Raw genomic sequence first — 230,686 nt, 5'->3', positions numbered from 1 at the left:
GGAACCATGAAGCGAGCTAGGAAGAGAACTATGAATAAAATACTGTGCCTGATCGCCGGCTTACTATTGATCAGCTTTCATACACTCGCGGCTGAAGATCAGCTGCCATTTGCCATCGCTATTCACGGTGGCGCAGGCACCATCGAAAAATCCAGTTTAACGCCGGAACAGGAGACGGCCTATCGAGACAAGCTGGAAGAGGCGCTGAATGCCGGGTATGCGGTGTTGGACGAGGGCGGTGACAGCCTGGACGCGGTAGTGGCGGCGATCAACGTCATGGAGAACTCGCCGTTATTCAACGCGGGCAAGGGCGCGGTGTACACCTATGACGGCACCCACGAGCTCGATGCCTCCATCATGGACGGCAGAACCCGGGAGGCGGGGGCCGTGGCCGGTGTCAAACGGATTGCCAACCCCATCAACCTGGCGCGGATGGTGATGGAAGACTCCCCATTCGTGATGCTGTCCGGGGCAGGTGCGGAAGAGTTCGCCAAATCTCGCAGTGTGCGGATGGTCGACAATAAAACCTTTGATACTGAGCGACGCCGCAAGCAGCTGGACAAGGCCAGGGAAAAACTCGATCGTGAGAACAAGCAGGACAATGACTACAAGGCGTCCGTGGAGGCGCTGCCGATTTCCTCTCGGGTGGGGACGGTAGGCGCGGTGGCTTTGGACAGGCACGGCAACTTGGCCGCGGGCACGTCTACCGGTGGCATGACGGCCAAGCGTTACGGACGGATCGGGGATTCCCCGGTAATCGGTGCCGGCACCTTTGCGGATAACCGCAGCTGTGCGGTCTCCGCCACTGGCCATGGTGAGTACTTCATCCGCTACAACGTCGCCGCCGATATCTGCGCCCGTGTGCAGTACCAGGGTCAGCCTGCGGCAGCGGCAGCGGAGGAGGTCATCCATAAAGTGCTGTTGCCAGTGGGCGGCACCGGCGGCGTTATTGTTCTGGACGCTGACGGCAATATTGCCATGCCGTTCAATACCGAAGGTATGTATCGTGGCAGCCGCAGCAGTGGTGGGGCGGCCAATACCGCCATCTTTAAAGACGAATAAAGCGCTTGAAACCAGGGCGGGGCGGGAATTGAGTGCCCCAACCTCTCTACCCCTTGTTGCAACCTCAACTCTTGTTTCTGGATTGAGTTTTCTTGATTGAAAGCGCAGCGCGGATAACTCTGTCGAGGTTGTTATGTGGAAATGCTCTTCGGGAAAGTGGCTGCTGGCCCTGTGGCTGGCAGAAAGCTACATTGAGTCGTCGGAAAAAGTGCATGGAGAAAATCTCAATGCACACTTGCTGCGTTTTGTGGCCCGCACGCTGAGTGTAGCCGGAATCATCACCATTATATTCGTGCTCACCCGCCGCCTTCGGGCCCCCTGTTCAGTCTGATTGCGGGCTTCGGTGTCGGTGGTGTAGCGGTGGAGCTGGCTGCCCAGAGCTTGATTGAGAACTTCATCGGCAGTCTTAATCTGTTTGGCGATAAACCGGTTCGGATCGGTGACTTTTGCCGCTATGGCGAAGACGTCGGACCGGACTACCAGCGTATCGGCACGGTGGAGTCCATCGGCACGCGCTCGACCCGTATTCGGGGGGGGGATCAGGCGCTCACTACCATTCCCAATGCCGATTTCTGCAAGATGCCCATCGTCAATTACACCCAGCGTGGGTGTCTGGACCGCGGCAAACAGCTGCCATTCCCATATTTCACCACCGGATACCGGCACAAGTACCGCGACACCCTGGACTATCCTCCCGACGGTTCTCCCGGTGCTTCTGGCTAACCTGGTTTAACCGGGCTGGGATCATAATGGAACCGGATATTTCCGAAAGAGCCTGAAAATTATCTCGAGCGAATCTACAGTTGTGAAAGGGTCACCCGAATGATTCTTTTATGCAAAGAAATGCTGTCGTACATTTATTCCTCTTGCTGTTATTGCTGCCCACTCGCGCCTTTGCCACCGAGGGTGCCCTAGGGCGCGCCGCTACTGGAGCGCAGGGCACTTTTTACGCAGGTCTGGTGCCCCCGGAACCCGGGTTCAGTTTCCAGCTCACTTACCTCGGCTACAGCGGTAGTATCCGGGGCCAGCGCGAAGTGCCGATCGCCGGCGAACTCGCAGTGGGGCTGGACGCCACCCTGAACATCATGTCGTTGACTGGTAGCTATGTGTGGGATACCGGCCCCGGCAAATGGAATTTCGCCTCCATGGTTACCGTGCCCTTTATTCACGTGACGGCGAGGGCAGAGGCCACTCTGGCCCCTTTTACCACCAGCAATAGCGACCGCCAGAGCGGTCTGTTCGATGTCTACTTTGCACCGGTGATTGCCGGGCGTCACTTCAGCGAAACCCGCCACCTGTCGCTGTCTCTCTACCTCTACGCCCCTACCGGTGACTACGATGTCCGCCGGCTCGCCAATCCGGGGCTGAACACCTGGACCTTCTCCCCGACCGCAGGCTACACCCAGTTGATGCAAAACGGGACTCTGGAATGGAGCAGTCTTGCGGCCGTGGATTTTTACACTGAAAACAAGAAAACGAATATCCATAACGGCGCCGTGTTCCGACTGGATTCTGTGCTGGTGAAACGGTGCAACAACGGATTTGGTTACGGTTTGGCCGGGGGGTGGATACGGCAAATAGAGGATGACACCGGGCCACTGGTGGACCGGTTGGGTGGATTCCGCGGCCGCGCATTGTCATTGGGGCCACTGGTCACCTATAGCTGGAGCTGGCTCGACAAGAAACAGGCCACCGTCTCGGCGCGCTGGATGCGGGAATTCGAGGTCAAGCGGCGGCTGGAGGGAAATCCATTCATGCTTACATTCAGCTTGCAATTCTGAGGTACTGCTCGATTGTGTTCTCGATAGTCTGTTTCGCTAGCAAGCACCTGTTGAGTCCTGAGCGAGGAAACCACTGATGATACCAACCCCAAAGATATGGCGCCTGATCGCAACACTTCTTCTGTTGTCGCTATCGCTGGCTTCGGTTGCGGAGCCCGGACGGCCGATTTCCTCCGATGAAGCCAAAGCCCTCGCGCGGGATGTCTATCTATATGCCTATCCGATCGTGCTGATGGATATCACCATGCGGCAGGTGACTAATGTGGCGGACGCGGAAACGATGCCGATGAGGGCGCCGATCAATCAGTTCGCGCACTTTCGTCAATACCCGGAAGCTGACTCCAGAGATGTGGTGCGCTTTAATTTCGACACCCTTTATTCTTTTGCCTGGCTGGACCTCAGCGAGGAGCCGATGATCCTCTCGTTGCCGGATACCGGTGAGCGCTACTACCTCATGCCCATGCTCGACATGTGGACCGACGTGTTCTCGGTACCCGGCACGCGCACGACCGGCAATCGCGTCGGGCACTTTGCCATTGCGGGGCCCAACTGGGATGGAGATCTGCCGACGGGCGTGGACCTTATTCGGGCGCCCACACCCGTCGTCTGGCTTATGGGTCGCACGCAGACCAACGGCCCGGATGACTACGTCAATGTCCATAAACTGCAGGATGCCTACAGACTCACGCCGTTGAGTCGCTGGGGACAGGACTATTCGCCGCCAGAAAAGCTCCCCACCAATCCGAAAATCGACAACCGCACCGACCCGCTGAAGCAGGTCAACAGTTTGAGCGGCGTGGAACTGCTGACACGCTTCTCCCGACTGCTCGAGACACATCCAGCGCACTTCAACGATTACCCGATTCTGTTTCAGATGCAGCGGCTGGGGCTGGGCCCGGACGGTGAATTCGATCCAGACAAACTGTCTCCGGCGGTGGCCGACGCCATCAATAGCGCCGCCCGCGAGACGATCGCCGACCTGCAACGGGCTGTTGCCGAGGGCACCATCGGAGAAGTGCAGAATGGCTGGAACTACTTAGTGGAAGGCATGGGCACCTACGGCACTTCATATCGACGGCGCGCCCTGGTCGCGATGGCGGGCCTCGGCGCCAATCTCCCCGAGGATGCCATCTACCCCAATGCCATTGTCGATGCCGATGGCGATCCCACCAGTGGCAAACACCGCTATGTTCTGCACTTTGAGAAAGGCCAATTACCAGCGGTAAACGCCTTCTGGTCTCTGACCATGTACGACATGGACGGCTTTCAGGTGCCCAACCCGCTGAACCGGTTCGCGATTGGAGACAGAGACAAGCTGAAGTTCAATCCAGATGGCTCTCTCGATATCTATATCCAGCACGAATCCCCCGGGAAAGCACGCGAGTCCAATTGGCTACCCGCGCCCGAAGGCCGCTTCCAGGTAATGATGCGCATGTACTCGCCAAAAGCCGAAGTCCTGCGTGAGGGCCCGCGTCTGCCGCCTCTTGAAAAAATCACTCCGTTAACCAGCCGCGAATAAGGAGTATCACCAGCGATGAGTACTTTGCGTGTTACAACGTTTTTTCTGTCTCTACTGCTGCTACCCGCGGCCCACAGCGCGGAGACGGTTTCCGCTCAGGAGACGCGCGAAATTGCGCGGGATGCCTACATCTATGCCTATCCACTGGTGTTGATGCATGTGAGCAGAGAGGTATCGACCAATGTCGAGGAGCCGCAGTTTCCCCTCGCTCCGATCAACCAGATCGCTCATGCGAAGAGCTTTCCCGATGCCAGCATGGACATCATCGCCAGCCCCAATGCAGACACACTCTACAGCTCGATGCAATTCGATGTGTCGGACGAGCCTCTGATCGTGACAGTGCCGGACTCGGGCGGCCGCTACTACCTGCTGCCGTTTCTCGATGAATGGACCGATGTGTTCACTGTGCCCGGTAAGCGCACCACCGGCACCGCTGCGCAGACTTTTGCTATTGTGGGGCCCGGCTGGCAAGGTGAATTGCCGGAGGGGGTGACCCGCTACGATAGCCCCACCACCACTGGTTGGCTGGGAGGCCGAGTGCAGACCAATGGCAAGGCTGATTACGAGGCCGTGCATAAATTTCAACAGGGACTCAAGGCGGTTCCGCTGAGCGCCTACGGCAAGTCCTATACGGCGCCCAAAGGCCGTGTCGACCCAAAAACAGGATATGAGCCCACCGGTTGACCAGGTGGCAAAGATGGGAGCAGCGGAATTCTTTTCACTGTTCGTCGAACTGGCGAAAAAAAATCCGCCCCATGCCCACGACTACCCGATTCTTGACCGTATGAAACGCATCGGCATTGTCCCGGGTAGCAGCTTCTCTTTAGAAGCTCAGTCGAAAACTGTCCGGCAGTCACTCGAGTCAGCGCGGGAGGCGGCGCTACCACACATCATGGATGCCTGGAAAAAATCCGCGACATTGATTAACGGCTGGAGCATGAATCTCAGTGGCATGGGCAATTACGGCACCAACTATCTGCGCCGGGCCGCGGTCGCTTTCGGCGGGCTTGGCGCTAATGTTCCGGACGATGCCGTCTATCCCACGGCCTTCGTGGATGCAGATGGTGAGCCGCTGCGCAGCGACCGACGCTACGTCATGCACTTCGACAAAGACGAAATGCCACCGGCGCGCGCTTTCTGGTCCCTGACCATGTACAACGACCGCCAGCTGTTCGCAGACAACCCCATCGACCGCTACGCGATCGGCGATCGTGACAAGCTCACATTCAACCCGGACGGTTCACTGGACTTGTACATTCAGCGCGAATCGCCCGGTGCGGGCAAGGAATCCAACTGGCTTCCGACACCTGCAGACGGTAATTTCTCCCTGATGATGCGGCTCTACTGGCCAGCACTAGAAGTGCTGGACGGATCCTGGGCGCCGCCACAGGTAAAGCGTAACAATTGAGCTTGATCTTCCGCTATACAGTAATTGAGGCTGGCTGTCGCCGCCCGGCAGGCGACAGCCCCAAGACTGAGATAATTCTTTGTAAAACAGAGGTTTGTCTATTTTCTGTTATTGCTGTTGGATTCGCGAGCTTCTGGAAACCCACAATTTCCGGTAGGCGATTTCTTCAATCTGAAGACAAAAATAAATCACAAAAACTGATCCAACAAATAGAAGAGCCGCCATAATTACCGCGTGGCGCAACAACCCCTACCCTCCGATCCCAAAAAAACATAGCATCCAAACCAAACACGAAAATCGATAAAGTTTATACAAAAATATATGAATAAAAGACCATTAAAAAACAGAATAATAAACAAATATACTTCAGGATCAGAAAATGAAGAATGATGTAACCGATTGCTTCAATTGTGGGGAAGACCTGGAAGGTGCAGGAATAAAACAGCTTATGGAAAGCAGAGAAAACTGGGGTTTTAAAGCACTACCGTCGCATACTCCCGGAATGCCGGAAATAACTATTTACAGAATCATTGCACAGTCAGAGGGGAAGATCCCTTCGCACAAGTACCCCATCATAAGCTGTTGCGCATGCTCAGAGGCGAGATTATCGTCATGTCGGAAAAGGGCAATAAATTTGTCATTAACGCCGGAAAAGCCGCAATAGAAGCGGTCGATAAATGGCATGGCGGACATGATTCCAGCCACGTCACCGTTGAGTTTATCGCTTTCTATTCTGGAGTCACTGAAAAAACCACAATTATTCTTGCCTAGAACCGACGCTGTTTGTGGCAGCGGTGCTGTCCGGTGGCATCTTCGGCGATCACGCCTCACCCATTTCCGATACCACCATCGTCTCGTCGCTGGTCGCCGGTATCGAACATATCGACCACGTGCGCACCCAGCTGCCCTGCGCACTGATAGCTGGTGCCATCAGCGCGGTCGGCTTCGTAGTGCTGGGCCTGACCATTTTGTAGGAGTGTGCCGCATGAGAAACTGCGACATTGTACTGGTCACAGACGACGCCGGCTTCGGCGCGCGCTGGGTTGAACAACTGACACAGGCGCTCAACAGCGATCGCGACTCTCCGCTGCGGTTGGGTTTTTTCCAGACCGACAGTACGGGGTTGGACGAATTCCTGCGGCGGGGATCCACACAGATTGTGGTTCTGGATGAGGGCAGCCTGGAATCGGCGCAGATGGCGGAGTGCTACCACCGCCTGAAAGAACGGCGCGCGGAAATCGACAGCGTGCTGTTGACGACCGGCAAAGCGCCGGCGAGCGACCAGGTTTTCGACAGCATCCTGTCGCGGGCGGAGCCTAACTACGGCATCGTCTACCGCACCCTGCAGCGCATACTGCTGGAGCGAACCGCCACGCCTTTCGCCGACGCACTGAAGGAATATGCCTACGCGGCGCGGGACTCCTGGCACACGCCGGGGCATTCCAGCGGCGACAGCCTCAGAGACAGTCCCTGGCTGTCGGATTTCTACCGTTTTATGGGCGAGCATATTTTCACTGCCGACCTCTCCGTCAGTGTCAAAATGCTCGATTCGCTGATGGATCCGATCAGTGTCATTCGCCAGTCACAACAGCTGGCAGCCAGGACTTTCGGCGCCGCGCACAGCTATTTCATTACCAACGGCACCTCCACCTCCAACAAGATTGTGTTGCAGCATATGCTGCGCCAGGGCGAGCGCGTGATCGTGGATCGCAACTGCCACAAGTCCGTTCACCACGCGGTGATCATGACCAGTGCTGTGCCGGTGTATCTGGAGTCTTCGGTCAACCAGCACTATGGCGTCTACGGCCCGGTTGCCAAAGCCGCTATTTTCGCGGCTATCGACAGCAACCCGAACGCGCGTATGCTGGTGCTCACCTCCTGCACCTACGACGGCCTGCGCTACGATTTGAAACCGATTATCGACAACGCTCACAGCTGCGGCCTCTACGTGCTGATCGACGAAGCCTGGTATGCACACGGGCGTTTTCACCCGCACCTGCGGCCCACGGCGCTGGAGTGTGGTGCGGATTTCGTCACCCAGTCGACTCACAAGATGCTGTCGGCCTTCTCCCAGGCCAGCATGATCCATGTGGGTACCGGGGTAAAAGATTTCGATGCGGCGGGCTTTCGGCAGGATATCAATATGCATACCTCCACCAGCCCGCAGTACGGCATGATCGCGAGCCTGGATGTGGCGCGCAAACAGATGAGTATCGAGGGTTATGAAGTCCTCGAGCGTACCCTGGCATACGCCGCCGATATCCGCGACTTCGTACGCGATGCCACGCCGTTCCGTTGTCTCGACGCGGAAGACCTGTGTAGTGCGGAACTGGCCGATGACGGCATTCAGCTGGATCCGACCAAGGTCACCGTCGATGTCGGTTGCGCCGGCCTGTCGGCGCCGCTGGCACAGCAGCGGCTGTTTATCGAATTCGGTATTCAGGTGGAGAAGAGTACCCACAACACGCTGTCTTTCCTGGTGACCATTGGCACCACCGAGAGCAAGGTGTTGCGCCTCAAGCAGGCGCTGGCGAAATTGTCCGCCAGCCGCGGTCCCGACGCCGCCGGCGAGGGGCCGCTGCCGGCGCTGAGTGACATCCGGGTATTGCCACGCACGGCCTATTTTTCCCGCGGCGAAAAGCTGGTCTTGAAACGGGAGGGCGCTTCCGCATTAGTCGGCCGCGTGGCCTGTGACGAAATCGTGCCGTTTCCACCTGGTGTTCCGCTGCTGGTACCGGGACAGGAGATTACCTCAGAAATTCTCGACGCCACCCTGACCTATGTTTTCGGGCGCGAGGGTCTGGAAATACACGGTTTGAGACGCAAGGGCGGAGAGGTGGCATTGCGGGTGATGACGCCTGCAGAGGAGTCAGCCGGTGTGCTCGAATTGCGGCGGACGTCTGCCATTGAAAGCGTACTGACTGACTTGAATGAACTCTCTTTGTAGGATGGGAAAAGAAGCACAGCGATGTGCCCTACGGACACACGAATTTCTGGAAATCTACAATTTTTGGTAGGCGATTTCTGCGACCTGAAAACAAAAATAAATCACAAAAGCTGATCTGACAAATAGAAGAACCGCCATAATTTCCACGTGGCGCAACAACCTCTCACTCTCCCGGCAAAAAAAATATAGTATCCAAACCAAACACGCAAGTCGCAAAATTTTATATGAAAAACGAATAGAAGACTTTAAAAAAATGCAGAATCATATCAGAGTCATAAACAAATATATTACAGGATGAGAAAATGAAAGCTGATGTAACCGGCTGCTGTAGCTACGGGGGAAGCCTGAAAGGTGTAGGAATAAAAGAGCTTATAAAGAGCAGCGATATCTGGGATTCTGAAACACTACCAACTTACAGGGAAAGAGAGTAACGCTACTTATTTGTGAGGAGGTTTCCCGCTACCATGACGCTTGAGAAATTGTACAAGAGCTTTGCAGCCTTCTCCGAGCTACAGCCATATACCGTATCAACGGTGCAAACGCGGTTTCCCGGGACAACCCGTACAGTTATGGTTATGTCTCATTTGGTGGTAGTGAAAAAGCTCTTTCCCTACTTCATTCTCCCGAAAATGGAAAATGCTGTCTTATCGCACTGGGAAATGATTTTTACGAATAAACGACTGGATTGCCCCTCCCTTTCTTTCGATAATGCTTGGGTATTTAGCAGTAACACACAAGGCTATGGACCTGCTAATGGAAGTCGCGATCGCAGGTTCTCAGGGCGCTACCGATTGATATCGGGATGTATCAGAATCAACGCTTTAAAGCTAATAGATTCCCTTGATAAATCCGAACTCAGAACAATACGCTACCCTCAATTTGGGAACCTGAACAAACCTCACAGAAAGAGTCCTGTGAATTCTGGTTTCGTTAACCTGGATAATTTCTATAACGAAATAGACAACCTTTGGCGAGAGGATAGTCTAGGTTTTGATGATATTTGCATGTCTTACAAAGATCGACAGTATGTCACGCAACGACCAAATGATAACTGCCCTTTTTGCTCATTCTATCGTGGTTCTGCAATGGGGGTGGTAGTGCAGTAGATGCCAAAATTCCTAGCCCCGATAAGTGGTTTTTGTCTTCACTGGGGATGGCTGTTTTCTCTTGTTCTCCGGGAGTATGGCAGAAGTGAAGGGTTTTGGTATTAACGTTTTTGTTTTAAATGATGGACGATGCGTAATAGTTGAGCACGGTCTATGTAAAATTATTACTGAAACTTTACCTGAAAGGTTCCATGAAAAGATTTCAGGAACTGACTTTGGAAGCATTCTGATTGAAATGTCAGTAGATCCTAAACAGGATTTAGGACAGAACCCCGGGTTCAGAAATATTTGAAAACCATATGGAGAGTAATCATGAAATACCCAATAGAGCCTTTCAAAATTAAAACAATACAAAAAATACAGCGAAAATCCGCCTCCGAGAGAGAGAATATACTGACTAATGCAAAATACAATGTTTTTAAAATTGCATCTGAAGACGTATACATTGATCTTCTTACAGATTCCGGAACCGGAGCGATGAGCGCTGACCAGTGGTCAGCGATAATGATGGGAGATGAAAGCTATGCCGGAGCTACTTCATTCTTTCGCTTGAAAAAAGTTGTCGACGAAATTTTCCAGTTCCAGTACTTCGTACCTACACATCAAGGCAGGGCAGCGGAGCATATTCTTAATGAAGTACTGGTAGAACCCGGACACTATATTCCATCGAACACACATTTCGACACTACGGAAGCAAATATACGTGCGTGCGGCGGCAACCCCGTCAACCTTCCAGAAGCACGTAAATCGACGAGCTCCCCCTTCGGTGGCAATATCGATCTGGAAAAGCTAAGCAGATTCATCAATGATGTCGGCGCATATAATATTCCGTATGGAATGCTGACAATAACGAACAATGGCGCAGGAGGTTTACCGGTGTCCCTGGATAATATTCGAGGCGCCAGTGAAATATACCGAAGCAATGAAATTCCATTTTTCATAGATGCCTGCAGATATGCAGAGAATTCCTATTTTATCAAGAAGCATGATGAACGCTACCAAAGTCAAACCGTAGAAGAAATATCTAAAGAAGTGTTTTCATGTTGCGATGGAATCACGATGAGCGGTAAGAAAGATGGCCTAGTGAATATTGGAGGGTTTCTTGCAGTAAACGATAGTGAGCTCTTCACTAAGATTAAGAATATTGCAGTCCTTCGCGAAGGGTTTCCAACTTATGGTGGATTGTCCGGCAGGGACTTGGATGCAATGGCGGTAGGCCTGAAAGAAGGAATTGAGGAAGACTACCTGGAGTATCGCACCAGTCAAACAGCCTACCTGGGAGAAGGGTTGCGTGAAATTGGCGTTCCGGTGTTGCAGCCATTCGGCGGACACGCTGTATACGTTGATTCGGCAGCCATGTTTCCCCACATACCAGTGGAAGACTTCCCGGGAATCACTCTGTCATCAGCATTATATTTAGCCGGAGGAATCAGGTCTGTAGAGCTTGGATCCGTCGCATTCGCCCACTTCGATGAAGCCTTACAGAAAATTGTAAGACCTCCCCTGGAACTTGTTCGTCTGGCGCTGCCTAGACGTACCTATACCCAGGCACACCTTGATTTTGTTGTCAGAACCTTCGGTGAAGTCTTGGAAAATGTGGAAACCTATAAAGGGTATGAAATAACGTGGTCGCCCGAGCACCTAAGACACTTTACCGCAGAGTTCAAATCTAAATTGTGACTTTATTTTATGAATGCCCTAAAGAACTCGAAGATCTTCAGCAATAGAATTAAAGGAGAATTATATTAACGCCGTTAAATCATTAAAAGGGTGGTTGAAATAATCATGGAGTCATACAGCAGGAGATTAATGTTTTACTTGGCCGCTCTCCTGCTTGGAAACGGCAGTATATCGTTTTTCAACGCTACTCTGGCTGTCGGCGAGCCGACCTGCACTGCCACGTCGCAAGTAACATTCACGCCGGGACTTCGCTTGTTCGAGCGCGAAACAGACATAACTCTTTTGATGTAACTTACGACAATTGCACATCGCTGACTGGGTCCACAATCACTTCACACTACAGATGCTGTGGCCGTTAGCAAACGGGTCGCAGTCCTCACGAATACTGCGAAAGTCACGCCTCTGACGATAACTTTGACCACCACCTCGCACCGCTAATGATAAGAACGCTCATATTAGAGAATTCGAGGACTCCATCCCTCTCTTAATACCACGGTATCATCCGCCGATTTACCATATCTTTGCGGTGCTATTAAGGGCGGTATTCGCAGTGCAACTTACACCACGTGCTTTCAGTCCACCGGCCACCAGAGCAGTCGCGCCGATTCCAGAGCGAGCGCGCCGGCGATCCATAACACGGCGGACAGCCCAAACCAGATCGCCATGCGCACGAACGTGCTGTGCACGACGGGCCTCCCGCGGGGCGACCTCAGTCGCCGCCCGGGAAGGGAATAAACTCCTCGGAGTCGCCCGGCACTTTCGGGAAGCGCCCGGATTTCCAGTCGTTGATGGCCGACTCGAGGCGCGTCTCACTGGTGGCGACGAAGTTCCACTCGATCCGCCGAGGCCCTACATTCTCGCCGCCGATAACGGTGTTTGTCAAAGAAGATGTCGCGATCAGCGGTTAAGCGGCTTGTTTTTCTTGTGGTGGGTTAAGCCAGACGCCTCTAATAGGATTCCAGTTCCTGGTGTGGCGTGGCCACCGTCTCGGGTTCTTCCGTTTCGCCTCTTCGTACACGGTTTTACGGCGCTTTAGTAGTTCAATCTCTTCGCCACTATGACGCTGGCTCGGCGTCACAAAGCGGATCGCGCTGTGGCGATGTGCATTGTTGTACCACTGCACGAAGCTATGAACCCATTGCCTTGCTGCGGAGATACTCTCAAACGGTTTGCTCGGATAGCTCGGTCCGTATTTCAAGGTTCTGAACAAGCTCTCCGAGTACGGGTTGTCATTGCTCACTGAGGGCCGACTGAACGATGCCACCACCCCGAGCTTTTGCAATGTGGCCAGCATGGTGGCGCCCTTCATCGGCCCACCATTGTCTGAGTGCAGAACCAATCCATTCTTGACGGCGCCCTCCGCAAGCTGCGCTTTGCGAATCAGGGTGCTGGCATGTTCTGACGACTCTTCAGTATGCACTTCCCAGCCCACTATTTTGCGGCTGAAGACATCGAGTATCAGATACAGCCGGTAGAAGGCTCCTCTTACACTGGACGCTAGGAAGGTAATATCCCAGCTCCACACCTGGTTCGGGCGATCTGCCAGGTACGCATTCGGTTTCGCGACGTTACGTGGCGCCTCCGCCTTACCTCGGCGGTGCAGCTGATTCGCTTCGTGCAATACGCGGTAGAAGCTGGATTCAGAGCCGATATAGATTCCTTGATCGGCCAGCATCGGGACAATCTGTGATGGCGGAAGGCTGCGGTATTCCGGCTGGTTGCAGACTGCCAGTATCTTTTGTCGCTCTTCGATAGTGAGCTTGTTACCCGGGGTACGTGCCTGAGCCGCGCGCTTGCGCTGATCGACCAAGCTTCGCTCCTGCAATGCTTTCTCCCAGCGTTGCAGGGTACGCACAGTGAGGTTCAATACCGCGCACGCTTTGTACCGGGCAGCGCCTGCCGTCACCGCTTCTTCGATAAGCTCTATCGCCACCTGACGGTCTTCCGAGGCGATCATTCGTCCTCGCTTTCCCCCCAGATGGCTTGGGCCTTTTTTTGCAGCACCAGTAACGCAGCCGCCTCCGCCAGCGCCTTCTCTTTGCGCTTGAGCTCTTTCTCTAGCTTGCGGCTTTTCTTGCGCTCTTTCTGCAGGTCGCGCCGCTCCTCCATGGACATCTGGTCGCGACTACCGGCCCCACTAATCGCAGCTTCACGCCAGCGCTGTATCTGCTCGGCGTAGAGCCCTTTCTTGCGGCAATACTCCGCCAGCTCGGCTTCATTCAGCGCTGCGGTCTCAAGGACTACGGCGAATTTACTCTCCCCGCTCCAATTTTCGGGGTTCTTTGGATCAGCTGGCACGGCTACACCCTGTTCACGAAATTGATTTCGCCAATTGTACAGGGTTGGCTCTGAAACGCCGGTTTCCCGGCTAACCTCCGCTATCGACTTCGCGTTCGGCGGCATCATCATCTGAACAGTGCGTTCTTTAAAGCCATCGTTATATCGTGGCATCCTTCACTCTGTTACCACCCCCTGATACATTGCTGGTTAGAAAGTGAGCGCGACATCTATCCTGACACAGGGGGATAATGGCGATACGACATTCCTCGGTGGCTTCGAGGACCACGCCGTCGTCCGCAGCAAAGATACCCATCGAATGCGCCGGTATTTCCGTATCCCGGGCCCGCACTGCGCCGCTGGCCACATAGACCGCGCGCTCGGCCACCATCGGCAGTTTCGCCGACTGGCCCGGCTGCAGATGCATTTCTACATACAGGGTCTCCGCGAAGGTCCTGACTGGCGAGGTGACACCGAAGGCGGTACCCATGATCACCCTGGCGACGGCGCCAGCCACTTTCACTGATGGAATGGAGTCTGACGGATAGTGGTGGAACTCCGGGTCTATTTCAGCGTACTGATCCGGCAGCGCCAGCCACAGCTGTAGGCCGTGGGCTCGGTGGGGTGCAGCGTGCACTTCGGGCCGCTCGCGCTCCGAGTGCACGACGCCACTGCCCGCGACCATCAGGTTGATATCGCCCGGGCGAATCAGCTGCTCGCTGCCAAGAGAGTCCCGGTGCAGAATCTCTCCCTCGAACAGATAGGTTACAGTGGCAATATTGATGTGCGGATGTGGGCGTACATCGATGCCTTCGCCCGCCGGAAACTCCGCCGGCCCCATATGATCGAAAAAAATCCACGGACCCACCGCCTTGCAGGCGGCGTTAGGCAGACAGCGGCGCACTGAGAAACCGCCCAGATCCTTGTCCTTGGGGTGAATAACCAATGTCAGGGCGCCGCAACCCTGTTCCAGACGGCACTCCTGTTCAAGATTTTTTTCCAGAGTACTCATTGTTTTCTCTCCACTTAAGTCGAATAGATCATTTGCAGGGTGCGGCCGGCACCTACTACTCTCCCTTGGGGGTTGAGTAGCTGGTGATCAGATTGCGGTAGTCGGGGATATGACTCGAGAATAGGTTGCCCAGACCCTCGATATCATTGCGCCAGTCTCGGTGCAGTTCACAGGCTGCCCCGAACCAGGTCATCAGCTGGGCGCCAGCGCCGGACATCCGCTCCCACGCCGCGTCGCGGGTCATCGGATTGAAAGTGCCGGATGCGTCGGTAATTACGAACACGTCGAAATCTTCCGCTAGCGCCGACAGGGTCGGGAAGGCCACACAGACCTCGGTCACAACACCGGCGATAATCAGCTGCTTCTTCCCGGTCGCCTTGACGGCTTTGACAAAGTCTTCATTGTCCCAGGCGTTGATCTGACCCGGACGTGCGATGTAAGGCGCATCGGGGAATATTTCTTTCAGCTCCGGCACCAGAGGACCGTTTGGGCCATCTTCAAAGCTGGTGGTCAGAATTGTCGGCAGGCCAAAGTACTTGGCCGCATCGGCGAGCGCCAGCACATTGTTCTTGAACTTGTCCGGATCGATATCCCGTACCAGGGACAGGAGACCGGACTGATGGTCTACCAGTAGTACCGCCGCATCATTCTTGTCGAGGCGCACATAGGGTTTGCTCATGGAGTTTCTCCTTCGTTCAGGGTTGGTGTGCCGGTCGTGTTGCCGGCACCAGTTACAGGAATAGGTAGGTAAAAGAGGCAGTCGGGGTTACCGGCCTCCACCGAAACGACCACGACTGAAATCCTCGATTGCCTCGGCAATTTCTTTGCGGCTGTTCATGACGAACGGGCCGTGACCGACAATGGGTTCGTCGATTGGCCGCCCGCTCAGCAACAACACCTTGGCATCGCTACTGGCCTGCAGAGACAGCTGTTCGCCTGCGCGATTCAGTACCGCCATTTGTGCCGCACCGGCCTCGGCGACACCGTTGACCGACACTGTGCCTTCCAGCACCACCAGCGCGGTATTCCAGCCCTCAGGGAGTGAGAACTCGGCCGTGCCGCCGCAGGCCAGGCGCAGATCCCACACCTGCATCGGCGTAAAGGTGTTTGCCGGACCGAAGGCACCGGCATATTCGCCCGCAATTACCCGCAGTTCGCCAGCACCGTCCGGCAGTGCCGCCAGAGGTATCTCTTGTGCCAGAATGGCCTGGTAGCCCGGCTCTGCCATCTTGTCGCGCGCGGGCAGGTTGACCCACAGCTGCACCATTTCCAGTGTGCCGCCGGATTCAGTAAACGTCGGCGAGTGATACTCCTCGTGCAGTATTCCGGCGCCAGCGGTCATCCACTGCACATCGCCCGGACCGATTACGCCACCCTGGCCGGTGGAGTCGCGGTGTGCTACCTCGCCGCGGTAGACGATGGTTACGGTTTCGAAACCGCGGTGCGGATGTTCACCGACGCCACGTGGCTGCGCGGCCGGCGCAAAATCTGCCGGCCCTGCGTAATCCAGTAACAGGAATGGGCTCAGCTGCTGCGCGTGCGTATGGTAGGAAAACAGCGAGCGCACCGGGAAACCGTCGCCGACCCAGTGCGGTCGGGGCGCGCTGTAGACACCGAGGACCTGTTTCATTGCTCTGCTTCCCCATGACTGGCGGACATCGACCGATTGATGCAGAGCAGGATAGTTTTGCAACACCAGTAGTGCTAGCCTGGTGTTTTGCAATTCAGTGTTCCAAATTTGGAACGGAAGTCAGCTGGAAGGATCGATGCAGGATCTGAACGATCTCTACTATTTCGTGCAGGCTGTTGACCATGGCGGCTTCGCCCCGGCGGGGCGCGCGCTGGGCATCCCAAAGTCCAAGCTCAGTCGCCGTATCGCCGCACTGGAAGAGCGCCTTGGCGCCCGCCTGTTACACCGCAGTACACGACACTGTTCGGTTACGGAGATTGGGCAAACTTACTACGAGCATTGCAAGGCAATGCTGGTGGAAGCGGAGGCGGCGCAGGCAGCGATAGATTCGGTGCAGGCAGAGCCCGCCGGTGTCATCCGCCTGACGTGCCCCATCGCCCTGCTGCACGCGCATATCGGCGGTATGCTCGCCGATTTTATGGCCAGGCACCCGAAGATAACCGTGCACCTCGAGGCCACCAACCGCCGCGTCGATCTGCTCGGGGAGGGGGTCGACGTCGCGATTCGCGTGCGCCCGCCGCCGCTGGAGGATAGCGACCTGGTGATGCGCGTGCTTTCCGACCGCGGCCTTTGCCTGGTGGCCAGTCCGCAATTGGTGGGGAAGTTCGGTCTGCCTTTGATGCCAGCGGATCTCAACAGCTGGCCCAGCCTCGGGCTGGGCAGCCCGCAGAACAGTTACAGCTGGACGCTGTACGGAAAAAACGGCGAGGAATCGACGGTGTACCATACGCCGCGCTATGTCACCACGGATATGATTGCACTGCGTAAAGCATCCGTGGCTGGCGTGGGCCTGGTACAGCTGCCGATCCTGGTGGTCGAGGAAGAGCTGCGCAATGGCAGCCTGGTGCGGTTGCTGCCGGACTGGGAGCTGCATCGGGATATCATCCATGTGGTCTTCCCGTCGCGCCGCGGTCTACTGCCTTCTGTGCGGGCGTTGATCGACGCACTGGTGGAGTTTTATGTCTCCTTCGAGGAGGACTAAACGATAACAGAAAGGGATCAATGACACTGGCAGTTGGCGGCGAGTGCTGATTCACGCGTCTGGCAGCAGCCTCGGCTATACATTAACGACGGAGTTACACCATCGTTTCTAATCAGTGTCGGGAGGCAGGCGAGAATGCGTTATTTCGCCCGAATGCTGGGGCTAGTGTTTTCGGCAACAGCTGGATTACTGTTCCTATCAAGTAGTTACGCGCAGGATGCGAAGGATGCAAAGGCGCCCACCGAGGTAACCGCCAACGCCAATGCGGCGGTGCTGAAAAAACTGCCGTTCAAGGATCGGCAGGATTTCGAGGATGTAAAGCGGGGTTTCATCGCGCCCCTACCGAATGGCGGCGTGATCAAGAATGCGCAAGGCGAGCCGGTCTGGGATCTTGGTGCATACGACTTTGCCGAGGGGAAGGACGCTCCTGAGTCCGTAAACCCCAGTCTTTGGCGCCAGCTGCAATTGCTCTCCGAAGGTGGACTTTACGAAGTCTCTCCTCGGATCTATCAGGTGCGTAGTGCCGACCTGTCAAACATTACCTTTATCGAGGGCGATAAAGGGGTTGTGGTGATGGACCCGCTGATTTCCGCTGAGACCGCCAAAGCAGCACTGGATCTGTATCGTGAACACCGGGGAGATAAGCCGGTGGTAGGCGTCATCTACACCCATAGCCATATCGATCACTATGGTGGTGTGCGTGGAGTGGTGGATGAGGAGGATGTAACCGCCGGAAAAGTCAAAATCATCGCCCCGGACGGTTTCGTGGACGAGGCGGTGAGTGAGAACGTATTTGCGGGTAATCATATGTCGCGCCGCGCGAGCTTCATGTACGGTAACCTGCTACCCAAGGACCCTCGGGGTAGCCTGGGGACCGGCCTGGGGTTGGGAACATCTGTTGGCACGGCAACATTGATTGAGCCCACGGATACCATCACCAGGGACGGGCAACAGATAAAGCTCGATGGCCTGACGTTTGAATTTATCCTCGCGCCCGGGTCCGAGGCGCCGTCTGAAATGCACTTCTATATCCCGGAGCTGAAGGCGCTTACTGCGGCAGAAAACTCCAACCACACACTGCACAACCTCTACACGCTACGGGGCGCCAAGGTGCGTAATGCCCGCGCCTGGTCAGGCTATCTCAATGACACCATCCAGAAATGGGGAGAGGAGGCAGAAGTGCTGTACGGGCCGCACCATTGGCCGACGTGGGGAAATGAAAAGGTGGTCAATCACCTGAAAAAGCAGCGCGATCTCTACAAGTACCTCAATGACCAGACCCTGCGTATGGCCAATCATGGATACAACATGGTAGAAGCTGCAGAGATGATGCAGCTTCCCCCCGAGCTTGCCAGTTATTGGGCTAACCGCGGCTACTACGGCAGTATCAACCATGACACCCGGGCAGTCTGGAATTATTACCTCGGCTACTTCGATGGTAATCCTGCGCGTCTTTATCCGCTGCCACCGACCGATGCTGGTAAAAAGTACGTCGAGTATATGGGCGGTGCACAGAATCTCCTCAAGCTAGCCCAAAAAGATTTCGATGCAGGTAATTATCGTTGGGTCGCGCAGGTGCTTGATAACCTGGTCTCTGCTGAGCCAGACAACCAGGCTGCCCGCAACCTGCTTGCAGATGCGCTGGAGCAACTCGGATACCAGCAGGAGAATGGGCCCTGGCGCAATTTCTTCCTGAGTGGCGCGAAAGAACTGAGGAATGGCATTGAGCGGATGCCTGTCCCCAGTACCGCTAGCCCCGACACCATCCGCAGCATGCCCATCGAGCTGTTCTTTGATTTCCTGGCCATTCGCCTGAACGGTCCCAAGGCGGCAGGGAAGAATATCGCTATCAATTTATCCTTGCCCGATGTTGAGGGGAACTACTCTCTGGTGCTGGAAAATGGCGTTCTCAATTATGGCCCTCCGGTGGAGCGTCCCTCCGCTACGGTCACCGTGAACCGGAGCGATCTCAATGATGTCATTCTCGGAACAGCAACGATGAAGGACAAGGTGGGGAGTGGAGCAGTCAAGGTGACCGGTGATGAAAAGCAGCTTGACGCCCTGCTATCACTATTGGACACGTTCGATTTCTGGTGGAACCTGGTCACTCCCAATCAGCCGTCAGACAGTTGACCAGAGCTCTGTTCCCAACCACCAACCAAAGCCATGCTCTGGATTTGACGGCGCCTCGTGGGGGTGCAGAGCGGGTCTGTAAAACGGTGGGATTGCGGACTTTTTGTGAGAATACTTCGGCGTGAAAGTGGCGTCCCCGGCAGGACTCGAACCTGCAGTCCGGACTTAGGAGGTCCGTGGTTTATCCTGTTAACCGACGGGGACGTGGCTGCCCATCCCGGGCAGGGCGGCCATTCTAGCGTTTGTCTCGTGCTCTGTCATGAGGACCTTCAATTCTCATGAATTTCCTTTCCCCCGGTGAGTCCATCCCGTGGATCTCGGTTCATACGCCGGATGGAGCAGCCGACGAAGTCTGTTGTAACCCTGAGTAACGACAGTTGTTTCCCCCGGTTACCAGAAAGTGTGTCGACCACACGGTGACGGCGTCACGGGGATTTCGCGAATTTGTCGCAATTTGGTCACGATTCTCGGCTATTTTGACGTCAGCCGTCGGGAACTTGCACAGCTCGGGTCTCGATCTCGGAGGCGGTTTTTGGGGTTCTGGTTACCCGCTGAAAAAAGTTGTTTCCGGGGTGAAAAAGTCGCTTGACCGGAAAACTTCGAGCTGGCTAATCTCAGGTGGCACAACAAAAACAGACAAAGTGTTTCTGCCCTGGCAGATCGAGATTGTGGAGTTTTCTATGAACGGCAACGTTACCGAAAATGACATGGATTTTGATGAAGTGGACCCCTCTTCAATAGCTGACCTTCTACACGCGCCGCACAACCCCCGGGATGCGCGTCGTCTGGTAGAAGACAAGCTGGAAGAGATACGTTTGCGGAAGGAGTTGATGGACTACCAGTACGAATTCTGAAGCAACTTCTGATACAGGGCCGGGTCACAGCCGGCTGAATGCAATCGGGCGTGCGTACGCTCGTCATATCGTGAAGCCCCCAAAGGTGCCTGCCGGCACCGCGCTTCACAGAAATGTGCCCCAGAAAGGTGCCTTCGGGCACCTTTTCTGTTTCCGGGGGGCTGTCCGGTTTCTGGAATGTGGAGGGCGGTTTTCTCCACTTTCCCGGGCGTGTATATTGGCTGTGACAGCCTTCCCCGTATGCCCCGTTGCGGGCAGGAGAACCGGCTTCGGGTTGAGGAAGCAGAAGCGAAAAAGGAACTTCAGATGGTGGTTTCCGATAGCTATACAAGCCGGGTGTATACGGAGGTAGCCGACGATGGCGACACCCTGGTGATCCGCGTATCCGGCAATTTTGATTTTAATATGCACCGGGAATTCCAGAGGGCATACCGCAACGTGTCGCCACCGCCGAAGGCCGTGATTGTCGACCTTTCTACCACCGAGCACCTCGACAGTGCTGCCTTGGGCATGTTGCTGCTGCTGCGGGATTATTGCGTGGAGGTGGGGCGTGATGGCGATGAGCCCCGGGTGGAATTGATCAACGCCAATTCCCACGTTTCTCACATTCTCTCCGTTTCCAATTTCGATCGCATTTTCAGTATCCGCTGACAGTGTCAGGAGAAGCGCGATGCCGGGGTTCCGGGTATTGATCATAGAAAGCGATGCCGAGGAAGCGGGCCGGTTGCGCGACCTGATTCGCGCTTGTGCCTATACCAGCCCGTCCGGTTGCACTGTCCCCGCTGAAACCTGGTGTGTGGACAGCTTTGCGCAAGCCCGCTCGATGATCGGCAGGGTGGCTCCCAATCTGGTGTTATTCGGACCGGCCTCGGCCAGAGTTGCCACCGCCGGGGAATTGCGCCAGTTGCGCCAGCAGGGTGGGCTGGCGCCAATCCCTATTCTGTTTGTTCAGGATCTGAAGTCGGCCTGTGCGGGAGAGGTCCCCAAGGCCGACTGCGACGATATCGTCATCAAACCCTACAACCCCGGGCTCATGGAGATGAAGCTCGCTTCCATTCGCCGGTTTCGGGACTTCAATCGGTCACTGATCACACAGCGCGATCGCCTGCGCCGCCACCACGCAGACTTTCTGCAGGAGCAGGCCAATGCGCGGGAGATTTTTGGCAATCTGGGCAATGAAAGCTGCCTGGATGACACCGATGCGATTCGTTACCACCTTTCTCCCCGGGCGGTGCTGAACGGCGACCTGCTCGCCGCCACTTATACGCCGGATGGCAAGCTGGTCCTGATGTTGGCAGATTTTGCCGGTCACGGGCTCGCGGCGGCGGTAGGGGCGGTACCGCTCACATCCATTTTCTATTCCATGATGCCGCGGGGCTTTTCTTTCAGTCGCGTGCTGCGGGAGATGAATCGCAAGCTGTTCGATCTGTTGCCGCGACAGATGTTCTGTTGCCTGGTGATGCTGGAGCTGGATCCCCGGCGCAATCATCTGCGTCTGTTGAACGCGGGAATGCCCAGTCCCTGCCTGGTGCGGGCCGACGGGGCACAGGAGCTGTTTGTGTCCCGCCACTTGCCGCTGGGTGTCCTGGCGGACGATCAGGTTGATACTGCGATAGTCAACTATCAGGTGCGGGCCGGTGACCGTCTTTTCCTGTGGAGCGATGGTATTCATGAGGCTCGCAATCTCCGCGGCGAGCACTTCGGTGAGGAGAGGCTGCTGGCACTGCTGCGCAAAGGGGCGGAGTCGGGTGAAGCACCGTCCCGAGAACTGCAGGACTTTGACCGGATTCTGGTGGCCGTCAACGCCCATGCCGCCGAGCAGCACGATGATCTTTCCCTGGTGGAGTTGGATCTGAGCAAACCTTCACTCACCAAGGGGGATTGTCCGGCTGTGGATTACAGCGGCGTCCGGCGCGGTGGACGAATTGGGGAGTGGTCTATCGAAATATGCCTCGCGCAGGAGGAATTACGTGAGGCGGATCCACTGCCGCATTTACTCAGCGTCCTGGTGCAGATGCCCGGCGCGGTGCGATTCCGTGAAGATCTCGCTATTGCCCTGGGAGAGTTGTTTCGCAATGCGATGGAGCACGGTGTGTTAGGGCTGGACTCATCGATCAAGAACACCGATGAAGGATTTGTGCGTTATTACGACCTGCTGGAAGAGCGCCGCCAGCAATTGGATGGTGGTTGGATCCGTATTTCCCTGAGGTGTGATGACTGGGGAGGCGGTGGCGAACTGCAATTGCAAGTTGAAGATAGTGGTAGTGGTTTCCCCCCCTGTACCCGGTCTGGCCGGGGGGTTTATTCCGGTCGCGGCCTGGCGATGCTGCGCACGGTCTGCCGTAATCTGGAGTTTTCTCCCGGTAGCAGTCTGGTGCGGGCGGTCATTGCCTGGGGCGACGGGCAGCCCACGGATGGGGAAAACGGTGGCGCCAAAACCGTGCAAACGCCCACAGTGCCGGTATAATGTCCGGCCAGTTTTTAATCAATTGCGGTGGTGCATGGCTCCGGATATTCCGCCAACCCTGAGAGTACGATCGCTATCTTGTGAGCGGGACGGTCGCGCCCTGTTCGTGGGGCTGAGTTTTGAGTTGGCCGCGGGCGCCGCGCTACAGATCGTCGGTGCCAACGGTGCCGGAAAAAGTACCCTGATCCGTACCCTGATCGGTAGTGCCAGCGACTTTCAGGGCGAAATCCTGTGGGGCGACCGCCCCTATCCCCATTCCCTGGCGCAGCTGCGGCAATCCCTGCTTTATATTGGCCATAACGCCGGTATACGCCGCGGTCTTACCCCGTTGGAAAATCTGACCTGGTACGGGGCATCCCGACAGGCAGCGTTGGCGGCTTTGGATGCGGTTGATCTCTACGGTTTTGAGGATTTGCCCTGTCAGCAACTTTCTGCCGGTCAAAATCGCCGGGTAGCGCTGGCGCGACTGTACCTGCCGGGAGTACCGCAGCTATGGATTCTCGATGAACCGCTGGCGGCGCTGGATGTGCATGGTGTGGCCACGCTCGAGAAACGCATGACTGCGCATCTGGCGCAGGGCGGCAGCATGCTCCTGACCTCTCACCAACCGGTAGCGATCGAGGCGCTGAGCCGCCTGAATCTGTCCGATTTTACCCCGCATTCCTACGGCGAAGACCTGGATGGTCCGAGGGAAGAGGTTGCGCATGAGTATTGAGGCTGCCTCCGATCACAGTGGTGGTACCGTGGTCTCTCCAGGCTTCGGGACTCTGTTGCGGACGGAGCTATTGCTCGCGCTGCGTCGGCGATCGGATATAGCCAATCCGCTGTTGTTCTTTATCACCGTTCTGGCGCTGATGCCTCTGGGCATTGGCCCCGAACCAGAGCTGCTTGCGCGCATGGCGCCAGGGTTGATCTGGGTGATGGCCCTGCTCGCCACACTGTTGTCCCAGGAGTCCCTGTTCCGCAGCGATTACGAAGATGGCTCTCTGGAGCAGTTGGCGCTGCAGTCGCAACCGTTGTACTTCCCGGCATTGGCAAAAGTTCTGGTGCATTGGGCTGTGACCGGATTGCCGCTGACTGTGCTGTCACCGGTGCTGGGGATGATGCTCAACCTGCCGGAAGATGGCTATCTGCCGCTGGCTCTGTCGCTGTTGCTGGGCACCGCCAGCCTGAGCCTGATCGGCGCAATCGGGGCGGCTCTGACGGTCGCGTTGCGACGTCCCGGGCTTTTGCTGGCGTTGATTATTATGCCGCTTTATGTGCCCGTGTTAATCTTCGGCACCGGAACAGTGCAGGCAGCCCTGGATGGGTACGGGTACAATGTCCAGCTGGCGGTGCTCGGCGCCATACTCGCCGGGGCCGCGGCACTGGCACCGCTGGCAGCGGCCGGTGCCATCCGTATCAGCCTCGATCACTGAACCTGATCACTGAAAGAGTGGTATACGCCTGGAGCTTTAGGAGACAACGCATTGGCTTGGCAATGGTTTTACAGACTGGGTTCGCCGCGCTGGTTTTATCAAAATTCCAGCGCCTGGCTGCCGTGGCTGGCAGTTGGCAGTATCGCACTGTTGCTGGTCGGTACCGTCTGGGGCCTGGGGTTCGCGCCGCAGGATGCCAAGCAGGGCAATAGTTATCGCATCATCTATATCCATGTGCCCGCCGCGTTCCTTGCCTTGGCCGGCTACTACATCATGGCGATCTGCGGCGCCATAGGACTGATCTGGAAGATGAAGCTGTCCTTTATGGTCATGCGTGCAGCGGCGCCCATCGGTGCTGCATTGACATTTATCGCCCTGTTTACCGGGGCAGTCTGGGGCAAGCCGACCTGGGGGACTTACTGGGTCTGGGATGCGCGCATCACCTCCATGCTGATTCTGTTCTTCCTGTATATCGGCGTGATTGCTCTTTCCGGCGCCTTCAGTAGCGAGCAGTCCGGTGATAAGGCCAGTGCACTGCTGGCATTGGTGGGAACCGTCAATATCCCGATTATCTACAAATCTGTGGACTGGTGGTTCACCCTCCATCAGCCGGCAACGCTGAAACTGACCGAGTCCAGCACCATTGATCCCAGTATGTTTTATCCGTTGATCACCATGATCATCGGGTTCTACGTGTTTTATGCGTGGGTTCTGACCCTGCATACGCGCAGTCTGGTGCTACAGCGCGAATGGCGTACCCAATGGGTGCGCGAACTGCTGGGTGCAGGACCGGGAAATAAAACCGCATCGAATACGGCAAACCCGACACGGTAAGGAGCAGGCCATGAATTTTCAATTCAGCAGTCTCGCAGATTTTCTCTTCATGAGTGGCCACGGCCCTTATGTGTGGGCGGCTTATATCGTGGCTTTGCTGGTGCTGGTGGCACTGGTCATCTGGCCGCAGACGCGCATCCGCCGCCAGCGGAGGGATCTGGCCCGTCAATTACGCATTGAAGAAGCGCGTCGTCGCAGCGCCAGACCGCACGCCAAACCGGTGGAACGGTCGGCGATTGCCTGATTCAATCACTGTATTCCGCGCCGGCAGGGCCAACGCCTGCGGGACAATATAAACATCACGCTTCGAGTTCTTGAACACCATGCATCCAGCCCGAAAACAACGCCTGATACTGGTTTTGCTCCTGGTCGGCCTTTCCAGCGCCGCGGCCGGGTTTGTCACCTACGCCATGCGTTCAAACATGGACTACTTCTACGCGCCGACGGCCTTTGCTGCGGGGGAGGTACCTTTTGAGAAACGTATTCGTGCGGGTGGCTGCGTCGTCCCGGGCAGTGTCGTGCGTGATAGTGATTCTCTGGATGTGCGTTTTGCCATTACCGACGGCAGGGAGCAGGTGGAGGTGGTCTTCAACAAAATCCTGCCGGACCTGTTTGCGGAGGGTGAAGCGGCCATTGTAACCGGCAAGTTGCAACAGGGTGGTTTTGTCCGTGCCGATCAGGTGTTGGCCAAGCACGATGAGAATTACACCCCCCCGGAAGTGGCGGAAACCATGCAAAACAAAGCCAATTGTGTAGGGGACGCAAAAATATGACCCCGGAACTCGGGCACTTTGCCCTGATTATCGGCCTGTTGCTGTCTATTACCCTGGCGGCGGTGCCACTACTGGGTACCTACACCGGCCGCGTATTGTGGATGGATACTGGCCGCCCATTGGCAATGGGGGTGCTGGCGTTTACTGCGCTGGCATACGTGTGCCTGACCGTGGCTTTCGTAAATAGTGATTTTTCTGTGGCCTACGTGGCCCAGAACTCCAATAGTATTCTGCCAATGGCTTACAAGGTGACCGCGGTCTGGGGTGGGCACGAGGGCTCTATTCTGCTGTGGCTTTTGATGCTGGCGGGGTGGGCTGCAGCGGTGGCACTGTTCAGTCGCCAGCTTCCGGATGTGCTGGTTGCGCGGGTGTTATCTGTGCTGGGCATGCTGCTGGTCGGCTTTTTCCTGTTTATTCTGCTGACCTCCAATCCCTTTGATCGCATTCTGCCGTTTCCCCCTGGTGATGGCAGTGACCTGAATCCGCTGCTGCAGGATCCGGGCATGATTATTCATCCGCCGCTGTTGTATATGGGGTATGTAGGGTTCTCGGTGGCCTTTGCCTTCGCCATTGCCGCACTGCTGGAAGGGAAACTCGACAGCGCCTGGGCGCGCTGGGCACGTCCCTGGACCGCGGTGGCCTGGTCCTTCCTGACCCTCGGTATCGCGCTGGGCAGCTGGTGGGCCTACTACGAGTTGGGTTGGGGTGGCTGGTGGTTCTGGGATCCGGTAGAAAACGCCTCGTTTATGCCCTGGCTGGTGGGCACTGCGTTGCTGCACTCGCTGGCAGTAACGGAAAAGCGCGGGCTGTTCCGCAGCTGGACCATCCTGCTATCGATTTTTGCCTTCAGTCTCAGCCTGCTGGGTACCTTCCTGGTGCGTTCCGGGGTACTGACTTCGGTGCACGCATTTGCCACTGATCCACTGCGTGGCGGTTTCATTCTGATATTCCTGGCGATTGTGGTGGGGGCTTCGCTGCTGCTGTTTGCGTTGCGTGCGCCGGCGGTCAGCGCCGGTAGTGTGTTTTCTTTCAAGTCCCGGGAGACATTCCTGCTCGGCAACAATGTCGTGCTGGTTTTGATCATGGCGATGGTGCTGACCGGTACGCTGTATCCACTGCTGGCGGACGCTCTGAATATCGGCAAGATCAGTGTGGGGCCGCCGTTTTTCAACCTGTTCTTTGTGCCGCTGATGCTGGTGCTCTGTGCACTGGTGGGGATGGGGATCCACGCCAACTGGAAAGACAGCCAGACGCAGAAGCTGTTGCGCAGCTGGGGCTTGCCGGCACTGGTGGCTGCCATCGCTGCGCCGCTGGTGACGCTGCTGGCTGGCGATTTCCACTGGGGTGCCGCGCTTGGCGTATTTGCCGGTTTGTGGGTGGTGGCATCCAGTGCGGCCGACATCCTCAACAAGTCGCGCAATGCGGATAGTTTGTGGGCGGGTCTGCGGCGCCAGCGGGCCAGTTATTACGGCATGCACCTGGGGCATATCGGTCTTGCGGTTTCTGTGCTTGGGGTTGCTCTCACTACGGTTTACAGCGTGGACAAAGATCTGCGCATGTCGCCCGGTCAAAGCGCCACGCTCTCCGGCTACGAATTTACTTTCGAGGGTGTGCGTGTCGTGCAGGGGCCGAACTATCGGGCTTCCGAGGGCGTCTTGATCGTGCGTGACAGCAATAGCGGCAAGATGGTTGCCGAGCTGCACCCGCAGAAGCGAAACTATCTTTCCGGTGGCAATACCATGACCGAGGCGGCGATTGATGGGGGGCTCTTTCGGGACCTCTATGTGGCGCTCGGTGAGCCGATGGATAAGAATAACGTCCGCGGTGATTGGGCGGTGCGACTGCAATACAAGGCCTTTGTGGTCTGGATCTGGCTGGGCGCTGCGTTGATGGCGCTCGGGGGCGCTATCGCAGTGGCGGACAAACGCTACCGCAAGGTGCGCGCCACGCGTGCGGCTGTTGATCGGAGCCGGAGCCAGGGTACTCCGTCGCCTGCCGGTATCTGAGTCGCGCTGATCTAGAAGGAGTGCTGAAAACCCATGGCCCGGCTAAAACTGTTTTTACCGCTGATTATTTTCGCTGCACTGGCACTGCTGTTCTGGCGCGGCCTGTCATTGAACCCGCAGGATATGCCGTCGGCGCTGGTCAACAAGCCGGTACCGGAGTTTGCGTTGCTGGATGTGGAGTCCAATCGTGAGTTGAAAAAATCCGACCTTCCCCGCACACCGTTGCTTCTGAATGTATGGGCAACCTGGTGTGTCTCCTGCCGGGTGGAGCATCCTTATCTCAATCAGTTGGCGGAAGACGGCGTGCCTATAGTCGGCATCAACCTGAAGGATGATAACGAAGCGGCGCAAAAGTGGTTGGAAAAATTCCACAACCCGTACGTTTTCTCCGTTGCTGATGTGGAAGGGCGCCTGGCATTGGATCTGGGTGTGTTTGGCGCACCGGAAACGTTTCTGGTGGACGCCGGCGGCACTATCCGATGCAAGCATGTGGGCGTAGTAGATGACCGGGTCTGGCAGACCAAGTTGCAGCCACTCTATGACCGACTGAAGGAGCAACCATGGGACGAGTTTTCCGGTGAGTTATCAGATTCCCTGCTCTCCCGTTGTAACTGAAACCGAAGACAGGAAAAGCCGCTTTATCTGCTGGTTGGGACCGGTAACCGATAAAGCGGCTTTTTTACGTCAATTGGAAACCATTCGCAGTCAGTACCCCGATGCGTCGCATCACTGTACGGCACTGGTCATTGGAAATCCCGATAACCCGGAAGTCATGCAGTCGGATGACGATGGTGAGCCCGGTGGTAGTGCCGGGCGTCCGATGCTGGAGTTGCTGCTCAAGCAGGGCGTGGGGAATGTGGGTGCGATAGTGACGCGCTATTTTGGTGGCACCAAGCTGGGCGTTGGCGGCCTGATGCGCGCGTACCGGGGAGCCGTGGGTGCGGCTTTGCAGCAAGCTCAGTTGCAGCGTCATGTCGCTGTGCTGCAACGACGCGTGTGCTGTGGTTTTGCGCAGGAGTCGCGTCTGCGCTTTCTGCTGGAACAACATCGGGGCCACTGTGAGGCGGTGGAGTACAGCGATCGCGTTTGCCTGAACCTCTCGCTGCCCGAGGATCAGTGGCCCGAGCTGAAGGCGATGTTGGTCGCGGAGGGTTGCCAAATTGATGAAACCAGATGAAGCAAATGTATTTTCCGCGCCGAATTTCCTTACCGCTTTAGTGGCTTTGAATTTTTAGTAGCTTTGAATTTTTCCGGGAAGATCGGGTGTTTTTGGGATGCGCTTTGATGTGAACTTGCAGCGGTAGAATCAGAGGAAAGATGCTGGGTGAACTCGCGGGTTTATTCGGCACGCATTCATCCGGCGCATACAAAAAAGGCCCTGTTCTTTCGAACAGGGCCTTCATTGTAGTGGCGGACCGGACGGGACTCGAACCCGCGACCTCCGGCGTGACAGGCCGGCATTCTAACCAACTGAACTACCGGTCCGCGTATCCTGCTTCCCTTGATAAAACCTGCCTGGCAGGTGAAAGGGAAGTGGTGGGTGGTACAGGGGTCGAACCTGTGACCTACGGCTTGTAAGGCCGTCGCTCTCCCAACTGAGCTAACCACCCCGCGTCAGGAGCTGCGTATAGTAATGATTTTTTTTGGGGCGTCAACGCTTTCTGAAAATTTTTTTTGTGTTTCAACATCTTAAGCAATTTCAGGCCTGGTTTTCAGTGCGTGTAGCGTCGTCGTGGCACTGATATAATCGCCCGATATTTCACCGGAGACTTCTCAGTGCGAAACAGAACCCGATGGATCGTAACCGCCGCGATGCTGACTTTACTGTTGGCAACGGTCGCGCGTGCCTCCGTAGAGGTAGAGCAGCTCTCCAGCCCCGAGCTGCAGGCCCGCTATCAAATCCTGATTGAGGAGTTGCGCTGCCCCAAGTGCCAGAACCAGAATCTGGCCGGTTCCGACTCCATGGTGGCCACAGATTTGCGCCGTGAAATTCGCCGCCTGCTGGAGGACGGGTTCACTGATCGGGAAATCAACGAATATATGGTCGCCCGTTACGGTGATTTTGTGTTGTACCGGCCGCCGCTGCAGCGCAATACCGTGGCCCTGTGGGTGGCTCCGGGCGTATTTGCTGCACTGGGCCTGTTGGCACTGATCGTGATCGTGATGCGGTCCCGCAGTGGTCGTGGTGAATCCCAGGCAGCCGACGCCGAAGAGTTGACCGATAACGAGCGGCGACAGCTGGCGCGGTTGCTTGGCGAAGACCAGATCGGGCACGGTAAACAGGACGAACAGGAAACTCGCAATGATTGAGCTTTGGTTGATGCTTGGCGCCCTGTTGCTGCCGTTGGCCGTGTGTATTGCCTGGCCGATGTTGCGGCGTTCGCGTAAACCCGTGGCGAATAGCGAGGGTGGTGCCGCCGATAATGCAGCGGAGTCTATTGCCCGCTCTACCCAGGCCGCGCTGTTTCGCGAGCACGAAGCGGAGCTTGAGGCTTCCCGTGCCAGTGGCGCGATCAGCGAAAAAGAATTCAAGACTCTGCGTGCAGAGATGGCGCGCAAGTTGATGGTTGAAGAGCACGCCAGCTACCGTCTCTCCGGAGTGCGCGGTGGCGGTCGTGGCCTGCTATTTGTGCTCGCGTTTGCAATCCCCTTCTGCGCCGTCGGCCTGTACCTGTCGTGGGGCGCCCATGGTGACGTGGCGCTGTACCGCGATATCGTCTCCAGTCAGTCAGGAGCAACGGATAGTGTGGCTGAGGCCAGCATCACCCAGCGCCTGCGGGAGCGGGCGGAGAGTCACCCGGATGACCTTTCCAGCCGTTATGTGCTGGCGCAGCGCCTCTTGGTCAGCAACGACCTGTCCGGTGCGGTGAAGCAGTACCGGTATATCGTGGCCCGTCAACCGCAGGCGACCCATATTCGCGCAGAGCTGGCGCAGGCATTGTTTTTTGCCAGTGGTTCCAAAATGACCGATGAGGTGACCGATCAGGTCAATCAGGTGCTGGAAGGAGACCCCAATAACGGCACCGCGCTGGGGCTTGCCGGCATTGCCGCGTTTGAGCGCGAGGAGTTCCGGGCGGCGCGGGATTACTGGCGTAAAGCTCTTGCGCAAACCACGTCCGGTTCGGGGGCGGCGCAAGCGTTATCCGCCGGTGTGGCGCGGGCCGAGCGGGCGATGGCAGAGGCGGGTATGGACGATGATGCCGACGCGCCGGCGAGCGCTGTTGTTGCCAGTTCACCGCAGCAACCGTCGTCTGATGCCGCGGGCGCTGACAGTATTCGAGTGCAGGTGAGCCTGTCTCCTGCGATCGACGCAGCGCCGGACACGCCCGTGTTTATTTACGCGCGGGGCACAGACAGCCCCATGCCTCTGGCCATTGTGCGCCTGACCGCGGCAGATCTACCCGCCGAGGTGGTGCTCGACGAGTCGCGCGCGATGATGCCCGGGCGTAGTATCGAGACCGTTGATCAGGTACAGGTATTGGCGCGGCTCGCGGTCAAAGGCAATGCCCGCCCAGCGCCCGGTGACTGGCAGGGCGATGTGGTGACCCTGAAGCGTGCCGAGTTTGCGCAGCCGATTGCCATCACTATCGATACAGAGCTGTAGTTAACTGTCCCGACACCGAACGGCTTAAGTGAACAGCGTTGCCGTACTGTCGGGCATTCTCCCGCGGGGCGAAAATAGCGCTGAAACCGCTGCTGCAGCCATGTACAATCGGCGGTTTGCTGTAGTGTTTCCGTGCCGGCTGACACGGTTGCGCGGGAACCAGTCAGTCAGGTTTTGATTAACCGCACACACAACCGAATCACAACGAAGAGTGTCCGCCGGCAGGCGCCAATTCGCCGTACGGATACCAGGTATTACCGAGTTTCAAGACCATGCGTTTGAAGTGCATCAAGCTGGCGGGGTTCAAATCCTTCGTGGATCCGACGACCGTCTACTTTCCCTCCAATCTGAGCGCCGTGGTCGGCCCCAACGGCTGTGGTAAGTCCAACACGATCGACGCTGTGCGCTGGGTAATGGGGGAGTCTTCCGCCAAGAACCTGCGCGGCGACTCCATGACCGATGTCATCTTCAATGGGTCCAGTGGCCGCAAGCCCGTGGGACAGGCCTCCATCGAGCTGGTGTTCGACAATTCCGCAGGCAAGCTTACCGGCGAATATGCCGCCTTCACCGAAATCTCCGTCAAGCGCCGGGTGACCCGCGATGGCCAGAACAACTACTACCTGAACGGTGAAAAGTGCCGCCGCCGGGATGTGACGGACCTGTTCCTGGGTACCGGTCTGGGGCCGCGCAGCTACGCCATCATCGAGCAGGGCATGATCTCCAAGCTGATCGAGGCCAAGCCGGAAGAGCTGCGGGTGTATATCGAGGAAGCTGCGGGTATTTCCAAGTACAAGGAGCGCCGCCGGGATACTGAAAACCGGATGCGTCGTACCAATGAGAATCTGGAGCGCCTGACCGATATCCGCGATGAACTGGACCGCCAGCTCTCCCGTCTCGAGCGCCAGGCCGCCGCGGCAGAAAAGTACAGTCGCTTCAAAGAGGAAGAGCGCACCCACAAGGCCCACCTTCAGGCCCTGAAATACCGCGATCTGCGCGATCAGGCAGACGCCAAGCAGCAGCAGATCAGCGAGCTGGAACTGACCGTCGAAGAGCTGGTGACCCGCCAGGTAAGTTGCGATACCGGTATCGAGACCCAGCGCGTGGCGCACCAGGAGCTGTCCGACGGTTTCAACGAAGTGCAGGGGCGTTTTTACGCCATCGGCGCGGATATCGCGCGCCTCGAACAGAGTATTGCCCACGCCCGCGAGCGCAATTCCCAGCTCCAGAACGACCTGTCCCGCACCGAAAGGGAATACCAGGAGTCCCAGTCCCTGCTGGCGGCGGATCAGGAAAAGACCGCCGAATTTGATGCAGAAATGGAAGTCATTCTGCCGGATCTGGAGATGGTGCAGGCGGCGGAAGAAGAGTCCGCCATGGCGCTGCAGACTGCAGAAGACCAGATGCGCGACTGGCAGAACGAGTGGGATCAGTTCAACCAGGGTGCTTCCGGCTCCCGCCAGAAGGCGGAAGTCCAGCAATCCCGTATCCAGCACCTGGAAACCTCCTGCCAGCGCCTGCAGGAACGTATCAGCAAGCTGAAAAGCGAGCGAGAGAGCCTGCCCGACGGCGGCGACAACCTCGAGCTGGAGCAGCAGAACGAAGAACTCGCCGAGCTGGAAATGCAGCTTGCGGAGCGCCGCGAGGCGGTCAGCGAGCAGTCCGAGCAGTTGAGCGACATCCGTCGCCGCGAAACTGATATCGCAGCGGAATTGGATAAGCAACGCCTTGAACTGCAGACCGGCCGCGGTCGCCAGGCGTCTCTGGAAGCACTGCAGCAGGCGGCTCTGGGGCAGGGCGAGTCGGTGGCCAACTGGCTGCAACAGCAGAACCTGCAGGATCGCCCGCGTCTGGCGGATCAGGTCAGTGCCCGTTCCGGCTGGGAGAGTGCGGTAGAAACCGTGCTCGGTGGCCAGCTACAGGCGGTCTGTGTCGATCAGATCGAGAGCCTGCAGCAGTCGCTGAATGATCTGGAAGGCGGCCAGGCGGTATTTTTTGATCAGCAGCAGGTGGCATCCGCAAGCGGCGGCAGCCTGCCGAAGCTGGCAGACGTGGTGGAAGGTCCCCAGGGGCTGTTGGGGCTGATTGACGGTATCTATACCGCAGAAGACCTCAATGCGGCGCTGTCCCAGCGCGGCCAACTGAAGGCCCATGAATCCATCGTTACCCGCGATGGCCTGTGGGTAGGTCCCAACTGGCTGCGGGTAAGCCGTGGTGCCGACGCCGAGGCCGGTGTGCTGGCGCGCAAACAGGAGCTGGAGAATCTTGAAGCATCCCTTGAAGCCTGCGAGGCGAAAATCGAGGAGCTGCAGACCCAGCGCGAAGCGCTGCGGGCCCAGGCCGGTGATCTGGAGTCCGGCATAGAGCAGTCCCGTAACGACGCCGAGCAGCTCAACCGCCGCGCGGGTGACCTGCGCAGCCAGCTCTCCGCCCAGCGCGCCCGCCTGGAACAGATGAGCGAGCGCCGTCAACGTATCGAACAGGAAATTGGTGAAGTGCGTGAGCAGCTGGAAATGGAGTCCGAGTCCATCTCCGAAGCCCGTATCGAACTGGAAGAAGCGCTGGAGGCCATGAGCGACGATACCGATCGTCGTGAATCCCTGCTGGCGCGTCGCGAAGCGTTGCGCGAAGCCCTGGATGCGGCCCGTCAGCGCGCCCGTGAAGATAAAGACCGGGCCCACGAGCTGGCCATGCGTGAGCAGTCCGTGCGCACCCAGAAGGTCTCTCTGGAGCGGACGCTGCAGGTACTGAAAGAACAGGTCGAGCGGCTGCAGGTCCGTCGTGAAGAGTTGCAGCTGCAGATGGAAGAAACCCAGGATCCGTCTCAGGACTTCCAGGGCGAACTGGAAGAAAAGCTGGCGGCGCGTATCGAGGTGGAAACCGAGCTGAGCGAGGCTCGCCGCAAGCTGGAAGAGGTGGATTCAGAGCTGCGTCGCCAGGAGCAGGAGCGCCAGAAGGCCGAATCGGCACTGCAGGGCGTGCGCGCGCAGCTGGAACAGCAGCGAATTTCCGCGCAGTCGCTGGAAACCCAGCGCAGTGGCCTGATTGAGCAATTGCGTGAAACCGATCACGATGTGGATCAGCTGCTGGAGGAACTTCCCGACGGCCTGGATATCGAAGCGGTACAGCAGGACATCGAACTGGTCGCCGCCCGTATTTCCCGTCTGGGTGCGATCAACCTGGCTGCGATTGACGAATACAAGCAGGAGTCCGAGCGCAAAAATTACCTGGATCGCCAGTACGACGATCTTACCGGCGCGTTGGAAACCCTGGAAAACGCGATCCGCAAGATCGACAAGGAAACCCGTACCCGATTCAAGGAGACCTTCGATCAGGTCAATACCGGCCTACAGGAGCTGTTCCCGAAAGTATTTGGCGGTGGTCATGCTTACCTGGAACTCACCGGCGAAGATCTGCTCGACACCGGTATTGCGATTATGGCGCGTCCACCGGGCAAGCGTAACAGCACCATCCACCTGCTCTCCGGTGGTGAGAAGGCGCTGACAGCGATTGCGCTGGTCTTCTCTATTTTCCGCCTCAATCCTGCACCGTTCTGTATGCTGGACGAGGTAGACGCCCCGCTGGACGATGCCAACGTTGGGCGCTATGCACGGATGGTACAGGAGATGTCCGCACACGTGCAGTTCATCTATATTACTCACAACAAGATTGCCATGGAGATGGCCGATCAGTTGCTGGGGGTCACCATGCATGAGCCGGGTGTATCCCGTCTGGTATCGGTGGACGTGGAAGAAGCAGCAGAGTTGGCGTCAGCCTGATGAACAGCGACAAGCAATCAAAGCTGAAGGCGGTATAGGGAGGGAGAGCGCAAATGGATAACTGGCTGATCAATGTGCTGGCACTGGTGCTGCTGTGTGTGGTGCTCGATGGTGCCCGCCGCGCCTATCTCAAACACCGGGATACCATGAAGGTGTCCCGCAATCTTTCCCGCTCCATGCGGGCTGATCTGGATTTTGACGATGAGGACGATGCATTGTCATCGCCGCGTCCTGTGCCGACTGCACGAAACACCAGATCCGAAAGCCCGAAGCCACGCAGTCGACAAAATGAAAGCAAGTCGAGTGTCGCCAGTACAGTAGATGCAGAACTCGAGTATATCGACCCCGAAGAGGCGGAAAAGCGTCGGCAGATCGCGGCTGAATTGCCGGGCTCCGTGCGTGTGGTACAGCGCCGCAAGCCGGAAGATGCAAGCCAGATTAACCGCAAGGTGCAGCAGAATTTTCAGTCTTCTCGCAAACCTCTGGCAGGTAGCAAACCAGTGCGCCCGGATCAGTCCGAGGTTAGTGCGCCGAGCGAAGCTGACCCTGTGACCTCCCGCCTTGCAGAGCCGGACAATACCCCGGGCCAGGAGCCGCAACAGGTCTCTTTGAACCTGGAGGAACAGGTGCCGACATTGATGGATTCCGTTGTAGAGGAAGCGCCGGAGCCTGGTTCTCAAGCGGTAGAGCCCGAGTTGCCCGGTCTGGACGCTACTCAGGCAGAGCCGGGGCCTGAACATGAGTCCGACGGTGCCAGGCAGAATTCACCGCTTGAGAGTCTGGCGAGCCAGACGTCCGTAGAAAATGCGGTTCTCTCTAGTAGTTCTAGTAGTTCGACCAGCAGCTCGGCCGGCGGTTCGAGCCGCTCGGTAGAGGCAGCCGAGCCGCCGTCAGCGACAACGGATGTCTATGCAGAGAGTGCTGCTGAAGATCGCCGCGAGCCTTCTCTGGATGAATCGGTCAGTCTGGAGTCTCTACAGCAAGTGCCGGCTTCCGCTCAGGGGGAAGAGACAGGTGAATCACCGGAGGCGCTCGAAACCAAGTCACAAAGTGGCTGGGCGAGTGCAGACCTGAAATTGCCGGAATTCAAGATGCCCGAGTTTAAGCGGCGCGCCGCCCGCGACGCGGGCAAGCCGGAAACGTCGGGTAATATTTCTGATTCCAGGTCCGGCAAACAAAAGCCCCGCGGCGGCAAATCTGGTCCCCGCGGCACCGCGCGCGAGCGTTCGGTAGAGGAGGTGTTGATCCTCAATATCATGGCGCCTGCGGGAGATTACTTCGAGGGCAATGACCTGTTGCGCGTGCTGCTTTCCAGTGGCTTGCGCTTCGGGGATATGAATATTTTCCACTATCACTGCGGTGAAGCGGGCGAGGGTCCGGTGCTGTTCAGTTTGGCCAATATTGTGGTGCCAGGCACCTTCGATATGTCGACAATGGAAGATTTCACCACCCCGGGTATCAGCCTGTTTCTGGCGTTGCCGGCAGAAGTCGAAGCGCTCAAGGCACTGGACACTTTGCTGGGGGTCGCACGTGAGATCTCCGCACAGCTCGGCGGCGAACTCAAAGATGAAAACCGCAGCGTTTTTACCGCCCAGACCGCCGAACACTATCGCCAGCGCGTGATGGAGTTCCGGCGTCGCAAAGCATTGGCCCAGGCGCAGGCCTAGTGGTTCATGCCGTCGTTATCTTTTTGGTTTCTCTGACGTCGATATACAGATCGATGCAAAGGGCGTGATCCGTTTTCCGGAGCACGCCATTGCCCATCCCGCCTTTGGCAAGAATTCTCAATTTTTGCGACTAGACAATGACAAAAATACGCCCTGAAAAAGCTCAGAATCGCGCACATGAATTGCACGAAATTCTCAATCGAGCTAACTACCAATACTACGTACTGGACGAACCGGAGCTGCCGGATGTGGAGTACGACCGCTGCCTGCGTGAGCTGCAACAGCTCGAGGAGGAGTATCCGCAGCTGATCACGCCGGATTCTCCTACCCAGCGGGTCGGCGCAGAACCGTTGTCCGCCTTCTCACAGGTGCGTCATGAAATGCCCATGTTGTCGCTGGATAACGCATTCAGCGATGAGGAAATGGAGGATTTTGATCGTCGCATCCGGGATCGCCTGAATAGCAAGGCGCCGGTGGAATATGCCTGCGAGCCGAAGCTGGACGGGATCGCGGTCAGCCTGCTGTACCGCGACGGTGTACTGGAGCGCGCGGCTACCCGTGGCGATGGCACCATTGGGGAGGATATTACCCAGAACGTACGCACTATTTATTCGGTTCCGCTCAAGCTCCTTGAGAGTGCGGTGCCGCCGGTACTTGAGGTGCGCGGTGAAATCTATATGCCCAAAGCGGGTTTCAATGCGCTGAATGAAAAAGCGCGAGCGGCTGGTGAAAAGCTCTTCGTCAACCCGAGGAATGCCGCCGCCGGTAGTTTGCGTCAGCTGGATCCCCAGATTACCGCGAAGCGACCACTGCAATTGTGTGTGTACAGTGTAGGGCTGGTTGAAGGCGGCGAACTACCCGAGCGTCACAGTGATATTCTCGAGCAGTTGAACCGCTGGGGATTTCGCATCAATCCAGAAATGGCGGTGGCAGATAATATTGAAGCCTGTATTGCCTATTACAACCGTCTGGGGGAGAAGCGCGATCAGTTGCCCTATGACATCGACGGAATCGTTTTCAAGGTCAACAGTATTCCCTTGCAGCGCCGTCTGGGATTTGTAGCGCGCGCCCCACGATGGGCAACGGCCTACAAGTTCCCCGCCCAGGAGGAAATGACGGTGCTGCAGGATGTGGAGTTCCAGGTCGGGCGCACCGGTGCGGTGACGCCCGTCGCGCGCTTGAAACCAGTATTTGTTGGTGGCGTCACCGTATCCAATGCCACCTTACACAATCGCGATGAAATCGAGCGCCTGGGGGTCAAGATCGGCGATACCGTGGTGATTCGCCGCGCGGGAGATGTGATTCCCCAGGTGGTCTCGGTGGTGGAAAACCGCCGCCCGAAAGACGCGCGGGAAATTCAGTTCCCAGACCACTGCCCGGTGTGTGATTCACCGGTGGAATCCACACCGGGAGAAGCAGTTGCGCGCTGTAGCGGCGGCCTCATCTGTAGCGCTCAGCGCAAGCAGGCGATCAAGCATTACGCGTCACGCAAGGCGATGGATATCGATGGTCTCGGCGATAAACTGGTCGAGCAGCTGGTAGACGAGGGGCTGTTGCACTCCGTGTCCGGGCTCTACCGATTGGACCTGGATCAGCTGGTATCCCTGGAGCGGATGGGGGAAAAATCAGCGCAGAACCTGTTGGAAGCCCTGGAGAAAAGTAAGGATACAACCTTACCCAAGTTCCTTTATGCGCTGGGTATTCGCGAGGTAGGGGAAGCCACTGCACGCAATCTGGCAAGATATTTTGGGAGCTTGGAATCCCTGATGCAGGCCGATGAAGAGGCGCTGCAACAGGTGGACGATGTCGGTCCGATCGTTGCGCATTATGTGGCCGAGTTTTTTGAGCAGCCACACAACCTGGAAGAAATTGAAGCTTTGCAGCAAGCCGGCGTGCACTGGGAAGACGAAGTTCAGGAAGAGGGCACACAACCTCTTCAGGAGCAGACCTGGGTACTGACGGGAAAACTGGAGGTTCTCTCGCGCAGTGAGGCAAAGGACTACCTGCAGCGATTGGGTGCCAAAGTGGCGGGCAGTGTTTCCGCGAAAACACATACCGTGGTGGCAGGCCCTGGCGCGGGTTCCAAACTGAACAAGGCACGCGAATTGGATATTCCGGTGCTGGATGAAGACGAGTTCATGCAAATGTTGCGCGAGCAGGGCATCGAAATCTGAGCAGGTTGTACACAAAATCTGCGCTTGCAGGTCTGCTGATCAACTTCAGGTGGTAATGTGATACGCCCGGAGATTTTTTGCCAACGAATTGTGGCTTTCTGACTGGGGCGCCGGTAAAGTGGAGCGAAAGGTGCTTTCGGGTATTTTCAGAATGCCCGGTGTTTCGAGTCCCAAATTCGAGACTGTAAGCTTTGATCGTTTGAAGCGGTTTCAATCAGGTTAAAAGTCGCGCTGCGGCGTGCACGGGGAATGTACACGGTGATTCAGGGCGATCAGGAATCTATTGTCTACGGATGCATTAAAGACAGTAACAGCCTGACCGGCGGCAGTGACCGCCGCCGGGTGAATCGTGAGGCCGTGCTCGCGCTTCCCAGCGCCGATGAATGGCCGTTTCTCTGTCGCGACATGTTCTCGATTCCCACCATCAAGGTGAAGCTCTCCCAGTACCAGACGGATGTGATTCATTTTGGTGCGTCATACCGTGCCGTGGAATACGAGTGGAACCATTGGATCCAGAAGTTCGAAGAACTATTGCGCAGCATGTACTGGGTTTCCGCCACGGTACACCTTGAAACCGAGCTTTCCGGTACCCATTCGTTTAGCTGGGAAGCCGCGGGCCTCTATCACGAGCCCGGTAGTGGAGAAATGCAGGTGCGATGCGAGTGGACCCAGGAGGGGCGGGTCAGTATCTGATTCTCGCTGCCAATCCCGTTTCCAATCCCTCTACTCTGGCTCTACCATTCTCTGAGGTTCTGAATCACCGGGATAGCCCATGTCCGACCAGTTTAGAACAGAACAAGACAGTCTCGGTTCGGTAGAAGTGCCGACCGATGCGCTCTACGGCGCGCAGACCCAACGGGCTGTCAATAATTTTCCTGTCAGTGATTACACCCTGCCCATTCCTTTCCTGCGTGCAATGGTGTCCATCAAACGCGCAGCGGCAGAGACCAACCGGGAACTCGGCCTGTTATCCGATCCCGCCGCTCGCGCGATAATCGATGCCTGCGATAGCCTCACGCCAGAGATCTACGCACACCAATTTCCTGTAGATGTTTTCCAGACCGGTTCGGGTACCAGTACCAATATGAACGTGAACGAGGTGCTTGCCTGCATCGCGTCCGATCATTTATCCGATGGTGTAGAAGAAAATATCGGGGCCAATGATCACGTTAATATGAGCCAGAGCAGCAACGACGTAATTCCGTCGGCAATTCATTTGTCCGCGCTGCTCGCGATTAAGAATGAACTTCTGCCGGCATTGCACCACCTGCAGTACGCGATCGAACAAAAGGCGCAATCGGTTTCCGGCGTGGTTAAGAATGGGCGCACGCACCTGATGGATGCTGTGCCGGTGACTTTTGATCAGGAGCTGATGGGATGGGCTGATCAGATCAAACACTGCGGTGCACGCCTGGAGAGTACATTGCCTCGGCTGTCTGAGTTGGCCCAGGGGGGAACCGCGGTGGGTACCGGGTTGAATGCACATCCCGAATTCGCAACATTGTTTGCACAGAAATTGAGTGCCCGCTGTGGTGTTGCGCTGTCGCCAGCAGACAATTTTTTTACCGCAATTGCCACGCAGGATACCGCGGTGGAAGTGTCTGGACAGCTGAAAACCTGCGCCGTGGCATTGATGAAAATCGCCAATGATCTGCGCTGGATGAACAGCGGCCCGCTGGCAGGCATCGGCGAAATAGAGCTACCGTCCCTGCAGCCCGGCAGTAGTATCATGCCGGGTAAAGTGAACCCGGTCATCGCCGAATCGGTCGCGATGGTCGCCGCCCGGGTAATGGGCAATGACACTACGGTCACTATTGCCGGCCAGAGTGGTAATTTTCAACTCAACGTGATGTTGCCATTGATTGCCCATACCCTATTGGAGAGCATTCAGCTTCTCGGCAATGGGGCGAAACTGCTGGCTGACAAGGCCATTGCCGGATTTAGCTTGAAGCAGGAGCGCATCGCTCGGGCGCTGTCCCGCAATCCGATTTTGGTGACGGCGCTGAACCCGATTATTGGCTACGAAAAGGCTGCGGAAATTGCCAAGACCGCCTACCGCACCGGCCGGCCGGTGCTGGATGTGGCAGAGGAAATGACCGATATCTCCCGGGAGCGCCTGCAGGAAATCCTGGATCCCGCACGGCTCGCAGAGGGCGGTATCATAGGTGGGCTAGGCCAGAACAAGGATGCCAAGTAGCACGGCACCAGCCGCAAGCATCATGCACTCGACCCAGATGGCGAGTTTGCGCAGTGTTTTGCGGTCTTCACTTCGGTAGAGCAGGCGTTTTTTCATGGTGAACTCCGGTGACCGGGCGCGTCGGTGCAAACCCTGACAGGCGGTTTGTCACTGTGCGTCGTTGACACCGCAGAACCGATGCTTCACGATTCTGCGCCGCACCGGCGCGGTTCTGGGCTTTGTACGCGGCTGTACTCCCTGTCTGAATCTGGTACAGGGCATATACGGCCGGCGCCCTCCGTCTGCAAATATCGCGGACCGCTCGCCCGCTTACCCGTTTGGTAGTGGCTTTTCTCGGAGCGATACACCACCATATAGCCTGATCAATGGTAGTGTCCCGGACAGGCGACGACCAGCCGTTCATTTTTGATCATTGTCTAAAAAGTAAAGTTGCAGTTGTTATGGCCAGAAAACGCCGCCGCTCGTTTATAACCAGTGTTCTCGCCTGTATCGCGTTTATCGCAGCGGCAGTTTGGAGCTGGGATCTTCCGGTAGCTGATCTTCTCAGCTATCTGGTGCTGATGCTGATATTTCTTGCTGTAATTGTTGCTGTCGCGCTCGGCTTTGGTGCTCTGCTCAACTGGGTGCGCAACCGCAGAAACAAATAAATGGAAAGTGCTAACGAGGATATTCGGATTCCCATTGCCTATGTTCAGCGGTTGCTGGATGAAGCGGCGGGACACGGCTGTGACCGGAAAGCGTTGCTGGCATCGGTAGATATCGACCAGTCGGAGCTCGAAGGTGTTGCTGCGTTTTCGGCGGTGAAATACGGCCGGTTGTACCAGCGGGTCATGTGGCTGGCCCAGGACGAATGGTTCGGTATGCTCAGTGGTGGTCGCGTGCGATCCGGTTCATTCCGGTTACTGTGTCTGACGGTAGTCAATTGCGCGACGGTGCGTCAGGCCATCACCCTCAGTGCCGAGTTTATGGAAATATGCCGCGGGTTCCGGGTCAAGCCGGTACTCGAGCGCAATGAGGACGGTCGCGACCGCGTACTCATCCGCGGTATCAGTTCTCTGGCTCCCGGCGAGTTCGAGCAGCTGATTGCCGATACCAATCCCGGCGTCATTCGCACTACCCTGGCGGTGTGGCACCGTTTTTATTGCTGGCTGGTCGGTCGGGAAATCCCTTTGGCCAGGTTGCACTTCTCGTTTCCCTGTCCGGAAGAGTTCGCTGCTCTGGCCCAGAGCGAGGCGGATGAGCTGTTGTTTGAGCAGCCCCACAACGCGTTGGAGTATGAAGGGCGCTATCTGGATTACCCCATTGTGCAGAGCCCGCAGACGGTTGAAGACTTTATCCGCACGGCGCCCTATCACCTGGTCATCAGTGACGGAAACGCCAACAGCATCAAGACCAAAGTGAAAACCATCCTCAACCGCGATGTGAGCGAATCCATGCCGTCGGCGGAGGCCGTGGCCGAGCGATTGAATATGTCGGTGACCACGTTGCGTCGGCGTCTGCAACAGGAATCCACTTCTTATCAGAAGCTCAAGGATGAATGTCGGATGGAGGCGGCGTTCCACTACCTGAGTTGCCCCGACCTTTCCAATGCCCAGATTGCTGAAATGCTCGGCTTTGACGAGGCCAGTGCTTTTTTCCGGGCTTTCAAAAAGTGGACAGGGGTAACGCCGGGTGAGTATCGCAAAAGCCCGCGATCCAGCGTTGCCACCCTTTGACCTCGGAGGCAGAACGCCCCGGTCCGTATCGCTGTCGATGCCTCGCGGGCCCGTTGTGGCGGTGGCTCAGGTGCCTGACCGGCTATTTCTAATCCGCTGACGGCGCAGTCTGATAGCCGTTCCCCGCCGTAATTTGTTAGCGCTTTGGGCGGATTTCGCCATAGTGAGAAATGCAGATTCCTTACTATGATGAATGAATCCAATATCCGGGTCACGAGCCCGAGGTTCGGGTAGTGATTCCCGATCAGCCGACAACAATTTGCGAGTAAAAGAGGGTAAACAGGATGAGCGAGATCAAGATTCCGCTGCGCGACATGCGCTTCGCCATGCGTGAAATGCTGGACTGGGATCAACACTATGAAACGCTGGGCTTTGAAGATGCGAGCCCCGACGTAGTGGACGCCATCCTCGACGAGGGCGCCAAATTCTGTGAAAACGTCCTCGCCCCACTGAACCAGATTGGCGACCAGCAGGGTTGTACCTGGAACGACGGTGAAGTCACCACGCCGGAAGGCTTTAAAGAAGCCTACCAGCAGTTCGTGGAAGCCGGCTGGCCGTCTCTGGCCCACAGTGTTGATCACGGTGGTCAGGGCCTACCCCCGTCTCTGGGCACTGCCTTGAGCGAAATGGTGGGTACCGCCAACTGGTCCTGGGGTATGTATCCGGGCCTGTCCCACGGCGCCATGAATACTCTGGAAGCCCACGGTACCGACGAGCAGAAAGAAACCTACCTGACGAAGCTGGTAGAAGGTTCCTGGACCGGCACCATGTGTCTGACCGAGCCGCACTGCGGTACAGACCTGGGTATTCTGCGTACCAAGGCCGAGCCCAACGATGATGGCTCTTACGCCATTACCGGTACCAAAATCTTTATCTCTGCCGGTGAACACGATATGGCGGAGAATATCGTTCATATCGTTCTCGCGCGTCTTCCTGACGCTCCGGCGGGCACCAAGGGCATTTCCCTGTTCATCGTACCGAAGTTCATGCCGGAAAGTGGTGACCGTAACCAGGTGGTTTGCGGCTCTCTTGAGCACAAGATGGGTATCCACGGCAACGCCACCGCGGTGCTCAACTTCGACGGCGCCAAAGGTTTCCTGATCGGCCCGCCGAACAAGGGCCTGAACTGCATGTTCACCTTCATGAATACCGCGCGTCTGGGCACCGCCCTGCAGGGCGTGGCACACGCGGAAGTGGGCTTCCAGAAGTCCCTCGCCTATGCCAAAGACCGCCTGCAGATGCGTGCCCTGAGCGGCCCGAAAAACCCGGAAGGCGCTGCCGACCCGATCATCGTACACCCCGACGTACGCCGTATGCTGCTGACCCAGAAAGCCTTCTCCGAAGGCGGTCGTATGCTGACCATGCTGTGTGCGAAGCAGGTTGACCGCACCCAGGCTGGCAGCGAAGAAGAGAAGCAGGAAGCGAACGATCTGCTGGCGTTCCTGACGCCGATTGCAAAAGCGTTCCTGACCGAGACCGGTTTCGAATCTGCAAACCTGGGTATGCAGTGTTTTGGTGGTCACGGTTATATCGCCGAATGGGGTGTTGAGCAGAACGTGCGTGATGCCCGTATTGCCATGATTTACGAAGGCACCACCGGTATTCAGGCGCTGGATCTGCTGGGTCGTAAAGTACTGATGAGTCAGGGTGAGCTGCTGCGCAAATTCACCAAGATTGTGCACAAGTTCTGTCAGGCGGAAATCGACAACGAAACACTGGCACCGTTCGTGACCAAGTTGCAGGAAATCAACAAGGAGTGGGGCGAAGTGACCATGCACGTCGGTGCCAAGGCCATGGAGAACCCGGAAGAGGTAGGTGCAGCATCCGTCGACTACCTGATGTATTCCGGTTACGCGGTACAGGCTTACCTGTGGGCACTGGCAGCAAAAGTTGCCAGTGACAATCTCGCCGCGGGTACTGGCGAGCAGGACTTCTACAATGCGAAGCTCGCCACCGCGCGTTTCTATTTCGATCGTATCCTGCCACGTACCGCCACCCACGCCAGCGCGATGCTGAGCGGGGCGGAAAACCTGATGTCCCTGGATGCTGAACACTTCAGCTTCTGAGGTCAGAAACTAAAGCGAACACCGCCTGGGGCAACCCCGGCGGTGTTTTCACATCTGCTGTTGCCTGCGCTGGCCACGGCGGATTTGTTTGCGGAGCGCTGATGCAAATACCGGCCCGTATACTCGAAAGGCTGCAGGGGCTTACTTGTTTGCCCTCGACCTGTCGGGTACAGTTTCTTTTGCCGGATGGCAGTGATTTTTACCTGCAGGTGTTACCGGATGCCGATGGGCAGGGCACACTGCAGGCAGTCCAGACGATGGGGCAGGCGGAGTCTGCGGCGTTGGAGCTGGAAATGTCGTATAACACGCTGAGTGACATCATTGGCGGCACCTTGAGTGCGCGACACGCGTTTCTGTTGGGTGATATCCGCTACAGCGGTGACCGACAACTGGCGGCAGCACTGGCGGATCTGTTCTCCACCTCGTGACTGTGCGGCCCATGCAGATGCCTGCAGGTTCCTGCCGCGCAGACTGCGAAATAATGACAATTAATCAGAATTAACAATAATTTAGCCGTCCTAGTATCCTCTGGTTCCGGAATTCGACTATAAACGGACATGGAGGATGCCGAGGTTGAAGCCCAGTCGGACTCTTTGTGTGTGGGCATCCAGGTCAGCGTCAGGCAGTCGTACCGAGCCCGGTAGGACTGGCGTACCCCGGGATGTGGCATGTGCAGTTCCTTCCTGAAGAGTCCGGTTAGAGGTTTCAGGCTCTGTCTCGGTCGGCACCATCAAAACAACAGCATTGGGAGAAAACAAGTTGGACATTGATCGCAGTATTCTTGATGTGTTTAAAGCCGCTACGGCCAAATTTTCCGACCGTCCGGCATTTACCTGTGTAGGACATACGCTGACCCTTGGCGATATTGATCGTCTGAGTGCCAATTTCGCCTCCTACCTACAGAACAAAACCAATCTGAAACCCGGTGACCGCATCGCCGTTCAGCTTCCCAATGTTCTCCAGTATCCGGTGGTGGTATTTGGCGCGCTGCGTGCGGGGCTGGTTGTGGTTAATACCAACCCGCTGTACACCCGGCGTGAACTCAAGCACCAGTTGAATGATTCGGGTGCCAAGGCGCTGGTCGTATTGGCCAACATTGCCGATACTGCTTCCTCTGTGATCCCGGAGACCGGTGTTGAGCAGGTGATTGTTTCCGAAATTGCGGATCTGCACCCACCGCTGAAGCGCGTCCTGATCAACAGTGTCGCCAAGTACGTCAAGAAGATGGTGCCGGAGTTCAGCTTTGCCAATCGCGTAGATTTCCGCGATGCCATGGCTACTGGCGCGAAACAGCCCCACGAGGACGTGCAGCGTTCTCCGGAAGATATAGCTGTTCTTCAATACACTGGCGGGACTACCGGTGTGGCCAAAGGCGCAATGCTGACCAACCGCAATCTGGTTGCCAATATGGAGCAGGTGCGCGAAGCGTTGGGCGACTCCATGAAAGAAGGTGAAGAATACTATGTTGCGCCACTGCCGCTCTATCACATCTATGCCTTTACCATTCACTGCATGTGTCTGTTCACGACCGGTAACCATTCCCTGCTGATTCCGAATCCGCGCGATATCCCGGGCTTTGTCAAAACCCTGAAAGGCAAGCGTATTACCGGTTTCTGTGGCTTGAACACCCTGTTCAACGGCCTGATGCGCAACCCTGAGTTTGCCAACCTGGATTTCAGTAAACTGCACACCACCTGTTCCGGCGGCATGGCCCTTACCCGCGACACTGCGGTGCGCTGGGAGAAAATGACTGGCTGCACCGTTACCGAAGGTTACGGTATGACCGAGACGTCTCCGGTGGTGTCTTTTAACCCGGCAGACGCCGTACAGCTGGGTACCGTGGGTGTGGCTGTTCCCGGCACGGATGTCAAAGTGACCGATGAGAATGGGAACGACCTGCCCAATAACTCGCCGGGTGAGCTTTGCGTCCGCGGTCCACAGGTGATGAAAGGCTATTGGGAGCGCCCGGAAGCCACGGCGGAATCCATTGACTCCGAAGGTTGGTTGAAAACCGGTGATATGGCAGTCATTCAGGACGATGGTTACATCAAGATTGTCGATCGCAAGAAAGACATGATCATTGTTTCCGGCTTCAACGTTTATCCGAATGAAATTGAGGACATCGTCAGCGCCCACGAAAAAGTCACCGAAGCTGCTGCCGTCGGTATTCCAGACGAGAAAAGTGGTGAGGCGGTGAAGTTGTTTGTGGTCAAAGCGGACGATTCGCTGACGGCGGAAGAGGTTGTGGCGTTCTGTCGCGAAAACCTGACTGCCTATAAAGTGCCGAAAAACATCGAGTTCCGCGAAGACCTCCCGAAGACCAATGTCGGCAAGATTCTGCGCCGTGAACTGCGCGATGAGGAGCTGAAGAAAACCGAGGTCGAAACGGCCTGACGACAGTTTTCTGATATCTGCAAAAAGCCCGCAACCCGCGGGCTTTTTTGTGCCCGTGAAAAAATGCCTCAAATTGCACTATAAGTATAGGGAGCAAAAAGAGGCGTAATATGAACGATACTGACAGAGGGCATCGGCACCGATTGATTCACGAAGAACTGCCGGGTGAGCACGAAGATCCCCTGGTTCGAGTTCTACACGCCGTTATTCGCAATGCGGTACGCCTGTTGGCGATCCTGATGACCTTGGTGATCCTCTGGGCGGTGATTGATGTGGTCTATGTCATCTACAATCATCTCGCTGAACCGCCCCTTTACCTGCTGGATTACAACGATCTTTTCGACGTTTTTGGTGCCTTTATGCTGGTGCTGATCGCGATTGAAATCTTCATCAATATCCGCCTGTACCTGGGTTCCAACGTCATTCCCATCCAGCTGGTGCTGGCGACGGCGTTAATGGCGATAGCGCGGAAAGTGATCGTGATGGATCTGGAGGATACGGAGCCGATTTATATTCTCGGCTTCGGTGCAGTGATTCTGGCGCTGGGTGTGACCTACTGGCTGGTGGCGAGAAAGGAGCGCCATGAGACGGTCTGTTGAGGATGGTATTCGGTTGAGAGTGGATTGTGAGAGTAGATTGTGAGGGTAGATTGAAGGCAGGTTGACAGAGGGCAGGGCTGTTTTCGCAGTGCGTTCGAGGGAGTGGAAACCGGCGAGAGCAAAGTACTATGCATCTCACCGGTTGTCACCCGGGTATTACTGAAAGGCGTTATTGACGGCTATCTGCTGACTGGTCGCGGATAGCGCGGAACTCATTGCCTTCGTACCAGTTCGGCCAGTCGCGACTGTTGGCCAGCTCAAGTCCGAGGTTCAGGCCCAATAGCAGATCCATTGCGGCACCCTCGAGATTCCACTCCGGATCGTATTCGTCGGCAGGCTTGTGATAGGCGTGGGTGGTGTATGCCTCGCCTTTTTCCTGTGCCCACTGGCGGCCGTGCTCAAAACTGTCGGTGCCGGAATCAAAGTACAGCATGGGTACGCCTTTCTTGGCCAGGCTGAAATGATCGGAGCGGTAGAAGTAGCCGCGTTCCGGATGCTCCTCCGGTGAGAGATAGCGGCCCTGTTGCTTCGCGGTATTCTCCAGCATTTTTTCCAGCTCGCTATTGCCATAGCCCACGACGATTACATCGCGCATTGGGCCGAGCACGCCCATGGCGTCGAAGTTAATACCGGCGACGGTTTTCTCCAGCGGCACTACCGGGTTTTCCGCATAGTACTTGGAGCCCAGCAGGCCGGACTCTTCAGCGGTGACTGCCACAAAGATCATGGAGCGCTCAGGGGCCTGAGGCTGCGCCTTGGCCTGACGTGCGATGGCGATCAGTCCGGCGGTGCCAGTGGCGTTATCCACGGCGCCGTTAAAAATGTGGTCTTCGCCCTCGGCGTGATCGTTAACACCCAGGTGATCCCAGTGTGCGGTATAGATCACGGCTTCGTCTGGATGCTTGCTGCCGGGGATCTTGGCCACGACGTTGCGTGATTTAGAAGTGCGCACGGAGTTCTTCAGGTCGACACTGGCGGTAAAGTTCAACGGCTTGGCTTTGAATCCCCGCTCTTTGGCGGCGTCCATTTCCTGTTGCAGGTTCAGGCCGGCCGCTTCAAAGACCGCGCTTGCGGCGTCGTCGGTCATCCAGGCTTCCACGGCGATCCGGTCGGCATTCTTGTCCTCAGCTTCGAGACCAATCTGCGTACCAGACCAGCTGCCGCTGACCACTTCCCACGGATACCCTGCGGCGCCGGTTTCATGGATGATGATGGCACCGTCTGCTCCCTGGCGCGCCGCCTCTTCAAACTTGTAGCTCCAGCGGCCGTAATAGGTCATGGCATTGCCATTGAACAGGTCTTTATCCTTGGTGGCGTAGCCCGGATCGTTCACCAGGATGACCGCGGTCTTGCCCTTCATGTCCAGCCCGGCATAGTCGTTCCAGTCATTTTCTGGTGCGACGATACCGTAGCCGACGAAGACCAGCTCGCTGTCTTGCAGGCTGCTCTCGTCCGTCTGGCGCTGGGTGAAGGCCACCATATCCGCGCGCGGTTCCAGTACTTTCTCATATGACTGGTCGCCGGCTTTACCGCGGATGGTGAGTGGGGTGCTCTCTATCTGCATTTCCACCACCGGCACCTGTTGGAACCAGCTGGGGTTGCCGTCTTCATCGGTGGCACCGGGCTCAAGGCCGAGTTCTTCAAACTCTTTGGCGAGGTAGTTGACGGTCAGCTCCTCGCCCTTGGTCGCCGGGGCGCGGCCTTCGTATTCATCGGAGGCCAGCACCTTGATATGCGTGTGCAGATCTTTGGCCATCTCCGCGACTTTCGCTTTGTCGTCGGCACTCAGCGGTGCGCTTTTAGCAGCGGAGGCGGTGGGGGATGATTCGGCTGCTTCGGCTGCCGAGGCGTCACGCTTCGCCTGGGCAGCCGGCTGGCTGCCTTCCGGAGCGGGTTTGTTCTGCGCGTTTTCCTGGCTGCAGCCGAGCACTGCCACGGTCATCCCTGCGGCAATCAGGCTTTTCAATGGCAGTCCGGTACGCGATGTCGATTTATCCATGGGCGTTCCTGTTTTTCTTAAAATGAGCTTCTTTTTTATTGGTGTTGATCGGTGACACCGTATTTAAAAAGGCGCACTCCACTATGACTTTTTATTTTCCGCGATAAAGGCAAGGGTCTCGCGAATCGGGAACAGCATGTCCTGTGCCAGTTGACGACAACGGTTGGGAGACCAGCCTTCAATCGGGTCGGGCAGGTTTTCGTTGTCCTTGAATGGCATCTCCAGGGTCAGCGCCAGGGTACGGAACTGATGGCCGCACCAATTGGTGCCCACAGTCATGTTCGCCTCGCCGGGTTTGTCCAGCTCGTAGCCTTTTTCCACCTGAAAATCGGCACTGGATTTGACGAAAGCCTGTTTGAATGTCTGTTCCAGCTTCGCGTGATGTTCGTCGTAGCCGGGAATGCCCTCACAGGCGGCCACAAAGTTGTAGGGCAACGCCTCGTCACCGTGGATATCGAGGAATATGTCGCCGCCGGTAGCGAGCATTTTCTCCCGGACCAGATAGACCTCCGGGCTGCGCTCCATGCTTGGGTTCTGCCACTCGCGATTGAGGTTGGCGCCGGCGGCATTGGTGCGCAGATGGCCGCGGACACTGCCATCCGGGTTCATATTGGGCACTACATAAAACACGGTATCGGTCAGCAGGCTGCGGGACGCGGGATTGGATTCGTCCAGCAGGGTTTCCAGGAAGCCTTCCACAAACCATTCGGCCATGGTTTCCCCGGGGTGCTGGCGGGCAATCATCCATACTGTCTGCTTGGCGTGCTCCGGGTTGCCGATGGTGAGCAGAGTCATGTCGCGCCCGTCCAGTGTCTGGCCCAGGGTTTCAGACTGGACGCGTTCATCGGATTCTACCCAGGCGATGAGGTCCAGGTGTCGCTCCCAGGAAAAGGGGGCGAAGTAGGCGAGATAGATCGAGGGTTGCTCCAGGGGGACGGTGAAGTTCAATACGCTGCCATCGTACTCCGTATCAATACGGAACCAGTTGTGGCGGTCGTAGGACGCACACACCCGGTAATTCTCCCAGCCTTTCGGGTAGGCCGCTTTTCCGGCATTGGTGATCTGCAGGTTGTATTCGGAACCCACGTCGCCTTGCAGGCGGAAATGGAACCACTGGTAGAAGTCCGACTGGTTGTCGATATTGATCGCGAGTTGAATCGGATCACTGTTGGCGTCAATGACTTTGATATTGCCGCTGTCAAATGCACTACTGATATACATGGTCTTGCTCCGTTATTTTCTGCGCAGGATACAGGTTCCGGTACGACGTTGAGGATAGTTCAGGTCGGGTTGGATAATTTGTCTGCGCTCGGCATTCATGCGCGCAGAAAATACTGAAGGTGGGCGTTTCGATAAAATTGTATCGCCACAATAAAAAGGCGCGGTGTCCGTTAGAACACCGCGCCTTCGCCATTCCCTGGCGGCACCTGCTGAGACTACTGCTCCCTGAAATTTCTGGCGTTAGACCAACGACGACTGCTCACTGCCCTGGCCGTCACGTAATGACGAAGCTACGCTCTTACGTGGCATCAGAAATTGTTTACTGCTCCCTGACATTCCTCAGCAGGTGCTGATCAAAGTTTAGGCAGGGTGTTGGTGCGTTGCCGCTTTCGGGGAGGGGATTGGCGCTCATTGATTTGAGTATCCTGGCAGCTTCATTTCAGTCAAAATGTCAGTCGAGATTCAGCTCGCGATACTTCCAGTATTTGCCAGTATTTCCCGTCAGTATTTGCAGTGCTTTTGCCGCATTAGGGAAAATGGCGACGTTTGTGTCTGCTGCCTGCGATCTGGCGCACAAAGTGAGCAAACCTGTAACCCGGTACTACTTCCGGGAACTTGGTGTATTCGGTTATTCTTAAGGGCTTTTCGGCGCCAGGTATTTCACTTTTCGCCGAACTTTCGTTTAGTTGTGCGTTTAGCTTCGTCTTTGAGAGATTTTCCATGAACAGAACCGTCAAACGCGGCCTCGCCGCAACCTGTCTGCTGACTCTGGTCCTTAACCTGACTGCCTGTGGCTATTTCCTGTACCCGGAGCGCAAGGGGCAGACTGGTGGGCGTGTGGATCCCGTGGTGGTTATCCTGGATGGTGCGGGACTGCTGTTCGGTCTGTTGCCGGGCATTGTTGCCTTCGCAGTGGATTTCACCAACGGTACCATTTACCTGCCGGCAGGTGGCTCGTCCGCCATTGACCGCCACCTCGGCAGCGTTGACCTGGATCAGGTTACACCGGTTGAGGACCAGAATGGCCAGGCCTGGTTGAAACTGCCGCTGGAATCTGTAGCGGGCGATGCACAGGATCTGGCACAGGTCACCACTGCACTGCAGGCGGTTACCGGCCGTAATGTGGTGGCGACAGATATCGTGTGGGTAGAAGACCTGGCGGCGCTGAATCAGGTGCGCGGCAATACTGCTGCCACGGCTGCGCGATAACATCACGGTTCGTTCTGGTCAGCTATTTCCGGCGCCCGCTGAGGGCGCCGAGTATTCCTCGCATCAGCTCCTTGCCTACCTGGCGTCCAAAACTCGTCGCCATCCGATCAAAAGTTTTTTCCAGCCCGCTGGCAGTGGTTCTTTTCTGGTTTTTCTGCGGAGTCTGCTGCACATTGCCCTGACCCGACGTTGCCTGTGCGGCACGACGTTGCTGGAGTTGTTCGTAGGCGGATTCCCGATCCAGCGTGTCGGCATATTTGGCGGTCAGCGGGCTGAGGGCGGCCAGTGCATTGCGCTCATCGTCACTGAGGGGGGTGAGACGGCTCGCTGGCGGGTGGATCAGTACACGTGACACCGGTTGCGGTACCCCTTCATCATTCAGGCAGGACACCAGTGCCTCGCCTACGGCCAATTCTCCAATCGCGGTTGCGGTATCGATGTCGGAATTTTCACGGAAGCTGTTGGCTGCCGCTCTTACCGCGCGCCGTTCATTCGGGGTATAGGCGCGCAGAGCATGCTGAATCCGGTTGCCCAATTGCGCGAGGATATCTTCGGGCAGGTCCAGCGGATTTTGTGTCACAAAGAAGATGCCCACGCCGCGAGAGCGGATCAGTTTGACGATTTGCTCTACCTGGCCTCGAAGGTGTTTGGGCAGGTCATCAAACAGCAGATGGGCTTCGTCAAAAAACACCACCAGTCGCAACGCGTTGTCACCGGATTCCGGCAGGTTCTCATACAGTTCTGCCAGCAACCACAATAGGAGAATCCCGTAAATCGCCGGCTGCATTTTGCTCGCGTCCAGCAGGTGTACCCGTCCGCCCTCGATCAGGTCCTGAATCTCCAGTGCCGGCTCACCGAAAAATGTCGAAGCGCCGACCTGTTCCAGTGCCAGATATTTGCGCTTGATGGCGCCCAGGCTGGCACTGGAAATATTGCCGTATGCTTCCTGCAGCGCTTTTCGGTTGTTGTCTACCTCGGTGATCAGCGCCTGTATATCTTTCCAATCCAGTAGCAGGAGACCCTGCTGATCGGCAACGCGGAACAGGAGTTGCAGTAAACCCTGCTGGTTGTCGTTTAGCCCGAGCATGCGTCCCAGCAAGTCTGGCCCCAGTTCGGTAGGGGTGGTGCGCATGGGCAGACCGCCGTTTCCCCACAGCGTGATCGGGCAGGCGTGATAGTAGTGTTGATCCAGGCCGAAGGATTGTACTCTTTCGTCGACCTTGGGGTTATTGCCGCCGGCTGCGCCGAGCCCGCTCAGGTCGCCTTTCAGGTCGGTGACCAGTGTGGCGACGCCTTGCTGATTGAGTTGCTCGGTGATGTAGCGCAGGGTGACGGTCTTGCCGGTGCCGGTTGCGCCGCAGATCAACCCGTGACGGCTCAGCATCTGCGGCAGCAACACTGCGCGCTCCGAGGTTGACTTGCGCCCCAGCTTGATTGGGTCCATGGGTTTTCCAGAAAACAACTGTCATTTTCCAGAGATTAGCAGCCTGCTGGGGTCAGTTGTGGTTGGCCGTTTTGTAGGCTTTGGGTGACATCCCGGTCCAGCGACGAAATGCCTTGCCGAAGGCACTTTCATCGCAGTAGCCCAGGGCTGCGGCGATATCGACGTTGGTTTTCTCGCCTTCCCGCAACCACTGACAGGCGTAGTGGCTGCGCACCTCGTCCTGAATGCTGCGGAAGCTGGCTTCTTCCTCAAGCAGTTTGCGCCCCAGGTGGCGCGGGCTGATACACAGGCGCTCGGCCACCTGTTCGCGGGTGAGTTGCGGTTCCTGCTGTAGCAGGTGAGTCACGCGCAATTGCAGGCTTTTGCTGGTCAGGGCTTTGAGCAGGGCATCGGCTTCCGGCTTCAGGCGCGCCATTACCTGGCGGTCCGCTGCGACCAGAGGTATCTCGAGGTCCTGCGGGCGCAGGCGGATGGAGGAGACATCTGTATTGAATTGCACGGGCGCCTGCAAGAGCTGCTGATATTGCTGCTGTACCGCAAGGCTCGGGGTCGGGTAGGCAAACTGCACGCACTGGGGCTGGAAGTGGCGCCCGGTCATAGCTCGAGCCTGAGCAAGACAGATCGACAACACCGTTTCCACGCGCAGGCGCGCGCAGCGCATGTAATTTGGGATGTAGCACAGTTCTACATAGAAGCTGCTCTGGCGCATTTCAAACTGGCCGCCTTCGCCCAGCAAAGGATGATAGATGAGTAGCTGTTCCAGGGCGGTGCCGAGATTTTTCTGCGTCATCAGCAGATACCCCACCAGTCCCATCTGGCTGCCCTGCATGGCCTGGCCGAGGCGAACCCCGAGCAGGGGATCCGGGTAGGCGGTTTCCACCGCCAGCCACAGCTCTTCCTGCAGCTGCATCGGTACGCGCTCGCCCTCGTTAATGGAGGTCAGAATAGCCTCTGCCCGCGTAGGGAGTTTCAGCTGGAGTCGCTCTAGAGCGCCGACTACAGCTCGAGTATAGCTTAATGTGACGCTTCTATTATCACTCGGGTTCAATTTCTTTGTCCTAAAATGACCAGATGCTGCCCGATTATGACGACAGTCACTGAGATTGTCACGTATATATTGGAATCAACAGTGCGGTTTTGGGAGAAGAATAATGAAACCCTATGCGGTGATTGGCGCCGGTCCGATGGGACTGTGCAGTGTGCGCAACCTGGCCAAACACGGGATTCCCTGTGTGGGTTTTGAAATCCACAGCGATGTAGGTGGCTTGTGGGACATCAATAGCCCCACCAGTACCATGTACGAGTCCGCCCATCTGATCTCGTCCAAGCGGATGACAGAATTTGCCGAGTTCCCCATGGGCGACGAGGTGGCCCTGTTCCCTCACCACAGCGAATTGCGTCAGTACTTTCGCGATTACGCCAGTAAGTTCGATCTCTACCGTCACTATGAATTCAACACCGAAGTGGTGTCCTGTGAGCGGGCAGGGGATGAGTGGCATATTACCACGCGTCGCGATGGTGTGGAGCAGACTCGCGAATTCGGCGGGCTGTTGATCGCCAACGGAACGCTGCACCACCCTAATATGCCGGAGTTGCCGGGGGAATTTGCCGGTGAATTGTTGCATTCCTCGGAGTATCGCGATCCCGCCATGTTCGACGGCAAGCGGGTGCTACTGGTGGGGTGTGGCAACAGCGGCGCGGATATTGCTGTGGATGCGGCCCATCGCGCGAAAAGTATCGATATCAGTTTGCGACGCGGCTACTACTTCCTGCCCAAGTTTATCGGCGGCAAGGCCACCGATGCGTTGGGTGGGCGTATCAAGCTGCCGCGTTTTGTCCAGCAGCGGATCAGTGCCGCCATCAGCAAGCTGATGCTGGGAACGCCGGAGCAGTATGGTCTGCCAAAACCGGACTACAAGATGTTCGAATCCCATCCGGTGATCAATTCCCTGATCCTGCACCATATCGGTCACGGTGATATCCAGCCGCGCAAGGATCTGGCGAGCGTCAGCGGTAATACCGTCACCTTTACCGATGGCACCAGCGCCGATTACGACATGATTCTGATGGCAACCGGCTACAAGTTGCACTATCCGTTCCTCGACCGGGAGCACCTGAACTGGTCGGGTTATGCGCCGCGACTCTACCTGAACGTGTTCCACCCGGAATACGACAACCTGTTCCTGATGGGCATGGTGGAGGCGGCTGGCCTCGGTTGGGAAGGGCGCAACAAGCAGGCAGAGATGGTCGCACTGTATATCCAGCAGCTGGCCGCGGGTGCCGATTCCGCCAGAACGCTGCAGGCGACCAAGCGCGCCCAGGCCGGTGCCCGCGCCGATGGGGGCATGCGTTACCTGGAACTGGAGCGCATGGCCTACTACGTGCACAAGGATACCTACCTGAAGGCGATGGCCACGCACACCACGGCGCTGTTGAAAGATCGGCGCGCCACGGATACTGTACAGTTTTCCGCCAATGCGGCGCGGCTTTCACGTTGAGCACAAGTCCGTTGAGTACTACTAGCAGCATCATGCAGAACCTGAATACCGCCGCGGCGGCTTCCATCGAGCAGTTCCAGATGTCTCCGACGGCCTTGCTGGCCCTGAACGCGGTGCTCGCATTTATGATGTTCGGGGTCTCGCTGGGGCTGAACAGGCGGGATTTTGTCCATGTGCTGCGGCGACCGGTGGCGCCGGTGACAGGGCTGGTGGCCCAGTTTCTGGTGCTGCCGGCGATCACCTGCTTTGCCACCTGGGCGCTGGATATCAGCCCGGGGCTGGCTCTGGGGATGATCCTGGTGGCCTGTTGCCCGGGGGGGACCTTCTCCAACGTGATGACCTGGATCGGGCGCGCCAGCGTGGTGACCTCGGTCAGCATGACGGCGGTATCCAGTCTGGCTGCCGTGGTCATGACGCCGTTCAATTTTGCCCTTTACGGCTCCCTCAACCCGCATACCCGAGAAGTACTCCAGGCTATTGCCCTGCCGGTGGAGAGCATGGTGCTGATCGTGGTCATGGTGTTGGCATTGCCCATGTTGCTGGGGATGCTGGTGGGAGCGCGGTTCCCGAAATTTGCCCGGGACAGCGAAGGCTACTTTCGCACCGCGTCGCTGCTGGTGTTCCTGCTGTTTGTGGTGGTGTCTTTCAGCAAGCACTGGCAGACCGCGCTGCAGGTGGCCGGCTCGGTGCTGATACTGGTGATTGCCCACAACGCATTGGCGTTCCTGATCGGGGATATCAGCGCTCGGGTGGCACGCCTGCCGCAGGCGGAGCGCCGCGCGGTCACCATGGAAGTCGGGATTCAGAATTCCGGGTTGGCGCTGGCGATCCTGTTTATCTTCTATCCGCAGGCCGGAGAGATGCTGGTGATCGCCGGGTTTTGGGGTGTCTGGCATCTGGTTTCAGGGTTGAGCCTCGCGGGATACTGGAACTACAGCAACAAAAGGCTTGCCGGTACGTCGGTGGCACCAGTTTCAGAAGTGGGCTGAACAGTCTGTCGGGGCGGGGTAGGCGAATAAACAGCTAGATCGAAAATAACCAGAGCAATAGTGATGCGTGAAAAGAAAGTGCTGATTACCGGCGCTGCCGGCTATGTCGGCGGTCAGTTGGGGGAGTTGCTGGCAGCAAAGATGCCAGTGGTGGGCGTGGATATCGTCGCTCGCGATGCGGGTTTCAAGATTTTCCAGATGGATATCTGTGATCCTGCACTGGCAGAGCTGATGCGGGTTGAGGGAATCACCCATGTAGTGCACCTGGCCTCCGTAGTTACGCCCGGAAGAGATCGACGGCGCGAATACCAGATCGACGTGCTCGGCACCCGCAATGTACTGGAGGCCTGTGTCAAAAATGGCGTCGAGCATATCACCCTCACCAGCAGTGGTGCCGCCTACGGATACCATCCGGATAACCCCGACTGGCTGGAGGAGCGCCATCCACTGCGGGGCAACCCCGAGTTTGCTTATTCCGATCACAAGCGACAGGTAGAAGAAATGCTGGCGGATTACCGCGCGGCCCACCCGCAGCTCAAGCAGCTGATATTCCGTCCCTGTTCGATTATCGGTGCGACCACCAACAGCAAGATCAGTGAGCTGTTTTCCGGCGGCAGTATTCTCGACCCCGGGGGTTATAACTCACCGTTTGTCTTTATCTGGGATCAGGATGTCATCGGCGCTATTGAGTACGGCGTGGTGCGTGACGCCAGCGGTATTTACAACCTTGCCGGTGACGGCGCACTCACGCCGTCGGAGATCGCGCGTGTGCTGGGCAAGCCGCTTCGCAGGCCGCCGGTGTGGCTGCTGAAAGCGATTATCGGTGTGCGTTACTTGCTGCGTATCGCAGACTTTCAGCCTGCGCAGGTCAAATTTCTTCAGTACCGCCCGGTGCTGTTGAATAACCGCCTGAAGAACGAGCTGGGCTACGTGCCGCGCAAAACGTCTGCAGAGGCGTTCGCTTACTTTGCCAGGGAGGCGTTGGGTATCACTATTCAGACCCCTTGTGATGTGATCCAGGGAGGTCAGCCCGCATGAACCTGCCATCGGCTTCTGCTGCCAATTGCGAGCGGGTATACGTGGTCACCGGCGCCGCCGGCGGCCTCGGGTGGGCAATGGTGGAAGCGCTAGTGGCTGCATTGCCGGCCCATCGGGCGCGTTTTGCGCTGATTGACCTGGATGGAGCCGCGTTGTGCCAGCGGGCGGAATCCCTGCGGGAGCGGGAGGTGGAGGCGGACGCTTTTGTCGCCGACCTTTCCGATGAGCAGGCCGTATCCGATCTGTGTGAGCATCTGCGCGAAACGTACAAGCAAGTAGACTTGCTGATCAATAACGCCGGTATCACCCACCGCAGTCTTTCCACCCAGACCAGCAATGCGGTAATTCGTCGGGTGATGGCGGTGGACTACCACGCGCCGGTGGAATTGGCGCAGGGGTTGTATTCACAACTGCGCGCCGCCGGAGGCTGTGTGATCAATATCAGCTCCATGGCCGGCTGGATGCCGGTGCTGGGGCGTGCCGGATATTGCGCTGCCAAAAGCGCACTGCATCAGTATTTTGAAACCTTTCGCGAAGAAGTGCGGGATGAGGGGGTTCGGGTACTGATGGTGTACCCGAGTTTCGTTGCCACCAATATCGACAAAAACGCGCTGTCCGGTGATGGCGGCAGGGCTCAGCACAAACAGAGTACCGTGGGTGAGATACGCACTGCAGACTGGATGGCAAATCGCATCGTGCAGGCCTGGCTATCCGGTGAAGAGCGCCTGTTTCCACGGGATAAGAGCCTGTTCGGTGCCTACCTTTACAAGCTGGCTCCGCGACTGTTTCTGAAGCAGATGGTTAAAAACTTTCGTGTCGAACTGGACGCGGTGCAGGGGAAGGCCTGACAGACCACAGGGTTTCCAGCCACCTGCAGTGTGCGGTCTACTGCTCTACGTCTGGGGCGGTCGGAAGTTGGGAAATCAGATAGGGAAGGCGTGATAAGATGCGACGTTTTTCGGGGAAACACAAGTGTCGGCGAGCAATGGTCAGTTGCACGGTTGCCAGATGATCGATGACGGTTTGATCGATAGCCACTGCCACCTGGACTTTGACGCCTTCGCTGCCGATCGCGATGCGGTATGGCAGCGCAGCCGTGCAGCGGGTGTCTCCAGTGTGATCATTCCCGGCGTCAGTATCCGCCAGTGGCGTACGTTATTCGCGCTGGTGCGCAACAATCCCGACTGGTACGGCGCCGTGGGGGTGCATCCCTGGTGGGTGAAAGATCTGGCCATTGCGCCGACACAGCTGCAACAGGCGGTGATCGAGCGGGTCGACGCAGAAATGCGCAGTGGAAGCCGCTGCGTCGCGGTTGGTGAGTGTGGGCTGGATGCGTTGATCAAAACACCGATGGATCGGCAACTGGCGGTATTTCGCCCGCAACTCGCGGCGGCCTGTGATCTGGAGCTGCCGCTTATCGTGCACGGGGTGAAGGCACACAGTGAAGTCTTGCGAGCGTTAAAGCAATTTCGCCCAAGGTGTGGTGGTGTGATTCACGCGTTTGCCGGCAGCGAGGAAATTGCCCGGGAATACTGGAATCTGGGTTTCTATCTCGGTATCGGCGGTACCATCACTTATCCGCGTGCAGCCAAGACCCGCCGTACTGTCGCTGCGGTACCCGCCGAGTCCCTGATACTGGAGTCGGATGCGCCAGACATGCCCCACGCGGGGCGACAGGGTGAACGCAACAGCCCGGAATACTTGCCTAATATTGCGCTGACCCTGGCGGAACTTCGCGGCACCACCGTTGAAGATGTCACTCAGACCACGGCCAGCAATACCCGCCAGTTATTCGACCTTTGAACTTATCCGTATGAGTACTTCGCCGGTGTTTGACGCTGATCATTTTAAAAGCCAGTTTCCGCTGTTTTCACAATCGGAAAATCGGCAGCTGGTCTACCTGGATAACGCGGCCACTACGCAGAAGCCGCTGGTGGTCATCGATGCGATCCGCGACTTCTACCTGCACAGTAATGCCAATACCCATCGATCCAGCCACCGTCTCGCGCGCAGGGCGACGGAGATGGTGGAGCGGGTGCGGGGTCAGGCTGCGGATTTTCTCGGCGCGGCGAGCACGCGGGAAATCATTTTTACCCGCGGCGCTACCGAGGGCTTGAATCTGCTCGCCCACAGTCTCAGTGCGGACTTGCAGGCCGGTGATGAGATTGTGCTCACCACCGCCGAGCATCACGCCAACCTGGTGCCGTGGCAGATGGTGGCCGAACGCCTGGGGCTGGTGATCCGTTATGTCCCCGAAATTGCGGGTGTACCGCAATTTGAACGTCTACCGGAGGTGCTTTCATCGCGTACCCGCATTGTATCTATGACGGCGGGTTCCAATGCGCTCGGCTTCAGGACCGACCTGCAACAGATGCGTAAACTCCTGGCTGATAGGGAGCTGGCCTGGATCGTCGATGCGGCGCAATTGGCCGCCCACAGTGCGGTGGATGTAAAGACAATTGGTTGTGATTTTCTGGTGTGCTCGGCACACAAGTTTTACGGGCCTTCCGGCATCGGCCTGCTCTACGGGCGGGCGGATTTACTGGACACTTTACCACCCTGGCAGGGCGGCGGTGAGATGATTGCCGATGTAGATCTTCACAGCAGTCACTACGCGGCGCTGCCACACAAGTTTGAGCCCGGTACATCGTCCCTGGCGGCAATCGCCGGTCTCGGGGCCGCGATCGATTTTCTCAATGGACAGGATCGCACCGCCATAGCGGCGCACGAGCAACACCTGTTGTCTCTAATCCACAAAAACCTTGGGGATATCCCCGAGATCTCCCTGTTGAGTCGACCGGAGAACAATCTGGGTATTGTTTCTCTGGTCAGTGACCGGTGTGCGCCGGTGGATCTGATGCAGTGGCTGGACGGCAAAGATATCGCGGTGCGGGTTGGCCACCATTGCGCACAGCCGTTGGCGCGTGCCGCTGGCCACACGGCCACCCTGCGCGCGTCACTGGCCGGGTATAACACCGAAGACGATGTGGCCCAATTTGTAGCGGCAGTGCGGGAGTTTGTTCAGCAGCTGGACCGTTTGGATGAAACCGTAGTATCTGAGCCCTCCGTGGACTGGCCGGAAGACGATCTTTCCCATCTCGATATCGCCCAGTTGTCGCAGAACAATAACTGGCAGGACCGCTATCGCACTCTTATGAAATGGAGCAAGTCCATCGGACCCAAACCGCAGATTCGGACGGAGGCATTGCTTGTGCGTGGCTGTGAGTCCAGTGCCTGGCTGGCCCATCGCGAACAGGGCGGACGACACTATTTTGCCATCGACAGTGACAGCCGGATCGTAAAGGGGTTGGGGGCATTGCTGTTGTGTCAGATGAATGGCCGCAGGAGTGATGAGATCAGTGCAGAACGGATTCGACAGACATTTATCGATCTGGGCATGGAGCAACAGCTGAGCGTTTCTCGCAGTAACGGGTTCAATGCATTGCTTGCCCGCGCGCTCGAATTTCTGCGTTAGCTGTTTTCGTTGGTTGTTTCCGTTGGTTTTTATCTTCGGGCACTATTTTAACAGGCGCTCGACTGCCTTCGCGGCCGCGGCAAACCCAAAGCTCCCGGTGACCATGGTGGCAGCACCAAAGCCGCCGCTACAATCCAGTTTTACCCCATTCTGCATGGTGCTTTTCTGTTGGCAGACCGCACCGTCTGGCTGCGGGTAAACCATGGGCTCGGTGGAATAAATGGCGTCCACGCCGAACTGACGTTTGCGGGATTTCTGGAAGTTGTGAAAGCGGTACAAGTGCTGGCGTACCTTGGCCAGCATCGGATCGTTAACCGTGCGACCGAGATCGGCACTGGTGATGGTGCCCGGATTCTGTTTGCCACCGGCGGAGCCCACGGTGATCAGTCGGATCTTCCGCGCTTTACAATAAGCGATCAGTGCCGCTTTTACCCGCGCGTTGTCAATGGCATCGACAACGATATCGATCGGCTGCTGATCGGGATCCAGCAGTTCGCCGAAGTTATCGCTGGCGATAAAGTCTTCTACCGTGTCCACCCGGATTTCCGGATTAATCTGCTTCAACCGCGCCGCCATGACGTCCACCTTGATCGTGCCTATGGTGTCGTCCAAGGCGTGCAGTTGGCGATTGGTGTTGGTGATGCAGACGTCGTCGAGATCGATCAGGGTCAGCTTGCCGACACCGGTGCGCGCCAGCGCTTCTGCAGTCCAACTGCCGACGCCACCGATTCCGATCACTACCATGTGTGCCTGGCAGAGTTTTTCCAGCGCCGCGGTGCCATACAAACGGCCGATACCGCCAAAACGTTGCAGGTAGGAATCGCTCAGGGTCATGGGGAGTCCGGAAACTTCGTGATCAATCAGGGGTTGATTTAATGGAGCGGGGTTGCTCGGGGAGAGGTATGCGAAGCGCTGCCAGCAGGGCAGACGCTTCGCGGAAATCGATCAGTGCACGTGGCCGTGATCGATTTCTTCCGGAGTCGCTTCGCGCACGGCGAGGACTTCGATGTCGAAGTGCAGCTCAACGCCCGCCAGCGGGTGGTTGCCGTTGATGGTCACCTGGTCACCGTCGATGTCGATGACTTCGACTTCGATGGGCTGGCCATCAGTGCTCTGGGCGCGGAATGCCATGCCGACTTCCAATTTCTCTACACCGCCGAATGCGCTGCTGGGCAGGGTCTGGATCAGTTCCGGGTTCTGCGGGCCGTAGCCTTCTTCCGGGGAGATCACCACGGTGAATTTGTCGCCCGCGCTTTTGTCCAGCATTTCCTGTTCCAGGCCAGGAATGATGTTGGCTGCGCCCTGAAGGTATTTCAGGGGCTCGCGGCCCTCCGAAGTGTCGATCACGGTGCCTTCGGCGTCTTTCAGGGTGTAGTTGATCTCCACTACGGATTGGTTTGCAATTTTCATTGGCAGTCTCTTGTGTTGAGAGTGAGTTGTAGCGCTAGCCGCTTACGAATGGGAAGGCAAACGGGGGATAAAGGCTGTGTGAGTGCGCATTGTATGGATGCGTTACCGCAGTCGCAACCGACGCAGCCAGATGGGATCCCCGGCGGTTGGGCGGCAGCGTGAGCGAAAGTACTGAGAGAAGGGAGTAGCGGGGCGCCGATATTCGGCGCGCAGTATCGACTCTGGACAGGTGGCGGTGGTCAGCCTGCGGAGGCTTGTCGCGCAACTCAATGAGACTGCCGTTCAGCAGGCGATTGCCAGGGGTTCGTCGCTGCCGTTATACAGGTCACTCACGGTGCGTACCAGTGCTTCGCTGAAGGCGGGGGAGAACCCCAGTTCCGCCAGGCGACCTTCGAGGTACTCCAGCAAGGATTCAAACAGATCCGGGTTCAGGCCGCGGGCAAGGAAGTTGGCACGCCCTGAGCGGAGAGCTTCGGAGTTGTGTGACAGGGCATTCAACAGGAACTGCGCCTGACGGCTGCACTGTCTTTCGTGATCACCACTTTCGAAGTCGGACAAGTGTTTACCGATGACCTGATAAAACTCGGCAACTGTGCGGTTGATGAGCGAGTGCCCTCCGACCTGTTCCAGCAGACTCTGCATGAAATCCCCCTGATAAAATGCGCAATATTCTGTTACTTGAAGGCTCAAGCCACTGTTGTGCCTGGCTTTTTTGGGGCTCTGAACCGGTTGGTCATACGTTCCGGCGCAACCGCGGAGGCCCCTGTCGCGATATGGGCGGCAAGATTACGGGATGGCACAGAGGCTGCCAACGCCCGAGACCAAATTTGTCATGGTCTTCCACGGGTTGTGTCCGCAAGGTTTAATAAGGCGCTAGCGGCGGCGGGGTATCCGTCGGTCGACCGATTTTCGAACGCGTCCGATGTCTATCGCAATTTATACCGCCAGCCCATAAACTGGACTGACTGCAAGGTCTGCGGCTTGGCGCAAACATCCCTTGAGATATGCAACAGGAACTGGAATAGAGAAGAGAGATAAGTAATGGCAAGTATTTTTACCCAGATCATTCGTGGCGACCTGCCGGGGCACTTTGTCTGGCGGGATGACGTGGCCGTGGCGATTATGACCATCGCCCCGATCAAGGCCGGCCATTGCCTGGTGATCCCGGTACAGGAAATTGACCACTGGGACGATGTGCCGGCGGATATCAATGCGCACCTGATGGAAGTTGCGCAGAAAGTGGCCAAGGCCCAGAAGAAGGTGTATCAGCCCAAGCGGGTGGGGATTATGGTGGCAGGACTCGAGGTGCCGCATACGCACTACCACCTGGTGCCTGCGAACGCGATTGCGGATCTGGATTTTGCCCTGCAACAGCCTGCTGAGTCGGAAGACCTCGCTGCCGAGGCATCCAAGTTGCGCGCGGCGCTGGTGGAGTTGGGCTTCGCAGAGTCCGAGTGATGACGTGCCCGGCCCGAACTCGCTCGGTCTCCCGAGCGGAGTTCTTTCAACCGGGCTGCATCCAAATCTCGATCCAGCCGCGTCCTATGTTCGACCTACAGAGAAGCGCGGCAATTTGCCGATGCTGATATTGCAAAGATCATTACAGGTATATCCATGTTTGCCAGACCCACACCTACTGTTTTCACTGCCCTTTTTGCCCTTGCATTCGCCCTGTTGGCAACAACGGCATCTGCCGATAGCGCCTCCAAGTCCTTCCCGCTCAACGGGTTCAGTGCCATTGAGTTGAAAGGTGGGTCAAATCTTGAGGTGGCGCAGGGGGATCATTTTGCCGTTGTCGTGCGCGGTGAACGGGATGCGTTGCAATACGCCAAGGCGGAGGTACGTGGGGATACGCTGGAGCTGTCTGTGGATATGGACAGCAAATCGCTGTTTGGTGTGATAACGGTCAGCAGCGAACCGGAGCTCGATTTCCAGGTCACGCTTCCGACTATTCATTCACTTGAGGTTACCGGTTCCGGTGATGCGCGCAGTGCAATGCTGGAGAGTGAAGCGCTGGAGCTGCGCGTCACTGGCTCAGGTCTGATTCGCCTGGAAAAAGTGGCCGCAGAATCGCTGAATACCAGTGTAACCGGCTCCGGGGACCTGATCCTTGGCACCGTACTTGCGGTGCGCAGTAGCGCGGGGATTACCGGCTCTGGCGATCTGCGACTGGATAAATTTGCCGGCGAGCAACTCGATGTGCGCATCAAGGGCTCCGGCGACATGCAGGTGGGCGGTAAGGTATCTAATCTGTCGGTGAACATCATGGGCTCGGGGGACTTTGTTGGCTCCAGCCTCAGTGCGAAGAATGCCAGTGGACGGATCATGGGGTCCGGCGACATCGTGCTGCGCCGTCCGGTCAACCAGTCTTTCTCGGTAATGGGATCCGGGGATGTTGCACTGGTGGAGTGATGTGCTGACGCACTCCGGAATCATGGCAAAGCGGGGCATTCAAGGCTCGGAAGCAAGGTTCAAAGCGCGGTCTTTTCCGCGCTTTTTTGTGACCACTGATCCCGGCTAGACTTGTGGGGTTGAACGGGTCATCCATTGGGTTTATCAAGGGAGATAGCTTGAGCACAGTCAGGAATTTTATGTTCGCGAATGCTTGCGCTTTTTGGGGGGGCTATGAGTGATCGTGCCGGCAGTCGGCTACGAGGGCTGAAGCGCCGCTGGCGAGCGTTGCGCCGCGAGGCCGCGGACAAGTCCCACTGGGCGGCGGAGCGCCTGCTGGATAAGCGGATCTGTATCGGTATCACCGGCCTCAGTGGGGCCGGCAAATCGACTTTGATCAGCAGCCTGATCTATCAGCTCAGCCACCCGGATCGCGCGCAGTTACCGGGCTTCGCCCCGGCCCTGAACGGCCGGCTGCTGGGAGCGGAGCTCCATCCGGCGCTGGATACCGGCCTGCCCCTGTTTGAATATGAAAAGTGCCTGCAGGCGCTCACCGCCCATCCGCCGCGCTGGCCGGAATCCACCCGCGACTTGTCCGCGCTGGAGCTGCATGTGCACCTGCAGGGGCGGCGCCTGGGACGGGACTACCACCAAACCCTGGTGCTCGAGTTTCGCGATTACCCCGGCGAGTGGCTGATGGATCTGCCGCTGCTGCATATGTCCTTTACGGAATGGTGTCGGCAACAGGGCAGCTTGCTGGCCAGCAGCCCGCGTGCGGAGATAGCGCCGGAGCTGTTGCGGCGACTGCAGGCACTGACCCCGGAAGACACCGCCGACACTCGCGAGCTCGACGGCCTCTGGCAGGATTACCGCCAGTTCCTGCGGGACTGTCGCAGCGTGCACAAACTCAGCTATCTGCAACCGGGGCGAGCGCTTCTGGATGCGGAAGAATATGGCGTAATGCCGCTGCCGGGTGTCGGTCACCGTACCGCAGCGGAGCTGGGTGCGTTGCCGGAAGACAGCGTATATCGGGTACTGGAAGCCCGTTATCGCGACTACGTGGAATCGGTGGTGGCCCCGTTTGTGGAGAGCCATTTCCGCCATCTGGATCGACAGCTGGTGTTGGTAGACCTGATCGGGACACTCTATGCCGGTGAGGCGGCGCTGGACGACATGCGGCGGGCGTTTGGCCATATCGCGGATACTTTCCGTTATGGCAGCAACGGCCTTCTGCGGAAATTGTGGCGCCCCAGAGTGGATCGGTTGGTGTTTGCCGCCACGAAAGTAGATCAGGTGCTGGCGGCGGACCACGATGCCTTGCGGCAGCTTCTCGGTCAGCAGTTGCAGCAGTCTTTTACCGGAGCGCGACGCCGGGGCTTACCCCTTTATTGTGAGGCTATTGCCGCGGTGCGTTGTTCCAATGAGAGTGCCCGGGACGGCCGTCGTATCCTCGTAGGGCACGACATGAATGGCCGCTATGTCGGCTTTGAGAATGCAGAAATCTTCGCGCATTTGCCGCAGGAAGAAGGGGAGTGGGGCCATTACGCGGGTGGGTTGCCACCGCAGTTGCGTCCGCCGGTGGGGATTGGCCGCGAAGGGTATTTGCCCCATATCCGGATGGATGCCCTGTTGAACCTGTTGTTGGGAGACAAGGTGTGACAAAAGAAGACAGCCGCCAACCGGATTCCCGTCCCCGGCGCCGGACCCGGATTGAAAACCTGGACTCGCCAGAGAGCGATGCATTTCGCGGCGCAGAGCGGGCCTCAACGCGGGTGGAAACACTGGCGGAAGAAGCCGAACAATTACCTCGATCCATTACCACGGGCGAATCCCTGCCCGATAAAATCGCTTTTTCCGAGCTGCGGTTACCCACTTTCCGCCTGCGCATGTGGAAGCCAGCGTTACTGGCGGCGTTGGCTTTGGCGTTCGGCGCTGTATTCTGGGAGTTGCGTCAGTTTTTCCTGTGGGCTTCGGACATGCATTGGAGTCTGGGGCTACTGGCGGGCCTTATGATCGGGGCGCTGGTACTCACCGTGGCAAGTGCGGTCTGGGAGTACTTCCGGGCCGGTAAACCGCTGAAGAAGCTGCAGAAAACCCAGGACCTCGCGGCGCAGGTGCGGGATAGCCGCGCTACCGATGCGGTTGAGCCGCTCAATACGCAGCTGCAGGCACTGTTTGCCGGCAAACCCCAAGGCGCACTGTTGGCGCGGGTATTGGATGAAACCCCTGATTACTACGACAACAGTGAATTACTTCAGCACCTGGAGCTGAACTTTTTTGAAGCGCTGGATCAGGAAGCCTTGCGCCGGATTGTGCGCCATTCCACGACCACCGGCGCTCTGGTGGGGCTAAGCCCGTTTGCGACGCTGGATATTCTGGTGGCACTGCGTCAGTCGATGCGCATGATTGATGATGTCGCCCAGATCTATGGTGTGCGACCCTCGGTCGTCGTGCGCTGGCGCCTGTTCAAAAAGATTCTGAACCTGGTTGCCTACAGCGGTGCCAGTGAGTACGCCGTCAGTGAGCTGTGGCCGGAGCTGGTCGGCGACAGCATGCTAAAAACGGTTTCTGCGCGGCTGGGACAGGGGATGGGGGCGAGCCTGTTTATGGCGAGAATTGGTCTGGCGACCATCAACAGCTGCCGTCCGATCCCGTTTTCCGAGAAGCAACGGCCGCGTCTCGGCGCGTTGACCAGGCGGATTGCTGCAAGCCTGAAAGAGCGCATGCTGGGCGGAGGTGGCGCGAGTTCGGTCGCGCCACAACGCGCATATGCAGAGTCTGTTGAGGTGCCGAGTGCGGCTGAAGAGGCGGACAGCAAAAAGCAGGACTGAGTGGGACTAGCGGTGGCGAGCAAGTTGCACTGATCAGTTGAATTCAGGGCAAGCGCAGTAAAACCGGTGGCGGCATGCCACCGGTATGCATCGATTGGTTCAGACGTTACAGGAACTGCTTTTTCATCAGCATGCGTGTGTGGTGCTGGTCCACCAGCTGCGCCAGTGTATCAAAACGGTTTTTGATAAAGGGCTTGGGATTGTCAGCACCGGTTTCATCCGGAAACTCCACACCTTCGCGGACCAATTGCAGTTCTTTGCGAAGTGCTTTGATTGCAGTGAAAATCTCTTCGGTGCTTTTCTCGGTGTAGAACACATAGGTATCGCTGGTATCTTTCAGATAGCCATTGCATTCCGCCAGCCACTCCGCACGCTGATCGAGATAGTTGATGGTGTTGCGAATATTGCCGGTGTATACCGGGTTGAAGTCTTCATTGACGTATTTACCCAGACTGCGCATGCCTGGGCCGATAAACTGCTCTACGAGGCTGTCGCAGTAACTGTCAGTGAGATAAGACGGATGGGTGTTGGCCTGAGCAAGCCCGGAGATAGCCAATAGGCCCGCCATGAAAATGGATTTAATGATGGCGGTAATAGAGAAGTATTGGCGTTTGAATGTGACGGTTGTAACGGTATTTGAGGGTTTCATTGTTTGGTTGCCTTGCTGTTGTTTTCGCTATCAGGCTTTTAATGTGATAAACATCACATGAATAACGAAACGCCATTCTTATGTCAACGGCTTTTAAGTATCAAATGTCACTTTAGTGCCAATTGCGGAACCGGTTGGCGTTTCTTTGTGTCGGAATGTGGAATTTTTCTCTACGGAGAGACCTACACTACGGACGAATTTGAATTGGAGTAAATCTTGTCAGAGTTTGATTTTGACCTGTTTGTGATCGGTGCCGGTTCTGGCGGAGTACGGGCGTCGCGCATGGCGGCCGCGTCTGGAATGCGCGTAGCAGTGGCAGAGGATCGCTACATGGGTGGTACCTGTGTCAACGTTGGTTGCGTGCCAAAGAAACTGTTCGTTTATGCCAGTGAGTACCGGGAGGCATTTGAGGATGCGCGCGGTTTTGGATGGCTGGGTCAGGAGGTTGCCGGATTCGATTGGCCGACGCTGCGTGACAATAATGCACGGGAAATCACCCGCCTGAATGGTATCTACCGCAACCTGCTGACCAGTGCCGGTGTTACGGTGATTGATGGGCGCGCGACCGTGGAAGATCGCCAGAAGGTGAAAGTAGGCGATCAGATCTATAGTGCGGAACGTATATTGATTGCCACCGGAGGCTGGCCTTATGTGCCTGAATTCCCGGGGAGTGAATTTGCCATTACCTCCAATGAAGTGTTTTCCCTGCAGGAATTCCCGAAGCGCGTCATGGTGGTGGGTGGTGGTTATATCGCAGTGGAATTTGCCGGAATTTTCGCGGGGCTTGGTGCCGAGACGCACCTCTCCTATCGAAAAGACCTCTTCCTGCGCGGCTTCGATCGAGAGGTGCGAACGTTTACCAGGGATGAAATGATCAAGAAGCAGATCAACCTGCATTTCAATCATCAGGTGTCCGCAATTGAAAAGCAGCCGGATGGCAGTCTGCTGGTACACAGTGAAGAGGGGGGCACCCGGGAAGTGGACTTGGTGTTGTACGCCACCGGTCGTCGCGCCAACACTCGCGGCCTGGGGTTGGAAAAGCTGGGTGTGGTACTGCACAAGGACGGTACTATCGGTGTCGATGACAATTTTCGCAGCAGTGTGCAGTCAATCTTTGCATTGGGTGATGTGACCGGTGGTCCAGAACTTACGCCAGTGGCGCTGGCTGAGGCGATGGCCCTGGTCAAGCACTGGCAGACCGGGAAAACAGCGGAAATTGATTACAATAATATTCCCACTGCAGTGTTCTGCCAGCCGAATATCGGTACCGTCGGATTGACTGAAGAAGAGGCGCGCCAGGCGGGTATCCCCGTTGTCATCTATAAAGCAGACTTTCGTGCCATGCGACACACGATCGGTGGTCGGGATGAGCGTACTCTGATGAAGCTGATTGTAAATGGCAGCAATGACAAGGTGGTGGGTGCCCATATGGTGGGACCGGAAGCCGGTGAGATTATTCAGGGTATCGCAATCGCGATAAAAGCCGGGGCAACCAAAGCGGTGTTCGATCAGACCATCGGTATTCATCCGACGGCGGCAGAAGAGTTTGTCACCATGCGCTCACCATCTGGCTGACGGCTGACGGCTGACGGCTGACGGCTGACGGCTGACGGCTGACGGCTGACGCAACCGCTGTTTCGCTGTAGCGTCGCAGCTGGATGGGGCCGGCCAATGACAAAGGGCGATGCCGCGGCATCGCCCTTTTTGTGGGGTTTTCTGATTGCCTGTCAGCGGGGTGCTGACACCTGCCTCACTCTACCTCAACCTCTTCTTCCGGCATCCGGCTGATGGCAGGCATCTGGTGGCGACGGGTCTTGCGCCTTTCTCCGCGCTCTTTGAGACAGCGCTCAGCCGAGCTGAATGCGGCGTTCACAGCGCGATGAATGGAATCACTTTCGTTGGTGATGGTAACGGGGTTACCGCTCAGGGCCAGCTCTACTGAGGCTTTGTATTGCTTGCCTTTGTGCTTGTGTTGGTGAGGGGCTTCGAGGACCACACGGCTTCGTATGATGTCGCCACAATAACGTTCCAGCTTGTCGAGCTTTCTGGAGACGGTGTTCGCCAGGGCGGCTGATTTATCGATGTCGCGGAACACAATGTTATCGTAAGGCGCAGATTTCATGGGCACATACCTCCGGTTATAACGGGTCCATGCAGGCCGCAATGTGCGGTTTGCTGAAGTAAGGTAGGGCGCCCTTGGGGGAGATCTGATCAGACTGAGAGCCGGTTCGCCAGAGGTCGCATACTGGTTTGCTGCCACTGCAGCGCTATAGGTTGTTTTGCGCCCGGGCCGGTTTTTCAGTCATTTCAGGAGTAACTCCCTGTAACCCATAATGCGATTTCCCCAAAAAAAATCAAGCGGCAATCTGTATAAATTGTCATAAAAATATGTTGGCGCCAGGGGAACTTTTCCTGGCGCCTGTGAATGCTTCAAAATGGGGTATAAATCACTCAATCGAATCCAGAGTGGTTGGCATGGTCATTGCTGCGTATACGTCTCTAGGGTAAATTGTGCTAATGCGCGCCGGAGGGGCCGATTTGCGGAGATTTCGTTCGGGCTCCATGTGAAATCCGTAGTACCTGCAGTACGCGCGACAACTCCTTTCGATGTAAAAAAGCAAATGATGGATATTTGACTATGGCGGTAAACCGTAGCTGCTCGCTATTGCTGGCGGGCTTGTTGGGGATTTTTGCGGGGAATGCTCTGGCTCAGAGCGCGTCTTCGTTGTCTGCGGAACAGAGCAAACTGGCCCGGATGGAGCAGAGTCTTGAAAACCGGTTGGTGGATCTGGAAGATGCGGAAAATGAGGTGCTCGCCTATGACTACAAGCTGAAGCGGGCGGAGGAATCCCTGAGTGAGGCGCGCGCGAAGCTCGAGCAGAGCCGCCGCGAGCTGATGACGGCTGAGCGCGAACACAAAGCGGCACCGAGCTCAGATACCGAAAGAGCACTACACAAGGCGCGCCATGGGTTCAATATGGCAGAGCGCGGTGTAGACAGTCGTGTGCGGCGGGTTGAGATCATCCAGTCCACCCACGACGAGCTGCAGGCCAGCCTGGACAAATCCAAGGCGGCCGTCGCGGGCAACCGGGAGCGGTTGGATGCCCAGCAGGCTCTGGTGGAGAAGCTGGTGAGTGCCATGCTGGTGGAGGCAGGCCCAGGTAAAAAAGCCGCGGTGGCAGCGGGCAACGTTAAATCCACTGAGCCTGCGGTGGCTATTAAAGCTCCCGCGCCTGTGGGCAAGCCCGACATGCCGGCGCCCACGGTGGCTGCTCTGGAGCCCGTGGAAGCACCCGAAGAAGCGACGGAAGAGGTGGTCGAGAAACGGGAGATTGACCCGGATATGCTGGACTATGTGCTGGGGGAAAGGGAGCGCTTGCAGAAGCTACTGGCGGAGCTGGAAGGCGATGATACCGGCAAGCACACGTTCCGCCATCTGACGCTGACTACAAGAACCGATTCTGGCACCATGACCAAGGAATTCGAGTTCCTGGGTGATAATCAGTATCGATTGATTGCACCGGTCAGCGGCGGGCGCCAGACGTACAAAATCAACAGCTGGAAATTCCGTCGCACCATTCCCTGGGATGACGAGGGAGAGCGCTATGTGTTCATTCTGGATGCAAGACGCCTTTCCCGGCCGCGGCTGGTGATGTATCCGGAATATGTCCTTTCCCATCTGGACCAGTAACGCGGGATCACTGCAAAGCCCGTGTGTATTGCGAGAAGCCCGCGTTACGCGGGCTTTTTTGTGCCTGTCATTCGCTGTGACCGCACAGGGAATATCGAACCAGAGGGTGGTATTGGCTACCACCCGGCGCCATCACGCTCTGATAGAGCACAATGTTGTCCAGCTGACACTGAAACTCTGTGGGCATAGGTGCGATTCTGGAAAAGCCTCCGGGGCTGCGGGCAAGGGTGAAATGTGGCCTGAATCCGGCAGCTTCCGGCTTCTTTCCAATGCTTAACGTCAATTGTGCGCATTTGCGGTGCAGGGCATCCAGCGCTGGGTTCGGCAGTAGTTCTGCGGCCAGGAGTTTAGCGCGCTGCTTCGGGAACGGATGGGTGCTGACGATGGTCGCCCACAGCGGGGCGGTTCCTGCTGCGATATCGCTCAGGCCACTCTCCAGTTCCGGGATGCGGTCCGGTTGGGTGTCGCCAAGAAAGGCCAGGGTCAGGTGGCGATTGCTGTAGCTGGTCCAGCGCAACTTGCGAGGAAGAGGCAGCCGTTTGCAGTGTGCCACTGTGGCATCGAGAAACTGCTGGGTGGCAGCGTCTGGCTCGATGCCGATAAAAAGTCTGAGTGGTTCTTGCTGGTCATTTGTCATTGATCATCTTTTCAGTGTCGAACAAAAAATTTGTCATTCAGGGCTTGAATTGATGTTGCCGGCCCTTATCTCTGATTGTGAGGGAGGCAGGCTCGACAGAGGTGCCTCCCCGGATTTCCCTCAGCGGGAAACATTCATGCCTGGTCTTTGACAGGCTTTATCAATATTGCTCTGAATTGAGGATATGACAATGCGTAATTTAGATCTCACTCCCCTGTATCGTTCTGCAATTGGTTTTGATCGTCTCGCCAGCCTGCTGGACACCATGACCACCAGTGAGCAGAACCAGCCAGCCTACCCGCCGTACAACATTGAACTCACAGGGGATGATAGCTATTGCATCTCCATGGCTGTGGCGGGATTTGAAGAATCCGAGCTCGACATACAGGTTGAGCAAAATCTGTTGACCGTCAGCGGTAAGAAGCTGTCGGACGAAAGTAAACGACAGTTTCTGCATCGCGGTATCGCAGCGCGCAACTTTGAGCGACGCTTCCAGCTTGCCGATCACGTACGTGTGACTGATGCGGCGCTGGCCAATGGTCTGTTGCACGTACAACTGGTGCGGGAAATCCCCGAGGCAATGAAGCCGCGCAAGATTGAAATCTCCAGTGGCAAGGCGCTGCAATCGGAAACGCGTGCCGAACAAGCGGGTAACGCGACGGCCTCCGCTGCCAGCGCTGATGCGCCGAAAGTCGCCACCAATGCTGCCTGATGGTAGCCCCTGGCAGTAACTGCCCATTGTGCCGCGAATCCGCGGCACAGTTCTATCACCGCGATAAGTTTCGCAGCTATTACCAGTGCGCCCGGTGCGCACTGGTATTCGTTCCTCCCGCCTATTTTCTCTCTCCCGCAGAAGAAAAAGACTATTACGATCTACACGAGAATGCACTTGAGGATGACGGTTATCGTCGGTTCCTGAATCGTTGTGCGCAACCGCTCGTGTCAATCTTGCCCGATGGGGCACGAGGTCTCGATTTTGGTTGTGGGCCAGCGCCGTTGTTGGCAAAAATATTGGAAGAACAGGGCTGTAAAGTGTCGCTGTACGATCACTTCTACCAGCCGGATACGGGCGTTTTTTCAGCGCAGTATGACTTTGTGGTGAGCACGGAAGTGATCGAGCATCTGTGGGATCCACGCAGTGTGCTGGAGCGATTGTGGGATTCAATACGCCCCGGTGGCGTGCTGGCGTTGATGACCAAACTGGTGCTCAGCAAAGAACGGTTCGCCAGCTGGCACTATATCCGCGACCCTACACATATCGTTTTTTTCAGCGAATCTACCTTCCACTGGCTTGCAGAATATCTGGGGGCTAGATTGGAATTTCCTGCGGCGGATGTCATTTTCCTGCACAAACCCGTTTCTGTACCGCGATAGGGCCTCACGAGGGAGACTCACTACCGGCGCGCAAAATTGTCCGCTAAGCGGTCATCAGGTATTCACCCGGAACAGTTTCGCGCGCACGGTGGTACGGTATTCGCTGGGTGTGGTGGAAAGGAATTTTTTGAAGAGTGCCGTGAAATGCCCCATGTCCTGATAGCCCACTTTTTCCGCAATTTCATTGACCGAAAGGTTGCTCGATTGCAGTAGCTCTCGCGCCATATCGATGCGCACATTTTGCAGGTACTGCAGTGGCGTCTGGCCGGTGGCGAGCTTGAAGCGGCGGTTAAAAGAGCGCACGCTCATATCAAAATGACTGGCCACTTCGCTCAGCTTTACGTCTTCACTGCAGTGCTGTTTCAGCCAGGTCTGCGCTTGCACGATGTCTTCATCCGGGTGCAGGTGCACTGCGCCTTCTGAATACGCAATTTCTTCAAACGGGCGGCGGATTTCATGAGAGAAATTCCGCTCTACATGGCTCGCCACTGCCGGGCCATAGAGTTGTCGGATCAGGTGCACGGTGACATCCGCCAGGGCATTGACGCTGGCGGCGCAAAACAGTTTGTCGGCCTGGGTGATGAAATACTGTCGCTTGAGTTTGACTTGCGGGTAGTCGGCGGCGAAACGCTCGAAGTAGTGCCAGTGGGTGGTGGCGGGCTTGCCATTCAGCAGGCCGGCCTCAGCAAGAAAGCAGACCCCGGTACCCACGGCACTGATGGCGGCGCCGCGCCCGGCCTGCTGTTTCAGCCAGGCAAGCAGGGGCGCAGATCGACGCAGAGCAGGGCGAGGGTTTCGCCACAGTGCGGGCAGGTAAATGATATCACTGTCGGGGGCGTTCTCGAGGGCGAGATCCGGCGTGAGAGAGAATCCGGAGCGGGAGCGTACCGGTTGTCCATCGATGCTGACCGTGTGCAATTGCAGCGGTTCTGATTTGCCTTCCGTCCTGGCACGGCTCTCTGCCCCGCGCAGCATCTCCAGTGGGAGCATGGTGCCAGTAGACAGCATTTGGTCAATGAGAATGAAGGTGACAGTGCGCATGGGTAAATCTCGCTCCCGCGGCTGGCCAGATGGTCAAATTTGCTGGCCAGTATGCCCATAACGAGGCCGAATCGCCAGCCCCTACACTGGCACGCCATTGATATTGCCCAAACTTGTCAGGCTGGAGGTCAGCATGCAGCGCCTACCCGTAATTACCGCGTTCGGCGGGTTTAACCCCGCTGGACGCAGCTCGTTCCACCGCGGCTACAAGCGGATGGTATTGGACAGCCTGACGTCGGCGGAGCGTACCGATACGCTTTCTGACCTGGCTGCACTGATGGGATTGCGTACCGGCAGCGATGCCGGTGGTCTCCTGGACGCAGCGCTGGAGCGTCAGGTCCTGGACGGTACCCTGGTGCGGGAGCTGGAGTCCCGTTACTACGACTACCGCAAATGTCATTTCCACCAGGCCGCGCAATTGCAGAGTGATTCCGGCTTTACCTTTGAAATGTCGGCGCGGCAATTGCCGAATCCGCTGCCGGATGGCTGGCAGGTGGAAACACTGACCTCCGGTCGCGTGCGCGTCCGTTGTGACAGTCTTTCTGTCATGCTCGACAGCCATCGGGAAATTGCGGTGGCGTCAGCGGGGCAGCTACCTACCGGTTTTGAGCCGGGGATGCAGTACAACTCCCGATTCCATCCGCGCGGTCTGCAACTCGCCATCCTCGGCGCGTCCGACGCGGTGCAGTCTCTGGGGATTGATTGGAATCTGGTAGCGGACAAAGCGGGGCCGGAGAATATTTCGGTGTATGCCAGCTCGGCCATGAGTCAGTTGGACCCCAACGGCAATGGTGGCCTGCTGCAATCGCGACTGCGTGGCGGTCGGGTCAGTTCCAAGCAATTGGCCCTCGGGTTGACCAGTATGCCGGCAGATTTCGTCAATGCGTATGTATTGGGGAGTGTCGGCACCACCGGCGCGGTAGCGGGGGCTTGCGCCACCTATTTGTACAATCTGCGCGCGGCGGTGGAAGATATTCGTAGCGGCCGCGCCCGGGTTGCGGTGGTTGGTGCTGCGGAAGCGCCACTGGTGCCGGAAGTGGTCGACGGTTACGCGACCATGGGCGCGTTGGCCAATATAGACGGTTTGCGAAAGGTCTTCGGTGGCGACATCGATTTCCGGCGCGCCAGTCGGCCCTTCGGGGACAACTGCGGCTTTACCCTGGGCGAGGGTTCTCAGTGGGTCGTACTGATGGATGATGCACTGGCTCTGGAGCTGGGCGCGCCGATACACGGTGCGGTCGCCAACGTATTTGTCAATGCCGACGGGCCCAAGAAATCCATTTCTGCACCTGGGCCGGGGAATTACCTCACTGTGGCCAGGTCGATGGCGGAAACCCGCGCAATCCTTGGCGATGAAGCCTTGCGCCAGCGGAGTTTCGTACAGGCCCATGGTTCCAGTACGCCGCAGAATCGGGTGACCGAGTCCGCTATTTTTGACCGGCTCGCCGAGGCGTTCGGCATTGAATCCTGGCCGGTGTGCGCGGTGAAAGCGTACCTCGGCCACACGGTAGCTGCGGCCAGCGGTGATCAGTTGATTGCCAGTCTGGGGATTTTTGCCCGCGGTATCCTGCCGGGCATCACCACCGTGGACCGGATCGCCGACGACGTACACCACCGCAATCTGGATCTGTCCCTGTCCCATGTGGAGCGGGCACCCGAATCACTCGATGTTGCGTTCCTGAACTCGAAGGGCTTTGGTGGCAATAACGCCACCGCCAGTGTCCTTGCGCCCCATGTGGTGGAACGGATGTTGGCCAAGCGGCACGGGGATGCCGCCTTCACCGCTTATCGCAAAGCGAACGAATCGGTCACTGAACGGGCACAGGCGTATGATGCCAGAGCCAGTAGTGGGGATCTGGATGCCATTTATCGGTTTGGCGAAGGCTTGATTGATGAATCCGGGATCACGGTAGACGGCGCGCGGCTGCACTTACCGGGCGGTGCCGGTGACATTGAGTTGCCGAGCGCGAATCCATTTGAGGATATGGTGTAACGCGAACAGTCCCCCTTAACCGGCGTGGTGCGAGACAGTGCCACGCTACCTTCAGTCAGTCTGCTCTCTTCCTTTTTTGCGATCGGTATCGCCTCGCTGCTGCCGAACCGGTACCGATTTCCTCCGTACACGCTACCCTTTGAACGGCCGTTTTCGACCCGTATTTCCTGTGAGCTTGTGTCCGGCACACCTTCGTTATGGGCCGTGGCTATTATTGAAGCGGGATGCCGGGGTGGGACGCCATGTGCGGTGCATGGTCGGCATTTCGTGCTGTACTGATTTTGATCAACTCGAGTTGGGTGCATATTTTGTGACCACTTGTAAGCAACGATGCACCAAACCGGACAGTATAAATGGCAGAAATGGTATTCAAACGTGTGTTTGAATCTGGCTATACTTGGGCTCCGTTGACTGCTGTGGGTGATTGCGTCACAAGAAGTTGAAGTGGCTGACGCGATATGCTCCGGTAGTCCGGACAAACTCCGACCCCCGGACCGGGGCTGATTGAGCAGCGAAATCCGGTCATCAGACAATGAGGTCAATAATGGTATTTAGTGGCAAAGCACTTTCTGTGCAGATGCTGGAAGACGGCATCGCGGAACTGAACTTTGATCTGCAAGGCGAATCGGTCAACAAGTTCAACCGTCAGACCGTTTCAGAATTCTCCGAGGCGCTGGACGCCATCGAAAAGTCCGGCGATATCAAGGGTCTTCTGCTCAGCAGTAGTAAAGACGTCTTTATTGTCGGTGCGGATATCACCGAGTTTGGCGACGCGTTCTCTGCCGGCGAAGAAGGCATCGCCGCGCTGATGAACAAGAACAATGAGAATATCAATCGCCTGGAAGATCTGCCGTTTCCGACAGTGGTAGCCATCAACGGTTATGCACTGGGCGGTGGCTTCGAGGTCTGTCTCGGGTGTGATTACCGCGTAATGGGCGATAAAGCCAAAGTCGGCCTGCCAGAAGTGAAACTGGGTCTGATTCCCGGTTGGGGCGGTACCGTGCGACTGCCACGCGTGGTTGGCGTAGATGTCGCAGCAGAGTGGATTGCCGCCGGTAAAGAGCAGCGTGCTGATGCGGCTCTGACTGCCCATGCGGTAGATGCGGTCATTCCTACCGACCAGCTGAAAGATGCAGCACTGAAGCTCCTGGGCCGCGCGATTGCCGGAGAGTTGGATTACAAAGCGCGTCGCGAGATCAAGAAATCCCCGATCCCCCTGAACGATACCGAAGCGCTGATGGCGTTCTTCACTACCAAGGCGTTTGTGGGGCAGCAGGCCGGTCGCAATTACCCCTCTCCCGTCAACGCGGTGACCTCTATCGAGCAGGGCTATAAGGTTGGTCGTGATGAGGCTCTGAAAATCGAGCAGCAGCAATTTATTGCCAGCGCGCAGACCGACACCGCCAAATCCCTGGTGGGTCTGTTCCTGAACGACCAGAAGATTGGCAAGGTTGCCAAGGGCTGGGAGAAAAAGGCTGACAAAAAGATCGAGCGCGCAGCGGTGCTGGGTGCCGGCATTATGGGTGGTGGTATTGCTTACCAGTCCGCTTATAAAGGCACGCCGATCAAGATGAAAGACATCAACCAGGACGGTATCGACCTAGGCCTGAATGAAGCCAACAAGCTGCTGGCCAAACTGGTCGAACGCGGACGTATGGACGCGAAGAAAATGGGGCAGGTGCTGAATCGCATCGAACCGACCCTCAGCTATGACGGCTTTGACGATGTGGATGTTGTGGTTGAAGCGGTCGTCGAAAACCCCAAGGTCAAGCATGCTGTGCTGACCGAGGTTGAGGGCAAGGTAAGCGACGACACCGTTATCGCGTCCAATACCTCCACCATTTCCATCGATACCCTGGCGGAGCCGCTGAAGCGTCCGGAAAACTTCCTCGGCATGCACTTTTTCAACCCGGTGCACAAAATGCCACTGGTGGAAGTGATCCGCGGCGAGAAAACCTCCGACAACGCGGTGGCCCGTGTTGTGGCCTACGCCAACAAAATGGGTAAAAAGGCCATCGTGGTACGGGATTGCCCCGGGTTCCTGGTGAACCGCGTGTTGTTCCCTTATTTCGCCGGCTTCTCCATGCTGGTGCGCGATGGCGCTGACTTCCAGCAGGTTGACAAGGTCATGGAGCGCTGGGGTTGGCCCATGGGTCCCGCCTACCTGATGGACGTGGTCGGCATCGATACCGGTGTGCACGCCGAGAAGGTGATGGCAGAAGGTTTCCCGGAGCGTATGGGGAAATCCTTCACTGCAGCCTCCGATGTGATGTATGAAGCCGAGCGTTATGGCCAGAAGAATGGCAAGGGCTTCTACAACTACGAAGAAGACAAGAAGGGTCGCCCGAAGAAGGTGGCAACCGATGAGTCCTACGAGCTGCTCAAGCCGCACGTGGCGGAGCGCCGGGAATTCGAGCAGGACGAAATTATCGAGCGCATGATGGTGCCTATGGCGACCGAGTTGGCCCGTTGCCTGGAAGAGGGCATTGTGGACTCTCCTGCAGAAGCCGATATGGCGCTGATTTACGGTATCGGTTTCCCGCCGTTCCGCGGCGGCATCTTCGCCTGGCTCGACAAGATCGGCCTGGATAACTTCGTGAAAATGGCAGAGAAGCACGCCGATCTGGGCGAGCTGTACAAGCCTACCGAAGGCATGCGTGAAATGGCGGCCAAAGGCGCCACCTACTACGGCGACAAGTAAGGAGAGTTTCCATGAGTTTGAATCCGAGAGATGCCGTAATTGTTGACTACGCGCGTACCGCCATGGGTCGCTCCAAGAACGGGGTTTACCGCAATGTGCGTGCCGACGATATGTCTGCAGAGCTGCTGAAGAAGTTCCTGCAGCGCAATGACAAACTGGACCCGAAAGAAATTGATGACCTGATCTGGGGTTGCGTCATGCAGCGTGACGAGCAGGGCTTCAATGTGGCGCGTATGATCGTGCTTCGCGCCGGCCTGCCGCACACCATTCCTGCTCAGACCGTGAATCGTCTTTGTGGCTCTTCCATGTCTTCCCTGCATACCGCTGCGGCCAACATTCAGGCCGGCGTGGGTGATGTGTACGTTGTTGGTGGTGTGGAGCACATGGGCCACCTGAACATGATGGAGCATGTGAGCCCGAACCCCATGTTGGGGCGTTATATGGCCAAGGCGGCCGGTTCCATGGGTATGACCGCAGAATACCTGGCGATGATGCACGGTATTCAGCGCCAGCAGATGGACGAGTTCGGTGCCCGCTCGCACCAGCGCGCCGCAGCGGCCACCAAAGAAGGTAAGTTCAGTCGCGAGATTATCGCCATTGAAGGTCATGACGATGACGGTGTACCGCTGCTGGTCGAGACCGACCAGACTATCCGTCCAGACACCACCGTCGAAGGTCTGGCGCAGTTGAAGCCTGCGTTTGACCCTAAGAACGGGCAGGTGACTGCGGGCACTTCGTCCCAGATTACCGATGGGGCGTCCGTAATGCTGGTTATGTCCGCCGAGCGCGCCAAGGCGCTGGGCCTGACGCCCATTGCCAAAGTGCGGGATATGGCCCTCGCCGGCGTGGATCCGTCCATTATGGGTTACGGCCCGGTGCCGTCCACGCAGGCGGCGTTGAAACGCGCGGGTCTGTCCATCGACGATATCGACAAGGTGGAACTCAACGAAGCCTTCGCAGCACAGGCGTTGCCGGTGCTGAAGGATCTCAGTCTGCTGGATAAGATGGACGAGAAGGTGAACCTGTACGGTGGTGCGATCGCGCTGGGTCATCCATTCGGGTGTTCCGGTGTGCGGATTACCGGCACCTTACTGTCAGTGATGCAGAATGAAGGCGGAGACCTGGGTGTCTCCACTATGTGTATTGGTCTGGGGCAGGGGATTACCACGATTCTCGAGCGCGTGTAATTCGCTGGCCGCTTAAATGGCTGATGAAACACGGGGCGCCAATTGGCGCCCCGTGTTTGTATGGGGGCGGATATTGATCGCTGTGGGCTGGCTTGTCGCTCTGCTTCGCGGCGCAGCAAAGTATTTGCCCCCACCTGTTGTTGAAGCGGTGTGCCCACTGTGGCACAATCTGCTCCCCTCGTTAGGGCCTTAAACAGTTTTTCATGTGAAATTGCAGGGAAATCAAAGGCTTAGGGGAGTTTTGGACACGGGGACGTGGTGGAATTGGTAGACACGCCAGATTTAGGTTCTGGTGCCGCAAGGTGTGGGAGTTCAAGTCTCCCCGTCCCCACCAATTTCTAGAATTTCTCAGTCCGTGCCTCTGGTGCGCCTCATTTTGGAGTGCCGGCGCGGGCTGTTTGTATTTGGTGGCCGGTAATTCCTACCGGTAGAACACTGATCGCTGACACTGCGGTAGGGCGCATACCCTGGCAGTGTGTGAATAGAAGAGTCTCACGAGGATTAACATGCAGGTTTCCATCGAAACAACCTCCGGCCTGGAGCGTCGCTTAACTGTTAACTTGCCGGCCGAGGTGGTAGATCAGGAAGTCGACAAGCGCCTTCAGCAAGCCGCCAAGACCGTGCGTATCAACGGTTTCCGCAAGGGTAAAGTGCCGCTGAAAGTTGTGCGTCAGCGCTATGGCGCCGGTGTTCGCCAGGAAGTGCTGGGCGAGGTGATGAGCCGCTCCTTCTATGAAGCCGTTCAGAAAGAAGAAGTCAAGCCGGCGGGTCAGCCGAGCATTGAAGCCAAGAATGTGACTCCGGGTGAAAACCTTGAGTACGTGGCCACTTTTGAAGTGTACCCGGAAGTGGAGCTGGCAGATCTGTCTGAGGTCGCTGTTGAGCGTCCGGTAGCGGAAGTAACTGACAGTGACGTCGATAATATGATCGACGTGCTGCGCAAGCAGCAATCCGGCTGGAAGGAAACCAAGCGCAAGGCGCAGAAAGGTGATCGCGTCACCATCGACTTCGTTGGCCGTAAAGATGGGGAAGAATTCGAGGGTGGCTCTGCGGAAGGACACCAGCTGGTACTGGGCTCTGGCAATATGATCCCAGGCTTCGAAGACGGCATCATCGGCATGAAGCCGGGTGAAGAGAAAGAAGTTGAGGTGACTTTCCCGGAAGATTACCAGGCGGAAGATCTGCGCGGCGCAGAAGCTGTGTTCACCATCAAGGTGACTGGCTCTGAAAAGCCTGAGCTGCCGGAATTGAACGACGAATTCTTTGCCGCTTACGGCGTTGAAGAAGGTGGTGAAGACAAGTTCCGCGAAGAAGTGCGCGGCAATATGGTGCGCGAGCTTAAAAATGCGGCACTGAACAAGGTCAAGACCCAGGTCATGGATCAGCTGTTTGAAAAGCACCAGGTAGAAATTCCTGCCGCGCTGGTGGCAGGTGAGGTTCAGACCCTGCGCGGCCAGATGGTTCAGCAGTTCGGTGGCCAGATCAATCCGGAAGATGCAGCGAAGATGCTGCCGGATACCATGTTCGAAGATCAGGCAAAGCGTCGCGTGGTGCTGGGCCTGGTCGTTGGCGAAATCGTCAAAGAAAACAAGCTCAGTGTCGATGCGGATCGCGTCAAAGCGAAGGTTGAAGAGCTGGCTTCCACCTATCAGCAGCCGGAAGAGGTGGTGGAATACTACTTCAATAACCGCGAGCTGCTGGCCGGTGTTGAATCCGTAGTTCTGGAAGACCAGGTTGTAGACTTCGTACTCGACAAGGCCAAGGTGAGCGAAGTCGAAAGCAGCTACGACGATGTGATCAAGCCTCAGAAGCAGGCCTGATCAATCTGTGTCTGTTCAAGAGCGGCCACCTCAGGGTGGCCGTTTTTCTTTGTGGGGCTTGTTCTTCAGGGCGTGGTTGTTTTTTGTTACGCCGGGCTGGAATGCGCGTGCTTTAAAGTGCAACTTCCTTCGAATGACAGCCCGGTTCCCGGCTGGCTTTCTCGCCCCTGAGCAGTTAAGCTCAGAATGACTGTTTACCTCGCTTTGCGCTTGGCAATATTTATTGATTGTCTTTGGTTGCTGAGCGATTCCCGCCAAATACGCCAAAAAAGGAAGCATCGTATCCATGGCAGATTTTGATTACTCCGCAAAATCCCACGAAATTTCGGCCGCCGGCGGCCTGGTGCCCATGGTGGTGGAGCAGACCGCCAGAGGTGAGCGCTCGTTCGACATCTATTCCCGTCTGCTCAAAGAGCGTGTGATTTTTCTGGTGGGCCCAGTCGAAGACCACATGGCCAACCTGGTGGTGGCCCAGCTGTTGTTCCTGGAAGCGGAAAACCCGGACAAGGACATTCACCTGTATATCAATTCACCAGGTGGTTCTGTTACTGCGGGGATGTCCATTTACGACACCATGCAGTTCATCAAGCCCGATGTCAGCACCATGTGCATCGGCCAGGCCTGCAGTATGGGGGCGTTTCTGCTGACCTCCGGTGCAGAAGGCAAGCGTTACTGCACGCCGAACTCCCGCGTCATGATTCACCAGCCCAGTGGCGGCGCCCAGGGGCAGGCATCGGACATCCATATCCATGCGCAGGAGATTCTCAAGATCCGTGCTCGCCTCAACGAGATCATGGCGCATCATACCGGCCGCAGTGTGGCGGATATCGAGCGGGATACCGAGCGCGACAAGTTCCTGAGTGCTGACGAAGCCAAGGAATACGGCCTGGTGGATGATGTGCTGTCACGTCGCGAGGTGGCGGGTAAATAATCCCGTCTTTTTGCCAGGTTGGCGTTTGAAGTACCAAAATAGATAATTTAGATGGAATGTGTTGCCACCCGTATAGGGCGGTGGGCAGCACGTTATCAGTGTCAGTCAGGGGCCGTGTAACACGGCAATTTTCAATGGTTCGGTGCGGTCGGGGAACAAAAGGCTTGAAAAACCTGCCAAAAGATCGCATCTTGCGTATGAACCCTTTTTGCCGCCGAGTTTTGGCTGGCTGACGAGACCACGGAGTACATGCATGACTGATCAGAGCAGCGGAGAAGACAACGGCAAGCTTCTGTACTGTTCCTTCTGTGGCAAGAGCCAGCAGGAAGTTCGAAAATTGATTGCCGGCCCGTCCGTGTATATCTGCGATGAGTGCGTAGAGCTTTGCACCGATATCATCCGTGAAGAGGTGCAGGAATCTGTCGATGGGGACGATGGGCGTCTGCCGACCCCACAAGAAATTACCGAGATTCTCGACCAGTACGTAATCGGTCAGGCGCGCGCCAAGAAGGTGCTGGCTGTCGCGGTATATAACCACTACAAGCGTCTGCGCTCCGGCAAGGGCGTTAAAGGCAAGGACGAGGTAGAGCTCGGCAAATCCAATATTTTGCTGGTGGGCCCGACCGGTAGTGGTAAAACCCTGCTGGCCGAAACCCTGGCTCGCCTGCTGAACGTACCTTTTACCATCGCCGACGCGACCACGCTGACGGAAGCGGGCTATGTGGGGGAGGACGTTGAGAACATCATCCAGAAACTGTTGCAGAAGTGCGATTACGATGTCGATAAGGCCCAGCAGGGCATTGTCTACATCGATGAAATCGACAAGATTTCCCGCAAGTCCGACAACCCCTCGATTACCCGGGATGTCTCCGGCGAAGGGGTGCAGCAGGCACTGTTGAAATTGATTGAAGGGACTGTCGCCTCTGTGCCGCCGCAAGGTGGTCGCAAGCACCCGCAGCAGGAGTTTCTGCAGGTCGACACCTCCAATATCCTGTTCATCTGTGGCGGCGCATTTGCCGGCCTGGACAAGGTCATTCGCGATCGCTCCGAGAAGGGCGGTATCGGGTTTGGTGCGGAGGTGAAATCCAAAGACAGCAACAGTAACTTTGGTGAGGTGTTGCTGGATCTGGAGCCGGAAGATCTGGTGCGCTACGGCCTCATCCCCGAGTTTGTCGGTCGTCTCCCGGTTACCGCGACTCTGGAGGAGCTGGATCGCGCGGCCCTGGTTCAGATCCTGACTGAACCGCGCAATGCCTTGACCAAACAGTACTCCAAGCTGTTCGATATGGAAGATGTGGAACTCGACTTCCGTCCGGATGCGCTGGATGCTGTTGCCAATAAGGCGATGGAGCGCAAAACCGGTGCTCGTGGCCTGCGTTCGATTATGGAATCCGTACTGCTGGAAACCATGTACGATATTCCGTCCATGGATAATGTGGCCAAGGTCGTGATCGACGAAGCGGTCATTAAAGGTGAATCGGCGCCATTGTTGGTGTACGAGCAGGCTGAAACCGCTCAGAAGGCCGCGCCGGAAGAGTGAGTCGACGGTTAGCGTGACTATCGTTTCTGATCCAAAGGCCCCATCCGGGGCCTTTTTCGTATCTCCCCGTTGTCGTTGAATCACTTCCGGCGCATTGTATGTTGCATTTCCGGGGCGCAGAGAAAAACGGTATTGTTTCTCGTTGACCCGGCTGCCGCCAAATTAAACTTATTTTGCGACTACACCCGGAGTAGACTTGTTATTCTGGTCTATGCCCCCAACATAGCCCTACAACTGGCTAATTTCCCGTGGTGTGCTTTCGGCGCAGCGCTGATAGAAATGCCGAGAAACGGGCGGTGGGGCACACTGCCTAGAGGGCCGAGAGGAGTTTTATGGAACAGCCAACCGAGAATCTGAACGAATACCCACTATTACCCCTCCGGGATGTCGTGGTCTACCCGCATATGGTGATCCCACTGTTTGTCGGTCGGGAAAAATCCATAGATGCTCTGGAAGAAGCCATGCGCAGCGACAAGCAGGTTCTGCTTGTGGCGCAGCGCCAGGCGTCCGAAGACGATCCGGGTGTCGATGATATCTACCGCGTTGGTACTGTTGCCAGTGTGCTGCAGTTGCTCAAGCTGCCGGACGGCACCGTCAAGGTGTTGGTAGAGGGCGGGCACAGAGTGCGCGTCGAGGAAATTCGCGAGGGTGAGAAACACTACCGGGCTTCGGTTACCGAGTTGGAAACGGAAGAGTTGCCAGAAGCCGAGTCCGAGGCGCTGGTGCGTTCCGCCATGTCTCAGTTCGAGCAATATGTGAGCGTGAGCAAAAAAGTGCCTAACGAGGTGATTACTTCCCTCTCGGGCATCGATGAGCCCGGCCGGCTGGCGGATACCATCGCCGCGCACATGTCATTGGATTTGCCTCAAAAGCAGGATCTTCTGGAAACCGTCAGTGTCAAGGAGCGACTTGAGCATCTGCTGGGCCTGATGGATTCAGAGATCGACCTGATTCAGGTGGAAAAGCGCATTCGCGGCCGCGTTAAAAAGCAGATGGAAAAAAGTCAGCGCGAGTATTACCTGAATGAACAAATGAAGGCGATTCAGAAGGAATTGGGGGAAATCACCGAAGAGCCCAATGAAATTGAAGAGCTGGAACAGAAGATTGCCGACTCGGGCATGTCCGCAGAGGCAGAAAAGAAAACACGCGCCGAGCTCAGCAAGCTCAAAATGATGTCACCAATGTCTGCAGAGGCATCGGTATTGCGTAGTTATATCGACTGGATGCTGAGCGTTCCCTGGAAAAAGGCCAGCCGAGTACGCCATGATCTGATCAAGGCGGAAGAGATTCTGAACAAGGATCACTACGGGCTCGAGGAAGTCAAAGAGCGCATCCTTGAATATCTCGCGGTGCAAAAACGGGTGAAAAAGGTCAAAGGGCCAATCCTTTGTCTGGTTGGTCCCCCTGGTGTTGGTAAAACCTCGCTGGGTGAATCTATTGCTCGAGCCACCAACCGCAAGTATGTGCGCATGGCATTGGGCGGTGTGCGTGATGAAGCTGAAATCCGTGGCCATCGTCGTACTTATATAGGGTCCCTTCCGGGTAAACTGATTCAGAAGATTTCCAAAGTAGGTGTGAAGAACCCGTTGTTCTTGCTCGACGAAGTCGACAAGATGGGTATGGACCACCGTGGCGATCCCGCATCTGCATTGCTGGAGGTGTTGGACCCGGAACAGAACAAGTCGTTTAACGATCACTACCTCGAGGTCGATTACGATCTCTCCGATGTGATGTTTGTGTGTACCTCAAACTCCATGAATATTCCGGGGCCGCTGCTGGACCGGATGGAGGTCATCCGAATTCCAGGTTATACCGAGGATGAAAAACTCAACATCGCGCAGCGCTATCTGGTACCGAAGCAGCGTAAAGCGGCGGGTCTGAAAGACAATGAGCTTGAGCTTACCGACAATGCGGTGCGGGACATTGTCCGTTATTACACGCGCGAGGCGGGCGTTCGTGGGTTGGATCGTGAAGTGGCAAAAATCTGCCGCAAAGTGGTCACCGAGCATGTGCGCAAGTCGACTACCGATAAGGTCAAGATTGATTCGGCGCAGATGGAAGATCTGCTGGGTGTTCGCAAGTTCGACTTTGGGCGTGCCGAGGAAGAAAACAAAATTGGTCAGGTAACCGGATTGGCGTGGACCGAAGTGGGTGGCGAGCTGCTCACTATCGAGTCTTCAGCCGTCTCCGGTAAGGGAAGGGTTATAAAAACCGGTTCCCTTGGTGACGTAATGCAGGAGTCTATCCAGGCGGGTTTGACCGTTGTGCGCGCGCGCTCTCAGTCCCTCGGGATTGCACCGGATTTCCAGGAAAGTCGTGATATCCATATCCACGTTCCGGAAGGCGCGACACCGAAGGATGGTCCTTCCGCGGGTATTGCCATGTGTACAGTGCTTGCCTCTGTTCTGACCAATATCCCGGTGCGATCTGATGTGGCGATGACGGGAGAAATCACCCTGCGAGGTGAAGTGCTCCGAATTGGCGGGCTTAAGGAAAAGCTGCTTGCGGCCCATCGTGGCGGAATTAAAACCGTGTTGATTCCGGCAGATAATGAGCGCGATCTCAAGGATATTCCTGATAACATCCAGCAAGACCTGGTGATCAAGCCGGTAAAATGGATTGACCAGGTATTTGAATACGCGCTGGAGCGATTGCCGAGTCCTCTCAGTGACGAGGAGTTTTCTGCGCTGCAGAAGCAGGCCATGGAGCGTTCACACGGATCAGTGCAGACACACTGAGGCCTATTCCTGGGCGTAACGATACGGTGGCGCAGTGTGGATGCACTGTGTCCCTGTTTTTTGCCCAACTTTTGATTGAATTTCACCACCACTCTCGCGTAGAGTACTCGCCGCCTTGCAGGTTTCAGGTTAAAAATTAACCTTGCCGGATAATGCCTGAACAAGTGCGTGTTAAAATTGCACAACTCCTCGCAAAGCCGCATGGTTCCTTGACCCTTCCACAGGCAGTTGGTATAAAACGTGGCTTATTGCGCTGCGGAGGAACACTGCAGGTGATCAAAAACTCGCTGCGAGCTCGCATGCAAAATCCATCCCTGCCAGGGGTGGTCCGAATTCAAATACGTACAATTACGTAAAGAAACCCAGAAAAGAACAGAGGGATATAGCGTGAACAAGTCCGAACTGATTGAAGCCATCGCGGCGTCTGCCGACATTCCGAAGGCAGCTGCCGGCCGTGCTCTGGACGCCATGGTAGACAGCATTACTGACGCCCTGAAACAAGGTGATCAGGTCGCACTGGTTGGTTTTGGTACCTTCGCAGTGAAAGAGCGTGCTGCCCGTACCGGCCGCAACCCGCGCACCGGCGATCCGATTGAGATTGCCGCGGCCAAAATCCCGAACTTCAAAGCTGGTAAAGCTTTGAAAGACGCGGTGAACTGATAAGTCTCGTATCAAGCGAAGCTTAAAGGAGGCGTATCACTCGGATGCGCCTTTTTTGTTTCTGAAATATTGAATTTTTACATCTGGGGTCGCTGAGCCTTCAGCGCGATTTGATGGCGAAACCCTCCGACAATAACTGTCGAGCTTTCGTCACAGTGCTGAAGCAAGAATAAATCAAACGCCCGGAATGTTTTGTTAAGAGTTAACTTCGGAGCTGAATATGCTTCAGTCCATGCGCGACAACCTTAAGGGTACAGCGGCAATTATTGTGGCTGCCTTTTTCGGATTTATTATGGTCATTGGTGGGATTGACTTCTTCTCCGGGGCCAGTGGTGGTGCTGCTGATGAGGTGGCGGAAGTCAATGGTGAGGCGATCACCAACATGGATCTGCAAAGGGCGATCCAGAACCGCCGCAGCATGATCGAGAGCCAGTACGGTGAAAACGTCCCCGCGGACATGTTGACCGATGAGCAGCTGCGGGGCCCGGTACTCCAGCAATTGGTTGACAATTCCGTTATGCGCCAGGCCGCTTTGAAGAGCGGAATGGTTATGAGTACCGCAGCGGTAGATCGTGAAACCGTACAGATGCCCGCCTTTCAGATTAATGGGCAGTTCGATCAACAGATGTTTCGCGATGGCCTGCGCCGCATGGGGTACTCCCCTGCGCGTTTTCGCCAGTTGATGGAACAGGACATGGTGATGCAGCAATTTGCGGGCAGCATTGCAGATAGCGCCTTCACTACTCGTGCCGATGCGGAGCAGATTGTATCTGTATCTATGGAAGAGCGGGATTTTGACTACCTGACTCTGCCGGCCGCGCCGCTGCTTTCTGATATTCAGATCGGCGACAGCGAGATCGAAGCCTTTTACCAGGAAAATCAGGGACAATTTCAGCGTCCTGAGCAGGTTGCTATCGAATATATCGAGCTGACCCCCGAGCTGTTTGCGGGGAATATCGATGTAGCCGAGCAGGATGTCCGTGCGCAATATGATCAGGAAGTGCGCAGCTTTGAAGCCAATGAGCGCCGTCACGCGGCCCATATTCTTGTAGAAGAGGGTGAGGGCAGTTCGCAGAAGGTACAGGAAGTCGAAGACAAACTTGCGGCCGGCGAAGACTTTGCGGCGTTAGCACAAGAGTATTCTGATGATCTGGTTTCTAGGGAAGAGGGCGGTGATGTCGGATTTACCACCGGTGATGTTTTCCCTGAAGCCTTTGAAGAAGCATTGGCCGGTTTGAAGGAGGGCGAAGTATCTGGTCCGGTGGTAACCGACGCTGGAACGCACTTCATCAAGTTGCTGGAGGTCGCGGGTGCTGAACCTCCCACCTTTGAGGAGCGACAAGAAGCCATTGCATCGCGCCTGCGCAGTGATGCCGCGGAACGTGAATTTGTTGATGCCCTGAGCCGGCTTGCGGATCTTACGTACAATGCTGAAACCCTGGCGGGCCCGGCGGAAGAGCTTGGCGTTTCCGTGCAGAAGTCACCCCTGTTCTCCCGAAGCGGCGGCCCGGGCATCACCTCTGATGGCAAGGTTCTGGCTTCCGCATTTTCTCCCGAAGTGATGGAAGATGGCATCAGCTCCGATGTACTCAACCTGACTGAAGATCACGCGGTCGTGCTCAAGGTGGTTGACCACAAGCCGGCGGGCGTCAAGCCACTGGAAGAGGTGCGTGAGGAAATTGTTCAGCAACTCAAGCGTGAAAAGGCCAGTGAGCAGCTTGCGGGCAAGGCGGAGCAGATTATCCAGCAGCTGCAGGACGGGAAGCCGATGGCGGAGCTCGCCAGCGAGCAGGAATTGACTCTGGAAACCAGTGACAAAACCCGTCGCGGTGGTTTTGGTGCTCGTGGGGAAATTACTTCTCGTGTGTTCAAAATGCCTGAGCCCAAGCCGGGTGCTGAAGTCATTGAGCACTTCTCAGTGCCCAATGGGGACCGGGTGGTAGTACAGTTGCGTGACGTTCGTGCCGGTAAATTGGGGAATCAGGGGAGCGAGCAGCGTGATGCGCTGGTGCAGCAACTGGCATCCATGAACGGTTCTGCTGAACTGGCGGCGGTGCAGAAATTCCTGACGAGCCAGGCAGATGTCGAGATAGGTGCTCTTGAAGAGTAGTGCTGTATGCAGACAAAAAAACCGGCACATGTGCCGGTTTTTTTGTGCCTGACGTTTCTGTCAGCCGTTGTTGGCGCTATCCACAAACAGGGTGAGGCGCTGCCCGGGCTGCAGGTAGCTGCCTTTACTGATCTTGTTCCAGCGCACGATATCGCCGATATCGATGCGGAATTTACGTGCAATACGGTACAGGGAATCACCACTGCGCACCCGATACGACAGTTTGCGGGTTGTGCGGCTACTCGATGAGCTGTTTGCATTACTGGCATAGGCGACGAGCTTGCGTCCCGGGCGCAGTGTGTCACCCGGCGCCATGCTGTTCCAGCTCGCCAGATCCCGTACCTTGACGTTCATGCTGCGGGCGATATCCCACAGGGTATCTCCGGGTTGCACGGTATAGCGCGTTTTCTGCCCGCTACCGGACGCCTGGTGGCGCTGCATACGCTGGTCAATGGCGTAGGCATACTGGGAGTTGGGGCCGGAAGCGCTGGGGATGAGCAGTGTCTGGCCCGCGCGGATACTGGTACCGCGGAGCTTGTTGGTCTGCTGAATTGCACCGATGGTGGTTTGATAGCGACGGGCGATGACAGAGAGTGAATCTCCGCGCGCGACCTGGTAGCGCTGCCAGTTTACCCGTTGCTCCGGCGGTAATTCCTCCAGTGCGGCCATGAAGCGGTCGCGCCGGTCGATGGGGATCAGTAAACGGTGCTTGCCGTTGGGATCGGTGGCCCAACGGTTGAAGCCGGGGTTCAGTAAAGACAGCTCTTCGGGTTCTATGCCGGCCATTTTGGAGGCCTGCGCAAGGTCAATCTGACTGCCCACGTTGACCACTGCGTAATAGGGTTTGTTGCCAACGTCGTACAGCGGCACCCGATAGCGCTCCGGGTCGGAAACGACCTCCGCCAGCGCGAGTAATTGAGGCACATAGCTGCGGGTTTCCCGTGGGAGTTTCAGGTCCCAGAAGGTAGTACCTTTGCCCTGTCTGCGGTTGCGCTCTATGGCTCTGCGTACAGTGCCTTCGCCGGCATTGTAAGCGGCGAGTACCAGGAGCCAGTCCCCATCAAACTTCTCGGACAGATAGTTGAAGTATTCCGTAGCGGCGCGGGTGGATTCCAGCACGTCGCGGCGGCCATCGTACCACCAATTCTGGTGCAGCCCGAATGACCGACCGGTAGCCGGGATGAACTGCCACATGCCGGAGGCGCGCGCGTGAGAGTAGGCGAATGGGTCGTAGGCGCTTTCAACAATGGGGAGGAGGGCAAACTCCATCGGTACATTGCTCTGCTCGAGTTGCTCCGCCACATGGAAAATGTAGCGACGGGAGCGTTCTGTCACCCGGGACATATAGCCCTGATTGGTAGAGAAATACTTGACGTAGTCCTGCACTTTGTCTTGCTCAAGCGCCCGGTCCAAACGAAACTCGCGGCGGAGTCGTTGCCAGATGTCTTTTGGTGGGAGCGTTGGTTCTGCAGTCTTGCTGATGGACGTTTGCGCCGCGCTGCCGACGGCGGGGCTATTGTCCAGTTCTGGCGTGCTATCAGAGATAGTGCCTGTATCCTGCGCTGGCTTCAGTTGTGCGCAAGCCCCCACGGCCGTTGCCAAAACCGCAACGGCGAAGTGTTTGTAAACCATTCTGATGTCCGCGAGTCTGTCGTTATCTTGTATTGCGAGCGCATTTCGCACTTGCTGGCAAATTGCACGCCAGGCTGCGTTATTGGTTGTTGCGCTCGAACTTTGAGTTGTAATTGTCTGATTCTAAAGAGGCGCCTTGGTTCCGGTCAACGAAAGGTGCTTAAAAATTATCCTTCCAGGCGCGCAAGGTGGCGAAAACATCAACAGGGCCGGGGCTGCTGTCGGCCCTTGTTTCACGCGCTTTGGCCTGTTGGCGGATCGTGGGAGATTCGCAGCGAAGGAATGGATTGGTCGCCAGCTCTTCGGCGATTGTTGAAGGGACGGTTGGCTGGTTTCGATCCCGCAGGTGGCGCGCGTGCTCAAGCCGGGCCTGTACGTCGGTGTTGTCGGGTTCTGCCGCTTGTGCAAAGTGCAGGTTGGACACGGTGTATTCGTGGGCGCAATACACCCGTGTCTCCTTCGGTAGCGCGGCAAGTGACTGCAGTGAACGGTACATCTGTTCGGGCGAACCCTCAAACAGTCGACCGCAGCCGGCGGCAAACAGGGTGTCACCACAGAAGAGATGGGTGTTCCCCGCGTGTTCCAGAAAGATGGCAATATGATCCAGAGTATGTCCCGGGACCGCCAGAACACACGCATTGCCGCCGAGTAGCTCAAACTGGTCACCATCGACCAAGGCGTCAGAGACGTCTGGAATACTGTCAGGACCGAACACCGGGCATTGATAACGCTTCACCAGTGACTCAATGCCACCGGTATGGTCATAATGGTGGTGCGTGATCAGGATTCCGGTCAGTTGGGCGTCACCCAGTGCGGAAATCACCGGTCCGGCATCGCCAGGATCGACGACCCAGTGGTCCGAGCCCTGCTGCAGGTGCCAGATATAGTTGTCGTTAAATGCTGGAATGGGGGCGATTGTGATCATTGTTGCGTGCCGCTAACCTTGGTTATTCCCGTTGCCACAACCTTAACATAGAGAACCTGGGGCATAGTGGGTTGCGGCATAGTGGGCTGCTGGCTGAATCAGGCCGTGGGTGTGTTTTACAGGAGGTCAAAGGAGGTGTCATGGAGCGCCAATCTCTATTTCAGCGTCGTCGAGAGCCGTTACCTTCTCTGGCTCAGGCATGCCCGGATCTGACCAGATGGTTTTCCTCTGATCTTGGCAAAGAAATATTGACCCAGCAGTTGGCTCTCGCCCAGCCGCTGGTGGAGGGGCTATTCGGCTACCACCTGATGCAGGCCAGCCTGGCATCCCAGGTAGATTTTGCCGCTTGCAGTCGCATCAATCACCGGTTTCGCCTAAGTCCCTGTGAAATGAGTCCCAGTGAGCGCTGCGGCGGTGATGCGCTGGTGGAGTTCGAGCAGTTGCCGTTGCCTTCAGAATCTATCGATGTGGCGGTACTGCATCACCTGCTGGATTTTTCTCCCCATCCCCACCAGGTGTTGCGTGAAGCCGCCAGGGTTCTGATCCCCGGCGGACATATGGTGGTGATCGGTTTCAACCCCTTTTCCCTGATGGGATTGACCCGAATGTTTCGGTCCGCCAGCCCCTATCAGCGCGGCAATCAGTTGCGTGCCGCGAGACTGGCGGACTGGATGAACCTGCTGGACCTCCAGGCCGGCGCTGTCGAGCGGGGCTTTTTCCGCTTTCCGCTGCAGCACCGAGAGCTGTTGGCGAAGACTGCATGGATGGAGCGGATGGGAAATCGCTGGCACTTGCCCTGTGGGGGCTTTTACATCATAGTCGCGCGCAAAGAAGTGGCGCGAATGCGCACGATCAAGCTCAATTGGCGGGGTGAGAAGAAGCCCGCAATAAGCGCCGTTCCCAGCAGCCCGAGAGTGGCTGCGCGCGGCCGGCATAACAAGAATTCCCGATAGCGGGCGCGGCTGTTGAGATGGCCAAATGCTGGCGCTCCCTCGTCTGTCGGGCCCGATATAGAGTCTGGTGTGAAACAGGTTACGATTTATACCGATGGCGCCTGCCGGGGCAACCCGGGCCCGGGGGGCTGGGGGGCATTACTCATGAGTGGCGATGCGCAAAAGGAGCTGAGTGGTGGTGAAGCATTAACCACCAATAACCGCATGGAATTGATGGCGGCAATTCAAGCACTGACCGCGCTCAAGCAGCGCTGTAAAGTGGACCTACATACAGATTCTCAGTATGTGCGACAGGGAATTACCGCCTGGATCCACAATTGGAAGAAGAACGGTTGGAAAACCGCGAGTAAGAAGCCGGTAAAGAATGCCGATCTCTGGCAGGCGCTGGATGCGGCAATCGCCGAGCACGATGTCCAGTGGCATTGGGTGAAGGGGCATGCCGGTGATCCGGGAAATGAACGTGCCGATGCGCTTGCCAATCGCGGTATTGATGAACTGAGGGGGTAAACCATGCGCCAAGTTGTACTGGATACGGAAACGACCGGTCTGGACCCGAAGTCAGGGCACCGCATTATTGAAATCGGTTGCGTTGAGTTAATTAACCGCAAACTGACCGGTCGCCATTACCATCAATACATCAATCCCGAGCGGCAAGTAGACGATGGGGCCATCGAGGTCCACGGCATCACCAATGAATACTTGCAGGATAAACCGGTATTCGCGCAGATTGCCGATGATTTCATGGCGTTCTGTGAAGGGGCCGAGCTGGTCATCCACAATGCGCCCTTCGACGTAGGATTTATCGACGCTGAGCTGAAACGCTTGAAGAGCCCTCGCTGGCAGAACGTTGTAGCGCATTGCAGTGTGCTGGATACGTTGGCTCTGGCGCGTGAAAAGCATCCCGGTCAGAAAAATAACCTGGATGTGCTGTGTAAACGATATTTCGTCGATAATTCCCAGCGTGACCTGCACGGCGCGCTGCTGGATGCGGAAATCCTGGCCGACGTGTATCTGATGATGACCGGCGGCCAGACAGATCTTGCTCTGGCGGGTTCTGATGGTGACGACGAGGAAGAGCAGGACGGCCAACGACAGGAAATGGAAGCGGGCGGTATTCGTCGGCTTTCTGCTGATCGGGCACCGCTGCAGGTGGTTCGGGCATCAGTGGAAGAATTGGAGGCCCATGAGTCCATGTTGGCAGAATTGGAAAAATCTGCAGGTAAACACTACTGGTGAGTATGTCCTGAAGAAGTTGGCAAGTAAGTGCTAGCGCCATTAACAGGGGCGCGCGCAAAAAAAGGGCCGGTTGGCCCCTTTTTTGTGCTTGTTATTTACCTTGCGGGTTACAAATTCTCCGCATCAAACAGCGTAAACCACACACAGCAGAGCGACGATGCTCAACACGATGGTATATGGCAGCGCCATAATTACCATGCGCCCGTAGGACAGACGAATCAAAGGCGCCAGAGCAGAGGTCAGCAGGAACAGGAATGCCGCCTGGCCATTGGGAGTGGCAACACTTGGCAGGTTGGTACCGGTGTTGATGGCGATGGCGAGCTTGTCAAAATGCGCCCGCGTGATTTCTCCGGCACTCAGTGCGTCTGCTACTTCATTGATATACACCGTGGCTACGAATACGTTATCGCTGATCATGGACAGGATGCCATTGGCGATAAACAGCATGCCCGGCTGCTGTTCGGGAGTGAGCCCGAGAACAAAGTGGGTAACCGGTGCAAACAGGTGTTGCTCGTGAATTACCGCTACAATGGCAAAAAATACTACGAGCAGCGCGGTAAAGGGTAGGGCTTCCTCAAAGGCGTGACCGATCCGGGCTTCCTGGATGACGCCATTGAACGCGGTCAGCAGTACGATCACCATCAAACCGATGATGCCGACTTCGGCTACGTGGAAAGCCAGTGCAAACACCAGCAATACGGCCACAATGCCCTGGATCCACAGTTCGGCGATGTCGCGATCAGTCCGTTTCCGCTCCTCTTCATGGGCAAAGTTTTTGAGCACTTCGCGTACGGCATCCGGAAGCTTGGCGCCGTAACCGAAGTAACCGGTTTTCTCCAGCAGGGCGCAAGTCAGCAATCCCGCTGCCAATGCGGGGATGGTTACCGGTGCCATGTTGAGAAAGAACTCGATGAAGTGCCATCCGGCTTTCTCGGCGATGAGCAGGTTTTGCGGTTCGCCCACCAGGGTGCAGACGCCGCCCAGAGCCGTGCCAATTGCGCCGTGCATGATCAGGCTGCGTAGAAAGGAGCGGAACTGATCCAGGTCGGAACGGTGATATTCCACTACATGGTCGTCGCTGGCGTGGTCGTGTTCATGATGGGGCTGGCGGTTCGAGGCGACCTTGTGGTAAACCGAATAGAAGCCCACTGCGACGCTGATCAGTACGGCCGTTACGGTAAGCGCATCCAGAAAGGCAGAGAGCACTGCGGAAACACCACAGAACAGGAGGGAAAGCAGGGTTTTTGATCGGATGTTGATCAGCAGTTTGGTGAAAACAAACAGCAGCAGGTTCTTCATGAAGTAGATTCCGGCCACCATAAACATCAACAGCAGAATTACTTTGATGTTTTCGGTCACTTCATGAAACACCGAGTCACTGCTGGTGAGCCCCAGGAGTACTGCCTCAATTGCCAGCAAACCACCGGGTTGTAGCGGGTAACACTTCAACGCCATGGCAAGGGTGAAAATGAATTCGGCGATGAGTACCCAGCCGGTGAAGAATGGGGTAGTGGTGTAAACCAGAATTGGGTTGATCACCAGAAACAAGGCGATGGTAAGCTTGTACCAATCCGGTGCTTCCCCGAGAAAATTTGCGTGTATAGCGCGGCCAAGGCCGCTTTTAGCCGGTGTTGCAGTGGGGTTCTGCGCATTCATTATTACTACATCCTTTTGTGAGCCCTGACTTCAGCCCCTGGCGGGGCGATGAGAAACTACCCAGATTGGCGCAGTTATGCAATTTGGAATTACCAATTCCAGAGCTGAAAGACGCATTTTGTCGATCAATCGGTGGAAAAATGACCGGGAAAGGTGGAATCTTTGCGGGTTTGGTATAAATTCCACGGTTCCGGGGGCGCTCAGGGAGAGTCCCGGAGCTGAAAATAAATACAATGAAAATTGCAGTGGTGTAGGCAATGGGTGAATTGCGCGAGATAAACCTGACCTCTATCAGTCTTGTCAAGGAAGAGCTGGTAGCGAGTATCGAAGCGGCGACTGGCTATCTTGATCAGTTTGCTGTTGATCCAGGGAATAAACAGGCACTGGAGCAGTGCCTGCAAGGAGTGCGGCAGGTAAACGGCGTGCTGCAGATGGTGCAGCTGTCTGCCGCAGAGCTGTTGGTGCAGGAAATGCTAACGGCAATGTCAGATTTGCTTCAGGACCGTCAGCCGGAGCCGCGCGAGTTGCTGGAAGCCCTGGGCACGGCATTTTATGTGCTTACCCGTTACCTGGACTTTGTGCAAAACCGCGCGACCGCGCGACCAGAGTTATTGATTCCCTATATCAACCAATTGCGCGTGAGTCGCGCTCAGGCGCCTGTGCCTGAGAGTCACTTTCTACGCTGTCGACTGGATGCCTCGGTTCCAGGCGCGGTGTCTTCTGCGGTGATGTCGGAAGACCTGAAAACCTTTGTCCGCCGCTTCCGTCACATGTATCAGGTCGGCTTGCTCGCCCTGTTGAAAGGGAAGCCGCGTGGGCCGGCCTACACCATGATGGCGCGGGCAGTGCAACGTGTTGCCAGCGTTTGCGCGGGCCGTCCAAATGGCAAACTCTGGTCGGTGGCGGGGGCCGCGCTCTCAGCCATGGCTACCCAGGAAATGCTGGTCAATCGACAGCGGGTGATGGTTTTCAGCATGCTCGACCGGCGCCTGCGGAATCTGTATCGGGAAGGTGACGCCGCACTCGATCAGCCGGCGCCTCCGGTCCTGATCAAAGAATGTCTCTACTGGCTGGCGCTGGCAGGTGCCGGTGGTGCCAGCGCGCGGTATCTACAGGCCTTCGCTGTGCGTGATCTCGGGTATCGCGAGCCCGAGCTGGAGCGTGAGCGAGCCAGCCTGGGCGGCCCGGGTGCCACCGCGATTGCTGCAGTCGCCAATGCCCTGGATGAAGAGCTTTCCGGCGTGCGGCGGATGCTGGACGACGCGGAGCTGATCGGCGCTTCCGGCCTGGATGAGGAGGGCGGCCTTGCCGAAACCCTGCGTCGAATCTCCAATACGCTACAGCTGCTCAATTTCCGACGCATTGGCGAGGCACTCAGTAGTGCCTTGCAGGGCTACCAGAGCACGCTGACTGCCGGTGGGCCAGAAGCTGAACAGGCGCTGCAACAACTCACCAATCAGATTCTTGTAGTGGATACCACCATCAAGGCATTGCGTCAGACATCCAGTATCGATGTGGACGAAACCGGCCAGGCGGATATTGCCCTGGAGCGCAGTCAGCTGGCAGAGGCAGAGCTGGCGGTGCTCAAAGAGGCCGAGGCAGGACTGTCGCTGATCAAGCGGGCACTGGCCTCTTACGCAGAATCGGGGTTCGATCACGGTCATATCCGTAACGTATCGACAACCCTGAATGGTGTGCGGGGCGGGCTGGTGGTGCTGAGCCTGGGACGTGCAGCCGCGGTGGTGGAGTGCCTGAAGTCATTCGTGGACGCGGTGATTGACCAGAAAAACACCGCTCCCGCCGTGGAGCAGTCACTGGAAATCTTCGCTGATGCGATCATCAGTCTGGAGTATTATCTGGGGGAGGTGAAACTGCACAGGAAGGTGGACATGCAGTCACTAGACTTGGCAGTGGAAAGTCTCGAGGCGCTGGGGTACCCGATCGAGGTTGCCTGAATGGCGGCCTTGATGCAGGCTGTAGGGCTATCTCCCAGGATTTACGGGCGTTTGCATGACAGAATTTGTATCTCCCGAAAAGGTATGGCCGGTACCTGATCTCCACTGGCATATCGTGGTGTGCGGCGGTGAGCTGCTCACTTCCGAAGACGGTTTTCTTTTCAGCCGGAATCCGGTGCACTCTCTGACGTCTGCCACACACTATCTCGGCAATTGGGCCGGGCGCCCCTGTGCGGTGCACTTACTCGCACAAAAAACACCGATTGCCGGACATTCCTGGCGCGGTTTGCGCAGTTTTCTCGGTGTGGTCAGTGAGGCGGAGTTCGCACTGGCCGGGCGAGCGTTGCAGGTGGCGAATTGGGATCTGGACCACCGTTTCTGTGGGCGCTGTGGGGGGGAAACCGATTACCATCCACGAGATCGTGCGCGCGTGTGCCACCGCTGCGAATTTACCGTGTATCCGCGTATCTCTCCCTGCGTGATCATGTTGGTCACGCGCGGTGATGAGTGCCTGTTGGCGCGTCACACATACCACCGTCACGGACTGTACACTGCGCTCGCAGGGTTTATGGAGCCGGGAGAAAGTGCGGAACAGGCACTGGCCCGTGAGGTGAAGGAAGAAGTGGGTCTGGATGTGGGCGGACTGCGTTACGTCGGGTCCCAGTCGTGGCCGTTTCCCGGGCAATTGATGATCGGATTTCATGCAGAGGTCCGTGCCGGAGAGTTGCGCCTTGAGGAAGAGGAAATAGCCGAGGCACGCTGGTTCCACCGCAATGATATTCCTGAGGCGATTCCGGTCGGGGAGACACTTTCGGGGCGGCTCATACGGATATTTATGCACGGTCGCTGATGGCGATTGCCGCTATTTGTTTGCACCAGGAGCAAGGTGTAACTATCCGGTAATCATCCGGGTATAACCAGTCAGGTACAACAACAATGTATATTGCCATTACTTTTATCATCGCACTGACTGCCGTCCTGTTGATTTTCTGGGGGGGTAAAGTGCTACTGAAAGGCAACTGGTTCTTCGGCTTCCTGCGCGGTGCCCTGGGGCTGGTGCTGTTGGGCGGAGCGCTGTTGATTGTACTGGTGGCGCTGGATGTCTACAGTTATCGCAACCTGGCAGACGAGCATGGTGTCGGTACGGTTTCCTTTGAAAAAGTGGACTCGCAGCACTATAAAGTAAAGTTTTCCGATGAGGACGGCGTGTCACAAAACTTTGAGTTGCGTGGTGACCAGTGGCAACTGGACGCGAGAATGCTCAAGTGGAAGGGGCCTCTGGCCCGTTGGGGGATTGAACCTGCCTATAGACTTGACCGGCTCAGTGGCCGCTACCTTACCTTGCAGGATGAGCGTACAAAAGAGCGTTCGGTGCACGCACTCTCGCAAAGTGACCATGGTGTGGACGTGTGGCAAATGCTGCGGGGAATGGACAGCAGGATACCCATTGTGGACGCGGTGTATGGCAGCGCGACTTTCCTGCCAATGGAAGATGGAGCGGTTTACGAGGTGCGCATCACCCACACCGGGCTTCTGGCGCGCCCCCTGAATCGGCAGGCTGAGTCAGCACTGAATGCATGGCAGTAATAGATAATTACTTTATGGGGTCGACAATAGAAAAGTTGACCTGAATGATTGAATTGGGAATTGGGGGTTTAGTGGAGTTTCTTAGTGAATATGGCCTGTTCCTGGCCAAGGTCGTGACGGTAGTGGTGGCGATTTTATTGGTGATCGGGTTTGTGATTGCCAATCGCTCGCAGATAAGAGACCGTCAACCGGGCCATATTGTGGTGACCCGCCTCAATGATCTGTATGAGGATATGAAAGAAACCCTGCTCGAAGCGGTGATGGACAGTGGGGAGTACTCTCAGCGCAAGAAGCTTCACGCCAAAGAGAAAAAGGCCGAGGAGAAGGCTGCGGCGAAAAAACGCAAAGCCGAATTGAAAGCCGCGTCCAAGGCGCGGAAGTCTGAGGGCTCGAGCGAGCAGGTGCCATCGGCGACAGAGGCTGTGCCGCCCGAGCAGGCTGAGGCGGACGCCGAAGCCGGAGACGAGACGCAGCCCGTGTCTATCGTTTCGGCGGGAGAAGGGCGTGTCGAGGGGCGTAAGCGTCTGTTCGTAGTGCGGTTTGATGGGGATATCAAAGCCAGCGCGCTCAGCAATCTGCGCGAAGAGATTACCTCCATTCTGCAGATTGCCGGTAGCGAAGATGAAGTCGTTGTTTGCCTTGAGAGTCCCGGCGGCATGGTGGCCAATTATGGCCTGGCTGCAAGCCAGTTGGCACGGGTGCGCAGTGCCGGCGTAAAACTTACCATAGTGGTCGATAAAGTGGCGGCCAGCGGTGGCTACATGATGGCCTGTGTTGCAGACCGGATTCTGGCTGCTCCCTTCGCCATGCTCGGGTCTATCGGTGTCGTGGCGCAACTTCCCAATTTCCATCGACTGTTGCAGCGCAATGATGTTGATTTTGAAATGTTCACTGCCGGCGAGTACAAGCGTACGGTGACCATGTTTGGTGAAAATACCGAGGAAGGTAAAGAGAAGTTTCAGAGCGACCTGGAAGAGATTCACACCCTGTTCCAGCACTTCGTTTCCGAATATCGGCCACAGCTGGATGTTGCAAAGGTGGCAACCGGTGAGGTCTGGTTTGGTCAGCGCGCGCTGGACTTGAACCTGGTGGATGAAATCAAAACCTCCGATGAATACCTCACCGCGCAGGCCAAGCAGGCAGACCTGTTCCAGGTGGAGTACAAGGAGCGCCAGAATATTGCCAAGAAGTTTGGCCTGGCCGCGCAGACCGGGGTCGAGTCCGCTCTGGCGAGACTCTTCTCTCGCCTTGCAGCGTGGCGCCACCAAGCCCAGTAAGCCAAGCCCAGTAAGCCAAGCCCAGTAAGCGCGGCGCGATCAGTCGGGCCGGTTTATACAGAGATACAGGGAAGTGGGAGAGTCAATGACCGAGCTTGAGTCAAAAGCGTTCTATCGCGCCATGCTGGTGGAAGAAGTCGCGGCTGGTAAATTTGATCAGTCCATCGTGGAGCGCGCGCTCTCCTGTCTGCCGGATAATCCGGTGCAGGTCGCGGTTACGCATTCCTGCCTGAACTACAAAGATGCGTTGTCCGCCTTTGGTAATCGTGGCGTAACGCGGGAATACCCTCATACCCCGGGTATCGACGCCGTTGGTGAGGTGCTGGAAGATCGTACCGGCACCTTTCATCCGGGAGATACGGTGTTGGTTACCGGCTACGACCTCGGCATGAATACCGCCGGCGGGCTCGCCGAGCGCATTGCCGTCCCGACAGAGTGGGTTGCGCGGCTCCCGGCAGCCCTCAGTGCCCGCGAATCGATGATACTGGGTACAGCGGGGCTTACCGCTGCCTTGTGCGTTGAGAAGCTGTTGGAGGCCGGGGCCAGCCCGAATGACGGCGAGGTTCTGGTGACGGGCGCCACTGGCGGTGTGGGGTCTATTGCGGTTGCCCTACTGGCCAAGCTCGGTTTCCGGGTGGCTGCAGTCACCGGTAAGCTGGAGTCGGCAGAGTTTCTCACCGGCCTTGGTGCCTGGAAAGTGCTCGATCGGGAAACCCTGGTGCCGTTTGCCAGCAAGGCTATTGCCAAGCCGCTGTGGGCCTGGGCGGTGGACACCGTCGGTGGTGAAACGCTGTTCAATGTGATCAAAGCGCTCGCTTATGGTGGCGGCGTGGCCGCCTGCGGAATGGCTTCCGGGGCGCAGTTCCAGGCCAATGTATTCCCGTTTATTTTGCGTGGGATCAGCTTGCTCGGGGTAGACAGCGTTGAGCTCCCCCTGACAAAGAAATCTGCGATGTGGGAAAAGCTTGCCGGGGATTGGTACATCGGCGACCAGCTGGAAGCAATCGCCGAGGATATTTCTCTCGAACAGGCACCGGAATTTCTTGCGCGCTTACACCGCGGGCATGGTATCGGGCGCTATGTGGTCGATATGGCGCGTTGATTTTCTGAGCACTGTTACCATCGCCATCGCCATTCAAAGTGTGACCAGAAACCTATTTGAGTCGCGCCCGGGCTGCTATGCTGAAGATACTTGAATAAAATTGAAATGGGACCATTTCCAGCTGTTTCTCGATGGAAGATGCACCTGTTCCGCAGCACACAGACCCGGTAGCAAACCTTGTCAACGAAGACGTCGCTCCCCCCCCAGCCTTTACTGAATACCGACGCCGGCGCACTGGTGCTCTCCGGTGGCGGTGCGCGGGCCGCCTATCAGGTGGGTGTGCTCAAGGCGCTCGCTGAGTTGACACCGGAAAGTGAACCCTACCCCTTTAAAATCATCTGCGGTACCTCCGCCGGTGCAGTGAATGCACTGCTGCTCGCCAGTTACATGGGGCCCTTCAAGGAAGCCGTGGAGCGGCTGTGCGATTTGTGGATGGGACTGACGGTGCACGATATTTACCGCAGCAACTGGGGTAGTCTGCTGGGCAATATGTTCACCATTACCCGCTCCCTCTTTAATCAGGGGGTGGCGCGGCGCAAACCCCTGGCGTTGCTGGATAACACGCCTTTACGCGAGCTGGTTACGGATCTGATCCCATTTGAGAATATCCAGCGCAACATTGATGAAGAGCATTTGCGCGCCGTTTGTGTGAATGCCATGTCCTATAGCCAGGGCGAGTCCGTCAGCTTTTTTCAGGGGACTGAGGAGCTGGCTGAATGGCGTAGATTCCGTCGTTGCGGTGAGCGGACCAAGCTCACGGTTGATCATCTGATGGCGTCGGCGGCCATCCCCACGTTATTCCCGACAGTGAAAATTGGCGACGAGTATTTCGGCGATGGCGCCGTGCGCCAGTTGGCGCCGATTAGTCCCGCACTGCATATGGGCGCCAGCCGGGTGTTTGTGGTGGGTGTCTCCGATAACCGGTCGCCGATACACTGGGGTAAGCGCCGGCATGTGGCGAAGCATTCGCCATCTATTGCGCAGGTTGCGGGTCAGCTTTTTAATGCGGCTTTTATCGACAGCCTGGAGGGGGATCTGGAGCACCTCGATCGGGTCAACCTGTTGCTCGATGCCGTGGACGGTGAAAGTCTCGAAGGTCTTGCCCCCTTGCGCCCGGTAGAGTCTGCGGTGATCGAACCCAGCCAGAGTCTGGACCGTCTGGCGGGGCGCAAGGTGCGGTATTTACCACCAGCGCTGCGCTGGTTGTTCCGCTCGACTGGCGCCACAAGTTCCGGCGGTGGCGCTTCTGCGGCCAGTTACCTGCTGTTCGAAAAGCCATATCTGGGGGAGCTGGTGGAGCTCGGGTATCAGGATGCCATGTGGGAACGCGATAAATTGCGTGCATTCATGCGCCCGAGAACCCAGTTGGCAGTTTCAGAACAAAAACGCCTTTTTGGTATTAAAGTAAAATCGGCACCGGAAGCGAGTAATGGTAATGATCCTTCGTAGATCCCTGAGAATATTCATGCTATTGGTAACCGCTGCGCTACTCGCAGCGTGCGCTGGGCAGCAAAGTACGCCCGCGCCCGACACCGTCGTGCAGAAGGCGCCCCAGAGCGAGTATCGTCGTTTGCTCGCAGAAGCGTTTGCACTGTCTTTCACGCTGGATTTTGACCGGCTGCGAGCAGCCTATGTTGCATCGCCTGAATATAATCCGCGCGGCGGCATGGAGGTTGCGGGCTTGCCTGAGGCGTACCAGTCTGTACAGGAGGGAGACTTTGATCGCTGTCTGGGGCATCTCGACAAGGTGTTGGAAGAAAATTATATGAGCCTGGAAGCGCACATGATTGGTATCGTCTGCAGCAGTCGGGAAGGGCATTTTGATCGGGAAGACAGCCACCGCTATATGGTGGAGGGGTTGATGGCCTCCATCGAGCGCAGCGGCGATGGGCGCACACAGGAAAGTGCTTTCCGTACCATCAGTTCCTCAGAGTTGCGCGGGTTCGTACGCTTGAAAGGACTGCAAGTGCTGGACCAGTCTGTGGTCTATGACGATCATGGTGTCTACGACAAAATGCAGGTGCGGGACCCCGAATCCGGGGATGAATATGCCCTGTTTTTCAATGTCAGCCAGCAATTCGCCAGTGAGGTGTCTGCACAGCGGGATAATTGAAGTCAGTCATGGAGATCAATGGCGGCCGTCTGCATGTTGGCACTTCGGCGTTGACAGGGTTGATGTCGGTTATATCAGGAACTGAGATAGCTTCTCCCAATCGAAGCGACGGCTTTTGCGGTCGCTGAACAGAATTTCCACCCGCTCATCCTCCCACTTGGTAACCCGCCCGTATCCCAGTTTCTGGTGCCGCACACTGTCGCCGATGGCTGGCCGTCGCTGGGTAGCCCGTGGTGCATTGATTTCGGGGTTGTAATCACACGCGCTCATATAGCGCATTGCCAGCCGGGTGACCGGTACCTGCGTGGTGATGTCCCCCGGTTTCTCAATCAGGGCATCGCCCAGCAGGCGGCACAGGGGAATGTGCATCTCGTCCAGAAACAGCGAGGGCTTCTGTTCATTTTGAGCCTCTACGGGAAGGCGCTTCTCTGGTTGTGATCCGGGGCGCTCCGCGGTGGTTTTCGGAGTGAGCAGGTACAGGCGCTTGCGTGCCCGGGTCATGGCCACATACATCAGGCGGCGCTCGCTTTCGGTGGAGGCCGGGGTAGAGAAATCCCGCTGGGGTTGATACGGCATATTCTGGTCGGTGAGGGAGGGGATTATGACCTGATCCCATTCCAGTCCCTTGGCCTGATGCATGGTGGTTATCTGGATTGCATCGGAGGGAGTGTTGTCGCTGGTCTTTTCCTGTTGCTGGTGTTGTTCCTGTAATTGCTGTAGATGCTCCAGGGTTTCCTTCGGCGGCATTCTCAGCCCATCCAGATACTGGCAGAAGGCGAGAATGGTCTGCTGCCGTTCTTCTCCTTGCTGGCGATTGAAGGCGTCTTCGGCAATGCCGCTCAGATAGTCCAGGTCGCTCAGCTGTCGTCGCAATAGCTCGCCGCCATGACCGCGCCATTTTTCCACCTGCGTCAGCAATTCCGCCCGCTGTCGTAAACGTTTGTACTGGGGCTTGCTCAGGGATTCCGGGGCCAGTTGCATCATTGCCTTACCCCAGCCGCTCTTTTGTTCTGCCAGCCTGTCGCACAACGGCTCAAGGACTGCGCGGGCAATCCGGATATGCGGTGCCGTAAGCCATTCATACAGTCCCTTGCTGCGACGCTGTTGTGGTAGTTCCGCGAAGCGTCCGGCGGCTATATTCAGGCTCCAGAACAGCGGTCGCAACTCTCGTCTTGAGAGTACCGTGTTGCGGCTGCCAGAGCGGTAAGGAACATGGTTGGCCAGCAGTGCCAGTTCCAGCGGTGCGGCCAGTGACCAGAGGCGTACCAGCACGGCAATTTCTGATAGTGCATGCCCCTCGCGCTGGCAGTGGCGCACCTGTTCAACCAGCCACTTTCCTTCGTTGTCGGTGGCCACTTGCTGAATATCGGTTTCCGCCTCACGCCTGCCGGAAACACACAGCATGTCTGCGCGCTCGCGGTTGTTCTGGATGAAGTGGTTTGCGGCCAATGACAGGGTGTGTCCGTAGCGGAAAGTTTGGCTCAGGCGATAGACATTGGACGGCGGGAAGTCGCCGTCAAATAGTCGCAGCAAAAAAGCCGGCCGCGAGCCCCGCCACTCGTAAATGGTCTGATCGGGATCGCCAATGGCGATAACGTTGCCGGATTTCCCATAAATCACTCGCAATAGAAAGTGCTGGATCTCATTGATGTCCTGGTATTCATCGACCAGGATATCTTCATAGAAGCTACCGTAGGATTCGGCGATATCCGGGCGCATACTGAACACCATTGCCGGATCGTAAATCAGGTCTGCGTAGGTAACCGCACTCTGTTCCTGACGCCAGCGCTCGAACTGGCGGAACACTTTAAGGAAATACATATAGCGATCGTCGAGGCCGAGTTGCTCAAACGCGCTGAGATCTCCGGTGAGAATGGTTTTGGTATAGTCGATAAAAAATTCAGCGGCTTCTGTTTCCGATTGTTTGCGTGCACGGATATCTTCAAGTTCTTCCGGTGGTGCACAAGCCTCGATCGCTTTCCAGATCTGTAACTGGACCAGGGACTGCGGCAGGGGAGTAAGATTGGCCTGTGCAATATGACCGCGGCGCATCATGCGCTGGTAAAGGCGGTACCCGAGGCTGTGAAATGTCTGCACGCCGAGCCCCGCGTGCGGATTGCCGGTGTCGGCATCTGCGCACAGTTGCTGCAGGCGCTTGCTGAAGTCTTCGCGCGCACTGCGGTTGTACATCACTACCAGCATCCGGCCGGGATCTGTTCCCGCCGCCAACCGGTTTTTAATGTAGTGCAGTAGCGCGGTGGTCTTGCCGGAGCCGGCGACGGCAATGATCTTGGCATGTCCACCGGCATGGTTGGCAATCGCCTGTTGTTCTTCCGTAAGGGTGGACTCGCTGCCTGACATGGTTTGCCCGTACCGCTTCCAAATACTGGATATTTTGCCAGTATCCGGCCGGGGGGTACAGTCGTGCAGCAAAACAGCTGTTCTGTGGCGCGGGTTATGAGGGGCTGCTAAGTCGCAGTGTCGGCTGCGGCAGCGGGATCTTCCCCGTGCAGCAGCGCCAGCTCCGCGATGTATGCCGAGAGGAAGATGCGCCCGGTCAGTTTCTCCAGCAGTTTTGATCGGCTCAGACGGTCCAGTACCGGTCCTTTCACTTCCGCCATATGCAGGCGGATATCTCGACTTCTCAGGTCCTTGTTGATCTGATGCAGCCGCTCCAGCGCGGTTCCGTCGATACGGCTGACAGAGGACAGTATCAGTACTAGTTCCCTGGTGGCCGGATGCCGTTTGAGCTCACTGAGGAGGCGGTCCTCCACTGCGCTGATATTGTTGAAGAACAGGCTTTCATCGATGCGAAGAAAAAGCAGATCACTCTGGGTCTCCACATCGTGGCGCAGCACATTGCGAAAATGCTCGGTACCGGGCACCCGCCCCACCACCGCAATGTGCGGCCGACTGCTGCGCCAGATCAAGGTGGCAAAAGACAATCCGATGCCTAGGGCGATACCGACCTCTACACCAAAAAGCAGTACCCCGGCAAACGTGCAGGCCATGGCGATGCCATCCGTGCGGTCATAGCGCCAGTTGTGAATGAAGCCGCGAAAATCAAACAGCCCTGCGGCGGCGACGATGATGATAGCGGCCAACACGGTGAGTGGTAATTTGCTGAAGAGGTCAGTGAGGTACAGCAGTATCGGAATCATCAAAAGCGCTGCCAAGACCCCCGCCAGCGGGGAGACCGCTCCGGCTTCCGCATTGACAGCGGTACGAGAAAAGCTGCCGGCTACTGGAAGCCCTCCGGAGATTGCGCTGGTGATATTCGCTGCGCCGAGCCCCAGCAGCTCTCCATCAGCATTGAGCCGCTCGCCGCGGCGGGCCGCCAACGACTGGGCAATGGACAGACTCTCAACAAACCCCAGCAGCGCAATAATCAGTGCTGGCAGCAGTAACTGATAGATCAGCCCGCCGTCGAACCCGGGCAGAATAAGCTTGGGCAGCCCTGAGGGGATATTCCCGACGATGACGAGTTTGTCTTCGAGTTTGAACCAGTGCACCAGTCCAATGGCGCAGAGCACCAATAACATCGGCATCAGCCGCGCAGACAGCCGCGCGATCTGCTTCGGTACACCCAGGCGGAATAGCGTAATCGGCAACCACAGACGGCTGGTAATCAGCAGTATCGCCGTGGCGATTCCGAATGCCATCGTGGGGATGTGCGCTTGCGGCAGGTTTTCAATTACGTGAAACAGCTTGACCGAGGCGGTTTCCCCGTCGGCCTCCACGCCCAGGATTGCCGGCAACTGTCCGACAATAATCAATGCGGCGGCGCCGGAGACAAAGCCATTGATGACCGGGTGGCTCAGCAGGTTGGATAGGGCGCCAAGCTTGAAAAGCCCCATGGCAAAGAGGAATACGCCGCTTAGCAGCGTCAACATGATGGCGGCAGTGATGTATTCCGGGCTCCCCACAGCTGCCAGCGGTGATAGGGCGGAAACCGTCATCAGGGAAAGTACCGCGGCGGGCCCCACGGACATGGCACTGCTGCTGCCAAAAGTCGCGTACGCAATCAGCGGAATCAGGCTGGCGTATAGCCCGACATGTGGCGGCAGGCCCGCGAGCAGGGCATAGGCGAGCCCCTGCGGAACCAGCAGCATGCCGGAGACCAGGGCTGCGGTCATATCGGCGTGCAGCCACTGGCGCTGGTAGTTTTTAATCCATTTGGGGACGATTCGGTTTAGCCGCATTGCTCGCGCAGTTAGATGCCAGAGGCTGGATGGACATCATCAGGATAGCCTCTGGTGTGGGACCCGTGACGAACCGATTACCGACCGCCACCGCAGGCGGCTCAACGAGCGCTGCTGTGACGGTTCTCCAACCATCGGAACGCCAGCATGCCTGCCACCATCGCCAGCACGAAGGTCACCGCTCCGGCTTCCCCTGCGCCGGTGGCCACAATGCCCGGCCCCGGGCAAAACCCGGCGATACCCCAGCCGATACCGAATACCAGGCTACCGAGGATCAGGCGGCGATCCAGTGTGCGCTTGGTGGGTAACCGTATGGGGTCGCCCAATATCGCGACTGCCCGTTTCTTGGCCACCAGAAAGGCCGGCAGACCGACCGCGATGGCGCCCCCCATGACCAGCCCCAGCGAAGGATCCCAGGCGCCGAACAGATCAAGGAACCCGAGCACCTTTTCCGGGTTAGCCATGCCGGAAAGTAACAGCCCGAAGCTGAAAATCAGGCCGGATACGAAGGCAGAGATTGTTACTTTATTCATGGGTTTACGCGGCTCCCATCAGGTGGCGGATAACATAAACAGTGGCAAAGCCGCCCCCCATAAATGCGAGGGTGGCGGCGAGAGAGCGCGGAGACAGTCGTGACAGGCCACATACACCGTGTCCGCTGGTGCAGCCGGAGGCATAGCGGGTGCCGATGCCCACGAGCAGGCCTGCAGCAATCAACATCGGATAACTCGCGCGTATTTCAATGGTTGGCAGGGCGTGAAACAGAACCCAGATGGCCGGACCGGCGAGCAGTCCGAGCAGAAACGCGAGCTGCCAGCCGCGGCTGTTACTTTGGTCGCGGTCATTGTCCAGCAAGCCGCCGAGGATGCCGGAGATGCCGGCAATGCGGCCGTTCATCAGGATCAGCCAGGCACTGGCCAGTCCGATCAGGAGGCCACCGGCAAGGGCGGTCTCAGGGGTAAATGCGTTCCAGTCAACGTTCATGGGGCAAGTCTCTCCGCGCAATATAGAGTTGGTGCAGGGTTTGTAGCAGGGGCGAGGCATTCAGGCCGGCGCCCTGGTAATATTCCTAATGGTTATTATATTATACCAAAATCATATATTAGTCTTTGCTTCTCAGGCCAGATGGGAGCCGACCATGACCGTATCTGACACTTGCCCGCTTGTGCAGGCCTTTCTCGACCCCACGACCGAAACCTGGAGCTACGTGGTGTACGACCGCAATGGCGGCAGCGCTGCGGTGATCGACGCGGTGCTGGACTTTGACCAGGCATCCGGGCGCACCAGTACCAAGGGCGCAGAAAATATAGTCGCGTTTGTACGGGAAAAGCAGCTCACCGTGGAGTGGGTGCTGGAAACCCACGCCCATGCTGACCACCTGTCTGCGGCGCCGTATATCCGCGAGCAGCTGGGGGGGAAGATTGCCATCGGCGATCATATCCGCGAGGTGCAGGGCATCTTCCGCGACGTCTTCAACCTGGAAAAAGAATTTCTGGTGGATGGCTCCCAGTTCGATCACCTGTTTGCGGAAGAGGAAACCTTCCGCATCGGTGATCTGGAAGGGCGGGTGATCTACGTGCCCGGCCATACCCCGGCCGATATGGCCTGGTTGATCGGCGATGCGCTGTTTGTCGGCGATACGCTGTTCCTGCCGGATGTGGGCAGTGCCCGCTGTGATTTTCCCGGAGGGGATGCGCGCAAGCTCTATCGTTCGGTGCAGAAGCTACTGGCGTTGCCGGAAGACACCCGCATGTTCATGTGTCATGACTATCCGCCCAATGGCAGTCGGGATCACCAGTGCGAGACCACCGTCGCCGAGCAGAAACGGAACAACATCCATCTACACGAGGGGGTGAGCGAAGATGCATTTGTAAAGATGCGTTCCGAGCGGGATGCGACCCTGGGGATGCCGCGACTGATCATTCCCTCCATTCAGGTCAATATCCGCGCAGGGCAGATGCCGCCCGCTGAAGACAATGGCACGGTGTATCTGAAGGTGCCGATCGACACGCTGTGAATGCGCACGGTGTGAAGTAAACAATCCGAGATTTTTGTGAGGACGTTATGGATTCGAAAGTTCTGGATCAGCAGGTCAGTGTTTCCGCCGAGCCGACGCTGGAAGAGTTTCAGGCATTGGCAGACGCCGGCGTGGAAGTGATCGTCTGCAATCGCCCGGAACAGGAGGCAGAGGGGCAACCCACTTTTGCCGAACTGGAACAGTCTGCTACCGGGGCCGGCATGATGTTTGTGGCGATTCCGTTTTCACGCGGTCAGATGCAGCCGGATCACAGTGAAGCCTTTCACAAGCTGCTCGAAAGCGGCAAGAAGGTGCACGCTTTCTGTCGCACCGGTAATCGCTCCTGCAACCTCTGGGCGGCGGCTCGATGCCTGAGTGGCGTCGACAAAAAGCAGCTACAGCAGGCTGCGCAGCGGGCGGGTTTTGATATCAGCGGTGTGCTGGTGACTTACTGAGAGTAGCTTTGGGTGAAGGCGCTTTTCAATAATGGCCCGGCACACTGGCTGGGCCGTTTCCTGCCTGCTGCAATCTGGTTGCCCGGCTACTCGCTGTCCACCTTACAGAAGGATCTGTTGGCAGCGGTGATCGTCACCATCATGCTGATTCCACAGTCGCTGGCCTACGCGCTGCTGGCGGGGTTGCCGGCTGAGGTCGGTCTCTATGCGAGTATTGCGCCGCTGGTGGCTTATGCGCTGTTTGGCAGCAGCCGTACGCTGTCGGTGGGACCGGTTGCGGTGGCATCGCTGATGAGCGCCGCCGCCCTGGGGCAGGTCGCCGCGCAAAATACTGCGGATTACCTGCTGGCGGCCATGTTGCTGGCGTTGTTATCGGGCCTTTTCCTGCTCCTGCTCGGGGTGCTACGTCTGGGGTTTCTCGCCAATTTCCTCTCGCACCCGGTCATCTCGGGGTTTATCACTGCATCTGGCATCCTGATCGCTGTCAGCCAGCTCAAGCATCTGATGGGCGTGGCGGCCAGCGGGGACAATTTGCCTGAGCTCCTGCATTCGATACTCGCGGGGATGGGAGAAATCAACCTCTATACGCTCGTGCTGGGCACGGCGGTGGTGGGTTTCCTGATCTGGTCTCGGGGCGGGGCGGTGGCCCTGCTGCGCAGACTGTCGGTTTCCGAGAACACCGCAAGCCTGCTGGTCAAGGCCGCCCCGGTGGTGGGAGTGATCGCCACGATTGTGCTGGCCGGCGGCCTGGATCTCGAAGGCAGGGGAGTGCAACTGGTGGGGGAGATCCCCGGTGGACTGCCATCGTTCGGATTGCCGAACTTTTCCCTGACGTTGCTGCAGCAATTGATGGTGCCGGCGATCATGATCTCCATCATCGGTTATGTGGAATCCATCTCCGTGGGTAAAACCCTGGCGGCCAAGCGCCGGCAGAAAATCGATATGAATCAGGAATTGATCGGCCTCGGTGCGGCGAACATGGCATCCGGCCTTTCCGGCGGTTTTCCGGTAACCGGTGGCTTTTCCCGCTCGGTGGTGAATTTTGACGCGGGCGCGGAAACGCAAATGGCCAGTGTCATGACCGCCATAGGGATTGCGCTGGCAGCGATGTTTCTGACCCCGTATCTCTACTATCTGCCCAAGGCCACACTGGCGGCAACCATCATTGTCGCGGTACTTTCGCTGGTGGACTTTTCCATTCTGCAAAAGACCTGGCGCTACTCGCCCAGCGATTTTTTCGCGGTGATGATTACGATTGTGGTCACATTACTGTTTGGGGTGGAGATCGGGGTGTCCTGTGGCGTTGTGGCATCCATCGTGCTTTTTCTTTATCGCACCTCCAAACCGCACATTGCCGAAGTGGGGCTTGTGGAGGGAACTGAGCATTTCCGCAATATCCAGCGTCATCAGGTACATACCGTGCCGCAGATTCTGAGTGTGCGGGTGGATGAAAGCCTGATGTTTTCCAACGCGGCGTTTCTGGAAGAGCGTATTTACAGCGATATCGCCGCAACTCCTGAATTGAAACACGTGATCCTGATGTGCAGCGCTATCAATGAAATTGACTGGAGTGCACTGGAAGCCCTCGAATCCATTAACGATCAGTTACAGACCGCTGGAATCTGCTTCCACCTGTCGGAAGTGAAAGGGCCGGTAATGGATGCGCTGGCAAAAAGCGGGTTTCTGGACCAGTTGTCGGGCAAGATATTTTTTACCCAATACGAGGCATTCACCACATTGCGGGAAAACTTCACTGGCGGAGAAGATGGCAATGTTCAAGAAAACAGATAGGGGAACAGTGCCCGCTTTTCGTCGTCGCTGAGCGATTCCACACGCAAAATATTGTTGTGGGGAATGCTGTCAGGGTCCGGATAGTTTTGCAGGCCGCGCTCCAGGCTCTCTTCGCGCAGTGTATGCAAAATGGGGTAGGGGGCGCGGTTGGTCAGGTTTTCCGCATCATCTGGATCTGTGCCCGCAAACTGGTAGTGGGGGTGGAAGCTGGCAATCTGGTATACACCTTCGTAGCCCTGACGTTTCAACAGCCACTCTGCCTCTTGCAGGAAAAAATTGTAATCGTGGAAGTCCCGCAAATGCGTGGGCAGAATCAGCAGGCTGGTCTCCACTTCTTCCAAGGGAGTGCGATCCAGCACCTGGAACTCATCCAGCAGCTCCTCCAGCAACACTGCATCGTTTGTGGCTTCGCTCACTACAAAACGGATCTGCCCCGCGCGCATGGGCTTGCGCGCGAACGGGCAGAGATTGAGCCCGACCACCACATCCTGCAGCCAGCGCTCAACCTGCGCAATGACCGGATCGCTATCTGTCATCATACTTCCAAGCTGGCGATTACCGTGCGATTTACCACATCAGGTCATCGGGAATTTCATAGCCCGCATAGGGATCGTCTTCCTCAACGATAGTGTCATTTTCCGGCGGCTGGACCACCATCGCTGGATTGCGTTCGGCGATCTTGTCGGCAATCACCCGCGGAACCAGTTCGAACTGTTCTCCCTCGCCCACGATCAGCAGTCGACCGGCAGTCAGGTGCTCCTGTACCGCGCTGGAGACATAGATCTTTTTCACTTTCTTTTCAAAAGTGAAGTGGTAGGCGATATCGTCCTGGCCCTTTGCACCCTTGGACTGCTTGTTGCGCTCGATCAGCTGCTTGATCTGCGCGGCGATGGCTTTCTGCTGGGCCGCAGCTTCCCGCTGGGCGTTCAGTTCCCGGTCACGTGCTACCTTTGCCGCGCGCGCCTCTTCGGCGGCCTGCTTGGCCTCGTCTACCTGAACTTCACCAGACTTCTTGGCCACTTTGTTCTGCTTGCGCTTTTCCTTGCTGATCTGCTTGGCTTTCTTGCCGTCGACCAGGCCTGCCTTGAGCAGCTGATCCTGTAGTGATGCCATGGGCTATGTACCTGTGCTTGAAACCGGAGTGGCGTGAATTCTAGCGGATTTATCGCGGGAATCGCACTAGTCACTAGTAAAGGGGAAAGTAGCGGACGGGAAGATGGCCCGCAAGGCGGGCCATTCGTGGGGCAGGGAGAGAATCAGTTCTGTTTGAATACCAGGGTAGCGGTCACCGGTACGATCGGGCTGATGCTGTCAAGGCCCGCCACTTCGCGCAGCTTTTCAATCCCCTCCAGCAGTTTGTAGTTGCCGGCATTCACGATAATCGGGGCATTGGTGGTCACCTGTACCTGATTTCCGGCGAGGCCTGTCACCTGCAGGTCTGCCTTCTCGGTCCGCTGCTGGCCGTGTACCTCCACGGTCACGTCTGCAGCAACGGTCATGGTTTCGCCCGGCTTCAGCGCCTTCAGCCTGGCCGCGTCTACGTTGGTAGAGATCGTCGCCTTGGCGAACTTTGCGGTCTCGAACAGCATCTTCTGCATGCGCTCGTTGCGGATCGGGATACTAGTTTCCACGCTCGCCAGGTCGATGGTCAATTTGGCTTGGCCAGCATCGGAGATAGAGCCTGTCAGGCTTTTGAAATGATGGGTTTCAGCGATGGTGGACTTCTTGACTGACACGAAATTGACACTGGAGTCATCGCCCAATAGCTGCCAGTCCGCGAATGCAGATACGGGTAAAGCGAGTAAAGCGGCTAGTGCGACAGACTGAATACGCATGAGGAGATTCTCCTGTTTCAAGCAAATTTAGGAAGCGAGCATAAGTCCGGCCCGTGACAAGCATTTGACCAGTCTCGACCTGGTGGTTCCAAGTGAGAAACATTATCAGGGGCTGCGGGCTGTGGCCAGTAAAGGACGGTAAAAGTGCAAAAAAAGCCGGCTGGCGCCGGCTGTAAGCATTGAGGATGTTCCTCGCTATGAGGAGGTTTCCCAGTATTGGCGAGCGGGGGTGCTGCTCGCCGGGGGAGGGCCGGATACCGCTGGGAAGCCGGCATCCGGTTGGGGATTCCAATCACTCGCCGGGCGTGATCAGCTGGCTACGGACAGGGATTCTTGCTTTTCCTCCTGTTCCGTCCCACCTTCGTCGACCGAAGAGCGGATCAGGTAGTCAAAGGCGCCCAGAGCCGCTGTTGCGCCCGCGCCCATGGAGATTACGATCTGCTTGTAGGGCACCGTGGTGGCATCACCGGCGGCAAAGACGCCGGGAATGGAGGTGGCACCGCGGCTGTCAATCTCGATCTCGCCCATGGGGTTCATTCCCACATCGCTGTCTTTCAGGAACTCGGTGTTGGGCACCAGGCCAATCTGCACAAAGACACCCGCCAACGCCAGCTTCTTGCTTTCACCACTCTCGCGATCGGTGTACGCCAGGCCATTCACCTTTTTTCCATCACCGACAATCTCGGTGGTCTGGGCGTTGGTGATGATGTCCACGTTCGGCAGGGACCGCGCCTTGCGTACCAGCACGTCATCGGCGCGCAGGGTGTCGGCGAATTCCAGCACGGTCACATGCTTGACGATACCGGCGAGGTCGATTGCCGCTTCGATACCGGAGTTGCCGCCACCAATCACTGCGACGTGCTTGCCCTTGAAGAAGGGGCCGTCACAGTGCGGGCAGTAGGCCACACCGCGGGTCTTGTACTCGGCTTCACCGGGCACGCCCAGTTCGCGCCAGCGGGCGCCGGTGGCCAGTACTACGGATTTACTCAAGAGGGTGGCACCACTTTGCAGTTCCAGCTCGATCATCTGCTTGCGTGTCAGGTCGGCTGCGCGCTGGCCGGTGATGATGTCCACACCGTACTCTTTTACATGCTGTTCCAGACTCGCGGCCAGTTTCGGGCCTTCGGTGTAAGGCACGGAGATAAAGTTCTCGATACCCACGGTATCCATCACCTGGCCACCAAAGCGCTCGGCTACCAGTCCGGTGCGGATGCCTTTGCGCGCGGCGTAGATTGCCGCTGCGGCACCGGCGGGGCCACCGCCGACGACGAGTACATCGTAGGGCTCGCGCTCGTTCAGTTCTTCGGCTTTGCGCGCTCCAGCGTTGGTATCAATCCTGGCCACGATTTCTTCCAGGCCCATACGGCCCTGGCCGAAGTGTTCGCCATTCAGGTAGACCGCGGGTACCGCCATGATCTGGCGCTCGTCCACCTCTTGCTGGAACAGGGCGCCGTCGATCATTTCGTGGGTGATGTTCGGGTTCAGGTTCGCCATCAGGTTCAGGGCCTGGACCACGTCGGGGCAGTTCTGGCACGACAGCGAAATATAGGTTTCAAAGTGGAATTCACCCTGGATGTTGCGGATTTGCTCGAGCAGTTCCGGGTCGGCCTTGGATGGATGGCCGCCGGCTTGCAGCAGGGCGAGTACCAGGGAGGTGAACTCGTGTCCCATGGGAATACCGGCAAAGCTGACGCGCGGGGTTTCACCGGCGGGTGCAATGGCCATACTCGGGGTGCGCTTGCGGTCTTCCTGCTTGAGGGCAATCTTGTCTGACAGCGCCGCAATGTCTTCGGCGAGGCTGCTCAGTTCAGCAGCTTTGGCGCTGCTGTCGGTGGACACACTGATCTCGATCGGGTTGACGATATTCTGCAGATAGGTGTCCAGTTGTTTCTTTACGTTTGCGTCCAACATCGGTGTGTCCTGAAACTCTTGTGTGATGCTTTTGGGGTGTTGTGGCGGTGCTGCTGCCGGTTACAACCTTGTGAGACACGCCGTGAACCCATCCCTGGGGCTCGGCTGCGGCCGTCCTGGCCGCAGACGGTCTCACAAGGTTGTAACCGGCAGCAGCACCTTCCCGGCAACTTTCATGCTTCGAATGTACCGGTTATCTAACTGACCTTTAGATTTTGCCTACAAGATCCAGAGAAGGCGCCAGAGTCTCTTCACCTTCCTTCCACTTGGCCGGGCAGACTTCACCCGGATGGGCAGCCACGTACTGGGCGGCTTTGATTTTGCGCAGCAGATCCTGGGCGTCGCGGCCGATGCCGCCTGCGTTGATCTCAACGATCTGGATCTTGCCTTCCGGGTCGATCACGAAAGTACCGCGGTCCGCGATGCCTTCTTCCTCGATCATCACACCGAAGTTGCGGGTGATGGTGCCGGTGGGGTCGCCGATCATCGGGAATTGGATCTTGCCGATGGTGTCGGAGGTGTCGTGCCACGCTTTGTGGGTGAAGTGGGTGTCGGTGGATACGGAGTAGATCTCTACGCCCAGCTTCTGGAACTCGGCGTAGTTGTCCGCCAGGTCACCCAGCTCGGTCGGGCATACAAAGGTGAAGTCCGCCGGGTAGAAGAAGACTACAGACCACTTGCCTTTCAGGTCCGCGTCAGACACGTCAAAGAAGTCACCAGATTGGTAGGCCTTGGCGTTGAACGGTTTGATTTCGCTGTTGATGTAGTTAGCCATGATATTTCCTTATCTCCTGAGAGAAGTTTTGCCCTGGGTCTCGGGTGTGAGTTTCGGGCGTGGGTTATCGGGTACGGGGGAAATACTATTAGCTTGGGCTTGTTGATAGAAGTTATTGATTTCTATGGCGGTGATAGTCTTTTGCGATTAATTGGGGGTCTTTGATAGCTCTAGTGGCCCGTCGGCGTCGTATTGCACCGCTTGGCTAGAGCCGGGATACTCAAGCAGGTAAGAAGCGGCTGATTCCGTGTTCTTACCCCGAGCATTCCCCGCCGAGCATTCCTCCCGGATCTCTAGGAGTCTGCAGTCAATGAATGAAAGCCATCGAATGAAAGGAAGCATTGTGGAGAAAATCGACATCAACCCGGTAAAAGCACTGGGGATGGCCCTCGCAATCCAGGGCGTAGCACTGGCGCTCTCTCTCGTGGGGTTGCAGATGAGTGCGGTAGACGTGTCGTGGTGGGGCGCGAAAAACGAAAGTCTCGGGATCGCAGTGGCGGTACTGCTGGGGCTTCTGGGCGCGATCGTGACTTATGTCGCCGCCTGGTGGCTCACACGCTCGGATACACTCGCCGGGGCAACCCTGCGGGAACACTGCCGCGCGCTGCATCCGTTCTTCCGCCATTTCTCCTGGGGGCAGATCGGCATCCTCGCGCTGGCCGCGGGTGTGTGCGAAGAACTGTTGTTTCGCGGATTCCTGCAGCCCTGGTTGATTGCTGTCAGTTCGCCCGTTGTCGGTATCCTGGTGGCCGCGGTGGCGTTCGGGTTAATGCACTTCGCGTCGTGGATTTATTTCGCAGTGACCTGTGTCGTTGGGATTGTCTTTGGGGGGATCTACTGGCTGACAGACAATTTACTGCTGGTAGTGATCTGGCACGGCATTTATGACCTGATTGCCATTGGTGTGGTGGCAAAGTATCCGCACTGGTTGGGCGTTACAGCAGAGAGCTGATTAACAATGCCGGTACTAACCCGGTAACAATCAAGGCAAGCACTATCAATAAACCGTCATGGGCAATTAAAGCTAGGCCGTAGATGGTCAGAGCCAGCCCCGCGAGGGTTGCGGAGAAGGGGATGACTTCCATGAGTGGGAGGCCCAGGGCGATGGCGCCGCACATCGTGGCGATCAGGTAAGTGCCCGTGCGGCCCACCAGAAACTGCAGCCGTGGGCGGACAGTATTGTCAATTCGAGCGGCCGGCTTCTGAAGTGCTTTGATCGCTTTGCGCACTTTTTCTGTTTGCATCGAGCGCTGCAGCAACCATTGCGGCAGCCAAAAGTGGTGTCTCCCCAGCAGCAGTTGTACGGCAACCAGTAGGACCAGAATGGACATCAACGTCGGTATTCCGGGTATGCCGCTCAGAGGTGAGAACAGGATCAGTCCGATCAGTAGTAAAATAGGAGCGAAGGACCGACGTCCGGTGACTTCCAGCACCTTTTGCAGGGATACGCGCTCGCTTTCGCCGGTAAGCGATTTGAGCTTTTGCAATAACGCAGTCAGGCTTTGAATTTCGTCGGACATAAGTTTGTTGTGATTGTAACCTTGCGGCCCTTACCCCTGTTCTGTCTGTCGCTTGGATTGTTGTTCAGGCGCACTGGGACTATGGCGCCAATTAAGTACAAACACTGTTAGAGATGGTAATACCGTGAGGGTTACGAGCGCTGCACCGATAATACCGGCCATCACGATAACACCGACGCCCCGATATAGCTCGGTCCCAGCGCCGGGTAAAAACACCAGCGGTGCGAGGCCGCAGATTGTGGTGATAGTGGAAATGGCGATGGGGCGCAGGCGGGAGTCCACCGCTTCCTGTACAGCCTCTATCGCATTCATTGCCTCTTCTTGTACATTGCTGATTGCCCGGTGCACGATCAGGATGGGGTTGTTGACTACCGTTCCCATCAGGATCAGGAAACCCAGCATTGATATCATATCGAAGGGCTGGTGTACGCCCTCCAGCCCCACGGAGCGCATGATTGCGCCTGCGAAGTTGAGTAACGCCAACCCGGCAATGCCGCCGGCGATACCCAGAGGTATGGTGGTCATGATCAACAGGGGATACCCCCAGTGTGAAAAAATCGCAACCATCAACAGGTAGATGATCGCCAGCGCAATAAGATAGTTGCTGCTCAGCGAGGCGCGGGTCGCGTCCAGTTGGTCGGCAGCACCGGAGATATTCATGGAGACGCCGAGGGGAACCTGCCCCTGATCCTTGAGATGCTGAACCAGCTCCTTCTTAACTTTTTCCACGCCGGTTTCCAATGCTACGGAGCGCGGCGGAATGATGTTGAGGGTAACGGTGCGGCGGCCATCAATACGGCGGACAGTGGCGGTGTCTACCGTTTCTTTGATTGTTGCCACATCTGACAGTGGCAATACTGCACCGGTGGGGGTGTATACGAAGATCTGTTCCAGCATTTCTACAGAGGCTTCGGACCCATTTTCGTTGTAGAGGTAGATATCGATTTTGTCATCGTCCATAAAGAACTCATTGACGAAGGCACCGTCAGTGAGGGCAGCGACGGTAAAACCGATGTCCTCTGCTCGCATCCCGACTTCCTCGGCGCGATCCCAATCGGGGATCACCTCCAGCAAGGGTTGCGATAGTGACAGGCTGGAAGGGCGGGTCTGGATATTCGGGTTGTCAAAGATTGTTTCTGCACGGGAATAGGCCGTGCGCGCCACTTGATACAGGTCGGCGAGGTTCGACCCGGAAATATCCAGATTCACACTGCGGGTGCCGCCGTCATTGCTGCTGATAATGGAACCGCGGGTGGCGAAGGCGCGCATACCCGGATAGCTTTCATATTGACGCACGATCGCTTTCATCAACGCATCGATATGCCGTGGGTCTTTGGTTTCGGAAATGATCCGTAGACTCTGGGGCGTGACCCGCATATTGAGATATTTTATTGCCGGTACCTCCGCCTTTCCCGATTCGAAAGCCTCGGGATCGGCTTCGACAAATGGCAGAAAGTAATCCTCCAGCTCGCTGGCGATCTCTTCCATCGTGTCCAGGTTGTAGCCCGGTGGCGCGTTCATGGTGGCGAAGGTCTTGGCTTCTTCCCCCTCCGGTAAATATTCTGCGGGGGGTGTGAGTAATATAACGATCAACGAGCTCGCCACGGCGGCGGTTGCGATGCAGGCGATCCTTCGCGTGGGGGTGGACAATAGCCAATGGATCCGGCCAACCACACTGTTGCGCAATCGACTGTTTTCAATGGCCGTGCTGGAGGTGCCATCAAACTTGAGCCGGGCGCTGGCAGTGGGTATGACGGTAATGGCCACCAGCATGGAAACCAGAATCGAGGCGGAAACGGCTATCGCAATATCGGAATAGAGTTGGCCGGCTTCCTCGGCAATAAAGACCACCGGCAGGAACACCATAACGGTAGTGAGGGTTGAGGCAAGCACTGCCGGCCAGACTTTTCTGACACCACTGATTGCCGCCTGAACACGGTCGAGCCCGCGTCGACGTTCCAATTCAATGCTCTCAAGCACCACGATACTGTTGTCCAGGGTCATGCCGATAGCGAAGGCCACCCCGGCCAGCGAGATTACATTGATGGTACGACCGGCAATCAGGAGTCCGATAAACGCGGCGATGGTACAGATCGGAATTCCCACCACGCCGAGCGCCGTGGCGCGAAATGAACGCAAAAACCAGTACATGATCGCAGTGGCGAGCAGCGCGCCGATCAACAGGTTCTTCCACACATTAAACACTGAAGCTTCCACGTAGCCGACGTCGTCTGCGGTCAACTCCATTACCATGCCTTCGCTTTCCAGCATTTCACGGTTCAGTCGCTCGACTTCTTTTACCATCGCGCGTTTTATATCAATGACGTTGGAGCCACTTTCCCGTCGTACCGACAGGCTGATGACTGGCCGGCCGTTGACATAGGAGTTGCTGCGGACTTTGAAGTGATCCAGCTTAACCTCAGCAACATCTCCGAGCCGGGTGATACTGTCACCGTCGCGGCGGAGAATCAGTGAACGCAACTCCTCCAGGTCGCGGAAACGACCCAGGGTACGCAGTAGATAGCGTCGTTTGCCACTTTCCACTTCGCCGCCGGAAATGTCTCGATTGCGTTCGCTGATGACCTGGCGAACCTGTGAAATACTGAGATCCCATTGCGCGAGCAATTCGGGCTTCAATAGAATCTGGATCTGTCGCTCTGCACCGCCATACACATCGACCTGGGCTACGCCCGGTACCCCCGACATGCGCGGCCGCACATTGTCTTCGACATAGTCGCGCATCATATCCATGTCGAGCCCGCGGGGATTGCCCGGCAATGGAGAGACGCGGTAGTACATAAAGGCGTTGGAGGAAAACGAAGTCGCGTATACCGCGGGTTCGTCTACATTGACGGGGTAAGAGGGAACCTGAGTGAGCGCATTGTTGACCCGGATCTGGGTTTCCGTGATGTCGACCCCAAACGGGAACTCGAGCTCAATTTCTGCACTGCCCAGATCGGCGGTGGATTGCATCTCCTGCAAATAGGGGATATTGCGCAGGTACTCCTCCTGTTCGATCAGGATTTCCTTCTCGATATCCTGTGGGGTGGCACCGGGCCAGCTGGTGCGAATGGAAATAGTTCGTACTTCCAGATCGGGGATCATCTGTACCGGTACCCGGAATGCAGCGACGAGTCCGAGAATTGTGATAATCAGTACCGTAACAGTCACCAGAATACCGTGGCGGACGATCTGCTCGAACATGATCAGTGCCTGGCCCTCTGGAGCAACACGGTCTGGTCCGGTTGCAGGCTTTCATTGCCGCGCACTATCACTTGCTGTCCCTCCTCGACGCCGGTTTTGATTTCAATCAGTCCGTTAAAGCTGAGCCCGGTAGTGACCTGTTGCTCTACAACTTTGGCGGGCTCCCCCCACCGGCTATCCGGTTCTGCGATCCACACGGTCACTCGGCCATCGGGATAGCGCAATACGGCGTCTCGGGGCAGGGCGACTCCGTGCCGGTCATTTTGCAATTGGAGTACGGCCGTGGCTGACATTCCTGGGATCAGTTCCGTTGTCTGATCGCTTTTACCTGTGATTACCGTGCGCAGTAGAAACGTTCTGCCGCTGTCGCGGCTGACCGGGACCTTGTGTTCTACCCGGGTGTTCAGTGTGGTGCCATCATCCAGCTTGACCCGAATGGCGGTATCCGTCTGGATGCGCGCGAAATAGCGTTGTGGCACCTGGAAGTCTGCGCGCAGGTCATCAGCGGCTACCAGCTCGAACAGTGCTGTTCCGGGATCTACCCATTCGCCCACATCCACGTGACGTTGACTGATGGTGCCGGAAAAGGGCGCTTTGATCCGGTGTCTGCGCAACAGGGCGGCCTGCCTTTCCGCCTCCACCTGCGCGGCCTGTAGCTCTGCGTCTCTAATACGCACTTCGGACGCGAGGCTTTCCACCTCGGTCTCGGCAATATGCTGGTCGCTGACGAGTGATTGCAGTTCACGGTATCGTCGCCGGCTGTCAGCCAGTGCCTCTCGCGCCTGTGCGACCTCTGCCAGCGCGGCATCGCGACTGATGCTATTGAGCTCTGGGTCGAGTACCAGCAGCAATGCACCTTTTTTAACTCGATGCCCGATATCGGCGCGAATTGTTTCCACCAGCCCGGAAACTTCGGTGGATAGTAGCGCCTGTTGTAGCGGGTGAATCGTGCCGGCTACCGGTACTTCTTCAATCAATGGCTGACGTTGGGCGATAGTTGCCTCGACACGGAGAGGAGCCGGAGAGTCAGGTGTCTGCGCCGTTACGGCAGGGTGCAGCAACACGGAAAGCGCCAGTCTGGTTTTGGGAGCGGAGATAAACCTTTTTACAAATATTACGGGTGAATTCACAAAATACCGACCAAAAATTGATTATGTGAGCATACACAAGGAGCGTGCAGCCAGTTTCTCACGTCATCGTCTCAAAATAATTTGGCGTCTCTCCAGTGCTTTTGATTGCCGATCACTATCATCTTGATAGCTGAATGGTAGGGTTTTAAGCGGAGGGTAGCACCCGCCGCCAGCACCTATTGATTAGGCGTCTGGTTTCTTTTCCCATCTCTTCGTTGCCAGCAGAAAATTCTATAGTCAATGCCAGTAAAGTATTTCCCTGCTGGAGGAAAACCCATGATTAAAAAAATGCTACCGCTGTGTACCGTAGTGGCATTTGCCATTTCTACGGTCACGTTCTCGGGGCTGGCCAGTGCACAGTCCGGGAGTGTACCCAATGAGCCGAAATCGAATCAGTTCTGGTGGCCAGACCAACTGGATCTTTCGCCGCTGCGGGACCACGGTAAATCCTCCAACCCCATGCAGGATGACTTTGATTACGCCAAGGCGTTCAACAGTCTGGACCTCAACGCGGTCAAGAAGGATATTGAGCAGGTACTGACCACTTCTCAGGACTGGTGGCCGGCGGATTATGGCCATTATGGTCCATTGATGATTCGCATGGCGTGGCATGCTGCTGGTACCTACCGGGTAGGGGACGGCCGCGGTGGTGCCGGCGGTGGGCAGCAGCGTTTTGATCCTCTCAACAGCTGGCCGGATAACGTCAGCCTGGATAAGGCGCGTCGGCTGCTGTGGCCCATTAAACAGAAGTATGGCAAATCGCTTTCCTGGGCGGACCTGATGATTCTGACTGGCAATGTGTCGCTGGAATCCATGGGGTTCAAAACGTTTGGCTTCGCCGGTGGGCGGCAGGACGACTGGGAGCCGGAAAAGGTCTATTGGGGGCCGGAAACCCAGATGCTGGACTATGAAAAGCGCTTTAAAGGGAAAAAGCTTGATCGCCAGCTGGCGGCCACGGTGATGGGGCTTATCTATGTGAACCCGGAGGGGCCGGGTAGCAACCATGATCCAAAATCTGCCGCGGAAAAAATTCGGCTCTCTTTCGGTCGCATGGCGATGAACGATGAAGAAACTGTCGCCCTGATTGCCGGTGGCCACGCATTCGGTAAAACCCACGGTGCCGTCAAGGCGGATTGTGTGGGCAAAGAGCCCGCTGCAGCGCCTATCGAGCAGCAGGGGTTTGGTTGGAAAAACAAATGCGGCAAGGGCAACGCCGAGGATACATTCACCAGCGGGCTCGAAGGCGCGTGGACGATTACGCCAGCACAGTGGAGCCACAATTTCCTGGATAACCTTTTCAAGTTCGAATGGAAGCAAACCAAGAGCCCGGCAGGTGCGACCCTGTGGATTCCCACCGATCCGAATGCTGCCAATATGGTGCCGGATGCACATATTGAAGGGAAGCGCCACGCCCCGATCATGCTGACAACAGACTTGGCGCTCAAAGAAGATCCTGCCTATCGCAAGATCGCCGAGCGGTTTCACAAAAACCCGAAGGAGTTGGAAGATGCGTTTGCGAGGGCCTGGTTCAAACTGACGCACCGGGATATGGGGCCGAAAGCCCGTTACCTCGGACCGGAGGTTCCGAAAGAGGATCTGCTCTGGCAGGACCCGATTCCCGCGGTAGATTTCAAGTTACTGGATGATGGGGACGTGGAGCAGCTCAAGGCTGAAATCCTGGCTTCCGGCCTCTCTGTGCCCGAGTTAGTGCGCACAGCCTGGGCTTCCGCTTCCACCTTCAGGGGATCGGACATGCGCGGTGGCGCGAATGGTGCGCGTATCCGTTTGGAACCGCAGAAGGACTGGCCGGTGAACGACCCCCAGGAGCTGAATAAGGTGCTGGGACAGCTGGAAACAATCCGGAATAAATTTAACAGTGGGCTTTCTGGCGGCAAGAAAGTGTCATTGGCCGATACCATTGTGCTGGCCGGTAACGCAGCTATCGAGCAGGCGGCCAAGAAAGCCGGCCACAATGTGCAAGTACCTTTCAAGCCCGGCCGGACCGATGCAACCCAGGAAATGACCGATGTCGAATCATTTTCCTGGCTTGAACCGCGTGCGGATGGCTTCCGTAATTACTACGGCAAAGACAATTCCGTTTCTCCAACAAAAATGCTGATTGACCGCGCAGACCTCCTGACCCTGACCGTCCCTGAAATGACAGTACTCGTCGGTGGTATGCGCGCGCTCGGCGCCAATACGGGCAACTCCCGGCGTGGCGTTTTCACGGATAAGCCCGGAACCCTCACCAATGACTTTTTCATCAACCTGCTGAGCATGGATACAGAATGGGCCAAGTCTTCTGCCGGGGAAGGCGTTTATGAAGGTAAGGATCGTAAAAGTGGCGAAGTGAAATGGACCGCGACGCCCGTTGACCTGATCTTCGGCTCCAATTCCGAGCTCCGTGCGGTGGCGGAATACTACGCCACCGAAGATGCAGAGGAGACTTTCATCAATGACTTTGTCGACGCATGGAACAAGGTGATGAACCTGGACCGTTAATACGTTCCTGTATCGGTCTAGGCGTTCACCCCATTTGCTTCTGATTTGACCGCAACGCGGCGCTGAAAATCGGCCACTTGCGAGCGGGTGGTCTGCCACCAGGCGTGCACGGCCAGCCGTTGATACCAGTAGTGCAAAGCGGGGAAGGGGGTTAAATCCAGCTTTGCGCGATCAGTGTGCAGCAAGGCAGCGCCGATACACAGGTCCGCCAAGGTGGGTGCTTTTCCCGTGAGGTAGAGCGTTTTCTGTAACTGGTTGTCGAGGATCTTGGCGACGCCGGCAAATTTTTTTCGCGCTTTATCCAGCCGCTCTGTATCTCCCTGCATGCCCCAGAACGGCAGGTAGAACTGGTTCAACAGAATTGGCCCAACGACAGGATTCCAGCAACTGGACTCCCAGTGACACCAGCGGAGTACACTCGCCTGCTGCCCTGGATCTTGCGGCCACAACTGGGAGTCGAAGATATTTGCCAGGTACTGAGCGATAGCATTGGATTCCCACAGCGTCAGCTCGCCGTGGATGAGAGATGGAAGACGACCATTCGGATTGATATCGAGATATTGGGGTTGTCGTTGTTCCATCTGTTCCAGTGCGATTTGCCGGCGCTCAATCCGAAGGATTTGCGGAGCGAGTTCCGGGGATTCCTCGGCAATGCAGTACAGCACCAGCTCGACCTTTAACGGGTTGTGCACCAGCGGGTGAGTAAATAGCTGCATGGGTGTGTGTTGGTCATTTCCTGTGATCATGGGTGTTTCCTTTCTTTGCCTGGGTTAGAAGTATGTATATGCATGTATTTGTTCGTAAGATCCGTCTTGAGATCGATCAATGGGAGTCCGTATCTGATTGATCTGTGAAAAGCAGGTAGCCCCGTTATTCCGCCGACTCTTTAAGCGCTACCACGGCCTCACCGACAGCGAGTAACTGATCCGTTAATTCATTACCCAGTAGGGACTTGAGCGCGCCCTGAGTGCGTGCCCAGCTCTTGCAGGCTTGTTGGTAAAGTCGCCGACCACTTGATGACAGCTGCAGGCGCTTTTCCCGCCGATCCGCTCCCGGCAGCGTCTCCAGGTAGCCATCGCGCAACAGGGGTTTGAGGTTGCGGGAGAGTGTGGTCTGGTCCAGTACCAGAACGTCCTGCAGGCCTCGGTTGGTGGTTTCTCCCAGAAAATGGATCGCGCGTAGAATCGCAAACTGGGTGATCTTGATTCCATGCTCCGCCATATCGTGGTCATACAGCTGGGTAAGCACCCGGTTGGCCTTACGCAGGTGTAGCGCGAGGCAGGGTTCCACCTGTGGTTTGACAACGCGCTCTAGGTTGTCGGCTTGCATTGATGAACTGGTTGACTCTTTCATAGTGCGTTTTTAGCATGCATATACATGTAGTGGCAACGGTTTACGGCATCGTGACGGGTTTCTCATCATCTATGGTTTCTACGTTTTAACAACGGTCGGGTTGATCTGGACTGCTGGAAATGTCGTATACAAATCGTAATCAATCGAGATGTTGCTAACCGGAGCCCCCATGACATTCATTCGCGCGAGTTTTCTGCTGGTACTGATGTTCGAGGCACCACTTGCATTGGCGGAATCTATATCTGTGCGTCTCGCTAATGCGCCGCAGCAAGGTGTGCTGGTTTTACAGGTCTATCGCGATGCCAGTAGTTTTGGTGACTTTCGCAACCCGATGCTGGAGACACGCCATACGATTGTGGAAGACGGGCGCTACCGGATCCGCGGTGTTCCCACGGGGCAAATCGCAGTGCTTGCGTATGTCGACGAAAACGAAAGTGGCGCATTGGACAGGACCTTCGTCGGCATTCCCAAGGAGCCGATTGGCATCTCCAATAACTACCGTCCAAAAGGGCCGCCGAGCTTTCGGCGAGCCAGTTTCCCCCTGAAAGCGGGAGAGGACCGGGAGTTGGAGGTCACGCTGTATGACGTCCTGGGAGAAATGGGGCAGTGGGGTGTCGGGCTTGGCGTCATCGTCCAGAGCAGTCCCTATCAGGGCTCTGATTCCACGGTCACCCAAGTCATCCCCGCAATTACCTACCTGGGAGAACGTCTGCAGTGGTTGGGCCCTACGGTGCGCTATGGTCTTCTGGGCAGCGACAGGTTGCGGCTTGCGCTGAATGCCACTTACCGGGTAGGTGCCTACGAGGAAGATGATAGTGCAGCATTATCCGGGTTAGGTGACCGCCACAACACATTAATGGCCGGGATTGGCCTGGTATACGATGGCCCCAGTGGCATTGATGTGGACTTCCGCTATCAGCACGACGTTCTGGACCGGGTCGGTGGTGGAACCGCGGAATTCCGGGTTTCGCGCGGCTTCAATACGGGAAACTTTCGCTGGGCGCCGTCGGTGGGTGTGAAATGGTTGAGCAGCGACCTTGCCAATTACGACTTTGGCGTGCCGGTGTCGGGTGCCCGGGTAAGCCGGCCTGCTTACGACGTAGGCAGTAGCACCAATTTTGCAATTGGTATTGGCGGTATGCTGGAGTTGACAGAACACTGGCGTGTGATTCTGGATGTGGGCGCAGAATATCTGGATGACAATATTGCCGATAGTCCGATTGTCGACGACCGTCAGGTATTCAAAGGGTTTGCGGCTGTGACCTATACCTTCTAAGACCCTCTCGGGGCTGGACCTATCTTACTGGGCTGAGAGCTCTTACCGGGCAGAGGGCTCTTATCGGACGACTCAGAACAGCCCCATCTGGGGACGTTGGGTGTCCAGCGCGAGCGCACCTGCGCCGGGCAGCTTTTCCAGCAGCATGGACTGCCAGACCTGTGCCAGTGACACGGCGTCGCCGTTGTCCGGCATATGGATGAATACGTAGGGTACATACCCACTTTCGATCCAGCTTGAAACACGATCTACCCACGGCGCGAGGTACTGACGGTTGGTTTCCAACTCGGAATGACCGATAAAGCGGACCACCTGCGGCGCTTCCACCGGTAGCAGGTGCACCGGGACCTTTGGTTTCTTGCGCTGGGCGTCGCGAATGGCTTCACTTGCCGCTGGCGCGGCGAACAGCGCGCGGCTATCCATGCACACCCGCGCGGTGTTACGCGCTCGCAGCCCACGATTCAGTGTCCGTTCCTCTTCCCCTTTCGTGAAGAACGCCGGGTGACGTACTTCGACCGCACAGTTCAACGGTGCCGGCAAGTTGTCGATAAACCGCCAAAGCGCGTCCAGGTGTTGTGGTCCAAATGCAGCGGGAAGCTGCAGTAAAAATGGCCCCAGTACATCTTCTAGCGGTGCGATAACCTCAAGGAAGGCCCTGACTTCACCCAACGTGACCGCCAACAGCTGATCGTGGGTGATGGCCCGGGGAAACTTGAGCAGAAACCGGAAGTCATCTGACACCTGCGTACGCCATTGCCGACACTGGGCCTGGGTTGGCGTTGCGTAGAAAGTGGTATTGCCCTCTACACAGTTAAAAACCTGACTGTAGCGCGCGAGCGGCGTATTGCCGGCCGGTAGCAACCTGTTCCAGCTGGGATGTTGCCACTGAGGGCAGCCGAGGAAGTAGGGGAGTGTCATCGTACTCTTAGCGGAAAAATGGGTAACCTGAAGCGTGGGCGGGCATTTTACGGAAATGATTGTGAACGTCGAGCAAGTCAAGTCTGCACATTTACTTTTTAATCATTAGAATGCGCGGCCTCCTGGCCATTCAGATAAGTGTGAACTGGCAATTCATTTTGATCTCTGTGAAGTTGACTGAGGAACTATGATCGTTTTCACCCTTGTAAATAAAGAGACTGATGATGTATGGGTGGGTAGTGCCCGCGAGGGGGTAACCCCGGAAGAGCGTCTGCAGCAGTTTCAGGATGCGCTTGCACTCGGCATCGATCATCCGTTCTACAAGGAGTTGAAAGTATTCGGCAAAGAGGCCTTCTCCGCGAGCTTGTTTGCCGTGGCAGAAGATCGCCTGGAGATGCAGGAGCTGCTCGAAGAGGCGCTGGATGCCTACAACGGCAAAAGCCTCGCCGGCATCAAAACCGTAAAGCCCGGTACCACCAAAACCGCATTGGCCCCGAAAGCCAAGCGCAAACCCAGTTCCGGCACCGCCAAAGCAGCCGAGAAATCCGGAACTCGGAGCGCTTCCAGCAAACCGAAGCCGGTCAAGGAAAAGCTGGCCACGGGCCGCACCGGAAGCGCCGCGCGAGAGCGGGCAATCAAGGCGGGCATTGAAGCGGAAAAAGCCAAGCTTGCCGCGGCCAAGGAAAAAAAGATCCGGGAAGAGGCTGATGAGATGAAAGCCATCCTTGCGGGGCTGGATGCCCGGGGGTCGACACTGTCTCGCCGTTAGAGTTAACTTTCTGACCACTATTCTTTCCTGTCCGGGCCGGGGCATTACTGTTCGTGCCCGGGCGGAGAAGGCCTGTGGGTGTGGAACTCTGCCTGGCCCGATCAATCTGAGGGCGTGAGCCTCTTCTGCTCAATTAACTGGTTGGGAGGGATCATGATGCCGTTGCCAGCTGGCTTTTCTCCAGCGCTTGTTTTCGGTATTCCCTGGGCGACATACCGGTTAGCCGGCTAAAGAAGCGGTTGAACGCCGATTTACTATTGAAGCCGCATTCCAGCAGTATGTCCATTATCGTCATTTCTGCTCTGCTTGCGTCCGCGAGCAGCGCTTTGGCTTCTTCCACCCGGTAAGTGTTGATAAATTCAAAGAAGTTGGTGCCGAAGTGCTTATTGACCACCGAGGAGACCACCCTTGGTGAGAGCTGGATTGACTTGGAGAAAATATCCAGGCTCAGGTTTTTCTTCAGATAAATTTTCTCCGTTTCCATTGCTTGACGCACCCTCGCGACGGCGCTCTCCGGCGGTTTCTCCTCGCTGCTTTCGCGGCTAGGCTGTGGGCGTGTAGCAAGCAGCTGGTGGGCGTAACTCAGGCTGTACGCGAAGAAGGCATTCACCAAAATACAGGTGGTGTAATTATCGATAATTCCCAGCATGTCTGCCGTTGAGGCGGGTATGCGATAACCCAGCAGGTGCACCAGCAGGCTCCAGCTCCAGCTGATCAGTACGCCGTAGGTCAATATATTCAACCAGGACAACTCGGTGGTGGAGAAGTGGGAGTACTCGTCTTCCAGTTCACCGCGGTAACGCCTCAACATCAGAACGGCGGCCAGGGCATAGGCCAGCGGGACCAGTTTGGCGAGATCCCAGACCCGGTCCACCAGCCCAATGGGAAGAGCTTCTGCACCGGTGCGCACGTAACGCAGGTCGTCGCTGCTCAGGCCGAACGCAAAGATGAGTATTGCCATCAGCAGCGCAGGTGTCAGATGCAGTGCGTGGCGGCGCTGGAGGCGCAAGTCATGCTTGGTTAGGGCTGATACAAACAAATAGAAGGCCGGCCCTTTCAGCATCAGGGTCGTAAACAGCAGATAGGGCTGCAGCGTCTGGCCGAGTGGTGAAGATGGCCTGAACTGATCATTCCATAAGAGCAGGGTGCAGGCGGCTGCGGTAGCGACTGTCAGCAGGAAGAGGCTAAGTAGTCGACCGTAGTTGCGGTCGCGAATGGGCAGTGCCTGCTGGAATACACATAGCAACAGGCATTCCGCCACGGTCATGATCAGGGTCAGATCGTGAATATTAAAAATGTATTCTTTCATCGTCGCAGTTGTATGTTTTTCTGGCCTGGTGCCGTTTTGATCATTATTTTGGCTGCAGTATAGGTATGGATAATACCCCGGTCAAAAACTATCCGCCGAGACAGGTGCCGAGCGCCTTCGCATTGGGCAAGCTGGAGACCCCTGTTGGAGGTGCACTTTGCGCGGTGCAGGAAGTGAGGCCGCCGGATTCGCCCAGGTTGCACATCCCCGAGAAAGTGGGGCGACTCCCCGCTGCCGCGGGAGCAGGGTTGTGGAGCGTGTGGCCTGGTGGCCCGAGCGTAAAGCAACAACAATAACCCGGGGTGCCTGGGTGGAATAGCGAAAATGAATGATAAAAATAAAGGTGTTAGAGCGTTTGCCGGCAATATATTGCTGGTAGGCAAAAAATCACTGCAGCTCGCATTGTTTTTTAGCGCGGGCGCCTCGGCGCAGGGCGGCTACCTCAAAGATAATTTCAGTTGGGGGTACAGCTCCGCTTAGGGCCTGCATTTCCCCGGTCAGTACAAGGGGAATACAGCCTGGGACTATTACGACTGTATCGAGTATCAGCCCCGTTAAAGCCATTTTAGCTGAGTGTTAGCGGGCACAGAGGTGCCCGCCCGACAGTGCCTACCCGTGAAGTTTCTCGGCACCTGCCTTTTACTTTCGAAATATCTGGATGGCAGATCTCCCTTTCAGAAAACCCATTGTATTGACAACTCCGAACATCGGAGAAATCGTTTGTGCTTACAGCTGAACGCAGCCAGATGTTCGGAGTGACAGGTGTCATAGCGTCATGATGCCCGGTGTGTCGCAGGGTATGGATAAGGGATGATGCACCGGTCAAAGACAATCCGGAGAACGCTGTGACTGAGTGCTTTTTCCCGCATTGGGGCAGGGTGGCAAACCCTGAATGTAGGGCCCACTTTGCGCAGCGCGGGAAGTGAGCCCCCCGGATTCGCCCAAGTTCCACATCCCGGGGGAAGTGAGGCGACTCTCCGGCTGCTGCGGGAGCAAAGTTGCGGAGCGCGTGGCCAGGTGGCCCCTGCGAGGAAAGCAACAATAACCCGTGATGGGAGAAAGACAATGAGTGATAACAATAAAGGTTTTGGGGTGTTTGCCGGAAAGAAGCTTCCGCAATGTATCCGGATGGCGTCGGGAATTTCACTGATGGCAGTGGGAGTCGCTACCCCTTCGTTCGCTCAAGAAGGCGAAGAAGCGGTGTCTGAATATGATGCGGCGCTGGAAGAAATCGTGGTCACTGGCCAGCGTGCCAGCATTCTTTCCGCACAGGCAATCAAGCGAGACGCCGAGCAGGTGGTGGATGCCATCAGTGCTGTGGATATCGGCGCGCTGCCGGATCGTTCTGTATCCGAAGCCCTGCAGCGGGTGCCTGGCGTGCAGCTGCAGCGCACCAATGCCAACCGGGACCCGGCGCGCCTCGCCGCCGAGGGCGGCGGTGTCTTCGTGCGTGGCCTGGGGTGGGTGCGCACCGAGCTGAATGGCCGTGACATCTTTTCCGCCGCCAACGGCCGCACCCTGGGCTTCGAGGACGTTTCCGCGGACCTCCTCGCCGGTGTCGATGTGTACAAAAACCCCACCGCAGATCAGGTAGAGGGTGGCTTGGGTGGCACCGTCAATCTGCGCACCCGCCTGCCCCTGGAGCAGAATGAGCGCCTGCTGGCCTTCTCCGCGGATTACAATTACGCCGACCTTTATGGCGAGGGCTTTGCTTCCGGCAGTGGTCTCTACAGCGACCGCTGGGACGTGGGGCAGGGCGAAGTCGGCTTTCTCTTCTCCGCCAGTGTTGCGGAAATCGGCAACCGCACCGACGCAATCCAGTCCGGCCGCTACGAAACCCATGCCGGGTCCGATGGCAGTGATGTTTACCTGCCTACCAATCTTGGGGTCCGTCGCATCGACTGGGAACAGGATCGCAATTCCTATAACGGTGTTTTCCAGTGGGCCCCTGACGACGACCTGACGTTTACCGCCCAGGCGTTCTACGCGGAGGCCAACCCGCAGGACGTGGATCGCGGTGTAGAGATCTTCGCGCCTGAGGGGGGCAACCTGACCCCGGACAGTGGCGACTACCAGTACGATGCTGACGGCGTCCTGCAACGCGGTACCCTCCACGGCGCGACCATGAATTACAACACCCGCTACGGCAAGCGCGAAAGCGATGTCGGCGACTACTCACTGGGATTCGAGTATTCCCCGGTGTCGGGTTGGGCCTTGAGCGGTGATCTCCAGTATGTGAAGTCCCGTAGCAAGGTGGAGCAGATGGCTGCCTACACCCAGTTGGCGGCGGATGGAAACGGGAATTTCCCGGATGTGGATTTCGATCTGAGCGGCGACAACCCCCACATCGCGGTATCGGACCAGGAGCGTCTCGGCCAGCAGGACCAGTATTGGTGGGCAGCGGCTATGGATCACCTTGAGAACAGCGAGGCCGAGTCTCTCGCCGGCCGTCTGGATGCCGAGTATCTGTTCGATGACAACAGCTTCCTGAAGAGATTCCGCTTCGGCGCCCGCGCCACGGACAAGGATGCCATCACCCGCCAGACCGGTTGGAACTGGTCGCTGTTGTCAAACCAGTACTGGCTGAACAACAGTCCGGAGAATACCGCCTTCCTGCATAGCTCCGCGGCGGACCAGAGTGAACTCTACACCTTTGACGACTTCATGCGCGGTGATGTCACGGTGCCTACCCAGGGATGGCTCCCCACCCAGTCTCTGGTCAGCAGCAATACCGGAGCCTATGAACACTTCGAGAGCATGGTGGCCAACAACGGCCAGTTCTGGGGCTGGGCACCGCTTATGCTGCCGCAGGGTTATGACGAGAACCCGAATGGTGACAACGTCAGTGCCGGCATCAACAGCCAGAATGAGCAGACCCTGGCACTGTACACCAGTGTGCATTTCGGCGATGACGACGGCGAGATCTTCGGTGTGCCTTTTGATGGCAACCTGGGGCTGCGTGTGGTGGAAACCAAGACCACGGCCTCTGGCCGCTCCGTGGCCGGCGGAATCAGCGACTCCTGCAAGGTGGCAGAGGGAACGGGTGCGCTCACGGAAGAATGCGCCGGTGCCATGGCGTTCGTGGATGCTTATATGGCCGAAATGGGCGGATACAAGGACTTTACCAACGACTATGTAAATGTTCTGCCGAGTATGAACCTGCGCTTCATGCTGCAGGATGACGTGCAACTGCGCTTCGGTCTCTCTCGCGGCATGGTGCGCCCCGGCTTTGCCCAGACGCGCCCCTACACCAATATCACATTCGATTTCCACGATAGCGTCTTCAATCCCAACCTGATCGGTACCCAGGGGCGAGCGACGGCCGGTGCGCCGGACCTGAAGGCCACGACCGCCGATCAGTTCGACACGAGTGTCGAGTGGTACTTCACAGAGAGCGGCAGTCTGACGTTTGCTGCGTTCTACAAGGATATTCAGGACTATGTCGCCCTGCGCACCAACGTGGAGAGCTACACCTACGGCGACCAGACGTTCGAGTTCGATGTCACTCGCCAGACCAATGCGGCGAGCGGCCAGCTGGCGGGCTTTGAGCTAGCCTACCAGCAGTTCTACGATATGCTGCCAAGCCCTTTCGACGGTCTGGGTATGCAGGCGAACTTTACCTTCGTGGATAACCAGGGCGGAATCAACACGGCCTTGAACCCGTTCGACGAGGCCCAGGGAGAGGGGGCCAACGACGACAGCCTGCCCATTGAGGGAATGTCCAGGAAGAGCTACAACCTGGCGCTGATGTATGAGAAATACGATGTTTCCGCGCGCCTGGCTTACAACTGGCGCGAGCGCTACCTGCTCACGACTTCTGCGGCCGTTCTCAACCGCCCGGTTTGGTTCAATGACTACGGCCAGTTAGATGCCTCGCTGTTCTACAACGCGACCGATAACCTGAAGTTCGGCCTGCAGGCCACCAACCTTCTGAATACGCGCACAGAACTGGAAGTGAACGGAGAGCACCCGCAGGCAGCCCAGTACAGTTGGACGGATACCGACCGCCGTATCGCATTTGTCACGCGCTACAGCTTTTAATCTCTCGTCCGGTTCTTTTTGATCCGTCATTTTTCCGGCCCGTAATGGGCCGGATTTTTTTGTATCCAGTTCGTGAGACGTCGGGAATTCCATGCAAAATTCTATTCGCAGCCTTGTGATTGTCGGTGGCGGCAGCGCCGGATGGATGTCCGCCGCCGCGTTGACACGCCTGTTGCACCGGCTCGATATCCAGATCACGCTGGTGGAATCGGAGCAGTTGGGAACTGTAGGCGTGGGGGAGGGTTCCGTACCGATCATGCGCGATTTCAATGCCATGCTGGGCATCGACGAGCGGGATTTCATTCGTCGCACTGGTGGCAGCTTCAAGCTGGGAATTGAATTTCGGGACTGGGGGCACCTGGGCAACCGGTTCTTCCACGCATTCGGTGACTACGGCGAATATATTGAGGGTATTTCTCCCCATCACCACTGGCTGAAGCTGCGGAGTCTGGGCGACGACACACCCATAGATGACTACAGCTTCTCCCAGGTCCTGGCCGACATGGGCCACTTCGCGCCGCCGCCTACTGCGGCGGTGCCGGGGCTGCCGGCGTACAGTTACTCTTACCATTTCGATGCGGCGCTCTATGCGCAATACCTGCGCGAGTATGCCGAGGCCCGCGGTGTACACCGCCGCGAGGGGCGGGTTGTGGATGTGGAGCTGGATGCGGAAAACGGGTTTATCCAGTCTCTCAGGCTGGACAGCGGTGAGAGCCTGCAGGCGGACCTGTTTATCGATTGTTCCGGATTCCGCAGCCTGCTGCTGGGCGACGCGTTGGGAGTGGGGTTTGAGGACTGGAGCCGCTGGCTACCGTGCAACAGGGCCATTGCGGCGCCCAGTGAGCGGGAGGACAGTTTCGGTGCCTGTACCACGGCCACCGCGCTCGACGCCGGCTGGCAGTGGCGGATTCCCCTACAGCAGCGCACCGGCAACGGCTACGTCTACTGCAGCGATTTTATCTCTGACGACAATGCCGAGAAGACACTGCGCAGCAACCTGCACGGCGCACTGACCGCAGAGCCTCGGCTACTGAAATTCACTACGGGCATCCGCGAGATTTTCTGGGAGAAGAACTGCATCGCCATCGGCCTTTCCGCGGGATTCCTCGAGCCGCTGGAGGCCACCGGGATACAGCTTATTCAAACGGGGTTGGCTCGGTTGGTTGAAATGTTTCCGGACAGAAACTTCGACCCGGCGATCAGTGCCGAATACAATCGCGTCGGCCGTCTGGAGTTCGAGCGTATCCGCGATTTTCTGATACTGCATTACTGCATCAACCGCCGGGAAGATTCGGCGTGGTGGCGCTACTGCCGCAATATGGAATTGCCGGAGGCACTGCAGCACAAAATTCAGCTATTCCAGGCCTGCGGGCAGACCGCCTTGCAGGCGGAGGAATCCTACCGGGAGCCGAGCTGGCGAACCATGTTTCTCGGTCTCGGCCTCTATCCCCGCCGCTACGACCCCCTGGTGGACCGGATTCCGGAATCTGCGTTGCGCGCGGAAATGTCGCGCCGGCGGGAGCGCAATCACCAGCTGGCGGCGGACCTGCCCACACATGCAGGCTATATCGCCCAGCTGTGTGCTGCCGGCGGCTGATACAGCCAGCGCCACTGCAGCGAACGGAGGCAGCCGTTTGCCTCAGCCGTATACGAGTCCCGTACCTGCGGTTTTGTGGAAAAGGGGCTTGAAAGGTTTTCAGGCACAAAAAAGCCCCGCCGGTTAGAGCGGGGCTTTTTACTGAGCGTCAGTCGGCTACTTAAACCGCAACATCCTGAATCTCAGTAGCGGCGATACGCTTGCCTTCTTCGGCAGATTTCTGGAAGTCTTCAATCTGGTCGAAGTTCAGGTAGCGGTAGATTTCCGCAGACATGGAGTTCAGGTTTTCCGCGTACTTCTGGTACTCCGCCGGGGTTGGCAGTTTGCCCAGAATTGCGCCCACAGAAGCCAGCTCCGCAGACGTCAGGTACACGTTGGCACCGTCACCCAGGCGGTTCGGGAAGTTTCGGGTGGAGGTGGACAGCACGGTGCTGTTGGGGGCTACTCGTGCCTGGTTACCCATGCACAGGGAGCATCCCGGCATTTCGGTGCGGGCACCGGCTGCGCCGTAGATGTTGTAGTAGCCTTCTTCCATCAGCTGGTGCTCGTCCATCTTGGTAGGCGGAGAGATCCACATACGGGTGGAGATGCCACCTTTGTGCTGCTGCAGCAGTTTACCGGCGGCACGGAAGTGACCGATGTTGGTCATGCAGGAGCCGATGAAGACTTCGTCTACCTTGTCGCCAGCGACGTCGGACAGCAGCTTTGCGTCGTCTGGATCGTTCGGGCAGCAGACGATCGGCTCTTTGATTTCCGCCAGGTCGATTTCGATTACCGCAGAGTACTCGGCGTCGGCATCGGCGCTCATCAGTTCCGGTTTCTCCAGCCACTCTTCCATGGCGCGTGCGCGACGCTCCAGGGTGCGTTGGGAACCGTAACCTTCGGCGATCATCCAGCGCAACAGGGTGATGTTGGAGCGCAGGTATTCGGCGATGGACTCTTCCGGCAGCTTGATGGTGCAGCCGGCAGCCGAACGTTCGGCGGAGGCGTCGGACAGTTCAAACGCCTGCTCTACGGTCAGATGATCCAGACCTTCGATCTCGAGAATGCGGCCGGAGAAGATGTTCTTCTTGCCTTTCTTCTCGACCGTCAGCAGACCTTCCTGGATCGCGTAATAGGGGATTGCATGTACCAGGTCACGCAGGGTGATGCCCGGCTGCATTTCGCCCTTGAAGCGCACCAGCACGGACTCCGGCATATCCAGCGGCATCACGCCGGTGGCCGCAGCAAACGCTACCAGGCCGGAACCGGCCGGGAAGGAGATGCCCATCGGGAAGCGGGTGTGGGAGTCGCCACCGGTACCGACAGTGTCCGGCAGCAGCATGCGGTTCAACCAGCTGTGGATGATGCCGTCACCCGGACGCAGGGAAACACCGCCGCGGTTCATGATGAAGTCCGGCAGGGTGTGCTGGGTGTCGATGTCCACGGGCTTGGGGTAAGCCGCGGTGTGACAGAAGGATTGCATGGTGAGGTCGGCCTGGAAGCCGAGGCACGCCAGGTCTTTCAGCTCGTCGCGGGTCATCGGGCCGGTGGTGTCCTGGGAACCGACGGTTGTCATCTTCGGTTCGCAGTAGGTGCCCGGGCGGACGCCGTCCATGCCGCAGGCTTTACCGACCATCTTCTGTGCCAGGGTGTAGCCCTTACCGGTGTCGTTCGGCTGCTCTGGCAGACGGAACAGGTCGGAGGCTGGCAGGCCGAGAGATTCGCGGGCCTTGGTGGTGAGGCCGCGACCAACGATCAGATTGATACGGCCACCGGCCTGAACTTCATCCAGGAGTACCTGGGATTTCAGTTCAAACTCGGAAATCACCTTGCCGTCTTCGGACAGGATCTTGCCTTCATAGGGGCGGATCTCAATGATGTCACCCATGTTCAGGTCGTCTACCGGGGCTTCGAATACCAGTGCACCGGCGTCTTCCATGGTGTTGTAGAAGATCGGGGCCACTTTACCACCGATACAGATGCCGCCGCCTTTCTTGTTCGGTACGCCCGGCAGCTCTTCACCGAAGAACCACAATACGGAGTTGGTGGCGGATTTACGGGAGGAACCGGTACCCACAACGTCGCCAACGAAGGCAACGGGGTAACCTTTTTCCTGCACTTCAGCGACCTGCTTCATCGGGCCGGTGACACCGTGTTCTTCCGGCTCCAGGCCATCGCGGGTCATTTTGTACATGGCGCGCGCGTGCAGTGGGATATCCGGGCGGGACCAGGCATCCGGGGCCGGGGACAGGTCGTCGGTGTTGGTTTCGCCGGTGACCTTGAATACCGCAACCTTGATGCTCTCGGGTACTTTGTCGCGCTTGGTGAACCATTCGCCTTCGGCCCAGGACTGGATCACGTCCTTGGCGACTTCGTTGCCGGCTTTGGCTTTCTCTTCCACGTCGTGGAAGGCGTCAAACATCAGCAGGGTGCCTTTCAGCTGCTCGCCTGCGAGTTCTGCCAGTTCTTTGTCGTCCAACAGTTCTACCAGGGTGGCGATATTGTAGCCGCCCAGCATTTTGCCCAGCAGTTTGGTGGCGTGTTCGCGGTCGATCAGCGGGGATTCTGCTTCGCCCTTGACGATGGCGGTGAGGAAACCGGCTTTAACGTAAGCCGCTTCATCCACACCCGGGGGTACGCGGTTGGTGATCAGGTCGAGTATTTCCTGCTCTTCACCTTTGGGCGGGTTTTTCAGCAGTTCCACCAGACCGGCAACCTGCTCGGCATTCAGGGGCTTGGGTGGGATATCTTGTTCGGCGCGCTCGGCGACGTGTTTGCGATAGGCTTCAAGCACGGATAATTCCCTCTTTGTGTGTGGGGTAAAACCAACAGCTTCAGGAGCGTCCGGGAGTGATCTTTTGCCTGGTGCAGGCTGGAAAATCTCTCCACCGGGGCCCGTTTTACATCGATGGCCGCTGGAGGCGGGTGGCGAATTCTACATTAAAGGCTTAATCCTGTTAAGTTCGTTGAAAAATCAATAACTTACGCAAATTTTGGTCATTCATGAAATGAATAAAGGGCTGAGCGTTGACTGCCTGCAAGTGAGAATTAATCGCATTTTTTGATGGGTGTGATGCCCCTAAATCGATTCTGTGAATGTGAGTCTGTCCCATTCAAAAATGCTATTCTCTGCGGCTTCATTTCACACTGAATTTCGACCGGATTTCCGTTGTCGCCGTCGGGCGAGCTGGAGGTTGCAAGTCGATGACGTTTCATGAGGTGTTCCCACGGCATGGCAATTTATAAGAAGGTGCGCACTCCCTGCATTGGTGTCTGCTCCACGGGTATCGGGGACAATGTCTGTCGGGGATGTAAACGCTTTGCCCACGAGGTCATTGACTGGAATGCGTATACAGAAGAACAGCGGCGTATTATCGCAGAGCGCCGTGACGGTTATCTTGCAAATGCCGTGCGAAGTCAGCTCGAGATTGTAGACCAGCATTTGTTGCTGGCGCAGCTTAAACATCAGCAGATTCGATTTAATGAAGATCAGAGTCCGTACTGCTGGGTATTTGAGCTGTTGCGCGCCGGTGCGAGCCAGATTCGCGATCTCAGTGAGTACGGGCTCGTTGCCACTGCGGAAGCAAGCAGTGTCCCACTGGTCGAAGTCCGCCGCCGTATTGATGAAGATTTCTATGCTTTGTCGCAAGCGTACTATCAGCGCTTTGTGGCGCCAGGATTGCAGTCAGTCTGAATGGTGCTGGCGATAAACGCCGCTTTCGAAAGATTATTTACCAGTGTGTAAATGCACCCTGAGTGCCGGCAGGAACGGTTCCGGTGTGATTTTCAGATCCCGTCGCTGCCTTCTGCGGCTTCTAGAGGGTTGGTGCTCTACACGGGTAAACTCCGGCAGGCGGCCAGTCTTGTCGCTGTTGACGAGCACTGGCATGGCAGAGTAGCCCACCTGACGGTAGTGATCTTCCTGCGCGCCACTTCCATCCCTATCCCCATAAAAAATTTCCGCGACCTGCAGGTTCGGGCGGCTCTGTACTTGAATCTGGCGCAGCAGGTGATGCTGGCTCTGGTGCAGGCCCGCCAGTAGCTGCCGCTGGTACTGGATGCCGGTGTCTTCGCCGAGTGGGTCCAGTTGCACCAATTTCTTTTCGCACCAATCCGGCGTCACTTTGCGAATGGACTTGCGCGCTTTAATCCAGCTCAGGGCGATGGCATCCGGCTTTTCTCTGCAGAGCAGGATCTGGCGGTAGCTTTGACGAAGGTGGGTGCGTGGGTAGCCGGCATCTGCCAGGGCGTCGCGTAGCTGACTGTCCCGTTCCAGGGCAGGGCGGTCCTCGAGGCAGGCTTTAAACGCGCTGGTCAGTTCCTGAAAGGCCGCTTTTGCGATGTTCAACGCGGATGCGCGCTCAATAATGCTATCCGGCACTGCCAGCAGGCCGGGGATTTGCAGTGTCTGCCGTGCGTCGACGCCCGCAGTTCCCTCACCGTAGTCCAATAGCGCAAAGAGCGCACCTGACAGGCTGTGAGGCGACTCGAAGGATTGTTCCAGTGCCAGGGCAGCTTCGTGCGCAAAGGCAGGCTCCAGAAGATAGCTATCCCAAGTGCGGGTGCTCTGTTGCAGGTTGTCCAGCGCCTCGCGCAATTCTGCGGCGCGCGCGTGCATGGTCGCAGCAACGCCAGGGAGTTGACGAATCAGTTTCTGCAGCTCGGCGGACTGCTTGCTGTCGAGAGTGGTTGCCATTGATGAGACCTGCTTGATTACCCTGGTGTCGAGGCGGTTGTCAGTGAGCGCTTGAGGGGGTCCGTAACCCGCATGGGCTGGTCAGCTGCTACCTTAAATATTATCCACTTAATAAGTCGTTATCAAATGGGAGTTATTTCCACCAACCAGAAAGATCGTGCCAGATCCACAAAGGTTATCCAGGAGCCGGGGGAGAGGGTATACTGCGCGTCATCACCGTCTCTCTGCATTCGCGGGGTGGCGAAAGCCGTATCAGCAGTCCCCTTAGCCATGTCCAACGAAGTACCCGATCTCTCTGCGATTCACGAATTCCTGCTCTGCCAAACGCCGGATGCCTGGATTGAGGCCGCGCTGGCGGAGCCTGAAATGATGTTGGTGGATCACGCCAATTGCGAGAAGAAGGCGGCGGGCACGGCGTTGAACCTGATGTTCCGTTATCTGGACAACTTTGATCTGCTGAACAAGATGTCACGGCTGGCGAGAGAGGAGTTGCGGCATTTCGAGCAGGTGATCGCGATCATGAAGAAGCGAGGTATTGCTTACCCCCACATCAGCGCTTCGCGCTATGCGGCGGGGTTGCGTAAGGAAGTGCGCGGTGCAGAGCCCGGACGTCTGGTCGATACACTGATTTGCGGCGCGATCATTGAGGCCCGCTCCTGCGAGCGATTTGCGCGTATCGCGCCGCATCTGGATGATGAGCTGCAGAAGTTTTACTACTCATTACTGAAATCCGAAGCGCGACATTTTCGCGATTACCTGACGCTCGCCCAGAACGCGACCGAAGAGGATATTGCTCCTCGGGTGCAGGCATTGCTGGAGGTGGAGCAAAGGCTGGTGGAAGAGGGGGATAAGGAGTTCCGCTTTCACAGCGGTGTGCCGGGGCAGGCATAAGCGTCGCCCTGGAGCCTGTGGCGAAGTGATCGGTTACCGAGTTTTCCGCATGGACCACTAGCGACTATCGCTGCGCTCAACCTTTTCCAGCAGGCCGATAAACTCTTCCAGCTCCATGGCATTGCGGCAATCCACGGTAAACTTGTTGTGGAAGAAGATGGTCAATTCCACGCTGGCTGTACGCAGAAATACCGTGTAGCCGTCAAAGTCTGTGCTCGCTGTCAGTCCGCGATAGCGCCATCCCTCTTCGGTTTTCTCGCCCTTGCGGGTGATTATTTCGAACACGCGTAATGCCTGTTTGATGTCCACTCTGTGTTCCAGATCCATAAGACTCCATGTGTGTTGGTGGTGGGGCGGTATGGGCTGATCACGCATACCGAATATTTGCTATCAGGCTCAGGTTACGTCATCTGGACGGTCACCACATCCCCCAGCCGTTCCTGAATGATTTCGCGCAGGAGTGCGGCGAGCTCCCGGTAGAAGAATCGTCCGGGCGCGCTGGCTCGCCAGACCAGACCATGTTGACGGCGGATTGGCATGGATTTCAGCTCGCTCACCTTTAACGCTTCCGGGTTGTGCATTTCCGAATGCACGTAGAGGCCAGGCAGAAAGGCCACGCCGAGCCCCATGACCACCATCTGCCTTAGTGTATCCAGGCTGGTGCCCTCGTAGTCCCGTTGCAGGGTGGCGCCCAGCTTGCGGCAGATATCGTGCACCTGGTGGTGGAAATGGTGCTGCTCTTCCAGTGTCAGCACTTTTTCCCCCCGCAAGTCCACCGGGTGTACCTTTTTCTTGCCGGCGAGGGGGTGGTCGGCGGGTACCACGAATTTGAGTGGCTCTACGAACAGGGGCTCGACGGTCAAGTCGTTGGCCTCAATAGGCATCGGCATGATGGCCAGGTCGTACAACCCCTCGGACAGCTGTCGCTGCAACAGGCGCGGAGGTGCTTCGCGCACGTAGAGCTTCATTGCATGGTAGCGGGCGTGGAGCCCCGGCAGGACGTTGGGCAGCAGATAGGGCCCCAGTGTCGGCGGCACACCCAGCTTGTACGTGGTTTGGTGGCCCTGGGCAATCATGTCGGCTGTTTGGCGAAGTTCCTGCATGGAAAGCAGGACCGTTCGCGCCTTTTGCAGCAATTCCCCCCCCTCCGGAGTGAGCAGGGTGCCGGCGCGGGAGCGCTCGAACAGGGTGACTTCGAGGTTTGCTTCCAGGGCGCTTATCTGGGTGGTCAGGGCGGGCTGGCTGACGCCCAACTCTTCAGCCGCACGACGATAGCTGGTGCGGTCCGCGATGGCGACGAAGTACTGTAACTGCTTGATTGTCGGCGAATTCTGCACGGTGAAAACCTCTGTCGCTAAGCGGCTATGATTATGTCAGGTTATCAGCAAATGGTATTTATTGTTATTGAACTATCAAAAAATAATGAATTCACAGGTAGTGCCTGTTTATTAGCTTGCCTAAACATTAGCGCCGCTATCCAGTAGCACCACCATCCGTTAGCACTAAGGAGTGATTCATGGAACACGTGATCAATGGCGTGGCGAAATTTCAGAATGAAGTTTTTCCTGAGAAAAAAGCGAAGTTTTCCGAACTGGCGGACGGTCAGAGCCCAGAAGTATTGTTTATCACCTGCGCAGACTCGCGTATTGACCCCAACCTGGTAACCCAGACTGAACCCGGCGACCTGTTTATCTGTCGCAACGCGGGCAATGTGGTACCTCCGCACAGCAGTCACACCGGCGGCATCACCGCTTCTATCGAATTCGCGGTTGCGGCACTGGGCGTCTCCCACATTGTGATCTGCGGGCACACCGACTGTGGTGCAATGAAAGGCGCCATTGCACCGGAGAACCTGGATACCCTGCCACACGTCAAGGAGTGGCTGGGCCACTGTCGGGCAGCCACTGAAGTTGTACGCGGCCGCCACGGCGGTGAGCTGTGCAAAGATCATCTCGATGAAGTGACCCGGGAAAACGTGGTGCAGCAACTGCAACACGTGCGCACGCACCCCTCGGTAGCCAGTGGTATCGCCAACGGCAGCATTCAGCTTCACGGCTGGGTGTATAACATCGGCACCGGTGAAGTGCTGTGCTTCGACGAGGCCACCCGCGAGTTTACCGCGATGAGTGAACGCTATCGCACCATTTTTGGTGAGCAACTTGCTGCCGCAGAAGCGGCGGCGGCTGCTTGCGATAATAAAGCCTAAGGGTGGTGTGGTGATGAAGTTTGATTTAACCAATTTGCGGGGCGATATCACCGGCGGTATTACTGCCGGTGTTGTCGCTCTGCCGCTCGCGCTCGCGCTGGGTGTGGCCTCTGGCCTCGGTCCCATGGCGGGTATGTATGGCGCAATCGCCGTGGGTTTCTTTGCGGCGCTGTTCGGCGGTACCGGCCCCCAGATCTCGGGTCCTACTGGCCCCATGGTGGTGGTACTGGCGGGGCTGTTTGCCAGCCTCTCCGGTGATGCCAGCCTCATCTTTACCGCGGTGATTCTTGCCGGTGTATTTCAGGTGCTCATGGGGGTACTCGGTGTCGGGCACTATATCCGCCTGGTTCCGTATCCGGTGATTTCCGGTTTCATGACCGGTATTGGCGTGATCATCATCATCCTGCAGCTGAACCCTCTCTTGGGGCACGATTCCCCAAGTGGCACCCTGGGCGCGCTGGGCAATGTGCCTGAAGCGCTGTCGGCAATTCATCCAGCCAACCTCGTTCTCGGTCTCGGTACCCTGGCAATGGTCTATCTGTGGCCAGCGAAATGGGGTCGCTACCTGCCTGGACCTCTCGCGGCCTTGATTGCCGGTACAGTACTCGCTTTCTTTGCGCTGGATGTGCCTATCCTGGGCTCGATCCCCACGGGGCTGCCGGAGCTGCAGATGCCAGTGTTTGGTGGCGAAAACATGTTCCTGGTGGTGGAAGCGGCCATCATTCTCGCCGTTCTTGGCGCGCTGGATAGTCTGCTGACCTCCCTGGTTGCCGATAACATGACCCGCACCCGTCACCACAGCAACAAAGAACTGATTGGTCAGGGCATTGGTAACACCGCAGCCGGCTTTATTGGCGGTATCGCCGGTGCTGGCGCAACCATGCGTACCGTGGTCAATGTGCGCTCTGGCGGCCAGACCCGGATCTCCGGTATGACCCACGCGCTAGTTCTGCTGGCGGTCGCGCTCGGTCTGGGTCCGTTGGCAGAAAATATTCCGCAGGCGGTGTTGGCGGGCATTCTGGTAAAAGTCGGCCTCGACATCATCGATTGGAAGTATCTCAAGCGCGCCCACCAGGGTCCCCGCTGGGATTTAGCACTGATGGTGCTGGTGCTGGGTATGACCGTGTTTGTCGACCTGATCACTGCAGTTGGCGCTGGTGTTGTTCTGGCGGCTCTGGCGTACGTAAAGCAGGTGGCAAGCCTGCAGATCGAGCGTCTGCGCAACCTGCCGGAACATCTGGACAGTGAGGATGATAAGGCCATTCTGGAGCGCAACCGCGATAGCATAGCCCTGTTTGAGTTCAGCGGCCCGCTGAGCTTTGGCGCTGCGGCGGATCTCGGCCACCATGTTCGTGAGCATAGCGCTCAGGGATCCAAGGTGCTGATTCTGGATTTTTCCGCGATGCCGGTATTGGATCTGTCGGCGGCCATGGCTGTGGAGACTATCGCAACGGACGCCAAAGACAGCGGCAAGCAGCTCTTTCTCGCCGGGATGAACGAGGAGGTTGAAGGCGTACTCAAGGGACTGAATGGTCGTATTCCGGCCGATGCCACCTACAGGGACCGCAGCGAAGCTCTGCAGGCTGCAGAAAAAGCGCTGAATGAGGTGGATGTCGGTGGTGACGTGAGTGCGTTGCCCACCGGTGCAGCCTAATCTGGACAGGTGAAAGGGGAGCAGAGATGCTCCCCTTTTTTGATTGTCCGAAATTTCGTTTAATCATCCAAAGTCGGCCGATCGACCGGTGGTGGCTCACGGTGGTGTATTTTCAGGTCTTTGATTTGCCCCACTGATAACCAGAATGTGAGTGCCAGGGCGGCGATGGTGACACTGAGCGTGACAAAGCGCACCCAACCCGGCGAGGGCCCCCCGGGTAGTTTGTGCTCTTCCTGTACAGCCCGTTTATGGTTGAGTGCGAGGGCATAGAAAACGATAGTGAAGACCACAAAAATAAGGGACCAACGGGTTTGTGCACCATCCGATCCGACCAGAGCCACCATGCAGTAGATCGCGGCGATTAAAAGCACGATGGTTGAAATGCCGTACTGTCTGGGAGGCATTTTGCCGTAGCTCAACACCTTCAGTGCTACTGCCGAGTAGATGTAAGGTAGTAGTGTCATAATCACGGCGATGGACGCAATTTTGCCGAACTGTTCACTGGCCGTGGGCGACATGGTTGCAAGTACCTGCAGGGACATCAGGACGGCGACCAGTGCGAGCCCCAGGCTGGGTACGCCTTTCTGGTTTGTTTTGGAAAACAGAGCGGGAAACAGGCCATCATCGGCGGCGGCTTTTGCCGACTGACCCACCAGTAGCGTCCACCCTCCGAGTGAACCGATACAGCCGATGGCCGCACAGATAGCCACGATATTGGCCGCCGTACTGCCGAGCGCGATGCGTGCGGCATCGGCAAACGGTGCGGACGAGGTGATCAGTTCTTTATTCGGGATCATGCCCATGATCGCAGTAGAGCTGAGGACGTAAGCGACGGAGGCCACCAGTACGCCGCTAACCGTCGCGATAGGCACATTGCGGGTCGGGTTTTTCACCACACCTGCAGATACCGATGCGGTCTCGACACCGATGAACGCCCAGAGCGTGAAGGTCAGTGTTGCCATGACGGCGCTGGCAGAGCCTTTGCCGGATACGTTCCACCCGGCGGTAAAGGTCTGGCTGTCAAACCAGAACCAGCCCAGTATGGCTGTCCCCAGAATCGGAATCAGTACCAGCCCGGTGGTCATGGACTGGATCTGCCCTACGGTCTTCGGGCCCAGAATATTGGCGTAAGTCAGCATCCAGATGACCGCGATCTGTGCCATTGCGAATACGAGGGGGTGCTGTAGCGCGGGGAAAAAGTGCATGAGGTAACCCAGACCGGCGGTTGCCAGCGCTACGTTGCCCACCACGTTGGCAAGCCAGTAAACCAGGTTGGTCTGGTAGCCCATATAGTCGCCGAATGCTTTGCGGGCGTAGGCGTAGGGCCCGCCGGCGGCCGGGTAAAGGGCAGCCAGTCGCGAAAACACCAGCGCAAGCGCCACAGCGCCGGCGACGGTAATCAGCCACCCGATCAGAGAGATGCTACCTACGGCGGCCAGGTTTGCCGGCAACATGAATACCCCGGACCCCATCATGTTGCCGGCCACCATCATGGTCGCCGGAAAAAGGCCTATCTTGTTCTCTTCAGCGGTTTCGCTGGCCATTGCCATTCTCCGTCCTGTTATCCCACCGGCGATTTATTTCAAGGCGTAAATGCGGTACTCGCCATCACGCACTTCCACGCCGTGGTTATCGTGGCCGAAACCGGGAAATTCCCGGTCATAGGCTTCGAGGGCTTTTAAGTAACCCAGTACTGCTCCTTCGGCATCACCGAAGTTTTCTCCTGGCATCAGTAGCGGAATGCCGGGCGGGTAGGGCACTACGCCGGTGGCGGCAGTACGGCCGGCAAGTTGAGAAAGTGGCAGCATTTCCACCTCGTTGCGTACCAGTGCCTCATACGCCTGTACCGGTGTGCAGTCCGCATGGGGGAGGGTGGAAAAGCCCTGCGCCAGATGTGTGGTGGTGCGCAGTGCTTTCATACTGGCAAACATTTTGACGGCCAGGTCTTTGAGCCCCATCTCGCGGTAGCCGGGATGTTCATTGGTAAGGGACGGAATACATTCCACCAGCGGCCGGTTGTGATCGTAGTCGCGCTTGAATGCCAGCAGGGCATTGATGAGGGTTCCCCATTTCCCTTTGGTGATACCCAGCGAAAACAGGAAAAGAATGGTGAAGTCCGTGGTTTTCTCCACCACAATGCCCAGGTTATCGAGATAGCTGCTCACAATACTCGCCGGTATTCCGTGTTTGGCGAGCGCGCCATCGTTCTCTACACCGGGTGTGACCACGGATACTTTTATCGGGTCGAGCATGCAGTAGTGGTCTTCCAGCTCTGCAAAGCCATGCCAGTGGTCGCCCGGTCTTAAAATCCAGGCTTCCGGATCGTTACATAATTGTTCGGGGGGCGCTTCGTGGAAGGCATAGGTTCTGCCGGTTTCTGTGTCGGTGATTTTGTCGGGTTGCCAACCGTTGAAGAACCATTCGCCATCGGCGATGTATTCGCTGTGCAAGCGCGCCATCGTCTGGCGGAAGGCGACGGCTTCGGCAATGGATTCGCCGGTCAGGGTTTCTCCTCCGGGCCCCGCCATCATTGCTGCGCTGACGTCATTGGACGCCATGATGGAATACAGGGGCGAGGTGGACGCATGCATCATAAATGCTTCGTTGAACCGGCCGTGCTCAATCGGGCGGCGACCGTCGCGGATATGGATCATGGATGCCTGGGAGAGTGCCGCCAGCAGTTTGTGGGTGGAATGGGTTGCAAACTTTGTTGGACCGGGCGTGTCTTCGCGCTCCTGGTCATACATCGCGAAGCGATCGCGATACAGGGGGTTGAACCGGGCATAGGCGTACCAGGCCTCATCGAAGTGCAGCCGGTCTACCGATTCTCCAAGCAGTGCTTCCACCTTGCGTACGTTGTAGCAAAGTCCATCGTAGGTGGAGTTGGTGATGACGGCATGGACCGGTGTCTTGTCTTCACAGCCGGCGGTAAGTGGATTCTGGTCAATGGCCTCCTTTACCGCAGCTCGAGTCAGGCGCGCAGGGGGAATCGGGCCGATAATGCCATAGTGATTGCGTACCGGGATCAGGTATGTGGGTACTGCACCGGACATTGTCATGGCATGTTCCACCGACTTGTGGCAATTGCGGTCACACAGGGCCACCTGGCCACGGCTGACCGACGCCATGAGAATGACACGATTGGAGGTGGAAGAGCCATTGGTAACGTAGTAAGTGCGGTCGGCACCAAATACACGGGCTGCGTATTTTTCTCCGTCTGCAATAGGGCCGGTATGATCGAGCAGTGAACCCAGCTCACCAACGGAGATGGACAGGTCCGAGCGCAGCATATTCTCGCCGTAGAATTCGTGGAACGCGCGCCCGACGGGGGATTTCAGGAAGGCAGTACCACCCGCATGCCCAGGTGTATGCCAGGAGTATTCATGCACGTTGGAAAACTCCAGGAGCGCTTTGAACATCGGTGGCACGAGGCTTTTGCGATAGCGTGCGATTTCCGCCTGAATGCGCCCGCCAATAAATACCGGGGTATCTTCCTGGATCCAGATAAAGTCATTGGTCAACTCCAGTGCGTAGCGCGGTAATCCTGCAGCGGAATCCCGGTCTGCCAACATAAAGACCGGAAGCTGCTCATTACGTGCCCGTAGTTCCGCCAGGACTTCCAATGCGCCCCGCGTGGCGTTGGTACCGGGGAGTCCCCAGCTCAGCAGCAGGCACTGAATCGCCGGGTTGGAGCGAAGCAGGGTAATGGTGTCCTCGGCGGAGGCAGCGACTACGACCTGAATCTGTAATTGTTCAAGTGCACTCTGCAGGCGACGGGTGGCTGCGCCATCGGCATCTGGCTTGGCCGTGTCTTCGCTGGCAAGCAATGCCAGCATACCGAGGGGGCGACGGGAGGGCTCGGACATGTGTTGAACTCTTCGTTGAATAGCCGTTGACTAACCAGTTCTCGGTCGCTTTTTTGACCGTTGCAGTGGTTAGTTATAGCTCAACAATTGGTGCCTGGATGTCCGGGGGGGAAGTTGTAGCGGAGAGCGAAGTTCGGGGCTCAACCCTGTGGCTCGACCTCCATCATGGAAACCACGGAATAAGGGGTCAGTTCCTCGAGAATCTCGTTCAGGGAAACCTGTTGCCAGCAGGGCCTCGCGCCAGCGGAGTGCTTCCCTCCAATCAGTAATTTTCTCGCCAGTGCGGCGGCCGGTGCAGCGGGTATCCATGGGCCGTCACCATTCAGCCCAAGAATTTGCCACTGCACTGCGCCCGCCCCCTGCCTTCCGCTCTCCTGATCGGAAAGAACACCCTCTATTTCCATCATCATGCCGCCATTGGCGCTGCGCATTGGCCAGTGATCGGCGAGCCAGTGGCCGACTTTGGCCATCTGTTTGCGCAGCGCTTCGCGCTGGATGGGGAACTGGCGGTGAGCAATATTTGCGCAGGCGGCGAGCCCGAACTGCAGCGGCGCGGGCTGCAGGCCAGTGGTGGTCTGCAGCGAGCGCAGACTGGGGAAATGTTGTGGGATCAGCCGCTGATCCGGCGCTTCGTAGTCGCACACCCAGCGGGGGCCTACGGGGTGTCCGAACGGTACCCGTTGCAGGTAATTTCCGCTATAGGTGTCCTGCTGCTGGCCGTTTTCAATTCGCTGGAAGCCATCACCCAGAAAATCGAAGCCCGACCGTTGTGTGGCGTGGGCGTCGCGAATCTGGCGTGCCGGCGAGATGTGAACGGAAACCCCATCGATACGGGAAAACTGGTCTGTGAGTGCTGCCAGTACGGCTGAACTCAGCGCAGGCAGGGTGCCTGCGCCACTGATGACAGTTGTCCCCGCCTCTCTGGCGCTGGCGTCCAGAGAATCGATGTTGCACACAAAGGCAGCGCTTTCCGCGATATCTATATAATCACAGGCTTGTGCGATACAAGCTTCGGCCACACCGTAGTCTTGCCCGTAGAACGGTCCGGCGCAATGAATCAGCAGGTCAACATTCAGCCGATTGATCTGGTTGGCAAAGTCGGCGGAATTCCGGTCGAGCTGGATGCCTTCGGCGCTTGCGCGTTGCAGACTCTCTTGAGAGGGATGGTCATGCAGGCGGCTGGCAAAGAGTTCCGCCTTGAAGCGGTCGCGGCCGGCGATGATCAGGTGCAGGCCGGGTTCATTTGCGAGCCTGTGTGCGATTCGGCTGCCAAAGGTGCCGTAGCCACCGAGTATCAGGACTTTCTTGCGTGGTTGATCACTTTGCTGATTGCTACTGTCTGGCAAATTCGGCTCCCTGTTCCCTGGGTCCAGATGTATATGTGGGGACTAGGTCCTAGGATGCCGTGGGCCAGTGGATCAATTCAAGACCTTTTGCATCGGCCTTGATGCACCAGCCAAGCTCCCCCCAGTCCCCGAGGACAATACGTTCTGCCGGCTCACCGTCCACTTCCAGTCGGTGGCGGGCGGGACGGTGGGTATGGCCATGGATCAGGGTGCGGGTATTGTGATCGCGCAGTGCGTTGATGACCTCTTCCGGGGTCACGTCCATGATGTCTTCTGCCTTGCGACTGTTCATGGATTTGGACACTGCGCGAATCTGGTCTGCAATCTGGCGGCGCTCATCAAGGGGCTTGGCCAGCAGGGCCTGTTGCCACTGCGGGTTGCGCGCCTGTTGGCGGAAGGCCATGTACTCTTCGTCCAGAGTGCACAGGCTGTCACCATGCATCAGCAGCACCGGCTCGCCGGCGAGTTCAACCAGGCTGGGGTCCGAGAGTAACTCGGCACCGCAGCGGCGAGCGTAGTCTTCGCCGATGAGAAAGTCGCGGTTGCCGTGCATCAGGTAAAGGCGGGTGCCGGCATCGCTGAAGGCCTTTAATTGGCGGGCAACTTCCTGCGGCAGGGGGGCATCATCGTCGTCCCCGATCCATACTTCAAAAAAGTCGCCAAGAATATACAGCGCTTCGGCACCAGCCGCCGGACCAGCCAGAAAATCATAGAAGGCCCGGGTGATGTGCGGGCGGGTTTCGTCCAGGTGCAGGTCTGAAATGAGAAAACTGGCCACTGGCAAATCCGCCTCGTCTCGTATTCTTATTGCTGGATTTTTGGGCTGGGGTTTTCCTCCCAGCCCAGGGAATATCTGTCCGCGCAGTTATCTATCAGCGTAGTCGTCGGAGATGGTGACGCTGTTGATCTCAATGCTTTCGGTAGGGACGTCCTGGTGGAAGCCGTTGCTGCCGGTAGGTACTTCTTTGATTTTGTTGACGACGTCCATTCCTTCAACCACCTTGCCAAATACGCAGTAGCCCCAGCCCTGGGCGTCTTTGGAGCGGAAGTTCAGGAAGTCGTTATCGTTGACGTTGATGAAAAACTGAGCAGTCGCAGAGTGTGGATCCATGGTGCGAGCCATGGCCAGGGTGCCGGTGTCGTTCTTCAGGCCGTTGTCGGCTTCGTTCTCGATCGCGTCGCGGGTCGGTTTCTGGTCCATGTTTGGGGTCATGCCGCCGCCCTGGACCATGAAATTGTTGATGACCCGGTGGAAAATGGTGCCAGTATAGAAGTCGTCGCGGCAATACTGCAGGAAGTTGGCTGCAGTCTTCGGTGCCTGGTCGAAATTGAGTTCGACGACGATATCGCCGTAAGTAGTATGCAGAGTGATCATAAATTGTCCTGTCCGGGTCGGTTTGGGGCGGCATGATACTCTTATCACACGCTGGCGCAAACCGCTCGCACCGGTCAGCCTGCGCCTGAATGAATCGCTTTGCGAAAGCCAGGCAAAACCCATGCGGCGGCGGTCATCTGCGTTATAATCCGCCGCTTAGTTTGAACAGCTGTATATAGAGAATGCTATGACATCCGAGAGCAAGCCCGCTCACTTTTTACAGAACATCATTCGTGAAGACCTGGCCGAGGGCCGGGTAACCCAGGTGACTACCCGTTTTCCCCCGGAGCCGAACGGCTACCTGCATATCGGCCACGCCAAGTCCATTTGTTTGAATTTTGGCCTGGCGAAAGAGTTTGGTGGGGCGTGCAACCTGCGTTTTGACGACACCAACCCCGCCAAAGAAGAAGAGGAATACGTCGACGCGATCAAACGCGACGTGTCCTGGCTCGGGTTTGAGTGGGCTGGCAATGTGAAGTACACCTCGGACTACTTCGACCAGTTGCACCAATGGGCCATCCATTTGATCAAAGAGGGCAAAGCCTACGTCTGTGATCTGTCGGCGGAAGAGGCGCGCGCGCACCGCGGAACCCTGAAAGAGCCAGGTATCAACAGCCCGTATCGCAATCGCACGCCGGAAGAGAATCTGGATCTGTTTGCGCGCATGGCGGCGGGTGAGTTCGAAGAGGGCTCGTGCAGCCTGCGCGCCAAGATCGATATGGCCGCACCGAACATTAATCTGCGCGACCCGATCATCTACCGCATCAAGAAGATGGCGCATCACCAGACCGGGGATAAATGGTGTATCTACCCGAGTTATGACTTTGCCCACGGCCAGTCCGATGCACTGGAGGGGGTCACCCACTCCATATGCACACTGGAGTTTGAAGATCACAAACCACTGTACGACTGGTTTATCGAGCATCTGCCTGTACCGGCCCAGCCGCGCCAGTACGAATTCGCGCGTCTGCACCTGAATTACACCGTGGTTTCCAAGCGCAAGCTCAAGCAACTGGTGGATGAAGGCTATGTGGACGGCTGGGATGATCCCCGCATGCCAACCATATCCGGCTTGCGTCGCCGCGGTGTAACCCCGGCATCGATCCGCCAGTTCTGCGAGATGATCGGCGTTACCCGTTCCGATTCCACCGTCGATGTGGGAATGCTGGAATATGCAATCCGCGACGACCTGGACAAAAATGCGCCGCGAGCCATGTGTGTGACGGAGCCGCTCAAGGTTACCCTTACCAACTATCCGGAAGGTCAGGAAGAAATACTCTCCGCACCGGGACACCCGGTACGGGACGATCTACCTGCGCGTGAGCTGCCGTTTGGTCGCACCCTGTACATCGAAAAGGAAGACTTCCGCGAGGAAGCCAACAAGAAGTACAAGCGTCTGGTGCTGGGCAAGAAAGTCCGCCTGCGTAACGCCTATGTGATTCAGGCGGAAGAAGTAGTCAAGGACGATGCCGGTGAGATTGTGGAAGTCCTGTGCTCTGTCGACCTGGACACCCGCGGTAAAGACCCGGCCGACGGCGTCAAGCCCAAGGGCGTAATTCACTGGGTATCTGCCGACAACAATGTGGATTGTGAAGTGCGCCTGTACGATCGTCTGTTCAACGAAGAGTCCCCCGATGTGGGCGACAAGAACTTCCTTGACTCCGTGAATCCGGACAACCTCAAGATCCTGACTGGCTGTAAAGCGGAAATCGGCCTTGCAGAAGCGCAGCCGGAGAAGGGGTATCAGTTTGAGCGCAACGGTTATTTCTGTCGCGACAGCAAATACGGTAGCGCAGAGAAGCCCGTGTTCAACCGCACGATCGGGCTTCGCGATAGCTGGGCCAAAGAGCAGAACAAGTAGCCGCTGTCTCTTCGCGGAAGTCTTGCAGGTGGATGCGCTTCGCTTATCCACCCTGCAGATCCAGGAATTGCAGGCGTAGGGTGGATAAGCGAAGCGCATCCACCATTGACTATCAAAGCAACTCATTCAGAACAACTCATCCAGAAGAGCACAGCGAGAAGAGATGTCTCTCAAACTCCACAATACCTTTTCAGGTCAAAAAGAAGTTTTTACCCCGCTGCAGGAAAACCGTGTACGTATGTACGTGTGTGGCCCCACCGTTTATAACCGGGTACACATCGGTAATGCGCGTCCGGCAGTTGTGTTCGATACGCTGTATCGCGTATTGAAAAGTGAGTACGACGACGTGATCTACGCGCGCAATATCACCGATATTGACGATAAGATCATGAAAGCCGCGCGGGACAACGGTGAAGAAATCGGTGCGCTCAGTGCGCGCTATGCTCAGGCCTATTTTGACGATATGGCCGCGTTGAATACGCTGCAGCCGGATGTGACCCCCTATGCCACAGAGCACCTGCCAGAGATGATCGCGATGATCGAGCGTCTGGTAGAGAAAGGCAACGCGTATGCGGCAGAGGGCCACGTGCTGTTTGCGGTCCAGTCCATGGACGATTACGGCAAACTGTCCAAGCGCTCCCTGGACGATATGCTCGCCGGAGCCCGGGTTGAAGTGGCGCCCTATAAAAAGTACGCCGGCGACTTTGTGCTGTGGAAGCCGTCTGCAGATGACGAGCCCGGTTGGGATAGCCCCTGGGGCCGTGGTCGCCCCGGCTGGCACCTGGAATGCTCGGCGATGATCAAAAAGCATCTCGGGGAGACTATCGATATCCACGGTGGTGGCCGCGACCTGACATTCCCGCACCATGAAAATGAGCGCGCGCAAAGCTGCTGCGCCAACGGTGGCGATTTTGTGCGGTACTGGGTGCACAACGGCTACGTCAATATTGACGGCGAAAAGATGTCCAAGTCCCTGGGCAACTTCCGTATGGTCAACGATCTGCTGAAACAGTACCCGGGTGAAGTGCTGCGCTTTGCGCTGCTCTCCGCCCACTATCGCTCGGAACTGAACTTCAGCGCAGATCTGCTGGATCAGGCCTGGCGGTCTCTGGATGGGCTCTACGGCGCCCTGCGGGATACCCAGCAGGTTGAGGCGCAGCAAGCCGATCCCACCGGTTCCCCGTTTATGGCGGCGCTGCTGGACGACTTGAACACGCCGGTGGCCATCAGCGAGCTGCACCAGCTGGCGCGCGAATTGAATAAAGCGGCAGACGCGGATAAACCCGCTCTCAAAGGTCAGCTGCTGGCCGCCGGAGACATGCTGGGGATTCTGCACCTGGATGCGGAATCCTGGTTCAAGCAATCCCGCGGCGGTGACGAGATCAGTGAGTCGGAAATCGAGGCGCTGATCGCCGAGCGTCAGCAGAGCAAAAAAGACAAGAATTTTGCCCGCGCGGATGAAATTCGCGAGGAGCTGAAGGCCAAGGGTGTCGTGCTGGAAGACAGCCGCGAAGGCACTAAATGGCGCCGGGAATAGATCCCGGTAAATTGAACGGGAATTTGAAGAGGTTACCGGTGCCGGTGCTTCTTCCATGTCATAACCATTTAATCGACGAAGACAAGATTATGAGAAAGACTTTGACCCTGATCACCGCTTCCATCGCCGTTCTGACGCTCACCGCCTGTGAGCCCAAGGTGGGTTCTGAGGCCTGGTGTAAGAAAATGGATGAAACCCCGAAAGGTAAGTGGAGCTTCGACGACGCGGGTGATTACACCAAATACTGCGTATTGAACCAGAAGCCGGAAGAGCAGTAAGTCGTTCGTTACGTGGAAGCCTGCCCGTTGTTTTTTGCAGATTCCTATCAGCATTTTTTCCGCCCGCTCACCGGTAAATACCGCGAGCAGGTTGTGGAATGCCTGCGCCTGCTCTACGAGCGTCTGTATACTGCCAAGGCGGATTACGGTGAGTCATTGGGCCGCGAGCAGATTCTGGAAATCTTTGCCGAGGCCCTGACCCGTGCGCCGCAGCTGGATAGCGGTGGCGAGCCGGGCGATACCCCTGAATCTGAGAAGCGCTTTCGTGGCCCCCGCGAGCAGGCGGTCTGGGTGCTCAACAGCCTGGTGGAATACGGCTGGCTGGAAAAACTGGTCGACAGCGCTTCGCTCACGGTTTCCTTTCCGTTCAGCCGCCGCGGCCGCCTGTTTACCCAGCCGCTGGTGGAATTGAACAGCACCCGTGTACGCACCCGCCACCGCAATACCCGCAATACCCTCAATTCTCTGGAAGCTTTTGCCAGCCGCGGCGAGGTCTATGACCTGATTGATGCGTGGGAATACTCCGAACGTATCGTTGCTGACTTCACCGATATGGTCGCGGAACTCGAAGAGCGCAAGCGCGAGCTGGTGCGTGAAGTAGAAGCGCAGATTCTGGTGCAGCAGGCGACGGACGAATTTTTCGCCTTTATGGAAAGCCGCTTTCAGCCGGACCTGGCAATCCGGCTGTCTGCGGACAGTGTGGAGAAGCACCGGGATTCCATCGGCAAGGTAATCGCGCAGATCCGCCGCAAGGACAATGACAAAAAAGCCGACTGGGAGCGTCGGCTGCGCCAGCAATTGCCAGAATTGATGACGGAAGGTCAGTCCATCCTGTGGCTGATGCTGGATACCATCGAGGACCGTATGCGCCGCGCCTGTGAAGTCAAACTCCCGGCACTGCGTCAGGCATTGCAGGGCTTTACCAAGCGCGCCGAGATCATCATCCGCCAGCTCAGCTATCTGCAAAGTAACACCGGGGGCGCGTTTACCGATCTGTGTCACTCCCTCGGGCAGGCGGATAACAAGTCTGATCTGTTGGAGCAGCTCGGTGCCGACATGGCCGCGTTCCAGCTGCGCTTGTTTGACCCGAAGCAGACCCAGCTCTGGCAGCGCAGCCGTCGCCAGCCGGTGAACACCTTTGTGGAAGACGATGTGCCGATGAGTGATGACAACCATCGCGACATTCTGTTGCAGCAACTGCTGGATCAGGCATTCAATTTCAACAGCAGTGATTTGCGGCAGTACCTCTCTGAAACCCTGGGCAGCGGCGAGCGCGTCAGCAGCCGGGATCTGCCTTTGCGGGATGCCCGCGATCTGCTTGCCATGAGCCATGCATTGGAAGCGGCCGCGGTTTCCCAGGATGGCAGTGAGCCATTTATGGAAGTAACGTTTACTGGCGAAATGGCCAGCAACGATTATTTCCAACAATTTGATGAATTTACTCTCGAGCTGAAAAAACGTGATTGAAACGGGGTTGATCGACAACGCGCTGGAAGAAGCGCTCAAGCAATGCAAGCTGAGCCGTAGCGAGTTCTCCGAGCTGTTGGTGCGGCTGCTGGATTACGGGGTTATCTGTCGTGATGAAAGCAACGTGGAAACCCTGCTGTACGACCGCTTTCAGCGTTGTGAATCACTGATCCGCGAATGGATCGCGCCATTGGGGCTGCGTTTACAACACGACACCCGCTTCCAGTTTATCCGCGTTTACCCACCGGGTGCTGAAGTGCCGGGTATGGCAGACCAGGAAGAGCCGCACCACGGCGGTTTCCGCGCGCGCCTCACCCAGCAGGAAGTGGCTGCGATCCTCGTGCTACGCGTGGAGTATGACAAGTCTCTGCGAGAAGGGCAGGTAGACGATCATGGTTGCGTGGCGCTGACCTTGGAAGCATTGGAACTCGGGTTGCGTAACCTGCTCAAGATGTCTTTGCCAGACAAGTTGGCAGAGCGCAAACAGTTGCTGAAGAAACTCCGTCAGTTGCGCTTGATTCAGTTTAACGGTGAAGACAGTGAAGCTGCTGCGGAGACGCTGCTGCGAGTCCGTCCCACGATTGCCCAGTTTGTCAGCGAATCCGCTTTACAACAGTTGCTGGAGTCAGGTGAGGGCGATAATGTGTCGCCAGTCGACGCTCCAGCCGACATCCAGGCTGAAAAAGCCGAACCAGAAGAGCGAATTACCCCGAGCAGCGAAGACCACAGTCTGTTTGCGGAATCAGATTAGATGGTGGATGCGCTGCGCTTATCTTATCCCCCTACTGAAAATTTATATTTTTTTCAGACTGCAGGGTGGATAAGCGCATCCACCTTGAAAACATCACCAGGTAAATATCGGGCATTCGAAACGTATGTTTCTGAAAAAACTCATCCTGATCAACTGGGGCAATATTCCCCAGCTCGAGTATGACTTCGGGCCGATCAACCTGTTTTCCGGTGGCAACGGCTCCGGCAAGACCACCGCGGCGGACGCGATTCAGACCCTGATGACCGCTGCGCACGACACACTGTTTACCTTCAACCCCGGGCAGGACGAAACTACCCAGCGCGGGCGGGGAGGCAAGCAGGTGCGCACTCTCGCGTCGTACGTACTCGGCTGTGACGATGGCAGCTATGCCCGCTTGCAGCCCACCGATTGCTATATTGCCGGCAATTTTTATCCTACAGATGGCGAAGACGGCGATCCTTTCACGGCGATCATGGCGATCCGTGCCCACTTGGATACCAGCAGTAAACCCGCTCAGGCGCGCCAGGATAGTCTGAAGTTTTTCCTGCTCCCGGGTGCACAGCTGGCCATCGGCGATTTCATCAAAGAGTACAAAGACGGTAAACATCTACTGCCGCTGGACAAGTTCTACAGCGTGGCGAGCAAGCAGTTCGAGAAGGTTGAGCAGTACGATAAGAAGAAGGCCTATCTGCGCCGTTTGTACGGCGCATTGCGCGGTCGCAAGGATGCTGTGCCGGATCGTGAGGCCATGCACGCGGCGCGCACGTTTGCCAACTTTATGGCGTACAAGCCGGTAAAAAGTATCAATGACTTTGTCGCTCAGGAAGTACTGGAGAAGCGCGATCTGGGAGATGCCATCCGCTCGGTGTCTGAACTGATGAAAACCATACATGGTATGGAGCAGGAGGCCCGGGAAATCGTCGACCGGGTCGATGCCTTGCAGCGCATTGCAGAATCTGCAGATCTCTACCGTGAGCAGTGGTTACAGTTGCGGGTGCAGGAGTACCTGCAGGCCAAGCATCAGCAACTGCGGGTTCAGAAAACCTATGTGGAAGGCAAAAGCCGGCAGAAAGACAATCGCGCGGATCTGGAGCGCACCGCGCAGGAAATCCAGCAGTCAGAGGGGCGGGTTCGCCAGCTGAGTGAAGAGTTGGTTGCGATTCAGGCGCAGCGCCAGGGAATTTCCGCTCTGCGCAGCAAGGATGAGCTGGATCAAAAGATCGCCGACGCCAACAGAACTCTTTCTTCACTGGCATCTCCGCTTGCGGTGCAGCAACAGGCCTTCGCAGATAATCGCACCGCTGCCGGAGAACTGCTTTCCTTACTGAACAGTACCTCGATCGCGTTGGAAGTTCCGGCGTTCAGTGACGGCGGATTGTTGAAGTCCATCAAGGCGGTCGGCCGCAGCGATGACCTGCCAGAGCTGCAGGGCCTATTGGGCAAAGACTGGATTGATCTGTCTGCACAGGAGTCCCTGCGTGAACAGGTCGCTGCAGCGGAAGCGGTGCAGAATCGCCTGGCGCAGCAACTGGCGGATGCCGAGCCCGGCACCGCGACTTTGCGGGATTTGTTAAATGAGCAGGTTTCCCGCGGCGACCTGAAGGTGCAGCAACTACAGAAGCAGCTGCATGCGCAGGAATCCCGGATTCATCACCTGCAGTCCAATCGTGTGCGTTACCCACAGTATGTGGACCTGGCATTGGCGGCTATTCGTGAGCAGTGCCCGCAGGCAGAACCACAGGTGCTTTGTGATTTTGTGGAAGTTGTGGACGATCGCTGGCAGATGGCGGTGGAAGGCTATCTCGGTGGTGCACGATTTTCGATTATCGTGGATCCGGATTACGAGGCCGAGGCCATCCGGATCGTGCGCGGGATGTCCGGGCGTGGCAATCGCGCGCGTGTGATTCAGGGCGAAAAGGCGCGTCGCGATGCGGAGCGTATGGATACGCCGCAGAAATCGATTATTGATTTGATGGCGTTCAGCCACAAGACCGCGGAGCACTACCTGCGGGCGTCGTACGGCACAGTATTACAGGTGCGGGACGCGCAGGAGTTGCGCGGAACCCGCCGTGGTCTGACGTCCGAAGGGCTGGCCAGTGGCAACTACAGCATGTGGCGCAGCGACATCGATGACGGAGAGCTGGTTTTTGGACAGGGTGCCCGCGCCCGAGCACTTGCCGCCCAGCAGCGCACTATGGATCAGTTGCTCGCCGAGGCCGGGCAGATGCACGAGCACCAGCAGCAACTGCGTGCGCTGGCGCAAGCGGTGCGCAGCCTGACACCGCTGAAGCTCCTCGAACATGTCGATGCGGCCCTGGACGCCCAGCGACACTGGCGCAATGCCGAGCAGGCGCTGGCGAATCTGGATCTCGATGACGGCATAGAGCTGGAACAGCAGGCGAACGCCCTGTATGAAAAGCTGGAAGCCGAGCGCCAGCAGGGCGCCAACCTGCAAAAACAGGCGGGCAAGCTGGAGTCTGGCCTCGATACTATCGAGAAACAGTTGAAAGCACTGTCGGCGCAACTGGATCAGTTGGACGAGGCGCTGTCTGACAGTGAAGCTGCAGTGCAGCGCATTGCACAGATCAACCCGGATTTTGATGCCGAATCCACCTTGGAGCGCGCAGACGACCAGGCGGCGCAAGCGGGCGAAAGCTTCGACTTCTCGCAAGATGTTGTCGAGTGGCAGGGGCTGCTGCAGAAATACAGCCACCAGTTGCTGAAGGCAGTGATGGACTACAACAGCAGTTGCAGCACCGGGGATACTTTATCGTTCGACCCGGACTTTGCCGGCGGGCACCGGGAGCCGCAGTTCAAGCAGGTATGCGAGTTGGTGGAGCAGGTGACGACACTGCGTAACCGCTTGAAAAACAATCTACTGGTGGATCGTCACGAACAGCTGCAGGGGCTGAAGAAGTCCTTCAATACCACCTTTGTCACCCATCTGTGTCATGCAATTTATCAGTCCATCAATGATGGTAAGCGGGTGCTGGACGATCTCAACCTGGAGTTGGAGCATCATCGCTTCGGTGCCGATCGTGAGCGTTTTCGCTTCGATTATCGCTGGGTACCGGAGTTTAAAGAGTACTGGAGTTTCTTCAAGGCTGTGATTGAGCTGCCGAACCTGGGGGAGGAGCAGAGCTTGTTCGACGCGGATCTTTCTCCCAAGCACCAGCAGGTGCGCGACAAGCTGCTGAATATGCTGTTGAGTGAAGATGAGCAGGTGGCTCGCCGGGAGTTGGATCGCATCAGTGATTACCGCAACTATCGCAACTACGAAATTTACAAGGAGCCTGCAGGCAAAGAACCCATCGCACTCAGCCAGTACGGCACCGGTTCCGGCGGGCAGCTGGAAACGCCGGCCTATATCATCCGCTCCGCGGCGGTGACATCGGCCTTCCGCTTTAACGATGGTCATAGTCACCTGAAAATGGTGCTGGTGGACGAGGCGTTCTCGAAGATGGATGAATCCCGCTCGCGGGAAGTGATTCGTTACCTGACGGAAACGCTCGGGCTGCAGCTGCTGTTCATTATGCCCAGCAGCAAGTCAGGGCCGTTTATGGACCTGATTTCCAACCAGTTCGTGTTCAGCAAATGTCCGAGCCCGAAACCGGTAGGTGAGTTGCATACCCGGGTGTTTGTTGACCGCAAAGTCTGCAACCGGGAGAAAATTGCCGCACTGTGGGCCAATCACCGTCGCACCATCCGCCAGCAGGCGAGTCTGGAGTTTCTCGACCTGGTAGAGAGCTGAATAGGATGGGGCGGGCGGTGTGGTCGCGAATTGATCTTGCTTTTTAAGCACCAGTTCGCGGAAGATATACCGGATTCCGCTAGTATTTCGCGGATCTTGGGGTTCTGGCTCCAGATCAATAAGAATTCCGGTATACGAGCAATTAAGCAGGGGAGGCTTGAATGCGAAATTTTTCATTACTGGTGGTGATTGTGCTGGCTTTCGGGACCGCCGCGGTGCTCTATGAAAAAGAGAGCCGAAAAGTTAAAGGTGTGCTGTCGCAGCTTACCGACCTGCAGGCCCAAATGGGGGATATGCAGGCGGAGATTAATCGTCTTAGTGGTGAGCTGGAAGCCGTCAGGCTGGCTGAACGCCGCCGCCCCAACCTCAATGCCGTTGCCAGTCGGGTACTTCAGCGAGAGATTGCACGTTCCGATCGTGCGTCAGGGGGCAGTGAGAAAGCGCCGCGAAAGTTGATCAATGGATTGAGGGCGAGTGATGTTACCAGCGTTGGGCCCGCAATACGCAGTCGCGACGATGAGGAAGACGATTCCGACTGGAGCAAACCAACGGTGGATGCGGAGGAGTTTGAGGCACAGGGGCGGGAATCCGTTGCCGATCCATACCTGTAAGTTTCCCTGATTGCCGTTGTCAGATGTTGCCTGTGACGGGATGTGTTCAGCAACCATTGCGCTGTACCATAATGCAGTTGTACTCATACCCGCTTTCGCGGGTTTTGTTTTTTCAGGAATTCACCCATGACACCTTTCTATCAGACTCTGTGTGACCAGCTGGCCGCGTTGCTGTCCGGTGAACGCGACTGGCTGGCAAATACCGCCAACGCCAGTGCGCTGCTGTTTATGGAAATGCCGGATATCAATTGGGCCGGGTTCTACTTTCTGCATGGAGATGCGCTCAAGCTGGGGCCGTTTCAGGGCAAGCCGGCTTGTACCCATATCGATGTGGGGGCGGGTGTCTGTGGTACCGCGGTTGCGACGGGGCAGTCACAGCTGGTGGAGGATGTACATGCGTTCCCGGGGCATATCGCCTGTGATGCGGTATCTGCGTCAGAAGTGGTGGTGCCCCTGTATAATGGCGAGCAATGCCTGGGTGTGCTGGATATTGACAGCCCCACGGTGGCCCGGTTTGGCGACGAGGATCTTAAGGGTATCGAAGCTTACGCGCGGGTGCTGCTGGAGCATTCCGATCTGCCGGTGAGCTGAACGCCCAATGGCACTGATCTGGCACAAGGAGGCCGCCGGCAATCGCTACGAAGTGCGCACCCACGGCGCCAGTGTGCGTCTCTACAGTAACGGTGTTTTTCATTCCCAATGGAACGACCGAGACCCATTGAAAGGCTCCTTATGGGAATTGTTGCTGTTGCCGGTGTTCTTTGTTCCGGCTGCGGCAATTCGTCGGGTGCTGCTCCTTGGTGTTGGTGGTGGCGCTTTGATTCGGCTGTTGCAACGCTATGTTGCGCCTAAATCGATCGTGGGCGTAGACATTGATCGCCACCATCTCACCGTTGCCCGCCGTTTTTTCGGCGTGACTCGCGCGGAGTTGATACATGCCGATGCGCGTGAGTTTGTTGCCGAGTACCTGACGGCTGCGCAACTGCCCGGTCGGGGGGGTGGCGGCTTCGATCTAGTCATTGATGATCTGTTCGGTCATGTGGATGGTGAAGCGAGCCGGGCCATTGAGGCGGATGAGGGCTGGTGCAGCAGCCTATTGGCACTGACACACCGGCACGGCCTGGTGGTGAGCAACTTCGGCAGCCGCAAAGAACTGCTGGCCAGCGGCTGGCGCAAACCTGTAATTCGTGCTCAGCTCGGTAATAGTTGGACTGCTGAGCACCCCGAGTATGAAAACTGTATTGGCGTGTTCAGTGCTCAGCCCCTTGGCCGCAAGACACTGTTGCAACAGGCTCCCCCCGAACTTAATCCCCGCAATCCGCAGAGACGGCTCGACTCCCGCTTGAGACCGTTGCGATAGTCGGTTTTCCCGCAAAGAAAATTCGATTGGCGGGTTATTAGTCCTTGTGCCTATACTGAGTTTAGGCGGTTTTTCCCGGGAAGAGTTGATGCGCTATAAAACCTTGGAAGATGTGATTCACGAGGGGAGGGAATTTCATCAGAAGCTGTGCCAGCAATATGAAATGTATGAGCAGCTGTCCGGTAACGCGCGCGCAGTCCTGCTGCTGGATCAATTGAAGCGGCGAGAAGTTTCCATGATCCACACCCTGGAGAACTTTCAGGACGATATTAGCGAAGGTGCGCTACATACCTGGGTGCAGTTTGCGCCGCCAGGGCGCGAGCAGGAGTTTCTCCAGCGTCTGCGCAATATTGATATCGGGGATGTGGAAGCCATCGGTCAGCTGGCGATGGATATCGAAATGTATCTGGCAGATCAATATCAGGATCTGTTGCAGGGAGCCGATACACCGTCTGCCAAGAATGCATTTGAACGATTGCTGGAGCTTGAGCAGCTGGAAGAGCATACCCTGTCGATGAATCTCTTCAACTTACGGGATTACTGACCGGCGTGCAGCCCGGTCTCTTGCTGCCCGCTATTTTTCCAGCCGATAAACGCAGAACCCCTTTTCCCTGAGAAGTACCGTTGCGCGCTTGAAGTATGGCTGGGCTTTTTTTCCTAGTGGAATAAACTCGTTCACTACAAACAGCGCCTTTCCGTTGGCCGCGAGGATTCTTGCTGCCTGTTGCAGAAATCGATCGGTAAGATCGCCCTCCACCTGAAACCCCTGGTGGAACGGTGGGTTGCAAATAATCAGATCGGCACTGCCACTATTCAGTTCAGAGCCCGCATCGCCAGCTATCACCTGCTCCGGTGGTGCGATGTTGTGGTCCTGGAAGTTTTTTCGGCAGGCTCGCAGTGCGGCGGCGTTATTATCAGTCGCCGTAATCTGGAAGCCTCCCGCCTTGGCCAGCTGAGCGCTCAGGTAGCCGTAGCCACTTCCCAGATCCACGGCCCGCATCCCCGGCTCCAGTGCTTCTTCTGCAAGTAAAGAGGCGAGCAAAGCGCTGCCGGTATCAACCTTGTTCCAGCCAAACAGGCCTGGCTTTGAAAACAGACCGTGCAGTGCGGCGGGCTGTTGCAGATTTTGATAGTCGCTGTCATCCAGCGTCGGTGTATCCGGGTGTGACGTGCCGAGGGCGGTGGTGCACAGGTACTCGCTGCCGTGCTTGCGAAAGCGCTTTGTGGTGGCAAAGCGTTGCGCAGCCTTTTGCGCATAGGTCTTGATGCCGCTGCTTTTCTCCCCCAGCAGGCAAAGTGATCCACCTGACACCAATACCGATGGCGCCTGGTTGATGACGTGGTGCACCGCGGCCTTTTCTTTCGAGACCGGGTAAACAATGCGGGAATATATTATCCCCGGCTCTGCCAGGTCGAAATCATTGAAGACCGCGCGAACGCCGAGGCTGGTCGCGTGATGCGCGATATCCCAGCGATTGGTCAACAACAGACCGGGAAAGGTGACACCCGTCTGCAGTAGCGGTTTACTGTTTTCGTCGGCAATCCAGAGGGTATCTGAGTCCGAATCGCCGATCAGCTGCGCGAGGAGTGTGGTCATCAAGCAAGCGGCCGTATTGGGGCTTTAAAGCTGGGTTTGATGGGTGCGGCTCCAGGATCGGTTGACGATCGTTTCAAGCCGCATCGGGTGAAATAGAACGAATCTCATCATCGGTCAGCACGCGGTACTCACCTTCCTGCAGGTCCTCTTCCAGCACAATATCGCCAACTCGTTCGCGATGAAGTTCCAGCACACGGTTGCCGAGGGCGGCAAACATGCGTTTTACCTGATGGTAGCGGCCTTCACTGATGGTGACGCGCACCTCATTGCGAAACAGGATTTCCAGCTTTGCCGGCTTGGTACGGGTTTTCTCGTTATTGAGCCAGATCCCCTTGGCGAACTTCGCTACCGCGTTGTCTTCGATCGGTTCCGCCAGCAGTGCGTAGTAAGTTTTGTCACACTGATGACGGGGGGAAGTAACGCGGTGCGACCACTGGCCGTCGTCGGTAATCAATACCAGGCCAGTGGTGTCGATATCCAGTCGCCCGGCAATATGCAGCTTGTGTTTGTTCGGCTCTTCCAGCAGATCCAGGACCGTGGGATGTTCGCCATCTTTAGTGGCGCAGACATAGCCCAACGGCTTGTTCAGTGCGAAGTAGCGCGGGCCGGGCTCCAGCAGAGGCTCGTCATCCAGATAAAGGGTGTCGGATTCGAGCACTTTTTTCGCCGTATCGGTGACCACCTCGTTGTTGACGGAGATGCGGCCCTCGCGAGCCGCTCTTTTCACATCCGTTCGTGAGAGGTCAGTCACCTGGGCGATAGCCTTGTCCAGCCGCAATGACTTGGAAGGTGATTTCGAATTAGCCAATCTTGCGCTCGCCGGAATCGACTGATTGATAGATCAGGGTATTGATGGTCATGGGGCCTACACCCCCGGGAACCGGCGTGTACGCGGCGACGCGATCCTTCAGCGGCTCGAGCTCGATGTCGCCAACGCCACCGGGGTGATAACCGGCATCCACGACTACCGCACCATCTTTGATCCAGTCCGCTTTGATGAATTCCGGGCGACCCACGGCACCGACCACGATATCTGCGCGACCGATATGTCCGGCCAGGTCCTCGGTGCGGGAGTGACAGATAGTCACGGTGGCATTGGCATTCAACAGCATGGCTGCCATCGGCTTGCCGAGGATTGGGCTGCGGCCTACAACTACCGCGTGTTTGCCGGAGAGGTCTATGTTGTAGGCTTCAAGCAGGCGCATGATACCTTTAGGGGTGGCGCAGCCGTAGGCTTCTTCTCCCATGGCCATGCGGCCAAAGCCGAGACAGGTCACACCATCGACGTCTTTATCCAGGTCAATGGCGTCAAAGCAGGCGCGCTCGTCGATCTGTTCCGGTACCGGGTGTTGCAGCAGGATGCCGTGCACATTCGCGTTGGCGTTGAGCTCGTCAATCTTCGCCAGCAACTGTTCGGTAGTGGTGGAGGAGGGGAGTTCTACCTGCATTGAGTCCATGCCAACGCGGCGGCAGGCATTGCCCTTCATCTTTACGTAGGTGGCAGAGGCGGGGTCGTCACCCACCAGGATTGTGGCGAGAATCGGTGTCTGACCACCGCTCTTCTCCTTGAGGGCGCTTACCCGCGCAGACAGTTCTTGTTCAGTTTTCTGGGCCAGGGCCTTGCCATCCAGAACCAGTGCAGACATATCAAGCTTCTCGGTTTGAACATTGAGCTTGGCGCGGGAGGCGTTTGCTTCCCGGCAAGCTCGATTTACAGGGTTGAATCGCTGGTCGCAGAAGAGGGGCGACCTCGGTAATGGGGCGGCATTTTCGCACAGGCGGCGAATAATTTCCCCTTCTGGCCACCACTAGCTCGCGTTTTCTGCGTGGTTTGAGCATGTCCTGTCCCATTTTTCGGGAGCTGTGTGCTCAAAGGCTAAACTACTTTAAAAAAGAATAGCTTAGCGGCGTTGACTCCCTCGAAAGACGGCAGTAATATGCGCGCTCTCTGACGGGGGGTGACCCTTTGAAGAGAAACGGGGCATAGCGCAGTCTGGTAGCGCGCCTGCTTTGGGAGCAGGATGTCGGGGGTTCGAATCCCTCTGCCCCGACCAGATTTCCGGGTTTTTTGCGCCCGTAGCTCAGCTGGATAGAGCATCCGCCTTCTAAGCGGATGGCCGCAGGTTCGAGTCCTGCCGGGCGTGCCATTATTCTGATGGGCGCTGAAGACTTGGATGTTCCAGGTCGAGCTTATAGTCGCAAGACTACTCAGGCCCACTGGCAAAACTGGTGGGTGTCGAAACCGCGAAAGCGATTTCGAGCATGTCGGACGTTATGTCTGGCGAGTAGATTGATGTCGCCACAAGGCATCAATTGAAACTTTATCAATGGTGGCCGTAGCTCAGTTGGTAGAGCACAGGATTGTGGCTCCTGAGGTCGCGGGTTCGATCCCCGTCGGCCACCCCATATCTGACCCTCGATGGTCCCCGAAACCCGGCTTTATGCCGGGTTTTTTGGTTCTGGAACTTTATTGTTCTATCTGGCGCCTTTACGGGTAGTGGGGCGATCTTGGATAATGCGCCCTGACTTTTCATTTGCGGCAGGGATATGACCGCAAATTCACAGTGTTTAACGTTTTAGGGGAATAAAGTGACTGAAGTGGTAGAGCGCAAAGCAACCAATATTACCTGGCATGATGGCGATGTGACGCGCGGTGACCGTGCTGCGATGCTGGGGCACAAAGGCGTGACCCTCTGGTTCACCGGTCTTTCAGGTTCTGGTAAAAGTACCGTTGCGGTTGCCGTGGAGAAGGCGCTGATGGCGCGCGGTGTGCTGACCTACCGCCTGGATGGCGACAATATCCGTCACGGCATCAACTCCAACCTCGGCTTTTCCGCTGAAGATCGCCAGGAAAATATCCGTCGTGTGGGCGAGATTTCCAAGCTGTTTGCGGATACCGGTGTGGTGGTATTGAGCAGCTTCATCTCCCCTTACTTTGAAGATCGCGCCATGGTGCGCAAGATGCATGAAGAGGGTGATCTGGCGTTCATGGAGGTGTTCGTTGATTGCTCCCTGGAAGCGGCTGAAGAGCGCGACCCGAAAGGTCTGTACAAAAAAGCCCGCGCTGGTGAAATTCGCGGCTTTACTGGTATCGACGACCCCTACGAAGCGCCGAAAGAGCCGGAGCTGCACCTGCGGACAGATCAGATGACTCTGGAAGACGAAGTAGAGGCGGTCATCAAATCTCTGCAGGAGCGCGGTATCATCGTTTAACGCCTGTTAACGCCTGTGTTTTGACTGGCAGCAATAAAATGCTGCCAGTTGATCCGTTGAGGGCAGGGTTTCCCTGGTTTTGCCCTTGGCGCACCTCATTTGCACCCCCCCGACCGCTTTTCACATCGTTTCATCGCTCCGGCTTCCGCGTTTCGTGCGACCGATGGTTTCTCATATCAAGTCTACTCCCCCGCCATCTTGGCCGCGCTTTTCCAGACGCCACATATACTGATGCTGTGCTTATCCGAATAGTGGGTTTGGCACAAGAATACAGCGTATGGAGGCGTGTATGGCCTGGAGAGAGGGAAAACTCTCGACTCGTATATGGAAGGGCGTAGCCATTTCTTTTGCGGTACTACTGGTTCTGGGGGGCTGGTATGCCTATGAGAAACTCCCGAGAATTCCCGGCGCGCCAAAAGCGCCGGTGGTCGGTGTGCCTCAGGGGGCGCTCGACCATAAGCCCGCGCCTGCCTATAGCGGTGTTCATCCCCGCAAAGCCGGGCGCCCCGCAGAGTACTTTCCCTTTCCAATCACCGTAGGCGAATCCGGCCCGGTAGAAACCCTGTTTTCCGGTCCGTCTACCTATCCATTTCTCTGTGGGGAAAACAAGGTAACCGGTCTTCAGCCGCTGGTGGACAACCAGGGCAAAGAGGGGGTGCCCATTTTTGCGATAGATGATGAGGGGAATGAAACCGATGAGGTCATTGGTTACAGTCGCGACTGTAGTCATAAAACTGCAGTGGCCTATTTTTATCGCAGTACGCGCGACGGCCTTTTTCATCCCTTAGAAGAGGCGCAGGGTGATATTGATCAGGTGACGGTCAATGGCAGGAGCACCGATTTTGTTGTGCGCCTGGAAACCGGCACTATCAATCGTTTCTTTTACGCCATTGCGGTACTGAGGGGTGATAACGAAACGGCTGAAAAGCCCAACGGTAGCAATTGGAATCGTCGCTTGATTTATCAGTTCCGTGGCGGTGTAGGCATCGGCCGGCGCCAGGGGAATATCAGTCGCAGTGACATAGTAGAGCGACGCGAAGACCAGCTGGCCAGAGGCTACGCCGTGGTTTATTCCTCGGCTAACCAGACCAGCAATCACTACAATATCTGGCTTGCGGAAGACACCGCAAGACGCCTCAAAAAGCAGTTTTCGGCCCTGTACGATGAGCCGCTTTATACAGTCGGCGTTGGCGGATCTGGAGGGGCGATTCAGCAATACCTGATCGCGCAAAATGCGCCGGGTGTGATCGATGCTGCTTTACCTTTGTACTCCTACCCGGACATGGTTAGCCAAACGATCTATGTGTTTGACTGTGAGCCGCTGGAGTATTACTTCGATGTCATCGCGGCTGAGGACGAGCGCTGGCGGGATGTTACGGAGCGTTCCGAGATTCTGGGGTTGGCGAGCAATAAAGAGTTTGAGCACCGTTTCCAAACACTGGAATCTATCGCGGCGCTTTTTGATGGCAGGTATAGGGGACTGGCTGAAGGCGCGTCGGAATGTGTGCAGGGGTGGCGTGGGCTGGTGCCGCTGGTGAATAACCCCAATTTTATCCATTTCGATAAAAGCTTCGCTGAACCTATCGCAAGAAATACCCACTGGACGCACTGGGAAGACCTGAAAGACTTTTACGGGACGGACGTTAACGGCTATGCCAACAGGGCCTGGGATAATCAGGGCGTCCAGTATGGTTTGAAAGCTCTGCAACAGGGAAAGATCTCAGTAGATGACTTTCTGCGTATCAATGCCACCATCGGCGGCTGGAAAGAGCCGCAAGATCAGGGCGGGGAGAAGCTCTGGTTTATGAATGGCGATGTGTTCCCGATGGAGTTGTCTGTGTGGAGTGAGCACAACATGAACCTCGGCAGTCTGGACAGTCCCGCTCCGAGAAGTGTTGCCAGTGTAGATGCCATCAAAGGGATCTATCGCTCCGGTCATGTGTTTCTGGGGGATGTGGAAATCCCCATCGTTGACTTGCGTCATTACCTGGAGAAAGAGCTGGATATGCACCACAGCCTGGCGTCCTTCTCCAGCAGGGAGCGTATCCGCCGGGCCCGTGGACATTCGGATAATCAGCTGATCTGGATGAGTCATAAAAAGTTTGACCCGGTCGATGAAGCGCTGGACATTATCGATCACTGGATGCTGAACATTATCGAGCACCCGGAAAAAGGCGTTGCAGCTAACAAGCCTATCGAGGCTACGGATCGCTGTTTCGATAAGGAGGGAAATGTTCTGGCGGCAGGCGACAGCGTTTGGGATGGTAGTTGGAATCACAAGCCGAATGGGGCCTGCATGGACCTGTATCCCATTTACAGCACTTCGCGACAGATGGCTGGCGCGCCGATAACTGGTGATGTGTTCAAGTGCGCGTTGCAGCCATTGGAACGTGCAATTGCCAAAAACACTTACGGCATCCGTACCGGTGAAGTAGTTGATCGCATCGAGGATATGCGGCGTGTTTTCCCGGATGGTGTTTGTAATTACAACGTTCCGGGTGTCGGGCGACCGAAAGACCAGCTGTTGCCTCACGGTGGCCCGGTAACTATTGCCGGCCATCAGGTGCCGTCAGATTATCGGCTTTCTTCTACGGACATCATCGCCGATGATTCGAGTGAACCGGATGAGGAAGAGGTAAGTCCAACACCGGTTTCCGTGTCCGCAGATGGTGCAGAAACCGAGTAGCAAAATAAAGATGACAGAAAATTAAATTTTTGGCGTATTTTTTGTTGACACTAAATCGCACTCGGGTATCATGCGCCTCGCTTCAGGGGGGAACGGCAAACGCCAAAAACTCCAAGCAAATCGGGTGGTTAGCTCAGTTGGGAGAGCGACGGCCTTACAAGCCGTAGGTCACAGGTTCGACCCCTGTACCACCCACCATCTCTCACTCTTACCTGGTAAGAGCACAAGCGAGAGATGCACTACCGCGGACCGGTAGTTCAGTTGGTTAGAATGCCGGCCTGTCACGCCGGAGGTCGCGGGTTCGAGTCCCGTCCGGTCCGCCATACAATGAAAGGCCCTGTTCGAAAGAGCAGGGCCTTTTTTGTGTCTGGCAGTCTGTCGGGCTCAAGCTCGGCTTGATATTGCTATTTGTCCGATTGTGGAATATATTTGGGTCATATGTCCCCGATAACTCACCCGGAGGCAACATGGCAAATCCAGCCCATACCCCTCAGGCCACTGAAGATCAGGTCCTGCTTGAGGCAACCCTCAATACCGCCCATCATCTGGGCCTCAAGAAGAAAGAGCTCAGCGAAATCATCCACTTGGATGATCGCACCCTGCGTCGCCGCAACGGTCTCGCCCCGCAAAGTGCTGAAGGCCAGCTTGCTCTTTTGCTGGTACGGGCCTACCGCGCGGCTTTTGTTCTTATGGGCGGAGAAGAGGGCGCCAGGACCTGGTTTGCAACCGCCAATCGCGCACTGAACGGCGTGCCAAAAGAGTTGGCCCATCGCATTGATGGCCTGGTACGTATCGTCACTTACCTGGACGCCATGCGAGGTAAGGTGTGATCGATCTGCGCGATACAATCCGCCTGTCGGCAACCCGCTTGATCGGCCGCCTGTATCGCATCATCGAGTCCCAGGAAGAAGTCGCCACCAGAAGTCTGGTAGATAGCCTGCACAAGCAGGAGATCCTGGAAAACCTCCTTGAGCAAAGTAAGCCCGCTCGCCTGCCGGGCAGCGAGCACCTGCACTACCTGCTGGCAACCCCGTTCCGCTATCCGCCATTGCCCTGGGGGTCCCGCTTTGGCGGCACTGCCGAGAGTGGCATTTTCTACGGCAGCAAAAACGTTTCCACGGTTCTCTCCGAAGCCGCCTATTATCGCCTGCTGTTTCTGAATGATATGGAGCAGGCGCCCGAAAAAGCGGTGACCAGCTATCACCAGATCTTTTCGGCGAAATATTGTGCAGACCCTGGCGTTCGCCTGCAGGCTGAAGCATGGAAAGAACACTGGCCGGAACTGACGCATACATCCGAGTATCGATTCTGTCAGCACTTGGGAGCGCAAATGCGTGAGTGCAGTATTCAAGGCGTGGAAGCCCCCTCGGCCAGAGCACTGAGTGCGGGTATTGCCAGCCTGCCCATCGACAGCTCCGAAGGCGTCAATGTCGCGCTGTTCGAGCCCCAGGCCCTGCTGCGCCGTCCCCCGACAATCGAAGCGGAAGTGACCGCCGAATCTACCCCTGACAGCGTCTCCTTTCTGGTGAAGTCTGGGGACCGGGTGGAAACCAAAAGCTTCGAGCGCTCTCAGTTTATGGCTGCGGGTAAACTACCTCAGCCCGCATAGCCTCTCACCCACATGATCCGTTACCTCACCGAACTGAGTCTCGAAGCCTTTATCGAAGCCGCCCGCAATGTCCCCTACCAGCAGATTAACTCCGACCTATTCCCCGGCATCGACCTCTGGATCCGCCGTGACGACCTCATCGACCCACTGATCTCTGGCAACAAGGCCTACAAACTGATCTACAACCTGCTGGAAGCAAGAGACCGCGGACTCGATACCATCATCACCTGCGGCGGCGCCTGGTCAAATCATATACACGCCACCGCCGCGGCGGGGCTGCGTTTCGGTTTCAAAACCGTCGGTATCATCCGCGGCCACCGCCCGCCGGTGCTGAGCGCCATGTTGCAGGATGCGGAGCGGTTTGGGATGGAGCTGCGGTTTGTTTCGCGGCTTGATTATAAGAAGCGGAATGATGCCGGCTTTCTGGCAGGGATTGGATTGGGAGATGTTGCGGGGTGGTTTGTGCCGGAGGGTGGGGCGAACTTACAGGGGGCGAGAGGTATTCAGTTACTTGGCAAGGCTATTGAGCAAACCAAGCCGATAGACTTTGAAGAATGTTGGGTTGCCTGTGGGACAGGGCTCACACTGGGAGCGCTCGCCTCTGGCATGAAAGAACCTACCAAGTTGGTAGGTGTCCCTGTATTGAAGGCGGAGCCTGCGATCAGGGAAGAGGCTAATCAATGGGCCTCTACTAATAATCAGAATGATCGTTTTAGCCTGATCAAAGGAGCCCACCACGGTGGCTACGGAAAAAGCAGCTCTATATTGGAGGTATTCCAGTGTGCTCTTGAGAGCCAGGAGAGCCTTGTGCTGGAGCATGTGTACACCGCGAAGATTGCTTATGCACTGGCAGAGCAATCTCGCATGACTACGTCAGGAAAAGGTTTGGGCGCCAAAAAGGGAGTCCTTCTGCTGCATACGGGTGGGTTGCAGGGAGCGAGAGGGGTGGTTAAATAACAATCAAAAAACGAAGCGAGCTCGACTGTTTCATGGATAATATGACTATTGGCCATACAGTCAAGGTTGGCGGCTAGCGGTGTTCGACTCGCACTTTCTGCTCAGGCATAATTGCCTGTCATTTTGTAGGTTCCTGGTTGATTATCAATGAGTTAGGAGCCTGAGGTGGTGAAAAAATGACCGGCTTTGCCACCAACAGCAAACCAAATACAAATACAACTGCAATGGCCCAGATTCGGGCACCATGGGGGAGCGGTGTCGGAATTTCAGAACATCGGCCTGATCGGCCGTACCGAAAGTGATAGCGCAGTCCTCTCGCTCAAGCGTCTGATGGCGTTCCTAGAGCGTGAGGGTTACTCCGTGGTGCTCGAAAAAAATACAGCCAATGATGTTGCCGATCACAAGGCTCGCGTATCCAGTAAAGACAAGCTGGGCGAGCTCTGCGACCTGGTCATCGTGGTGGGCGGTGACGGCAGTCTGCTGGCCGCTGCACGGGCGTTGGCCAAATTCAGTGTTCCCCTATTGGGGATCAACCGCGGTCGCCTGGGCTTCCTCACGGATATCACCCCGGATGAAATTGAACAGAAAGTAGGTGAAGTGCTTTCCGGCAAATATATGGCCGAAAGCCGTTTCCTGTTGGATATGTCTGTCACCCGAGATGGCAAGCCCATCGGCAAAGGTTCATCTCTCAACGATGTGGTAATTCACCCCGGTGAATACATCCGCATGATCGAGTTTGATCTTTTCATTGATGGGCAGTTTGTTTATACCCAGCGTTCTGATGGTTTGATTGTTTCTACTCCTACCGGATCGACCGCCTATGCTCTCTCGGGTGGTGGACCGATTATGCATCCCAAGCTGGATGCGATAGTGGTGGTGCCGCTTAACCCACATACGCTCAGCAGCCGCCCAATTGTGGTTGAGGGGAGTAGTGAGTTCAAAATAATCATTGGTGAGCACAACTCCGAGCATTCTTATGTGACCTGTGATGGGCATGACCAGGTAGTTACTGAGCCTGGGGATGTTATACGGATACATAAGAAGCCGCACAGGCTCACGCTGATACATCCAATTGATCACAACTTCTATGAGACCTGCCGATCTAAACTTGGTTGGGCGGAATAAGTCTTAAGTTTTGAAACAAATATTAAATTGAGTCAGGGGTAAATATGAAAGTCATCACTTTTGGAACGTTTGATGTTTTCCATATTGGGCATGTAAACATTCTGGAGCGAGCAAAAGAGCTGGGAGATCACTTAATTGTAGGTGTATCTTCAGACGCGCTAAACATCAGCAAAAAGGGGCGTCCCCCTATTTATAGCCAGGATGACCGGTTGAAAATTGTGGAGTCACTCCACTGTGTCGATGAAGTTTTCTTGGAGGAATCGTTAGAGCTAAAAGGTGAATACATCACTCAATTTAACGCCGATATATTGGTAATGGGGGATGACTGGAGAGGTCGATTTGATCAGTTTTCAAATCTCTGCAAAATTCAATATTTTCCGAGAACTGAGGGCATTTCAACATCTGAGATAATCGATGTAGTTAGATCAACCGCTGCCAACTGATTGCTCTTCTACAGTAGATTAAGATAGATGATTATGAAAAAGAACGATTTTGTCGTGAGTGTTGTTGTTCCTGTATATAATGTTCAGGGGCAAGTTCGAAAGTGTTTGAATTCGATTGTTGCTCAAAGCTATAAGAACTTAGAGATAATTATTGTTGATGACTGTTCAACTGATAATAGCGCTGCTATTTGTCACGAAGTTGCGAAGAAGAATGGCGACGTAACTTTTAAAGTTATCACACACAAACAGAATAAAGGGTTGGGGGCCGCGCGAAACACTGGAATTGACGCAGCTTCTGGAAGCTATATTCTGTTTGTTGATAGTGACGATTGGATTGAGTCAGATCTTATTCAGCGCTCGTTGCTCAATGCGCAAAAGCACAGTTCTGATGTTGTCATTTTTAACCATAAGCGGGTTTGGCCATCCGGCTATACTCGAATGAATTGGCGAACAGACTTATTTGAAAGTTACTCTGATAAGCAGCTAACAAATACTGATCGGATTGAGATTTTCAAGAACTTGAATGTTGCATGGAATAAGCTTTATAGACTTGATTTTATTCGCCGTGAAGGTATTGCGTTTGGAGAGGGATATTATGAGGATATACCTTGGACTTACTTTATTCTGTCATTAAAAGCAAAGATTACTTTAGAAAACTATTGTGGCTACTATTATTACCAGCGCCCAGGCTCAATTCTTAACTCTTCAACTGATAAGCACTTTGAGATATTCGAGCGCTATGCTGAACTATTTTCAAGACAGGTTGAGTCTGAGGGTTCGATTTTAAATGAGGAGTGTAGAAGGGAGTGCTTTTTCCGCTTCGTAGAACACATTGTAAACATGTCGTTTGAGAGGGTAGATAGGCTTCCTCAGCATTTACGGACTACATTTGCACTACAGGCAAGAGAAGAAATCATTAGACACGCGAATGCACTGCGATATGATTTAAGTGATTTTGACTTTTCAAGAGATCCAAGGTTACGTTGGAGATACCCAGTCCTTATGCGGGGAAGCTCCGGATTTCTCTGGTTGTTTAAAAAAGTAAGGCCTTTAGTGAGGAAGGCGGTGTCGACTAAGACACGTGTGACTTCGTGGGTTAAAAAACAGGAATCACGAATCAAGAAATTTCTTTATCCAAAGTTATATCAGTATGTTTTCATTAGGTTGCCTATCAAAACGAATGTGGCCGTTTTTTCTGCTTATTGGGATAGCCAAATAGCATGTAACCCAAAAGCTATTTCAGACGAGCTAATGCAACTGCGCCCCGATATTGAGCAATATTGGATTGTGAAGAATGGTGCGGAAATTGTGCCGGGTTATCAAGTTATTAGTCCGAACTCTCTAAAGTATTACTACACTATGGCGGTAGCTAAGTATTTCATCAATAATGCCAATTTCCCCAATTTTTTAATAAAACGACAGGGGCAGATACATATACAAACTAAACACGGTACTCCTATTAAGAAAATGGGGTATGACCTCATTCGCGAATCGAAAGCAAATGATATGTCCCCCAAGTTGTTTGCTCATAGGTGCGCAAGATGGGATTATGTAATTTCGTCGAACACCTATTCTAGTGAAATATGGCGCGGAGCGTTCCCGTTTAATTACCAACTTCTAGAGATTGGTTATCCGCGAAATGATCGCTTGAAAAACTCTTCTTTTGAGGAATGTATAGCAGTTCGGGAGAGCTTGGGTATTCCTTCGGACGCCTTCGTCATTTTGTATATGCCTACATTTCGTGACTACGATCGTAATCACGTGCCCAGTTTAGAAGTGGACAGTTTGCTTTGTGCTGCAGGGGAGAATTCATATCTGATTGTGCGCTCTCACTATTTTAAGAAGAAAGTTCAGGAGCTTCGAACTGACCTGAAAGACAGAGTGCTGACTGCCGACAAATATCCAATCGTAGAAGATTTGTATATTGCCTCGGATATTCTAGTGTCAGATTACTCCTCTTCGGTATTTGATTATATGAATTTAGGCAGGCAAGTGTTTTTGTATTGTTACGATTTCATAGAGTATCAGGAATATAGAGGGATCTATTTAAATTTGCAAGAAGAGTTTGGAGAGTTTTACTGTGAAACTCAGGAGGAGCTGGAGTCGAAAATCAACCAGTTTAAGAGCGCTAATAACGTCGGAAATCTAGAGCTCGAGTCACTTATAAAAAAATACACATCAATGGATGATGGGAATTCCTCGAGAAACTTAATAGAGAGAATTTTTTAAAGTATAGGTTATTTAGGTGAAAGGTTATTTTGCAAGACGGCTTATCAATTATTTGGGTTCGGTTGCCTGGTTTATAGCAAGAAGGCTGCATATAACGGATTTTGCGCTCGTTTGCGACAAGGGGAGATATTTCACAGGGCGCGTATTCGGAGTGAGCGCGAAAGTTCAGTTGGAAAATCTATGTAAACGGTATGAAAATATCGTTTTTGTGGACAATGAAGACGAGAGTAGTGTATTTCAAGTTCAGCGTTGGTTTGATTGCGGGTTTTTTGATGTAAAAAAGGTTGCTGTTGTATATATTCGATATAAGAGATCCCGTCGTCTTTATTCGTCGAAGTTGCGCGAAATGGGTGTGTCGTTCTGTGGAGTAAACTTTGTTAGTGAGCTGGCACCAATAAATGTAAGTCGCATATTTTATGTGTTTAACTCAATTAGTAATTGTGCTCTGATGTTGAATCGCTCTGCAACGCATGTCTTTGTGGGGCATGGGCAAAGTGAGAAGAAGGCCTGTGAACACCCGTTATTTCGAATGTATGATTATTTGTTGGTAGCGGGGCCGAGGTCTGTAGCCAAGCTTGCTAACTCGGGAGTTTTGCACGAACAAGATGCAAAAAATAAGTGTTTAAAAATCGGTATGCCATATGCAATTCATTCAGGAGAAAATAATGATGCTTTAAGCAGCGGATTACTTTATGCTCCGACTTGGGAAGGTGTGTTAGATGGAGAAAAGTATTCCAGCTTACCAGTCGAAAAGACAAAGGCGGCATTGAAGGAGATTGTGCAGGCTGAAAATCCTGAGTCACTGATAATTAGGCCCCATCCATCTACCGGTATTAGAGACCGGTCTATGTATGAGAAATTGGATTCCCTCTTGGAGTATTTGCAATCTCAATTTCCTAGTATTGATATAAGTCTTGAATTGCAAGAAGGGTCGGTAGTTGAAAGACATTATACGGCACGGAGGATTAAGTTTGATAAAAATCTTTCGCGTGTCAATGTAAAAATTGCCTCAACACTGAATCTTTCTCGTTACAAGTCCGTTATTTGCGATGTCTCCGCTATTGCTAGTGAGGCCTTGTTTAGTAAAACTCCTGCAACGATATTAGTTGTGCAAAAGCATGATTTAGAGTATGTCGTGGGTAAACCTTCTTCATATATATTTCTTTCTGATGATGATGAGGGGGGGGGCGCAAATGAGGGTTACACCGAGACTGCTTTGAGTAGGTCACCTGAAGTTGGCTTTTCTATGAGTGAATGGAAGACGCTTACTCCTTCTGATCTTTTTACCGAGATCACAAAGCATATTTGAGGGTGCTAACAATGATGGAAGTATTTAGCCCAGAGCAGACTGCCACTATAGCCTGACAGAAACTTTGAATCCACAGCGTCCTAAAATTTTTGGGGGGCCTCCATGCCCAGGTGGAATATATTCTTGGTAGGTTAAGTAAGCAATCAGCTTTCCCCACCTTTAGCACAAGCACGGCTCTCAGGCGGTCTCTATATGTTAGGGTAGCTGTCGTCTGAACCTTTCAGAAGGTAATCCACACAGGAGGAGGCAGCTATACTAATTTAATTTTCTAATACATTATTCTCGGCTTGGTTCACTTAATTCATATCTAAGTCCAACGAGCCGAGTAATGATATAGTAATCGTTCCGTCATCAGTTTTTCATGATTGGTTAGTATAAGGTAATGACATACATTACATTTTCGACGAAGCATGAAGATCAACCATGTGATGGGCAATTCAGTCCAAAGCTCAATATTCGACGCCTTTATTGGATACTTCAAGAAATACGCGCCGCCTTCTGTAGAGCATTTCGTCTCTCCTGATCCCATCGAAGGGTGTGATGTGTATCATCATCATCGCCCTCATATCTCAAAATCTATCCCGCAAAACTCTGTCTGCACGGTACATCACGACCCGAAAGATCATGATGGGTGGCTTAACCTGGAGCAGTTCATCGCGGCTTATCGTGACTCTGCTGCTGTGGTGTGCTTAAACTCCGAGCAAGAAAGGCTTCTAAGTAGTCGGCACCAAATCGACAATACTGTTGTAATTCCACATGGTATTAATACCGAGGTATTCAATGACAAGGTTCGGGTTCGCTTGCGGGATGAAAAGGTAACTTTAGGGTTCTTTTCCCGCCGCTATGGCCGGGGAGTGAAAGGCGAGTTTCGGTTGTATGAAATTGCGAAGCGCTTGCCTCCCGAACGTTTCCGCTTTTTTCTCGTGGGGAAGGATCGTTTGGTTGATGCCAAAAAACTCGAGTCAATGGGCTTTGAGGTCGACTGCTATGAGTTTTTACCCTACCGCCTTATGCCAGATGCCTATGCCAGAATTGACGCCCTGTTGATACTTTCGAACTTTGAAGGTGGACCCGCCTGTATACCTGAAGCTGTGTACACTCAAACACCTATCTTCTCGACCCGTGTTGGTATGGCTGTTGACTATGTTCGGCCGTCCCTTGGAGAAAACGGTCTGTTCATTGATCAGGATCTGGATGTTGCTGCCGAGGATATATCTGACTTTTTCGCCTTAAAAAAATCACTTTCCTTTACTTCTGTGTTGTCGTGGCAGGATGTTGTAAGCAATTATCACTCGGTTTATCAAGCGGTTGTTGAAAAAAATGAAAGCAGATATTTTAATCTCGGATCCGGTTCATATTCACAGAAAGAATTTTTCCAGCTTATTTGAATACCTGGATAAATGTCAGATCCGCTATAAAGAATTTTCTCAATCTAAAAACTTAAGAAATGTACGCATTAGGGATTGTATTCAGCGGGAAGAGCTGGCTCCGTACATCGACAGTCTGAGAGATCTCGATGAAGATGAGATGGTTGACTTTGAATGCAACGGTATAAATGTAAATAATGTCGTTGAATACGAGCTTCTTGATGAATTAATCTTTGACGGCCTGTCAAGTTATAAGTATCTAAATGTTGAAGATCTCATAAGATTTGTGTACAAGAACCATCATTCATTGCTGATTACGTCTTACGCTCTTGCGATGTATTGGATCGATTTATGGATGAATTTATCTTCGACGGACAAATACCGTTACGTCATTATTTTTTCTGGGGCAAGTATTTCAACAAGAGCCTTGACCAAGTGCTGTGAGCTACTGCCGACCGAGCCGCTGTTAGTGGAAAGCTTCTTTACAGGGGCGCATTACTACCTCGAAAACCGGTATTCTCCGTTGCCAAACAAATCAGATGTCAAATTTTTCAGGGAAAAAGCCGATATTGTTGATGCCGCCAAATGGAAAGTATCCTCAGGTTATCTATCTAATGTTTCCCAGCGTAACAAGAATGTAAAGCAGCCGAGTCATGCGGTTAGTCAGCTGAATAGCTGCGGTTATGTTTTGATCGCTTGCCAGGTGATAAATGATTACTCTCTCTTGAATAGTAGATACCCGAAAGTAGCAAGTACCGATATCTATCTAACAATAATTAAAGATCTCCTAAATAAAACGGATTTAGATGTTTTTGTCAAAGTACATCCGTGGGAAAAGGTAAAGCTATCCCGAGAGGTGTCTCTTACAGAAGAAGTAATTCAAGGTTTTGTTAGAGAGCTTTCAGAAAAAAACAGAAAAAGAATTAAACTAATAGAGTCAGAGAACTTAAGTATGTTGATAGAAGGCTGCATAGCCTTTGTTTCAATATGCTCCCAATCTGCACTAGAGGCAGCCTTTCTCGGAAAAAAGCCAATAGTTAGTAGTTCGGCCTTTTTCGCTTCGAAAGGTTTCTCTTATGAATTCTCTCAGGCTGAAGATGTTGCAAGCTATATTCTGGATGAGAATTATTCAGCTGAATTAAGTCTGAACGAGTATGACAAATTTATAAATTTCATGAACTACTGTATTCACGGCTGCCTGGTTGAAGAGAAGTTGACAGCTGCTTCGGCGCAGAAGCTATCTAAGGCTTTCAGTGGGTGTGCCAGCGCTCGTCCACAAGGAAATGTGGTGAGAACAACCTATCCAGAGTATAAGTATTTGGTCGAAAGGAATTTCGTCAAGAGAAACATATTTAAAATTCTAGAAAGACCCGCTCAGATTCTGATTGATGTTAGAGTGGTTTTTAAGACGCTGTTTAAAAGGGTTTCTTGACACTGATTGGGAAGTGCTGGTCTGATCCCGTTTTTGATAAAGAGGTCATGCTGTACAAAATAAATGAGATTTAAAAGCAGGTAGAGATATGTCAGATAACGCTGCTGATTTTGGTCGGGTAGCTTCGACAGCTGGGGTAGCGAAGTCTGCTCAATTGGAACATCCCGTAGATATCGCTGATTACGCGACAGTGTACGGTGGAACCACTATCGGTAGGTATACCTATATAAATGTGGGAACCGTTATTTATTCTAACGCTATTCTTGGGCGATTTTGTAGTATTGGACGGCAGGTGGAAGTGGGAACAGCAAAGCACCCAGTGGACTTCCTCAGCACACATCCGTTTCAGTATGCTTCTTCATTATTTATGAAAGATCCGGCATATGCAAAGGTAAGCAGAAAGCGTTGGCAGTTTCACCCTAAGACAGAAATTGGCAATGACGTTTGGATAGGCGCCAAAGCTTCAATTGGCAGTGGAATCACAGTAGGTGATGGTGCGGTGATAGCTGCGGGAGCGGTCGTTACTTCGGATGTTCCAGCGTATGCAATTGTCGGAGGCGTTCCCGCGCGGACAATCCGCTACCGCTTCGGAGCTGAGATAATCTCTCAGTTGCTGGAGTTACGGTGGTGGGAGCTTCCTCTGGAGCAGATTGGAAACCTAGATTTTGAGTGTATTGATGCCTGTCTTGAAGGTTTAACGCGTGCTCGAAAAGAGCATGCTACTGAGCTTTGATCTCCTGGTGGTCCATGCGGAAAGTCTGGTAACAAAGGAGCATAGCCAAAGTGTGCAGGCCCAAGGGGGGAGCAGGAATAGTGGTTCTGTTTCAAGCTTTCTCAGCACAGAGCAGGGCGTTTCGGGGAAGCGAACCGTTATAGAACTTTCCGCATGCACCACTAGTCATTCTCTTTTAGAGAGGCTAGTTGTCACGCCACGCCACGGTAAGCAGGAAGACAATAAGTTTAGATATTGTCTTGCGCGTATTTTTACTGAGCTTACAACTTGTTCTAGTTCACTGTACTTAGTGGTTTCAATACCGGTTGTCTGTAGTGTGCGGTTTATACTGACGCCGGCTGTAGGAATAGGGCGCTGACGTTCCTTTAGGTAGTACAGGAATGCCTCCTGCTTCTCTATTGGAGAGAAGGTGCTATCCAGTTTTCTAGGGATGGGGGTATCCTGCGGTTGCAAATAGATTGCTTTGCTATGCTGAAAAACTCCTTGGCCCAAAGCGATGGTCGGCTTTTCGAAAATCAGGCTTTCCAGTAATACGGTGCTATTGATTCCAATCACTGCGTGGGATTCTGCGAGAAGACTCTGAAGCGGGGTTTTTCCATCGACTTGTATTCGATCACTCAGCTTGCTGAACTCTTTATGATCGCAGTCGCTGAGCGGGTGTGGTCGAACAATAATTGTCCGTTCAGAGTCGGTATTTTCGAGAACCCACAGCAAAAGCTCTTCCATACTTTTGAAGGGGGAAAATAGGGTGATGTTGGTATCGGTTTCTAGTTGCAGGGGAATGAAATAGTACCCCTTGTCACAGATTTTCGGTGCTCCGTAGCTGTCGCGATACTGCTCCTTCCACTTCTTGATCTTGGCTGTTTGCTCTGGGGTCAGGGGAGGAGGAGATACTCTGGATAGTGAACTTGCGGCATTTACCCCTTCAGGATCCGAATAGTAGGTGTTTTTCTGCGGGAACCAGCCGGATTCTAAAAATGAAAATTTTTGCCTTGGGTTGACGTTCTTGGCGAGACCAATGAAATTGCGCTGATAGTCCATCAGCCCATTCCAGATGATAATGGTGTCCGGCTGAAAATTCTTAAGCGCTTTTTCGTGAAAGTTGGACTTGTACGCAGCTATCTCCTCAAGGATTTTATCTGAGGGGGATTCCAGGAACTTCTTACTTAGTGGGCGGTTTATTGGTGTGGCAAAGAAAGGAATTCCGGTTTTCGGTAGCTTAGACCGAATTACGTTCAGGCAGTTTACAATGTGCGGTTGTACGATTTCATTTCTTTTGAGGAGATGGACATTTTCATCAAGCAAAAGAAATACGGTATGCCCTTGAGCTTCGTAATCTCGGGCAATACGGATGATCACATCGGCTCGGACGATATCCGGCATTGCTTCGTAGATAAGTATACGCATTAGCTCTGCAATTTTTCGTAGGCATCTACAACTTCAATACTTTCGCCGTACTTTGCCACTTTCCCGTTTTCTATCCATACCGCTTTGTTGCATAGACGTTTTACAGTAGAGGGCGAATGTGAAACCAATACGACTGTATCGCCAGATTGAATTTTCTCAATCATAACGGCTTCTGACTTCTTCTTGAACTTGGTGTCGCCAACTGCAAGTATCTCATCAATAAGAAGAACGTCGGACTTCAAGTGAATGGCGACCCCAAACCCCAGTCGCTGTTTCATGCCCGAGGAATAGTTCTTGATAGGCTGGTCGAAAAAGCTCCCCAGCTCCGAAAATTCTTTTATTTCATCCAGCTTGCTGACAATGTGCTTTTTTTCCAAGCCCATCATCATACCGCTGATTACGGCATTCTGACGTCCTGTCAGGTTTTGATCGTACCCAACGGTTAATGAGAGTAGGGTTGTGTGGTATCCATAGTTGATTATTTCTCCGCCGTCCGGCTTGATAATCCCGTTCAGTAAACGCAAGAGCGTGCTTTTTCCTGCGCCGTTCCGACCAATAACACCAAGAGAATCACCTTCCTTCAGGTCAAAGCTAATGCCGTTAAGTGGCGTATGGGTGCTGATTGCCCGTGTAAAGGGGATCCCCGAGCGATAAGTCACTCGAACATCTTTCAGGCTGATTACAGTCTTACTATCAGTCATCGTTGCATCAGCGCTCTGGCGAATACCGGGTTGAGTCTGCTTATTAGAAGTCGGGCCAATGCGTACAAGCAGAAGACGCTGCCTGCGTAGATGGCCAGGCTGCTGGCATCGGGAGCCTGATTGTACATCAGCACATCGCGGTAACTCTGAATGATCCAGACCATTGGGTTGTATGCCAGCACACTTTGAATATTCTCGGGCAGCGAACTAACAGCGTAAAGGATTCCAGAGCCATACATCCCCAGGCGCAGGAGATGTGGAATCAGATTGGAAAGGTCGGGGACGAATGGAATGAGTGAGCTGGCAACCAGGCCACATGAATAATTCAAGAGCAGCTGTAATCCTAGAATTACGGGTAAGTAGATATAAGCCATGGTAGGGGGGTATCCCATCGACCATAGAGCTATAAGTAATATGCAGAAAATGATACTGAATTTGAATGTATCCATAAGGACATTCACTGATGGAAGTACCAGTTTCGGGAAGTTCACTTGGCTGATTAGCGCGTGATCCTGACTGATCGCCACTGAACAATGGCTGACGCATTGAGCAAACCACTGCCACACTACGAGCCCCACTAACAGAAAGGGAACGAAGTCCTCAGTGCCGCGCTGAAAAACTACCCCAAAAATGAAATAGTAAATTGCCATGGAAAAAAGTGGCTCGATTACCCACCAGAGAAAACTCAGGTAAGTTTTTGATGCCTCTGATCGGAGGTTGCACAGCGCCTTGTAAAAGACGATGTCACGATGGTGCTTTTCTAAAAAAATCACAGTCTTACAATACTTTTCGATACTCAGTTAACACTTGTGCGGAGACGGCTTTTGCGGACAGGCCAGGCTCTGGTAGGCCAATAACATCCATATCGTATTTGGCCATACTCAATAGAATTTTTAGTTCTTCAACGTCGTCTATGGGGAAAAGAGCTGCCTTAGGCAGTAACTCCGCACACCCTGGAATATTGGATGCGACAGTTGGTTTTTTTCTTGCTGCCGCCTCTAGGAGCACTTGTGGCTGGTTTTCGGGCGAGTTGCTTGGAATTGCGACAAGGTCGACACCGTCGAGAAAGTCACGGCTCTCAGGCTCGTTCAGTTCGCCCAAGTAATGAGTATTTGCGTACTGCCTTAGCGCTTTATCAGCATAGCGCTGCTCGATAACTCTTCCTGCTACGTGAAGCTCTATTTCTGAATCAGCCAGCTCGTGAAGTGCGCGGCTGAGTGTATGGAGCCCTTTGTGAGGGGCGATTGCCCCCAGAAAGCCAACTACAAGCCGATCGTTCTCTTTTCGCACGACTCGTTTTTTCTCAAACCAAGTTTCTGCGAGGCCGGCGGGAATATAGTGGCAATTATCCAGGTCAAAATATTCCCTCAGTCGCTTCTGGCCGGTCCTTGATAAGCAGATTACACACGTTGCGTTGACTAGTGCTTCACGAAGCTTTCTCTCACGGTTATCCCAAGTCTCCGCCTTCGAGGATGCAGAGTGTTTTTGCCTCAGTATCTCTGCTACGCCGTTACGGATAGGTGAGATTTGTGAGGCAGCGCGGATAAGGTTGTTCGGGTGCGTTTCTGCTATACAGCGCATGCAGTTTCGAGAGTCTTCAAAACCATTGCAAAATTCGCGCGACTTGAGGGTCAGAGTGTGCTTGGGGCAAAGCCACCAGAAATCCGTGACAGACACAAAGTAGGGGATGCTGAGTTCTCGTGCCGCATGGAGAATATTGATGCCGATATGAGCAGGGTTTGCCATGTGCAACACATCTGGCTTCAGTTCCGAGAGAAGCTTCAAATAATTGGCAATCGAGTCGCCGCCAATTGTGCGCCACCCAAATGTCGGGAGCGTCACGGTCTGGAAGTTTTCGTCGTGAGCCTGAGCCTGATCAGTTACTATGCGCTCAGGATTTCCGCCTGCTACAACAACGTCACAGCCTTGCTCACTCAGGTCGCGAGCCAGGTTGCGAATGTATTTCTCGGTCCCTTGATTGTATCCAGGGCCGAACTGCATAGTGCAGAGTAGTACTCTCACGTTGACACCGGGGCTGTTGGGGGCGGTAATATACAGTAATGCTTTAAAAAACAACAGGTTATTATCGAGCGTTTAGCCCGATTCTTAAGAGAGTCTCCATTGCTTCCACAGTTCCGCATACTCCAATGTTACAGGACCTTCTTTCCCGAGTCCCAGGGGGGACTGGAACAGGTGGTCCTAGAAGTTGCTCAAAATGTAGATGGTTGCGGGGTTTTGACGCTCGCAGATGGTCCCGCTCATAAGTGCCTCACCGAGGGGGTTCCAGTGATAGCGGAGAGGCGTTGGTTTTCAGTCGCTTCCTGCTGCATAGGTCCTGGTCTGGTTCGGGCTTTATACCGACTGAAGGCGTCCCTTTTACACTTCCATTTCCCTTGGCCATTTGGCGATTTGGCCTATTTGCTGGCAGGGGGATCCAGGCCACTTATAGTCACTTATCATTCTGACATAGTCCGCCAACGGTTTCTCGGCGCTTTGTATCGCCCCCTGATGAACCGCTTTCTCGCTCGTGCTGATCGAATTGTTGCGACCTCCGAGAACTATGTAGAAAGTAGTTCCGTCTTGGCCGCGCACAGGGAAAAAGTAGAGGTGATTCCCCTTGGGATCTCGGAGCGGGGTTACCCAGTGGTCTCCGCTGCAGAGCTAGGTACCGCGAGCGAACGCTATGGTCGGGATTTCATGCTGTTTGTCGGCGTGCTGCGTTACTACAAGGGCCTGGACCACCTGATTCGTGCTGCCGTGGGGCGGCCGTATCGGATCGTGATCGCGGGAAAGGGGCCGGAACTCGGGCGACTCCAGGCTTTGGCCCAAGAGTTGGGGGCCGAGAATGTGGTTTTTGCTGGCTTTGTGAGCGATGAAGAGAAAGTGGCGCTTATGAAGCTGTGCCGGGCTGTCGTCTTCCCTTCGCATTTGCGCTCAGAAGCCTTTGGCGTCACCTTGATTGAGGGGTTGATGTATGGGAAACCACTGATTTCCTGTGAAATAGGCACTGGTACGAGTTTTGTGAATCAGGATGGTGAGACTGGTCATGTAGTGTCTCCTGCCGACCCTGATGCACTTCGTGAGGCAATGGACGATTTGTGGTATGAGCCAGCTGCTGCTGAGCGCATGGGGCGGGCGGGGCGCCGCCGCTATGAGGCGTTGTTTACCGGAGAGCGGATGGCGGCAGCTTACCAGAAGCTCTACCATGAAGTGCTTAGGGAGAGAGGTGTGGTTGAATAATGGCCAGAATCGCAGTGGACGCTCGTCCACTTTCAATTCCTACTACGGGAATTGGCCGTTATACCCAGGCCATAGTGGAACGTCTGGTTCAGAGTAAGCACGAGTGGTACCTATACAGTCATCAACCACTCCTCCGTGACTTCGGGGTTTTACCGAATGTTACCGTGCGTTGTGGCAATGTGCGTCTGTCCAGTTTGGGATCGCTGTATTCGCAGGCAGTATTTCCCCTTTGGACGAAAAAAGACAGGGTCGACCTGTTCTGGTCGCCCCGACACCATCTGCCCCTCTTGACTGGCTCATCTACTGCCCAAGTGGTGACCATTCATGACCTTGTCTGGAAAACGTTTCCCGAGACCATGTCGCGGCTTGGCCGCCGGATTGAGGGACTTTTGATGCCACCGTCCCTGAGGGCGGCGGATGCTGTTATTGCGGTTTCTGAAAGTACAGCGAATGAGGTCAGGCAGTCATTTCCGGGTTGTAGTAGCAAAGTGAAGGTGATCCACGAGGCTCCTTTTCTCGATTCATCAGATATCCCAACCAGCGCTGGGGATTACTTTCTGTTTGTGGGAACTATCGAGCCCAGAAAAAATCTCTCCCGACTTTTGCGCGCATATAGCCTCTATCGATCCCAGGTGCAGCGTCCGCTGCCACTCAAAATTTGTGGTGGAAAGGGCTGGGGACTCCCTGAGCTGGAGAGCTTGATCAAGCGCGAGGGGCTGGACGAGAACGTAGAGGTGCTGGGCTACGTAGATGACGAAGAATTGCCGGGCTTGTATCGCGATGCCAGGGCTTTGTTGATGCCCTCACTTTATGAAGGATTTGGATTGCCAATTGTTGAAGCCTTCAGTCAGGGCACCCCGGTTATGACATCTAATCGCGGTGCAATGGAGGAGGTCGCAGGCGAGGCTGGGGTGCTGGTAGACCCTGAAAGTATCGAAGAAATGGCCGTATCGCTTGGTGAGCTGACCAATAATAGCGGCTTGGTTCTTGACCTTCAGCGCCGTGCCAGGGAGCGCGGGAAGTCGTTTAGCTGGGATCTGGCAGCGGAGCAGACGCTATCCCTGATGGAGTCATTGCTCGTGCGATAGCGCAAAGCCGTCTACGCTGCGTTACTGATACCACTCATCCACTAAAAAGGCCTGGTAGCGCTTCGGTCTTGGGAGCTGCTTCATCCTCAATTCGGGTCAATCTATCGGTCAGGATCTGTAGCTGCTGTCTGTTCAGCGGTTTCGGTGGTGCCTTGTAGATTGCACTGTTCAGCATCTCCACCAGTTGCGATAACTCAGAAATGTTCAGCTGTTGGGCAGCAGCTTCCAGATTCAAGGTTCTGACCTCCGGCCAGCGATCGCCTATCCATTGCCTCAGTGCAGACTGGATTTCTTGTGGGCTGCCTGACTTGACCAGCTCGGTCAACTTTTCAGGGGCCACTACCTTATTGGTTGTTCTGCCGGACTTCTGGGGGGCGCCAGCTCGGTTGCGTTTGTTAGCGTAGAAAAAATACACAATCCAGAGCAGGTGCGAAGCAATCGCCGCAATAGCAACCTTCTGCCAAAACCCCGGCTCAACCTCCGTAGCGCTGGGGCTGGGCTGCGTCGGCTGCGTGTTCCCGGGTGCAGCAGAATCTACTACCGGCAAGCCCGTCACATTGAATCTGAAGGCCGGTAGTTGTGTAGCCCGCTGCCGTCCGGTCTTAGTATCCCACCAGGTAATCGTAATCGGCGGCAGCTGATAGTTCCCGGGCCTGGTTGCCACAATCGCCGTGGTTTCTACACGGCTTCCTGTAATGCCGTTCACACCGGGTTGATCTTCCTGTTGCGGTTGATCGGGGTAGGTTTTCAGTCCATCTACATTCAGCTTCGGTAGCGGAGGCAGTTGTGCTGCCCGCAGTCCTTCCGCGCGCAGGGTGATGATGCGCGTGATGGGCTCGCCGACTTTGAATTCTTCCGGATCTTTGCTCCAACTTTGAACCAGGCCGAGGCTTCTTGCGGGCAGCCAGTGGGTACCGCTGTAGCTATCGGGTTTGGGTTCGACTTCTACCGTTTTCGCTTCGGAGCGCAGGCGGATGCGTTGGGCGTTGCGGTTGAAGAGGGAAAAGGGGTCTCTGCGGCCGGTGACGGCGATGTAGTTGATCGGCGGGATCTGGAGTTCGCCGGAGCTTTCGGGGAATACGGCGTAGGTGATTTCGTAGACGGCATGACCTACGCCGTCTATGCGACGCTCGTAGCGCTGTTCATCCACTTTTTCGACGTGGGCGCCGGGGATCTGCAGGGGATCGGTGGCGATATCGTGGAGGCCGACGGTGGTGTACAGGCGGACTTTTACCAGCAACTGCTCCTGGACGTGGAGCTTGTCTTTGTCCAGTTCTACTTCCAGGAACGCCTGTCTGTTATTACCGCTGGGCGATTGGCCGGCTTTGTTGACGGTAATCGGGATGGCATCGGACACCTGGCCGTGCAGGTGCAGGGAAGGGACGAAGAGTTTGCCTTCCTTGAGTGGCGCGAGTGTCAAGGCCCATTCGGTAAAGCTCTCGGCTTTACCATTGATGACCCGGTACTGGTTGGACTGCTGCCGGGAGAGGATTTCGAAGTCCTGTTCCAGCAAGTTGAAGTCCGGCTGTCCGCCACTTTGAGGGCCTTTATAGCGGACTCGCAGGGTGAAGGTCTCGTTAATGGCGAGCTCGTTGCGGTCGACACTGGCGGTGAGGTCCTGGGCCTGGGCGAGCGCCGGGAGGGCCAGGCAGGCGAGGGCCGCCAGCAGCAGCGCTGAGATCAGTTGAGCGAGAGTGCGGGCTGCCCGGTTATTTTGAGGTGCCGAGCAGGGGCTCGGCGTTCCCAGGGGGAGGCCGTCAGGGGAAATTACTGTGGCTACCATCTTTGAGTGGCTCCATTCTCCGGGGGCTTCCATTCGCCGGCGCGGTAGGCGCGGCGGCGCTGCAAGCTTTCATATTTGAATTTCTCGCGCATCAGTCCAGCCGGATCGTCGGGGATCTGGCGCAGCCATTGATCCAGAACCTGTTGCGTCTCTGGATCAATGGGGCTCTCTTCCGCGTTTGCGGCCTGTTGTTCCTGAGTGGGTTCGCCGTCAGTCTGGGGCTCTTCCTGCTGCGCGTTTTGCTGTTCCTGTTCTTCCTGGCCGGCTTCCTGTTGATCCTGGTCGCCCTGTTGCTCTTGCTGATCGGTTTCCTGGGGTTGTCCCTGGGATTGCTGTTGATCCTGGGAGCCTGACTGATTTTGATCCTGCTGTTGCCCGTCTTGTTGTTGAGACTGCTGCTGATCGCTTTGTTGCTGATCCTGGTTCTGCTGGTCTTGCTCTTGCTGATCTTGCCCCTGCTGGGATTGCTGCTGGCTTTGCTGCTGCATTTTCTTCAGCTTTTCTGCGATGTCGCGATTGTGTGCCGCATCAGCAAAATTCGGGTTTTTCTTTAGCGCCTCGTCGTATGCCTGGAGCGCCTCGTCGTAGCGCTGTTGTTGGGTAAGGCTGTTGCCCAGATTGTACAGGCCCTGCGCACTCTGGTTCTGGGCGAAATTTTTCGCGGCCGCATCGTACTTTCCCGCGCGATACTGGGCGGTACCGCGCCACTGGGAGTTTTCGAAGGTGTTGGCGGCCTGTTCGGGGTTGCCTTGCTCCAGCAGCGAGCGCCCCTGCTGATCTTTGGTTTGCCACAGATCCTGCCAGACTGAGCCGGAGTTTTCTTGGGGGGCGCTCTCTTGGTTGTTCTGAGGGGCCGGCAGCTCTTGGGCACTGACGTCCTGAGAAGGCGCCAGCAGGATCGCCACGGGCAGCAGGCAGGCGAGGGCGCCGCGGCGAAACAGCAGAAGGGCGAATGGCAGCAGTAACAGTACCAGCCACGGTCCTTCTTCTCGCCACTGGTCAAATTGCCGCTCTGCCAGCTCAGCTTCTTCCGGGGCTGTATTCTCTGGTAGCAGGCGCTCGATATCACTGTCATTTACAGATATCTCTGCAAAGCGACCGCCGGTGCCGGTAGCCAGTTTGTCGAGGGCTTTGCGGTCGAAGTTGGTGATGACAATAGAGCCACTGTCGTCGGTAATAAAGCCACTGCCATTGGTTTTGGGGATGGGGCTGCCTTCACCGCTGCCGACCGCAAGGATGGACAGGCTGACATCGGTCCCGCGCAGGGTATCTTTGATGGTGCCAATGGCTTCTTTGGCAATGCCGTCGGTTACCGCCAGCAATTCACCATGACCATTGGCGCCGTCCTGGATCAATTTCAGTCCTTCTTCCACCGCCATCTCAATATTGCTGCCCGGGACGGGCATGATCCGTGGAGAAAGCGGCGGTACCAGGTTGGCGATGGTGTCGGTGTCATCGGTCAGTGGTGTTACCACATAGGCTTCGCCCGCATAGGCGATTAGAGCCGTCAGGCCGTCTTTACGTTGTTTGAGGATATCCAGCACTTTCAGGCGTGCGCGAGTCAGGCGGTTGGGCGTGAGATCCGTGGCGCGCATGGAAGGTGACAGATCCAGCAGGATCACTAGTGCATCCTGATTGGTATATACCGGTGTGGGTAGCTTCCGCCAACTGGGGCCGGCCATGGCCATAATCATCAGGGTGAGCAGCGCGAAGATCAGTGCGAACAGCCACGGACGCTTTTCGCCGCCACGTAATAGCAGGTGCGGAAGAAGGTCCGGATCGATCACTTTCTGCAGGCGGCCGCTACTCAGGACTGTGCGTGCCAGCACCCAGCAGAGCAGGGCTGCAGGCAGGATCAGGAGCAGCAGGGCGGGGCGCAGAAAGTGAAACTGGTCCATGTTGGCAAAGAAGTCGGTAACAAGGCTCATCCGGCACGTCCTCCACCGAACTGGGGCCCGCCGGCATGATGGCCGTTACGCTTGATCCCGCTCGGTTCGGATTGCCGCTTGCCGGGTAGCCATCCACTGACCAGGGGAATTACAGCCCAGATCAGCGCAATCAGTAACGCCAGGCCCAGCGGCCATACGAACAGGGATTTCAGTGGGCGATAGGTTTCCGCCTCCTGCTCCACGGGTTCCAGTCGATCGAGCTCCGCATAAATTTCTGTCAGCTCTTTCGGGTTGTGGGCGCGGAAGTACTGGCCGCCGGTTTCTTCGGCGATGCTCTGCAGGGTTTCGCCATCGAGATCCCGGGACGGATTTACCCGGCGTGCACCAAAGCGGGAGCCGAGAAGGCCGGGCTGTACCATTTCCTCCGCGCCGATACCGATGGTGTACACCGTCACGCCCGCCTGTTTGGCAAGTTCGGCGGCCTTCAGTGGTGTCACTTCACCGGCAGTGTTGGCGCCATCGGTGAGCAGGATGACGACACGCTGATCTGCCGGCCGCTGAGTGAGTCGCTTTACTGAAAGGCCAATGGCATCGCCAATTGCGGTGCCCTGGCCGGCAAAGCCAATTTGTGCCTCACGCAACAATGTATGGACGGTCTCGCGGTCAAATGTCAGTGGGGCTTGCAGGTAGGCGCGGGTACCGAACAGCACCAGGCCGAGCCGATCCCCTTTGCGTCGTGCGACAAAATCCCCAACCACTTGTTTGACCGCAGAAATGCGCATCGCCGGATTGCCATTCAGGATCATATCCGGCGTTTCCATGCTGCCGGAAATATCGACGGCAATCAACAGATCGCGCGCACTGCTGGTCTGGCTGATGGGGGCGCCATACCACTGGGGACGGGCGGCAGCGGTCAGTAGCAGAATCCAGAGTAGCCACAGCAGTGCCAGATTGACCCGGTTGATCGGCGAGCTGCCCCCTTTGTTGGGCAATTGCTGATAATAGGGGACTTTGAGGGCGCTGGTCAGGGGTTCGCTTTTGGGCAGCAGTTTGCGTGCGAGCCAGGGCAGTGGCAGCAGTAGAAAGATCCACGGCAGGGCAAACTCAAACATCGGTTGCCTCCGGGGATTTTGACGGCGCCGCGGGCGAGGTGCTCAGGACGGTTTCGATAGCGCTGAACGCGTCGGTGTCATGCCGGTTCACCCAGCGAATCGCATAATCCCGCAACGTGGGTACGCCTTCACCGGTTGCATTGGACCGGTACAGGCCTTCCAGCAGGGCGGTGCGGGCGGGTGCCGGCAGGTCCTCGCCGGATGTGCGTTGCAGGAAATCGATCCACTGCTGGCCGGTCAGCGCGGCGCAGCGACGTCGGCCGAAGCTCACCACGGCTACCCGTTTTAGCAGTATGTTGATCTCCTCTACCGCACGCGGATCTTTGACATCCACTGCGCGCAATAAATGTATGCCCTCGGTTCGATAGCGTCGTTGCTGTCGCTTGCGACGCAGGTGAAGCAGGGCCAGGCCGGCAATGATCAGCAGGGAAAACACAATCACCGCAGCCAGCCACCAGCCCGGCGCCGGTGGCCACCAGCCCACCGCCGCTGGCTCCTGAATATCCTTCAGTTGCGTGAGAAGCTCTTCCATCTCCGGTGTCAGTGGCGGCGATGGTGGGTTCTGTTGCGGCGTCGCCTGGGTTGCCAGCTGTCTCACAACGTCGCCCTCGATTCGGAGCCACTCGTTTTGGACATGGAAGGTGCGGTCTGTGGTCGGCCGCCGTAAATCGACAACAGTGCGGGTACCACCGGCTGGGTGTTGTCAAAGTCGATCAGCGGCAAACGCAGCTTGCGACAGAGCTGCTCGGTCTGGGCGCGCACTTGCTGCTGCTGCAGGGCAAAGTTGTCTCGCACCCCGCGATTGGCGCGACCGAAGCCGAGAAAGGTGCGCTGGCGTCCATCGCTGACCGTCAGAGGTTGATCCGGCAGTGCCCGCTCCAGCGGGTCGGTGATACGCAAAACCTGCAGGTCGGCGTGACGTGTCAGCAGATACAGTGCCTGCTCACTGGATGCATCCAGATCATGGCAGTCGCTGACCAGGAACAGGGCGCTGCCGGGGCGGGCGATGCGACGCGCTTCCTCCAGCAGGATTTTGATCGGCTGATAACCTGAGGCGGAAACCGGGCTGTTGAGCGCGCCAGCCGCGGCAACCATACCGTGAATACTGGCGAGTACTGCGTGATGGCTGCGGCGGGGGCGCACGGTTTCCACGGACTGATCGGAAAACAGCAGCGCACCGATACGGTCGCCGTGATGGAGGCCGGACCATGCCAACGCAGAGGCGATGGCGCTGGCGGCAACGGATTTGAACGCGTTCTGGCTGCCGAAAAACATCGGCGAACGCAGATCCAGCAGAATCACCACCGGACGCTCGCGCTCTTCCTGAAACAGTTTGGTGTGGGTCTTGCCGGTGCGCGCGGTTACCCGCCAATCGATGGAGCGGACATCGTCACCGGGCTGGTAATTGCGCACTTCCTCAAAGTTCATGCCGCGGCCGCGATAGCGGGTCAACATCTGTCCCGCCTGGTCGGCCTTGCTGGCTTTGGGCTGAAATAGCTGCAGCTGGCGGGCGATATGTCGCAGGCGCACCAGCGGCGCTACCTCGGGATAGGCGCCGCGGAGATTCAGCTCGTCGTGATTGATACCGTTACCGTTGTTGTGCACAGGTGCCCCTTAAATCGCCGGGACCTGTTGCAGCAACCGGTGGATTACCTGATCCGCATTGGCGCCGGCGGCTTCCGCCTCGAAGCTCAGCAATAGTCGGTGGCGGAGTACATCCGGGGCGATCGCCATTACGTCATCGGGCGTGACGTAATCGCGCCCGGCGAGCCAGGCGTAGGCACGGGAGCATCGGTCCAGCGCAATGGTGGCCCGGGGGCTGGCGCCGAAATCGAGCCAGCTGGCCAGCTCGGCATCGTAGCGCCCCGGTTCGCGCGTGGCGATTACCAGTTGCACGATATAGGTTTCCACGGCCTCTACCATCTGCAGGTCGAGGATCTCTTTGCGCGCGGCAAACAGCGTTTCCTGGCTGATGATATTTTCCGGGCGGCTCTCGCCCAGGCTGGCCTCGGCGCGGGCCAGTTTCAGGATCTGAGTCTCTGCAGCTGCATCCGGGTAGGAAAGGTTCACCTGCATCAGGAAGCGGTCCAGCTGGGCTTCCGGCAGGGGGTAGGTGCCTTCCTGCTCGATCGGGTTCTGGGTTGCCATCACCAGGAACAGGTCGGGCAGCGAGTAGGTTTTGCGCCCCACGCTGATCTGGCGCTCCGCCATCGCTTCCAGCAATGCAGACTGCACTTTGGCCGGCGCGCGGTTGATCTCGTCTGCCAGAATCAGGTTGTGGAACACCGGGCCGGGCTGGAAATGAAACTCGCCGCTCTCCGGGCGGTAGATATCGGTGCCGGTAATATCCGCCGGCAACAGGTCCGGAGTGAACTGGACCCGATGGAAATCCCCTTCGATGGCATCCGCCAGGGTTTTGATCGCTTTGGTCTTGGCGAGGCCCGGCGCGCCTTCTACCAGAAGGTGTCCATCGGCGAGCAATCCTATGAGAATACGATTGACCAGAGTTGCTTGGCCAATAATCTGCTGCTCCAGCCAATCGCTCAGAATTTTTATCTGCTGGCGTGTGTCCATATCGTCACTTCTTTTGCCAATTTCCTGTTTCAATACGCTGCCCGGATCCAAGTGCTGTCTATCTTAATGAGGACGCTATCTATCCTCTTTAATATAGATAGTGACCCGAGGCAGTTGCGCGGGCCGGTTGATTTTAGCGGCAATAGGCCGCATGGCAACCATCGGGGTGACCTAGACAGTAATCGCGGCGTTTTGTTCTACCTATTCCGGTAGACAGCCTCGAAAAAGCGACAAGCGGCGCTTGTTTCTTTTTTCCGGGCCCTAATGAGAAAGATTGAGAGCGTAAATACCGCAGCTTAGCCGATGGTTGGGCAGCGAACCGATTTTTCGCGATAGGAACAGTATCGCGTAGGACAGGAGTTTGGTGAGTGGGAGGTTGTGCGTGAGTATGGCAACGGTAATGACCGATAGCCGGGAAGAGTTACTGGATCAGGTCAGTGGATTGATCCGCGAGCGCCTTGGAGATAAAGCGGCACCAGTGGTATCGCTGGCCAGGCAGTTCCTGCACCAGTATCCTCTGGAAGATCTGATGGGGCGTCGCCTCGCGGATATCTACGGCTGCATTTATACACTGTGGGATTTTATCCAGCAGCGGGATGCCGGCACGCCCAAGGTGCGGGTCTTCAATCCGCGCCTTGAGGATCACGGTTGGGAGTGCTCCCACACGGTGGTGTGTGTACTGCAGCGGGATATGCCGTTTCTGGTGGATTCCGTGCGGATGGAAATCAATCGTCGCGACACCGTGATCCACTCCATCAAAAGTACCATCGTGGACTTGCAACGGGGCGAAGGCGGGCGTCTGCAAGAGTTGTTGCCGCCGCACAAGGACGATGTGCGACGCGAAGACGACCCTCGCAGCAGCAGCGAAGCGCTCATCTACGTGGAGATCAATCTCGACACCTCCAGCGCCCACGCCTCGGATCTGACCCGCTCCCTGAAAGAGGTATTAGGGGATGTGGAGCTGGCGGTGGATGACTATGTGCCGATGCTGGATACCTGCGCGGCGATGGAAGATCAGCTGCACGCGGGGATTTCCCAGAGCGACGCCAACCTGCAAGAGGCCAGCGCTTTCCTGCAGTGGATGCGCGACGGTAACTTTACCTTCCTCGGCTACCGCGAGTACGAATTCTGCGAACAGGGGGACAAGAAAGTCCTGTGTGAAGTGGAAAACCGTCGTCTGGGCATCTTCAAAGGCCTTTCCCAGCCGGCCGAACCCACGCCTGAGTATGACTTCAACGAGGGCAAGCAGCGCTTCTACCAAGGGCCGAACTACCTCACGTTTGCCAAGTCCTCAGTGAAGTCCCGGGTCCATCGCGCCGCCTATTCCGACTACGTGAGTGTCAAACGCTACGACGCTGACGGAGAGGTTATCGGTGAGTCCGCGTTTATGGGGTTGTACACCTCACCGGTGTACACCGAGAGTCCGTCCAAGATTCCCATCATCCGCCGCAAACTGGCCTCAGTGATGGAGCAGAGTGGCCTTTCTCCCACCAGCCACGATGGCAAGGCGTTGCAGCGGATTCTGGATACTTTCCCCCGGGATGAGTTGTTCCAGAGCAGTACCCGAGAGCTGTTTGATACCACCCTCGGGGTTCTGGCCCTGAACGAGCGCGCCCACTTGCGCCTGTTCATGCGCCGTGATCCATTTGGAAAGTTCGTTACTGCCACTGTGTTTGTACCGCGGGAGCAATTCAACAGTAATGTGCGGGAAATGATCTGCGATCACATCACCCGTGCAATCCATGCTCTGGACTCTGATTTCACCACTTACTTTTCTGAATCCATCCTCGCCCGGGTGCACTTTGTATTCCGTGTCGACCCGAACGAGCCGGTGGAGTTTGATGTAGCGCGACTGGAGGCGCAAATCGTGGATATTACCCGCAGCTGGGAAGATGTGTTCAAAAAGTCCCTGATTGACACGCACGGTGAAGAGGAAGGTAGCAACCTAGTCAACGTATTTGGTCAGGCATTTCCGGCCGGCTATCGGGAGGATTTCGAACCCCGGATCGCGGTGCAGGATGTTGTCTCGATTCGGGAACTGAGCGCCGACAACCGGGTGGCCATGAGCTTCTACCAGCCGATAGGCGCAGAGCCGGGCAGTCTCCGCTTCAAGGTTTTCAACTGGGGTAAGGGGTTGACCCTGTCTGATGTGATCCCGGTACTGGAAAATCTCGGCCTGCGGGTAATGGGGGAGTTCCCATATACCATTCGCCCCAAAGGCCAGCAGGATGTGTGGATGCATGAATTCCACCTGGAGTTCGGCCTGCCCACCCGTGTCGACGCCCAAGCGTCACGGGCCCTGTTCCAGGACGCCTTTGCGGCAATCTGGGATGGGGTAGCAGAGAGCGATTCTTTTAACCGTATGGTGCTGGCGGCACGCCTGAACTGGCGGGAAGTCTCCATGCTGCGCGCCTACGCCCGCTATCTGAAGCAGACCAAGTTCAGTGCCAGCCAGTCGTATATCGCGGCGACCCTCGCCAACCATGTGGAAATCACCCGCAACCTGGTAGCGCTGTTCCGGGCCATGTTCGATCCGCGGATCAACTCTCCGGATCGGCAGGAGCAGGGGCGGATTGAGCGTCTGATCAAGAAAATCCACGATGGTCTGGACGGCGTCGACAACCTCAATGAAGATCAGGTGCTGCGTCGCTACCTGGATCTGATCCGGGGAACCCTGCGTACCAATTTCTTCCAGATGGGGGAAGACGACCAGCCCAAAGACTATATCTCCATCAAATTCAGCCCGCGCGATATTCCGAATATCCCCGAGCCGCGTCCGGAATTCGAGATTTTTGTCTATTCGCCACAGGTGGAAGGTGTGCATCTGCGTGGCGGTAAAGTGGCCCGTGGTGGTCTGCGTTGGTCCGACCGGCTGGAGGACTTCCGTACCGAGGTGCTGGGCTTGGTCAAGGCGCAGAACGTGAAGAATGCGGTGATCGTACCCAGTGGTGCCAAGGGCGGCTTTGTGGTGCGCCGGCCGCCGGTGGACAACAGTCGTGAAGCGATGATCGAGGCCGGTATCCGCTGCTACAAAACCTTTATCCGCGGCCTGCTGGATATTACTGACAACCTGAAAGATGGTGAGGTTGTGCCGCCGCCGCGGGTTATCCGTCGCGACGAAGACGACCCCTACCTAGTGGTGGCCGCGGACAAGGGAACCGCTACCTTCTCTGACATTGCCAATAGCATTGCCGCCGAGTACGACTTCTGGCTGGGGGATGCCTTTGCCTCTGGCGGAAGTAACGGTTATGACCACAAAAAGATGGGTATTACCGCGCGCGGCGCCTGGGTTTCCGTGCAGCGCCACTTCCGTGAGATGGGCGTCAATGTCCAGCAAGAAAACTTCTCCGTGATCGGCATTGGCGACATGGCGGGTGATGTGTTCGGCAACGGCATGCTGCTGTCGGAGCACATTTGCCTGAAGGGCGCCTTCAACCATATGCATATCTTTGTGGATCCGACGCCGGATGCCTCCAGCAGTTTCCACGAGCGCAAACGCCTGTTTGAACTGCCGCGATCCAGTTGGACTGATTACAATCTCAGCCTGATTTCGAAAGGTGGCGGTATTTTCGAGCGTCGCGCCAAGTCGGTGAAAATTTCCCCGGAAATGAAACAGGCGTTTGCGATAGAGGAAGATCAGCTGACTCCCAATGAATTGATCAGTGCCATGTTGCGTGCACCGGTGGATCTGATCTGGAACGGCGGCATCGGCACTTACGTGAAGGCCACTAGCGAGAGCCAGGCGCAGGTGGGGGATAAATCCAACGATAACCTGAGGGTTAATGGCAACGAGTTGCGCTGCCGGGTATTCGGCGAGGGCGGAAACCTGGGGATGACCCAGCGAGGTCGGATCGAGTTCTCCCTGAATGGTGGACGCTGCAATACTGACTTTATTGACAATGCCGGCGGCGTGGATTGCTCGGATCACGAGGTCAACATCAAGATCCTGCTCGATAAGGTGGTGGCCAACGGCGACCTCACCGACAAGCAGCGCAATCAACTGCTTGAGGAAATGACAGAGTCTGTTGCCGAGCTGGTGCTGGACAACAACTACAACCAGACGCGCGCTCTCAGCGTGGCAGCCTACCAGGTTGGCGAACGTTTCGATGAATATCGTCGGTTGATCAACGCGCTGGAGAGCGAAGGGCGTCTGAAGAGGGCGCTGGAGTTTATCCCGGATAACGAGCTCCTCAATGAGCGCCAGAACAAGGCGTTGTTCCTTACCCGTCCCGAGCTCTCGGTACTGATCTCTTACGTCAAGGTGAAGTTGAAGGAAGAATTGCTCAGCGCCGATATCATCGACAACGCGCGGGTGCAGGAAGCAGTGGAGTCCGCGTTTCCACCGTCACTGGTGTCCCGGTACCGCGCACTGGTGTATGACCACCAGCTGCGTCGTGAAATTGTGTCCACCCAGGTGGCCAATGAAATGGTCAACAGTATGGGAATCACCTTTTACCACCGTATCAGCAGCGCGACAGGAGCGGATATCAATACCATTGCCGCGGCCTACATGAGTGCCCGGGATGTCTACTTGATGCCAGAGTTCCAGCAGGGTGTTGCGGCGCTGGACTATCAGGTACCTGCAGAGCTGCAACTGCAGCTGATGAACTCGATGATCGGTCGGGTACGGCGGGCTACCCGCTGGTTTGTACGCAATCGCCGTGTGGATCTCGACCCGGCCCAGGAGCGGGACCTGTTCCAGGACCCGGTACAGCGGGTCATCCGCGCGTTGCCGGAAGTGCTGAGTGGCGAACCGTTGCGGGAGTGGAAAAAGCGGCATGATCTGTTGCTCGAACACCAGGTCCCGGAACAACTGGCATTGCTGGCCGCGTCGCCCACTTACTTGTTCTCCGCGCTCGGTATTTCCCAGTCCGCCCGTATTGCGGACCGCCCGGTGGAAGAAGTGGCAGAGATGTACTTCGCGCTGGCGGACAAGCTGGGGCTCTACTGGTTTGGCAATCAGATTATCGAACTGCCGGTGGAAACCTTTTGGCAGGCACAAGCGCGGGAATCCAGCATGGATGATCTGGACAGTCAGCTGAGCAAGCTCGCAATCCACATTCTCCGCCTGGCCGGTGAAGATGGCCTGGATGTGGATGGCGCAGTGACCCACTGGAGCGGTATCATGGCGCAGCCGATTCAGCGTTGGGATAGCCTCCTCAAGGAGCTCAAATCCGCACCGCAAGGGGATTTCGCCATGTTGACGGTGGCCCTGAGAGAGCTGATGTATCTGGCGAATGCCACGGCGGACCAGGAAACCTTGACGGATTGAGGATACGACTCAATTGTCGAGATGACTGTCGCGTGAAGTTGTCAGAATGAATCGCGACAGTTAAACCAAAAGAGTTGAAGGAAGGCCATGTACGATTATCTGCGCAAAGCCCTGTTTGCGTTGGACCCAGAGCGGTCACATCACCTGTCACTGGATGCGATTGGCGCGGCGGAGCGCCTCGGTATTACCTCCCTGCTTGCCCGGGGCATTCCGGATGATCCCGTGGAATTGATGGGGCTGACACTGCCTAACCCGGTGGGGTTGGCGGCCGGCCTGGACAAGAATGCCCAAGCCTACAATGGACTGGGCGCACTCGGATTCGGTTTTGTGGAGGTCGGTACGGTTACCCCGCGCCCACAGCCAGGGAACCCGTCGCCGCGACTGTTTCGCCTTCCCGATGCGGAGGCGATTATCAATCGCATGGGGTTTAATAACGAGGGCGTGGACTACCTGATCGAGCGGGTGAAGCGCCGTCGCTATGCCGGCGTACTGGGGATCAATGTGGGCAAAAACTTTGATACCCCGGTAGAAAAGGCGGCGGATGATTACTGCCTGTGTATGGAAAAGGTCTACCCCTACGCAGACTACATCACGGCGAACGTGTCATCGCCAAACACCAAGGGGTTGCGGGATCTGCAGTTTGGTGACAGTCTGAGCCATCTGCTTTCTGCGGTGAAGGAAAAGCAGCAGGCACTGGCCAGCCAGCATGATCGCTACGTACCCGTGGCGGTGAAGATCGCACCAGACATGGATGATGAATCCATTGCGCATGTGGCAAAGGTGCTGAAAGATCACGAAATTGACGGTGTCATTGCAACCAATACCACCATCGACAAGTCTTCGGTCAAGGGCTTTACCCATGGCGAGGAGGAGGGCGGTCTCAGCGGTCGCCCGTTACAGGCGCGCTCCACGGAAGTCATTCGCAAGCTCGCTGGCGAACTCGACGGAGCGATTCCAATTATCGGTGTCGGTGGTATCTTCGACGGCGAGAGTGCGGCGGAGAAAATCCGTGCCGGTGCAACGGCGGTGCAGATTTATTCCGGCTTTATCTATCGCGGCCCAGCGGTAATCAGTGAGGCCGCAGCTGCTATTTCAGCCCTGCGCAAGGGGCGGACAGTCAGCTCGTAAATTGCCATGGAACTCCCGGGGGCCACTGCGACGCCCGGGGGTTTTACTCAGATTTTATAATCACATATTTTCTATGCGTTGCGCCTGAGCCCGCGGTCCAAAACCACTCCAGTAATCCTGCCGACCCTGTCGCCACCCATTGACCCACTCCTGATGTCGGGCCCCATTTTCGTGCGGGCAGCTGTCGTGATTGCGCCCTTCAACCGCGGCAACATAACCTTTGTGGAAAGCTCTATCGGACTGATTACGCTTTTGACGTCTCATGAACGGTTTACCTCTCGTTTTCGTTCATTAACTCCCCCCTCATTGAACAGCTTATTGTCATTGCTGTTCATCGGGAAGGGGATCAGTACACCAGAAACAGAGGGACGAGCGAATGATCGTTTTGTTCTGAAAAAGGTGTTCTATAGGTGTTGTATTTATAGGGCCTGAATTCAATGAACCTGAATTCAATGAATAAGAGCAACGATTTGACACCAGGGGCGGGTATTGGAGAATCCGGTGGCGCTTTGCTGTATCCTTGCGCCCCCACCGTCACCCATGGCCAGTTTGTCCGTGTGTGGGTGGCCAGAACGGCAGGGCCTGCAGCCCGTTTGCAGACACGTCGGTTCCCGGCTTCAGCAACCGATTTCACAACTATCTGTACAACCGTGAGAGTACGATTTTGACCGATCAGCACGACTTTACCGCGACCTGCCCCAAAGGGCTGGAAAACCTGCTCGCCGACGAACTGCGGGGCTTGGGCGCGGCCGTTGAGCGAGAGCAGCCTGGGGCTGTCCGCTTCAAGGGCAATCTGGAGAGCGGCTATCGGGCCTGCCTGTGGAGTCGGCTGGCGAACCGGATCCTGCTGAACCTGGCGCAAACCCGCATCGTCGATGCCGAAGATATGTACCAGGCGGTCAATGCATTGCCGTGGGAAGAACATATCAGTCCCAGTGGCGTGCTGTGGATACAGTTCTCCGGCACCAACCGTGAAATCCGCAACAGCCAGTTCGGTGCTCAGAAAGCAAAAGATGCGATCGTCGATCGCCTGCGCAAGACTACCGGCGCGCGGCCGGATGTAGACAAGCGCGATCCCGATCTTACCGCCACTCTGCGCCTGCATCGCGACCGGCTGGATATTGCCATCGATCTCAGTGGTGACAGCCTGCACCGCCGCGGCTATCGCACCCATATTGGCGCTGCGCCATTGAAGGAGAACCTGGCCGCTGCGCTATTGATTCGCGCCGGTTGGCCGGAAATTGCCGCGGAAGGCGGGGCTTTACTGGATCCGATGTGTGGCTCCGGCACTTTCCTGGTGGAAGCGGCACTGATGTTTGGGGATATTGCCCCCGGGGTGATGCGGGGCAGCTTCGGATTCGAGCACTGGCTCAATCACCAGAACGATATCTGGATGGCACTGCGGGAAGAGGCGCTGGAGCGGCGTGCCGCCGGTATGGAACAGACATTCCCGGAAATTCGTGGCTACGATGCCGACGCCAAGGTGCTGTTTGCGGCAGAAGCCAATATTGCCCGTGCCGGGCTGGAGCGGATCGTCCGCGTCAGCCACCGACCGGTTGCCTCCTTTAAGGTGCCCAGCCACCGACCGGTAAAACCCGGACTCGTACTGACCAACCCGCCCTACGGCGAGCGGCTGGGTGAGCAGGAGGCATTGCGGGATACCTATGCGGAGCTGGGGCAACAGCTGAAAAAAGAATTTGCTGGCTGGAGAGCAGGCATTTTTACTGGCAATCCGGAGCTGTGTTTTTCAACCGGCCTGCGCTCCCACAAACAGTATCAGCTGTACAACGGCAGCATTCCCAGCCAGCTGCTTCTATTTGACATTCATGCTGCCAAGCAAGGCACAAAGTCTGGCGAACCGGTAAAACAGTTGTCAGACGAAGTGCAGATGGTGGTGAATCGCCTACGCAAGAATCTGCGCAATATCGGCAAGTGGGCGAAGAAGGAAGGGATTGACTGCTATCGCCTGTACGATGCCGATCTGCCGGAATATTCCGCTGCGATTGATATTTATCGATCGGTGGAAGGGCAGACATTCGCGCATGTTCAGGAATACCGTGCGCCGGCGAAAATTCCCGAGGACAAGGCGCGGGCGCGCCTGGGAGATCTGGTGCGGGCAGTGCGTGAGGTGCTGGAGTTGCCGCCGCGCAATATCAGCATCAAAGAGCGCCGTCGCCACAGCCATAAAGAGAGCGGCAGCCAGTATCAGAAAAACCGGGTTGCTAAAGCGGCAGGAGAGGCACCGGTGTTCTGGGCGCGGGAATATGATGCCGAGGTAGAGATCAACCTGTGGGACTATCTCGATACCGGACTGTTTCTGGATCACCGCCCGGTACGGAAGTATCTGCGTTCGCTATCCGGCGGCAAGAAATTACTGAACCTGTTCTGCTATACCGCCACCGCAACGGTGCAGGCGGCAATAGGCGGTGGGAAAGCGGGGGGGTGTACTGAAAGTACCAGCGTCGATCTATCAAAGGCCTACCAGGCCTGGGCGCAGCGTAATTTCCGTCACAACGGCTTGGACCCCTACCGCCATCAGCTGATCGAAGCGGATTGCCTGCAATGGCTGGAAGCGGCCCAGCAGAACCGTCGCGGCCAGTATGATGTGATTTTTCTGGACCCGCCCACTTTTTCCAACTCGGCAAAAATGCGCTCGGTGCTGGATATCCAGCGGGATCACGCCGATCTCATTCGCCAGTGTATGGCGTTGCTGAAGTCCGACGGCGTGTTGCTATTTTCCAACAATCTGCGCAGTTTCAAAATGGATGGTGAGGTGAGTGCGGAATACGCGGTAGAGAATCTGTCGGCAAAGTTGCTGGACAAGGACTTTCAGCGCAATCCCAAAATCCACAATGTGTGGGAAATTCGGGCGCGCTGAGCCTTGAGCCGGGTTGTTAAACCCTTGGCCCTGGTTACAGCTCCATGACCAGCCGGAAACCCACCTCTTTGGACGCGGCGCGCTGGTTCAGGCCGGTACGGTAGTCTGAACTGATGTTGCGCAACGGCTCGCGCATGGAGCCACCGCGTACCGCGCGCAATTCGCAATTTTTGATCTGTACAGGGCTGGCATCGCCGCGGTGCTTGCTGTAATCGCCAAGGAAGCAGTCCTGTACCCATTCCGCCACATTGCCCGCGGTGTCGAACAGGCCAAAATCATTGGCTTTATAATTGCCCACCGGGGCCGAGGACACGGAAAACAGGCTGTTGAATTCACTCGCGCACCCGCGGCGACAATTCGCTTTGCCGCGCGCGCTGGTGTCGCCCCACCAGAATGGCCTATCACTGCCAGCTCTCGCCGCGTATTCCCATTCTGCCTCACTAGCCAGGCGGTACTTTTGCCCGGTCTGCTCCCGTAACCAGCGAGAGAACGCCTGCGCATCTTCCCAGCTGACGTTAACCACCGGACGCTCGCCCCGGCCCCAGCCGGCGTCATTGGGCAATACCCGCCCGGTATCCCGGGCAAAGAGATCGTACTGCGCGAAGGTCACTTCGTGGACAGATATTGCAAACCCGTAGGGGATGGAAATCTCGTGCTCCGGACTGGTAAACGGACGGCGCTTGTTGCCCATGGTGAAGCTGCCCGGATCCAATACCACCATTTCCGGGCCGCGCCCGCCGATATTCAGTGGCGAAGTGAAAGTTTTGCCTGGGGGGTACTTGCGCTCCAGTTGTACGGCGAGGTTGATATCCGCACTTTCAATTTCTACCCAGCGTCGCACGCTGGTAAACCCCGGCTTGCTGATTTCCACATCGTAACGGCCGGGTTCAAGTGCGATCCCGGGCTCATAGCGCGGCACGATGTTCATGATGCGAATGCGGGCATTGTCCGGTTGCGCAGAAACTGTCAGAGCGTAGGTTTCCGGCGCTTCAGCTTTGGGCGAACCCGCCGTGCGCTTATCTGTATTCCCGCTGTTTTGTTCAAGCGAGGCAGAATCGGGGGAGGCGTCAGCGGCCGGTTCGGCGATTGCTGTCACCCCGATTACTGGTGATGAGGCCGGCTCCTGGGTTGCTTCAGAAGATCGTGCCGCACGTTCTACTTTGCGCAAAGTGGGTTGCGTCTCAGGGTTGAGGGTGTCCTGATCGGCCTGTACGGGGCCGGGTAACTGCGGTTCTTGCGTTACCTTGTCCGACAGTAGGATCTGCGACGTGATGCCCACTGCATCATTTACCAGTGTGGATTCGCTCTGCCACTGAAATTTCTCAGTAAACAGGGTAAACAGCACCCAGGCCAGGGTGAGGCTCGCGCAGAGCATCCCGGCCATCATCCACGAGCGCTTTTTGACCGGCTGCGCCTGCTGCATGATCTGCTGGAAGCGCATGATGGTCTGCTGCTCTGCCCGCCCCGAAGACTCGGCGATTGGCTTGTCACGCCACTTGGCCCAGGAAGTTGTCACCTTGTCCTGAATCGTGCCGTACAGCGTCATCAGCAGCGCGCGCAACAGGCTTGAAACCCGCACCGAGGTGTTGTTCAGCTTGGTGGCGGGCGTGGGGGATTTGCCTTCGATAGCGGCCAACAACTGGTCAATGGCATCCACGACATCCAGGCCGCGCTGGAATCTCTGATCCGGGTCTTTGGCCAGAAAACGGTCCATCAAACCCTGATAGAGGGAGTGGCGGGCCGGCAGGTGCGGGATCGGATCGGTGAGGTGCTTGATCGCAATCGCCACCGCTTCTTCCGCCTGGTAGGGCACGGCACTGGTGAGCATTTCATAAAACACCACGCCCAGGCTGTAGAGGTCGGCGCGGCCATCCACGGCGGCACCGCGGGCCTGCTCCGGGCTCATGTAGTGGGGCGTGCCCACTACCATGCCGGTATTCGTCATGCGGGTAGTGCGGGCCACTGCTCGCGCCACGCCAAAGTCGGTCAGAACTGCGGATCCGTCTTCGCGGAACAGAATGTTTTCCGGTTTGAGATCGCGGTGTACGTAGCCCTTGTTGCTGGCGTGATCCAGCGCCATGGCAATCTGGCGGGTAATGTGCAGGGCTTCCAACGGTTCAATCGCACCGCGGGTGAGGGCATCTGCCACGGAACCACCGGGCAGGTAGTCCATGGCGATATAGTTCAGGCTGCGATAGCGGCCGATATCGTGTATGGCGACAATATTGGGGTGAGAGAGCTGGCCAACGATATTGGCCTCGCGCTGAAAGCGTTCGCTGAAGATCGGATCGGCGTTCAATACCGGCGACATGACTTTCAGTGCTACCTGCCGGCCCATACTGCGCTGGGTGGCAAGGTACACGGTGGACATCCCACCCTGATTGATTTTCTTCAGGATCTGGTAGCCCGGAATTTCCAGCGAGGCGGCACCGCTGCTGACAACTTCCATTCAGTTTTTCCCTTGTCAGGCCCGTTCAGTTACCGCTTATCCACTGCCATGCGGCGACTGCAGCCGCCGCCAACCCTGCGAGGCAGACAAGCGCTATTGTAGCGGTTCGACCTGAGAGTTTGCCGTCTATGGTGGGAAATTGCCGGGATTCAGCTAACGTTTCATCCGTGAGGTGCATCTGATTTTGACTGTCCGGTTTTAACGGTTCCGGGGCACTGATCAGTTGAACCGTAACATTGTCGCGACCGCCGCCGTCCAGGGCGGCAGCGATAAGCAGGTCTACTGCCCGCTGGTTGTCTGCATTGCCGGCCAGTATGCCCTTGATGAGGTCTTCGTCGACTTCGTTGCTCAGGCCGTCGCTGCACAGTAGTAACTTCTGGCCGGGTTTCCATGAAAACGAGGCGCGATCAATTTCCAGCTGGGGGTTGGTGGATCCACCAATACAGCGGGTAATGACGTGGCGATTGGGATGGTTGGCGGCTTCATCGGCATTGATTGCGCCAGAATCCACCAACATCTGAACGTAGGAGTGGTCGATGGTGAGCTGTTGTAGCTGTCCGCCGGGCGCGTCGGCACGGGATTGGTCCGCTCGCAGGACGGTGTCGGCATTGGCTGTGGCAGTTTCCGGCGCCTGGGATGTGGCGTTTTCAGCGGGGGTCCACAGATAGGCGCGGCTGTCGCCGACCCAGTATATGTGGAAGTAGTCGCCGTCTTCGGCGATGACCACAGCGGTAGTCCCCATGGCCGTAGAGCTCTCTTCCCCGGCCAGCAGAGCGTGGGCGCGGCGCAGGGCCTGTTCGTAGTGTCGGTCGGTGGCGGAGGATCGCTGGATTTCTTCGACAACGGTCTGGCTGGCGATTTCGCCCGCCTGGTGACCGCCGAGCCCATCTGCAACCACCCAAACTCCGCGCTCTTCGTCTCCCCAGAACGCATCCTCGTTCTGGTCGCGACGGTACCCGGTATGTGTGGCCCCGGCGCTGCGTGGCATTGCGCCTGTGGCGGGGTGGCTCACGCCGCTGGGGCGTTCCCGTACTCTGGCTTCATTCACTGGATTGTAACTGCCTGTTACTCGTATTTATTGTCGATAGCGCATAGTGGACATCCGGGTCCGGTATGCACCGATAATAGAGCCTGTGGCCATTGTAAGCTGCAAACGGTTTCACAGGCCAACGAAATAGGTCGTGATAGACTCCATCCATCGATTTTGAATATGAAACGTGAACCGCCGCTCCCTATTGATAGTTGTCTGGGAGCGGCGACTAGTTGAGATTGTGCCTTGCGGCTGAGGAAAGAGAGCGCAGTCGTATGCTCCCACCGTGTCGCGACTATTCAAGGATACCCAGGCAATGCTCAAACTTTGCGATGTAAAAGACGCCAGCCAAAGCGTATGGCTGGTTTCCCCCAAGGTCACGGTCGGGCGCAGCAGCCAGTGCGACATGACTCTGGCAGACAGTTCGGTCGCCAAGCTGCATATAGAAATTCTGGTGAACGGCGAAGAGCTTGAACTGCACAATCTCGCGGGTGCGGGTCATGTGGCGGTCAACGGTAAACTGGTGGATGGGCACTGTAAGTTGGGCCGCAATGATCGGGTTCAGCTGGGGGAGCGCAATCTGGCAGTGATCGACCCCAAGATCACTCGGATCAAAGCGGCGGGCGCCGGCGCCAATGTCTCCTGGGCTCTGCGTGCGAATCACCCCGCCATTGTCGGCAGGGTTTACCCCGTACGGGAAACCAGTGTGGTAGGGCGCTCGGATGAATGCGACCTGACATTTGCCATGTCGCACCTGTCTCGTCGCCACGCGCGCCTGGAAGTGCGCGAAGGGCTGTTGTTTGTCCTGGACCTGGGGTCCGCCAATGGCACCTTTCTCAACAATCAGCGTATTACCGAGTCCCGGGTGCGACGCGGCGATGAGCTCCGGTTCGATAGTCTGAGCTTCAGCGTGGTGGGGCCCGCAGATGACTTGAATAAAACGACGGTACGGCAGGCCGTCTCACCGACGCCGGAAGCGGCGTCTGCAACCGCGGTACACAGCGGCGCAGGGTCGTCTTCCGGTGCGCTGGCGCAGCTGCGCGATAGCGGAATGCCAAACCGCACTGCCGGCGGTGCGACCAGTGCCGGTTATCCTATGCCGGCGCAGGGAGGTGGTGTCGGAAAATGGCTGTGGCTCCCGGTGCTTGCCGCGATCGCTATCGCGGGCTTCCTGGTCGCTCGCAGCCAGGGAGCTCTTTGACTTGAGTACACAGAAGCAAGCCAGAAAGCTCGAGGGGGCAACATCCAGCGCACTGATGTTCTATACCACGCTGGGCTGCAGTCTGTGCGAAAAGGCCAAGCCTGCGATCTGGCCAGTGTTGGAAACATTCGGGCTGCAGTTGCAGCCAGTGGACATTGCAGAAGACGAGCAACTGTCGACACTGTTTGGGTGGAGCATTCCGGTGGTAGGGCTGGGCAATACCGGTGATGTGTTGTGCTGGCCGTTTACCAGTTCAGAGCTGGAAGCCTGGTTGCGCGAGCGGCTTTAACGCCCCTCTCAACCGCCCCTCTCAAACCGCCCTTCTGAAAACATCAGTCACCGGCCCGAACCCATCGGGCGGGACGTCCCCCTCAAAAACGGTCAAAGTTTTTTCCTGGCTTCGTTGTCCCGCAGCAGTGTGGCTTTATTGCCGGTGCGATAGGCGTAGACTACCGAGTAATACAGCACGTTCTGTACATATTTGCGGGTTTCACTGTACGGGATGGTTTCGATCCACACGTCAAAGGGCAACTTGCTACCGGTATCTTTCAGCCAGCGCGAAACCCGGGTAGGACCGGCGTTATAGGCCGCGGCAGCGAGAAACCGGTTGTCGTCAAAGCGGTCCAGCAGGGAGTTCAGATAGAAGGCGCCGAGGTTGATATTGGTGCTCGGTTTCAGCAGGTCCCAGCTGCGGCGATAGGGCACCCCGGCTTTGCGCGCCGTGGCCCGGGCCGTTGATGGCAGTAGTTGCATCAGCCCCATGGCCCCGGCGCCGGATTTGGCATCGTGACTGAAGTGGCTCTCCTGGCGCGCTACGGCAAAAATCAGGTAGGGATCCAGTGCCTTGTTTTTACCCACCTTGTCAGCCATCTCTTCCACGATATCCGGAAATGCCAGCGGGAAGCGCAGCTCCAGATCGTCGAGGTAATCCGCCGCCAGAATTGACTGGATAGATTTGTGGTGCCAACCCCACGCGCTGGCAACTTTGCCCGCGGCCATCAGTTCGCGCGGTGTCATACTGTCGGTGGCGTAGTTCCATTCGCGCCGTGCGTGGTAAAACTCGCCGATGGCCTGCAGCTCCCGGGTGCGTTGCATGTCCGCCCGAGCGGCGACCTCATTCACCTGTTCTGGTGTGACCGGCGCCGGCCGATCGACAAAGCTGTAATCTTTGCCAATGGTATCTGATGCCAGGAAACCGTAGTAACTGCGCTCGGCGGCCGCTTTCTGGAGCAGGCGGGTGGCGAGCTCGGTACGCGCAGAATCCTTTTTGCCACTGGCAGCGATCTGCTCTTGAATAGCCCGGGCTTTCCAATACAGCCAGCGATCGAGATTGCGCTCGTCTTCCGGCAACTGGTCGATCCAGAACTCCACCTGGGCCCAGTCCATCTCCCGCAGAGACTGGCGGATCAGCCACTCTGATGTGCGCAGGTCAAAAAAGCCCTCATTCTGTTTCATCAACGCTTGCAGGCCTTTCTTGTCATCCTTCCAGGCAAATCTGAGCGCCAGGTGACGGAGAAAGTCCTCCCGCTCTTCGTCGTCGTAGAGGAAGCTCGCGCTGTAGCGTTGCCAGGCTGCAGCGGCCTTGTCCGGATCCTGACTGGCGAGCCGGTACAGGCCGATACCGACGATATCCCGGTACTCGGGATCCTTTTTTACAAAGCGGTTATAGTCCAGTATCTGATCCGGGTCTCGATAGACCGAGCGCATCAAAGCGGCCCGCCTGGCGGCGGGTTTGCTCATCTTGCGCGCGATATATCCGGCGAGATCCAGGTTGCCGGCACTTACGGAGAGAAAATGCCGTCGCCAGGCGATCTCCGGTGTGAGCCCGCCGTCGGCCATCCAGCGGGCGAATGCCGGGTCGCATTCTTTGGGCTGCGAGGCGCCCACGGTCCACAGCTTCTCAATCAGCGGATAGGCTTCCTTTTTGTCGCCATGGCGAGATAAGGCGTCCACGTAGTAGCAGCGCAGCTGGGTGCGGGTAATGGTTTCGGGGTCGAAATACTTCAGGTAATCGCGGAAGCGCTTGCGGCTACCGAGTTCGCGGAGCAAGCGCACCCGCATCCAGTCGCCGATCGCAGTGCCGTGATACTTATCCAGAAAGCCATCGATTTCGTTGAAGGGCAGGCGAGAGAGCCTTTTGGTAATGTCCCAGTACTCGATGTAGGGTAATAGTGGATAATCTTTGAGTTCGCGCTCCAGCTTTTGCAGTTCCGAACGATCATTGGTGGCAATGGCCATGCGCGCCTGCTGGAGTTTTTCACGCTGGGCGACGATTTTTTCTGCTTCCTTGACTGTCTGGCTTTCCTGCGCCTTCACGGCGCGCGCCGCCGACTTGGGTCCGGTGCCCATCCCACGGGCGTCAGCGAGCAGTGGCGCTGCCTGGGAGACCGTGTTCCAGGAGAGTGTCCCCAGTGTGGTGGCGAGGAAAATGGCGAGTCCCTTGCTGCCAATCGACATACTGTAAACCCGATTGAGAGTTCGCTTATTCGTACCGGGCAGAATAAAGCGTAAAATGTCTTTTTTCACCCAGGTGAACCTCTATGAGCCCGTTGGGCCCGACTTGAAGGCCGATCAGGCGGTGTTGCCGCTGCAACCTTCAGGTCACGCGAGTTATTGCGGAAGTGTTCTGAGGTTCCCGAAACCATTGTAGTTGTTATTTATGTTGCTTCAGTTGGATGGCGTTTCTTTACGCTATGGTGTGCAGATTCTGGCAGACCAGATCTGTGCGAAAATCGAACGCGGAGACCGGATTTGTCTGGTGGGGCGAAACGGGGAGGGCAAATCCAGTCTGTTGCGCCTGATCGCCGGTGGTGGCGATCCGGACGAAGGCGAGGTCATTCGCCAGAGTGGTGTTGTGCTGGCCACTTTGGAGCAGGCCCTGCCAGAGGACTGTACCGACTCGGTATACCAGTACGTGGCCGCGGGGCTGGGGGACGTGGGCGTCTGGCTGGCACAATACCGGCAAAACCTGGACCCGGACCTGCAGGCGAAAATCGAAAATGCTCACGGGTGGGAGCTATTGGCGCGCATAGACAGCGTGCTCGATCGACTGAATCTGTCTGCGGATGACAAGGTCGCTTCACTGTCTGGCGGCTGGCAGCGCAGAGCGGCGCTGGCGCGCGCGCTGGTGATTGAGCCGGATCTTCTCATTCTGGATGAGCCCACCAACCACCTGGATATTGCGGCGGTGGAGTGGCTGGAGAACTTTCTCAGCAGCTACCGCGGCGCTCTGTTGTTTGTCAGCCATGATCGGGCGCTGGCACAGCGCCTTGCCACCACGGTATGGGATCTCGACCGCGGGATTCTCAGAACCTTCAACTGCCAGTTCAATCGCTACCAGGAGGAAAAAGAAAAGCTCCTGGAGGAAGAGGCGCGCAACGACGCGTTATTCGACAAAAAACTCGCCCAGGAAGAAGCCTGGATTCGCCAGGGTATCAAGGCCCGTCGGACCCGCAATGAGGGGCGAGTGCGAGCGCTGAAGTCACTGCGCAAAGAGCGTTCCGGGCGACGCCAGCGGCAGGGCGTTGCACGTATGTCCCTCGACTCCGGAGAGAAGTCTGGCAAGCTGGTGGCAGAATTGACCAACATCAGTTTTGCATTCCCCGGCGAACAGCCTCTGTTTCGTGACCTCGACTTCACTCTGATGCGCGGAGATCGGGTTGGCCTGATCGGCCCGAATGGCGCGGGAAAGAGTACCCTGATCCGGGTGCTGCTCGGCGATCTGGAGCCGACCAGCGGCAATGTGCGATTGGGCACAAAGCAGCAGGTTGCGTATTTCGACCAGCGCCGGGATACCCTCAACCCGGATATGACGGTACTGGATAATATTGCCGAGGGTCGTGAAAGTATCGAGATCGGCGGCAGTACCCGGCACGTCATGTCGTATTTGACGGATTTCCTGTTTACCGGTGTCAAAGCCCGCACCAAGGTCAGTGCCCTCAGTGGCGGCGAGCGCAATCGCGCACTGTTGGCCAAGTTGTTCAGTCAGCCCGCGAATATTCTGGTGCTTGATGAGCCCACCAACGACCTGGACGTGGAAACCCTGGAACTACTTGAACAGCTGTTGCTGGACTTCCCGGGCACAGTACTGCTGGTGAGCCACGATCGGGCGTTCCTCGACAATGTAGTGGATAGCTGTCTCGCGTTTGAGGGAGAAGGCGTCGTGCGGGAATACGTCGGTGGTTACGAGGACTTCGTGCGCCAAGGCGGGCGATTCCTCAGTGCCGAAGAGCAGCTGCAGGCGCGCAAGCCGGAGAAGTCGGTAGGTTCATCGTCCAGCGAAAGCAGCGTCGGTACTGAGCAGAAGCCTGCGCCGCAGAAAGCTAAAAAGCTCAGTTACAAGTTGCAGCGGGAACTGGATGCGCTGCCCGGGAAAATTGAGACCTTGGAGCAGTCCATCGGTGAAATGGAGCAGGAAGTGGCGGCGCCAGATTTTTACCAGCAGGACAGCGAAGTGGTGCAAGCCCGTCTGCAGTACCTGGCGGACCTCCAGCAGCAGCTGGAGGCGGCGTTCGAGCGCTGGGCAGAGCTGGACGAAATGTGACCGCCGGGGTGTGGTGCTGGCGGTTACTCTTCCGGGTGATGTACCCGTACCGCCAGCACGTCACAGCCCGCGCCGTGCAAAACGCCGTTGGCCGTCGAGCCCAGCAATAGTGCGAGGCCGTGCCGCCCGTGGCTGCCAATGACAATCAGGTCGCAGGCAGACTCTTCTGCCAGGCGGTGGATTTCGGTGGCCGGCTGTCCCAGTAGAACGTGCTGCTGTTCCGCAGGGATGTTCAGGTTTTGCGCCGCCTTGCGTAACTGCTCTTTTGCCTGATTCTGCAGTTGCTCCTGTACCTCTGAGAGGTCCATGGGGATATCGCCGCCATAGGCGAATGTGAGCGGCTCAATGATGTGGGCCAGGCTCATACTTGCGCCGCTGTCACTGGCGAGTTGCGCTGCACGGTCCAGTACCTGAGAAGATTCCTCGGAAAGATCCAGTCCTACCAGGATGTGTTTGTAACCTGCCATAAACCCCTCGCTGTTCCGGTATTAGTTGCCGATTCAATAGTGTCCACTGGCCATTACTGAGTCTACTTTAAAAAAACAGACTTGACACAACCGCCCTGGCGCGATGAAAAATGGGCGGCTTATTGACGCGTATTTGTCTTCCGGATTACTGGATAGGGAATTTTTCATGGCCAGCTGGCTTCCTCTTGTTGTGATTGTACTCGCCGTCGCGCTGGTGATCGGGCCGGTGATGTGGCTTAAACCCAGCAGCCGGGATCGGCGCCTGGCGAGCCTTCGACAAAATGCGACCAGTGCCGGTCTCAAGGTGCAAATGCAGGCGCTCCCGGCTGCCGAGGGTACCGGTACTGCCGCGGTCTACATTGCCGGCTGGCGTAATCCGCGCAAACTGCATACCGGCTGGGGGCTGGAGTTACAGCGTATGTCCCATGAGATGCACTTCGCCGGTGTCTGGGACTGGCGCAATGGCCGCCATGCGCCGCCGGCGGCGGAATCAGCGCTGCGGGATCTGCTGGAGAAGCTGCCTGCGGACGCAACGGCAGTGCTGTGTAGTGATGGCGGGCTCGGGGTGCAGTGGAAAGAAACCAGTGGCGAACCGGGATTCAAGGCTATTCAGCACGCGCTATCGGAATTGCGCCCAATAATAGAAGAAGCCATTCGCGAGCCGCAGCGGAATGATTCACGCAGCGAAGATGGAGAGAAAAAATGATGGTGCGGTGCACCGCGGCTGCCGACTTGCTTTCGGTAATTTGCCTCCAGATTTGCCGATGTTCTGCCAGATCCCGGGATCTGGGCTGCTTTTCTGGGGCCGTTTGCCCCCCGGAATTCTGCTTGAACCCCGGGGCCACGCACCGGTCACAGGAGCTATAGTCGAGACTCGACCGCCGCTTAATGCTTGACCGCAGAGGGGGCGGAGCATATATATTCGCGCAACGCGCTGTACAAGCCGGCTGGTTCCGGTAGAGTGTTGGCAGTAAATTTTTTATTGAAAATCAAAGGCTTATGGGTAAATCACTGGTCATTGTCGAATCGCCGGCCAAAGCAAAAACAATCAACAAGTACCTCGGAAAGGACTTCGTGGTGAAGTCCAGTGTCGGTCATATTCGCGATTTACCGACTGCGGGATCCAATAAAAAGCCGGTTGATCCAAAGGAGCGCGCCCGTCGCGCCGCGGAAACCCGCAAGCTGTCTCCGGAACAGAAGGTCATCTACAAGCGCAAGAAAAACCGCGAGCAGTTGATCAAGCGCATGGGGATTGACCCGGATCACGACTGGAAAGCGCACTACGAAATTCTGCCGGGCAAAGAAAAAGTGGTAGACGAGCTGCGTAAGCTCGCCGCCAATGCTGACCACATCTATCTCGCGACGGACTTGGACCGCGAAGGGGAGGCGATTGCCTGGCACCTGCGTGAGGCCATTGGCGGTGACGATCAGCGTTACCGTCGCGTGGTGTTCAACGAAATCACCAAATCTGCGATCCAGGAGGCCTTCAAAGATCCGGGCCCACTGGATATCAATCGAGTGAATGCGCAACAGGCGCGACGTTTTCTAGACCGTATTGTGGGTTACATGGTTTCCCCATTGCTGTGGGAAAAGGTAGCGCGCGGCCTGTCAGCGGGACGGGTACAGTCTGTAGCCGTGCGCCTCGTGGTGGAGCGCGAGCGGGAAATCCGGGCCTTCATTCCCGAAGAGTACTGGACATTGTTTGCCGACACAGAAACGGCAAAGTCCGACCCGCTGCGGCTGGAAGTCAAGAAGCACAGTGGCGAGGCCTTCCGCCCCACCAATGAAACTGACGCGATGGCCGCGCTCCAGGCACTGCAGTCCAGCAACTTTGAAGTGACCTCGCGGGATGACAAGCCCACGAGTTCAAAGCCCGGCGCGCCGTTTATTACTTCCACGCTGCAGCAGGCAGCGAGTAACCGCCTCGGCTTCAGTGTCAAGAAAACCATGATGATGGCCCAGCGGCTGTATGAAGCCGGGTATATCACCTACATGCGTACCGACTCCACCAATCTGAGCGCAGAAGCTGTCAGCGCCGTGCGAGCGTTCATCGGTGAGAACTACGGCGATAAATACCTGCCCGAAGATCCCAACCGCTACAGCAGCAAAGAGGGCGCGCAGGAGGCGCACGAAGCGATTCGTCCTTCGGATGTACGGGTCAAACCGAATACGCTGTCCGGTATGGAGCGCGATGCCGAGCGTCTGTACACCCTGATCTGGCAACAGTTTGTGGCCTGTCAGATGACGCCGGCCCAGTACACGTCCACTTCAGTGGTTGTCTCGGCGGGAGACTTCGAGCTGCGTACCCGCGGGCGCGTGATCCGCTTCGACGGCTTCCTTAAAGTCGCGCCGCCTCCCGGTAAAAAAGATGAAGACCTGGTGTTGCCCGACATCAAGGTCGGCGAAAAGCTGAATCTGAAAAAGCTGGATCCGAAACAGCATTTCACCAAACCGCCGGCGCGTTTCAGTGAGGCGGCATTGGTAAAAGAATTGGAGAAGCGCGGGATTGGCCGACCCTCCACTTATGCATCGATTATCTCCACAATTCAGGACCGCGGGTACGTACGCCTGGAGAATCGTCGTTTCTACGCGGAGAAGATGGGCGATATCGTCACCGACAGGCTCAGCGAGAGCTTCAAAAACCTGATGGATTACGGCTTTACCGCGAACCTCGAAGAGTCCCTCGACCAAGTTGCGGAAGGCGACCGTGGTTGGAAAGATCTGCTCAACGAATTTTTCGCTGACTTTTCCTCGCGATTGGAAGTCGCGCAGGATGCCGACAACGGCATGCGGCGCAATTCCCCTACGGATACCGATATCGAGTGCGCAAAATGCGGTCGGCATATGCAGATCCGAACCGGTTCCACCGGGGTATTCCTCGGCTGCTCTGGTTACGCCCTGCCGCCCAAGGAGCGTTGTACCAACACCATGAACCTGGTGTCGGGGGAAGAGGCGATCGATGCGGACAAAGACGAAGATGCCGAAACCCGGCAGTTGAGGGAAAAGCACCGCTGCCCGAAATGCGGCACCGCGATGGACAGTTACCTGGTAGATGAGCAGCGCAAGCTGCATATCTGCGGTAACAACCCGGATTGCACCGGGTTCGAGGTAGAGAAGGGCACCTTCAAGATCAAGGGCTATGATGGTCCGGTGATCGAGTGCGACAAGTGCGGCCACGATATGCAGCTGAAGTCCGGCCGCTTTGGCAAGTACTTTGGCTGCACCAACGAAGAGTGTAAAAACACGCGCAAGCTGCTTAAGAGCGGCCAGCCTGCGCCGCCCAAAATGGACCCGGTGCCCATGCCGGAGCTGCCTTGCGAGAAAGTGGATGACACCTACATTCTTCGCGATGGTGCGTCCGGGCTGTTCCTGGCGGCGAGTCAATTCCCGAAAAACCGCGAGACTCGTGCGCCGCGCATTAAAGAGCTGCTGCCGCACAAGAACGAAATCGACCCGAAATACAGCTTTCTCTTCTCTGCCCCCGCAGAGGATAACGAAGGTCGGGACACCGTTGTTCGCTTCAGTCGCAAGACGCAAGAGCAGTACGTGCAGTCCGAGGAGGACGGTAAAGCCACGGGCTGGAAAGCGTTCTATCGCGATGGCAAGTGGCAGGTAGAAGCGCCCGCGGCTAAGAAGGCGCCTGCGGCCAAGAAAAAGCCCGCAGCGAAAAAAGCGCCCGCAGCGAAAAAGAAGGCCGCTGCTAAAAAGGCACCCGCCAAGAAGAAAGCGGCCGCTAAAAAAGCACCGGCCAACAAGAGCACCACTACCCGGAAATCCTGATGAGTAACCCCTATACCGGCACAGTGGCTTCCGCGGTGCGCAAAAGCCAGCTGTTGCTGGCTTCTGCCTCAACACTGCAGGAAGCCTCGGGCGCAGGCAATATGCTTGAGCGCCAGGCGCTCATAGAGGGGGCCGTACTGCAGTTGTGGCGGGCATTCAGGGCTTTTCTCGCGGAGCAGTCCCATCAGCTTCAATTGGGTGTAGAGCCGGAAACTGCGCGGGACCTGGGGCGTTACGCCGAGGCCGCCAACAAAGTCAGTGCTGAGGTCACGGAACTGTGCAACCTGGCTGACAATCCTGACAGCTGGGTGGTTGCGCTGCAGTCCGCCTGGCGGGGGTTGTTAATACCCGGGCAATCCCCGCTCACTGCGGCAGGAGCCCAGAGATCGTCAGCGGTTAATCTGATTCCGATGGCGGAACTCAGGGACGATCCGGCAGCAGCGTTGACCGCTGAGTCTGTCCTGGAATGGCAGCAGGCACTCATCGAGCTGGTGACTCGTCAGCGCGCTCAGGGGCAGGAGTGGTGAAACGGCAACGGTCGCCGGCGCGCGACTGATCCCGTTCCCACCCTGTGTTACACTGCGCGCAAATCCCGCTGTAACTGGAGAAGTGAATGTCCACCGAGACCTACGAGATCATCGAGTTGTCCAATGGCGACGTGGCCCTGCGCCGTGCCGGCCACAAGGAAGACCCGTTGGTGCGTATCCAGTTCTCTGAGGAAAGCCTGCATTTTCTGCGCGAGCACAAAATTGCCATCGCTCGTGCCATGCTGGAAGCCGGGATCGAGGCCGTGCAGGATATCGGGGCCCTCGAAGCAGACGCTTTCGAGGAAGACGAGGCGGTAGACGTGACCGAGCACACCATTCACTGAACAGGTTTGACTCACTGAGCAAACTTGGATGTGAAAGCGGCAATTCGCAGTATGTCAGAACCAAAAACAGGGCCATCGGGCCCTGTTTTTGGTTGTGGTGTCAGAGGGAGAATCCGACGTTTAGTGTCTTAGTCCGGCCACATCGTATCAGTCGGCGTGTTGGCGAATCACGCCGACCGCCAATCCTTCGATGGCGAAGTTCTTGTCTCGCATATCCACCTGAATGACGTCAAAATCCTCGTTTTCCGGCAGTAACTGCACCGTTGCCTGATTGCCGCGGCGACGGAAGCGTTTGACCGTTACTTCATCTTCAATCCGCGCAACCACAATCTGGCCGTTGCGAATGTTCTCGGTGCGTTGTACCGCCAGCAGGTCACCGTCGAAAATGCCCGCATCCTTCATGCTCATACCGTGTACGCGCAACAGGTAATCCGCAGGGGGGTGGAAGAACTCTGCGGGAATCTCGCAATATTCCTCGATATTCTCTTCCGCCAGTATCGGGTTCCCCGCGGCAACGCGGCCGACGATGGGTAAGCCGCTCTGGTAGTCGGGAATGCGAATGCCCCGGGAGGCGCCGGCCACCATTTCGATAGCGCCTTTACGGGCCAGTGCCTTGAGGTGCTCTTCCGCCGCATTGGGGGAGCGGAAGCCCAGTTCCTGGGCAATTTCTGCGCGCGTCGGCGGGTACCCGGTGTCATCCAGGTAGGATTTGATCAGCTCGAGTACCTGAGTCTGGCGCGGAGTGAGATTCGTCATGGGCTTTCCTGTTGTCTGTATTTATATACAGTTGCTGGGATTATATACAGATTTGGTGTGTCTGCAATTCTCCAGCTGTATTTTTTACAGCTGCTAGACTTATAGGGGAGTCCCACTCCCAATTTGCACAATAAAAGTGATGATGAATTTGAGAGTGCGGCATATAAAGGAGAAGGCATATGCTGGATGCAAAAATGCCGGAAGCGTGGCGAGTGCTGCGCATTCAATCAGAACTGGTGGATGGTATTGAACGCCTGATCACGTTGAAGGGTGCGGTAACGGTTTTCGGCAGTGCGCGTTTCCAGGAGGAGGCGCCGGAATATCAGGAGGCGATGCACCTCGGAGAGTTGTTGGCCGGAGAGGGCGTGCCCGTGATCACTGGCGGTGGCCCTGGCCTGATGGAAGCGTGTAATCGCGGTGCATTTTCTCAGGCAGGTTCATCCATCGGGCTGAATATCGAGTTACCCTTCGAGCAGATTCCCAACGCCTACCTGGATATCAGTCTGAACTTTCGATATTTCTTTGTCCGCAAGTTCATGTTTGTGAAGCACGCGGTGGGCTTCATCGCACTGCCCGGTGGTTACGGTACCCTGGACGAACTGTTTGAAGCCCTTACACTCGTTCAAACACAAAAGGTGAGGCGATTCCCCATCGTGCTGGTAGGGAAGCGTTACTGGGCAGGATTGAAAGACTGGCTGCTCAATACCGTGCTTGAGTGTGAGTGCATAGACGCCGCCGATCTCGATCTGTTCTATCTGGTGGACACGGTCGACGAGGCTGCCGAAATCATTATCGAGTTCACCCGGGAAAAGAACGGGTAGATTGTTCGATACCTTTCCCTGGTATTTGGCCCCGCTCCTGGCGGGTCGCAGTGACTGATGGTGATAACCAATCTCTAGTGATAGCCCGTCACGTCGACTCGGCCGGCTTAATCGTCGAACTCGTCAGTGCCGGGAAAACTCTCGCCCTCGAGCTTATCGATGGCGCTGCGAGCGGAGTTGAAGATCGGACTGCGATAGCCGGTATCCTCCTCATCCTGCATTTCTTCTGCCACGGTGCCATAGCCGGCGTTCGGGTCCTCCGGTGCGGCGGCGCCAATCACCGGTAACTGCGGCCAGCTGTCGTAGTCGATTTCGCTCAGGGCGCCATCACTGTATTGAATTTCAATCGCTCGGCCGGGTTGATCCAGCGCTACGACTTCAAATACTTCACCGCTTTCAAAGTTCTCAAACCATCCGCCGATTTCCGGTGCAATTCTGGCCATGGGGTTTCTCCTGTATCTTCGGGAGAACGGCTTCCTGTCGCTCATTGTCATCATCTTGAAGTTGTTGAGCGCTCCGTAAGGCAGCGCCTCTGACTGCAATCTAATGTCCCCTGGCGTGGCCCGGTAGTACTTGCGCCATTCCAAAACGCATTGTTGTTGAATGAACGGAGGTGCTTGTAAGGGGGGCGGCTAGGCTCTGGATGTTCCATTCCGTGCCGGCTGTGCTAGTCTCCGGTTTAAACGCTTGTTTAAATTGTTGGTTTGAATGGGTATGAGTCAGCTTGATACCGTCAGCAGGATTCTGGATGCCGCAGAGGTGCTTTTCGCCGAGCGCGGTTTTACCGAGACGTCCCTGCGCACCATTACCAGTACCGCCGGAGTCAATCTCGCAGCGGTGAACTACCATTTTGGTTCGAAAAAGGAGCTGATTCAGGCTGTTTTCGAACGTTTCCTTACGCCTTTTACGGAAAGTCTCAATGCGGAACTGCGCCGTCGTGAGTCGCAGGGTGAGCATCTGAATCTGGATGACCTGCTACAGAGCCTGTATCGGGTTGCGCTGGCGGGTATGGCCCGGGAAGGGCGTCACCCGCAGCGGTTCATGCGGCTGCTGGGGCTGGCTTATACCCAGTCCCAGGGGCACTTACGTCGTTTTATCGTGGCGCGATACGGCGACAGCTACCGACATTTTGCCGGTTCCCTGCGCGATGCGTTGCCCGGGGTAGATCCGGTCACGCTCTACTGGCGCATGTATTTCATGTTGGGAGCCACGATATTTTCCCTGTCGAGCTTCGAGGCCATCGAAGCTATCCTGAGAGAGGATTTCGGCGCGGAGAGTAGTCTTGAAGAGACTCTGGCGCGGTTGGCGCCGGCCGCGGCGGCTATGTTGACGGCGCCCGAATAGTCAGCGCACCTGCACAGAAATCGTCAACTTGGCGTGTTCAGATATAGAGCCCGGTAAAGATAGAACCCAGTAAGAGGAGAGAAGATCATGACGGCACAAATTGGTCCGGTGATGATCGATGTAGAGGGAACAGCGCTCACTCAGGAAGACCGCGAGCTGTTGCAGCATCCGCTGGTGGGTGGGCTGATCTTCTTTGCTCGCAATTTTGAGGACCGCGATCAGCTGCAACAGCTGGTGGCCGAGATTCGCTCCGAGCGCCCGGAAATCCTCCTCGCGGTAGATCAGGAAGGGGGGCGGGTTCAGCGCTTCAAAGACACCTTTACCCGTATCCCGTCCATGCAGGCACTGAGTGCTCGGGCCGATGAGGCGCGACTCAGGGACGTCGGCTGGCTATTGGCAGCCGAGTTGCGCGCGGTCGGCGTGGACTTCAGTTTTGCGCCGGTATTGGATGCTGACGAGGATTTTTGCCGGATTGTCGGCGACCGCAGCTTTGCGGGAGACCCCCTGGCGGTAGCGAGCAAGGCCCGTCCATTTATGGCGGGAATGCACGAGGCGGGTATGGCGACCACCGGTAAACACTTTCCGGGCCATGGTCAGGTACTGGAAGACAGTCACGAAGAGTTGCCCATTGATCGACGTTCCCTGGAGCAGGTACTCGCCACCGATTGCACCCCGTTTACCGAGTGCATCCGCGCTGGTGAACTGGATGCAGTGATGCCGGCACATATCCGGTTTGAACAGGTCGACGAGCAGAATGTGGGTTTTTCACGCTACTGGTTGCGAGAGATTCTGCGAGCCCGGCTGGGATTTGACGGAGTAATTTTCAGCGACGATCTGACAATGGAAGGTGCCGGAGCGGTAGGGGGGTACGCCGAGCGCATCCACGCCGCACTGGGTGCGGGTTGCGATATGGGGATTGTGTGTAACAATCGCGCCGGTGCTCTGGAAACATTGGACGCGCTGGGCGACTTTAAGCCGGATCCGCAATCCAGTGCGCGTCTGGAGAAAATGCGCGGTGGAGGTGCCATAGGCAGTTGGGCGGATGTGGAGAAGATGCGTCGCTGGCACGAGACTCGCGAATGGCTGGCCTCCTGGGTGTAAAGGCGTTTTTTGTGGTCAACCACAACCGGGCTTTAATTTGCCGGGTTGCGTTCTCAATCGCGCTCTGAATCATTCATATAATTGCGCTCTCGATGGACTCATAAAAAGTTTCAAAACAACGATTATTGAAGTTGGAGTAAAGTGTGGATTCAATAAAAGCTTTCCTGCGTTCCCTGGTGGGGGATGGCCGGGTCTGGATTGCGGAAGTTTTTCTGATCGTCCTGCTCACTGCATTTGCAGCCTGGATTCTTGGGATTTTCATCAATCGCCTCAAGAAGCGCGCAGAGCGCACCGTCAATCCGTGGGATGATGCGTTAACCGCTTCAATCAATCCGCCAGCCTCTCTGGTTATATGGCTCGTGGGGCTTACACTCGCGGCCGCCCGTGCCGGGCGGGCCACTGAGGCGGAAATATACGGGTTCGTCACGAATTTGCGCGAGACCGGGTTTATCATCTTGCTGACCTGGTTTGCCATGCGCTTTGCCAACGCGGTGGAATCCAATCTGGTTGATCCGCGTTATATGAGCAAGCCGCTGGATGCCACTACGGTCCGCGCGATGGGCAAATTGGTCAAGGCATCGATACTGATTACCGCAGCCATGGTAGTGATGCAGCACTTCGGCTACAGCATCAGCGGTGTGCTTGCCTTTGGTGGTATCGGTGGCCTCGCTATCGGTTTCGCAGCCAAAGATATGCTGGCCAACTTCTTTGGTGGCTTGATGATCTATCTGGATCGCCCGTTCAAAGTCGGTGATTGGGTACGCTCACCGGATAAAGAGATCGAAGGAACCGTAGAAGATATCGGCTGGCGTCTGACCCGCATCCGCACCTTTGACAAGCGGCCGCTCTACATTCCCAACGGCGTATTTACGCAGGTTTCGGTGGAAAACCCCTCGCGTATGCTCAATCGCCGTATTTATGAAACCATCGGTATTCGCTATGAAGATGCGCAGCACATGGCTGCGATCGTGAGTGACGTGAAGAAGATGTTGCAGAGTCACCCGGAGATTGACACTAATCAGACGCTGATCGTCAATTTCAACAGCTTTGCGCCATCATCGCTGGATTTCTTTATTTATACGTTCACCAAAACCACGGACTGGGTGCGCTATCACGAGATCAAACAGGACGTGTTGCTGAAAGTCCTGGAAATTGTGGAGGATCACGGGGCTTCCTGCGCCTTCCCGACGTCAACCCTGCATATTGCTGAGCTGCCGGAACCCCAGGGCGCGGGTATGCAACCGGCTGGTGACAGGTGAGCCATCCGGTACCTTTATGTCTGAAGTGACATTAATTGGTTGGCCTTAATACTTAAGTGGTGATTTATTGCGCATTCTCAGTGTGAAGTAATATTAATTTCACGCTGAAGCCTAGACAGTGGCGCAATTTTGTCTAAGAATCAGTAGTGACTCGCTGGCATACAAAGCGGGCACTGAGACAGATGATTCGTCTGGTAGCAGTAACTGCTCAGGCAGTTGCAAACGGGGTATGTGTACCACCCGTTACAACGGTGGGCACGATAACAATAATGAGGTTGGTTTAATGAGTGATCGCGTAACGGGTACCGTGAAGTGGTTTAACAATGCCCGGGGTTATGGCTTTATCACCTGTGCAGAAGGTTCCGAAGATATTTTTGTGCACTACCGCAGCATCCGTGGCGAGGGTTATAAAACCCTGAATGAAGGCCAGGCGGTCGAATTCGAAATGCAAAAGGGCGATAAGGGCTTGCTGGCCGAAGACGTCGTTCCCTGCGAATAATCTGAATTCCGTATCACCCAATTGATCTGATCCGTCGGCGCACCGGAGTTCCGGTGCGCGAGGCGTTTTTGTGTTGAGCGAATTTTCTGATCAGGCTCAACCAGCGCCAACGACGCGCAGGAGCTGACCGCAGAACCAGGCCGCGTAGGTGCCAAGCGCATATCCCATAACGGCGAGCAGTACCCCGACAGGGGCAAGTGACGGATGGAAGGCGGCAGCGACCACCGGCGCCGAAGCGGCGCCGCCCACGTTGGCCTGGCTGCCTACTGCCATGAAGAAGGTTGGGGCCTTGATCAGTTTTGCCACCAGCAGTATCAGCCCCGCGTGAATGGCCATCCATATCAGACCGAGCAGGAAGAGCTCCGGGCTGTCTCTCAATGCGGTGATGTCCATATGGGTGCCGATTGTGGCCACCAGAAAGTAGATAAATACCGAGCCGATTTTAGCTGCACCTGCGCCTTCAAGTTTTTTCGCCGGGGTAAATGCGGCGATAACACCGAGCGTAGTCGCAATCACGATTAGCCAGAAAAACGGGCTGGTAAAGCTGAAGCGGGAGAGTCCCGGTGCGTTGGCCTGGAACCAGGGTGCCAGTACATCTGCAAAGCCATGTGCAATCGCGGTAATCCCGAAGCCCACCGCGGCGATCAGCATCAGGTCCTGAAGCGTCGGGTTGCGGGAATGCTTGCGCTGCATGGTCTCCACCCGGTCTTTCAATACCGTGATGGCCGTGGTGTCAGCACCCCGTCGGGCGTCGAGGTTTTTGGCATTGCCCGCCATCAATAGCAGAACCGCCATCCAGAGGTTTGCGACAATCACATCGACTGCCACCATGGCGGAGAATACCTGTCCCCCTACCTCGTAAATCTCTTTCATTGCCGCCTGGTTGGCGCCGCCACCGATCCAGCTGCCGGCTACCGTGGTCATGCCGCGCCAGATGGCGTCGGGTCCGTTACCATTGAGCAGGTCGGGATTGAAGACCGACATCAGGAGCAGGGCCAGCGGCCCACCAATCACTATGCCGAGAGTGCCGGTGAGGAACAGAATGAGCGCTTTGGGGCCGAGGTTGAGAATACCCTTGAGGTCAATACTCAGGGTCAGCAGTACCAGGCTGGCGGGCAGCAGGTAGCGGGAAGCGACGAAATACAGGTTGGATTCGTGGGCATCGATGATGCCGAACGTTGTCAGTAATGACGGCAGGAAATAGCAGAGCAGCAGTGCGGGTACAAAGCGGTAAAAGCGCTTCCAGAATCGGTTGTCGCTACTTGCGGTATGGAAGACAAAGCCGAGGATAACGGCCAGCATGCCCAGGATAATGGCGTCGTTGGTAATCATATTGCCCTGTATAGCGGATGATTGGCCTTTTGGGCCAGACGGTTACAAGTAACAAAGCGGCCCGGAGGCCGCTTTGTGAGACAGAGGGGTTGTCCGAAGAGGCTGCTTAATCCGCTTCCGGATCAGCTTTCACGGTGCGCACTTCAATCAGAACGCCCAGTTTGGGATGGTCAATGTAGTGCAGTTCACCGCTGCGCAGTCGCCGCTCTTCCCGCAGGACTGCAACCCGGCTCGCATAGACTGGCGCGGGGGTGAGTGTGGAGGCTTCTCCGTAGTTGTCGCCAGAGAAGACCGCCCTGTCTGCGCTGGTGCTGTAGCCGCTGTTGATGGCGGGGCTATCGGCGGATGTGTTGTCGAATCCGGCTGGTGCGCTGATGTCGCCGTCAATACCGAGCCCCAGCGGCTCGCTTTCCCGAATGGTGTGGGTCACCTTCGGGCGTTGAGGGATACGAATGCCCGTCGGTGTGTTGGAGTTGCCCTGGTTGGTTATCGGAGCCGCAGTGTCCATCGGCGGCTGGTCAAATTCCATAAACCACAGATCGGTGCTCACGTGCAGATAGCGGGAAACGCTCAGAGTGACACTGCCCTCCAGGGCATTGTGCTCACCGTGGCGAGGTCCGCCACTGATCAAAACGGCTGGTGCATTGCGCTCGTTGTGCAGTACCTGTCGCCAGGTTTTGTGAAACAACACCTGATGGCCCGATGCGCGGCGAAGGGCGGCTGCTTTGTTGTTCAGCAGATTGTCTGCGGGCTGCAGCGCCGGAACCAGAGGATCATCGGATGAAGGCGTGTCGAAATCCACCCACTGGCTGTCGTAGCCCAGGCGCGGGGCGGTGGGCCAGGTTTCCCGCGACTGGCTCATGCCGTTGTCGCGGCTGAATACCACCATCTCAATTTCAAACTGGGTGCCGGCGTAGCCTGCGGCCTGGACACCTGCCGAGAGCAGGGAGGCCAGGAGTGCGCCTCCCAGGAGGCTGAACCGTTGTCGCGTTCTGTTCATATTGTCTACCGCTTTATCATTGGGGTGAGCCCGGCGGGCAATGGCGCCTATCTTATCATCGCCCATGTTA

The 230,686-nt window shown here is 56.4% G+C and carries 191 protein-coding genes and 9 tRNA genes; 130 read left to right on the top strand and 70 right to left on the bottom strand.

Features of this window, described 5'->3' with window-relative positions:
• The first annotated feature begins 30 nt into the window (after window positions 1-30).
• The 11 genes from LPW13_RS08860 to LPW13_RS08815 all read left to right on the top strand — a co-directional run bounded on the left by LPW13_RS08860 (window position 31) and on the right by LPW13_RS08815 (window position 11,503).
• Window positions 31-1,062 (top strand): isoaspartyl peptidase/L-asparaginase family protein, encoded by a 1,032-nt coding sequence (locus LPW13_RS08860; protein WP_230439070.1) that lies wholly within the window; start codon window positions 31-33, stop codon window positions 1,060-1,062.
• 360 nt (window positions 1,063-1,422) lie between these two features.
• Window positions 1,423-1,785: a mechanosensitive ion channel family protein gene (locus LPW13_RS08855; RefSeq protein ID WP_230439069.1), complete on the top strand. Its 363-nt coding sequence runs from the start codon at window positions 1,423-1,425 to the stop codon at window positions 1,783-1,785.
• A gap of 110 nt (window positions 1,786-1,895) precedes the next feature.
• Window positions 1,896-2,843 (top strand): SphA family protein, encoded by a 948-nt coding sequence (locus LPW13_RS08850; protein WP_230439068.1) that lies wholly within the window; start codon window positions 1,896-1,898, stop codon window positions 2,841-2,843.
• A gap of 76 nt (window positions 2,844-2,919) precedes the next feature.
• Window positions 2,920-4,362 (top strand): DUF1254 domain-containing protein, encoded by a 1,443-nt coding sequence (locus LPW13_RS08845; protein WP_230439067.1) that lies wholly within the window; start codon window positions 2,920-2,922, stop codon window positions 4,360-4,362.
• A gap of 15 nt (window positions 4,363-4,377) precedes the next feature.
• Window positions 4,378-5,046, top strand: a complete 669-nt coding sequence (locus tag LPW13_RS08840; RefSeq protein WP_230439066.1) for a DUF1254 domain-containing protein — start codon at window positions 4,378-4,380, stop codon at window positions 5,044-5,046.
• A 13-nt stretch (window positions 5,047-5,059) separates the two neighbouring features.
• Window positions 5,060-5,770, top strand: coding sequence for a DUF1254 domain-containing protein (locus tag LPW13_RS08835; RefSeq protein ID WP_230439065.1), 711 nt, complete (start codon window positions 5,060-5,062; stop codon window positions 5,768-5,770).
• A gap of 588 nt (window positions 5,771-6,358) precedes the next feature.
• Window positions 6,359-6,541 carry a cupin domain-containing protein gene (locus tag LPW13_RS08830; protein ID WP_230439064.1) on the top strand — a complete coding sequence of 61 codons (183 nt, stop codon included), beginning with the start codon at window positions 6,359-6,361 and terminating at the stop codon, window positions 6,539-6,541.
• Window positions 6,542-6,549: 8 nt separating this feature from the next.
• Complete coding sequence (locus tag LPW13_RS08825; RefSeq protein WP_377564326.1) at window positions 6,550-6,744, top strand: Na+/H+ antiporter NhaC family protein; 195 nt, start codon at window positions 6,550-6,552, stop codon at window positions 6,742-6,744.
• Between the two features lie 11 nt (window positions 6,745-6,755).
• Window positions 6,756-8,717: an aminotransferase class I/II-fold pyridoxal phosphate-dependent enzyme gene (locus tag LPW13_RS08820; protein ID WP_230439062.1), complete on the top strand. Its 1,962-nt coding sequence runs from the start codon at window positions 6,756-6,758 to the stop codon at window positions 8,715-8,717.
• A 302-nt stretch (window positions 8,718-9,019) separates the two neighbouring features.
• On the top strand, window positions 9,020-9,148 hold the full coding sequence (locus LPW13_RS18170) for a hypothetical protein (protein WP_268932695.1): 129 nt from the start codon (window positions 9,020-9,022) through the stop codon (window positions 9,146-9,148).
• Window positions 9,149-10,135: 987 nt separating this feature from the next.
• Window positions 10,136-11,503 (top strand): tryptophanase, encoded by a 1,368-nt coding sequence (locus LPW13_RS08815; protein ID WP_230439061.1) that lies wholly within the window; start codon window positions 10,136-10,138, stop codon window positions 11,501-11,503.
• A 709-nt stretch (window positions 11,504-12,212) separates the two neighbouring features.
• Here the strand turns inward: LPW13_RS08815 and LPW13_RS08810 are convergent.
• From LPW13_RS08810 to LPW13_RS08790, 5 genes are all read right to left on the bottom strand, one after another.
• The gene (locus LPW13_RS08810) at window positions 12,213-12,386 is read right to left on the bottom strand and encodes a pirin-like C-terminal cupin domain-containing protein (RefSeq protein ID WP_230439060.1); all 174 of its coding nucleotides are present in this window, start codon (window positions 12,384-12,386) and stop codon (window positions 12,213-12,215) included.
• Window positions 12,387-12,407: 21 nt separating this feature from the next.
• A protein-coding gene (locus LPW13_RS08805) for an IS3 family transposase (RefSeq protein WP_407941944.1) occupies window positions 12,408-13,954 on the bottom strand; the annotation gives its coding sequence in 2 pieces (ribosomal slippage) (window positions 12,408-13,483 and window positions 13,483-13,954; 1,548 coding nt in all).
• The gene (locus LPW13_RS08800; RefSeq protein ID WP_230439059.1) at window positions 13,941-14,792 is read right to left on the bottom strand and encodes a pirin family protein; all 852 of its coding nucleotides are present in this window, start codon (window positions 14,790-14,792) and stop codon (window positions 13,941-13,943) included. The genes LPW13_RS08805 and LPW13_RS08800 overlap by 14 nt, the downstream gene beginning before the upstream one ends.
• Window positions 14,793-14,847: 55 nt before the next feature.
• The gene (gene ycaC / locus LPW13_RS08795; protein ID WP_230439058.1) at window positions 14,848-15,471 is read right to left on the bottom strand and encodes an isochorismate family cysteine hydrolase YcaC; all 624 of its coding nucleotides are present in this window, start codon (window positions 15,469-15,471) and stop codon (window positions 14,848-14,850) included.
• A gap of 87 nt (window positions 15,472-15,558) precedes the next feature.
• Complete coding sequence (locus LPW13_RS08790; RefSeq protein WP_230439057.1) at window positions 15,559-16,422, bottom strand: pirin family protein; 864 nt, start codon at window positions 16,420-16,422, stop codon at window positions 15,559-15,561.
• A gap of 136 nt (window positions 16,423-16,558) precedes the next feature.
• On the opposite strand from LPW13_RS08790, the gene LPW13_RS08785 reads away from it, so the two are divergent.
• Both LPW13_RS08785 and LPW13_RS08780 read left to right on the top strand, forming a co-directional pair.
• Entirely contained in the window at window positions 16,559-17,464 is a 906-nt protein-coding gene (locus LPW13_RS08785; RefSeq protein ID WP_230439056.1) for a LysR family transcriptional regulator, read from the top strand.
• Window positions 17,465-17,599: 135 nt separating this feature from the next.
• Window positions 17,600-19,597: an alkyl/aryl-sulfatase gene (locus tag LPW13_RS08780; RefSeq protein WP_230439055.1), complete on the top strand. Its 1,998-nt coding sequence runs from the start codon at window positions 17,600-17,602 to the stop codon at window positions 19,595-19,597.
• A 128-nt stretch (window positions 19,598-19,725) separates the two neighbouring features.
• Here LPW13_RS08780 and LPW13_RS08775 read toward each other — a convergent pair.
• A tRNA-Arg gene (locus LPW13_RS08775) sits at window positions 19,726-19,801 on the bottom strand.
• A 476-nt stretch (window positions 19,802-20,277) separates the two neighbouring features.
• On the opposite strand from LPW13_RS08775, the gene LPW13_RS08770 reads away from it, so the two are divergent.
• The 11 genes from LPW13_RS08770 (at window position 20,278) to LPW13_RS08720 (ending at window position 29,126) form a co-directional block, all read left to right on the top strand.
• On the top strand, window positions 20,278-20,451 hold the full coding sequence (locus LPW13_RS08770) for a PA3496 family putative envelope integrity protein (protein ID WP_230439054.1): 174 nt from the start codon (window positions 20,278-20,280) through the stop codon (window positions 20,449-20,451).
• A 306-nt stretch (window positions 20,452-20,757) separates the two neighbouring features.
• Window positions 20,758-21,102 carry an STAS domain-containing protein gene (locus tag LPW13_RS08765; protein WP_230439053.1) on the top strand — a complete coding sequence of 115 codons (345 nt, stop codon included), beginning with the start codon at window positions 20,758-20,760 and terminating at the stop codon, window positions 21,100-21,102.
• A 19-nt stretch (window positions 21,103-21,121) separates the two neighbouring features.
• Window positions 21,122-22,918, top strand: a complete 1,797-nt coding sequence (locus tag LPW13_RS08760) for an ATP-binding SpoIIE family protein phosphatase (RefSeq protein WP_230439052.1) — start codon at window positions 21,122-21,124, stop codon at window positions 22,916-22,918.
• 34 nt (window positions 22,919-22,952) lie between these two features.
• Window positions 22,953-23,633: a cytochrome c biogenesis heme-transporting ATPase CcmA gene (gene ccmA, locus LPW13_RS08755; protein WP_230439051.1), complete on the top strand. Its 681-nt coding sequence runs from the start codon at window positions 22,953-22,955 to the stop codon at window positions 23,631-23,633.
• The gene (ccmB, locus tag LPW13_RS08750; RefSeq protein ID WP_230439050.1) at window positions 23,623-24,336 is read left to right on the top strand and encodes a heme exporter protein CcmB; all 714 of its coding nucleotides are present in this window, start codon (window positions 23,623-23,625) and stop codon (window positions 24,334-24,336) included. The genes ccmA and ccmB overlap by 11 nt, the downstream gene beginning before the upstream one ends.
• Window positions 24,337-24,387: 51 nt before the next feature.
• Window positions 24,388-25,170, top strand: a complete 783-nt coding sequence (locus LPW13_RS08745) for a heme ABC transporter permease (protein ID WP_277611078.1) — start codon at window positions 24,388-24,390, stop codon at window positions 25,168-25,170.
• A gap of 10 nt (window positions 25,171-25,180) precedes the next feature.
• Window positions 25,181-25,414, top strand: a complete 234-nt coding sequence (gene ccmD, locus LPW13_RS08740) for a heme exporter protein CcmD (protein WP_230439049.1) — start codon at window positions 25,181-25,183, stop codon at window positions 25,412-25,414.
• A 79-nt stretch (window positions 25,415-25,493) separates the two neighbouring features.
• Window positions 25,494-25,943 carry a cytochrome c maturation protein CcmE gene (gene ccmE / locus LPW13_RS08735; RefSeq protein WP_230439048.1) on the top strand — a complete coding sequence of 150 codons (450 nt, stop codon included), beginning with the start codon at window positions 25,494-25,496 and terminating at the stop codon, window positions 25,941-25,943.
• Complete coding sequence (locus LPW13_RS08730) at window positions 25,940-27,949, top strand: heme lyase CcmF/NrfE family subunit (protein WP_230439047.1); 2,010 nt, start codon at window positions 25,940-25,942, stop codon at window positions 27,947-27,949. Before ccmE ends, LPW13_RS08730 begins: the two co-directional genes overlap by 4 nt.
• Before the next feature lie 33 nt (window positions 27,950-27,982).
• Window positions 27,983-28,564 carry a DsbE family thiol:disulfide interchange protein gene (locus LPW13_RS08725; RefSeq protein WP_230439046.1) on the top strand — a complete coding sequence of 194 codons (582 nt, stop codon included), beginning with the start codon at window positions 27,983-27,985 and terminating at the stop codon, window positions 28,562-28,564.
• The gene (locus LPW13_RS08720; protein ID WP_230439045.1) at window positions 28,527-29,126 is read left to right on the top strand and encodes an IMPACT family protein; all 600 of its coding nucleotides are present in this window, start codon (window positions 28,527-28,529) and stop codon (window positions 29,124-29,126) included. Before LPW13_RS08725 ends, LPW13_RS08720 begins: the two co-directional genes overlap by 38 nt.
• A gap of 231 nt (window positions 29,127-29,357) precedes the next feature.
• Here the strand turns inward: LPW13_RS08720 and LPW13_RS08715 are convergent.
• Together LPW13_RS08715 and LPW13_RS08710 are read right to left on the bottom strand one after the other, a co-directional pair.
• A tRNA-Asp gene (locus LPW13_RS08715) sits at window positions 29,358-29,434 on the bottom strand.
• Window positions 29,435-29,483: 49 nt separating this feature from the next.
• Window positions 29,484-29,559: transfer RNA gene (locus LPW13_RS08710), tRNA-Val, on the bottom strand.
• Window positions 29,560-29,725: 166 nt separating this feature from the next.
• Between LPW13_RS08710 and LPW13_RS08705 the strand changes: the two genes are divergently transcribed.
• The 7 genes from LPW13_RS08705 (at window position 29,726) to LPW13_RS08675 (ending at window position 41,367) form a co-directional block, all read left to right on the top strand.
• On the top strand, window positions 29,726-30,259 hold the full coding sequence (locus LPW13_RS08705; protein ID WP_230439044.1) for a cytochrome c-type biogenesis protein: 534 nt from the start codon (window positions 29,726-29,728) through the stop codon (window positions 30,257-30,259).
• Window positions 30,252-31,553, top strand: a complete 1,302-nt coding sequence (gene ccmI, locus LPW13_RS08700) for a c-type cytochrome biogenesis protein CcmI (protein ID WP_230439043.1) — start codon at window positions 30,252-30,254, stop codon at window positions 31,551-31,553. The genes LPW13_RS08705 and ccmI overlap by 8 nt, the downstream gene beginning before the upstream one ends.
• Before the next feature lie 272 nt (window positions 31,554-31,825).
• Window positions 31,826-35,329 (top strand): chromosome segregation protein SMC, encoded by a 3,504-nt coding sequence (gene smc / locus LPW13_RS08695; protein ID WP_230439042.1) that lies wholly within the window; start codon window positions 31,826-31,828, stop codon window positions 35,327-35,329.
• A gap of 53 nt (window positions 35,330-35,382) precedes the next feature.
• Complete coding sequence (zipA, locus tag LPW13_RS08690; RefSeq protein ID WP_230439041.1) at window positions 35,383-36,996, top strand: cell division protein ZipA; 1,614 nt, start codon at window positions 35,383-35,385, stop codon at window positions 36,994-36,996.
• Window positions 36,997-37,133: 137 nt separating this feature from the next.
• On the top strand, window positions 37,134-39,170 hold the full coding sequence (gene ligA, locus LPW13_RS08685) for an NAD-dependent DNA ligase LigA (RefSeq protein WP_230439040.1): 2,037 nt from the start codon (window positions 37,134-37,136) through the stop codon (window positions 39,168-39,170).
• A 249-nt stretch (window positions 39,171-39,419) separates the two neighbouring features.
• Window positions 39,420-39,863 (top strand): hypothetical protein, encoded by a 444-nt coding sequence (locus tag LPW13_RS08680; protein ID WP_230439039.1) that lies wholly within the window; start codon window positions 39,420-39,422, stop codon window positions 39,861-39,863.
• Window positions 39,864-39,942: 79 nt separating this feature from the next.
• Window positions 39,943-41,367: a class II fumarate hydratase gene (locus tag LPW13_RS08675; RefSeq protein WP_230439038.1), complete on the top strand. Its 1,425-nt coding sequence runs from the start codon at window positions 39,943-39,945 to the stop codon at window positions 41,365-41,367.
• Here the strand turns inward: LPW13_RS08675 and LPW13_RS18165 are convergent.
• Window positions 41,341-41,463 carry a hypothetical protein gene (locus LPW13_RS18165; RefSeq protein WP_268932694.1) on the bottom strand — a complete coding sequence of 41 codons (123 nt, stop codon included), beginning with the start codon at window positions 41,461-41,463 and terminating at the stop codon, window positions 41,341-41,343. The genes LPW13_RS08675 and LPW13_RS18165 overlap by 27 nt on opposite strands.
• Before the next feature lie 344 nt (window positions 41,464-41,807).
• Here LPW13_RS18165 and LPW13_RS08670 point away from each other — a divergent pair, with 344 nt between their 5' ends.
• The 6 genes from LPW13_RS08670 (at window position 41,808) to LPW13_RS08645 (ending at window position 48,141) form a co-directional block, all read left to right on the top strand.
• Complete coding sequence (locus LPW13_RS08670; RefSeq protein ID WP_230439037.1) at window positions 41,808-42,014, top strand: hypothetical protein; 207 nt, start codon at window positions 41,808-41,810, stop codon at window positions 42,012-42,014.
• Window positions 42,015-43,082, top strand: coding sequence for a helix-turn-helix domain-containing protein (locus tag LPW13_RS08665; protein ID WP_230439036.1), 1,068 nt, complete (start codon window positions 42,015-42,017; stop codon window positions 43,080-43,082).
• A gap of 284 nt (window positions 43,083-43,366) precedes the next feature.
• Window positions 43,367-45,148, top strand: a complete 1,782-nt coding sequence (locus tag LPW13_RS08660) for an acyl-CoA dehydrogenase C-terminal domain-containing protein (protein WP_230439035.1) — start codon at window positions 43,367-43,369, stop codon at window positions 45,146-45,148.
• Window positions 45,149-45,297: 149 nt separating this feature from the next.
• Window positions 45,298-45,576: an SCP2 sterol-binding domain-containing protein gene (locus LPW13_RS08655; RefSeq protein ID WP_230439034.1), complete on the top strand. Its 279-nt coding sequence runs from the start codon at window positions 45,298-45,300 to the stop codon at window positions 45,574-45,576.
• Between the two features lie 331 nt (window positions 45,577-45,907).
• Window positions 45,908-47,542, top strand: coding sequence for an AMP-binding protein (locus tag LPW13_RS08650; protein WP_277611079.1), 1,635 nt, complete (start codon window positions 45,908-45,910; stop codon window positions 47,540-47,542).
• Between the two features lie 110 nt (window positions 47,543-47,652).
• Entirely contained in the window at window positions 47,653-48,141 is a 489-nt protein-coding gene (locus LPW13_RS08645) for a phosphate-starvation-inducible PsiE family protein (RefSeq protein WP_230439033.1), read from the top strand.
• A gap of 169 nt (window positions 48,142-48,310) precedes the next feature.
• On the opposite strand, the gene LPW13_RS08640 is transcribed toward LPW13_RS08645, so the two are convergent.
• Together LPW13_RS08640 and LPW13_RS08635 are read right to left on the bottom strand one after the other, a co-directional pair.
• Complete coding sequence (locus LPW13_RS08640; protein ID WP_230439032.1) at window positions 48,311-50,140, bottom strand: M28 family metallopeptidase; 1,830 nt, start codon at window positions 50,138-50,140, stop codon at window positions 48,311-48,313.
• Window positions 50,141-50,221: 81 nt separating this feature from the next.
• Window positions 50,222-51,361 (bottom strand): M14 family metallopeptidase, encoded by a 1,140-nt coding sequence (locus tag LPW13_RS08635; RefSeq protein WP_230439031.1) that lies wholly within the window; start codon window positions 51,359-51,361, stop codon window positions 50,222-50,224.
• Window positions 51,362-52,081: 720 nt separating this feature from the next.
• On the opposite strand from LPW13_RS08635, the gene LPW13_RS08630 reads away from it, so the two are divergent.
• The gene (locus LPW13_RS08630; protein ID WP_230439030.1) at window positions 52,082-52,570 is read left to right on the top strand and encodes a hypothetical protein; all 489 of its coding nucleotides are present in this window, start codon (window positions 52,082-52,084) and stop codon (window positions 52,568-52,570) included.
• A gap of 22 nt (window positions 52,571-52,592) precedes the next feature.
• Here the strand turns inward: LPW13_RS08630 and LPW13_RS08625 are convergent, their stop codons facing one another.
• Together LPW13_RS08625 and LPW13_RS08620 are read right to left on the bottom strand one after the other, a co-directional pair.
• Window positions 52,593-54,014 carry a helicase HerA-like domain-containing protein gene (locus tag LPW13_RS08625; protein WP_230439029.1) on the bottom strand — a complete coding sequence of 474 codons (1,422 nt, stop codon included), beginning with the start codon at window positions 54,012-54,014 and terminating at the stop codon, window positions 52,593-52,595.
• 52 nt (window positions 54,015-54,066) lie between these two features.
• A complete protein-coding gene (locus tag LPW13_RS08620; RefSeq protein WP_230439028.1) occupies window positions 54,067-55,062 on the bottom strand; it encodes an AraC family transcriptional regulator in 996 nt (331 codons plus the stop codon).
• A gap of 103 nt (window positions 55,063-55,165) precedes the next feature.
• Here LPW13_RS08620 and LPW13_RS08615 point away from each other — a divergent pair, with 103 nt between their 5' ends.
• The 6 genes from LPW13_RS08615 to LPW13_RS08590 all read left to right on the top strand — a co-directional run bounded on the left by LPW13_RS08615 (window position 55,166) and on the right by LPW13_RS08590 (window position 62,014).
• A complete protein-coding gene (locus tag LPW13_RS08615) occupies window positions 55,166-56,512 on the top strand; it encodes a flavin-containing monooxygenase (protein WP_230439027.1) in 1,347 nt (448 codons plus the stop codon).
• Between the two features lie 11 nt (window positions 56,513-56,523).
• Window positions 56,524-57,501, top strand: a complete 978-nt coding sequence (locus LPW13_RS08610; RefSeq protein ID WP_230439026.1) for a bile acid:sodium symporter family protein — start codon at window positions 56,524-56,526, stop codon at window positions 57,499-57,501.
• A 63-nt stretch (window positions 57,502-57,564) separates the two neighbouring features.
• Window positions 57,565-58,539: an SDR family oxidoreductase gene (locus LPW13_RS08605; RefSeq protein WP_230439025.1), complete on the top strand. Its 975-nt coding sequence runs from the start codon at window positions 57,565-57,567 to the stop codon at window positions 58,537-58,539.
• The gene (locus LPW13_RS08600) at window positions 58,536-59,387 is read left to right on the top strand and encodes an SDR family NAD(P)-dependent oxidoreductase (RefSeq protein WP_230439024.1); all 852 of its coding nucleotides are present in this window, start codon (window positions 58,536-58,538) and stop codon (window positions 59,385-59,387) included. Before LPW13_RS08605 ends, LPW13_RS08600 begins: the two co-directional genes overlap by 4 nt.
• Before the next feature lie 124 nt (window positions 59,388-59,511).
• Window positions 59,512-60,342: a TatD family hydrolase gene (locus LPW13_RS08595; RefSeq protein WP_230439023.1), complete on the top strand. Its 831-nt coding sequence runs from the start codon at window positions 59,512-59,514 to the stop codon at window positions 60,340-60,342.
• 10 nt (window positions 60,343-60,352) lie between these two features.
• Window positions 60,353-62,014: an aminotransferase class V-fold PLP-dependent enzyme gene (locus tag LPW13_RS08590; protein ID WP_230439022.1), complete on the top strand. Its 1,662-nt coding sequence runs from the start codon at window positions 60,353-60,355 to the stop codon at window positions 62,012-62,014.
• 42 nt (window positions 62,015-62,056) lie between these two features.
• Here LPW13_RS08590 and tcdA read toward each other — a convergent pair whose 3' ends face one another.
• From tcdA to LPW13_RS08575, 3 genes are all read right to left on the bottom strand, one after another.
• Entirely contained in the window at window positions 62,057-62,848 is a 792-nt protein-coding gene (gene tcdA / locus LPW13_RS08585; protein ID WP_230439021.1) for a tRNA cyclic N6-threonylcarbamoyladenosine(37) synthase TcdA, read from the bottom strand.
• A gap of 111 nt (window positions 62,849-62,959) precedes the next feature.
• Window positions 62,960-63,424 (bottom strand): FKBP-type peptidyl-prolyl cis-trans isomerase, encoded by a 465-nt coding sequence (locus tag LPW13_RS08580; RefSeq protein WP_230439020.1) that lies wholly within the window; start codon window positions 63,422-63,424, stop codon window positions 62,960-62,962.
• A gap of 282 nt (window positions 63,425-63,706) precedes the next feature.
• The gene (locus tag LPW13_RS08575) at window positions 63,707-64,066 is read right to left on the bottom strand and encodes a hypothetical protein (RefSeq protein WP_230439019.1); all 360 of its coding nucleotides are present in this window, start codon (window positions 64,064-64,066) and stop codon (window positions 63,707-63,709) included.
• Window positions 64,067-64,465: 399 nt separating this feature from the next.
• Between LPW13_RS08575 and LPW13_RS08570 the strand changes: the two genes are divergently transcribed.
• The 4 genes from LPW13_RS08570 to LPW13_RS08555 all read left to right on the top strand — a co-directional run bounded on the left by LPW13_RS08570 (window position 64,466) and on the right by LPW13_RS08555 (window position 68,646).
• Window positions 64,466-64,882: an HIT family protein gene (locus LPW13_RS08570; protein ID WP_230439018.1), complete on the top strand. Its 417-nt coding sequence runs from the start codon at window positions 64,466-64,468 to the stop codon at window positions 64,880-64,882.
• A gap of 156 nt (window positions 64,883-65,038) precedes the next feature.
• Entirely contained in the window at window positions 65,039-65,836 is a 798-nt protein-coding gene (locus LPW13_RS08565) for a GIN domain-containing protein (RefSeq protein ID WP_230439017.1), read from the top strand.
• 213 nt (window positions 65,837-66,049) lie between these two features.
• The gene (locus LPW13_RS08560) at window positions 66,050-67,474 is read left to right on the top strand and encodes a YcjX family protein (RefSeq protein ID WP_230439016.1); all 1,425 of its coding nucleotides are present in this window, start codon (window positions 66,050-66,052) and stop codon (window positions 67,472-67,474) included.
• Window positions 67,471-68,646 carry a TIGR01620 family protein gene (locus LPW13_RS08555; protein WP_230439015.1) on the top strand — a complete coding sequence of 392 codons (1,176 nt, stop codon included), beginning with the start codon at window positions 67,471-67,473 and terminating at the stop codon, window positions 68,644-68,646. Before LPW13_RS08560 ends, LPW13_RS08555 begins: the two co-directional genes overlap by 4 nt.
• A 106-nt stretch (window positions 68,647-68,752) precedes the next feature.
• Here the strand turns inward: LPW13_RS08555 and LPW13_RS08550 are convergent, their stop codons facing one another.
• Complete coding sequence (locus LPW13_RS08550; protein ID WP_230439014.1) at window positions 68,753-69,295, bottom strand: hypothetical protein; 543 nt, start codon at window positions 69,293-69,295, stop codon at window positions 68,753-68,755.
• A 216-nt stretch (window positions 69,296-69,511) separates the two neighbouring features.
• Here LPW13_RS08550 and gorA point away from each other — a divergent pair, with 216 nt between their 5' ends.
• Window positions 69,512-70,870 (top strand): glutathione-disulfide reductase, encoded by a 1,359-nt coding sequence (gene gorA, locus LPW13_RS08545; protein WP_230439013.1) that lies wholly within the window; start codon window positions 69,512-69,514, stop codon window positions 70,868-70,870.
• Between the two features lie 175 nt (window positions 70,871-71,045).
• Here gorA and LPW13_RS08540 read toward each other — a convergent pair whose 3' ends face one another.
• Complete coding sequence (locus tag LPW13_RS08540; protein ID WP_230439012.1) at window positions 71,046-71,417, bottom strand: HPF/RaiA family ribosome-associated protein; 372 nt, start codon at window positions 71,415-71,417, stop codon at window positions 71,046-71,048.
• A gap of 516 nt (window positions 71,418-71,933) precedes the next feature.
• Between LPW13_RS08540 and LPW13_RS08535 the strand changes: the two genes are divergently transcribed.
• The gene (locus LPW13_RS08535; protein WP_230439011.1) at window positions 71,934-72,986 is read left to right on the top strand and encodes a hypothetical protein; all 1,053 of its coding nucleotides are present in this window, start codon (window positions 71,934-71,936) and stop codon (window positions 72,984-72,986) included.
• Between the two features lie 67 nt (window positions 72,987-73,053).
• Here LPW13_RS08535 and thpR read toward each other — a convergent pair whose 3' ends face one another.
• A complete protein-coding gene (gene thpR / locus LPW13_RS08530) occupies window positions 73,054-73,623 on the bottom strand; it encodes an RNA 2',3'-cyclic phosphodiesterase (protein WP_230439010.1) in 570 nt (189 codons plus the stop codon).
• A gap of 190 nt (window positions 73,624-73,813) precedes the next feature.
• Here thpR and LPW13_RS08525 point away from each other — a divergent pair, with 190 nt between their 5' ends.
• Window positions 73,814-74,335: an Hsp20 family protein gene (locus LPW13_RS08525; protein WP_230439009.1), complete on the top strand. Its 522-nt coding sequence runs from the start codon at window positions 73,814-73,816 to the stop codon at window positions 74,333-74,335.
• A 26-nt stretch (window positions 74,336-74,361) separates the two neighbouring features.
• Window positions 74,362-74,997, top strand: coding sequence for a class I SAM-dependent methyltransferase (locus LPW13_RS08520; protein ID WP_230439008.1), 636 nt, complete (start codon window positions 74,362-74,364; stop codon window positions 74,995-74,997).
• 54 nt (window positions 74,998-75,051) lie between these two features.
• Here the strand turns inward: LPW13_RS08520 and LPW13_RS08515 are convergent, their stop codons facing one another.
• Window positions 75,052-76,038, bottom strand: coding sequence for a GlxA family transcriptional regulator (locus LPW13_RS08515; RefSeq protein ID WP_230439007.1), 987 nt, complete (start codon window positions 76,036-76,038; stop codon window positions 75,052-75,054).
• Between the two features lie 133 nt (window positions 76,039-76,171).
• Here LPW13_RS08515 and LPW13_RS08510 point away from each other — a divergent pair, with 133 nt between their 5' ends.
• From LPW13_RS08510 to LPW13_RS08465, 10 genes are all read left to right on the top strand, one after another.
• On the top strand, window positions 76,172-78,031 hold the full coding sequence (locus LPW13_RS08510) for a beta-ketoacyl synthase (protein ID WP_230439006.1): 1,860 nt from the start codon (window positions 76,172-76,174) through the stop codon (window positions 78,029-78,031).
• 544 nt (window positions 78,032-78,575) lie between these two features.
• Complete coding sequence (fadB, locus tag LPW13_RS08505) at window positions 78,576-80,732, top strand: fatty acid oxidation complex subunit alpha FadB (protein WP_230439005.1); 2,157 nt, start codon at window positions 78,576-78,578, stop codon at window positions 80,730-80,732.
• A gap of 11 nt (window positions 80,733-80,743) precedes the next feature.
• Window positions 80,744-81,919, top strand: a complete 1,176-nt coding sequence (fadA, locus tag LPW13_RS08500; protein ID WP_230439004.1) for an acetyl-CoA C-acyltransferase FadA — start codon at window positions 80,744-80,746, stop codon at window positions 81,917-81,919.
• A gap of 249 nt (window positions 81,920-82,168) precedes the next feature.
• Window positions 82,169-82,253 (top strand) — tRNA-Leu (locus tag LPW13_RS08495).
• Window positions 82,254-82,425: 172 nt separating this feature from the next.
• Window positions 82,426-83,739: a trigger factor gene (gene tig, locus LPW13_RS08490; protein ID WP_230439003.1), complete on the top strand. Its 1,314-nt coding sequence runs from the start codon at window positions 82,426-82,428 to the stop codon at window positions 83,737-83,739.
• A 286-nt stretch (window positions 83,740-84,025) separates the two neighbouring features.
• Window positions 84,026-84,670 carry an ATP-dependent Clp endopeptidase proteolytic subunit ClpP gene (gene clpP, locus LPW13_RS08485; protein WP_230439002.1) on the top strand — a complete coding sequence of 215 codons (645 nt, stop codon included), beginning with the start codon at window positions 84,026-84,028 and terminating at the stop codon, window positions 84,668-84,670.
• A 253-nt stretch (window positions 84,671-84,923) separates the two neighbouring features.
• A complete protein-coding gene (gene clpX / locus LPW13_RS08480; protein WP_230439000.1) occupies window positions 84,924-86,210 on the top strand; it encodes an ATP-dependent Clp protease ATP-binding subunit ClpX in 1,287 nt (428 codons plus the stop codon).
• Between the two features lie 332 nt (window positions 86,211-86,542).
• Window positions 86,543-88,948 carry an endopeptidase La gene (gene lon / locus LPW13_RS08475; RefSeq protein ID WP_230438999.1) on the top strand — a complete coding sequence of 802 codons (2,406 nt, stop codon included), beginning with the start codon at window positions 86,543-86,545 and terminating at the stop codon, window positions 88,946-88,948.
• Window positions 88,949-89,335: 387 nt separating this feature from the next.
• Window positions 89,336-89,608: an HU family DNA-binding protein gene (locus LPW13_RS08470; protein WP_078083765.1), complete on the top strand. Its 273-nt coding sequence runs from the start codon at window positions 89,336-89,338 to the stop codon at window positions 89,606-89,608.
• 220 nt (window positions 89,609-89,828) lie between these two features.
• Window positions 89,829-91,718 carry a SurA N-terminal domain-containing protein gene (locus LPW13_RS08465; protein ID WP_230438998.1) on the top strand — a complete coding sequence of 630 codons (1,890 nt, stop codon included), beginning with the start codon at window positions 89,829-89,831 and terminating at the stop codon, window positions 91,716-91,718.
• 60 nt (window positions 91,719-91,778) lie between these two features.
• On the opposite strand, the gene LPW13_RS08460 is transcribed toward LPW13_RS08465, so the two are convergent.
• The gene (locus LPW13_RS08460) at window positions 91,779-93,350 is read right to left on the bottom strand and encodes a LysM peptidoglycan-binding domain-containing protein (RefSeq protein WP_230438997.1); all 1,572 of its coding nucleotides are present in this window, start codon (window positions 93,348-93,350) and stop codon (window positions 91,779-91,781) included.
• Between the two features lie 160 nt (window positions 93,351-93,510).
• Window positions 93,511-94,275 (bottom strand): hydroxyacylglutathione hydrolase, encoded by a 765-nt coding sequence (gloB, locus tag LPW13_RS08455; protein WP_230438996.1) that lies wholly within the window; start codon window positions 94,273-94,275, stop codon window positions 93,511-93,513.
• Window positions 94,276-94,415: 140 nt separating this feature from the next.
• Here gloB and LPW13_RS08450 point away from each other — a divergent pair, with 140 nt between their 5' ends.
• From LPW13_RS08450 to dnaQ, 3 genes are all read left to right on the top strand, one after another.
• Window positions 94,416-95,228: a class I SAM-dependent methyltransferase gene (locus tag LPW13_RS08450; protein ID WP_230438995.1), complete on the top strand. Its 813-nt coding sequence runs from the start codon at window positions 94,416-94,418 to the stop codon at window positions 95,226-95,228.
• Between the two features lie 69 nt (window positions 95,229-95,297).
• A complete protein-coding gene (gene rnhA / locus LPW13_RS08445; protein ID WP_230438994.1) occupies window positions 95,298-95,735 on the top strand; it encodes a ribonuclease HI in 438 nt (145 codons plus the stop codon).
• A gap of 3 nt (window positions 95,736-95,738) precedes the next feature.
• Window positions 95,739-96,464: a DNA polymerase III subunit epsilon gene (dnaQ, locus tag LPW13_RS08440; RefSeq protein ID WP_230438993.1), complete on the top strand. Its 726-nt coding sequence runs from the start codon at window positions 95,739-95,741 to the stop codon at window positions 96,462-96,464.
• A 123-nt stretch (window positions 96,465-96,587) separates the two neighbouring features.
• Here the strand turns inward: dnaQ and nhaB are convergent, their stop codons facing one another.
• A complete protein-coding gene (nhaB, locus tag LPW13_RS08435; RefSeq protein WP_230438991.1) occupies window positions 96,588-98,120 on the bottom strand; it encodes a sodium/proton antiporter NhaB in 1,533 nt (510 codons plus the stop codon).
• Between the two features lie 257 nt (window positions 98,121-98,377).
• On the opposite strand from nhaB, the gene LPW13_RS08430 reads away from it, so the two are divergent.
• The 7 genes from LPW13_RS08430 to LPW13_RS08400 all read left to right on the top strand — a co-directional run bounded on the left by LPW13_RS08430 (window position 98,378) and on the right by LPW13_RS08400 (window position 106,154).
• Window positions 98,378-100,075: a hypothetical protein gene (locus tag LPW13_RS08430; RefSeq protein ID WP_230438990.1), complete on the top strand. Its 1,698-nt coding sequence runs from the start codon at window positions 98,378-98,380 to the stop codon at window positions 100,073-100,075.
• 55 nt (window positions 100,076-100,130) lie between these two features.
• Entirely contained in the window at window positions 100,131-100,925 is a 795-nt protein-coding gene (gene nudC, locus LPW13_RS08425; protein WP_230438989.1) for an NAD(+) diphosphatase, read from the top strand.
• An 86-nt stretch (window positions 100,926-101,011) separates the two neighbouring features.
• Entirely contained in the window at window positions 101,012-101,662 is a 651-nt protein-coding gene (locus LPW13_RS08420; protein ID WP_230438988.1) for a cation/multidrug efflux pump, read from the top strand.
• A 71-nt stretch (window positions 101,663-101,733) separates the two neighbouring features.
• Window positions 101,734-102,939, top strand: coding sequence for a protease SohB (gene sohB, locus LPW13_RS08415; protein WP_230438987.1), 1,206 nt, complete (start codon window positions 101,734-101,736; stop codon window positions 102,937-102,939).
• An 85-nt stretch (window positions 102,940-103,024) separates the two neighbouring features.
• Window positions 103,025-104,041 (top strand): YhdH/YhfP family quinone oxidoreductase, encoded by a 1,017-nt coding sequence (locus LPW13_RS08410; protein ID WP_230438986.1) that lies wholly within the window; start codon window positions 103,025-103,027, stop codon window positions 104,039-104,041.
• Between the two features lie 177 nt (window positions 104,042-104,218).
• On the top strand, window positions 104,219-105,490 hold the full coding sequence (locus LPW13_RS08405; RefSeq protein ID WP_230438985.1) for a patatin-like phospholipase family protein: 1,272 nt from the start codon (window positions 104,219-104,221) through the stop codon (window positions 105,488-105,490).
• Between the two features lie 16 nt (window positions 105,491-105,506).
• Window positions 105,507-106,154: a DUF4919 domain-containing protein gene (locus LPW13_RS08400; protein ID WP_230438984.1), complete on the top strand. Its 648-nt coding sequence runs from the start codon at window positions 105,507-105,509 to the stop codon at window positions 106,152-106,154.
• 69 nt (window positions 106,155-106,223) lie between these two features.
• Here LPW13_RS08400 and LPW13_RS08395 read toward each other — a convergent pair whose 3' ends face one another.
• The 4 genes from LPW13_RS08395 to LPW13_RS08380 form a co-directional block, all read right to left on the bottom strand.
• Window positions 106,224-108,515, bottom strand: coding sequence for an ATP-dependent helicase (locus tag LPW13_RS08395; RefSeq protein ID WP_230438983.1), 2,292 nt, complete (start codon window positions 108,513-108,515; stop codon window positions 106,224-106,226).
• 107 nt (window positions 108,516-108,622) lie between these two features.
• On the bottom strand, window positions 108,623-110,356 hold the full coding sequence (locus tag LPW13_RS08390) for a SulP family inorganic anion transporter (RefSeq protein ID WP_230438982.1): 1,734 nt from the start codon (window positions 110,354-110,356) through the stop codon (window positions 108,623-108,625).
• A 101-nt stretch (window positions 110,357-110,457) separates the two neighbouring features.
• On the bottom strand, window positions 110,458-110,889 hold the full coding sequence (locus LPW13_RS08385; protein WP_230438981.1) for a YeeE/YedE family protein: 432 nt from the start codon (window positions 110,887-110,889) through the stop codon (window positions 110,458-110,460).
• Window positions 110,890-110,893: 4 nt separating this feature from the next.
• Window positions 110,894-111,340, bottom strand: a complete 447-nt coding sequence (locus LPW13_RS08380) for a YeeE/YedE family protein (protein ID WP_230438980.1) — start codon at window positions 111,338-111,340, stop codon at window positions 110,894-110,896.
• Between the two features lie 154 nt (window positions 111,341-111,494).
• Here LPW13_RS08380 and LPW13_RS08375 point away from each other — a divergent pair, with 154 nt between their 5' ends.
• Genes LPW13_RS08375 through LPW13_RS08365 form a run of 3 tightly spaced genes read left to right on the top strand, consistent with a single transcriptional unit; the run spans window position 111,495 to window position 114,619 of the window.
• Window positions 111,495-112,373 carry an MBL fold metallo-hydrolase gene (locus LPW13_RS08375; protein ID WP_230438979.1) on the top strand — a complete coding sequence of 293 codons (879 nt, stop codon included), beginning with the start codon at window positions 111,495-111,497 and terminating at the stop codon, window positions 112,371-112,373.
• A gap of 47 nt (window positions 112,374-112,420) precedes the next feature.
• On the top strand, window positions 112,421-112,828 hold the full coding sequence (locus LPW13_RS08370; RefSeq protein WP_230438978.1) for a TIGR01244 family sulfur transferase: 408 nt from the start codon (window positions 112,421-112,423) through the stop codon (window positions 112,826-112,828).
• A 12-nt stretch (window positions 112,829-112,840) separates the two neighbouring features.
• Window positions 112,841-114,619 carry a SulP family inorganic anion transporter gene (locus tag LPW13_RS08365; RefSeq protein WP_230438977.1) on the top strand — a complete coding sequence of 593 codons (1,779 nt, stop codon included), beginning with the start codon at window positions 112,841-112,843 and terminating at the stop codon, window positions 114,617-114,619.
• Here LPW13_RS08365 and LPW13_RS08360 read toward each other — a convergent pair.
• From LPW13_RS08360 to ahpC, 5 genes are all read right to left on the bottom strand, one after another.
• Window positions 114,604-115,158 (bottom strand): DUF1415 domain-containing protein, encoded by a 555-nt coding sequence (locus LPW13_RS08360; protein WP_230438976.1) that lies wholly within the window; start codon window positions 115,156-115,158, stop codon window positions 114,604-114,606. The two genes, LPW13_RS08365 and LPW13_RS08360, sit on opposite strands and share 16 nt — an antisense overlap.
• A gap of 28 nt (window positions 115,159-115,186) precedes the next feature.
• Window positions 115,187-115,732 (bottom strand): DUF2058 domain-containing protein, encoded by a 546-nt coding sequence (locus LPW13_RS08355; RefSeq protein ID WP_230438975.1) that lies wholly within the window; start codon window positions 115,730-115,732, stop codon window positions 115,187-115,189.
• 143 nt (window positions 115,733-115,875) lie between these two features.
• Window positions 115,876-116,454: a YceI family protein gene (locus tag LPW13_RS08350; protein ID WP_230438974.1), complete on the bottom strand. Its 579-nt coding sequence runs from the start codon at window positions 116,452-116,454 to the stop codon at window positions 115,876-115,878.
• A 309-nt stretch (window positions 116,455-116,763) separates the two neighbouring features.
• Window positions 116,764-118,365: an alkyl hydroperoxide reductase subunit F gene (gene ahpF, locus LPW13_RS08345; RefSeq protein WP_230438973.1), complete on the bottom strand. Its 1,602-nt coding sequence runs from the start codon at window positions 118,363-118,365 to the stop codon at window positions 116,764-116,766.
• A 208-nt stretch (window positions 118,366-118,573) separates the two neighbouring features.
• A complete protein-coding gene (gene ahpC / locus LPW13_RS08340; protein ID WP_078083780.1) occupies window positions 118,574-119,140 on the bottom strand; it encodes an alkyl hydroperoxide reductase subunit C in 567 nt (188 codons plus the stop codon).
• A 328-nt stretch (window positions 119,141-119,468) separates the two neighbouring features.
• On the opposite strand from ahpC, the gene LPW13_RS08335 reads away from it, so the two are divergent.
• Window positions 119,469-120,092 (top strand): CPBP family intramembrane glutamic endopeptidase, encoded by a 624-nt coding sequence (locus LPW13_RS08335; RefSeq protein ID WP_230438972.1) that lies wholly within the window; start codon window positions 119,469-119,471, stop codon window positions 120,090-120,092.
• Here LPW13_RS08335 and LPW13_RS08330 read toward each other — a convergent pair.
• Genes LPW13_RS08330 through LPW13_RS08320 form a run of 3 tightly spaced genes read right to left on the bottom strand, consistent with a single transcriptional unit; the run spans window position 120,076 to window position 124,928 of the window.
• Window positions 120,076-120,660 (bottom strand): exopolysaccharide biosynthesis protein, encoded by a 585-nt coding sequence (locus LPW13_RS08330; protein WP_230438971.1) that lies wholly within the window; start codon window positions 120,658-120,660, stop codon window positions 120,076-120,078. The genes LPW13_RS08335 and LPW13_RS08330 overlap by 17 nt on opposite strands.
• 30 nt (window positions 120,661-120,690) lie before the next feature.
• Window positions 120,691-123,864: an efflux RND transporter permease subunit gene (locus LPW13_RS08325; RefSeq protein WP_230438970.1), complete on the bottom strand. Its 3,174-nt coding sequence runs from the start codon at window positions 123,862-123,864 to the stop codon at window positions 120,691-120,693.
• 2 nt (window positions 123,865-123,866) lie between these two features.
• Complete coding sequence (locus tag LPW13_RS08320; RefSeq protein WP_230438969.1) at window positions 123,867-124,928, bottom strand: efflux RND transporter periplasmic adaptor subunit; 1,062 nt, start codon at window positions 124,926-124,928, stop codon at window positions 123,867-123,869.
• 342 nt (window positions 124,929-125,270) lie between these two features.
• Here LPW13_RS08320 and katG point away from each other — a divergent pair, with 342 nt between their 5' ends.
• Window positions 125,271-127,496, top strand: coding sequence for a catalase/peroxidase HPI (gene katG, locus LPW13_RS08315; RefSeq protein WP_230438968.1), 2,226 nt, complete (start codon window positions 125,271-125,273; stop codon window positions 127,494-127,496).
• Window positions 127,497-127,513: 17 nt separating this feature from the next.
• Here the strand turns inward: katG and LPW13_RS08310 are convergent, their stop codons facing one another.
• A complete protein-coding gene (locus LPW13_RS08310; protein WP_230438967.1) occupies window positions 127,514-128,242 on the bottom strand; it encodes a glutathione S-transferase family protein in 729 nt (242 codons plus the stop codon).
• A gap of 124 nt (window positions 128,243-128,366) precedes the next feature.
• A complete protein-coding gene (locus tag LPW13_RS08305; RefSeq protein ID WP_230438966.1) occupies window positions 128,367-128,825 on the bottom strand; it encodes a MarR family winged helix-turn-helix transcriptional regulator in 459 nt (152 codons plus the stop codon).
• Between the two features lie 193 nt (window positions 128,826-129,018).
• On the opposite strand from LPW13_RS08305, the gene LPW13_RS08300 reads away from it, so the two are divergent.
• The gene (locus tag LPW13_RS08300) at window positions 129,019-130,125 is read left to right on the top strand and encodes a MipA/OmpV family protein (RefSeq protein ID WP_230438965.1); all 1,107 of its coding nucleotides are present in this window, start codon (window positions 129,019-129,021) and stop codon (window positions 130,123-130,125) included.
• 72 nt (window positions 130,126-130,197) lie between these two features.
• Here LPW13_RS08300 and LPW13_RS08295 read toward each other — a convergent pair whose 3' ends face one another.
• Window positions 130,198-131,043, bottom strand: a complete 846-nt coding sequence (locus tag LPW13_RS08295; protein ID WP_230438964.1) for a DUF72 domain-containing protein — start codon at window positions 131,041-131,043, stop codon at window positions 130,198-130,200.
• Between the two features lie 187 nt (window positions 131,044-131,230).
• Here LPW13_RS08295 and LPW13_RS08290 point away from each other — a divergent pair, with 187 nt between their 5' ends.
• Window positions 131,231-131,812 carry a GIY-YIG nuclease family protein gene (locus LPW13_RS08290; protein WP_230438963.1) on the top strand — a complete coding sequence of 194 codons (582 nt, stop codon included), beginning with the start codon at window positions 131,231-131,233 and terminating at the stop codon, window positions 131,810-131,812.
• Window positions 131,813-131,963: 151 nt separating this feature from the next.
• On the opposite strand, the gene LPW13_RS08285 is transcribed toward LPW13_RS08290, so the two are convergent.
• On the bottom strand, window positions 131,964-133,121 hold the full coding sequence (locus tag LPW13_RS08285; protein ID WP_230438962.1) for an AraC family transcriptional regulator: 1,158 nt from the start codon (window positions 133,119-133,121) through the stop codon (window positions 131,964-131,966).
• 324 nt (window positions 133,122-133,445) lie between these two features.
• Between LPW13_RS08285 and LPW13_RS08280 the strand changes: the two genes are divergently transcribed.
• The 3 genes from LPW13_RS08280 (at window position 133,446) to LPW13_RS08270 (ending at window position 138,759) form a co-directional block, all read left to right on the top strand.
• Complete coding sequence (locus tag LPW13_RS08280; protein ID WP_230438961.1) at window positions 133,446-133,601, top strand: hypothetical protein; 156 nt, start codon at window positions 133,446-133,448, stop codon at window positions 133,599-133,601.
• Between the two features lie 585 nt (window positions 133,602-134,186).
• Window positions 134,187-137,162: a TonB-dependent receptor gene (locus LPW13_RS08275; protein ID WP_230438960.1), complete on the top strand. Its 2,976-nt coding sequence runs from the start codon at window positions 134,187-134,189 to the stop codon at window positions 137,160-137,162.
• A 91-nt stretch (window positions 137,163-137,253) separates the two neighbouring features.
• The gene (locus LPW13_RS08270) at window positions 137,254-138,759 is read left to right on the top strand and encodes a tryptophan halogenase family protein (protein ID WP_230438959.1); all 1,506 of its coding nucleotides are present in this window, start codon (window positions 137,254-137,256) and stop codon (window positions 138,757-138,759) included.
• Between the two features lie 160 nt (window positions 138,760-138,919).
• Here the strand turns inward: LPW13_RS08270 and acnB are convergent, their stop codons facing one another.
• Window positions 138,920-141,535, bottom strand: coding sequence for a bifunctional aconitate hydratase 2/2-methylisocitrate dehydratase (gene acnB, locus LPW13_RS08265; RefSeq protein ID WP_230438958.1), 2,616 nt, complete (start codon window positions 141,533-141,535; stop codon window positions 138,920-138,922).
• A gap of 438 nt (window positions 141,536-141,973) precedes the next feature.
• On the opposite strand from acnB, the gene LPW13_RS08260 reads away from it, so the two are divergent.
• The gene (locus tag LPW13_RS08260) at window positions 141,974-142,435 is read left to right on the top strand and encodes a DUF1289 domain-containing protein (RefSeq protein WP_230438957.1); all 462 of its coding nucleotides are present in this window, start codon (window positions 141,974-141,976) and stop codon (window positions 142,433-142,435) included.
• A 33-nt stretch (window positions 142,436-142,468) separates the two neighbouring features.
• On the opposite strand, the gene LPW13_RS08255 is transcribed toward LPW13_RS08260, so the two are convergent.
• Window positions 142,469-143,437 carry a hypothetical protein gene (locus LPW13_RS08255; RefSeq protein ID WP_230438956.1) on the bottom strand — a complete coding sequence of 323 codons (969 nt, stop codon included), beginning with the start codon at window positions 143,435-143,437 and terminating at the stop codon, window positions 142,469-142,471.
• A 270-nt stretch (window positions 143,438-143,707) separates the two neighbouring features.
• Here LPW13_RS08255 and miaE point away from each other — a divergent pair, with 270 nt between their 5' ends.
• Window positions 143,708-144,328, top strand: coding sequence for a tRNA-(ms[2]io[6]A)-hydroxylase (gene miaE, locus LPW13_RS08250; RefSeq protein WP_230438955.1), 621 nt, complete (start codon window positions 143,708-143,710; stop codon window positions 144,326-144,328).
• 57 nt (window positions 144,329-144,385) lie between these two features.
• On the opposite strand, the gene LPW13_RS08245 is transcribed toward miaE, so the two are convergent.
• Complete coding sequence (locus LPW13_RS08245; protein WP_230438954.1) at window positions 144,386-144,655, bottom strand: DUF3081 family protein; 270 nt, start codon at window positions 144,653-144,655, stop codon at window positions 144,386-144,388.
• 74 nt (window positions 144,656-144,729) lie between these two features.
• Window positions 144,730-145,665 (bottom strand): hydrogen peroxide-inducible genes activator, encoded by a 936-nt coding sequence (locus tag LPW13_RS08240; RefSeq protein WP_230438953.1) that lies wholly within the window; start codon window positions 145,663-145,665, stop codon window positions 144,730-144,732.
• 179 nt (window positions 145,666-145,844) lie between these two features.
• Between LPW13_RS08240 and LPW13_RS08235 the strand changes: the two genes are divergently transcribed.
• The gene (locus LPW13_RS08235; RefSeq protein ID WP_230438952.1) at window positions 145,845-146,534 is read left to right on the top strand and encodes a carbonic anhydrase; all 690 of its coding nucleotides are present in this window, start codon (window positions 145,845-145,847) and stop codon (window positions 146,532-146,534) included.
• A 13-nt stretch (window positions 146,535-146,547) separates the two neighbouring features.
• A complete protein-coding gene (locus LPW13_RS08230; protein ID WP_230438951.1) occupies window positions 146,548-148,188 on the top strand; it encodes a SulP family inorganic anion transporter in 1,641 nt (546 codons plus the stop codon).
• A gap of 59 nt (window positions 148,189-148,247) precedes the next feature.
• Here LPW13_RS08230 and adiC read toward each other — a convergent pair whose 3' ends face one another.
• The 5 genes from adiC to LPW13_RS08205 all read right to left on the bottom strand — a co-directional run bounded on the left by adiC (window position 148,248) and on the right by LPW13_RS08205 (window position 154,775).
• Window positions 148,248-149,732: an arginine/agmatine antiporter gene (adiC, locus tag LPW13_RS08225; RefSeq protein WP_230438950.1), complete on the bottom strand. Its 1,485-nt coding sequence runs from the start codon at window positions 149,730-149,732 to the stop codon at window positions 148,248-148,250.
• 33 nt (window positions 149,733-149,765) lie between these two features.
• The gene (locus LPW13_RS08220) at window positions 149,766-152,054 is read right to left on the bottom strand and encodes an Orn/Lys/Arg family decarboxylase (RefSeq protein WP_230438949.1); all 2,289 of its coding nucleotides are present in this window, start codon (window positions 152,052-152,054) and stop codon (window positions 149,766-149,768) included.
• 140 nt (window positions 152,055-152,194) lie between these two features.
• A complete protein-coding gene (locus tag LPW13_RS08215; protein ID WP_230438948.1) occupies window positions 152,195-153,400 on the bottom strand; it encodes a saccharopine dehydrogenase family protein in 1,206 nt (401 codons plus the stop codon).
• A 49-nt stretch (window positions 153,401-153,449) separates the two neighbouring features.
• A complete protein-coding gene (locus LPW13_RS08210; RefSeq protein WP_230438947.1) occupies window positions 153,450-154,178 on the bottom strand; it encodes a UDP-2,3-diacylglucosamine diphosphatase in 729 nt (242 codons plus the stop codon).
• A gap of 87 nt (window positions 154,179-154,265) precedes the next feature.
• On the bottom strand, window positions 154,266-154,775 hold the full coding sequence (locus LPW13_RS08205; RefSeq protein ID WP_230438946.1) for a peptidylprolyl isomerase: 510 nt from the start codon (window positions 154,773-154,775) through the stop codon (window positions 154,266-154,268).
• A gap of 187 nt (window positions 154,776-154,962) precedes the next feature.
• Between LPW13_RS08205 and LPW13_RS08200 the strand changes: the two genes are divergently transcribed.
• From LPW13_RS08200 to LPW13_RS08155, 10 genes are all read left to right on the top strand, one after another.
• Window positions 154,963-156,636: a glutamine--tRNA ligase/YqeY domain fusion protein gene (locus tag LPW13_RS08200; RefSeq protein ID WP_230438945.1), complete on the top strand. Its 1,674-nt coding sequence runs from the start codon at window positions 154,963-154,965 to the stop codon at window positions 156,634-156,636.
• Window positions 156,637-156,799: 163 nt separating this feature from the next.
• A complete protein-coding gene (cysS, locus tag LPW13_RS08195) occupies window positions 156,800-158,173 on the top strand; it encodes a cysteine--tRNA ligase (protein ID WP_230438944.1) in 1,374 nt (457 codons plus the stop codon).
• 89 nt (window positions 158,174-158,262) lie between these two features.
• A complete protein-coding gene (locus tag LPW13_RS08190; protein ID WP_230438943.1) occupies window positions 158,263-158,451 on the top strand; it encodes a DUF3012 domain-containing protein in 189 nt (62 codons plus the stop codon).
• Between the two features lie 27 nt (window positions 158,452-158,478).
• On the top strand, window positions 158,479-159,918 hold the full coding sequence (locus LPW13_RS08185) for a Wadjet anti-phage system protein JetA family protein (RefSeq protein ID WP_230438942.1): 1,440 nt from the start codon (window positions 158,479-158,481) through the stop codon (window positions 159,916-159,918).
• Window positions 159,911-160,669 (top strand): DUF4194 domain-containing protein, encoded by a 759-nt coding sequence (locus LPW13_RS08180; RefSeq protein ID WP_230438941.1) that lies wholly within the window; start codon window positions 159,911-159,913, stop codon window positions 160,667-160,669. The genes LPW13_RS08185 and LPW13_RS08180 overlap by 8 nt, the downstream gene beginning before the upstream one ends.
• A gap of 124 nt (window positions 160,670-160,793) precedes the next feature.
• Complete coding sequence (locus tag LPW13_RS08175) at window positions 160,794-164,420, top strand: ATP-binding protein (RefSeq protein ID WP_230438940.1); 3,627 nt, start codon at window positions 160,794-160,796, stop codon at window positions 164,418-164,420.
• A 161-nt stretch (window positions 164,421-164,581) separates the two neighbouring features.
• On the top strand, window positions 164,582-165,031 hold the full coding sequence (locus tag LPW13_RS08170) for a hypothetical protein (protein WP_230438939.1): 450 nt from the start codon (window positions 164,582-164,584) through the stop codon (window positions 165,029-165,031).
• Between the two features lie 126 nt (window positions 165,032-165,157).
• A complete protein-coding gene (locus LPW13_RS08165) occupies window positions 165,158-165,622 on the top strand; it encodes a GAF domain-containing protein (RefSeq protein WP_230438938.1) in 465 nt (154 codons plus the stop codon).
• Window positions 165,623-165,629: 7 nt separating this feature from the next.
• Complete coding sequence (locus tag LPW13_RS08160) at window positions 165,630-166,391, top strand: O-methyltransferase (RefSeq protein WP_230438937.1); 762 nt, start codon at window positions 165,630-165,632, stop codon at window positions 166,389-166,391.
• Window positions 166,392-166,479: 88 nt separating this feature from the next.
• The gene (locus LPW13_RS08155; RefSeq protein ID WP_230438936.1) at window positions 166,480-166,935 is read left to right on the top strand and encodes a hypothetical protein; all 456 of its coding nucleotides are present in this window, start codon (window positions 166,480-166,482) and stop codon (window positions 166,933-166,935) included.
• A 30-nt stretch (window positions 166,936-166,965) separates the two neighbouring features.
• On the opposite strand, the gene LPW13_RS08150 is transcribed toward LPW13_RS08155, so the two are convergent.
• The 3 genes from LPW13_RS08150 to folD all read right to left on the bottom strand — a co-directional run bounded on the left by LPW13_RS08150 (window position 166,966) and on the right by folD (window position 169,634).
• Complete coding sequence (locus LPW13_RS08150; RefSeq protein WP_230438935.1) at window positions 166,966-167,988, bottom strand: methyltransferase; 1,023 nt, start codon at window positions 167,986-167,988, stop codon at window positions 166,966-166,968.
• A 73-nt stretch (window positions 167,989-168,061) separates the two neighbouring features.
• Window positions 168,062-168,796 carry a 16S rRNA pseudouridine(516) synthase RsuA gene (gene rsuA / locus LPW13_RS08145; protein ID WP_241292373.1) on the bottom strand — a complete coding sequence of 245 codons (735 nt, stop codon included), beginning with the start codon at window positions 168,794-168,796 and terminating at the stop codon, window positions 168,062-168,064.
• Window positions 168,789-169,634, bottom strand: coding sequence for a bifunctional methylenetetrahydrofolate dehydrogenase/methenyltetrahydrofolate cyclohydrolase FolD (folD, locus tag LPW13_RS08140; RefSeq protein ID WP_230438934.1), 846 nt, complete (start codon window positions 169,632-169,634; stop codon window positions 168,789-168,791). The genes rsuA and folD overlap by 8 nt, the downstream gene beginning before the upstream one ends.
• Window positions 169,635-169,965: 331 nt before the next feature.
• Here folD and LPW13_RS08135 point away from each other — a divergent pair.
• From LPW13_RS08135 to LPW13_RS08055, 17 genes are all read left to right on the top strand, one after another.
• Window positions 169,966-170,042, top strand: a tRNA-Pro gene (locus LPW13_RS08135).
• Window positions 170,043-170,058: 16 nt separating this feature from the next.
• A tRNA-Arg gene (locus LPW13_RS08130) sits at window positions 170,059-170,135 on the top strand.
• Window positions 170,136-170,318: 183 nt separating this feature from the next.
• A tRNA-His gene (locus LPW13_RS08125) sits at window positions 170,319-170,394 on the top strand.
• A 192-nt stretch (window positions 170,395-170,586) separates the two neighbouring features.
• Complete coding sequence (cysC, locus tag LPW13_RS08120) at window positions 170,587-171,201, top strand: adenylyl-sulfate kinase (protein ID WP_230439174.1); 615 nt, start codon at window positions 170,587-170,589, stop codon at window positions 171,199-171,201.
• A 289-nt stretch (window positions 171,202-171,490) separates the two neighbouring features.
• Window positions 171,491-173,887 (top strand): DUF6351 family protein, encoded by a 2,397-nt coding sequence (locus LPW13_RS08115; protein ID WP_230438933.1) that lies wholly within the window; start codon window positions 171,491-171,493, stop codon window positions 173,885-173,887.
• Window positions 173,888-174,009: 122 nt separating this feature from the next.
• Window positions 174,010-174,085: transfer RNA gene (locus LPW13_RS08110), tRNA-Val, on the top strand.
• A 48-nt stretch (window positions 174,086-174,133) separates the two neighbouring features.
• Window positions 174,134-174,210 (top strand) — tRNA-Asp (locus LPW13_RS08105).
• 144 nt (window positions 174,211-174,354) lie between these two features.
• Window positions 174,355-174,717 (top strand): antitoxin Xre/MbcA/ParS toxin-binding domain-containing protein, encoded by a 363-nt coding sequence (locus LPW13_RS08100; RefSeq protein ID WP_230438932.1) that lies wholly within the window; start codon window positions 174,355-174,357, stop codon window positions 174,715-174,717.
• Window positions 174,714-175,496, top strand: a complete 783-nt coding sequence (locus LPW13_RS08095) for an RES family NAD+ phosphorylase (RefSeq protein WP_230438931.1) — start codon at window positions 174,714-174,716, stop codon at window positions 175,494-175,496. Before LPW13_RS08100 ends, LPW13_RS08095 begins: the two co-directional genes overlap by 4 nt.
• Before the next feature lie 12 nt (window positions 175,497-175,508).
• Complete coding sequence (locus LPW13_RS08090; RefSeq protein ID WP_230438930.1) at window positions 175,509-176,453, top strand: 1-aminocyclopropane-1-carboxylate deaminase/D-cysteine desulfhydrase; 945 nt, start codon at window positions 175,509-175,511, stop codon at window positions 176,451-176,453.
• 255 nt (window positions 176,454-176,708) lie between these two features.
• A complete protein-coding gene (locus LPW13_RS08085) occupies window positions 176,709-177,578 on the top strand; it encodes an NAD(+) kinase (protein WP_230438929.1) in 870 nt (289 codons plus the stop codon).
• Window positions 177,579-177,622: 44 nt separating this feature from the next.
• Complete coding sequence (locus tag LPW13_RS08080; RefSeq protein ID WP_230438928.1) at window positions 177,623-178,021, top strand: adenylyltransferase/cytidyltransferase family protein; 399 nt, start codon at window positions 177,623-177,625, stop codon at window positions 178,019-178,021.
• A gap of 33 nt (window positions 178,022-178,054) precedes the next feature.
• Window positions 178,055-180,250 carry a bifunctional glycosyltransferase/CDP-glycerol:glycerophosphate glycerophosphotransferase gene (locus LPW13_RS08075; protein ID WP_230438927.1) on the top strand — a complete coding sequence of 732 codons (2,196 nt, stop codon included), beginning with the start codon at window positions 178,055-178,057 and terminating at the stop codon, window positions 180,248-180,250.
• A gap of 16 nt (window positions 180,251-180,266) precedes the next feature.
• Complete coding sequence (locus tag LPW13_RS08070; RefSeq protein ID WP_230438926.1) at window positions 180,267-181,559, top strand: hypothetical protein; 1,293 nt, start codon at window positions 180,267-180,269, stop codon at window positions 181,557-181,559.
• 410 nt (window positions 181,560-181,969) lie between these two features.
• On the top strand, window positions 181,970-182,947 hold the full coding sequence (locus LPW13_RS08065; RefSeq protein WP_230438925.1) for a glycosyltransferase family 4 protein: 978 nt from the start codon (window positions 181,970-181,972) through the stop codon (window positions 182,945-182,947).
• Entirely contained in the window at window positions 182,880-184,358 is a 1,479-nt protein-coding gene (locus LPW13_RS08060) for a capsular biosynthesis protein (protein WP_230438924.1), read from the top strand. Before LPW13_RS08065 ends, LPW13_RS08060 begins: the two co-directional genes overlap by 68 nt.
• An 88-nt stretch (window positions 184,359-184,446) precedes the next feature.
• A complete protein-coding gene (locus tag LPW13_RS08055) occupies window positions 184,447-185,091 on the top strand; it encodes a CatB-related O-acetyltransferase (protein WP_230438923.1) in 645 nt (214 codons plus the stop codon).
• 165 nt (window positions 185,092-185,256) lie between these two features.
• Here LPW13_RS08055 and LPW13_RS08050 read toward each other — a convergent pair whose 3' ends face one another.
• Genes LPW13_RS08050 through LPW13_RS08035 form a run of 4 tightly spaced genes read right to left on the bottom strand, consistent with a single transcriptional unit; the run spans window position 185,257 to window position 189,275 of the window.
• A complete protein-coding gene (locus tag LPW13_RS08050) occupies window positions 185,257-186,498 on the bottom strand; it encodes a capsular polysaccharide export protein, LipB/KpsS family (protein ID WP_230438922.1) in 1,242 nt (413 codons plus the stop codon).
• Complete coding sequence (locus tag LPW13_RS08045; RefSeq protein ID WP_230438921.1) at window positions 186,498-187,199, bottom strand: ABC transporter ATP-binding protein; 702 nt, start codon at window positions 187,197-187,199, stop codon at window positions 186,498-186,500. The genes LPW13_RS08050 and LPW13_RS08045 overlap by 1 nt, the downstream gene beginning before the upstream one ends.
• A complete protein-coding gene (locus tag LPW13_RS08040; RefSeq protein ID WP_230438920.1) occupies window positions 187,196-187,972 on the bottom strand; it encodes an ABC transporter permease in 777 nt (258 codons plus the stop codon). Before LPW13_RS08040 ends, LPW13_RS08045 begins: the two co-directional genes overlap by 4 nt.
• Before the next feature lie 4 nt (window positions 187,973-187,976).
• Complete coding sequence (locus tag LPW13_RS08035; protein ID WP_230438919.1) at window positions 187,977-189,275, bottom strand: glycosyltransferase; 1,299 nt, start codon at window positions 189,273-189,275, stop codon at window positions 187,977-187,979.
• A 45-nt stretch (window positions 189,276-189,320) separates the two neighbouring features.
• Here LPW13_RS08035 and LPW13_RS08030 point away from each other — a divergent pair, with 45 nt between their 5' ends.
• On the top strand, window positions 189,321-190,439 hold the full coding sequence (locus tag LPW13_RS08030; protein ID WP_268932692.1) for a glycosyltransferase: 1,119 nt from the start codon (window positions 189,321-189,323) through the stop codon (window positions 190,437-190,439).
• Complete coding sequence (locus LPW13_RS08025) at window positions 190,439-191,527, top strand: glycosyltransferase family 4 protein (RefSeq protein ID WP_230438918.1); 1,089 nt, start codon at window positions 190,439-190,441, stop codon at window positions 191,525-191,527. The genes LPW13_RS08030 and LPW13_RS08025 overlap by 1 nt, the downstream gene beginning before the upstream one ends.
• A gap of 34 nt (window positions 191,528-191,561) precedes the next feature.
• Here LPW13_RS08025 and LPW13_RS08020 read toward each other — a convergent pair whose 3' ends face one another.
• Genes LPW13_RS08020 through LPW13_RS07995 form a run of 6 tightly spaced genes read right to left on the bottom strand, consistent with a single transcriptional unit; the run spans window position 191,562 to window position 198,885 of the window.
• Window positions 191,562-193,310: a BatD family protein gene (locus LPW13_RS08020; protein ID WP_230438917.1), complete on the bottom strand. Its 1,749-nt coding sequence runs from the start codon at window positions 193,308-193,310 to the stop codon at window positions 191,562-191,564.
• Window positions 193,304-195,238, bottom strand: coding sequence for a VWA domain-containing protein (locus LPW13_RS08015; protein WP_230438916.1), 1,935 nt, complete (start codon window positions 195,236-195,238; stop codon window positions 193,304-193,306). The genes LPW13_RS08020 and LPW13_RS08015 overlap by 7 nt, the downstream gene beginning before the upstream one ends.
• Complete coding sequence (locus tag LPW13_RS08010; RefSeq protein WP_230438915.1) at window positions 195,235-196,311, bottom strand: vWA domain-containing protein; 1,077 nt, start codon at window positions 196,309-196,311, stop codon at window positions 195,235-195,237. Before LPW13_RS08010 ends, LPW13_RS08015 begins: the two co-directional genes overlap by 4 nt.
• Complete coding sequence (locus LPW13_RS08005) at window positions 196,304-196,909, bottom strand: DUF4381 domain-containing protein (protein WP_230438914.1); 606 nt, start codon at window positions 196,907-196,909, stop codon at window positions 196,304-196,306. The genes LPW13_RS08010 and LPW13_RS08005 overlap by 8 nt, the downstream gene beginning before the upstream one ends.
• The gene (locus LPW13_RS08000) at window positions 196,906-197,916 is read right to left on the bottom strand and encodes a DUF58 domain-containing protein (protein WP_230438913.1); all 1,011 of its coding nucleotides are present in this window, start codon (window positions 197,914-197,916) and stop codon (window positions 196,906-196,908) included. Before LPW13_RS08000 ends, LPW13_RS08005 begins: the two co-directional genes overlap by 4 nt.
• A 9-nt stretch (window positions 197,917-197,925) precedes the next feature.
• Window positions 197,926-198,885 carry an AAA family ATPase gene (locus tag LPW13_RS07995; RefSeq protein WP_230438912.1) on the bottom strand — a complete coding sequence of 320 codons (960 nt, stop codon included), beginning with the start codon at window positions 198,883-198,885 and terminating at the stop codon, window positions 197,926-197,928.
• A 388-nt stretch (window positions 198,886-199,273) separates the two neighbouring features.
• Between LPW13_RS07995 and LPW13_RS07990 the strand changes: the two genes are divergently transcribed.
• Window positions 199,274-204,157, top strand: a complete 4,884-nt coding sequence (locus LPW13_RS07990) for an NAD-glutamate dehydrogenase (protein ID WP_230439172.1) — start codon at window positions 199,274-199,276, stop codon at window positions 204,155-204,157.
• Window positions 204,158-204,244: 87 nt separating this feature from the next.
• Complete coding sequence (locus tag LPW13_RS07985; RefSeq protein ID WP_230438911.1) at window positions 204,245-205,285, top strand: quinone-dependent dihydroorotate dehydrogenase; 1,041 nt, start codon at window positions 204,245-204,247, stop codon at window positions 205,283-205,285.
• Between the two features lie 60 nt (window positions 205,286-205,345).
• Here the strand turns inward: LPW13_RS07985 and rmf are convergent, their stop codons facing one another.
• Complete coding sequence (rmf, locus tag LPW13_RS07980) at window positions 205,346-205,549, bottom strand: ribosome modulation factor (RefSeq protein ID WP_230438910.1); 204 nt, start codon at window positions 205,547-205,549, stop codon at window positions 205,346-205,348.
• Window positions 205,550-205,949: 400 nt separating this feature from the next.
• Between rmf and rlmKL the strand changes: the two genes are divergently transcribed.
• Entirely contained in the window at window positions 205,950-208,163 is a 2,214-nt protein-coding gene (gene rlmKL, locus LPW13_RS07975) for a bifunctional 23S rRNA (guanine(2069)-N(7))-methyltransferase RlmK/23S rRNA (guanine(2445)-N(2))-methyltransferase RlmL (RefSeq protein WP_230438909.1), read from the top strand.
• A gap of 34 nt (window positions 208,164-208,197) precedes the next feature.
• Here rlmKL and LPW13_RS07970 read toward each other — a convergent pair whose 3' ends face one another.
• Complete coding sequence (locus LPW13_RS07970) at window positions 208,198-210,612, bottom strand: bifunctional serine/threonine-protein kinase/formylglycine-generating enzyme family protein (RefSeq protein WP_230438908.1); 2,415 nt, start codon at window positions 210,610-210,612, stop codon at window positions 208,198-208,200.
• Between the two features lie 25 nt (window positions 210,613-210,637).
• The gene (locus LPW13_RS07965; RefSeq protein ID WP_230438907.1) at window positions 210,638-211,660 is read right to left on the bottom strand and encodes a PP2C family protein-serine/threonine phosphatase; all 1,023 of its coding nucleotides are present in this window, start codon (window positions 211,658-211,660) and stop codon (window positions 210,638-210,640) included.
• A gap of 298 nt (window positions 211,661-211,958) precedes the next feature.
• Here LPW13_RS07965 and LPW13_RS07960 point away from each other — a divergent pair, with 298 nt between their 5' ends.
• Window positions 211,959-212,843 (top strand): FHA domain-containing protein, encoded by an 885-nt coding sequence (locus tag LPW13_RS07960; protein WP_230438906.1) that lies wholly within the window; start codon window positions 211,959-211,961, stop codon window positions 212,841-212,843.
• A 1-nt stretch (window position 212,844) separates the two neighbouring features.
• On the top strand, window positions 212,845-213,132 hold the full coding sequence (locus LPW13_RS07955) for a glutaredoxin family protein (RefSeq protein ID WP_230438905.1): 288 nt from the start codon (window positions 212,845-212,847) through the stop codon (window positions 213,130-213,132).
• A gap of 92 nt (window positions 213,133-213,224) precedes the next feature.
• On the opposite strand, the gene LPW13_RS07950 is transcribed toward LPW13_RS07955, so the two are convergent.
• Complete coding sequence (locus LPW13_RS07950) at window positions 213,225-215,300, bottom strand: transglycosylase SLT domain-containing protein (RefSeq protein ID WP_230438904.1); 2,076 nt, start codon at window positions 215,298-215,300, stop codon at window positions 213,225-213,227.
• 202 nt (window positions 215,301-215,502) lie between these two features.
• On the opposite strand from LPW13_RS07950, the gene LPW13_RS07945 reads away from it, so the two are divergent.
• Complete coding sequence (locus LPW13_RS07945; protein ID WP_230438903.1) at window positions 215,503-217,386, top strand: ATP-binding cassette domain-containing protein; 1,884 nt, start codon at window positions 215,503-215,505, stop codon at window positions 217,384-217,386.
• A 23-nt stretch (window positions 217,387-217,409) separates the two neighbouring features.
• Here the strand turns inward: LPW13_RS07945 and LPW13_RS07940 are convergent, their stop codons facing one another.
• On the bottom strand, window positions 217,410-217,853 hold the full coding sequence (locus tag LPW13_RS07940; protein ID WP_230438902.1) for a universal stress protein: 444 nt from the start codon (window positions 217,851-217,853) through the stop codon (window positions 217,410-217,412).
• Between the two features lie 166 nt (window positions 217,854-218,019).
• Here LPW13_RS07940 and LPW13_RS07935 point away from each other — a divergent pair, with 166 nt between their 5' ends.
• The 4 genes from LPW13_RS07935 to LPW13_RS07920 all read left to right on the top strand — a co-directional run bounded on the left by LPW13_RS07935 (window position 218,020) and on the right by LPW13_RS07920 (window position 222,504).
• On the top strand, window positions 218,020-218,559 hold the full coding sequence (locus LPW13_RS07935; RefSeq protein ID WP_230438901.1) for a hypothetical protein: 540 nt from the start codon (window positions 218,020-218,022) through the stop codon (window positions 218,557-218,559).
• Window positions 218,560-218,852: 293 nt separating this feature from the next.
• On the top strand, window positions 218,853-221,633 hold the full coding sequence (gene topA, locus LPW13_RS07930; RefSeq protein WP_230438900.1) for a type I DNA topoisomerase: 2,781 nt from the start codon (window positions 218,853-218,855) through the stop codon (window positions 221,631-221,633).
• Entirely contained in the window at window positions 221,633-222,160 is a 528-nt protein-coding gene (locus LPW13_RS07925; protein ID WP_230438899.1) for a DUF6586 family protein, read from the top strand. The genes topA and LPW13_RS07925 overlap by 1 nt, the downstream gene beginning before the upstream one ends.
• 86 nt (window positions 222,161-222,246) lie before the next feature.
• Window positions 222,247-222,504, top strand: a complete 258-nt coding sequence (locus LPW13_RS07920; protein WP_230438898.1) for a hypothetical protein — start codon at window positions 222,247-222,249, stop codon at window positions 222,502-222,504.
• 147 nt (window positions 222,505-222,651) lie between these two features.
• On the opposite strand, the gene lexA is transcribed toward LPW13_RS07920, so the two are convergent.
• The gene (gene lexA, locus LPW13_RS07915; protein ID WP_230438897.1) at window positions 222,652-223,260 is read right to left on the bottom strand and encodes a transcriptional repressor LexA; all 609 of its coding nucleotides are present in this window, start codon (window positions 223,258-223,260) and stop codon (window positions 222,652-222,654) included.
• A gap of 179 nt (window positions 223,261-223,439) precedes the next feature.
• Between lexA and LPW13_RS07910 the strand changes: the two genes are divergently transcribed.
• On the top strand, window positions 223,440-224,081 hold the full coding sequence (locus LPW13_RS07910; protein WP_230438896.1) for an LOG family protein: 642 nt from the start codon (window positions 223,440-223,442) through the stop codon (window positions 224,079-224,081).
• 107 nt (window positions 224,082-224,188) lie between these two features.
• On the opposite strand, the gene LPW13_RS07905 is transcribed toward LPW13_RS07910, so the two are convergent.
• Window positions 224,189-224,524 (bottom strand): DUF6763 family protein, encoded by a 336-nt coding sequence (locus LPW13_RS07905; protein ID WP_230438895.1) that lies wholly within the window; start codon window positions 224,522-224,524, stop codon window positions 224,189-224,191.
• Window positions 224,525-224,795: 271 nt separating this feature from the next.
• Here LPW13_RS07905 and LPW13_RS07900 point away from each other — a divergent pair, with 271 nt between their 5' ends.
• The 4 genes from LPW13_RS07900 (at window position 224,796) to LPW13_RS07885 (ending at window position 228,284) form a co-directional block, all read left to right on the top strand.
• Entirely contained in the window at window positions 224,796-225,425 is a 630-nt protein-coding gene (locus tag LPW13_RS07900; protein WP_230438894.1) for a TetR/AcrR family transcriptional regulator, read from the top strand.
• An 87-nt stretch (window positions 225,426-225,512) separates the two neighbouring features.
• Window positions 225,513-226,526 carry a beta-N-acetylhexosaminidase gene (gene nagZ / locus LPW13_RS07895; protein WP_230438893.1) on the top strand — a complete coding sequence of 338 codons (1,014 nt, stop codon included), beginning with the start codon at window positions 225,513-225,515 and terminating at the stop codon, window positions 226,524-226,526.
• A 143-nt stretch (window positions 226,527-226,669) separates the two neighbouring features.
• On the top strand, window positions 226,670-227,785 hold the full coding sequence (locus tag LPW13_RS07890) for a mechanosensitive ion channel family protein (protein ID WP_230438892.1): 1,116 nt from the start codon (window positions 226,670-226,672) through the stop codon (window positions 227,783-227,785).
• Window positions 227,786-228,068: 283 nt separating this feature from the next.
• Window positions 228,069-228,284, top strand: a complete 216-nt coding sequence (locus LPW13_RS07885) for a cold-shock protein (RefSeq protein ID WP_230438891.1) — start codon at window positions 228,069-228,071, stop codon at window positions 228,282-228,284.
• A 96-nt stretch (window positions 228,285-228,380) separates the two neighbouring features.
• Here LPW13_RS07885 and LPW13_RS07880 read toward each other — a convergent pair whose 3' ends face one another.
• On the bottom strand, window positions 228,381-229,616 hold the full coding sequence (locus tag LPW13_RS07880) for a DUF819 family protein (RefSeq protein ID WP_230438890.1): 1,236 nt from the start codon (window positions 229,614-229,616) through the stop codon (window positions 228,381-228,383).
• 106 nt (window positions 229,617-229,722) lie between these two features.
• Window positions 229,723-230,616: a CsiV family protein gene (locus LPW13_RS07875; protein ID WP_230438889.1), complete on the bottom strand. Its 894-nt coding sequence runs from the start codon at window positions 230,614-230,616 to the stop codon at window positions 229,723-229,725.
• Between the last annotated feature and the right edge of the window lie 70 nt (window positions 230,617-230,686).

It is taken from the genome of Microbulbifer celer (assembly GCF_020991125.1).
Lineage (GTDB): Bacteria > Pseudomonadota > Gammaproteobacteria > Pseudomonadales > Cellvibrionaceae > Microbulbifer > Microbulbifer celer.
Note: the sequence above shows the minus strand (reverse complement) of the source record. Positions and strands in the feature narration are given on the sequence as shown.

Excerpts from the sequence above, each read along its gene's own strand:
- LPW13_RS08675 (WP_230439038.1), top strand. The coding sequence starts at position 39,943 with ATGTCCGACCAGTTTAGAACAGAACAAGACAGTCTCGGTTCGGTAGAA.
- LPW13_RS08115 (WP_230438933.1), top strand. The coding sequence starts at position 171,491 with ATGGCCTGGAGAGAGGGAAAACTCTCGACTCGTATATGGAAGGGCGTA.
- LPW13_RS08290 (WP_230438963.1), top strand. The coding sequence starts at position 131,231 with ATGATCGTTTTCACCCTTGTAAATAAAGAGACTGATGATGTATGGGTG.
- LPW13_RS08670 (WP_230439037.1), top strand. The coding sequence starts at position 41,808 with ATGGCCAGAAAACGCCGCCGCTCGTTTATAACCAGTGTTCTCGCCTGT.
- LPW13_RS08570 (WP_230439018.1), top strand. The coding sequence starts at position 64,466 with ATGGCAAGTATTTTTACCCAGATCATTCGTGGCGACCTGCCGGGGCAC.
- LPW13_RS08370 (WP_230438978.1), top strand. The coding sequence starts at position 112,421 with ATGGATTCGAAAGTTCTGGATCAGCAGGTCAGTGTTTCCGCCGAGCCG.
- LPW13_RS08410 (WP_230438986.1), top strand. The coding sequence starts at position 103,025 with ATGACCGAGCTTGAGTCAAAAGCGTTCTATCGCGCCATGCTGGTGGAA.
- LPW13_RS08045 (WP_230438921.1), bottom strand. The coding sequence starts at position 187,199 with ATGACTGATAGTAAGACTGTAATCAGCCTGAAAGATGTTCGAGTGACT.
- cysS (WP_230438944.1), top strand. The coding sequence starts at position 156,800 with ATGTCTCTCAAACTCCACAATACCTTTTCAGGTCAAAAAGAAGTTTTT.
- ligA (WP_230439040.1), top strand. The coding sequence starts at position 37,134 with ATGACAAAAATACGCCCTGAAAAAGCTCAGAATCGCGCACATGAATTG.
- LPW13_RS08380 (WP_230438980.1), bottom strand. The coding sequence starts at position 111,340 with ATGAACGTTGACTGGAACGCATTTACCCCTGAGACCGCCCTTGCCGGT.
- LPW13_RS08420 (WP_230438988.1), top strand. The coding sequence starts at position 101,012 with ATGTATATTGCCATTACTTTTATCATCGCACTGACTGCCGTCCTGTTG.
- fadA (WP_230439004.1), top strand. The coding sequence starts at position 80,744 with ATGAGTTTGAATCCGAGAGATGCCGTAATTGTTGACTACGCGCGTACC.
- LPW13_RS07925 (WP_230438899.1), top strand. The coding sequence starts at position 221,633 with ATGAGTAACCCCTATACCGGCACAGTGGCTTCCGCGGTGCGCAAAAGC.
- LPW13_RS07900 (WP_230438894.1), top strand. The coding sequence starts at position 224,796 with ATGAGTCAGCTTGATACCGTCAGCAGGATTCTGGATGCCGCAGAGGTG.
- LPW13_RS08190 (WP_230438943.1), top strand. The coding sequence starts at position 158,263 with ATGAGAAAGACTTTGACCCTGATCACCGCTTCCATCGCCGTTCTGACG.
- LPW13_RS08725 (WP_230439046.1), top strand. The coding sequence starts at position 27,983 with ATGGCCCGGCTAAAACTGTTTTTACCGCTGATTATTTTCGCTGCACTG.
- LPW13_RS08835 (WP_230439065.1), top strand. The coding sequence starts at position 5,060 with ATGGGAGCAGCGGAATTCTTTTCACTGTTCGTCGAACTGGCGAAAAAA.
- LPW13_RS08510 (WP_230439006.1), top strand. The coding sequence starts at position 76,172 with ATGCAGCGCCTACCCGTAATTACCGCGTTCGGCGGGTTTAACCCCGCT.
- LPW13_RS08155 (WP_230438936.1), top strand. The coding sequence starts at position 166,480 with ATGCGCTATAAAACCTTGGAAGATGTGATTCACGAGGGGAGGGAATTT.
- LPW13_RS07935 (WP_230438901.1), top strand. The coding sequence starts at position 218,020 with ATGGCCAGCTGGCTTCCTCTTGTTGTGATTGTACTCGCCGTCGCGCTG.
- thpR (WP_230439010.1), bottom strand. The coding sequence starts at position 73,623 with ATGACAAATGACCAGCAAGAACCACTCAGACTTTTTATCGGCATCGAG.
- LPW13_RS08160 (WP_230438937.1), top strand. The coding sequence starts at position 165,630 with ATGGCACTGATCTGGCACAAGGAGGCCGCCGGCAATCGCTACGAAGTG.
- LPW13_RS08080 (WP_230438928.1), top strand. The coding sequence starts at position 177,623 with ATGAAAGTCATCACTTTTGGAACGTTTGATGTTTTCCATATTGGGCAT.
- lon (WP_230438999.1), top strand. The coding sequence starts at position 86,543 with ATGGAACAGCCAACCGAGAATCTGAACGAATACCCACTATTACCCCTC.
- dnaQ (WP_230438993.1), top strand. The coding sequence starts at position 95,739 with ATGCGCCAAGTTGTACTGGATACGGAAACGACCGGTCTGGACCCGAAG.
- LPW13_RS08050 (WP_230438922.1), bottom strand. The coding sequence starts at position 186,498 with ATGCGTATACTTATCTACGAAGCAATGCCGGATATCGTCCGAGCCGAT.
- LPW13_RS08375 (WP_230438979.1), top strand. The coding sequence starts at position 111,495 with ATGACCGTATCTGACACTTGCCCGCTTGTGCAGGCCTTTCTCGACCCC.
- lexA (WP_230438897.1), bottom strand. The coding sequence starts at position 223,260 with ATGACGAATCTCACTCCGCGCCAGACTCAGGTACTCGAGCTGATCAAA.
- LPW13_RS08600 (WP_230439024.1), top strand. The coding sequence starts at position 58,536 with ATGAACCTGCCATCGGCTTCTGCTGCCAATTGCGAGCGGGTATACGTG.
- LPW13_RS07885 (WP_230438891.1), top strand. The coding sequence starts at position 228,069 with ATGAGTGATCGCGTAACGGGTACCGTGAAGTGGTTTAACAATGCCCGG.
- LPW13_RS08400 (WP_230438984.1), top strand. The coding sequence starts at position 105,507 with ATGCTATTGGTAACCGCTGCGCTACTCGCAGCGTGCGCTGGGCAGCAA.
- ccmE (WP_230439048.1), top strand. The coding sequence starts at position 25,494 with ATGCATCCAGCCCGAAAACAACGCCTGATACTGGTTTTGCTCCTGGTC.
- LPW13_RS08060 (WP_230438924.1), top strand. The coding sequence starts at position 182,880 with ATGAAAGCAGATATTTTAATCTCGGATCCGGTTCATATTCACAGAAAG.
- LPW13_RS08055 (WP_230438923.1), top strand. The coding sequence starts at position 184,447 with ATGTCAGATAACGCTGCTGATTTTGGTCGGGTAGCTTCGACAGCTGGG.
- nhaB (WP_230438991.1), bottom strand. The coding sequence starts at position 98,120 with ATGAATGCGCAGAACCCCACTGCAACACCGGCTAAAAGCGGCCTTGGC.
- LPW13_RS08840 (WP_230439066.1), top strand. The coding sequence starts at position 4,378 with ATGAGTACTTTGCGTGTTACAACGTTTTTTCTGTCTCTACTGCTGCTA.
- LPW13_RS07950 (WP_230438904.1), bottom strand. The coding sequence starts at position 215,300 with ATGTCGATTGGCAGCAAGGGACTCGCCATTTTCCTCGCCACCACACTG.
- ccmB (WP_230439050.1), top strand. The coding sequence starts at position 23,623 with ATGAGTATTGAGGCTGCCTCCGATCACAGTGGTGGTACCGTGGTCTCT.
- LPW13_RS08665 (WP_230439036.1), top strand. The coding sequence starts at position 42,015 with ATGGAAAGTGCTAACGAGGATATTCGGATTCCCATTGCCTATGTTCAG.
- LPW13_RS08295 (WP_230438964.1), bottom strand. The coding sequence starts at position 131,043 with ATGACACTCCCCTACTTCCTCGGCTGCCCTCAGTGGCAACATCCCAGC.
- LPW13_RS08780 (WP_230439055.1), top strand. The coding sequence starts at position 17,600 with ATGCGTTATTTCGCCCGAATGCTGGGGCTAGTGTTTTCGGCAACAGCT.
- LPW13_RS08590 (WP_230439022.1), top strand. The coding sequence starts at position 60,353 with ATGAGTACTTCGCCGGTGTTTGACGCTGATCATTTTAAAAGCCAGTTT.
- LPW13_RS08560 (WP_230439016.1), top strand. The coding sequence starts at position 66,050 with ATGAGTGATCGTGCCGGCAGTCGGCTACGAGGGCTGAAGCGCCGCTGG.
- LPW13_RS08575 (WP_230439019.1), bottom strand. The coding sequence starts at position 64,066 with ATGCAGAGTCTGCTGGAACAGGTCGGAGGGCACTCGCTCATCAACCGC.
- LPW13_RS08325 (WP_230438970.1), bottom strand. The coding sequence starts at position 123,864 with ATGTTCGAGCAGATCGTCCGCCACGGTATTCTGGTGACTGTTACGGTA.
- LPW13_RS08065 (WP_230438925.1), top strand. The coding sequence starts at position 181,970 with ATGAAGATCAACCATGTGATGGGCAATTCAGTCCAAAGCTCAATATTC.
- LPW13_RS08385 (WP_230438981.1), bottom strand. The coding sequence starts at position 110,889 with ATGAATAAAGTAACAATCTCTGCCTTCGTATCCGGCCTGATTTTCAGC.
- katG (WP_230438968.1), top strand. The coding sequence starts at position 125,271 with ATGATTAAAAAAATGCTACCGCTGTGTACCGTAGTGGCATTTGCCATT.
- LPW13_RS08640 (WP_230439032.1), bottom strand. The coding sequence starts at position 50,140 with ATGGATAAATCGACATCGCGTACCGGACTGCCATTGAAAAGCCTGATT.
- LPW13_RS08390 (WP_230438982.1), bottom strand. The coding sequence starts at position 110,356 with ATGCGGCTAAACCGAATCGTCCCCAAATGGATTAAAAACTACCAGCGC.
- nagZ (WP_230438893.1), top strand. The coding sequence starts at position 225,513 with ATGACGGCACAAATTGGTCCGGTGATGATCGATGTAGAGGGAACAGCG.
- LPW13_RS08580 (WP_230439020.1), bottom strand. The coding sequence starts at position 63,424 with ATGAAAATTGCAAACCAATCCGTAGTGGAGATCAACTACACCCTGAAA.
- LPW13_RS08020 (WP_230438917.1), bottom strand. The coding sequence starts at position 193,310 with ATGGTAGCCACAGTAATTTCCCCTGACGGCCTCCCCCTGGGAACGCCG.
- LPW13_RS08025 (WP_230438918.1), top strand. The coding sequence starts at position 190,439 with ATGGCCAGAATCGCAGTGGACGCTCGTCCACTTTCAATTCCTACTACG.
- LPW13_RS08660 (WP_230439035.1), top strand. The coding sequence starts at position 43,367 with ATGAGCGAGATCAAGATTCCGCTGCGCGACATGCGCTTCGCCATGCGT.
- LPW13_RS08310 (WP_230438967.1), bottom strand. The coding sequence starts at position 128,242 with ATGATCACAGGAAATGACCAACACACACCCATGCAGCTATTTACTCAC.
- LPW13_RS08800 (WP_230439059.1), bottom strand. The coding sequence starts at position 14,792 with ATGAGTACTCTGGAAAAAAATCTTGAACAGGAGTGCCGTCTGGAACAG.
- LPW13_RS08255 (WP_230438956.1), bottom strand. The coding sequence starts at position 143,437 with ATGGCAACCACTCTCGACAGCAAGCAGTCCGCCGAGCTGCAGAAACTG.
- zipA (WP_230439041.1), top strand. The coding sequence starts at position 35,383 with ATGGATAACTGGCTGATCAATGTGCTGGCACTGGTGCTGCTGTGTGTG.
- LPW13_RS07880 (WP_230438890.1), bottom strand. The coding sequence starts at position 229,616 with ATGATTACCAACGACGCCATTATCCTGGGCATGCTGGCCGTTATCCTC.
- LPW13_RS08630 (WP_230439030.1), top strand. The coding sequence starts at position 52,082 with ATGAACAGAACCGTCAAACGCGGCCTCGCCGCAACCTGTCTGCTGACT.
- LPW13_RS08645 (WP_230439033.1), top strand. The coding sequence starts at position 47,653 with ATGAACGATACTGACAGAGGGCATCGGCACCGATTGATTCACGAAGAA.
- tig (WP_230439003.1), top strand. The coding sequence starts at position 82,426 with ATGCAGGTTTCCATCGAAACAACCTCCGGCCTGGAGCGTCGCTTAACT.
- LPW13_RS08200 (WP_230438945.1), top strand. The coding sequence starts at position 154,963 with ATGACATCCGAGAGCAAGCCCGCTCACTTTTTACAGAACATCATTCGT.
- ccmI (WP_230439043.1), top strand. The coding sequence starts at position 30,252 with ATGATTGAGCTTTGGTTGATGCTTGGCGCCCTGTTGCTGCCGTTGGCC.
- LPW13_RS08760 (WP_230439052.1), top strand. The coding sequence starts at position 21,122 with ATGCCGGGGTTCCGGGTATTGATCATAGAAAGCGATGCCGAGGAAGCG.
- LPW13_RS07990 (WP_230439172.1), top strand. The coding sequence starts at position 199,274 with ATGGCAACGGTAATGACCGATAGCCGGGAAGAGTTACTGGATCAGGTC.
- LPW13_RS07910 (WP_230438896.1), top strand. The coding sequence starts at position 223,440 with ATGCTGGATGCAAAAATGCCGGAAGCGTGGCGAGTGCTGCGCATTCAA.
- ahpF (WP_230438973.1), bottom strand. The coding sequence starts at position 118,365 with ATGTTGGACGCAAACGTAAAGAAACAACTGGACACCTATCTGCAGAAT.
- LPW13_RS08535 (WP_230439011.1), top strand. The coding sequence starts at position 71,934 with ATGGCGGTAAACCGTAGCTGCTCGCTATTGCTGGCGGGCTTGTTGGGG.
- LPW13_RS08170 (WP_230438939.1), top strand. The coding sequence starts at position 164,582 with ATGCGAAATTTTTCATTACTGGTGGTGATTGTGCTGGCTTTCGGGACC.
- LPW13_RS08260 (WP_230438957.1), top strand. The coding sequence starts at position 141,974 with ATGGCAATTTATAAGAAGGTGCGCACTCCCTGCATTGGTGTCTGCTCC.
- LPW13_RS08305 (WP_230438966.1), bottom strand. The coding sequence starts at position 128,825 with ATGCAAGCCGACAACCTAGAGCGCGTTGTCAAACCACAGGTGGAACCC.
- LPW13_RS08245 (WP_230438954.1), bottom strand. The coding sequence starts at position 144,655 with ATGGATCTGGAACACAGAGTGGACATCAAACAGGCATTACGCGTGTTC.
- LPW13_RS08430 (WP_230438990.1), top strand. The coding sequence starts at position 98,378 with ATGGGTGAATTGCGCGAGATAAACCTGACCTCTATCAGTCTTGTCAAG.
- LPW13_RS07940 (WP_230438902.1), bottom strand. The coding sequence starts at position 217,853 with ATGGCAGGTTACAAACACATCCTGGTAGGACTGGATCTTTCCGAGGAA.
- LPW13_RS08820 (WP_230439062.1), top strand. The coding sequence starts at position 6,756 with ATGAGAAACTGCGACATTGTACTGGTCACAGACGACGCCGGCTTCGGC.
- LPW13_RS08615 (WP_230439027.1), top strand. The coding sequence starts at position 55,166 with ATGAAACCCTATGCGGTGATTGGCGCCGGTCCGATGGGACTGTGCAGT.
- LPW13_RS07985 (WP_230438911.1), top strand. The coding sequence starts at position 204,245 with ATGTACGATTATCTGCGCAAAGCCCTGTTTGCGTTGGACCCAGAGCGG.
- tcdA (WP_230439021.1), bottom strand. The coding sequence starts at position 62,848 with ATGACCCTGAGCGATTCCTACCTGCAACGTTTTGGCGGTATCGGCCGT.
- LPW13_RS08625 (WP_230439029.1), bottom strand. The coding sequence starts at position 54,014 with ATGGACCCAATCAAGCTGGGGCGCAAGTCAACCTCGGAGCGCGCAGTG.
- miaE (WP_230438955.1), top strand. The coding sequence starts at position 143,708 with ATGTCCAACGAAGTACCCGATCTCTCTGCGATTCACGAATTCCTGCTC.
- adiC (WP_230438950.1), bottom strand. The coding sequence starts at position 149,732 with ATGGCCAGCGAAACCGCTGAAGAGAACAAGATAGGCCTTTTTCCGGCG.
- LPW13_RS08175 (WP_230438940.1), top strand. The coding sequence starts at position 160,794 with ATGTTTCTGAAAAAACTCATCCTGATCAACTGGGGCAATATTCCCCAG.
- clpX (WP_230439000.1), top strand. The coding sequence starts at position 84,924 with ATGACTGATCAGAGCAGCGGAGAAGACAACGGCAAGCTTCTGTACTGT.
- LPW13_RS07995 (WP_230438912.1), bottom strand. The coding sequence starts at position 198,885 with ATGGACACACGCCAGCAGATAAAAATTCTGAGCGATTGGCTGGAGCAG.
- LPW13_RS08460 (WP_230438997.1), bottom strand. The coding sequence starts at position 93,350 with ATGGTTTACAAACACTTCGCCGTTGCGGTTTTGGCAACGGCCGTGGGG.
- LPW13_RS08860 (WP_230439070.1), top strand. The coding sequence starts at position 31 with ATGAATAAAATACTGTGCCTGATCGCCGGCTTACTATTGATCAGCTTT.
- LPW13_RS08515 (WP_230439007.1), bottom strand. The coding sequence starts at position 76,038 with ATGCGCACTGTCACCTTCATTCTCATTGACCAAATGCTGTCTACTGGC.
- LPW13_RS07920 (WP_230438898.1), top strand. The coding sequence starts at position 222,247 with ATGTCCACCGAGACCTACGAGATCATCGAGTTGTCCAATGGCGACGTG.
- LPW13_RS08785 (WP_230439056.1), top strand. The coding sequence starts at position 16,559 with ATGCAGGATCTGAACGATCTCTACTATTTCGTGCAGGCTGTTGACCAT.
- ccmA (WP_230439051.1), top strand. The coding sequence starts at position 22,953 with ATGGCTCCGGATATTCCGCCAACCCTGAGAGTACGATCGCTATCTTGT.
- LPW13_RS08790 (WP_230439057.1), bottom strand. The coding sequence starts at position 16,422 with ATGAAACAGGTCCTCGGTGTCTACAGCGCGCCCCGACCGCACTGGGTC.
- LPW13_RS08075 (WP_230438927.1), top strand. The coding sequence starts at position 178,055 with ATGAAAAAGAACGATTTTGTCGTGAGTGTTGTTGTTCCTGTATATAAT.
- LPW13_RS07945 (WP_230438903.1), top strand. The coding sequence starts at position 215,503 with ATGTTGCTTCAGTTGGATGGCGTTTCTTTACGCTATGGTGTGCAGATT.
- LPW13_RS08635 (WP_230439031.1), bottom strand. The coding sequence starts at position 51,361 with ATGTATATCAGTAGTGCATTTGACAGCGGCAATATCAAAGTCATTGAC.
- topA (WP_230438900.1), top strand. The coding sequence starts at position 218,853 with ATGGGTAAATCACTGGTCATTGTCGAATCGCCGGCCAAAGCAAAAACA.
- LPW13_RS08765 (WP_230439053.1), top strand. The coding sequence starts at position 20,758 with ATGGTGGTTTCCGATAGCTATACAAGCCGGGTGTATACGGAGGTAGCC.
- LPW13_RS08330 (WP_230438971.1), bottom strand. The coding sequence starts at position 120,660 with ATGTCCGACGAAATTCAAAGCCTGACTGCGTTATTGCAAAAGCTCAAA.
- LPW13_RS08815 (WP_230439061.1), top strand. The coding sequence starts at position 10,136 with ATGAAATACCCAATAGAGCCTTTCAAAATTAAAACAATACAAAAAATA.
- rmf (WP_230438910.1), bottom strand. The coding sequence starts at position 205,549 with ATGAGACGTCAAAAGCGTAATCAGTCCGATAGAGCTTTCCACAAAGGT.
- LPW13_RS08540 (WP_230439012.1), bottom strand. The coding sequence starts at position 71,417 with ATGAAATCTGCGCCTTACGATAACATTGTGTTCCGCGACATCGATAAA.
- LPW13_RS08270 (WP_230438959.1), top strand. The coding sequence starts at position 137,254 with ATGCAAAATTCTATTCGCAGCCTTGTGATTGTCGGTGGCGGCAGCGCC.
- LPW13_RS08465 (WP_230438998.1), top strand. The coding sequence starts at position 89,829 with ATGCTTCAGTCCATGCGCGACAACCTTAAGGGTACAGCGGCAATTATT.
- LPW13_RS08550 (WP_230439014.1), bottom strand. The coding sequence starts at position 69,295 with ATGAAACCCTCAAATACCGTTACAACCGTCACATTCAAACGCCAATAC.
- LPW13_RS08525 (WP_230439009.1), top strand. The coding sequence starts at position 73,814 with ATGCGTAATTTAGATCTCACTCCCCTGTATCGTTCTGCAATTGGTTTT.
- nudC (WP_230438989.1), top strand. The coding sequence starts at position 100,131 with ATGACAGAATTTGTATCTCCCGAAAAGGTATGGCCGGTACCTGATCTC.
- LPW13_RS07905 (WP_230438895.1), bottom strand. The coding sequence starts at position 224,524 with ATGGCCAGAATTGCACCGGAAATCGGCGGATGGTTTGAGAACTTTGAA.
- LPW13_RS08680 (WP_230439039.1), top strand. The coding sequence starts at position 39,420 with ATGTACACGGTGATTCAGGGCGATCAGGAATCTATTGTCTACGGATGC.
- LPW13_RS08605 (WP_230439025.1), top strand. The coding sequence starts at position 57,565 with ATGCGTGAAAAGAAAGTGCTGATTACCGGCGCTGCCGGCTATGTCGGC.
- LPW13_RS08230 (WP_230438951.1), top strand. The coding sequence starts at position 146,548 with ATGAAGTTTGATTTAACCAATTTGCGGGGCGATATCACCGGCGGTATT.
- LPW13_RS08395 (WP_230438983.1), bottom strand. The coding sequence starts at position 108,515 with ATGTCAGGCAGCGAGTCCACCCTTACGGAAGAACAACAGGCGATTGCC.
- LPW13_RS08165 (WP_230438938.1), top strand. The coding sequence starts at position 165,158 with ATGACACCTTTCTATCAGACTCTGTGTGACCAGCTGGCCGCGTTGCTG.
- LPW13_RS08090 (WP_230438930.1), top strand. The coding sequence starts at position 175,509 with ATGATCCGTTACCTCACCGAACTGAGTCTCGAAGCCTTTATCGAAGCC.
- LPW13_RS08730 (WP_230439047.1), top strand. The coding sequence starts at position 25,940 with ATGACCCCGGAACTCGGGCACTTTGCCCTGATTATCGGCCTGTTGCTG.
- LPW13_RS08830 (WP_230439064.1), top strand. The coding sequence starts at position 6,359 with ATGCTCAGAGGCGAGATTATCGTCATGTCGGAAAAGGGCAATAAATTT.
- LPW13_RS08150 (WP_230438935.1), bottom strand. The coding sequence starts at position 167,988 with ATGACCACACTCCTCGCGCAGCTGATCGGCGATTCGGACTCAGATACC.
- LPW13_RS07960 (WP_230438906.1), top strand. The coding sequence starts at position 211,959 with ATGCTCAAACTTTGCGATGTAAAAGACGCCAGCCAAAGCGTATGGCTG.
- LPW13_RS08335 (WP_230438972.1), top strand. The coding sequence starts at position 119,469 with ATGAAAGGAAGCATTGTGGAGAAAATCGACATCAACCCGGTAAAAGCA.
- ccmD (WP_230439049.1), top strand. The coding sequence starts at position 25,181 with ATGAATTTTCAATTCAGCAGTCTCGCAGATTTTCTCTTCATGAGTGGC.
- LPW13_RS08100 (WP_230438932.1), top strand. The coding sequence starts at position 174,355 with ATGGCAAATCCAGCCCATACCCCTCAGGCCACTGAAGATCAGGTCCTG.
- LPW13_RS08285 (WP_230438962.1), bottom strand. The coding sequence starts at position 133,121 with ATGAAAGAATACATTTTTAATATTCACGATCTGACCCTGATCATGACC.
- LPW13_RS08300 (WP_230438965.1), top strand. The coding sequence starts at position 129,019 with ATGACATTCATTCGCGCGAGTTTTCTGCTGGTACTGATGTTCGAGGCA.
- LPW13_RS08850 (WP_230439068.1), top strand. The coding sequence starts at position 1,896 with ATGCAAAGAAATGCTGTCGTACATTTATTCCTCTTGCTGTTATTGCTG.
- gloB (WP_230438996.1), bottom strand. The coding sequence starts at position 94,275 with ATGATCACAATCGCCCCCATTCCAGCATTTAACGACAACTATATCTGG.
- ahpC (WP_078083780.1), bottom strand. The coding sequence starts at position 119,140 with ATGGCTAACTACATCAACAGCGAAATCAAACCGTTCAACGCCAAGGCC.
- LPW13_RS08770 (WP_230439054.1), top strand. The coding sequence starts at position 20,278 with ATGAACGGCAACGTTACCGAAAATGACATGGATTTTGATGAAGTGGAC.
- LPW13_RS07875 (WP_230438889.1), bottom strand. The coding sequence starts at position 230,616 with ATGAACAGAACGCGACAACGGTTCAGCCTCCTGGGAGGCGCACTCCTG.
- LPW13_RS08220 (WP_230438949.1), bottom strand. The coding sequence starts at position 152,054 with ATGTCCGAGCCCTCCCGTCGCCCCCTCGGTATGCTGGCATTGCTTGCC.
- LPW13_RS08010 (WP_230438915.1), bottom strand. The coding sequence starts at position 196,311 with ATGTTTGAGTTTGCCCTGCCGTGGATCTTTCTACTGCTGCCACTGCCC.
- fadB (WP_230439005.1), top strand. The coding sequence starts at position 78,576 with ATGGTATTTAGTGGCAAAGCACTTTCTGTGCAGATGCTGGAAGACGGC.
- LPW13_RS18170 (WP_268932695.1), top strand. The coding sequence starts at position 9,020 with ATGAAAGCTGATGTAACCGGCTGCTGTAGCTACGGGGGAAGCCTGAAA.
- LPW13_RS18165 (WP_268932694.1), bottom strand. The coding sequence starts at position 41,463 with ATGAAAAAACGCCTGCTCTACCGAAGTGAAGACCGCAAAACACTGCGC.
- LPW13_RS08355 (WP_230438975.1), bottom strand. The coding sequence starts at position 115,732 with ATGGCATCACTACAGGATCAGCTGCTCAAGGCAGGCCTGGTCGACGGC.
- folD (WP_230438934.1), bottom strand. The coding sequence starts at position 169,634 with ATGTCTGCACTGGTTCTGGATGGCAAGGCCCTGGCCCAGAAAACTGAA.
- LPW13_RS08280 (WP_230438961.1), top strand. The coding sequence starts at position 133,446 with ATGAATGATAAAAATAAAGGTGTTAGAGCGTTTGCCGGCAATATATTG.
- ycaC (WP_230439058.1), bottom strand. The coding sequence starts at position 15,471 with ATGAGCAAACCCTATGTGCGCCTCGACAAGAATGATGCGGCGGTACTA.
- LPW13_RS08350 (WP_230438974.1), bottom strand. The coding sequence starts at position 116,454 with ATGCGTATTCAGTCTGTCGCACTAGCCGCTTTACTCGCTTTACCCGTA.
- LPW13_RS08205 (WP_230438946.1), bottom strand. The coding sequence starts at position 154,775 with ATGATCACTCTGCATACTACTTACGGCGATATCGTCGTCGAACTCAAT.
- LPW13_RS08360 (WP_230438976.1), bottom strand. The coding sequence starts at position 115,158 with ATGATGACAGATAGCGATCCGGTCATTGCGCAGGTTGAGCGCTGGCTG.
- smc (WP_230439042.1), top strand. The coding sequence starts at position 31,826 with ATGCGTTTGAAGTGCATCAAGCTGGCGGGGTTCAAATCCTTCGTGGAT.
- LPW13_RS08235 (WP_230438952.1), top strand. The coding sequence starts at position 145,845 with ATGGAACACGTGATCAATGGCGTGGCGAAATTTCAGAATGAAGTTTTT.
- LPW13_RS08015 (WP_230438916.1), bottom strand. The coding sequence starts at position 195,238 with ATGAGCCTTGTTACCGACTTCTTTGCCAACATGGACCAGTTTCACTTT.
- LPW13_RS08450 (WP_230438995.1), top strand. The coding sequence starts at position 94,416 with ATGGAGCGCCAATCTCTATTTCAGCGTCGTCGAGAGCCGTTACCTTCT.
- clpP (WP_230439002.1), top strand. The coding sequence starts at position 84,026 with ATGGCAGATTTTGATTACTCCGCAAAATCCCACGAAATTTCGGCCGCC.
- LPW13_RS08845 (WP_230439067.1), top strand. The coding sequence starts at position 2,920 with ATGATACCAACCCCAAAGATATGGCGCCTGATCGCAACACTTCTTCTG.
- LPW13_RS07970 (WP_230438908.1), bottom strand. The coding sequence starts at position 210,612 with ATGGAAGTTGTCAGCAGCGGTGCCGCCTCGCTGGAAATTCCGGGCTAC.
- LPW13_RS08275 (WP_230438960.1), top strand. The coding sequence starts at position 134,187 with ATGAGTGATAACAATAAAGGTTTTGGGGTGTTTGCCGGAAAGAAGCTT.
- LPW13_RS08565 (WP_230439017.1), top strand. The coding sequence starts at position 65,039 with ATGTTTGCCAGACCCACACCTACTGTTTTCACTGCCCTTTTTGCCCTT.